The sequence below is a fragment of the Faecalibacterium sp. Marseille-Q3530 genome, assembly GCF_017377625.1.
In the GTDB taxonomy this organism is placed as follows: Bacteria; Bacillota; Clostridia; order Oscillospirales; family Ruminococcaceae; genus Faecalibacterium; species Faecalibacterium prausnitzii_E.
Map to the genome: position 1 here is coordinate 1 of NZ_JAFREH010000001.1, position 230,686 is coordinate 230,686.

At 58.7% G+C, this 230,686-nt stretch carries 199 protein-coding genes, 3 tRNA genes, 1 pseudogene and 1 riboswitch (1 of these 204 cut by a window edge); of the genes and pseudogenes, 72 read left to right on the forward strand and 131 right to left on the reverse strand.

Annotated features, from left to right (window positions below; genetic code table 11):
• From J3350_RS13890 to J3350_RS00015, 3 genes are all read left to right on the forward strand, one after another.
• The coding region (locus tag J3350_RS13890; protein WP_242700059.1) for a hypothetical protein at positions 1 to 402 on the forward strand (402 nt) is incomplete at its 5' end.
• A gap of 173 nt (positions 403 to 575) precedes the next feature.
• Entirely contained in the window at positions 576 to 1,031 is a 456-nt protein-coding gene (locus J3350_RS00010; protein WP_097782787.1) for a MarR family winged helix-turn-helix transcriptional regulator, read from the forward strand.
• A complete protein-coding gene (locus tag J3350_RS00015; protein WP_097782786.1) occupies positions 1,018 to 2,364 on the forward strand; it encodes an MATE family efflux transporter in 1,347 nt (448 codons plus the stop codon). The genes J3350_RS00010 and J3350_RS00015 overlap by 14 nt, the downstream gene beginning before the upstream one ends.
• Before the next feature lie 178 nt (positions 2,365 to 2,542).
• Here the strand turns inward: J3350_RS00015 and J3350_RS00020 are convergent, their stop codons facing one another.
• A complete protein-coding gene (locus tag J3350_RS00020) occupies positions 2,543 to 2,794 on the reverse strand; it encodes a DUF6061 family protein (protein ID WP_097782243.1) in 252 nt (83 codons plus the stop codon).
• Between the two features lie 177 nt (positions 2,795 to 2,971).
• Positions 2,972 to 3,055 (reverse strand) — tRNA-Leu (locus tag J3350_RS00025).
• A gap of 174 nt (positions 3,056 to 3,229) precedes the next feature.
• On the opposite strand from J3350_RS00025, the gene J3350_RS00030 reads away from it, so the two are divergent.
• Positions 3,230 to 4,069, forward strand: coding sequence for a polysaccharide deacetylase family protein (locus J3350_RS00030; protein ID WP_370569239.1), 840 nt, complete (start codon positions 3,230 to 3,232; stop codon positions 4,067 to 4,069).
• On the opposite strand, the gene J3350_RS00035 is transcribed toward J3350_RS00030, so the two are convergent.
• The 7 genes from J3350_RS00035 to J3350_RS00065 form a co-directional block, all read right to left on the reverse strand.
• On the reverse strand, positions 4,029 to 4,799 hold the full coding sequence (locus tag J3350_RS00035) for a MerR family transcriptional regulator (RefSeq protein ID WP_207685282.1): 771 nt from the start codon (positions 4,797 to 4,799) through the stop codon (positions 4,029 to 4,031). The two genes, J3350_RS00030 and J3350_RS00035, sit on opposite strands and share 41 nt — an antisense overlap.
• A gap of 125 nt (positions 4,800 to 4,924) precedes the next feature.
• Positions 4,925 to 6,325 (reverse strand): aminopeptidase, encoded by a 1,401-nt coding sequence (locus J3350_RS00040; protein ID WP_097792153.1) that lies wholly within the window; start codon positions 6,323 to 6,325, stop codon positions 4,925 to 4,927.
• A gap of 69 nt (positions 6,326 to 6,394) precedes the next feature.
• On the reverse strand, positions 6,395 to 6,946 hold the full coding sequence (locus tag J3350_RS00045) for a lytic transglycosylase domain-containing protein (protein WP_242700060.1): 552 nt from the start codon (positions 6,944 to 6,946) through the stop codon (positions 6,395 to 6,397).
• 14 nt (positions 6,947 to 6,960) lie between these two features.
• Positions 6,961 to 7,590: a dephospho-CoA kinase gene (coaE, locus tag J3350_RS00050; protein ID WP_207685283.1), complete on the reverse strand. Its 630-nt coding sequence runs from the start codon at positions 7,588 to 7,590 to the stop codon at positions 6,961 to 6,963.
• The gene (locus tag J3350_RS00055; RefSeq protein ID WP_242700061.1) at positions 7,587 to 8,612 is read right to left on the reverse strand and encodes an L-threonylcarbamoyladenylate synthase; all 1,026 of its coding nucleotides are present in this window, start codon (positions 8,610 to 8,612) and stop codon (positions 7,587 to 7,589) included. The genes coaE and J3350_RS00055 overlap by 4 nt, the downstream gene beginning before the upstream one ends.
• 58 nt (positions 8,613 to 8,670) lie before the next feature.
• A complete protein-coding gene (gene prfA, locus J3350_RS00060) occupies positions 8,671 to 9,765 on the reverse strand; it encodes a peptide chain release factor 1 (RefSeq protein WP_207685285.1) in 1,095 nt (364 codons plus the stop codon).
• 45 nt (positions 9,766 to 9,810) lie between these two features.
• Positions 9,811 to 10,002: a DUF951 domain-containing protein gene (locus J3350_RS00065; RefSeq protein ID WP_097792148.1), complete on the reverse strand. Its 192-nt coding sequence runs from the start codon at positions 10,000 to 10,002 to the stop codon at positions 9,811 to 9,813.
• A 199-nt stretch (positions 10,003 to 10,201) separates the two neighbouring features.
• Between J3350_RS00065 and J3350_RS00070 the strand changes: the two genes are divergently transcribed.
• Both J3350_RS00070 and J3350_RS00075 read left to right on the forward strand, forming a co-directional pair.
• On the forward strand, positions 10,202 to 11,137 hold the full coding sequence (locus tag J3350_RS00070) for a S1 RNA-binding domain-containing protein (RefSeq protein ID WP_207685286.1): 936 nt from the start codon (positions 10,202 to 10,204) through the stop codon (positions 11,135 to 11,137).
• Between the two features lie 67 nt (positions 11,138 to 11,204).
• Positions 11,205 to 11,756 carry a DUF4364 family protein gene (locus tag J3350_RS00075; protein ID WP_207685287.1) on the forward strand — a complete coding sequence of 184 codons (552 nt, stop codon included), beginning with the start codon at positions 11,205 to 11,207 and terminating at the stop codon, positions 11,754 to 11,756.
• Between the two features lie 73 nt (positions 11,757 to 11,829).
• On the opposite strand, the gene yqeB is transcribed toward J3350_RS00075, so the two are convergent.
• From yqeB to J3350_RS00125, 10 genes are read right to left on the reverse strand one after another with little or no spacing between them, the layout of a single operon-like run.
• Positions 11,830 to 12,645: a selenium-dependent molybdenum cofactor biosynthesis protein YqeB gene (yqeB, locus tag J3350_RS00080; protein WP_207685288.1), complete on the reverse strand. Its 816-nt coding sequence runs from the start codon at positions 12,643 to 12,645 to the stop codon at positions 11,830 to 11,832.
• A gap of 3 nt (positions 12,646 to 12,648) precedes the next feature.
• Complete coding sequence (locus tag J3350_RS00085) at positions 12,649 to 13,680, reverse strand: XdhC/CoxI family protein (RefSeq protein ID WP_207685289.1); 1,032 nt, start codon at positions 13,678 to 13,680, stop codon at positions 12,649 to 12,651.
• Positions 13,681 to 13,702: 22 nt separating this feature from the next.
• Positions 13,703 to 13,933 (reverse strand): DUF3343 domain-containing protein, encoded by a 231-nt coding sequence (locus J3350_RS00090; protein ID WP_207685290.1) that lies wholly within the window; start codon positions 13,931 to 13,933, stop codon positions 13,703 to 13,705.
• 1 nt (position 13,934) lies between these two features.
• The gene (locus J3350_RS00095) at positions 13,935 to 15,071 is read right to left on the reverse strand and encodes an aminotransferase class V-fold PLP-dependent enzyme (RefSeq protein WP_207685291.1); all 1,137 of its coding nucleotides are present in this window, start codon (positions 15,069 to 15,071) and stop codon (positions 13,935 to 13,937) included.
• Positions 15,068 to 15,670, reverse strand: a complete 603-nt coding sequence (yedF, locus tag J3350_RS00100; RefSeq protein WP_207685628.1) for a sulfurtransferase-like selenium metabolism protein YedF — start codon at positions 15,668 to 15,670, stop codon at positions 15,068 to 15,070. Before yedF ends, J3350_RS00095 begins: the two co-directional genes overlap by 4 nt.
• A 15-nt stretch (positions 15,671 to 15,685) precedes the next feature.
• On the reverse strand, positions 15,686 to 16,717 hold the full coding sequence (gene selD, locus J3350_RS00105; RefSeq protein WP_207685292.1) for a selenide, water dikinase SelD: 1,032 nt from the start codon (positions 16,715 to 16,717) through the stop codon (positions 15,686 to 15,688).
• Positions 16,714 to 17,421 (reverse strand): selenium cofactor biosynthesis protein YqeC, encoded by a 708-nt coding sequence (gene yqeC, locus J3350_RS00110; RefSeq protein WP_207685293.1) that lies wholly within the window; start codon positions 17,419 to 17,421, stop codon positions 16,714 to 16,716. The genes selD and yqeC overlap by 4 nt, the downstream gene beginning before the upstream one ends.
• The gene (locus tag J3350_RS00115) at positions 17,422 to 19,710 is read right to left on the reverse strand and encodes a xanthine dehydrogenase family protein molybdopterin-binding subunit (RefSeq protein WP_207685294.1); all 2,289 of its coding nucleotides are present in this window, start codon (positions 19,708 to 19,710) and stop codon (positions 17,422 to 17,424) included. It abuts the gene before it with no gap.
• The gene (locus tag J3350_RS00120) at positions 19,707 to 20,177 is read right to left on the reverse strand and encodes a (2Fe-2S)-binding protein (RefSeq protein ID WP_097792138.1); all 471 of its coding nucleotides are present in this window, start codon (positions 20,175 to 20,177) and stop codon (positions 19,707 to 19,709) included. Before J3350_RS00120 ends, J3350_RS00115 begins: the two co-directional genes overlap by 4 nt.
• A 16-nt stretch (positions 20,178 to 20,193) precedes the next feature.
• Positions 20,194 to 20,973 carry a xanthine dehydrogenase family protein subunit M gene (locus tag J3350_RS00125; RefSeq protein ID WP_097792137.1) on the reverse strand — a complete coding sequence of 260 codons (780 nt, stop codon included), beginning with the start codon at positions 20,971 to 20,973 and terminating at the stop codon, positions 20,194 to 20,196.
• Between the two features lie 144 nt (positions 20,974 to 21,117).
• On the opposite strand from J3350_RS00125, the gene J3350_RS00130 reads away from it, so the two are divergent.
• Entirely contained in the window at positions 21,118 to 21,759 is a 642-nt protein-coding gene (locus tag J3350_RS00130) for an NTP transferase domain-containing protein (RefSeq protein ID WP_242700062.1), read from the forward strand.
• 9 nt (positions 21,760 to 21,768) lie between these two features.
• Here the strand turns inward: J3350_RS00130 and J3350_RS00135 are convergent, their stop codons facing one another.
• The 9 genes from J3350_RS00135 to coaD all read right to left on the reverse strand — a co-directional run bounded on the left by J3350_RS00135 (position 21,769) and on the right by coaD (position 31,898).
• Positions 21,769 to 23,169 carry a uracil-xanthine permease family protein gene (locus J3350_RS00135; protein WP_097792136.1) on the reverse strand — a complete coding sequence of 467 codons (1,401 nt, stop codon included), beginning with the start codon at positions 23,167 to 23,169 and terminating at the stop codon, positions 21,769 to 21,771.
• 169 nt (positions 23,170 to 23,338) lie between these two features.
• Positions 23,339 to 24,859, reverse strand: coding sequence for an SPOCS domain-containing protein (locus J3350_RS00140; RefSeq protein WP_207685295.1), 1,521 nt, complete (start codon positions 24,857 to 24,859; stop codon positions 23,339 to 23,341).
• Between the two features lie 144 nt (positions 24,860 to 25,003).
• On the reverse strand, positions 25,004 to 26,098 hold the full coding sequence (gene acrA, locus J3350_RS00145; RefSeq protein ID WP_097792134.1) for an acryloyl-CoA reductase electron transfer subunit beta: 1,095 nt from the start codon (positions 26,096 to 26,098) through the stop codon (positions 25,004 to 25,006).
• A gap of 21 nt (positions 26,099 to 26,119) precedes the next feature.
• Positions 26,120 to 26,914, reverse strand: a complete 795-nt coding sequence (acrB, locus tag J3350_RS00150; RefSeq protein WP_097792133.1) for an acryloyl-CoA reductase electron transfer subunit gamma — start codon at positions 26,912 to 26,914, stop codon at positions 26,120 to 26,122.
• Positions 26,915 to 26,931: 17 nt separating this feature from the next.
• Positions 26,932 to 28,101: an acyl-CoA dehydrogenase gene (locus J3350_RS00155; RefSeq protein ID WP_097792132.1), complete on the reverse strand. Its 1,170-nt coding sequence runs from the start codon at positions 28,099 to 28,101 to the stop codon at positions 26,932 to 26,934.
• A gap of 121 nt (positions 28,102 to 28,222) precedes the next feature.
• Positions 28,223 to 29,095: a 3-hydroxyacyl-CoA dehydrogenase family protein gene (locus tag J3350_RS00160; protein WP_118553082.1), complete on the reverse strand. Its 873-nt coding sequence runs from the start codon at positions 29,093 to 29,095 to the stop codon at positions 28,223 to 28,225.
• 100 nt (positions 29,096 to 29,195) lie between these two features.
• Positions 29,196 to 29,981 (reverse strand): enoyl-CoA hydratase-related protein, encoded by a 786-nt coding sequence (locus J3350_RS00165; protein ID WP_118553083.1) that lies wholly within the window; start codon positions 29,979 to 29,981, stop codon positions 29,196 to 29,198.
• A 104-nt stretch (positions 29,982 to 30,085) separates the two neighbouring features.
• Positions 30,086 to 31,303 (reverse strand): acetyl-CoA C-acetyltransferase, encoded by a 1,218-nt coding sequence (locus J3350_RS00170; protein WP_207685296.1) that lies wholly within the window; start codon positions 31,301 to 31,303, stop codon positions 30,086 to 30,088.
• Between the two features lie 91 nt (positions 31,304 to 31,394).
• Positions 31,395 to 31,898, reverse strand: a complete 504-nt coding sequence (coaD, locus tag J3350_RS00175) for a pantetheine-phosphate adenylyltransferase (RefSeq protein ID WP_097792128.1) — start codon at positions 31,896 to 31,898, stop codon at positions 31,395 to 31,397.
• Positions 31,899 to 32,294: 396 nt separating this feature from the next.
• Here coaD and J3350_RS00180 point away from each other — a divergent pair, with 396 nt between their 5' ends.
• Together J3350_RS00180 and J3350_RS00185 are read left to right on the forward strand one after the other, a co-directional pair.
• Positions 32,295 to 33,641 carry a butyryl-CoA:acetate CoA-transferase gene (locus J3350_RS00180; protein WP_097792127.1) on the forward strand — a complete coding sequence of 449 codons (1,347 nt, stop codon included), beginning with the start codon at positions 32,295 to 32,297 and terminating at the stop codon, positions 33,639 to 33,641.
• Between the two features lie 53 nt (positions 33,642 to 33,694).
• Positions 33,695 to 34,906: an AI-2E family transporter gene (locus J3350_RS00185; RefSeq protein WP_207685297.1), complete on the forward strand. Its 1,212-nt coding sequence runs from the start codon at positions 33,695 to 33,697 to the stop codon at positions 34,904 to 34,906.
• Between the two features lie 167 nt (positions 34,907 to 35,073).
• Here J3350_RS00185 and J3350_RS00190 read toward each other — a convergent pair whose 3' ends face one another.
• The 3 genes from J3350_RS00190 to J3350_RS00200 form a co-directional block, all read right to left on the reverse strand.
• Positions 35,074 to 36,498 carry a radical SAM protein gene (locus J3350_RS00190; RefSeq protein ID WP_207685298.1) on the reverse strand — a complete coding sequence of 475 codons (1,425 nt, stop codon included), beginning with the start codon at positions 36,496 to 36,498 and terminating at the stop codon, positions 35,074 to 35,076.
• A 68-nt stretch (positions 36,499 to 36,566) separates the two neighbouring features.
• Positions 36,567 to 38,342: an oleate hydratase gene (locus J3350_RS00195; RefSeq protein ID WP_207685299.1), complete on the reverse strand. Its 1,776-nt coding sequence runs from the start codon at positions 38,340 to 38,342 to the stop codon at positions 36,567 to 36,569.
• 144 nt (positions 38,343 to 38,486) lie between these two features.
• Positions 38,487 to 39,068 carry a TetR/AcrR family transcriptional regulator gene (locus J3350_RS00200; RefSeq protein ID WP_207685300.1) on the reverse strand — a complete coding sequence of 194 codons (582 nt, stop codon included), beginning with the start codon at positions 39,066 to 39,068 and terminating at the stop codon, positions 38,487 to 38,489.
• Between the two features lie 355 nt (positions 39,069 to 39,423).
• On the opposite strand from J3350_RS00200, the gene proC reads away from it, so the two are divergent.
• The 4 genes from proC (at position 39,424) to J3350_RS00220 (ending at position 43,078) form a co-directional block, all read left to right on the forward strand.
• Positions 39,424 to 40,230 carry a pyrroline-5-carboxylate reductase gene (gene proC, locus J3350_RS00205; protein WP_207685301.1) on the forward strand — a complete coding sequence of 269 codons (807 nt, stop codon included), beginning with the start codon at positions 39,424 to 39,426 and terminating at the stop codon, positions 40,228 to 40,230.
• Positions 40,231 to 40,234: 4 nt separating this feature from the next.
• Positions 40,235 to 41,011, forward strand: a complete 777-nt coding sequence (gene proB / locus J3350_RS00210) for a glutamate 5-kinase (RefSeq protein WP_207685302.1) — start codon at positions 40,235 to 40,237, stop codon at positions 41,009 to 41,011.
• 3 nt (positions 41,012 to 41,014) lie between these two features.
• Positions 41,015 to 42,277: a glutamate-5-semialdehyde dehydrogenase gene (locus tag J3350_RS00215; protein ID WP_207685303.1), complete on the forward strand. Its 1,263-nt coding sequence runs from the start codon at positions 41,015 to 41,017 to the stop codon at positions 42,275 to 42,277.
• A gap of 360 nt (positions 42,278 to 42,637) precedes the next feature.
• Entirely contained in the window at positions 42,638 to 43,078 is a 441-nt protein-coding gene (locus J3350_RS00220; protein WP_097792120.1) for a methylglyoxal synthase, read from the forward strand.
• 113 nt (positions 43,079 to 43,191) lie between these two features.
• Here the strand turns inward: J3350_RS00220 and J3350_RS00225 are convergent, their stop codons facing one another.
• Positions 43,192 to 45,222, reverse strand: a complete 2,031-nt coding sequence (locus J3350_RS00225; RefSeq protein WP_097792119.1) for an FAD-binding protein — start codon at positions 45,220 to 45,222, stop codon at positions 43,192 to 43,194.
• Positions 45,223 to 45,517: 295 nt separating this feature from the next.
• Positions 45,518 to 46,219 carry a response regulator transcription factor gene (locus J3350_RS00230; protein WP_207685304.1) on the reverse strand — a complete coding sequence of 234 codons (702 nt, stop codon included), beginning with the start codon at positions 46,217 to 46,219 and terminating at the stop codon, positions 45,518 to 45,520.
• A gap of 117 nt (positions 46,220 to 46,336) precedes the next feature.
• On the opposite strand from J3350_RS00230, the gene J3350_RS00235 reads away from it, so the two are divergent.
• On the forward strand, positions 46,337 to 47,878 hold the full coding sequence (locus J3350_RS00235) for a HAMP domain-containing sensor histidine kinase (RefSeq protein WP_207685305.1): 1,542 nt from the start codon (positions 46,337 to 46,339) through the stop codon (positions 47,876 to 47,878).
• Positions 47,879 to 47,933: 55 nt separating this feature from the next.
• On the opposite strand, the gene J3350_RS00240 is transcribed toward J3350_RS00235, so the two are convergent.
• From J3350_RS00240 to murD, 4 genes are all read right to left on the reverse strand, one after another.
• On the reverse strand, positions 47,934 to 49,250 hold the full coding sequence (locus J3350_RS00240; protein ID WP_207685306.1) for an aminopeptidase C: 1,317 nt from the start codon (positions 49,248 to 49,250) through the stop codon (positions 47,934 to 47,936).
• A gap of 72 nt (positions 49,251 to 49,322) precedes the next feature.
• On the reverse strand, positions 49,323 to 50,588 hold the full coding sequence (locus J3350_RS00245) for a methionine gamma-lyase family protein (RefSeq protein WP_097792115.1): 1,266 nt from the start codon (positions 50,586 to 50,588) through the stop codon (positions 49,323 to 49,325).
• Positions 50,589 to 50,648: 60 nt separating this feature from the next.
• Complete coding sequence (locus J3350_RS00250; RefSeq protein WP_207685307.1) at positions 50,649 to 51,413, reverse strand: GNAT family N-acetyltransferase; 765 nt, start codon at positions 51,411 to 51,413, stop codon at positions 50,649 to 50,651.
• Positions 51,410 to 52,807, reverse strand: a complete 1,398-nt coding sequence (murD, locus tag J3350_RS00255) for a UDP-N-acetylmuramoyl-L-alanine--D-glutamate ligase (RefSeq protein WP_207685308.1) — start codon at positions 52,805 to 52,807, stop codon at positions 51,410 to 51,412. Before murD ends, J3350_RS00250 begins: the two co-directional genes overlap by 4 nt.
• A gap of 210 nt (positions 52,808 to 53,017) precedes the next feature.
• Between murD and J3350_RS00260 the strand changes: the two genes are divergently transcribed.
• The gene (locus J3350_RS00260) at positions 53,018 to 54,577 is read left to right on the forward strand and encodes a peptide ABC transporter substrate-binding protein (RefSeq protein ID WP_207685309.1); all 1,560 of its coding nucleotides are present in this window, start codon (positions 53,018 to 53,020) and stop codon (positions 54,575 to 54,577) included.
• 188 nt (positions 54,578 to 54,765) lie between these two features.
• Here the strand turns inward: J3350_RS00260 and J3350_RS00265 are convergent, their stop codons facing one another.
• The 21 genes from J3350_RS00265 to J3350_RS00365 all read right to left on the reverse strand — a co-directional run bounded on the left by J3350_RS00265 (position 54,766) and on the right by J3350_RS00365 (position 74,674).
• Positions 54,766 to 55,413 (reverse strand): thiamine diphosphokinase, encoded by a 648-nt coding sequence (locus J3350_RS00265; protein ID WP_207685310.1) that lies wholly within the window; start codon positions 55,411 to 55,413, stop codon positions 54,766 to 54,768.
• A 70-nt stretch (positions 55,414 to 55,483) separates the two neighbouring features.
• Positions 55,484 to 56,362 carry a ribosome small subunit-dependent GTPase A gene (rsgA, locus tag J3350_RS00270; RefSeq protein ID WP_207685311.1) on the reverse strand — a complete coding sequence of 293 codons (879 nt, stop codon included), beginning with the start codon at positions 56,360 to 56,362 and terminating at the stop codon, positions 55,484 to 55,486.
• Between the two features lie 10 nt (positions 56,363 to 56,372).
• Positions 56,373 to 58,259 (reverse strand): Stk1 family PASTA domain-containing Ser/Thr kinase, encoded by a 1,887-nt coding sequence (gene pknB / locus J3350_RS00275; protein ID WP_207685312.1) that lies wholly within the window; start codon positions 58,257 to 58,259, stop codon positions 56,373 to 56,375.
• Positions 58,252 to 59,001, reverse strand: a complete 750-nt coding sequence (locus tag J3350_RS00280) for a Stp1/IreP family PP2C-type Ser/Thr phosphatase (RefSeq protein ID WP_207685313.1) — start codon at positions 58,999 to 59,001, stop codon at positions 58,252 to 58,254. Before J3350_RS00280 ends, pknB begins: the two co-directional genes overlap by 8 nt.
• A gap of 15 nt (positions 59,002 to 59,016) precedes the next feature.
• Positions 59,017 to 60,057, reverse strand: coding sequence for a 23S rRNA (adenine(2503)-C(2))-methyltransferase RlmN (gene rlmN, locus J3350_RS00285; RefSeq protein WP_118553102.1), 1,041 nt, complete (start codon positions 60,055 to 60,057; stop codon positions 59,017 to 59,019).
• Positions 60,058 to 60,092: 35 nt separating this feature from the next.
• Positions 60,093 to 61,415, reverse strand: a complete 1,323-nt coding sequence (gene rsmB, locus J3350_RS00290; protein WP_207685314.1) for a 16S rRNA (cytosine(967)-C(5))-methyltransferase RsmB — start codon at positions 61,413 to 61,415, stop codon at positions 60,093 to 60,095.
• Positions 61,412 to 62,332: a methionyl-tRNA formyltransferase gene (gene fmt / locus J3350_RS00295; protein ID WP_207685315.1), complete on the reverse strand. Its 921-nt coding sequence runs from the start codon at positions 62,330 to 62,332 to the stop codon at positions 61,412 to 61,414. Before fmt ends, rsmB begins: the two co-directional genes overlap by 4 nt.
• The gene (gene def, locus J3350_RS00300; protein ID WP_097792104.1) at positions 62,332 to 62,868 is read right to left on the reverse strand and encodes a peptide deformylase; all 537 of its coding nucleotides are present in this window, start codon (positions 62,866 to 62,868) and stop codon (positions 62,332 to 62,334) included. Before def ends, fmt begins: the two co-directional genes overlap by 1 nt.
• A 29-nt stretch (positions 62,869 to 62,897) precedes the next feature.
• Positions 62,898 to 65,159 (reverse strand): primosomal protein N', encoded by a 2,262-nt coding sequence (gene priA, locus J3350_RS00305; protein ID WP_207685316.1) that lies wholly within the window; start codon positions 65,157 to 65,159, stop codon positions 62,898 to 62,900.
• A 22-nt stretch (positions 65,160 to 65,181) separates the two neighbouring features.
• Complete coding sequence (gene gmk / locus J3350_RS00310) at positions 65,182 to 65,754, reverse strand: guanylate kinase (RefSeq protein WP_097792102.1); 573 nt, start codon at positions 65,752 to 65,754, stop codon at positions 65,182 to 65,184.
• 2 nt (positions 65,755 to 65,756) lie between these two features.
• Positions 65,757 to 66,026: a DUF370 domain-containing protein gene (locus J3350_RS00315; RefSeq protein WP_055187832.1), complete on the reverse strand. Its 270-nt coding sequence runs from the start codon at positions 66,024 to 66,026 to the stop codon at positions 65,757 to 65,759.
• A gap of 30 nt (positions 66,027 to 66,056) precedes the next feature.
• Positions 66,057 to 66,935, reverse strand: a complete 879-nt coding sequence (locus tag J3350_RS00320) for a YicC/YloC family endoribonuclease (RefSeq protein WP_097792101.1) — start codon at positions 66,933 to 66,935, stop codon at positions 66,057 to 66,059.
• Between the two features lie 241 nt (positions 66,936 to 67,176).
• Positions 67,177 to 68,580 carry an oxaloacetate decarboxylase subunit alpha gene (locus J3350_RS00325; protein ID WP_207685317.1) on the reverse strand — a complete coding sequence of 468 codons (1,404 nt, stop codon included), beginning with the start codon at positions 68,578 to 68,580 and terminating at the stop codon, positions 67,177 to 67,179.
• A 23-nt stretch (positions 68,581 to 68,603) separates the two neighbouring features.
• Positions 68,604 to 68,981: a biotin/lipoyl-containing protein gene (locus tag J3350_RS00330; protein ID WP_207685318.1), complete on the reverse strand. Its 378-nt coding sequence runs from the start codon at positions 68,979 to 68,981 to the stop codon at positions 68,604 to 68,606.
• A 56-nt stretch (positions 68,982 to 69,037) separates the two neighbouring features.
• Complete coding sequence (locus tag J3350_RS00335; protein ID WP_097792098.1) at positions 69,038 to 70,357, reverse strand: carboxyl transferase domain-containing protein; 1,320 nt, start codon at positions 70,355 to 70,357, stop codon at positions 69,038 to 69,040.
• 172 nt (positions 70,358 to 70,529) lie between these two features.
• Positions 70,530 to 71,381 (reverse strand): pseudouridine synthase, encoded by an 852-nt coding sequence (locus J3350_RS00340; protein WP_097792097.1) that lies wholly within the window; start codon positions 71,379 to 71,381, stop codon positions 70,530 to 70,532.
• 177 nt (positions 71,382 to 71,558) lie between these two features.
• The gene (ytfJ, locus tag J3350_RS00345) at positions 71,559 to 71,978 is read right to left on the reverse strand and encodes a GerW family sporulation protein (RefSeq protein ID WP_207685319.1); all 420 of its coding nucleotides are present in this window, start codon (positions 71,976 to 71,978) and stop codon (positions 71,559 to 71,561) included.
• Positions 71,979 to 72,090: 112 nt separating this feature from the next.
• Positions 72,091 to 72,744 (reverse strand): DUF2953 domain-containing protein, encoded by a 654-nt coding sequence (locus J3350_RS00350; protein WP_207685320.1) that lies wholly within the window; start codon positions 72,742 to 72,744, stop codon positions 72,091 to 72,093.
• Positions 72,741 to 73,274: an SMC-Scp complex subunit ScpB gene (scpB, locus tag J3350_RS00355; RefSeq protein ID WP_097792094.1), complete on the reverse strand. Its 534-nt coding sequence runs from the start codon at positions 73,272 to 73,274 to the stop codon at positions 72,741 to 72,743. The genes J3350_RS00350 and scpB overlap by 4 nt, the downstream gene beginning before the upstream one ends.
• A complete protein-coding gene (locus J3350_RS00360) occupies positions 73,271 to 73,999 on the reverse strand; it encodes a ScpA family protein (RefSeq protein ID WP_207685321.1) in 729 nt (242 codons plus the stop codon). Before J3350_RS00360 ends, scpB begins: the two co-directional genes overlap by 4 nt.
• Positions 74,000 to 74,674, reverse strand: a complete 675-nt coding sequence (locus tag J3350_RS00365) for a site-2 protease family protein (RefSeq protein ID WP_118553285.1) — start codon at positions 74,672 to 74,674, stop codon at positions 74,000 to 74,002.
• A 192-nt stretch (positions 74,675 to 74,866) separates the two neighbouring features.
• Between J3350_RS00365 and rpmB the strand changes: the two genes are divergently transcribed.
• The 6 genes from rpmB to J3350_RS00395 all read left to right on the forward strand — a co-directional run bounded on the left by rpmB (position 74,867) and on the right by J3350_RS00395 (position 80,209).
• Entirely contained in the window at positions 74,867 to 75,055 is a 189-nt protein-coding gene (gene rpmB, locus J3350_RS00370) for a 50S ribosomal protein L28 (RefSeq protein ID WP_005932647.1), read from the forward strand.
• Between the two features lie 68 nt (positions 75,056 to 75,123).
• Positions 75,124 to 75,300: a DUF4250 domain-containing protein gene (locus J3350_RS00375; protein WP_097792091.1), complete on the forward strand. Its 177-nt coding sequence runs from the start codon at positions 75,124 to 75,126 to the stop codon at positions 75,298 to 75,300.
• 18 nt (positions 75,301 to 75,318) lie between these two features.
• Positions 75,319 to 76,089 (forward strand): esterase family protein, encoded by a 771-nt coding sequence (locus tag J3350_RS00380; RefSeq protein WP_207685322.1) that lies wholly within the window; start codon positions 75,319 to 75,321, stop codon positions 76,087 to 76,089.
• The gene (locus tag J3350_RS00385; protein WP_118553287.1) at positions 76,082 to 76,918 is read left to right on the forward strand and encodes a sugar phosphate isomerase/epimerase; all 837 of its coding nucleotides are present in this window, start codon (positions 76,082 to 76,084) and stop codon (positions 76,916 to 76,918) included. The genes J3350_RS00380 and J3350_RS00385 overlap by 8 nt, the downstream gene beginning before the upstream one ends.
• Before the next feature lie 273 nt (positions 76,919 to 77,191).
• Complete coding sequence (locus J3350_RS00390) at positions 77,192 to 77,593, forward strand: metal-sensing transcriptional repressor (RefSeq protein ID WP_370569240.1); 402 nt, start codon at positions 77,192 to 77,194, stop codon at positions 77,591 to 77,593.
• A 42-nt stretch (positions 77,594 to 77,635) separates the two neighbouring features.
• Positions 77,636 to 80,209 carry a heavy metal translocating P-type ATPase gene (locus J3350_RS00395; protein ID WP_207685323.1) on the forward strand — a complete coding sequence of 858 codons (2,574 nt, stop codon included), beginning with the start codon at positions 77,636 to 77,638 and terminating at the stop codon, positions 80,207 to 80,209.
• Between the two features lie 70 nt (positions 80,210 to 80,279).
• On the opposite strand, the gene J3350_RS00400 is transcribed toward J3350_RS00395, so the two are convergent.
• From J3350_RS00400 to J3350_RS00430, 7 genes are all read right to left on the reverse strand, one after another.
• Positions 80,280 to 81,884 carry a hypothetical protein gene (locus J3350_RS00400; RefSeq protein WP_207685324.1) on the reverse strand — a complete coding sequence of 535 codons (1,605 nt, stop codon included), beginning with the start codon at positions 81,882 to 81,884 and terminating at the stop codon, positions 80,280 to 80,282.
• On the reverse strand, positions 81,874 to 82,593 hold the full coding sequence (locus J3350_RS00405) for an ABC transporter ATP-binding protein (RefSeq protein WP_207685325.1): 720 nt from the start codon (positions 82,591 to 82,593) through the stop codon (positions 81,874 to 81,876). The genes J3350_RS00400 and J3350_RS00405 overlap by 11 nt, the downstream gene beginning before the upstream one ends.
• A 156-nt stretch (positions 82,594 to 82,749) precedes the next feature.
• Positions 82,750 to 84,168: an amino acid decarboxylase gene (locus J3350_RS00410; protein ID WP_207685326.1), complete on the reverse strand. Its 1,419-nt coding sequence runs from the start codon at positions 84,166 to 84,168 to the stop codon at positions 82,750 to 82,752.
• On the reverse strand, positions 84,165 to 85,616 hold the full coding sequence (scfB, locus tag J3350_RS00415) for a thioether cross-link-forming SCIFF peptide maturase (protein ID WP_097792083.1): 1,452 nt from the start codon (positions 85,614 to 85,616) through the stop codon (positions 84,165 to 84,167). Before scfB ends, J3350_RS00410 begins: the two co-directional genes overlap by 4 nt.
• Positions 85,617 to 85,684: 68 nt before the next feature.
• The gene (gene scfA / locus J3350_RS00420) at positions 85,685 to 85,831 is read right to left on the reverse strand and encodes a six-cysteine ranthipeptide SCIFF (RefSeq protein WP_015563834.1); all 147 of its coding nucleotides are present in this window, start codon (positions 85,829 to 85,831) and stop codon (positions 85,685 to 85,687) included.
• 132 nt (positions 85,832 to 85,963) lie between these two features.
• A complete protein-coding gene (gene spoIVA / locus J3350_RS00425) occupies positions 85,964 to 87,460 on the reverse strand; it encodes a stage IV sporulation protein A (RefSeq protein WP_097792082.1) in 1,497 nt (498 codons plus the stop codon).
• Between the two features lie 112 nt (positions 87,461 to 87,572).
• Positions 87,573 to 88,418 carry a MurR/RpiR family transcriptional regulator gene (locus J3350_RS00430; RefSeq protein WP_118553294.1) on the reverse strand — a complete coding sequence of 282 codons (846 nt, stop codon included), beginning with the start codon at positions 88,416 to 88,418 and terminating at the stop codon, positions 87,573 to 87,575.
• Positions 88,419 to 88,917: 499 nt separating this feature from the next.
• Between J3350_RS00430 and J3350_RS00435 the strand changes: the two genes are divergently transcribed.
• The 8 genes from J3350_RS00435 to J3350_RS00470 all read left to right on the forward strand — a co-directional run bounded on the left by J3350_RS00435 (position 88,918) and on the right by J3350_RS00470 (position 96,316).
• Complete coding sequence (locus J3350_RS00435) at positions 88,918 to 90,276, forward strand: ABC transporter substrate-binding protein (protein ID WP_097792080.1); 1,359 nt, start codon at positions 88,918 to 88,920, stop codon at positions 90,274 to 90,276.
• A 126-nt stretch (positions 90,277 to 90,402) separates the two neighbouring features.
• A complete protein-coding gene (locus J3350_RS00440) occupies positions 90,403 to 91,329 on the forward strand; it encodes a carbohydrate ABC transporter permease (RefSeq protein WP_179859492.1) in 927 nt (308 codons plus the stop codon).
• A 15-nt stretch (positions 91,330 to 91,344) separates the two neighbouring features.
• The gene (locus J3350_RS00445; protein ID WP_207685327.1) at positions 91,345 to 92,313 is read left to right on the forward strand and encodes a carbohydrate ABC transporter permease; all 969 of its coding nucleotides are present in this window, start codon (positions 91,345 to 91,347) and stop codon (positions 92,311 to 92,313) included.
• Between the two features lie 220 nt (positions 92,314 to 92,533).
• The gene (locus J3350_RS00450) at positions 92,534 to 93,463 is read left to right on the forward strand and encodes a dihydrodipicolinate synthase family protein (protein ID WP_207685328.1); all 930 of its coding nucleotides are present in this window, start codon (positions 92,534 to 92,536) and stop codon (positions 93,461 to 93,463) included.
• Between the two features lie 82 nt (positions 93,464 to 93,545).
• On the forward strand, positions 93,546 to 94,007 hold the full coding sequence (locus J3350_RS00455) for a YhcH/YjgK/YiaL family protein (protein WP_207685329.1): 462 nt from the start codon (positions 93,546 to 93,548) through the stop codon (positions 94,005 to 94,007).
• The gene (locus tag J3350_RS00460; protein ID WP_207685330.1) at positions 94,000 to 94,704 is read left to right on the forward strand and encodes an N-acetylmannosamine-6-phosphate 2-epimerase; all 705 of its coding nucleotides are present in this window, start codon (positions 94,000 to 94,002) and stop codon (positions 94,702 to 94,704) included. Before J3350_RS00455 ends, J3350_RS00460 begins: the two co-directional genes overlap by 8 nt.
• 15 nt (positions 94,705 to 94,719) lie before the next feature.
• Complete coding sequence (locus J3350_RS00465; RefSeq protein WP_207685331.1) at positions 94,720 to 95,655, forward strand: ROK family protein; 936 nt, start codon at positions 94,720 to 94,722, stop codon at positions 95,653 to 95,655.
• 22 nt (positions 95,656 to 95,677) lie between these two features.
• Positions 95,678 to 96,316 carry a GDSL-type esterase/lipase family protein gene (locus J3350_RS00470; protein ID WP_097792074.1) on the forward strand — a complete coding sequence of 213 codons (639 nt, stop codon included), beginning with the start codon at positions 95,678 to 95,680 and terminating at the stop codon, positions 96,314 to 96,316.
• A 150-nt stretch (positions 96,317 to 96,466) separates the two neighbouring features.
• Here the strand turns inward: J3350_RS00470 and eis are convergent, their stop codons facing one another.
• The 3 genes from eis to J3350_RS00485 form a co-directional block, all read right to left on the reverse strand.
• Positions 96,467 to 97,675 (reverse strand): enhanced intracellular survival protein Eis, encoded by a 1,209-nt coding sequence (gene eis / locus J3350_RS00475; protein WP_207685332.1) that lies wholly within the window; start codon positions 97,673 to 97,675, stop codon positions 96,467 to 96,469.
• Positions 97,676 to 97,690: 15 nt separating this feature from the next.
• Positions 97,691 to 99,025 carry an aspartate--tRNA(Asn) ligase gene (gene aspS, locus J3350_RS00480; protein ID WP_207685333.1) on the reverse strand — a complete coding sequence of 445 codons (1,335 nt, stop codon included), beginning with the start codon at positions 99,023 to 99,025 and terminating at the stop codon, positions 97,691 to 97,693.
• Positions 99,026 to 99,157: 132 nt separating this feature from the next.
• Positions 99,158 to 99,772: a sugar transferase gene (locus J3350_RS00485; protein WP_207685334.1), complete on the reverse strand. Its 615-nt coding sequence runs from the start codon at positions 99,770 to 99,772 to the stop codon at positions 99,158 to 99,160.
• A gap of 260 nt (positions 99,773 to 100,032) precedes the next feature.
• Here J3350_RS00485 and J3350_RS00490 point away from each other — a divergent pair, with 260 nt between their 5' ends.
• Entirely contained in the window at positions 100,033 to 102,039 is a 2,007-nt protein-coding gene (locus tag J3350_RS00490) for a TIM-barrel domain-containing protein (RefSeq protein ID WP_207685335.1), read from the forward strand.
• 173 nt (positions 102,040 to 102,212) lie between these two features.
• The gene (locus J3350_RS00495) at positions 102,213 to 103,583 is read left to right on the forward strand and encodes an MATE family efflux transporter (RefSeq protein WP_207685336.1); all 1,371 of its coding nucleotides are present in this window, start codon (positions 102,213 to 102,215) and stop codon (positions 103,581 to 103,583) included.
• 65 nt (positions 103,584 to 103,648) lie between these two features.
• Here J3350_RS00495 and J3350_RS00500 read toward each other — a convergent pair whose 3' ends face one another.
• Positions 103,649 to 104,191 carry a GNAT family N-acetyltransferase gene (locus J3350_RS00500; RefSeq protein WP_207685337.1) on the reverse strand — a complete coding sequence of 181 codons (543 nt, stop codon included), beginning with the start codon at positions 104,189 to 104,191 and terminating at the stop codon, positions 103,649 to 103,651.
• Positions 104,192 to 104,378: 187 nt separating this feature from the next.
• Between J3350_RS00500 and J3350_RS00505 the strand changes: the two genes are divergently transcribed.
• The 3 genes from J3350_RS00505 to J3350_RS00515 are packed head-to-tail and all read left to right on the forward strand — an operon-like array spanning position 104,379 to position 106,524.
• Positions 104,379 to 105,131 (forward strand): GntR family transcriptional regulator, encoded by a 753-nt coding sequence (locus tag J3350_RS00505; protein ID WP_118553305.1) that lies wholly within the window; start codon positions 104,379 to 104,381, stop codon positions 105,129 to 105,131.
• A gap of 15 nt (positions 105,132 to 105,146) precedes the next feature.
• Positions 105,147 to 106,085, forward strand: a complete 939-nt coding sequence (pyrB, locus tag J3350_RS00510; protein ID WP_207685338.1) for an aspartate carbamoyltransferase — start codon at positions 105,147 to 105,149, stop codon at positions 106,083 to 106,085.
• Between the two features lies 1 nt (position 106,086).
• Positions 106,087 to 106,524: an aspartate carbamoyltransferase regulatory subunit gene (locus J3350_RS00515; RefSeq protein WP_097792065.1), complete on the forward strand. Its 438-nt coding sequence runs from the start codon at positions 106,087 to 106,089 to the stop codon at positions 106,522 to 106,524.
• Positions 106,525 to 106,721: 197 nt separating this feature from the next.
• Here J3350_RS00515 and J3350_RS00520 read toward each other — a convergent pair whose 3' ends face one another.
• From J3350_RS00520 to pyrH, 8 genes are all read right to left on the reverse strand, one after another.
• Entirely contained in the window at positions 106,722 to 110,975 is a 4,254-nt protein-coding gene (locus tag J3350_RS00520) for a PolC-type DNA polymerase III (protein WP_207685631.1), read from the reverse strand.
• A gap of 125 nt (positions 110,976 to 111,100) precedes the next feature.
• Positions 111,101 to 112,153, reverse strand: coding sequence for a flavodoxin-dependent (E)-4-hydroxy-3-methylbut-2-enyl-diphosphate synthase (gene ispG / locus J3350_RS00525; protein WP_097792064.1), 1,053 nt, complete (start codon positions 112,151 to 112,153; stop codon positions 111,101 to 111,103).
• 10 nt (positions 112,154 to 112,163) lie between these two features.
• Positions 112,164 to 113,324 carry an RIP metalloprotease gene (locus J3350_RS00530; protein ID WP_207685339.1) on the reverse strand — a complete coding sequence of 387 codons (1,161 nt, stop codon included), beginning with the start codon at positions 113,322 to 113,324 and terminating at the stop codon, positions 112,164 to 112,166.
• Positions 113,325 to 113,360: 36 nt separating this feature from the next.
• The gene (dxr, locus tag J3350_RS00535; protein WP_097792062.1) at positions 113,361 to 114,512 is read right to left on the reverse strand and encodes a 1-deoxy-D-xylulose-5-phosphate reductoisomerase; all 1,152 of its coding nucleotides are present in this window, start codon (positions 114,510 to 114,512) and stop codon (positions 113,361 to 113,363) included.
• Between the two features lie 25 nt (positions 114,513 to 114,537).
• Complete coding sequence (locus J3350_RS00540; protein ID WP_118553309.1) at positions 114,538 to 115,398, reverse strand: phosphatidate cytidylyltransferase; 861 nt, start codon at positions 115,396 to 115,398, stop codon at positions 114,538 to 114,540.
• Positions 115,399 to 115,436: 38 nt separating this feature from the next.
• On the reverse strand, positions 115,437 to 116,150 hold the full coding sequence (uppS, locus tag J3350_RS00545; RefSeq protein WP_118553310.1) for a polyprenyl diphosphate synthase: 714 nt from the start codon (positions 116,148 to 116,150) through the stop codon (positions 115,437 to 115,439).
• A gap of 110 nt (positions 116,151 to 116,260) precedes the next feature.
• Positions 116,261 to 116,815 carry a ribosome recycling factor gene (gene frr, locus J3350_RS00550; RefSeq protein ID WP_118553311.1) on the reverse strand — a complete coding sequence of 185 codons (555 nt, stop codon included), beginning with the start codon at positions 116,813 to 116,815 and terminating at the stop codon, positions 116,261 to 116,263.
• A gap of 84 nt (positions 116,816 to 116,899) precedes the next feature.
• On the reverse strand, positions 116,900 to 117,610 hold the full coding sequence (pyrH, locus tag J3350_RS00555) for a UMP kinase (RefSeq protein WP_097792058.1): 711 nt from the start codon (positions 117,608 to 117,610) through the stop codon (positions 116,900 to 116,902).
• A gap of 181 nt (positions 117,611 to 117,791) precedes the next feature.
• Here pyrH and J3350_RS00560 point away from each other — a divergent pair.
• A tRNA-Gly gene (locus tag J3350_RS00560) sits at positions 117,792 to 117,866 on the forward strand.
• Between the two features lie 112 nt (positions 117,867 to 117,978).
• Here the strand turns inward: J3350_RS00560 and J3350_RS00565 are convergent.
• The 5 genes from J3350_RS00565 to J3350_RS00585 all read right to left on the reverse strand — a co-directional run bounded on the left by J3350_RS00565 (position 117,979) and on the right by J3350_RS00585 (position 123,961).
• Positions 117,979 to 118,404, reverse strand: coding sequence for a hypothetical protein (locus J3350_RS00565; protein ID WP_207685340.1), 426 nt, complete (start codon positions 118,402 to 118,404; stop codon positions 117,979 to 117,981).
• 178 nt (positions 118,405 to 118,582) lie between these two features.
• Positions 118,583 to 118,978, reverse strand: coding sequence for a hypothetical protein (locus J3350_RS00570; protein WP_207685341.1), 396 nt, complete (start codon positions 118,976 to 118,978; stop codon positions 118,583 to 118,585).
• Positions 118,979 to 118,996: 18 nt separating this feature from the next.
• On the reverse strand, positions 118,997 to 120,292 hold the full coding sequence (locus tag J3350_RS00575) for a diaminopimelate decarboxylase (RefSeq protein WP_207685342.1): 1,296 nt from the start codon (positions 120,290 to 120,292) through the stop codon (positions 118,997 to 118,999).
• Positions 120,293 to 120,341: 49 nt separating this feature from the next.
• On the reverse strand, positions 120,342 to 122,240 hold the full coding sequence (locus J3350_RS00580) for a nucleoside-diphosphate sugar epimerase/dehydratase (RefSeq protein ID WP_097792054.1): 1,899 nt from the start codon (positions 122,238 to 122,240) through the stop codon (positions 120,342 to 120,344).
• Between the two features lie 146 nt (positions 122,241 to 122,386).
• Entirely contained in the window at positions 122,387 to 123,961 is a 1,575-nt protein-coding gene (locus J3350_RS00585) for an oligosaccharide flippase family protein (RefSeq protein ID WP_207685343.1), read from the reverse strand.
• A 177-nt stretch (positions 123,962 to 124,138) separates the two neighbouring features.
• On the opposite strand from J3350_RS00585, the gene J3350_RS00590 reads away from it, so the two are divergent.
• The 5 genes from J3350_RS00590 (at position 124,139) to J3350_RS00610 (ending at position 134,675) form a co-directional block, all read left to right on the forward strand.
• Complete coding sequence (locus tag J3350_RS00590) at positions 124,139 to 124,972, forward strand: Mrp/NBP35 family ATP-binding protein (RefSeq protein WP_179859487.1); 834 nt, start codon at positions 124,139 to 124,141, stop codon at positions 124,970 to 124,972.
• A gap of 275 nt (positions 124,973 to 125,247) precedes the next feature.
• A complete protein-coding gene (gdhA, locus tag J3350_RS00595) occupies positions 125,248 to 126,600 on the forward strand; it encodes an NADP-specific glutamate dehydrogenase (protein ID WP_207685344.1) in 1,353 nt (450 codons plus the stop codon).
• 233 nt (positions 126,601 to 126,833) lie between these two features.
• Positions 126,834 to 128,405 carry a hydroxylamine reductase gene (hcp, locus tag J3350_RS00600; protein ID WP_207685345.1) on the forward strand — a complete coding sequence of 524 codons (1,572 nt, stop codon included), beginning with the start codon at positions 126,834 to 126,836 and terminating at the stop codon, positions 128,403 to 128,405.
• Between the two features lie 240 nt (positions 128,406 to 128,645).
• Positions 128,646 to 133,181: a glutamate synthase large subunit gene (gene gltB, locus J3350_RS00605; protein ID WP_207685346.1), complete on the forward strand. Its 4,536-nt coding sequence runs from the start codon at positions 128,646 to 128,648 to the stop codon at positions 133,179 to 133,181.
• Between the two features lie 15 nt (positions 133,182 to 133,196).
• The gene (locus tag J3350_RS00610; protein WP_207685347.1) at positions 133,197 to 134,675 is read left to right on the forward strand and encodes a glutamate synthase subunit beta; all 1,479 of its coding nucleotides are present in this window, start codon (positions 133,197 to 133,199) and stop codon (positions 134,673 to 134,675) included.
• Positions 134,676 to 134,774: 99 nt separating this feature from the next.
• Here J3350_RS00610 and J3350_RS00615 read toward each other — a convergent pair whose 3' ends face one another.
• From J3350_RS00615 to J3350_RS00625, 3 genes are all read right to left on the reverse strand, one after another.
• Entirely contained in the window at positions 134,775 to 136,472 is a 1,698-nt protein-coding gene (locus J3350_RS00615) for a PASTA domain-containing protein (RefSeq protein WP_207685348.1), read from the reverse strand.
• A 232-nt stretch (positions 136,473 to 136,704) separates the two neighbouring features.
• Positions 136,705 to 137,442, reverse strand: a complete 738-nt coding sequence (locus J3350_RS00620; RefSeq protein WP_097792047.1) for a YebC/PmpR family DNA-binding transcriptional regulator — start codon at positions 137,440 to 137,442, stop codon at positions 136,705 to 136,707.
• Between the two features lie 179 nt (positions 137,443 to 137,621).
• Positions 137,622 to 139,169: an RsmB/NOP family class I SAM-dependent RNA methyltransferase gene (locus J3350_RS00625; protein ID WP_207685349.1), complete on the reverse strand. Its 1,548-nt coding sequence runs from the start codon at positions 139,167 to 139,169 to the stop codon at positions 137,622 to 137,624.
• An 86-nt stretch (positions 139,170 to 139,255) separates the two neighbouring features.
• Here J3350_RS00625 and J3350_RS00630 point away from each other — a divergent pair, with 86 nt between their 5' ends.
• Positions 139,256 to 139,429 carry a hypothetical protein gene (locus J3350_RS00630; RefSeq protein ID WP_187116972.1) on the forward strand — a complete coding sequence of 58 codons (174 nt, stop codon included), beginning with the start codon at positions 139,256 to 139,258 and terminating at the stop codon, positions 139,427 to 139,429.
• 108 nt (positions 139,430 to 139,537) lie between these two features.
• On the opposite strand, the gene J3350_RS00635 is transcribed toward J3350_RS00630, so the two are convergent.
• The 11 genes from J3350_RS00635 to J3350_RS00685 form a co-directional block, all read right to left on the reverse strand.
• Positions 139,538 to 139,939, reverse strand: a complete 402-nt coding sequence (locus J3350_RS00635) for a Mini-ribonuclease 3 (protein ID WP_207685350.1) — start codon at positions 139,937 to 139,939, stop codon at positions 139,538 to 139,540.
• A 117-nt stretch (positions 139,940 to 140,056) separates the two neighbouring features.
• The gene (gene obgE / locus J3350_RS00640) at positions 140,057 to 141,340 is read right to left on the reverse strand and encodes a GTPase ObgE (RefSeq protein ID WP_097792044.1); all 1,284 of its coding nucleotides are present in this window, start codon (positions 141,338 to 141,340) and stop codon (positions 140,057 to 140,059) included.
• 161 nt (positions 141,341 to 141,501) lie between these two features.
• Positions 141,502 to 141,753, reverse strand: coding sequence for a 50S ribosomal protein L27 (rpmA, locus tag J3350_RS00645; protein ID WP_055187699.1), 252 nt, complete (start codon positions 141,751 to 141,753; stop codon positions 141,502 to 141,504).
• A 14-nt stretch (positions 141,754 to 141,767) separates the two neighbouring features.
• Entirely contained in the window at positions 141,768 to 142,079 is a 312-nt protein-coding gene (gene rplU, locus J3350_RS00650) for a 50S ribosomal protein L21 (RefSeq protein WP_179859485.1), read from the reverse strand.
• Between the two features lie 146 nt (positions 142,080 to 142,225).
• The gene (lgt, locus tag J3350_RS00655) at positions 142,226 to 143,257 is read right to left on the reverse strand and encodes a prolipoprotein diacylglyceryl transferase (RefSeq protein WP_207685632.1); all 1,032 of its coding nucleotides are present in this window, start codon (positions 143,255 to 143,257) and stop codon (positions 142,226 to 142,228) included.
• A gap of 10 nt (positions 143,258 to 143,267) precedes the next feature.
• Positions 143,268 to 144,587 carry an EF-P 5-aminopentanol modification-associated protein YfmH gene (gene yfmH, locus J3350_RS00660; protein WP_207685351.1) on the reverse strand — a complete coding sequence of 440 codons (1,320 nt, stop codon included), beginning with the start codon at positions 144,585 to 144,587 and terminating at the stop codon, positions 143,268 to 143,270.
• Positions 144,580 to 145,863, reverse strand: coding sequence for a pitrilysin family protein (locus J3350_RS00665; protein ID WP_207685352.1), 1,284 nt, complete (start codon positions 145,861 to 145,863; stop codon positions 144,580 to 144,582). The genes yfmH and J3350_RS00665 overlap by 8 nt, the downstream gene beginning before the upstream one ends.
• 17 nt (positions 145,864 to 145,880) lie before the next feature.
• Entirely contained in the window at positions 145,881 to 146,693 is an 813-nt protein-coding gene (locus tag J3350_RS00670) for a D-alanyl-D-alanine carboxypeptidase family protein (RefSeq protein ID WP_207685353.1), read from the reverse strand.
• A gap of 79 nt (positions 146,694 to 146,772) precedes the next feature.
• The gene (locus tag J3350_RS00675) at positions 146,773 to 147,753 is read right to left on the reverse strand and encodes an ATP-binding protein (RefSeq protein WP_207685354.1); all 981 of its coding nucleotides are present in this window, start codon (positions 147,751 to 147,753) and stop codon (positions 146,773 to 146,775) included.
• Between the two features lie 9 nt (positions 147,754 to 147,762).
• Positions 147,763 to 148,689, reverse strand: a complete 927-nt coding sequence (locus J3350_RS00680) for a DnaD domain-containing protein (RefSeq protein ID WP_097792038.1) — start codon at positions 148,687 to 148,689, stop codon at positions 147,763 to 147,765.
• On the reverse strand, positions 148,686 to 149,054 hold the full coding sequence (locus tag J3350_RS00685) for a hypothetical protein (RefSeq protein ID WP_207685355.1): 369 nt from the start codon (positions 149,052 to 149,054) through the stop codon (positions 148,686 to 148,688). The genes J3350_RS00680 and J3350_RS00685 overlap by 4 nt, the downstream gene beginning before the upstream one ends.
• A 155-nt stretch (positions 149,055 to 149,209) precedes the next feature.
• Here J3350_RS00685 and J3350_RS00690 point away from each other — a divergent pair.
• Positions 149,210 to 149,285 (forward strand) — tRNA-Gly (locus J3350_RS00690).
• 126 nt (positions 149,286 to 149,411) lie between these two features.
• Here the strand turns inward: J3350_RS00690 and J3350_RS00695 are convergent.
• Complete coding sequence (locus tag J3350_RS00695) at positions 149,412 to 150,344, reverse strand: carbohydrate kinase family protein (RefSeq protein WP_207685356.1); 933 nt, start codon at positions 150,342 to 150,344, stop codon at positions 149,412 to 149,414.
• 143 nt (positions 150,345 to 150,487) lie between these two features.
• Positions 150,488 to 151,684 carry a cation:proton antiporter gene (locus J3350_RS00700; RefSeq protein WP_207685357.1) on the reverse strand — a complete coding sequence of 399 codons (1,197 nt, stop codon included), beginning with the start codon at positions 151,682 to 151,684 and terminating at the stop codon, positions 150,488 to 150,490.
• A 324-nt stretch (positions 151,685 to 152,008) separates the two neighbouring features.
• Between J3350_RS00700 and rpsF the strand changes: the two genes are divergently transcribed.
• From rpsF to J3350_RS00750, 10 genes are all read left to right on the forward strand, one after another.
• On the forward strand, positions 152,009 to 152,293 hold the full coding sequence (gene rpsF, locus J3350_RS00705; RefSeq protein WP_097792034.1) for a 30S ribosomal protein S6: 285 nt from the start codon (positions 152,009 to 152,011) through the stop codon (positions 152,291 to 152,293).
• A gap of 30 nt (positions 152,294 to 152,323) precedes the next feature.
• Positions 152,324 to 152,803 (forward strand): single-stranded DNA-binding protein, encoded by a 480-nt coding sequence (locus J3350_RS00710; protein WP_055189169.1) that lies wholly within the window; start codon positions 152,324 to 152,326, stop codon positions 152,801 to 152,803.
• Between the two features lie 45 nt (positions 152,804 to 152,848).
• The gene (gene rpsR, locus J3350_RS00715) at positions 152,849 to 153,106 is read left to right on the forward strand and encodes a 30S ribosomal protein S18 (RefSeq protein ID WP_022256536.1); all 258 of its coding nucleotides are present in this window, start codon (positions 152,849 to 152,851) and stop codon (positions 153,104 to 153,106) included.
• Between the two features lie 427 nt (positions 153,107 to 153,533).
• Positions 153,534 to 154,553 carry a LacI family DNA-binding transcriptional regulator gene (locus J3350_RS00720; RefSeq protein ID WP_207685358.1) on the forward strand — a complete coding sequence of 340 codons (1,020 nt, stop codon included), beginning with the start codon at positions 153,534 to 153,536 and terminating at the stop codon, positions 154,551 to 154,553.
• 56 nt (positions 154,554 to 154,609) lie between these two features.
• Positions 154,610 to 155,956: an ABC transporter substrate-binding protein gene (locus tag J3350_RS00725; RefSeq protein WP_207685359.1), complete on the forward strand. Its 1,347-nt coding sequence runs from the start codon at positions 154,610 to 154,612 to the stop codon at positions 155,954 to 155,956.
• An 89-nt stretch (positions 155,957 to 156,045) separates the two neighbouring features.
• Entirely contained in the window at positions 156,046 to 156,897 is an 852-nt protein-coding gene (locus tag J3350_RS00730) for a carbohydrate ABC transporter permease (RefSeq protein ID WP_207685360.1), read from the forward strand.
• On the forward strand, positions 156,897 to 157,739 hold the full coding sequence (locus J3350_RS00735) for a carbohydrate ABC transporter permease (RefSeq protein WP_097792030.1): 843 nt from the start codon (positions 156,897 to 156,899) through the stop codon (positions 157,737 to 157,739). The genes J3350_RS00730 and J3350_RS00735 overlap by 1 nt, the downstream gene beginning before the upstream one ends.
• Before the next feature lie 15 nt (positions 157,740 to 157,754).
• Complete coding sequence (malQ, locus tag J3350_RS00740; RefSeq protein WP_207685361.1) at positions 157,755 to 159,227, forward strand: 4-alpha-glucanotransferase; 1,473 nt, start codon at positions 157,755 to 157,757, stop codon at positions 159,225 to 159,227.
• Between the two features lie 320 nt (positions 159,228 to 159,547).
• Positions 159,548 to 159,997 carry a hypothetical protein gene (locus J3350_RS00745; RefSeq protein ID WP_207685362.1) on the forward strand — a complete coding sequence of 150 codons (450 nt, stop codon included), beginning with the start codon at positions 159,548 to 159,550 and terminating at the stop codon, positions 159,995 to 159,997.
• Positions 159,998 to 160,042: 45 nt separating this feature from the next.
• Positions 160,043 to 160,372, forward strand: coding sequence for a hypothetical protein (locus J3350_RS00750; RefSeq protein WP_207685363.1), 330 nt, complete (start codon positions 160,043 to 160,045; stop codon positions 160,370 to 160,372).
• 118 nt (positions 160,373 to 160,490) lie between these two features.
• On the opposite strand, the gene J3350_RS00755 is transcribed toward J3350_RS00750, so the two are convergent.
• Positions 160,491 to 161,783 carry a galactokinase family protein gene (locus J3350_RS00755; protein WP_207685364.1) on the reverse strand — a complete coding sequence of 431 codons (1,293 nt, stop codon included), beginning with the start codon at positions 161,781 to 161,783 and terminating at the stop codon, positions 160,491 to 160,493.
• Between the two features lie 204 nt (positions 161,784 to 161,987).
• Between J3350_RS00755 and J3350_RS00760 the strand changes: the two genes are divergently transcribed.
• The 14 genes and pseudogenes from J3350_RS00760 to J3350_RS00820 form a co-directional block, all read left to right on the forward strand.
• Complete coding sequence (locus J3350_RS00760; protein WP_118553337.1) at positions 161,988 to 162,839, forward strand: AraC family transcriptional regulator; 852 nt, start codon at positions 161,988 to 161,990, stop codon at positions 162,837 to 162,839.
• A 24-nt stretch (positions 162,840 to 162,863) separates the two neighbouring features.
• On the forward strand, positions 162,864 to 164,513 hold the full coding sequence (gene rlmD / locus J3350_RS00765; protein WP_207685365.1) for a 23S rRNA (uracil(1939)-C(5))-methyltransferase RlmD: 1,650 nt from the start codon (positions 162,864 to 162,866) through the stop codon (positions 164,511 to 164,513).
• A gap of 189 nt (positions 164,514 to 164,702) precedes the next feature.
• Positions 164,703 to 166,460: a class I SAM-dependent DNA methyltransferase gene (locus J3350_RS00770; RefSeq protein ID WP_112090143.1), complete on the forward strand. Its 1,758-nt coding sequence runs from the start codon at positions 164,703 to 164,705 to the stop codon at positions 166,458 to 166,460.
• A gap of 2 nt (positions 166,461 to 166,462) precedes the next feature.
• The gene (locus tag J3350_RS00775; protein WP_207685366.1) at positions 166,463 to 167,758 is read left to right on the forward strand and encodes a restriction endonuclease subunit S; all 1,296 of its coding nucleotides are present in this window, start codon (positions 166,463 to 166,465) and stop codon (positions 167,756 to 167,758) included.
• 3 nt (positions 167,759 to 167,761) lie between these two features.
• Positions 167,762 to 168,751 (forward strand): DUF5677 domain-containing protein, encoded by a 990-nt coding sequence (locus J3350_RS00780; protein WP_207685367.1) that lies wholly within the window; start codon positions 167,762 to 167,764, stop codon positions 168,749 to 168,751.
• A 28-nt stretch (positions 168,752 to 168,779) separates the two neighbouring features.
• Entirely contained in the window at positions 168,780 to 169,625 is an 846-nt protein-coding gene (locus J3350_RS00785) for a toll/interleukin-1 receptor domain-containing protein (RefSeq protein WP_242700067.1), read from the forward strand.
• 13 nt (positions 169,626 to 169,638) lie between these two features.
• Positions 169,639 to 172,023, forward strand: coding sequence for a type I restriction endonuclease subunit R (locus J3350_RS00790; protein WP_370569241.1), 2,385 nt, complete (start codon positions 169,639 to 169,641; stop codon positions 172,021 to 172,023).
• 60 nt (positions 172,024 to 172,083) lie between these two features.
• Positions 172,084 to 172,611, forward strand: coding sequence for a hypothetical protein (locus tag J3350_RS14110; RefSeq protein WP_370569242.1), 528 nt, complete (start codon positions 172,084 to 172,086; stop codon positions 172,609 to 172,611).
• A 1,284-nt stretch (positions 172,612 to 173,895) separates the two neighbouring features.
• Complete coding sequence (locus J3350_RS00795) at positions 173,896 to 174,909, forward strand: hypothetical protein (protein WP_207685368.1); 1,014 nt, start codon at positions 173,896 to 173,898, stop codon at positions 174,907 to 174,909.
• 1 nt (position 174,910) lies between these two features.
• Positions 174,911 to 175,669: a replication initiator protein A gene (locus J3350_RS00800; protein ID WP_207685369.1), complete on the forward strand. Its 759-nt coding sequence runs from the start codon at positions 174,911 to 174,913 to the stop codon at positions 175,667 to 175,669.
• Positions 175,666 to 176,502: an ATP-binding protein gene (locus tag J3350_RS00805; RefSeq protein ID WP_207685634.1), complete on the forward strand. Its 837-nt coding sequence runs from the start codon at positions 175,666 to 175,668 to the stop codon at positions 176,500 to 176,502. The genes J3350_RS00800 and J3350_RS00805 overlap by 4 nt, the downstream gene beginning before the upstream one ends.
• A gap of 352 nt (positions 176,503 to 176,854) precedes the next feature.
• Positions 176,855 to 177,856: a virulence RhuM family protein gene (locus J3350_RS00810; RefSeq protein WP_207685370.1), complete on the forward strand. Its 1,002-nt coding sequence runs from the start codon at positions 176,855 to 176,857 to the stop codon at positions 177,854 to 177,856.
• A 20-nt stretch (positions 177,857 to 177,876) separates the two neighbouring features.
• Complete coding sequence (locus J3350_RS00815) at positions 177,877 to 179,556, forward strand: recombinase family protein (RefSeq protein WP_207685371.1); 1,680 nt, start codon at positions 177,877 to 177,879, stop codon at positions 179,554 to 179,556.
• 348 nt (positions 179,557 to 179,904) lie between these two features.
• Positions 179,905 to 180,204, forward strand: a pseudogene (locus tag J3350_RS00820) (helix-turn-helix domain-containing protein); the annotation flags it as partial.
• Positions 180,205 to 180,324: 120 nt separating this feature from the next.
• On the opposite strand, the gene J3350_RS14115 reads toward J3350_RS00820, so the two are convergent.
• The 7 genes from J3350_RS14115 to J3350_RS00855 form a co-directional block, all read right to left on the reverse strand.
• Positions 180,325 to 180,642 (reverse strand): helix-turn-helix domain-containing protein, encoded by a 318-nt coding sequence (locus tag J3350_RS14115; RefSeq protein ID WP_370569243.1) that lies wholly within the window; start codon positions 180,640 to 180,642, stop codon positions 180,325 to 180,327.
• A gap of 112 nt (positions 180,643 to 180,754) precedes the next feature.
• Complete coding sequence (locus J3350_RS00830) at positions 180,755 to 181,711, reverse strand: DUF4145 domain-containing protein (protein WP_207685372.1); 957 nt, start codon at positions 181,709 to 181,711, stop codon at positions 180,755 to 180,757.
• 459 nt (positions 181,712 to 182,170) lie between these two features.
• The gene (locus J3350_RS00835; RefSeq protein WP_207685373.1) at positions 182,171 to 183,454 is read right to left on the reverse strand and encodes a sensor histidine kinase; all 1,284 of its coding nucleotides are present in this window, start codon (positions 183,452 to 183,454) and stop codon (positions 182,171 to 182,173) included.
• On the reverse strand, positions 183,447 to 184,172 hold the full coding sequence (locus J3350_RS00840; protein WP_207685374.1) for a LytTR family DNA-binding domain-containing protein: 726 nt from the start codon (positions 184,170 to 184,172) through the stop codon (positions 183,447 to 183,449). Before J3350_RS00840 ends, J3350_RS00835 begins: the two co-directional genes overlap by 8 nt.
• Positions 184,173 to 184,241: 69 nt before the next feature.
• Complete coding sequence (locus J3350_RS00845) at positions 184,242 to 185,612, reverse strand: sodium-dependent transporter (protein WP_207685375.1); 1,371 nt, start codon at positions 185,610 to 185,612, stop codon at positions 184,242 to 184,244.
• A gap of 177 nt (positions 185,613 to 185,789) precedes the next feature.
• Complete coding sequence (locus J3350_RS00850) at positions 185,790 to 186,278, reverse strand: GNAT family N-acetyltransferase (protein WP_207685376.1); 489 nt, start codon at positions 186,276 to 186,278, stop codon at positions 185,790 to 185,792.
• Positions 186,279 to 186,699: 421 nt separating this feature from the next.
• A complete protein-coding gene (locus tag J3350_RS00855) occupies positions 186,700 to 189,243 on the reverse strand; it encodes a DUF262 domain-containing protein (protein ID WP_207685377.1) in 2,544 nt (847 codons plus the stop codon).
• Here J3350_RS00855 and J3350_RS00860 point away from each other — a divergent pair.
• Entirely contained in the window at positions 189,242 to 189,532 is a 291-nt protein-coding gene (locus tag J3350_RS00860) for a hypothetical protein (RefSeq protein WP_207685378.1), read from the forward strand. The genes J3350_RS00855 and J3350_RS00860 overlap by 2 nt on opposite strands.
• Positions 189,533 to 189,948: 416 nt before the next feature.
• Here J3350_RS00860 and J3350_RS00865 read toward each other — a convergent pair whose 3' ends face one another.
• Genes J3350_RS00865 through J3350_RS00880 form a run of 4 tightly spaced genes read right to left on the reverse strand, consistent with a single transcriptional unit; the run spans position 189,949 to position 196,391 of the window.
• Complete coding sequence (locus tag J3350_RS00865; RefSeq protein WP_207685379.1) at positions 189,949 to 191,454, reverse strand: protein kinase; 1,506 nt, start codon at positions 191,452 to 191,454, stop codon at positions 189,949 to 189,951.
• 43 nt (positions 191,455 to 191,497) lie between these two features.
• A complete protein-coding gene (locus J3350_RS00870) occupies positions 191,498 to 193,132 on the reverse strand; it encodes an N-6 DNA methylase (RefSeq protein WP_207685380.1) in 1,635 nt (544 codons plus the stop codon).
• A 2-nt stretch (positions 193,133 to 193,134) separates the two neighbouring features.
• Complete coding sequence (locus tag J3350_RS00875; RefSeq protein WP_207685381.1) at positions 193,135 to 196,173, reverse strand: N-6 DNA methylase; 3,039 nt, start codon at positions 196,171 to 196,173, stop codon at positions 193,135 to 193,137.
• A gap of 5 nt (positions 196,174 to 196,178) precedes the next feature.
• Positions 196,179 to 196,391, reverse strand: coding sequence for a helix-turn-helix transcriptional regulator (locus J3350_RS00880; RefSeq protein WP_097774845.1), 213 nt, complete (start codon positions 196,389 to 196,391; stop codon positions 196,179 to 196,181).
• 362 nt (positions 196,392 to 196,753) lie between these two features.
• Between J3350_RS00880 and J3350_RS00885 the strand changes: the two genes are divergently transcribed.
• Positions 196,754 to 197,296, forward strand: coding sequence for a hypothetical protein (locus tag J3350_RS00885; protein WP_207685382.1), 543 nt, complete (start codon positions 196,754 to 196,756; stop codon positions 197,294 to 197,296).
• Positions 197,297 to 197,352: 56 nt separating this feature from the next.
• Here the strand turns inward: J3350_RS00885 and J3350_RS00890 are convergent, their stop codons facing one another.
• From J3350_RS00890 to J3350_RS00915, 6 genes are all read right to left on the reverse strand, one after another.
• Complete coding sequence (locus J3350_RS00890; RefSeq protein WP_242700069.1) at positions 197,353 to 198,621, reverse strand: plasmid recombination protein; 1,269 nt, start codon at positions 198,619 to 198,621, stop codon at positions 197,353 to 197,355.
• A 253-nt stretch (positions 198,622 to 198,874) separates the two neighbouring features.
• Positions 198,875 to 199,108, reverse strand: a complete 234-nt coding sequence (locus tag J3350_RS00895; RefSeq protein WP_097778380.1) for a complexin-2 — start codon at positions 199,106 to 199,108, stop codon at positions 198,875 to 198,877.
• A gap of 85 nt (positions 199,109 to 199,193) precedes the next feature.
• The gene (locus J3350_RS00900) at positions 199,194 to 200,318 is read right to left on the reverse strand and encodes a helicase RepA family protein (RefSeq protein ID WP_207685383.1); all 1,125 of its coding nucleotides are present in this window, start codon (positions 200,316 to 200,318) and stop codon (positions 199,194 to 199,196) included.
• The gene (locus J3350_RS00905) at positions 200,315 to 200,644 is read right to left on the reverse strand and encodes a hypothetical protein (protein ID WP_015538530.1); all 330 of its coding nucleotides are present in this window, start codon (positions 200,642 to 200,644) and stop codon (positions 200,315 to 200,317) included. Before J3350_RS00905 ends, J3350_RS00900 begins: the two co-directional genes overlap by 4 nt.
• The gene (locus tag J3350_RS00910) at positions 200,641 to 201,717 is read right to left on the reverse strand and encodes a site-specific integrase (RefSeq protein WP_207685384.1); all 1,077 of its coding nucleotides are present in this window, start codon (positions 201,715 to 201,717) and stop codon (positions 200,641 to 200,643) included. Before J3350_RS00910 ends, J3350_RS00905 begins: the two co-directional genes overlap by 4 nt.
• Positions 201,718 to 201,721: 4 nt before the next feature.
• Entirely contained in the window at positions 201,722 to 201,907 is a 186-nt protein-coding gene (locus J3350_RS00915; protein ID WP_015538532.1) for a hypothetical protein, read from the reverse strand.
• Between the two features lie 333 nt (positions 201,908 to 202,240).
• Here J3350_RS00915 and J3350_RS00920 point away from each other — a divergent pair, with 333 nt between their 5' ends.
• The gene (locus J3350_RS00920) at positions 202,241 to 202,744 is read left to right on the forward strand and encodes a helix-turn-helix domain-containing protein (RefSeq protein ID WP_097774840.1); all 504 of its coding nucleotides are present in this window, start codon (positions 202,241 to 202,243) and stop codon (positions 202,742 to 202,744) included.
• A gap of 157 nt (positions 202,745 to 202,901) precedes the next feature.
• On the opposite strand, the gene guaA is transcribed toward J3350_RS00920, so the two are convergent.
• The 14 genes from guaA to J3350_RS00990 all read right to left on the reverse strand — a co-directional run bounded on the left by guaA (position 202,902) and on the right by J3350_RS00990 (position 224,724).
• The gene (gene guaA / locus J3350_RS00925) at positions 202,902 to 204,449 is read right to left on the reverse strand and encodes a glutamine-hydrolyzing GMP synthase (RefSeq protein ID WP_097792474.1); all 1,548 of its coding nucleotides are present in this window, start codon (positions 204,447 to 204,449) and stop codon (positions 202,902 to 202,904) included.
• A gap of 97 nt (positions 204,450 to 204,546) precedes the next feature.
• Positions 204,547 to 205,176, reverse strand: coding sequence for a GyrI-like domain-containing protein (locus J3350_RS00930; RefSeq protein WP_207685385.1), 630 nt, complete (start codon positions 205,174 to 205,176; stop codon positions 204,547 to 204,549).
• Between the two features lie 207 nt (positions 205,177 to 205,383).
• The gene (gene tuf / locus J3350_RS00935) at positions 205,384 to 206,589 is read right to left on the reverse strand and encodes an elongation factor Tu (protein WP_097792476.1); all 1,206 of its coding nucleotides are present in this window, start codon (positions 206,587 to 206,589) and stop codon (positions 205,384 to 205,386) included.
• A gap of 172 nt (positions 206,590 to 206,761) precedes the next feature.
• Positions 206,762 to 208,888, reverse strand: a complete 2,127-nt coding sequence (fusA, locus tag J3350_RS00940) for an elongation factor G (RefSeq protein ID WP_118551986.1) — start codon at positions 208,886 to 208,888, stop codon at positions 206,762 to 206,764.
• Between the two features lie 24 nt (positions 208,889 to 208,912).
• Positions 208,913 to 209,383: a 30S ribosomal protein S7 gene (gene rpsG / locus J3350_RS00945; protein WP_005930552.1), complete on the reverse strand. Its 471-nt coding sequence runs from the start codon at positions 209,381 to 209,383 to the stop codon at positions 208,913 to 208,915.
• 159 nt (positions 209,384 to 209,542) lie between these two features.
• Positions 209,543 to 209,971, reverse strand: coding sequence for a 30S ribosomal protein S12 (rpsL, locus tag J3350_RS00950; RefSeq protein ID WP_005940205.1), 429 nt, complete (start codon positions 209,969 to 209,971; stop codon positions 209,543 to 209,545).
• Between the two features lie 310 nt (positions 209,972 to 210,281).
• On the reverse strand, positions 210,282 to 213,857 hold the full coding sequence (rpoC, locus tag J3350_RS00955; protein WP_097792478.1) for a DNA-directed RNA polymerase subunit beta': 3,576 nt from the start codon (positions 213,855 to 213,857) through the stop codon (positions 210,282 to 210,284).
• Between the two features lie 124 nt (positions 213,858 to 213,981).
• The gene (locus J3350_RS00960) at positions 213,982 to 217,809 is read right to left on the reverse strand and encodes a DNA-directed RNA polymerase subunit beta (protein WP_118551982.1); all 3,828 of its coding nucleotides are present in this window, start codon (positions 217,807 to 217,809) and stop codon (positions 213,982 to 213,984) included.
• A 435-nt stretch (positions 217,810 to 218,244) separates the two neighbouring features.
• Complete coding sequence (locus tag J3350_RS00965; RefSeq protein ID WP_242700070.1) at positions 218,245 to 219,015, reverse strand: class I SAM-dependent methyltransferase; 771 nt, start codon at positions 219,013 to 219,015, stop codon at positions 218,245 to 218,247.
• Entirely contained in the window at positions 218,928 to 219,818 is an 891-nt protein-coding gene (locus J3350_RS00970) for an Rpn family recombination-promoting nuclease/putative transposase (RefSeq protein WP_207685387.1), read from the reverse strand. The genes J3350_RS00965 and J3350_RS00970 overlap by 88 nt, the downstream gene beginning before the upstream one ends.
• Before the next feature lie 120 nt (positions 219,819 to 219,938).
• Positions 219,939 to 221,015, reverse strand: coding sequence for an RNA polymerase sigma factor RpoD (rpoD, locus tag J3350_RS00975; protein ID WP_223381734.1), 1,077 nt, complete (start codon positions 221,013 to 221,015; stop codon positions 219,939 to 219,941).
• 43 nt (positions 221,016 to 221,058) lie between these two features.
• Positions 221,059 to 222,837, reverse strand: a complete 1,779-nt coding sequence (dnaG, locus tag J3350_RS00980) for a DNA primase (RefSeq protein ID WP_207685388.1) — start codon at positions 222,835 to 222,837, stop codon at positions 221,059 to 221,061.
• A gap of 22 nt (positions 222,838 to 222,859) precedes the next feature.
• Positions 222,860 to 223,858 carry a deoxyguanosinetriphosphate triphosphohydrolase gene (locus J3350_RS00985; protein ID WP_207685389.1) on the reverse strand — a complete coding sequence of 333 codons (999 nt, stop codon included), beginning with the start codon at positions 223,856 to 223,858 and terminating at the stop codon, positions 222,860 to 222,862.
• A 245-nt stretch (positions 223,859 to 224,103) separates the two neighbouring features.
• Positions 224,104 to 224,724, reverse strand: coding sequence for a YigZ family protein (locus J3350_RS00990; protein WP_207685390.1), 621 nt, complete (start codon positions 224,722 to 224,724; stop codon positions 224,104 to 224,106).
• 230 nt (positions 224,725 to 224,954) lie between these two features.
• A riboswitch (cyclic di-GMP riboswitch) is annotated at positions 224,955 to 225,030 on the reverse strand.
• A gap of 460 nt (positions 225,031 to 225,490) precedes the next feature.
• On the opposite strand from J3350_RS00990, the gene J3350_RS00995 reads away from it, so the two are divergent.
• The gene (locus tag J3350_RS00995) at positions 225,491 to 228,154 is read left to right on the forward strand and encodes a hypothetical protein (RefSeq protein WP_207685391.1); all 2,664 of its coding nucleotides are present in this window, start codon (positions 225,491 to 225,493) and stop codon (positions 228,152 to 228,154) included.
• A 103-nt stretch (positions 228,155 to 228,257) separates the two neighbouring features.
• Here the strand turns inward: J3350_RS00995 and J3350_RS01000 are convergent, their stop codons facing one another.
• The gene (locus J3350_RS01000) at positions 228,258 to 229,187 is read right to left on the reverse strand and encodes a helix-turn-helix domain-containing protein (protein WP_207685392.1); all 930 of its coding nucleotides are present in this window, start codon (positions 229,185 to 229,187) and stop codon (positions 228,258 to 228,260) included.
• A 162-nt stretch (positions 229,188 to 229,349) separates the two neighbouring features.
• On the opposite strand from J3350_RS01000, the gene J3350_RS01005 reads away from it, so the two are divergent.
• Entirely contained in the window at positions 229,350 to 230,513 is a 1,164-nt protein-coding gene (locus J3350_RS01005; protein ID WP_207685393.1) for a sugar MFS transporter, read from the forward strand.
• 26 nt (positions 230,514 to 230,539) lie between these two features.
• On the forward strand, positions 230,540 to 230,686 hold the 5' portion of the coding sequence (locus tag J3350_RS01010) for a hypothetical protein (protein WP_207685394.1). It continues 105 nt past the right edge of the window; the window shows 147 of its 252 coding nt (coding positions 1-147); the start codon lies at positions 230,540 to 230,542; the stop codon falls past the right edge of the window.

A 230,686-nucleotide genomic window follows, 5' to 3' on the forward strand; every position in this document is an offset into this window, starting at 1 on the left:
GATCAAAGGAGCGTGCGTTTGAACAAAAAGAAAAAGTCCACAAACATTTCCCCTTACCCCGATGATGTCATCGACCGTCTGGCACGGGCGTTCTACCCGGCCATCCTTGCCTGCTGGAACAGCGAGGTAGGACAGCGGGAGTTTGCTGCATGGCAGGCGGAGCAGGCTCATCATGCCCCCAGCAAAGAAAAGCAGAGCGTTCCCGACGGGGAACGCCCTGTTGTACATATCGCTGTTATCTGTGGCTTTAATCGCAAGTTTTACAAGCAGAGCAATTCTCAACGACCTGTTTGCGATATGCAATTCACGGTTGTTGCCAACGAATCAAATCGTGAATTACGCTGGCAGGGTGCGTCCTATTCAGGGACGCACCCTGTTTTTGTTTTGTATTTGATCTTCTAATCCATGGTTCAGACTGTATTCGCTCAAACACCCTCTAGAATGGTATGCCGGAAGCAGATGCCTCAAAGCTGCCGACATCTCCGATTTTTCAAAAAGACTTGACATTCCCGGGTAGTTCTATATAATTATCAATGTTAATTACCTTCGATAATCGTTTGGAGAGGAATTTCATTATGACCATCGAACTGATCAAGCAGCTGCTGGATGCCTGCTATCTGGCAAAGCGGGCACGGGAGATGCTGCCTGCCCTGCCGGAGGGTGTGACATCCTCCTATATCCAGTGTCTGGATGTTATTCAGAAATTGCAGACCCGTGGCATCTGGCCGAAGATCTCTGATCTCAGCGATACACTGAACCTGCCCCGCCCCGGTGTGACCCGTACCGTAAAAGAGATGGAGCACAAAGGGTATCTGAGAAAACAGGTATCCGCTGAAGATGGCCGCGTGACCTATCTGTTTCTCACCGAGAGCGGGCAAGCGCTTTCCCAGAAGTACAATACGGACTACTTCTCGCAACTGCTCCCGTATCTGGACAGCATTTCCGAGGAGGATGCAGCGTGCACCATCCAAACGCTGGAAAAATTCTATGCTATTATGCGCGAAAGGAAAGATTCTCTTGAAAAACGATAAGACCGATTTTACCCAAGGCCGCATTTTGCCAAAGCTCGCTTTTTTCATGCTGCCCATTCTGGGTGCGCTGGTGCTGCAGGCCGCTTACGGCGCAGTAGACCTTCTGGTAGTGGGGCGCTTTGGCTCCACTTCAGGCTTGTCTGCGGTTTCTACTGGTAGCCAGGTACTCAATCTCGTCACCTTTGTTGTCACCCAGCTTGCCATGGGCGTCACAGTGCTCATTGCCCGCTATCTGGGCGAAAAACGACCGCAGTACATCGGGCAAGTCATTGGCGGGGCAGCTATTGTGTTCACCCTTCTGGCAGCTGCACTGTTCGTGGTGCTGGTGTTTTTTGCACGGTTTATTGCCAGTCTGATGCAGGCTCCTGCCGAAGCCCTAGACCTGACCGCCAGCTATGTGCGCATTTGCGGCAGCGGCATCTTCTTTATTGTAGCCTATAATATGCTCTCGGCTCTTTTCCGCGGTCTGGGCGACAGCCGCTCTCCGCTGATCTTTGTGCTGGTGGCGTGCATTGTGAATATTATTGGCGATCTGGTGCTGGTGGCTGGTTTTCATCTGGATGCTGCCGGTGCCGCCATTGCTACGGTAGCAGCACAAGCTGTCAGCGTAATCTGTGCAATCGCAATGCTGCTGAAGAAGGAGCTGCCCTTCAAAATCCATCGCTCTGATTTCAAGCTGAACCCCCAGTGCAAAAAATTTCTGGGCATCGGTCTGCCGCTGGCTTTGCAGGAGTTTTTGACCCAGCTTTCCTTTCTGGCGCTCTGCGCCTTCGTCAACCGGTTGGGGCTGGAGGCATCTTCCGGCTACGGTGTGGCGTGCAAGATCGTTAATTTTGCCATGCTGATCCCCAGTTCTCTGATGCAGTCCATGGCGTCCTTTGTGTCGCAGAACGTGGGTGCCGGCAACAAAAAACGCGCCGAGCAGTCCATGTTCACCGGCATTGGCATCGGTCTGGTGTTCGGCTGCGTCGTATTTGCATTGGTGTGGTGCAAGGGTGACGTTCTCTCCAGCCTTTTTACGGCAGATGCCTCTGTCATTGCCAACGGCTACGCCTACCTCAAGGGCTTTGCGCCCGAGACCATCGCCACCGCCATCCTGTTCAGCATGGTGGGTTACTTCAACGGTAACGACAAAACGCTCTGGGTCATGGTACAGGGGCTGGTGCAGACTTTGCTGGTGCGCCTTCCCATGGCATATATTATGAGCATCCAGCCTAATGCCAGCCTGACTATGATCGGTCTGTCCGCACCCACCTCCACCGTAGTGGGCATTCTGCTCAATATAGGCTTTTTCCTCTGGCTTAAACGATACGAAAATCAAACGTCTGCATAAGTTTTGAAGGCTGGAGGCCTGCCGATGGTTGTTACCACCTATAAACATGATACGGTCGTGCTTGAAATTTCAAATTCAATCATGAGTCGATAATAACAAACAAGCCCACAGGATAGACCGCATAAAAATACGGCAGACCTGTGGGCTTGTTCCTTATATCGAGTTAATCTCTAAACGATCAATCCTCTAATCCATGGCTTTCAGCTACATTCCTCAAATATTTCTCCGGGTCTCCGTTCAGAATCAAATCGGCATAGCCAAGCGGGTCATTGTAGATAAGATAATCCAGTTCTGACCTCTGCGCCATGGTCACATCCAACGCATCCTCGACCCCGGTACAGTCAATGGAGATCATTCTCCCATCCCGGAGCAGTAGTTCCACGCAGCCGGTATCCATGTTGAACTTGCAGGCTCTTTCATCGTACTTCATGTTTGTGTCCTTTCTGCCTTACGGCACCTTTACAGTTGTGACCTTTGTGACACGGTCTTTTTTCTGATAAGGTTTCGGACACACAGCCGTCAGGGAAGAGCCATTGTTCTCTTTTCCGAAGAATACAAAAAATCCGAACCCTTCTCCTATCGAGAAAAGGTTCGGATTTTCATTGTTTGGTGCGAAGGAGGGGACTCGAACCCCCAAGGATAAACCACACGCACCTCAAACGTGCGCGTCTGCCAGTTCCGCCACCTTCGCATACTGTTTTGGTGCAATCTCCGATTCCTGAGGTTTGAAACCGTGGTGCGGACTGCTCAAGTATAGTACCATAATCTCCTGGAAAAGTCAAGCGTTTTTCATAGAATTTTTCGGCTCTCATATCTTGTACGGAGACGCTTTTTCATAAATTCACAGCATGAGGAGGTTTTTGGTGTGAAGGTGCAGAAAAAGTTTTTATTACAGGGCGCGATCCTTCTATTTCTGGGGCTGGGCTTAGGTTTTTGGCTTGGGAGTTTCTATGCTTCTGCGCCGGTCATCGGGTGCCGGGAAAATGACCTGACGCCCATCCCGGACGAAGGTTTCGTCTCCCCTGCCGCAAGCGAAGTGCCGGCCGGATCGGTGCCGGAAACGCCGCCCGCACCACCGGACAAATGGGTCTGTCTGACCTTCGACGACGGCCCCAGCAAGACGACGCCGGACGTTCTGGCCGCGCTGAACGCTGCCGGAGTCCGGGCCACCTTTTTTGTGGTGGCGACCGGGTACAACGAGAAGTATCTGCCGCTTCTCGCTGAGGCAGAAGCCGCCGGGCACCAGATCGCATTCCACTCTGCCTCGCACGAGTACAGCGACATCTACCGGAGCCCGGATGCCTACTGGCAGGACCTTGCCCTGCTGAAGGAGCGCATCGCGCCCTATGTCCACACGGAGGGCATCCACTATCTGCGCTTTCCGGGCGGGAGCACCAACACCGTCAGCCGACGCTACGGCGGCAAAGGCATCATGAGCGAGTTGAAAGCGCAGGCCGCTGAAAAAGGCTTCACCTCTGTGGACTGGAACGTCTGCGCCGAGGATGCTGTGGGCGGCAAACCCAGCGCATCCACCATCTACCGCAATGTGGTGCGGGAGACCGGCGAACAGACCCAGTGCATCGTTCTGATGCACGATTCCGCCACCACCCACACCACCGCCGAAGCCCTGCCGGACATCATCCAGTGGTATCGGGATCAGGGGTTCACATTCTGCCGCGTAGAGCAAGTGCTGCCAACACCATAGCGGCCACCACCGCAGGGAGCAGCCGCCAAAGCCATCGAAGCAGGCGCTCCCGTCTGGGCGGCAGCCCCGTTTGAAGCGATTCCGGGAAGACCGCTTCGCAGCAGATAGAATCGCAATAGCGGCCCTGCCCCCGCCACGCTTTGTATCGGATGCCGTTCCACTCAAACTCTGGATACATCCCGCCTTTTGTGATGCACAGAGGGCTTCCCTGCGCTTCGGCATAGCGCTGCAGCGCTTCCGCAAAGTCCTCCGGGGTGTTGATGGACTGCTCCGATACGATGTAAAAACGCTTTTTCTGTTCGTTTTCTGCCACCGTACGGTAGTCCTTGAGCCAGCCGGTGAAGAATCCGTCCGGCTCTTGCGGGTCCTGCATCCGTTTCAGGCAGTCGTCCACATCCAGCTGCTCCATCCGGGGTGCCTGCCGGGTCAGTTCTGCACAAAAGCGGATCGCACCCGCCAGCCGGGCGGCCTGTTGTTCCAGCACTGCCTGCTGCGCCTGGATTGCTTCGGCCAGCGGCTGTTCCCCACGGAGAACGCTTTGAATGGTGGGCAGCGGCAGATCCAGCATCCGAAGCATCCGGATCAGCTTCAGGGTCCGGACGTCTTCGGCGGTGTAATCCCGGTAGGCATTGCTCCGGTTGCGGGCAGGCGTCAGCAGCCCTTCTTTTTCGTAAAAGCGGATGTTGGGGCTGGAGACCCCGCTCTGTTCCGAAGCCTGTTTGATGTTCATTTGCTTCACCTCCGCCCTTACACTACACCATAAAGTCGGTAGAAGGTCAAGTATTTTCCCAAAAATAGCGCAAAAATGCCCCGGCGGGCACAAGACCTGCCGGGGCACTGGTTTTTCAATGGCGCTTACTGTGCGTTGTTGAAGAGGCTGAAGGCGCGATATGCCATGTACAGGTCACTCTTGTGGATGACCTCGAAGGGAGAGTGCATGGACAGCACCGGCACGCCGATGTCCAGCACGGGGATGCCGCGATTGGCCACATACTTGGCAATGGTGCCGCCGCCGCCCAGATCCAGACGGCCCAGCTCGCCGATCTGCCATGCCACGTTGCCCTTGTCGAGCATCCGGGTGACATCGCTGACCAGCTCTGCGCAGGCATCGCTTGCGGAGCCCTTGCTGCCACCGCCGGTGTACTTGAAGATCGCCACGCCACGGCCTGCATAGGTGCCGTTCATCGGCTCGAAGGCGCTGGCCCAGGACGGGTCGTAGGCAGCGGTGACGTCTGCGGACAGGCAGACGCTGTTGCGGAAGGCCAGGATGTCGTCCTGACCGGCAGTGCGGCACAGCTCCTGCATGAAGTGGAAGGCATACATGCTCTGCATACCGGTCACACCATCAGAACCGATCTCTTCCTTATCGGTGAGGACACAGACGGTGGTGTAGGCCGGGGCCTTGGTCTCGATCTCAGCCATCAGTGCGGGGTAAGCGTCCACACGGTCATCGTGGCCGTAGCCGCCCACCATGGAGCGGTCAAAACCGACGTCACGGCACTTGTAAGCCGGGGTGATCTCGATCTCGGCCCGCATGAACTCCTTCTCGGTGATGCCGTACTTCTCGTGGAGGAGGATCATGGTGTTCAGCTTGACGGCTTCCTTGACGTCCTCATCCTCCACAGCATCGGAACCGATGAGGATGTTCAGCTCCTCAGCCTTGATGCCGTCCTTCAGGGTGCGGGTGTTCTGCTCGGCGCTCAGATGGGGCAGCAGGTCGGTGATGCAGAAGACGGGGTCGCCCTCGTCCTCGCCGACGCGGACGGTAACGGTGGTGCCGTCGTCGCGGGTGAAGACGCCGTGGATGGACAGCGGCATGGTGCCCCACTGATACTTGCGGATGCCGCCGTAGTAATGGGTCTTGAAGTAGCTCAGGTGGTCAGACTCATACAGTGGGGTCGGGCGCAGGTCCAGACGGGGGCTGTCGGTATGCGCGATGACCAGACGGAAGCCGTCCTCAAAGCTGCGGGTGCCGATGGTGGAAGCCACGACGGCCTTCTTGAACTGGACAAAGTAGACCTTATCGCCGGGCTGGTAGGTCTTTTTGGGGTCGAACTCCACGTAGCCGGCATCCTTGAGCATCTGCTCGCTCTCGGCGGCGACTTCGCGCTCGGTCTTGCCGTTGTCGAGGAACTTCTTGTAGCCCTCGGCAAAAGCATGTGCCTTCTGCTTGACGTCTGCATCCTTGTCGGCGACGTAAGCAGGCTTATAGAGCAGCTTTTCGGCCAGCTGCTGGGTCGGAGTTTTTTCTGCCATAGAATTTCTCCTGCCTTTCTGTTTCCATATTCCTAAATATTTCAAACCGGGAGACCCGGTTCAAGCGGATCAAGTGCCATACAGATTCTGATACACTGCATAGCAGGCGGTGATCTTTTCCACATAGTGGTGCATCTGGTTGTAGGGAAAGCCCTGCAGCGTGATGCCGTCGGCGGAGTGTTCTTCCTTTTGCAGCAGCGCATCCACCGTGCCCCAGCCGCTGTGGTAGGCCGCAGCCGCTGTGGCGACATCGCCGCCGTAGCGCTCCATGCAGAGATGGAGGTAGTAGCAGCCGAACCGCAGGCTGACAGCGGGGTCATACAGATCCCCGAAGGTGACGTTTTCCCCTTCCGCGATCTTGCTGCGCAGCCAGAGGAAGGTCTCCTCGGTCATCTGCATCAGGCCGCGGGCCTCGACGCTGGATGTAGCATCCGGGTCAAAGCCGCTCTCCGTCCGGACAAAGGAGTAGACCAACAGCGGATCGAGGTCGTACTCGGCGGCATACTGCTCCACAAGGGCGGAATACTTGCAGGGATAGAGCGTTTTTTCCACCCGCGTCCGCACCGGCGGCAGGCAGAGGATGCCCAGCGTCACCAGAAACACCAGAACGAGGCCGTTCAAAAATCTCTTCGCATTCAAACCGAGGGTCGCGCACCACCTTTCGTGCCGCCTTCCGCCAGCAGCTGCTCGCAAAGCGCGTTCGCAGCTGCTTCCAGTGCGGCAAGGTCTGCGTCGTTGCGCAGGACGTAATCGGCGCGGGCCAGCAGGGCTTCTTCGGGCGTCTGGGCGTTCAGGCGGCGCGCTGCCATTTCGGGCGCGATGCCGTCCCGCTTTGCGATGCGGGCCACACTCGTTTCAAATGGAGCCGTTACCACAGCCAGACGGTCGCACTCGGCTTCGGCCTCCGTCCCGACGATGACCGCACCATCCAGCACAAAGAGCGAAGCCCCCGCCTCTTCGGCGGCGTGTTTTGCCAGCCGGATGAGGCGGACGATCTCCGGGTGGGTGATGGCATCCAGCGCCGCTTTGCCATCCGGCGATGCGAACGCACGGTCTGCCAGCAGGCGGCGGTCCAGCGAGCCGTCCGCCCGGAGGATGTCTGCCCCGAACCGCCGGGCCAGCACCGGCAGCAGCGGCGAAGACGGCAGCAGCATCTCCCGCGAGATCTGGTCTGCGTCGGCCAGCGGGACCCCATGGGCCGAAAACACCGCGGTCACGGTGGATTTTCCGCAGCCGCTGCGGCCCGTGATGCCAAGCGTGATCATAGCGCGATCACCCGGAAAGCCGCCGCCCGGATGAGGCGGTTGTACACCGCCATGGACAGGCCGTCTTTCTGCGGGCAGCGGGCATAGACGACGCCGTCGCCCTGCTCATCCAGTGCGCGGAGGCTGCGGAAGATGTGCTTTGCCTGGTCGGCACCATCGCCCTCGCGGCCATACTCCACACAGGGCACACCGAGTTTTTCGGCCTCGCCCGTGAAGCAGAGGCAGCTGGGATTCTGGTCCATGTGGGCCTCCACGTAAGCCTTGAACTGCTCGAAGGTGCCGTCCAGCAGGGTGACATCCGCCTTGGGGGCGTAGTGCTTATACTTCATGCCGGGGCTGCGGACGACCGCGCCCTCCGGGAGCTTTTCGAGGATGGCCTTGGAGACTTCGACCTCTTCGCCGAGGGCGCGTTCCAGGTCTTCCAATGTAATGTGGCCGGGGCGGAAGAGGGTGGGCTTATCGCCCACGACCGACACGACCGTGGACTCCACGCCCCAGTCGCACTCGCCGCCGTCCAAGATCAGAGGCAGACGGCCGTTCATATCGGTGAAGACGTCCTGTGCGTTGGTGGGGCTGGGTTTGCCGGACAGGTTGGCCGAAGGGGCCGCAAAGGCGCAGCCGCTGGCCTCGATGACCGCACGGGCCACGGGGTGGCTGGGCATCCGGATGCCGACGGTGTCCAGACCGGCGCAGCACTCCGCCGCCACCTCCGGGCCGCGCGGCATGATGATGGTCAGCGGGCCGGGGCAGAACGCCGCTATGAGCAGCTGTGCCCGCTCCGGCACCTCACTGACGAGGCCGGGCAGCATCTCCGGGCCGGTGATGTGGACGATCAGGGGGTTATCCTGCGGGCGGCCCTTGGCCACAAAGATCTTTGCCACAGCCTCCCCATTGCGGGCATCGGCTGCGATGCCGTAGACCGTCTCCGTGGGCAGGGCCACCAGTTCGCCGCGCTGCAGCAGCGCAGCCGCTTTTGCAATGCCCTCGCCCTTGGCGGGTAGTATCTCAGTTTTCATTTCCATACGAATCATCGTTCTTTCTATCTGTAAAGTATATGTTCTTTACACCATTTCAGGCGCATTATTTGTCGCTTTGTGTGTTGAGCTGGCGGAGCTTTTCGGCCTGCTCATGGGTCGCCAGCGCATCAATGATCTCGTCCAGATTGCCGTCTAAAATCTTATCCAGATTGTGCACGGTCAGGCCGATGCGGTGGTCGGTGCAGCGGTCCTGCGGGAAGTTGTAGGTGCGAATCTTCTCGCTGCGGTCTCCGGTGCCCACCTGGCCCTGACGATCGGCATTGATGGCATCCTGCTGTTCCTTCTGCTTCTGGGCCAACAGGCGGCTGCGGAGGATCTCCAGCGCCTTATCCTTGTTCTGGAACTGGCTGCGCTCGTTCTGGCATTCGACCACCATGCCGGTGGGCAGGTGCGTCACCCGGATGGCGCTGGACGTCTTGTTGATGTGCTGACCGCCCGCGCCGGAGGAGCGGAAGGTGTCGATGCGGAGGTCTTTCGGGTCCAGCGCAAAGTCCACCTCTTCCGCCTGCGGCATCACGGCCACCGTGGCCGTGGAGGTATGGATGCGGCCCTGCGTCTCCGTTTCCGGCACCCGCTGCACCCGGTGGACGCCGCTCTCATACTTGAGGCGGTTGTATGCCCCTGCACCGTTCACCGCGAAGATGGCTTCCTTCACGCCGCCAAGCTCCGTCTCGTTGAGGTTGAGCACTTCCAGCTCCCACCCACGGCTCTGCACATACATCGTGTACATCCGCATCAGGCTGTGGGCAAACAGGGCAGCTTCCTCGCCACCTGCCCCGCCGCGGATCTCCACGATGACGCTTTTGCCATCGTTCACATCCTTGGGCAGGAGCAAAATTTTGAGAGAATTTTCCAGTTCTTCCACATCCTGACTTTTTTCGCTGATCTCCTGTTGTACCATTTCCTTAAAGTCCGGGTCGAGGGTCTCCCCTTCGAGCAGGGCTTTTGCCTGAGCAAGATGATCCTGCGCCGTTGTCAGGGCCTGATAGGCCTGCACCACTGGCTCGGCCTCATGGTATTCCTGCATCAGGCGGCGAAACAGTGCCGGGTCCGCCGCTGTTTCGGGCTGGTTCAGGCGGACCGAAAGCTCCTCGAACCGGTGGCAGACCGCATCCATCTGAGAAAACAGTTTTGACATACTTGTGCAGTTCTCCTTATCGTTCTCATGGGATGTGGCGGTTCGTCACTCGGCGGCACCGGGCTTCTGGACCTTTTTGATGTTTTTTTCGATCTTTGCGCGGGGCAGCATGACCTCGCGGCCGCAGCCCGTGCAGCGGATCTTGAAATCCATGCCCACCCGCAGCACCTCGAAGCTGGACGCTCCGCAGGGGTGCTTCTTGCGGGTGAGGATGGTATCTCCAACTGCGATATCCATGAACAGCTCTCCCTCCTGCCTGTGCCCTCCGGCACAGGCCCGTATCGCGGCCCGCACCGATTTCGCATCGGCCGCCGCATACAGATATAGTATAATCCAAACTCGTATAAAATGCAATTGTCAGCGCATATGGTTTTACTGCCGCCGGGCAAAACGGCGGGCGCGCAAGACAAAAACAGCACAGAAAGAGGAATGAAGAATGATGCAGACTTATCGTACCGAAGGAAATTACCGCAGTGCAGACCGGCTTTCGGCTGCGGAGCTGCGGGCGGCCATGGCCAGCCGTGAAATTTTGCAGAGCACTGCACTGGCGTTCGACACGGCCCGCCAGCTGCGGTTCGAACTGGGCGGGGTGCGGGCCGTGATGCCCTTTGAGCAGTGTGCCGACGGAGCCGAGACGGGCAGTGTGCGGGACATTGCCGTGCTCACGCGGGTGGGGCGGCCCACCTGTTTTGTCATCGAAGAGCTGGACACCGATGAGGCCGGCCAGCCCTGCTACCGGCTCTCCCGCGCCGAGGCGCAGCGGATGTGCAAGGCAGACTACCTCGACACCCTCCGCCCCGGCGACATCCTGCCCTGCACCGTGACCCACATCGAACCGTTCGGAGCTTTCTGCGACGTAGGATGCGGCATCAGCGCCCTGCTCCCCATCGACTGCATGTCGGTCAGCCGCATCTCCTCCCCCGCCGACCGGGTCAGCGTGGGGCAACAGATCCTGTGCGTCATCAAGAGTCGGGATGTGCAGGGGCGATTTGTCCTGACCATCCGGGAGCTGCTGGGCACCTGGGCCGAGAACGCCGCCGGTTTTACCGTGGGCGAAACGGTGGTGGGCATCGTGCGCAGCGTGGAAGAATACGGAACCTTCATCGAGATCGCACCGAATCTGGCCGGGCTGGCCGAGAGCTGCCAGGATCTTCACCCCGGCCAGGCTGTGAGTGTTTACATCAAGAACATCCTGCCGGAGAAAATGAAGATCAAACTCGTCATCGTGAACCACAGCCTCGGCCAGAGCCACCGGTTCGAGCTGCATTATTTCATCACCGAAGGCCACCTGGACCACTGGCTCTACTCCACGCCCGACAGCCCTAAGCGGATCGAGACCGATTTTTCGGTTGCGGCTTGCAATCCGGCGTAAAACCCTTTATACTATAAAGAGAAGATGATTTTCCGCAATCTGAAACTTGAGGGGGATGTGCAGAACAATGGCCGCTAACGATGCTTTTACCGCCGGTGTCCGCCCCGGCGGGCTGACCGACAGCACCGAGATCCGGTTGCTGCTGTGTTATCTCGTGAAGAATGCCGGGCCGATCACCCGCACGGAGATTGAAAACGCCCTGATGGAGGAAGCGCTGGTCAATTATTTTGAGATCGGCTCCTGCCTGGATGACATCACCCAGCAAAAGCTGGTCACGCTGACCGATGGGCGCTACACCATCACCGAAAAAGGGCGCAAGGTCGCGCAGGAGCTGGCCTATGACCTGCCCCGCAGTGTGCGGGAGCGCGCCGTAGCCGCCGTGCTGCGCAGCCAGACCTGGGCCCGCAAGGAGGCACAGTATGCGGCCCGCATCACCGAAAAGCCGGATGGGCACTGCACCATCCGCTGCACCATCAAAGCGCTGGATCAGGAGCTGTTCTGCCTGAACATCGGCACCCCCGACCGGCTCAGCGCTGACCTCGTAAAAAAGCAGTTCATCCTCAAGGGCAACGAGATCTACCAGATGCTCATCACCAAGCTCACCGAAGAGACGAACTGACCCCTGCAAGCAAAAATCGCCGCTGTTCCGGGAAGACCGGAAGGCGGCGGTTTTTCTTTTGCTCGTTTTTTCGTTATTTCCAAAGCTCAGCAGCCACCAACTCCAGTACACTGCCCGCGATGCAGCGGGCCTTGTCGGAGATGAGGAAGCAGTTTTCCAGCTCCTCGCGGCGAGGGTCTACATCGGCCACCTTGAAGCCCTTCGGCACCGGGTAGCCATCCCGCAGAAGGCCCCGCAGGATGCCGGAGATCTGCGTCGTGACGGGGACGGTCTCCCCTTCCGGCGTTTCGAGCAGGGCGATGGTCTCGCCAGCCTCCACAAAATCTGCAATGGCGCGGCGATTCCGGAACACACCAGCAGCGGGCGAATGGATGACCCGCTCGGCCCCATAACCGCCAATGACGCCCGGCACACCGGAGTTCGGCGCAGCAGAGCCTACCCGGATGATGCGGCCCAGTTTGTGGCCGCGCTTGGTCTCCACCACCACGTCCACATCCTGCCCGGCCACAAAGCCGGGGCCGAGGGCAATGGTCAGCGGAGCCATATCCCGCGTGGTTCCGAGATTTTTCTTGGCAATGATGGCATCCACCAGCACGGCAGGCTTTGCCGCAGCCAGGCAGCTGCCCTTCGGGTCCACCAAAACCGGGACGGCGTTCTGTGCCCAGACGGCATCTGCCTCAGCCAGCGAAGCCACCCGCACGGCCCGCAGACCCTCCACAGTGGTCTCGCCCTCATAGACCGCCTCGCACAGGGACACCTGACGGCGGATGGCGGCGGGGTGCTCCGCTTCCAGCACCAGCACCCGCAGCCCGGCAGACCAGAGCCGGTGGATGGTGCCGGTGGCAAGGTCTCCACCGCCCCGCACCACGATCCGTTTTTCCTGTTTCATCGTTCATTCCTCCGGTTTGATCCGCTGTAAAAAGACCTGCATGGAGCCGCCGCAGGCCGCAATGGCCGCATCATCGCCTGTGCCATCGGTAGTGAGATTGGCCAATTGGGCGGGCGCTGCCGCCCCGGTCAGCATCTTCACGGCCAGCTGCTGGATGCGGTATTCCATGATGCCGCCGCCCACGCTGCCCACGGCCCTGCCCTCCGGCAGGACCAGCATTTTGGAGCCGACTTCCCGCGGCGTGGAGCCGTGGCGGGACACGATGGTCGCCAGCACTGCAGGCGTTTGCAGCGCCCGGAATGCCTCCAGAATGGCGGGCGGGAAGCCCTCGGTCAGCGAGCGGGTGCTCTTGACCTGCACGATCTGTGCGAGGATGGAAAGCGCGATCTCCTCCGCCGTTTTGGCCCCGATGGCCAGACCGATGGGCGCATGGAGCTGTTCCACCCGCGCCGGGTCCAGCCCGGCTTCGGTCAGCTGACGGCGCACCAGCGCCGCGCGGCCCCGGCTGCCCATCATGCCGACATAGGCGGCGGGCTTTTGCAGAATGGCCGTCAGACACTGGACATCACAGCTGTGGGCGCGGGTAACGACCACAAAATAGCACTCTGCCCCACCGGAAACTGCTGCAAGACCCTCTTCAAAGGGCAGGCAGAGCACCGGGTCGGCCCCGGCCTGCCGCAGCTGCCCGGCAAATTCCGGGCGGTCCTCTAAGGCGCAGACAGGCAGACCCAGCAGCTTTGCCAGCCGCACCACCGATGCCCCCACATGACCGCCGCCGCAGACCACCAGACGCGGGGCCGCACCGAACCGCTCGGAAAAAACACGAAGCGCCCCAAATGTCTGCACTCCGCTGGCAGTCACCTGCTGCAGCGCAGGCAGCTGTGCTTCCAGACACGCCGCCGGATGTTCCGGCCAGACGGGCACACCGCCGCACAACAGCAGCTGCGCCCCTTGCGCCGCGCCCTCCAGCACCGTAGCCAATAGGTAATCGCCCGCCTCACGGTTCAAAGCATCACAAAAAGTTCGGGGTTCCATGCAAGGGTCTCCTTTTTTCAAATCATTGTTCCACCTGCGCAACGGCATCGTAGGCGGCAGGGTCAAAGCGCTCCCGCCAGCACTGCCAGTCCTCCGGCAGCATCCGCCACGCCAGACCGCACCCGGCGGAAAGCTCCCGCGGCAGCGGAATGAGCCGGCCGGGGATGTGCTCGGCAAGGCAGCGCTTTTCCCACGCCATGGCATCCACCGTGGCGCGGAACGAAAGCACGATATACGGTCGTTTTGCTCGCATTTTATTCCTCCAATGCCATCGCACGGATCGCCTTTACGGCGCACCGCACCTCGGCTTCGGTGTTCTGGTGCGAAAAGCTGAACCGCACCACGCCCTGCTCCACGGTGCCCAGCGCCCGGTGCATCTGCGGGGCACAGTGAGCACCGGCCCGCACACAGATACCGTATTCCTCCCAGAGCACATCCGCCACACGGGCGGAGTCCTCTCCGGCAAGGTTCAGCGAGACGATCGGCGCACGGGGGGCTGCAAGCGTTCCGTACAGAACGACACCGGGGACCTCCCGGACGCCCTCCCAGAACGACCGGGTCAGCGCCATTTCTCTGGCGTGCAGCGCCTCGACCCCCTGTTCCAGCAGCCAGCGCACCCCGGCCCCCAGCCCGGCAAGGCCGGGGACATTCAGCGTACCGGCTTCCAGCGCCGTGGGCATCTCTGCAGGGTGGGCTTCGTCAAAGCTGTGCACCCCGCTGCCGCCCACAATGAGCGGCGCGACCCGCAGCCCCGGCCGGACATACAGCCCGCCGGTGCCCTGCGGGCCCATCAGCCCCTTGTGCCCGGTGAAGCAGAGCACGTCGATGCCGAGGGCCTGCACGTCGATGGGCAGGCTCCCCGCCGTCTGGGCAGCGTCCACGATCAACAGAAGGCCGTGCTTTTTTGCCACCTGCGCCACAAAGGGCAGGTCGGTGGCATGGCCGGTCACATTCGACGCCCCGGTGACAACGATCGCTCTGGTGTTGGGCCGGACCAGCTGCTCGAACTGCTCATACCGCAGAACGGCGCGGTCATCCACCCCCACAAAGCTGAGCTGTACCCCCTGTTCCCGCAGGCGGTAGAGGGGCCGCAGCACCGAGTTGTGCTCACAGACCGTTGCAATGACATGGTCGCCGGGCGAAAGCAGCCCGCCGATGGCGGTGTTGAGCGCCTGGGTGGCGTTGGCCGCAAAGGCGATGCAGGCCGGGTCCTCCGCATGGAAGAGCTCTGCCAGCGCCGTGCGCGTGTCGTAAACGATGCGGGCCGCGTGAAGGGTCGGTTCATGCGCCCCGCGTCCGGGGTTGCCCGCCGTTTGCAAAGCCGCGAGCATCGCCTGCCCCACCACCGGCGGCTTTTGCAGTGTGGTGGCGGCATGATCGAGGTAGATCACGGCTTGACCACGTTCCCGGCATTCAGCATTTTTTCCGCAATGACGTACATATTCGTCACGGTGCCGATGCGCAGTTTCTCGGTCAGACCGTAGAAATTCAGGCAGGTGCCGCAGGTCAGGATCTCCACACCCTCAGCTTCCAGCACCTTGAGGTCTTCCAGCATCGGGGAGCCTTCGCAGGTCAGGTGCGCGCCGCCGTTGTAAAACAAAATGGTCCTGGGCAGCTTCTCCTGCTGGGTCAGCGAGAAGACGAATGCCTTGAGCAGGGTCTTGCCCAGCTCCTCGGCCCCCTCGCCCATCGTATCCGCTGCGATGGCCACCACGGTATCGGTGCGGGCATCGGGTGTGCAGACGGCAGGCTCTTCGGCCGCAGCGGAGGCATCGCCCACCGTGAACCGGACACGGTACTCCCGCTCTGCCAGCTTCTCCGCGCTGGAGCCATAGCCCTTCTGCTGCGCCATCTTGGTCAGGTTCTGGACGGCGATCTCATTGTCCACCAAAACCTCCACCTCGCCTGCACCGTTCAGCGCAGCGATGGCCTTTTTTGCCTTGACAACGGGAAGCGGGCAGGCATCCCCGCGTGCATCTACGTTCAACATCATCGTTCTATCCTCTCAATACTTCACTGTGATCTCCGTGGGCTGTGCATCCCGGATCTCGCCCACGATGGCGGCAGGCAGGCCCGCCGCACGCAGCTCCTGCGCCAGCGCCTCCGCCTTCTGCGGGGCCGCCGCCAGCAGCAGCCCGCCGGACGTCTGCGGGTCGAACAGGATCTCTTCCATCGGGAAAGGCACGTTCTCAAACCGGACGAACGGGCCGGTATGGTTGCGGTTGCGCTGCCCGGCAGCGGTGTACAGGCAGGCGTCCGCCGCCTCCCATGCGCCGGGCAACACCGGCACAGCTCTGGCATCCACGACGCAGGAGAGCCGCCCGCCCATCATCTCGTGCAGGTGGCCGAGGAAGCTGAAGCCCGTCACATCCGTTGCGGCGTGGACCTCATACTTCCGCGCGATCTCTGCCGCCGTTTTGTTCAGCGTCGTCATGGAGCGGATGGCGGCTTCCATCTGTTCCGGCGCGGCTTCGCCCACACGGTTGGCCGTGCAGATGAGCCCGACGCCCAGCGCCTTGGTCAGGATGAGCCGATCGCCGGGGCGACCGGTGTCGTTGGCGGTCAGGCGGTGCGGGTCCACAAGGCCCGTCACCGAGAGGCCGTATTTGACGCCGGCGTCCGCGATGGAGTGCCCGCCCGCGAGAATGCCCCCCGCTTCGGCCACCTTTTCGGCACCGCCGCGCAGGATCTCGCCCAGGACGTTCAGGTCCATGCTCTCCGGGAAGCAGACCAGATTCAGGGCCGTCTTCACCTCGCCGCCCATCGCATAGACATCGCTGAGGGCGTTGGCTGCGGCGATCTGCCCAAAGGTATAGGGATCATCGACCATGGGCGGGAAAAAATCCACCGTCTGCACCAACGCAAGGTCATCGGTGATGCGGTAGACCGCCGCGTCGTCCTTGCTGTCATAGCCGACCAGCAGGTTTGGGTCCTGCTCGCCGCGCGGCAGCTTTTCCAGAATGCGGCTCAGTACCCCCGCGCCGAGTTTGGCGGTGCAGCCGCCGCCTGTACAAAACACGATCTTTTCTTCGCTCATTCGGCTCGTTCTCCTTTTGCAAAATGCGTCAGAACGCTTTGCACATGATATCGTTCCCACAGGATGGTCCGGGTCGTCTCGCCCAGCGCCCGCCGGGCGGGGTCGTCCGCCTGGTTGAGCACTGCATAAAACGCCCGTTCTCCCACCAGCTTCCGCCCACCGGCTTCGCTGGCCAGCAGTGCGGCCAGAAGCTCCGGCGTCAGGGGGGCGTCCGGTGCGGTATGCAGCAGTGCGCAGGCTTCGTCCAGCCGGAAGCAGACCTCCCGCAAAGGGCGGCCCAGAGCTGAAAGCCCGGCCACGGCCAGCACGGTGTCGCATTCCGGCAGCAGCACTGGTTCCCGCGACGCCGGGGCCTTGCAGGGCATCCGTTTCGCGCCGTCGGCTTCCAGAAAAACGGTGTCGGCCTGCCGCATCCAGCGGTGCAGCACGTCCGGCGGCGGGGCGGTCAGCTTGCCGCAGCCGTCCGGTGTGCCCAGGACAGCATATTCCCCCGCAGCCCAGAGGGCGCTGCATTCGGCTTCTGTATGGGCCATGTTGTGGTCCGGCTGCCGGATGTGGGTCGTGGTCGCGGCCAGCACCCGCCAGCCCTTGCGGGCGCAGTGGGCCGACAGCTGATAGAGCAGCGTCGTTTTTCCGCCGCCGCCCACCAGCGAGACGACATGGCCCTTTTCAGCCAGAAATGGGAACGGTGCTTCGGGCAGCATTCAGCGGGTTTCCTCCACGGCCATAGCGATCTGTTCCGGGGTAATGGGCAGCTCATAGAAGCGGGTGCCGATGGCGTTGTACACTGCATCCGCAATGGCGGGCAGCGGCGTGTTGATGACCACCTCACCGATGGACTTGGCACCAAACGGGCCGTTGGGCTCGTAGCTGCTCTCAAACTCCACCCGGATGCGGCCAATGTCCACACGGGCGGGGATCTTATACTGCATGAACGAGTTTTCCATCGGCCAGCCTCTGCTGTCGTAGGTGATGTTCTCGGTCAGCGCCATGCCGATGCCCTGCAGCAGGCCGCCTTCGGCCTGCACACGGGTCAGATTGGGGTTGATGGGGGTGCCGCAGTCCACGCAGGCGGCATAATCCACGACCTTGACTTCGCCGGTCTCTTTGTCCAGCTCGATCTCGGCAGCACCCACCATGTACGGCGGAGGCGACAAGGGCGACGTGTGGGTCTCGGTGACTTCCAGCGGCACCATGTGGCCGAACTGGGAGGCGAATGCCACCTCGCTCAGGGAGACCTTTTTCGTCGGGTCGGCGTCCACAGAGAGGGTCTTGCCGTTAAAGACCACTTCGCTCTCCTCGCAGTGGAGCAGCTCCGCGCCCAGCTTGCAGATCTGCGCCCGCAGCTTCAGCGCACACTTTTCGACGGCCTTGCCGGTGACGTAGGTAGTGCTGGACGCATAGGAGCCGGAGTCGTAGGGCGAGACGTCGGTGTCGGCACCGAAGACCATGATGTCGTCCAGCTCGCAGTCCAGCACTTCGGCGGCGATCTGCGCCAGAGTGGTGTCGCAGCCGGTGCCCATATCCGCCGCACCGATGATCAGCGAATAGAAGCCGTCATCGTTGACCTTGAGGGTCGCGCTGCCGACGTCCATGCCCGAAATGCCGGACCCCTGCATCGCCATGCCCATGCCGACGGCGCGGACCTTGCCGTTGCCGAGGTCGCGGGCGGGATACTTGTTGTCCCAGTCGATCATGTCGTGGACCTTTTTGAGGCAGCGGTCCAGCGCACAGCTGGTGTTCACTGCGCCGTAGTAGGCGGGCATGACATCGCCTTCCCGGACGATGTTCATCTCGCGGATCTTGAACGGGTCCATGTGGAGTTTTGCCGCCAGCTCGTTGACGGCAGACTCCACGGCAAACAGGCCCTGCGTTGCGCCGTAGCCGCGGTAGGCACCGGCGGACATGTGGTTGGTGTACACCACATCGCTGACGAAACGGAAGGCCTCGGCCTTGCCGTACAGCGGGATGGATTTATGGCCCGACAGGCCCACCGTCGTGGGGCCGTGCTCGCCGTAAGCGCCTGTGTTCGAGAGGGTGTACAGGTCGATGCCGCGCACGAGGCCCTCTTTGGTGGCACCGAGGCGAACGTGCATCTCCATCTCATGGCGGGGCGAGGAAGCGGTCTGGCTCTCCTCCCGGGTGAAGATGAGCTTGCTGGGCTTTTTTGTCTTCCAGGTAACGAAGGCCGGGGAGATGGCCGAAACCGCCGTCTGTTTGGCACCAAAACCGCCGCCGATGCGGGGCTTGATGACGCGGGTCATGGATTTGGGGATGTGGAGCGCGTTGGCCACGTTGCGGCGGGTGTGGAAGACGATCTGGGTCGAGCTGAGGATGTTCAGACGGCCGTAGAGGTCCATATAGCAGCAGGTGCGGAAAGTCTCCATCATCGCCTGCTGGCAGGCCTTGGTGTGATACACATGGTCGATGACCACGTCGCAGTCGGCCAGCACGGCGTCGATGTCGCCGCTGCCACACTCATCGTGGGCGCAGAGATTGCGCTTGTTGTCCGCACCCACGGGGCACAGGCTTTCCCAGTTGTCCTCCGGATGGACGAGGATGGGGTTGTCCTTGGCGGTGTGGAAATCCAGCACCGGCTCCAGCACCTCATACTCCACCTTGATGAGCTTCATCGCCTTCTCGACGCATTTGTCATCTGCACCGGCCACGATGGCCACGACATCGCCCACAAAGCGGACGTGCCGGTCGATGACCAGACGGTCGTAGGGGCTGGCCTCCGGGTAGGTCTGGCCGGCCTGGGTGTAGCGGCGGGCGTTCTGGTCCACATCCTCCCAGGTAAAGATGGCCTCGATGCCGGGCACCTTTTTGGCCACCGTGGTGTTGATGGTCTTGACGATGGCGTTGGGGTGGGGCGAGCGCAGCAGCTTGACGATGAGGCAGTCGGCAGGAGCGAGATCGTCCATGTACACCGGCTTACCGGTCACGAGCTGCATCGCGTCCTTTTTCCGGAACGGTTTGTTGACGTTTTTCATTCGGCAGCCTCCTTCGATCGTTTCCATGCGAGAAATGCCTGAATGCCCCGCAGCTGGCCCTCGTAACCGGAACAGCGGCAGAGGTTGCCCGCAAGGTATTCTTTGATCTCGTCCTCGGTGGGGTACTCCTTCTCGCGGAAGAGGGCCAAGGCGTTCATGATGAAGCCGGGGTTACAGAAGCCGCACTGCTCCGCTCCCTGATCCGCGATGAACGCGCCGAACTCTGCGGCTTCGTCCTGCAGACCCTCCAGCGTGGTGACACGGTGGCCGTCGGCACGGGCTGCCAGCACCGAGCAGGACAGCACCGGCTTGTCGTCCAGAAAGACGGTGCACAGGCCGCAGTTGGCAGTCTCGCAGCCGCGCTTGACGCTGTAGCAGCCGTGGCTGCGGACAAAGTCGATGAGCAGAGTATCCGGGGCGGCCTCGGCGGAAACTCTGGTTCCGTTCAGAATGATGGTGATTTGCATCGTGGTCTCCTTTCCGTTACCCTTCCAGCTGGCGGACCGCACGCTTGACCAGAACTCCGGCCAGATGGTTGCGGTATTCGGCGCTGCCGCGCAGATTGCTCTCGGTCTTGATCGCTGCCCGCACTTCTGCGGCAAAGCGGTCTGCCAGCAGCTCCGGCGTCTCGGCTGCGTTGGGCGTCAGGTCAAACCGCACTGCCTTGCCCGGCCGGGCACCGATGGCGAAGCGATAGCCCTCGGCCGTTTTGGCGGCGGCGCAGGTCAGCACCGGGAAATCGGTCTGGCTGTTCCGCACCGACTGGTAGCAGAACGCAGCCGGTTCCTTCGGCACGATCACCCGCACGAGGAGATCCCGGTCGTAGGGGCGGGTGGCGTACTCGGCCAGCGGCACGATGCCGCCCTTGTACAGCTCTACCGAGGCGTTCAGTGCCAGGAACAGGGTCAGCACATCCGAGAACCCGAAGCGGCTGTAAATGCTGCCGCCCACGGTGGCAAGGTTGCGCAGCTGCACACCCACGATATGCCGCACGGACTCCCGCACTGCTCCGTTCGTGTATGCGGCCAGCCCGGCGTCCAGCTCCAGCTGCCGCAGGGTGACCATGGCCCCGATGGAGAACTGCTCCTCCGTCTCCTCGATGGTATCCAGCCCCAGACCGGACAGATCAATGGCAGTGCCGACGTTGATCTTTTCCATCTTGAGCCAGATCATGCCGCCGATGACCCGATTGTTCTTTTTCTGGTTGAGCTGCCAAGCTTCTTCAAGACTTTCCGCTCGTTTGTATTCCCGGATCGTCATCATACGCAGTACCTCTCTTTTTTGCTGTTTGCTTTTATTTTAACACATTTTTCGCTATAATACCACTAGAATTATCGGTTCCATCCGCCCTGCGCTGCCGCCGTGCTCCCAGGGGAGAAGCGGAACCGTCAACGCGGAGGGATCCACATGTCTGAAACTTCTCATCCGATCGGGTGTGTCATCATGGCGTCCGGGCTGGCCCGGCGGTTTGGCTCCAACAAGCTGCTGGCCGATTTCGGCGGGCGGCCGCTGCTCTGCCGGGCACCGGACGCCACCGATACCCCGCAGCTGGCCTGCCGCATCGTCGTGACGCGGTCGGCAGAGGTGGAAACGCTCTGCCAAACGCTGGGGGTGGCCTGCCTGCGCCACGCACTGCCGGGCCGGAACGACACCGTCCGGCTGGGGCTGGAAGCACTGCTCACTCTTCAGCCCGGCCTTGCGGGCTGCATCTTCCTGCCCGGCGACCAGCCCCTGCTGCGGCGGGAGACGGTCGAGGCGCTGGTGTGCGCCTTTGTGGCCGACACCCGGACACAAAAAGAAACAGAGCGGGCAATCTTCCGGCTGGCGTTCCAGGCCGAAAACGACCCGGAACTGCTTGTCGGAAGCCCCGTTCTGTTTGGATGCGGTTATTTTTCCGCCCTGCGCACCCTGCCCGAAGGCAAAGGCGGCAGTGTGCTGCTCCGGCGTTACCCGGAGCGGGTCTGCAATGTATTCACCGCAGACCGTGCAGAGCTTCTGGACGCAGACACACCGGAGGCCCTGCGGGAACTAAAACAGTTTTTGATCTGAAGAGGAAGCTCAGGCGTTCTCTTCGTCCTTGGGCAGCAGAACGTTGAGCACGATGGCCACGAAGGCTGCAGGGACGATGCCGGACTCGCCGCAGATCAGCTGGAACAGCTGCGGCGTGTGGGCCAGGATGCTGGCGTTGGCGCCCATGCCGTAACCCACGCCCAGCGCCACCGAAACGATGGTCAGGGTGCGCGGAGTCATCTTTTCCTTGGTGATGAGCTGGATGCCCGATACCACGATGGAAGAGAACATCATGACGGCCGCACCGCCCAGAACGGCCTGGGGCATGATGGAGACCAGTGCGCCCAGCTTGGGGATGAGGCCGCAGAGAATCAGGAAGATGGCACCGGTCGCCAGTGCACCGCGGTTGACGACCTTGGTCATGGCCACCAGACCAACGTTCTGGCTGAAGGAAGTGTTGGGCAGGACGCCGAAGCAGGCGGCAAAGGAGGAACCCAGACCGTCGCAGATGACGCCGCCGGACAGCTCCTTATCGGTCGCCTCGCGGCCCATGCCGCCCTCCATCACGCCGGAGATGTCGCCGACGGTCTCAACGGCCGTGACGATGAACATGATGAGCACCGGCAGGATGGCGCGCATATCGAAGATGATCTTGACCGGGACGAGCTTGGGGATGGCGAACCAGCTGGCCTGTGCGACCTTATTCCAGTTCAGGACCCATGCCTTGGTGAACTCCACACCGTCGGCGGTGACACCGGTAGTGGGCAGGATAAAGCCCATGATGAAGGCGGCAATGTAACCGGCCACGATGCCGATGAGGATGGAGGAAGAGCTCAAAAAGCCCTTGGTCCAGTGCTTGAAGAACAGGATGACCACCAGCACGAAGACGGCCAGCAGCAGGTTCTCCATGGAGCCGAAGTCCTTGGCTGCGTTGCCGCCGCCGAAGGAGTTGACGCCGACCGAGATCAGCGACAGACCGATGGACAGCACGACCGTGCCCGTGACCACCGAGGGGAAAAACTTGCGCAGAGGCTTGAGGAAGAAGCCCAGCACGGTTTCGAACAGGCCGCCCAGGATGGACGCACCCATGATGGCACCATAGGCCAGCACACCGCCGCCCATGGAAGCCGCAACGCTGTTGAACACGCCCAGGAAGCCGGAGCTGGTGCCCATGATGATGGGGACCTGACCGCCGACCGGGCCGATGGAAAACAGCTGCACCAGCGTGACGATGCCGGCCACGAACATGGCGTTCTGCAGCAGGCTGATCTGCAGGTCAGCGAACTCGCCGCCCGCCAGACCGCAGGCGCTCGTGATGATGAGCAGCGGGGTCAGGTTGCCGACGAACATGGCGAACACATGCTGCAGGCCCAGCGGGATCGCCTGGCGAAGGGGCATCTTGGCTTTGAAGTCGTAAGCCGCCTTCTCCAACTCAATATTCTTGATCATAAACTTCTCCTTTGAACAAACCGGTTTTCAAACGACAGGAATTATTATAACAAAGCCTGTGTCGAATTGGGAGAGGGCTTGTTGTCTTTTTGTTCACTTTTTGTTCATAAGTCATACTTTACCAGCAAAAATGTCCGCACGTGAGATACAAGTGCGGACATTTTTATGGTCATGCACCGGGAATCAGAAGCCGCTGTGCTTTTTCGATGGCCGTTGTGCCCTCGGCGAGGTCGTTTGCGGCAAGCATCTGCCCCGGCGAAACATGGTAGCGTTTTGCAATGGCAAACAGCGCTTCCCCGGCCTGTGCGTAATAGATGCGGAGGGAGATCTCCGGGTCGGCAGGGGCCAGCTTCTCCCCCAGTGCAATGCTGCCCACGCAGGAAGCCTGCCTGCGGCTGAGGATGGCCCCCTCCACCCGCACCGTCACCGAGACATCCAGCGCACCGCCCGTGCAGCTGCATTGCAGGTCCTCGACGCTGAGCCAGCACTCCGGATAGAGCGCTGCGGTCTCGGCGGCTTCGGCCGGGATGGGCAGGGCCAGCTCCAGCGGCTTTTCGTAGCTTTCCAGCTCGGCAAGGCTGTTCTCGCCAAACGCCGTCACAAGGACCCGCGCCACCACCACCCAGCCGGTTTCCTGCCAGACCAGCTGCGCCGGGCCGATGGCCGCAAAGCAGGCCAGGATCTTTGCCCCGGCATCCGGCAGCGGGCCGGACCCGGTCAGGGTGGCCGTCTCGTTCAGGGCACAGAGCAGCGCTTCGGTACGGAGGCTCTGCATCACAGGCTCCGTCTCAAACTGCGTCGAGAAGGCATCGGCCACACATTGCAGCTGGTAGGGCCGCCATGCCCGCAGACGCAGCATCACGGTGGCGCTGAGGGAGCCGGGGGCTTCCCCCTCCCCCTGTGTGGCCGTGAACCCGACCGGCTCGGCCACGCAGAGGCAGCGGCAGTCTTCGCTGAGGCCCTCCACATCCAACACCTGATTGAAGGGAAGGTCCAGGCTCTGGCTCTGCAGGGCGCTTTCCCCTTCTGCCCGCCAGGCGCAGAGAACGTGCAGCGTCCCCTTGGCCACAGCCTTGGCATTCAGGACCTTGAGGTCGTGGAGGGAGGCTGTCCCGGCAATGTCCAGAATGGCGGCAGGCGGCGACGGAAAGGCCAGCTCGCCTTCCACCGTGATGAGCTTGTCGAGCACGGCCGCGCGGCGGACGCCCTCCAGTGTGGTCAGCTGCTGCTCGATGCCGCCGTCGGCCAGCGCCGTGAGCACCTCGGTCTTCTGCTGGGTGTAGACCGACGCCACCAGACCAAAGGCTCCCCGCACCTCGATGCGGCGGGGCGTGACCGAGCGGCAGTTCAGGTATTCGGTCTGGCCCTCCACCTGAGCCGTCCATGCTGTAAAGGCAAACTCCGGCAGTTCCAACACCTTGTTGAAGGGCAGCTTCTGCTCCGTCTGGCAGAGGCCCGCGTCATCCTCACCCTGATAATACACGATGCAGCGCAGATAGCCTTCCAGCGTCAGTTTGCCGGGCTGCAGCTGCTTTTGCAGTACCACCGGTTTCGCAAAGCATTTGACCAGCTTGAACACCGGCGGAAGATAATCGGAGATCAGGATCTCCGTTTCCAGCGGGAGCTCCGCCTTGACGGTGCAGTTCGCACCCGCAGCGGGCAGCGCATCCCGAAAGATCTTCAGTTCCATCCTGTGCGCTCCTTTCCTGTCCGTTTGGCATGGCACATACCAGACTGTATGCACTGCGGCGGGCAGATATGCGCAAAAAACACCGCCGCACAGCGTTTCCACTGTGCGGCGGTGTTCCACAAATCAGGATCTCAGAAGATCAAATTATTCAGCGGCCTTGGCTGCCTCGACCTGCTTGATGAGCTCCGGCACAACCTTGAACAGATCGCCGACGATGCCGTAATCTGCCACACCGAAGATGGGTGCAGACTCGTTCTTGTTGACGGCGATGATGCACTCGGAATCCTGCATACCAGCGGTGTGCTGGATGGCACCGGAAATACCCAGAGCAACGTAGATCTTGGGGTGGACGGTCTTGCCGGTCTGGCCGACCTGATGGTCAGCGGTCATCCAGCCTGCATCGGTGACGGCACGGGATGCGCCGACCACGCCGCCGCCCAGAGCGGCTGCCAGCTGCTCGGCCAGCTCGATGCCCTTGTTGACATCCTTGCTGATGCCGCGGCCGACCGAGACGATGACGTCGGCACCGATCAGATCGACCAGCTTCTCAGCAGCCTTCTCGACGCTCAGGACCTCGGTCTTGATGTCGGAAGCAGCCAGCTCAAAGGCGGGCTTCACGATCTGGCAGGCATCGGCCTTGGCCTGATCGAAGGGAGCCTTCTTCATGACGCCGGGACGAACGGTGGACATCTGCGGACGGAAACGGGGGCAGATGATGGTAGCCATCAGATGGCCGCCGAATGCGGGACGGGTCATCTTCAGGTTGCGGTCTTCCATATCGAACTTCTGCTTGGACAGGTCGATGGTGGAGCTCTCCTTCAGGAAATCGATGTACTTTGCAGTGTCAATGTCCAGATGGGTCGCATCTGCGGTCAGGCCGGTGTGCAGGCGGGCTGCGCAGCGGGGGCCCAGGTCGCGGCCAATGTTGGTCGCGCCGATCAGCAGGACCTCAGGCTTGTACGCATTGACCATATCGCAGACGACCTTGGCGTATGCGTCGGTGGTGTAGTCCTTCAGCAGCGGGCTGTCGCAGACCATGACCTGATCGGCACCATAGCCGCCCAGCTCTTTGGCGATGCCTTCCACGTTGTCGCCCAGCAGCAGGCCGGTGACCTCGCAGCCCAGCTCGTCAGCCAGCTTGCGAGCCTCGCTGACCAGCTCGAAATCGGTGGACATCAGTTTGCCCTGGCGCTGCTCACAGAAGACCCAAACGCCCTTGTAATCGTTAAAATCAGCCATTGTAATCCTATGCTCCTTTCATCAGATCAGGTGCTTCTTGGCCAGGATACCAGCCAGCTGTGCGGCGGTGTCGTCGCCCGTCAGCATGGTGCCTGCGCCCTTCTGCGGAGGAGTGAAGGACTTAAAGACGTTCGTCGGAGAACCCTTCAGGCCGATGGTATCGACCTCGATCAGCGGATCATCCTTCAGAGCGTTGTAATCAAACACTTCCATGGGCTTGTCGTAGCAGGTGAAGATGCCGTTGACGCTCATGTAACGGGGCTCGTTCAGCTCCTTGATGCAGGTCAGCAGGCAGGGAGTCTGGACCTTGACCATCATGTAGCCGTCTTCCAGCATACGCTTCACGGTCAGGGTGTTGCCATCCTTCTGGATGTCGGCAACGTAGGTGACCTGGGGCAGATGCAGCTTTTCAGCAATCTGGGGGCCGACCTGTGCGGTATCGCCATCAATTGCCTGACGGCCGCAGAAGACGACATCCTCCGGGCCAACGCCGATCTTGTTGACGGCAGCGGCCAGGATCTGGCTGGTCGCGAAGGTATCGGAACCGCCGAACTCACGGCCGGAGACCAGAACGGCCTTGTCGGCACCGCGGGCCAGCAGCTCACGCAGCATTCCTTCGGCCGGCGGCGGGCCCATGGTGACGACAACGACTTCGCAGCCGGTGGCGTCCTTGAGCTTCAGAGCAGCCTCCAGAGCGTTCAGGTCATCGGGGTTGGTAATGGTTGCCATAGAGGCACGGTCCAGGGTGCCATCCGGCTTGACGGACACCTTACCGGAGGTATCAGGAACCTGCTTTACACAAACGATTGCTTTCATTGTAAATCTTACCTCCCTTACTTCAGCAGCGCGCCGGAAATGACCATCATCTGCACTTCGCTGGTGCCCTCGTAGATCTCGGTGATCTTGGCATCACGCATCATGCGCTCAATGGGATAGTCACGGGTGTAGCCGTAACCACCGAACAGCTGCAGGCAGCGGCGGGTCACGTCGCTTGCGGTGCGGGCGGCGATCAGCTTGGCCTGAGCAGCTTCCACGCTGTAACGGACCTTTGCGCCGTCCATAGCCTGCTGCTTCTTCAGAGCAGCGGCATAGACCAGATACTTGGCAGCCTCGACGCGGGCCTTCATCTCAGCCAGCTCGAACTGGGTGTTCTGGAATGCAGCGATGGGGCGGCCGAACTGCTTGCGCTCCTTGACGTAAGCAACGGTCTCATCCAGAGCGCCCTCGGCGATGCCCAGAGCCTGGGAAGCGATGCCGATACGGCCGCCGTCCAGAGTGGCCATTGCCAGCTGGAAGCCCTTGCCACGCACACCCAGCATACGGTCCTTCGGGATGCGGCAGTCCTCGAAGATCAGCTCGCAGGTAGAGGAACCGCGGATGCCCATCTTGTCCTCAGCCTTGCCGACCGAGAAGCCCGGATCGGTGCGCTCGACGATGAAGGCGGAGCACAGCTTGGTGGGGCGGCCCTTCTTGTCCAGCACATGGTCGGTGACTGCGATGACGATGAAGACATCGGCGAACCCTGCATTGGTGATGAAGATCTTGGAGCCGTTCAGCACCCAGCAGTCATCCTCTTCCTTTGCAATGGTCTGCTGGCCCTGTGCATCGGTGCCGGCACCCGGCTCGGTCAGGCCGAATGCACCCAGCCACTCGCCGCTGCACAGCTTGGGCAGATACTTTGCCTTCTGCTCCGGGGTACCGTTCTCATAAATGGGAGCAGCACACAGGCTGGTGTGAGCAGAGACGATGACACCGGTGGTGCCGCAGACCTTGCTCAGCTCTTCCACAGCCATGACGTAGGACAGCACGTCGCCGCCTGCACCGCCGACAGAGGTGGGGAAGTAAATACCCATCATGCCCAGCTTGCCCATCTTTTCGACGGTCTCTTTGGGGAAGTACTCTTCTGCATCAACTTTCTTAGCCAGAGGCTTGACTTCGTTTTCAGCAAACTCGCGGTACATTTTCTGCACCATCTGCTGCTGCTTGGACAGAGTAAAATCCATCGCTATATCCTCCTAACGGGTCTAGTTTTTCATAGGCCGGGCGCTTGTTGCGGCGAACCCGGTTTGCAAACAAATTCCTCCCGACCGCTTTCCCCGCAGCCGGGAGAAATGTTTTCAGAAATTACAGCTGGTCGACCGGAGTCTTGGTGCGGTCTGCGTTGTAAACGTAGAAGCCCTTGCCGGTCTTGCAGCCCAGGTTGCCGCCGCGAACCATCTTACGGATCAGCGGGCAGGCACGATACTTGCTGTCGCCGGTCTCGTGGTACAGGACGTCCATGATGGCCAGGCAGATATCCAGGCCGATGAAGTCGCCCAGCTCCAGGGGTCCCATGGGGTGGTTTGCACCCAGCTTCATAGCAGTGTCGATGCCAGCGATGTCGGAAACGCCCTCCATCTTGATGAAGGCTGCTTCGTTGATCATGGGGATCAGGATGCGGTTGACGACGAAGCCGGCTGCCTCGTTGACCTGAACGGGGTTCTTGCCGATGGCGACCGAGATTTCCTTGATCTTCTCAACGGTCTCAGCAGGAGTGTTGCAGCCTGCGATGACCTCGATCAGCTTCATGCGGTCGGCGGGGTTGAAGAAGTGCATGCCGACCAGCGGGCGGCTCAGGCCCTTGCCGATCTCAGTGATGGACAGAGAAGAAGTGTTGGAAGCAAAGATGCACTCCGGCTTGCAGATCTTATCCAGCTCGCCAAAGGTGGTCTGCTTGACCTTCATGTCCTCGAATGCAGCCTCGACGACCAGGTCGCAGTCTGCACACAGGTCTTCCTTCAGGCCCGGCGTGATAGCGGCGACGATTGCATCCGCCTTCTCCTGGGGGATCTTGCCCTTTGCGACCAGCTTGTCATAGCCAGCCTTGATCTTTGCCAGGCCCTTCTCAGCCCACTCCTGCTTAATGTCGCACAGAGCAACGCTGTTGCCCTCGACCTGAGCGAATGCCTTTGCAATGCCCTGGCCCATCGTGCCAGCGCCAATAACACCGATCTTCATAGGATATCTCTCCTTTATTCATATCCCCCTGCTCCCCGGTTCCCTCTCCGGCAGGAACCGGGATGCAGAAGGGTTCAGATTACAAATTCAAATGTACTTCTCAGTTGTTGGTGAAAACAGCCTTGGGCTTCGGTTTCTCACGGGACAGGAAGCAGGCCATGCCTTCCTTCTGGTCGTGGGTCTCGAAGCAGTCGCCGAACAGCTTTTCCTCGACCTCGACTGCCTTCTCAATGGGAAGGCTGATGCCATCGTTGATGGCCTTCTTGCAGTTGCGCACTGCAATGGGGGCGTTCTTTGCGATCTTGTTGGCCAGCTTCAGGACGTTCTCCATCAGCTCAGCCTGGGGATACACGGCGTTGACCAGACCGATGCGGTAAGCCTCATCGGCCTTGATGTTCAGGGCCGAATAGACCAGCTGCTTTGCCATGCCCATGCCGACGAGACGTGCCAGACGCTGAGTGCCGCCGAAGCCCGGCGTGATGCCCAGACCGACTTCCGGCTGGCCGAAGACGGCGTTGTCCGAGCAGATGCGGATGTCGCAGCTCATGGCCAGCTCATTGCCGCCGCCCAGTGCGAAGCCGTTGACGGCTGCGATCACAGGGATGGGGAAATGCTCGATCATCAGGAAGACATCATTGCCCAGCTTGCCGAAAGCCTCGCCCTCTGCCTTGGTCATGGTGCTCATGGAACCGATGTCTGCACCGGCCACGAAGCTCTTGTCGCCTTCGCCGGTCAGAACGATGCAGCGGATGGCGTCCTGATCGACAGCCTCAAAAGCTGCCTTCAGGTCTGCCAGAACTTCAGGGTTCAGTGCGTTCAGTGCCTTGGGGCGGTCGATGGTGATGATCTCGACAGCACCCTGCACTTCGGTTTTAACAAATGCCATTGTGAAGACCTCCATTCAAAGTCTTATTCTTCGTTTCAGAACAGCCCCGCGCAGGAGAAGTCCGCCTGCGCGGGCGATCCTGATATCTGGAGTGCCTCCAGCGTTTAGTCCATTTCGACGATGGTAGCGCAGCCCATGCCGCCGCCGATGCACAGGGTAGCCAGACCCTTGTGGGCACCACGGTGCTTCATTGCATACAGCAGGGTGACCAGGATACGAGCACCGGAAGCGCCGACCGGGTGGCCCAGAGCGATTGCGCCGCCGTTGACGTTGACCTTGTTCATATCAAAGTGCAGAGCCTGGCTGACGGCCACAGACTGTGCTGCGAAGGCCTCGTTTGCCTCGATCAGGTCCATATCGGCAACGGACAGGCCGGTCTTTGCCATGACCTTCTTGGTTGCAGCGATGGGGCCCAGACCCATGACTTCGGGCTCAACACCAGCCAGAGCACCAGCGACCCAGGTTGCCAGCGGGGTGACGCCCAGCTCCTTGGCCTTCTCCTCGCTCATCACGACCAGAGCAGCAGCGCCGTCGTTGATGGCGGAAGAGTTGCCGGCGGTCACGATGCCGTCCTTGGTGAAGGCGGGCTTCAGGGTGCCCAGCTTCTCGACCGGGGTCAGACGGGGGCCTTCATCGGTATCGAACACGGTGTCGCCCTTCTTGCCCTTGATGACAACGGGAACGATCTCGTCCTTGAAGGCACCGTCCTTGATGGCCTTGTCTGCCTTGACCTGGCTGTTGTAAGAGAACTCATCCAGCTGCTCGCGGGTGATGGGGTTGTAGCCGTACTTCTTCTGATAGGTCTCGTTGGTGCAGACGTTCTCAGCGGTCATGCCCATGTGCTTGTTGAAGCCGGTGGCATCCCACAGAGCATCGTTGACCATGGTATCGACCAGCTCGCTCTTGCCCATGGGAGCGCCCATGCGGTAGCCGTAGCGGCCCTTCATCATAGCGAAGGGAGCCATGTCCATGTTCTCCATGCCGCCTGCAACGACGATGTCGGCATCGCCAGCCTCGATCATCTGCGCAGCCATGTTGACGCAGTTCAGACCGGAGCCGCAGACCACGTTGACGGTGACAGCGGGGGTCTCGATGGGCAGGCCTGCCTTCAGGGAAGCCTGACGCGCGACATTCTGGCCCAGACCAGCCTGAATGACGCAGCCCATGTAAACATGATCGACCTGCTCCGGTGCGACGTGTGCGCGCTCCAGTGCCTCCTTGATGACGATGGAGCCCAGCTCAGCAGCGGGGACGTTGGCAAGAGTGCCGCCGAACTTGCCGATGGCGGTACGGCATGCAGATGCGATAACAACTTTCTTCATGTTAATAGCCTCCTGATTTGTGTGTATATTGGTGGGTTTTAGGAACCAATTTTATAGAAACGCCTGCGGCGTTTGCACATGAGAAACAGGTTCAGGGCTGCTCCCCCTTCGCCCGGAGCGCGGCCATCTTCTGTTCGACGGCGGCTTCCACATTGGGCGTGACGAACTTGGAGATATTGCTGCCGTAGCGGGCAGCCTCTTTCACGATCGTCGAGGAAAGGTAGCTCCATTTGATGCTGGTCGCCAGGAACATCGTCTCGATGCCGGGCATCAGTGCATGGTTCGTCTGCGCCAGCTGGATCTCGTTTTCGAAATCCGTGACCGCCCGCAGACCCCGCACCATGACCGAAGCGTGGCGCTTTTTGGCGAACTCCACGGTCAGGCCGTCAAAGCTCTCCACCGTGACGTTCGGGATGCCCTTGCAGCACTCCTGCAGCAGGGCCACCCGCTCTTCTACGGTGAACAGAGGGTGCTTGGCGCTGTTGATGAGCACGGCGACGATCAGGTGATCGTTGATCTTTGCGGCACGCTTGATGATGTCCAGGTGCCCTTTGGTGACCGGATCGAACGATCCGGGATAAACTGCTGTTGCCATCGTGTCCTCCTTGGTGCGCGCTGGTATGAAAAGCGCGCTCGGTCCTGCCATGATAGCACTTTCCAGTTCGGGTTGCAAGACGTTGTTTGCGGCGCCGCGTCTCATCGCTATTTTTTTAACGATTCATGACGCACTGCTCCGCACCGCCCTGCTACGCTATAAGTAAACCACATCGTCAAAATTTTATCAAGTCCTTTTTCGAAAAATTTTGTTTTTATCGAACCAAAGAATTCGGTTGAATCGCTAAGAATTTTAGTTATATTGCCATCCAGTCACTTTTTTGCCCCGATTTGCTCCGAAAGTATTGATTCCTTCTTTTGTTAATGTTATAACTAAGTTATCGGGTTGTAAGAATTTACAATTCCTTTATGTTATTATAGGAGAGGATGGTTTATAATGGATTATACGGAACTGTATGCGCAGAAAAAGATGACTGCCGATCAGGCCGCTGCTTTGGTCAAGAGCGGCGATTGGGTGGACTACGGCTGGGCTGTGAACACCCCGGTGGCAGTCGATGCTGCCATTGCAAAGCGTCTGCCGGAGCTGGAGAACGTCAATTTCCGCGGCGGCATCCTGATGTGGGTGCCGGAGATCTTCCAGATTGACGACCCGGCTGCCCACATGACCTGGAACAGCTGGCACATGGGCGGCATTGAGCGCAAGGCCATTGCGCAGGGCTTCTCCTTCTACTCCCCCATCCGTTATTCGGAGCTGCCCCGTTACTACCGCGACAGCAAGGACCCCGTGGATGTGGCAGTGTTCCAGGTCACGCCCATGGACGAGCATGGCTACTTCAACTTCGGCCCCTGTGCTTCTCATCTGGGCGCCGTCTGCGAAAAGGCCAAAAAGATCATCGTCGAGGTCAACACCAATATGCCCCGCTGCCTGGGCGGCACCGAGAACTGGGTGCATATCTCCCAGGTGGCCGGTGTCGTGGAAGGCACCAACCCGCCGATGGGCCAGATGGCTGCACCCGGTGCGGCCACTGAGGTGGACCTCGCCGTGGCGAACCTCATCGTCCCGCAGATCCCGAACGGTGCCTGCCTGCAGCTGGGCATCGGCGGAATGCCCAACGCCATCGGCAACCTGATCGCGCAGAGCGACCTGCAGGATCTGGGCGTCCATACTGAAATGTACGTCGATGCCTTTGTGGACATCGCCAAAGCCGGCAAGATCACCGGCCGCCACAAGAATCTGGACAAGGGCCGTCAGGTCTACGCCTTCGGTGCCGGCACCCAGAAGATGTACGATTACCTCGACAACAACCCGGAGTGCATGGCAGCCCCTGTGGAGTACACCAACGACATCCGCAGCATCTCGGCCATCGACAACTTCATCTCCATCAACAATGCTGTCGATATCGACCTGTTCGGTCAGGTCAACGCCGAGAGTGCCGGTATCAAGCACATCTCCGGTGCAGGCGGTCAGCTGGACTTCGTTTTGGGCGCATACCTTTCCAACGGCGGCAAGAGCTTCATCTGCCTGTCCTCTACCTTTATGAATAAGAAGACCGGCAAGGTCGAGAGCCGCATCCGCCCCACGCTGGAGACCGGCAGCATCGTCACCGATACCCGTGCCAATATCCACTATCTGTGCACCGAGTACGGCTGTGTGAACCTGAAGGGCCTGACCAGCTGGGAAAAGGCCGAAGCATTGATCAGCGTTGCACACCCCGATTTCCGGGATGAACTGATCGCCGAAGCTGAAAAACTGCACATCTGGCGCAGGAGCAACAAGCGCTAAACAATGCTGCGGGCATTCCTGCTGCCCGCGGCAGGAATGGAGTCTACGGAAACATGATGGACAAAAAGCCACACATCAAACCCTACCTGTATGGGATGCTCGCGGGATTCGGTGCCATATCACTGAGCATCCTCTTCTTCTTCCTGATCTACCGCTTTCAGGGCTTCGGGGATGCGATCTCGAAGCTGACAGGCATCCTGATGCCGTTCATCTACGGCGCGGTCATCGCCTATCTGCTCAAGCCGGTGTGCAACTGCGTGGAGGATTTTCTCCGCCGCCTTTTGCCCGAAAAGATGGGAACTGCGGCCAACATGCTGGCGGTCACCATCTCGCTGCTGTTCGGCATCCTGGTGGTGTATGCGCTGATCATGATGATCGTGCCGCAGCTCATCACCAGCGTGACGACGCTGTACTACACGGCGCGGAACAACCTGAACGACTTCGTGGACTGGGCTTCCCATCAGGAGATCATCGCCAGCAACCAGAAGCTGCTGGATTTCATCGAGACGTCCTATGACAACCTGCAGGACACGCTGGACAACATCGTCCGGACGAAGCTGGTCCCCTCCATGCAGAGCCTCCTGAGCGGTGCAGCGCTGGGCGTGATGAGCGTCGTGACCTTCCTGAAGAACATCATCATCGGCGTCATCGTTTCGGTGTATCTGCTGGCCAGCCGGAAGAAGTTCGGCCAGCAGTGCAAGATGATCCTGTACAGCCTCATCAAGCCCCGCTGGGCGGATGTCATTCTGGAAGAGATCCTCTATGCCGATAAAATGTTCGGCGGCTTCATCAACGGCAAGATCCTGGATTCTGCCATCATCGGTGTGCTGTGCTACATCGCCTGTCTCATCTTCAAGTTCCCCAGTGCGCTGCTGGTCTCGGTCATCATCGGTGTGACCAATGTTATCCCCTTCTTCGGGCCTTTCATCGGTGCCATCCCGGCCACCTTGCTCATCCTCATCCAGAACCCCATCAAGGCGCTCTGGTTCATTCTGTTCGTTCTGGTTTTGCAGCAGGTGGACGGCAACATCATTGGGCCGAAGATCCTGGGCAACACCACCGGCCTTTCCAGCTTCTGGGTGCTGTTCGCCATCCTGCTGTTCGGCGGCCTGTGGGGTTTTGTGGGCATGATCATCGGTGTGCCGCTCTTCGCTGTCATCTACGACGTGCTCAAGAAGTTCGTCTTCCACGGCCTGCGCCGCAACGAGGAGATGAAACTGGTCACGACCTACCACGACAACTTCGGCGACCCCGACGACGAATAAATCCAGCCCTCTATATCAAATGCCCCGGCCCTGTCTCCTGCGGGAGATGGGGCCATTTTATCGCGCAAAAAACCTCCCGCTTCCCGGCGCTGTTGCAGCGCTCCGGAAAGCGGGAGGTTTTGGTTCAGGACGGCTACACCCGATGCAGACCCAGCGCTTCTGTGTGCTTACTGCTGGCCGGGCTTCCAGTCCTTATAATTCTCGTAGCGGCTCTCGCGGATCTTGGTGTGGGACCAGATCTCGTCGGCCATGGGCTGCCAGTTGTCGGCGTAGGCCTTGCACTTATCGCACAGGTGATCCACCGTCTCCGGGCTCTGGAGGTCGGTGCTGTGGGCGCCGGTCTCGTGGACCATCTTCCGCAGCAGTTCGGGGTTCTCCAGCATGGGGCAGGGACGCAGGTGGTTCTTGTTGAAGGGCTGGCCGTTGTGGTATGCCATGAACAGCGGACTCTGAAGGATCTCCAGAATGCTGCTGTCGTGGATGTTGGCATTGGAATAGTGGATGAAAACGCAGGGTTCCGCATCACCGGCCGAGTTGATGTGGAAGTAGTTGCGGCCGCCCGCAATGCAGCCGCCGACGAACTCGCCGTCGTTCTGGAAGTCCATCGGGTAGAACGGGATATCACACGCCTCGCTGCGCAGATAGCGGATGCGGTCGATCATGTACTTGCGCTGCTCCGGGGTGGGCATCAGTTCGGGGGCTGCCTCGTTGCCGACGGGCATGTAGTGGAAATAGAAACCGAAGTGCGCACCCTTGTCGCACAGGAAGCGCATGAAGTCATCGCTGGTGACGGCCTCGATGTTGGCGCTGGTGTAGCAGATGGAGGTACCGAACAGGATACCGTATTGCTTGAGCAGGTCCATGGCGTGCATGACGGCGGCGTAATGGCCGCTGCCGCGGCGGGCATCGTTGGTCTCCGGGGTACCCTCGATGGACAGCATGAAGGCGATGTTGCCCAGACGGACGACCTCCTTGCAGAAGGCGTCGTCGATCAGGGTGGAGTTGGTGTAGATGGCGAACTGCACATCGTTGTGCTTTTCGGCCAGCTTCAGGATGTCGGCCTTGCGGACCAGCGGCTCGCCGCCGGTGAGCATGTAGAGGTACACGCCCAGCTCCTTGCCCTGAGAGACGATCTTGTCCATATCGTCAAAGCTCAGGTTGTTCTTGTTGCCGTACTCGCCGGCCCAGCAGCCCACGCAGTGCATGTTGCAGGCGGAGGTGGGGTCGAACAAAATCAGCCAAGGGATGTTGCACTGGTACTTGACGCGGTTCTCACGGATGGTCTTGGTGCCACGGAAGAAGGCCTCATAGCCCAGGTTCAGAGCCGTGGTGCGGGCCACATTGGGGTCCAGCTGGTCCAGCATGCAGTTGATGAGTCTGGACCACTTGCTGTCCGGGTTTGAGAGGGTCTGGCGGGCATGATTGTATGTTTCCTCGCTGAAGGAATCGCCATAGAAGGTCTTGGCGACATCCACCAGCTGGGTCATGGCCTTTTCGCGGTCCTTGTTGACGTGGGACAGCACGATATCCGCCGTCTTGCCCAGTGCGGCGCGCTGCATCTTATGAGTCAGAGAATCAAATGTGGTATTCATTCCAATTTCCTCCAATGCGTTGTCTGATGTGGGGAGCATCCTCCCCCGCCGGGATCAGGACCCGGCGTTCAGATGATCTTATATTCTTGCAGCAGACGGCCGAGGTCGGTCTCCTGCACCCTGTCGATGACTTTGCCGAGCGCGAACCGCTCGATCCATCGCATCTTGAGGTCGCTCAGCGGACGTCCATCCCGCAGCTGCACGGCTGCGTTCAGCAGGTCGCGGACGTCGTAGGTGCTGTCCCAGACCTCCGGTACGCCCCGGTCGATGTCCAGCAGGGTATACACCGCCTCCATGCCGGTGCGCATGGAGTATTCGGTGGTGAAGATGGTGTCACGCGGGGTCTCTGCGAACTGCCCCAGAAACGCGAAGTTCACCGCGCCCTCCGGCACCACAGCGGGCCGGTCGCCTGCTGCGCGGGGCATGAAGAAGGCCGTGATGTACGGCATCATGACGGGCACCGTGTTGGCGCTGTGCTCGGCCAGATCTTCGATCTCCGGTTCCGGCACACCGAGGTGATACAGCCACTCCATGCAGATCTCCTTGCCGGTGCAGTCCCGCATGGGCTTCTTCACGTAGTTGCCGGGCGTGTCGCTGAACAGGCCGTAGAGCCAGCCCACGAGCTGGCCTTTGGGCTGATTTCGGAACTGCGGCTGGCGGTTGAAGGTCCAGCTCAGCAGCCAGTTGGAGTCCCGGACGGTCACGATGCCGCCGGTGACGGCCCCGCCGCTGAAGGGGTCCCGCTTGCAGATGTTCTGGATGTAGGGCACGATCCGCTCGTCCAGCGTGGTCACGGTGGCGCTCATCCAGTTGGTCTGCTCCGGGTCGGAGCAGAATTTCTCCGGGTGGCCGAAGGCGGGGTCCTGCGCGGCGATCTTCTTCCACAGATCCCAGCCATTGCCGGGGTGGAGCACCGTGTCCAGCGCAGCGGGCTGGTCCTGCGCACCGATGGAGCTGTTCTCGACGCAGCCGCCGTTGGTGATGAAGACCAGATCGTTTTCGGTCAGGTCCACCCGCTCCTCGTGGTCATCCACCAGAAGGCAGATGGTGCGGGCCTGCTTTTTGCCGTCCGCACAGTCGAACTCAATATTCGTCACCTTCGTGTTGTAGTGGAACCGGACCCCATAGCCCTCCAGATAGCGGATCATGGGCAGGATCATCGACTCATACTGATTGTACTTCGTGAACCGGAGCGCCCGGAGATCCGGCAGTCCGCCCACATGGTGGACGTAGCGCTTGAGGTAGAGCTTCATCTCCAATGCGCTGTGCCAGTTCTCAAAGGCGAACATCGTCCGCCAGTAGAGCCAGAAATTCGAGCCGAGGACTTCTGCGTCGAACACGTCGGTAATCCGCTTGTCGTACAGCTGCTCGTCCGGGGTGAAGAAGAGCTTCAGGATCTCCATGCAGCCCTTGTCCGACAGGCCGAACCGGCCGTCGGTGTGGGCATCCCGGCCCTGTTGTTCGGTCGCACGGCAGAGTGAGACGTTCGGGTCTTTTTTGTTCAGCCAGTAGTACTCATCCAGCACACTGACGCCCTCGGTCTCGATCGACGGAATGGAGCGGAACAGGTCCCACATGACCTCGAAATGATCGTCCATCTCGCGCCCGCCCCGCATCACGTAGCCGATGCCGGGGTATTGATAACCATCGCATGCGCCGCCGGGGATGGCCCCTTTTTCAAAGAGGTGGACATGTTCGCCCTTCATCTGACCATCCCGCACCAGATAGCAGGCCGCCGTGAGGGCAGCCAGCCCGGTGCCGACGAGGTAGGCCGACTTGCGGTCTACGTCCTTTGGTTTCCGCGGCCGCGCAAATGCTTCATAGTTACCACTGGAATAATACATGTTATTCCCTCCGTTTGTTGTGGTTTCTTTCATCTTATAGTTTGCGCTGATGGTACTGTACCATGTTGTCAAAAAAGGTTCCATAAACAGAAAAAGCACCGTGATGGAAAACCCATCACAATGCTTCTTCTGTCTAAATTTTCATCAATCATCCAGTTCCGAGGGGCTGCGGTCTGTGCGGAACCGGTTCAGCGCACGCTGGAAATCGCCACGGATCAGGAGATTCAGCCGTTCCGTCATCCGGACGGGGTCCTCCTTCATATCCTTGCGGATCCATTCCAGTGCCATGCCCACCAGCGCATACTTGTAGAAATCCACGATGAACTGTACATCGTCATCCTGCACGGTGATCTCCTGCATCCCGCGTTCCATGAACTCCCGCAGCATGGGGTCCAGCAGCTTATATAAGTACTGTTCCACCTGCTCCCGGCTGATCGAGCGGTAGACGTTCATCACCAGCACCTTGTTCTCCTGCACCTGGTGTAGGAGGTCCAGAAACGCCTCCGTCCAGGTATCGAACGTGGGCTTGTTTTCCAGCGCCTTTGCGGCGTCTTCGACCATGATCCAGTCCACCAGATCGTAGATATCCTTGAAGTGGTAGTAGAACGTCATGCGGTTGACCCCGCAGTCCTCCGTGATATCGTTGATCGTGATCTTGTTCAGGGGTTTCTGGAGCAGCAGCTTTTTCAGCGATGCTTCCAGAGCCCTCTTTGTCGTCTGTGACACAACCTCCATCCTTTCCCAGCCGCGCCGCGCGCACTGCTGTTTGTGGTGGCCGGCCTCCCAGCCGGAGAAGTGAGAACACTTCCTTTTATAATATACCTCTTTCCGAGGACAATTTGCAAGCAAAAATTCCAAATTCAGGGTAAATTTTCTGTTACTACGGCTCCGTATTGCGAAATTTTGTACCGTTTGTACTCCCATTCCAGCCCATTTTTTGAAACATTCTTTTTTCAGCAGGCCCTTCCCCTCTTGATTTTCAGCCCCCGTCTGCTTACAATGGAGGCGGAGATGAAACAGCATCTCCCCTGCCCCAATGCGGGGGCAGGCCGGGTGGAATTCAAGAAAGAAGGTTTTTGTTATGCTCAAGACCATTGGATTTTTAGGCTGCGGCAACATGGGCGGGGCCATTGCCCGCGCGGTGTGCAAAGCAGCAGACCCGCAGAACGTGTATCTGGCCAACCGCACCGCTGCCAAGGCGGAGAAGCTGGCCGCCGAACTGGGCTGCAATACCACGATCAACGACGAGGTGGCAGGCCGGTGCGACCTCATCTTCCTCGCTGTCAAGCCGCAGATGATGGAGGCCCTGCTGACCCCGCTGAAGTTCACGCTGGCCGAGCGGCCGGGCCGGTTCGTCCTGTGCAGCATGGCGGCGGGCCTGCCCATTTCCCGCATTCAGGAGCTGGCCGGTGAGGACTACCCCGTCATCCGCATCATGCCCAACACCCCGGCTTCCGTGGGCGAAGGGATGATCCAGTATTGTTCCAGCCATGTCACCGCCGAAGAAGAGGCCGAATTCTGCAAGCTGATGGCCCCCGCCGGGCGGCTCGACCCGGTGCCGGAAGCCCTGATCGACGCGGCCAGCTGCGTTTCCGGCTGCGGCCCGGCCTGGGTGTACCAGTTCATCGAGGCGCTGGCCGACGGCGGCGTGGCCTGCGGCCTGCCCCGCGCCAAGGCGCAGGAATATGCCGCCCAGATGGTGCTGGGCAGCGCCAAGCTCGTTCTGGAGAGCGGCAAGCACCCCGGCGAGCTGAAGGATGCCGTGTGCAGCCCCGGCGGCAGCACCATTCAGGGCGTCCGTGTATTGGAAGAGCAGGGGTTCCGCGGTGCCGTGATGGACGCCGTCCTCACCGCTTACGATCGGACAAAAGAGATGGGAAAGGGGTAAGGATATGCGAATCGTCGTCAAAGTCGGCACTTCCACGCTGGCGCACCCCACCGGGCGGCTGAACATCCGCCACACCGAAGATCTGGTCAAGGTACTCAGCGACCTGAAGAATGCCGGGCACGAGGTCATCCTCGTCTCCTCCGGTGCCATCGGCATGGGCGTGGGCAAGCTCTCGCTCCCCCAGCGCCCCAAAGATATGGCCACCAAGCAGGCCTGCGCCGCCGTGGGCCAGTGTGAGCTGATGTACACCTACGACCGGCTGTTCACAGCTTACAACCACAACGTGGCCCAGGTGCTGCTGACCGGTGTGGACGTTGAGGATGCCGGCCGGCGGCAAAACGTGGAAAACACCCTGAACCGCCTGCTGGAACTGGGTGCACTGCCCATCATCAACGAAAACGACACTGTGGCCACCGATGAGATCACCTCCATCGGCGACAACGACACGCTGGCCGCCATCGTCTGCCGCTGCATCCACGCCGACCTGCTGGTGCTGCTGAGCGACATCGACGGCCTGTACACCGCCAACCCCCACACCCACCCGGAGGCAAGGCTGCTCCCGCTGGTGGAACGCATCACGCCGGAGATCCTGGCGCTGGCCGACGGGGTCGGTTCATCGCTGGGGACCGGCGGCATGTCCACCAAGCTCCGCGCCGCCCAGCTGGTGACGGAACTTGGCGCAGACATGGTCATCGCCAACGGCTCCCACCCGGAGCTGCTGTACGACATTGCCGAGGGCAGACCGGTGGGCACCCGCTTTGCAGGCCGGAAGGAGGGCTGAACCATGACGACACAGGAAATTCTGGAAGCCGCACGCGCCGCGAAGTCTGCACTGGCACTGGCGGATGAACAGACCCGTAAACAGGCGCTCTGGGGCATGGCAGACTGGCTGTGTCACCCCGACCAGATGCAGACCATTCTGGCCGCCAACGCCGAGGACATGGCTGCCGCCAGAGGGCACATCTCCGACGTGATGCTCGACCGTCTGGCTCTGACGCCGGAGCGCATCGGTGCCATGGCGCGGGGCATTCTGGAAGTGGCCAATCTGCCCGACCCGGTGGGTGCTGTGCTCAAGCGCATCGAGCGGCCCAACGGTCTGGTCATCGAAAAGACCGCCGTGCCCATGGGCGTCATCGCCATCATCTACGAGAGCCGCCCCAATGTGACCAGCGACGCCGCCGCCCTCGCCATCAAGAGCGGCAACGTCTGCGTCCTGCGCTGCGGCCGGGAGGCCTGGCGTTCGGCCCACGCCATCGTGGAAGCTCTGCGCCGCGGCCTGAAGGAAAACGGTCTGCCGGAGGCCGCCGTCTCCCTCATCGAAGACACCACCCATGCCTCCGCCAACGCGCTGATGACGGCCGTTGGCTTTGTGGACCTGCTCATTCCGCGCGGCGGGGCCGGGCTCATCCGGGCCTGTGTGGAGAACGCCAAAGTTCCCTGCATCCAGACCGGCACCGGCATCTGCCACGTCTTCGTCGATGACTCCGCCGACCAGACCCAGGCGCTGGACATCATCGAAAACGCCAAGGCCAGCCGCCCCAGTGTCTGCAACGCTGAGGAAGTCTGCCTTGTGCATTCCGCCATTGCGGCGGAGTTTCTGCCCAAGCTGGCCCGGCGTCTTGGCCCGGCCCGCGTGGCACGGGGCCTGCACCCGGTCGAACTGCGGCTGGATGAGCGGGCGGCAGCTGTCATTGACGGCACCCCCGCCGGGCCGAAGGATTTCGATACCGAATTTCTCGACTACATTCTGGCCATCAAGGTCGTGGACAGCGTGGAAGAAGCCATCGGCCACATTGCCGAGCACTCCACCGGCCACAGCGAGGCCATCCTGACCCGGAACGAGGCCCATGCCTCCCTCTTCACAGCGGCCGTGGACAGTGCGGCGGTCTATGTCAACTGCTCCACCCGCTTCACTGACGGCGGCGAGTTCGGCCTGGGCTGTGAGATGGGCATCTCCACCCAGAAGCTCCATGCCCGCGGCCCGATGGGGCTGCAGGAGCTGTGCAGCTATAAGTACATCATCCATGGAGATGGGCAGGTGCGGTGAAAACCTCTCAGTCATTGCTTCGCAATGCCATTTGTACATTTGTTTTCTTCCATGGACTGTTTTTTCGTCGAAAACAGTTTCGTTCGATGGTTCGAATGTGTCTTTCGTCTTTGTCGATGGTTGCATCCAAGTTTTCGCCGTTCTCCACAAAACAAAAGTCATACTTCCGGGCAGAAAATCGTAGAAAAAGACGATTTTTCTCTTGACAAGGCCCATTTTGGCGCGGTACAACTATAGTGGAAAGTTTGGAATAAATGTTGTGGGTTGAATGTTTCAAATTTGAAATTGTACGCTCAGTGAATCCAATCCAAAAAAGTGTTCGTCCGCAACCAGACATTGAGACAAAGGAGAGTGTGAATTATGACCATCGCAATCCTTGCACATGATTCCCGCAAAGAACTCGCGCTTCAGTTCTGCACCGCGTACAGCGGCATTCTTTCCCGCAACACGGTCATCGCCACCGGCACCACCGGTCGTATGCTGAACCAGGCCACCGGCCTGCCAGTCCATTGCTACCTCTCCGGGCGGCTGGGTGGCATCCAGCAGATCACAGCGCGCGTTGCCTGCGACGAAGTCGATCTGGTGCTGTTCTTCCGCGACCCGCTCAAGACGGACAGCGGTAACTTCATCGAGCAGAACCTGCTCCGCCTGTGTGACATGCACAGTGTACCCATCGCCACCAACATTGCAACCGCCGAAGTATTGCTGCGCGGTCTGGATCAGGGCGACCTGGACTACCGCGAGGGGATGCACCCCGCTCTTGTGGAGCCGGTCGTTCCGGTTTCCCGCGCCGTGTGCTGAGGCAGACCGGCTTTTTGATTTGTGTATAGAGGGAAAAAACAGCGCCGCAGAGGGTTTCGAACCTTCTGCGGCGCTGCTTTCTTTTTTGAATTTGATTTCCGGGGAAATCCGCCTTACTCCAGACCAGCCATCTGCTTGACGGCCTTCATGGCAAAGGTCAGGGTGCGGCCCATGGCCACGCCTGCCATCAGGCAGGGGTAGTTGTTGGCAAAGAAGCTGCCGGACATATCGCCGGTGATGTACAGGCCAGGCATGGGCTTATTGTCGTTGTCCAGAGCCTGACCCTTCTCGTTGATGGCAATGCCCTGCTCGGTGGTCAGCAGAGAGGCACCCAGCCAGCAGCCATAGAACGGAGCCTTGCGGATCGCGCTCAGGCGGTATGCGGGCTTGCCGAAATCGGTATCCTCCTGGGCATCGTACAGCGCATTGTAGCGCTCGACGGTGGCGAGGAAGGTCTCCTTGGCGTCGCCGGTGAAGCCAAGCTTGTCGGCCAGCTCCTCGATGGTGTCGGCCTTGAAGAAGCAGCCTTCCGTTTCTGCATTCTCCATCTGCTTCTTGATATAGTCCTCGCCTGCGTTGCGGGTCTGTGCGGAGCAGCCGATGGTGTGGAAGCGCTTGACGTCTTCCAGAATGTTGGCGTCGCAGATCTGGGCATACACACGGCCCGGCTGGTGGGCAGCGGCATAGACGATGTCGTTGTAGGGGCAGCTTTCGTTGGCGAAGCGCTCACCGTTGCGGTTGACCTTCAGGAACGGCTGCGTACCGGGGTTGTACTGCTTGATCTTGCCGGGGAACGCCTTGCCGCCAAACGCATTCTCACTGTCAACATAGCCTCCATCCACGCCGGGAGCCACGATGCCGCGGTCGAACAGCATGGGGGCAGCTTCCTTGTCCAGATTTGCACCGGCCCAGACGGCGGCACGGATGCCGTAGCCCTTATCGGACGGAGAGTAGGAACAGGCGGTGGTGACGGAGGTGCCCAGCGGGTCCAGCTGCTCCATCATGTAGGGGTTGCCAGGGAAGCCGCCGCAGGCCAGCAGAACGCCCTGATTGGCGTTGTAGCGGATGAAATGGTCGTCCTCGGTGCTCTGGGCGATGATGCCGGTGATGCGGCCGGAGGAATCCTTTTCAATTTTGGCGAGGCTGGTCTTGAAGTCGATGCCGTAGCCCAGCTCCTCGATGTACTGCTGCAGGGCCTCGTTGCGCTGCAGGCCGGAAGCGGACTCGCTGGCACGGTAGTTGTGCTCCTGCACCGGGTAGAGGTAATCGGTGTTGTGCTCGGCGTTCTCGGCAGGCCATTCCGCCTCATCGCCGGAGGTGAACTCGCATTCCCAGCCGAACTTGTCTTCCAGAATGCTGCGCATAAAATCGTGCATCGCAGCAGACTCATTGATCCAGGTCCTGACGACCCGCTGGTCGCACTTGCCGGAAGCATAGCGGGAGATCTCGCTCAGCAGCTTGGCCTTGTCGGTCGCAGGGGCACCGGCAGCCTTGGCGGCAGCGGAATCAATGGCACCGTACCAGTGGCGGGTATCCTGCACGGCCGCATTCTGCTCGATGATGCGGAAGTTCAGGCCGTTGGCGGCTGCATAAGCAGCAGCAAACATGCCGCCGTTGCCGGCACCGACGATGAGGATGTCGGTGTCCACGGTCTCGGTGATGGCAGCCTCGTCGATGTCCGGCTCCTTGCCCAGCCAGTCGGTCTCGTCGCCGGTAGGCAGCTGAACGCTGGACACGGTGGCTTCGCCCTTGGCCTGTGCAAAGCAGCTCTTGGCTGCCTTCATAACGGCATCGGAGGTCACGGTAGAGCCGGACACGCCGTCGATCTCGGCAGAACCGGCAGCAAGCAGCTGCTCCTTGAGCTGGTCGGCTGCGGCGGCACCATAGGAAGCGGTCTCGCCGGAGGTATCGACGACCACGTTGGTGACAGCGCTGTCGGAGAAGGTCATAGTGACCTTGACGGTCGAGGAGATGCCCTCTGCCGTGCCCTCATAAGTGCCGGGGATGTAGGTGCCGGATGCGGCAGAAGCGGCGGTGGAGGAGGAGCTTGCAGAGTTGCAGGCAGCCAGAGCACCGGCCGTGACGCCGGACATGGCAGCAGCGGCAGCGATCTTCAAAAAGCCTTTGCGCGAGATCTTGTTCATTGCGGGGTTCCTTTCTTCTTTTCTTCGTGTGTTCTTCATTTGCCTTCCAATGCTTCTTCGGTCTGTGCAGCGTGTGCCTGCGCAGACTTCGTTCGATAATAATTTAACACAAAGTTTTGCCCCTGTCTTTTAAGATTTGTTAAGCATCTCCGCTGTTTCTCTGCTTTGGAACGTCGATTTTGCACTTCGTTTGTCAAATAACGGTCAAATTCAGGCAAAAAAATGCGCCCACCGCTTAAGTTTCCTTAAACAATGGGCGCATTCCGCTTAACGATCCTTCAGGTTTGGGCGCGAGTCAAAGCTCCGGCTGGCCATCCGGCCGGAACACATACCCCTTCCCCCAGACATTTTTCAGGTAGATGGGCTTTGCCGGGTCCGGCTCGATCTTGCTGCGCAGATTGTGGATGTGCACCTGCACCGTGCGCACATCGCCAAGGCTTTCCTTGCCCCAGATCTTCTGGTACAGCTCGTTGGCCGTGAAAAACGTGTTGGGGTAGCGGACGAAAAGGGAGAGGATGCGGAACTCCATGTCGGCCAGATGGATGCTCCGGCCGTTCTTCTCGACGCAGTGGCTGTTGGAGTCCAGCGTAAAGGCCACGCAGTGGTAGCCGTTGACGCTGGGCTCGGCGGCGTCCATCTGCACCCGGCGGATGTTCGCCATGATGCGGGCCAACAGCACCTTGTGGTTGTAAGGCTTAGCCAGAAAGTCGTCGCCGCCCAGCTCCAGCGCCCGGACCACCGTGTCAGTATCGTCCAGACAGGACGTAAAGATGATGGGGCAGTGATGCCAGCTCCGCAGCCGCTGGCACAGGTCCATGCCGTTGGTGTCCGGCAGAAGGATGTCCATCAGGATGACATCGAAGTTCTCGCGGGCATGGCTCAGCGCCTCGCCGCCGGTCTCCGCACAGACCACTTCATAATTCTGCTGGCTGTTCAAAAAGTAACGGGTCGTGTCCCGGATCACGGGATCGTCCTCCACCAGAAGCACACGGATCATTCCTGTTTGCTCTCCCCTTTTTCGCAAAACTTTGCTATACTAGAGTTAGTATACCTTATTTTACGGGCTTTCTCAACTGTTTTTCCGGAAGTTCCGTTCGTTCGGGGGAGGTCAACTATGAAAACCAAACATCTTCTCACTGCACTGAGCGCGGTGGTGCTGGCGCTGGGCATCGCGCTGGCCGGCATCTGGTACAACGCCCAGCTTCCGCCCCTGGAACCGGGCACCGCCGCCAGCGGACAGGATGCCGAAGTCCTGTTTCAGGAATGGGCCGGGGCCTTCCCGGACGAAGGTTCCGATGTGCGCACCATCCGCACGACCTTGCAGTGGATGGCCATCACGGTCTTCTGCACGCTGGCGGCGACCGTGCTGGCACTGCACCACTACAAGCCGCAGCGGGAGCTGGGGTATTTCCTGCTTTATCTCGTCATCCTCATCGCCTGGGCAGCTACGGTCATCCGCTTGCCGGAGCGGGGCAGCGGTATGGTGCGGTTTCTGCGGCAGGGGTATTTTTCCCTCACGGTGCTGGCCCCCATCTGGCTGAGCGCGGCGCTGACCGGCATAGCCCCCAGGACCAGACAGCAGAAGTCCCTCTCGCTGGCACTGACGGCCGGGTATGTTCTGCTCTCCCTCAGCACCTGCCCGCCGGTGCGGGCCATCGGGCTGCTGGGCGGCATGGCCTACTGCATCGGGCTGCTTATCGCGGCCTACTGCCGGGGAGACCGCGCGGTGCTGCTCCTCCTCTTCCCCTGTGCGGCAACGGTCGGCCTGCGGGTTCTGGTCATTCTGCCGGGGCTGGAGCTTCCCTTTTTCTCGGAGAGCATCCGCTTCTATGTGATGCGGTGTGCCCGCATCTACGATATCCCCTTCACCTTGGGCTGCATGACCTTCGTCTGCCGCCGGTTCGCCCTGCAATTTGACCGCACCGAGCAGCTGGCGCGGGAGCTGGACCAGCGCGTGGCCGACCGCACCCGCGCCCTGACCGAGGAGACCGAGGCCCGCAAGAGCATGATGCTGAACATCTTCCACGACCTGCGCAGCCCGCTGTTCGCGGTGTCCAGCGGGCTGGACACGCTGGAAGCGGCCCCGGAGGCCCTGCCTGCCCTCCTGCCTGCTTTGCAGCAGCGGATGCGCTTTCTGCGGCGGCTGACCGAAGATCTCTTCCTTGCGGCCAAGCTGGAACAGAAACAGGTCCTGCTGAACGAAGACTGCGTTTCCCTGAGCGAGGCCGCGCAGGCAGTCTGCGAGAACTGCCGGAGCGAAGCGGAGAACAAGGGCGTTGCCCTTTGCGCACAATTCGATGCCGCACTGCCTGTCTGGGGCGATGCGGTGCGGCTGCAGCAGATCTTGCAGAATCTGGTGACCAATGCCATCCACTACACCCCTGCGGGCGGCACCATCACCGTCCACAGCTGGGAGACGGAGGGCTCTGCTCTCGTCTGTGTGCAGGACACCGGCTGCGGCATTGCCCCGGAAGATCAGGCTGCCGTATTTGACCGCTACTTCCACACCACGGCCAACACCAAGCACGACTCCACCGGCCTCGGCCTGACCATTGCGCAGGAGCTGGCCCGCTTACATCATGGCGAGATCCTGCTGGAAAGCGAAGTGGGCAAGGGCAGCTGCTTCACGCTGAAGCTGCCCCTGCTCGCGGACTGAACAAAAAATGCTCTGCCGGAAAAGGCAGAGCATTTTTTTGCAGTTGAACGTCGGTTTATGCCAGCGGGTCCCACAGCTTCATGGGCAGAGGTTCCTGCGCCAGCAGGGCGCGCTGGGCATCGCTCAGCAGGCTCTTGCGGACGGTGACCTGATAGACGTTGGCCTGGAACCACTTCTCGCTGCCGATGTAGTAGCCCTTCTGGCCGGACTCCTCGCCCCAGCTGTTCTCGATCTTCCAGCGGTTGGCGGTGCCGTTCTCGTCCAGATTGACGCCGCAGAACATCATGCAGTGGTTCATGGTGCTGTCGCGGGTGAGCAGACGCTCCGACTTGGTCATGCCAAAGGTCAGCCCGCCCAGCACCTCGCCGTACTGGAAGCAGTCGGGGTCCCAGTAGCCGTTGGCGCGGTCGCCGTCCGGGTGGCAGTCGCAGCTGAACATGACGCCCTCCCCGGCCTGCAGCTGGCGGATGGTCAGGTCTTCCAGCTCCTCCTGCGAGAGGTTAAGCCAGAACATGCCGTCCTCGACCACATCCCCCATAAACGGCTGGCAGTAGGTGCGGTTGACTGCATGGATGGGCGAAGCGATGATGACGGCATAGTCGTCGAAGTCGCTGCCGACGTACTTGTCGAGGAACTGCTTCGGGGTCAGGCCGCGGTCGCAGTGGTAGACCTTGTCGGTATCGGTGTACTCGAAATCAAAGGTCTTGGGCGGCTGGCCGTAGAGGATGCGCAGAGCGTTGTAGATCTCTGCCAGCATCTCCTCGCGGCGGGCCGAGGGGTCCTTGCCTTCGCGGACAAGGGCGCGAAGCTCCAGCGCATCCTCGCGCAGCTTGCGGTTCAGGATGGGCAGGTACTTGGCCGTGCCGGTAGAGTGCACCGTCTCCGGCATCACCCAGGAGGGCACGACGCCGTACTTTTTGATGAGGCTGACCGCCATATCCCACTGGCCGCCATCGGGCAGCGGGTTTCCCAGCAGGGTGAAGGTCTCGCGGTCGTCCAGCTCCTGCGCGGCAAAGTGAAGGATGTTCTCAAAGAAGAGGTTTGCCTTTTCCAGCTTGTCGTAGAAGGCCAGATAGGTGGGCGAGATGGAGAAATCCTCCAGTTTGCACTGCCGGATGACCCGCTCGCGCAGGACGTTCAGGGTGGAGAACATCCAGCAGCGGCCGCTCTGCTTCTGGTTGGTGATGTTGCTGGTCTGGACCAGAACGGAGAAATCCATCTGCAATTTGGCTGCGGCAGCGGGCACAAAGGCGGCATCCGGCAGAGCCGTGCGGGAGATGGCATTGGACATCACCTGCAGCTCCGGGCGGGCCGCATAGACCTGCTCAAAACGTGCCAGCATTTCAGCGTCAATGGGAGTTACCTTGTTCATTGGTTTCACACTTTCTTCTTTTACCGCCCGGCCCGCTGCGCCCATGGAACGAAGCAGGCCGGGATCGTTACGTCAACGTTCTCCAAAGTAAGCGTTCTGCACGGCCAGCAGCACACCGGCGCGGCTGGCTGCAAAGTTCAGGCCGCCCTGCAGATAGCAGGTGTAGGGTTCCCGCAGCGGGCCGTCGCAGGAAAGCTCGATGGTGCTGCCCTGCGTAAAGCTGCCACTGGCCATGATGACCTCATCGGTATAGCCCGGTTCCGGCGAGGGTTCCGGGGCCGCATAGCTGTCCACCGGGCTGGCCGCCTGCACACCGCGGCAGAAGCCGATGAGGGCATCCGCCGTACCGGCGTCGAAGCAGGTCACGATGTCGTTGTGGTCCTCGCAGTAGCGCGGGATGGGCGTCTTGCCCACCAGTTCCAGCAGGCATTGCGCATAAATGGCCGTCTTGATGGCCTCACACACGACGCCGGGCGCATAGTAGAAGCCCAGATACAGATCGCGGGGGGTATCCAGTGTGCAGCCCAGCTCCTTGCCGAGGCCGGGTGCGTTCAGGCGGTAGGCGCAGAGTTCCACGAGGTCTTTGCGGCCTGCGATGTAGCCGCCGGTGGGGGCGATGCCGCCGCCGGGGTTCTTGATGAGGCTGCCCACCACGAGGTCGGCACCGGCCTGGCAGGGTTCTTCCGTCTGGGTGAACTCGCCGTAGCAGTTATCCACGAAGACGATGATCTCCGGGTTGGCAGCGCGGGCGGTGTCGGCGATCTTCCGGATGGTGGCCAGATCGAACGCATTCCGCTGCAGATAGCCCCGGCTGCGCTGGATGTGGCAGACCTTGGCCCCCGGTGCCTTTTGGGCGATGAGGTCATAATCCGGAGTGAAGTCCGGCTTCAGCGGGGCTTCGTCGTACTTCACGCCGTAGTCCATCAGGGTGCCGGTGCCCTTGCCCTTGCCGTCCAGACCGATGACGCCTTCCAGCGTATCGTAGGGGCGGCCGGTGGCAGCCAGCAGGGTGTCCCCTGCCCGCAGCAGGCCGAACAGGGCCACGGCCAGCGTATGGGTGCCGCTCTGGAACTGGCTGCGGACGAGGGCGTCTTCGGCCCCCATCACTTCTGCAAAGATCTGCTCCAGCTTGGCGCGGCCGGTATCCCACAGGCCGTAACCGGTGGTGCCCAGCATATCGGTGGAGGACATCTGGGTGTCCGCAAAGGCTTTCAGCATCTTGAGCTGGTTGAAGTCGCGGATCTCCTCCATGTGCCGGAAATAGGGCTGGCAGAGTTCCATGGCCTGTTCATCCAGAGCCAGGGCTTCGGGTTTGAAATCAAAAAAATGGCTTAACATTGACATATTAGATCCTTTGGATTTCTTATTATTTTTTACGTAGAGATATCCCCGCCGATTTTACTTTGCGGGCGCTTCATAGCGCGCATACTCGCCCAGTTTTTCAAAGCCGAGGCGGGTATAGAAGTGCACTCGTTCGGGGGCGCAGAGGAAAACAGGCTGGAAGCCTTCTGCCGAGAGTTCGTTCGCCAGCCGGACGATGAGCCGCCCGCCGATGCCCCGGCCCCGCAGCGGCTCGGCCGTTTCCCCGCAGGCCATGTAGGCCTGGCCGTTGGCAAGGGCATAGGCCCCGACGGTGCAGGCAAGCGTCTCCCCCTGCCACAGCGCCCAGACGCGGGCCCTGCCACGGCTGCGCTTGGTGCACAGCTCGGAGTAAAAGTCATCCCGCCGGGCAGGCCGGGCCGGAAAAAGCGCCTCTGCCACCGGGCGGGCCGGAGGGTCCCGGTCAAAGGTCAGCGAGGCCCAGAGCGCTTCGTCTGCCTCTGGCTCCGGAAGCTGCCGCCCCGGCGTCAGGCCGAAGATGGTGTGGGGTCTTGCACGGGTCCACCCGGCGGGCGGGGCCGCCTCGGCTTCGTCCAGCACAACGGCGCCGCACCCGCAGAAGGTCAGGAACCCGGCCAGCTCTTCGGGGTTGGCGTGGCCTGCCATCCAGGCCGTGCTGCCGCCGATGTCCAGCGCCAGCGTAGGTCCGGCAAAAAAGCGGCCCGGCTGGCTCTTGCCCAGCAGCTCCAGCGCCAGCGGCATCGTGGCACCCAGGCAGAGCTTGCCCCGGCAGGCGTTGTAAAAGCGCAGTTTTGCGCGGGATGTCGTGGCCTGTCGGATCATTTCAGTTCGTTGACGATCTTCTTGAACTCGCGGCCGCGCACCTCGAAGTTGGGATACAGGTCGAAGGATGCGCTGGCCGGAGACAGGATGATGATATCACCGGGCTGTGCGGCGGCGCGGGCCAGCTCGACAGCATGCTGCATGGTGTCGGCATGCTGGATGGTCAGGCCGGACGCTGCAAAATCCGGATGCTCACAGACGGCCTTCTCGATGCGGGGGCCGGTGGCACCCATCAGCACAAGGTCCTTGACGTGCGCAATGACCTCCGGGGCCAGCGGCTCATAGGGGATGTGCTTGTCGTAGCCGCCTGCAATGAGGATGACCTTCTGGTCAAAGCTGCGCAGGCCCGCGATGGTGCGGGTGGGGCTGGTGCCGATGGAGTCGTTGTAGTAGGTCACGCCGTCCAGCACACGGACCGGCTCGATGCGGTGCTCCACGCCGGTGAAGGTGCTGCCCACCTTCTGGATGGCCTCGATGGGCACTTCACCCCAGACGGCGGCGGCAGCGGCCAGCAGGTTCTCGATGTTGTGCAGACCGCGCAGTTTGATGTCCTTCTGGGCCAGGAACGGGGTCACGACGCCGTCCTCGGCCATGCAGAGCATCCCGTCCCCGCGCAGGAACGCGCCGTTGTCGGTGTCGTGCAGGCGGGTGAACCAGACCTGTTTGCCCTTGCAGTCGGGCACCATGCTGCGGGTGATGTCGTTCTCATAGCCCAGCACTTCGCGGCAGGGCGGCACCTGATGGAGCAGGATGTTCCGCTTGGCGTCGATGTACTCCTGCATATCCTTGTGGTGGTCCAGATGGTTCGGGGTCACGTTGGTGACGACCGCGATCTTCGGGCTCTTGCGCATACTGATGAGCTGGAAGCTGGACAGCTCCACGACCGCCACATCCTCCGGGGCAACATCCGGCAGCATGGGCAGCAGGGCTGCGCCGATGTTGCCGCCCAGATGCACCTTGCGGCCCGCAGCCTCGTAGAACTTGGAGATGAGGGTGGTGGTGGTGGTCTTGCCGTCCGAGCCGGTCACGCCCACGATCTCACAGGGGCAGTAATCAAAGAAAAGCTCGACCTCGCTCGTGACCAGCGTGCCTGCGGCGATGGCGTCCTGCAGCGGCTTCTGGTAATATTCAAAGCCGGGGGTGCGCAGGATGATGTCCTGGCCCCGGAAGCCGTCCATGTAGTGCTCGCCCAGGCTCAGGTCGATGCCCAGGCGGCGGATGGTCTCGGCGTAGCTGCCAAAGTCGTCCACGCTGTTCTTTTTATCGCAAAGGGTGACATGCGCACCCAGGCCCACGAACTCTTCGATCAGGGTCTTGTGGCTGACGCCCGCACCGATGAATGCGACCTTTTTGCCCTTGACCAGCTCTGCGAGCTGCTGCTGTTCTTTCTGCATAAAAACAGAACCTCCTCTATAAAGTGTTTCTGTAACAAGCTCTTGCTGCTCTTCATTCTACACCTTTTCCGCACAATACGCAACGCCCAACCCGCACAGGCCGCAAAAATGCACTGAAAGGTCATCGAAATTCACAAAAAGATAATTGTCTTTTTCGACGCTTTCCGTTATACTGGACGTATCCATCATCATCTGCAAGGAGCGCTTTTTTTGAAACACCGTTTCCGCCTGGCCGCCGCGGTTCTGACGGCCCTTCTATTCCTGACCCTGACCGGCTGCGGTTCAGGCTCCAACAGCTTTACCTGGTTCGTGGACACCATCCCCGCGAACCTTGACCCGCAGGTGGCTTCGGCTGCGTCGGACGTCATCGCCTGCGAGAACCTTTACAGCGGCCTTGTCCGCAAAGACCCGGACGGCCAGCTGGAACCTGCCCTGTGCGAACGGTGGGAGGTCTCCGCCGACCGGAAGACCTATACCTTTTATCTGAAGGACGGCCTGACCTACACGGCTGCCAAGGGTACGGCTGCTGACTGCGCCATCACGGCGGAGGATTTCGTCTTCGCCTTCCGGCGGATGTTCCGCGCTGCCACGAACTCCCCCTACGCCGTGGAGTTTTCGGCCCTTGAGAACAGCGCCGAAGTATTGGCCGGGCAATTGCCGGAAAGCGCCCTCGGTGTTTCGGCCAGCGGGCCGCTGACGCTGGTGTTCCGCCTGAGCAGCCCGGACGAGAATTTTCTCTCCAAGCTGACGCTGCCCGGCGCGATGCCCTGCGACGAAGCGTTTTTCGACTCCACCCGCGGCACCTACGGCCTCACCGCCAAGACCACCCTTTCCAGCGGGCCGTTCTACCTCTACAACTGGACGTCCAGCGGCCTGTTCCTGCGGCGGGAGCCTTCCGGCACCCGCATCGACAGCCTGCGCCTGGTCCCGAACACCAACAACGCCGACCAGTCGGCCATTGAGCTCATCAACAGCGAAAAGTGCTCGGCAGCGGTGGACGCCACCGGCAGCACCCCCTCGCTGTCCTCCATCTCCTACTCCGACACCACCTGGAGCCTGCTGTTCAACTGCAATACGATCTTTTCCTCCACCGAGCTGCGGCAGGCACTGGCCGGGGTGGCGCGGGACGCCGCCGAGGTCCCCCCCCCCGAGCTGTTTGCCGCAGCGGACAGCCTCACCCCCGCCGGTCTGAATGTAGACGGCATGAACTACCGCGACACCGTGGGAGACGTCTCCCCCACCGCCGTGGATGTCAAGGCGCTCTACCTTGCCGCGCGGCAGGGCATGGCAAACTCCGACTTCAATAAGATCACTCTGATGCTCCCCGCCGGGTGCGGCCTGAACGAGGCCGCCGAGACCATCAACGGGGCCTGGCAGAAGGAGCTTTCCCTCTTCTTCTCCATCGAGGAGGTGGACGAGGAGACCTTCCGCAAGCGTCTGGCCGAGGGAGATTATACCATCGCGCTGGCCCCCGTCAGCGCTGAGAGCGGCAGCGTGTACAACACGCTGGCCCAGTTCACCCCCGCAGGCGGCGGGCTGACCGGCTATTCCAACGCCCTGTACGCCACCCAGCTGGAAGCCAGCACCCACGCCAACGGTTCCACCCGCTGCCGCCTGCTGGGCGAATGCGAACGCCAGCTGCTCAGCGACTGCGTCGTGGTCCCCCTCTTCTCCCAGCAGAAGCGTCTGTTGATCGCTTCGGGCATCAAAAACCTCATCTTTGACCCCTTCGGCCCGGTGCTCGACCTGACGTATGCCACAAAGGAATAAAAATGCAAGGCCCCCTGTGCGAACGGCACAGAGGGTCTTGTTGTTTCTTCAGGTTTTGATGCCGAACAACCGGCGCAGGATCCCGCGCAGACACTTCGGGCTTTTGATGACGACGACCTGCATCCAACTCCCGCCTTTCGTTGTGTGATACCACAGTATAAGCGGCAGCGGCGCAAAACGTGCATCGCTCAGCGCAGGATGGGCGTATCCGGCAGGGTCTCGACCACGACCAGCGCCCCCTTGCGGGTGGAGATGGTGATGCGGTCCGAGCCTTCGGCGTACTCGTTGCTGACGCCCAGCGGATACCCTGCCGTGAGGACGGCATCCGTCAGCTCATAGTAGGAGCCGCGCTCACAGACGCCCTCGGCCCGGCCCTCCAGTGGGAAGACGGATACATAGAAGAACTGCGCCTTCGGGTAGGTGCGCTCCTCGCCGGCGCGGACGAAGGTGATGCGGCTGCGCTCATCTTGCAGCGTGGCGCGCACACCCCGCTGCTCCAGCCCCAGACCGGTGCAGAGGTTCGCAAGGGTGTGTTCCAGCCGTCTGCCGCCCAGCGCGCCCAGCAGCAGCACCTCGGAGCAGCCTTTTTCGGAGGCAAGCTTCGCCGCATATTCGGTGTCGGTGTCGTCCTTGACGTGGGGCAGGACGATGACGTCATCCTGCTGCTCCGGGCAGGGCGCGGTGTCGAAGTCGCCGACGATGATGTCCGGTTTGCAGCCCAGCGGCGCACAGTTGCGGTAGCCCGCGTCGCAGGCGATGATGAGGTCATCGGGCCGCAGCAGGCGCTTCAGCTCCGGCGAGACCGGGCAGGCAGATACGATCACACAGCGTGACATAAGTTTCCTCTCTTCACTCGAAGAAAGCTCCCCCGGCCGGAGGAGCTTTCTCTGGTTTGCAATGCAGCGGTCAGAACTTCGGCCGCTGCCAGTCCTTGACGTCCTTGACTTCGTCGTACATGGCGCAGTAGCTGTCGTACCGAGTCTGGGAGAGCCGGCCCTCGGCCAGTGCCGCGCGGACGGCGCAGCCCTTTTCTGTGCGGTGGGAGCAGCCAGTGAACTGGCATTCACCAAGATACGGCCCGAACTCCGGGAACGCATGTTCCAGGTTCTCCTTCGGGATAAACCCGGCGCGGTTGGCTTCCAGGCTGGCGAAGCCGGGCGTGTCGGCGATGCGGCCGCCGAACGCCTCAAAGATGGTCACCTCGCGGGTGGTATGGCGGCCGCGGCCCAGCTTCTGGCTGATGGCGCTGGTCTCCCGCTCGGCCTCCGGCAGCAGGGCGTTCAGCAGCGTGGACTTGCCCACGCCGGAGTTGCCGCAGAAGGCGCAGAGCCGCCCGGCGATCCACTGCTTCACCTCATCCAGACCCTCGCCGGTGTCGTAGTGGATGGCGATGAAGGGCAGGGTCGAACGCTCGTATGCCTTGCGGAGGAACTCCGCCTCGCCGAGATCTGCCTTGGTGCAGACGATGACCGGCTGGACGCCCTTGTCCACCGCGATGGCCGACAGCTTATCCAGCACGAGGGTGCTGGGGGTGGGCTGGGTGGTGCTGGCCACGAGGAACAGCACATCCAGATTGGCCACCGGCGGGCGGACGAAGACGTTTTTGCGGGGCGCGATCTCCGCGATGACGGAAGCGCCGTTCTCGGTCTCCACCGTCACCTCGTCGCCCGCCACAGGGGTGATCTTCTGTTTGCGGAAGATGCCGCGCGGCTTGCACTCGATGATGCCCGCTTCGGTCCGGACGTAGTAGAAGCCGCCGATGCCTTTTACAATATAACCGTTCATGGCTCCTCCGTTACGACAGCAGCGAACTCCACCAGTCGCTCAGGCTGGTGCCAGAGCTGGAACCGGAAGAGTCGCTGGAGGAGGAAGAGCTGCCGCCGCCCACAAGGCCGCTCCACCAGTCGCCGCTGGAGCTGCTGGCGCTGGAACTGCCGCTCTCCGAGGTGCTGCCGGGCTCCTCGGCCGGGGTCTCCGGCACAGGTTCGGGACCTGCGCTGACGGTCACGCTGACGCGGCTGTTCACCTTGACGGTGGAACCGGCGGCAGGGTTCTGCCCGATGATGGTACCGGCAGGCTTGTCGCTGTACTGCTCAGTGGTGCTGCCCAGGCCCAGCTTGTTCTGCACCAGCAGGGTGCGGGCATCGTTCACGTTGGACAGGCCCACCAGCGACGGCACCTTGGCGGTGGTGCTGACCTGCGGGCGGCTGACGTAGACCACAACGGTGGAACCCACCGCCACCTGGCTGCCGGCGGCAGGGTCGGTGCGGATGATGGAGCCTGCCGCCACGGTGTCGTCCACGGCCTGGGTGATCAGCACCGAGACGCCGAGGCTCTTGAGCTGCTGTTCTCCATCGGCCTGCAGATAGTTGGTCACATCCGGCACGGTGACGTACTGGATGCCGAGGCTGATGGTCAGGGTCACGCTCTGGCCCTCGCGGACGGTGCGGCCCGCCACCGGCGACTGCCGGTAGACATAACCGGCCGCGTAGTCGTTGCTGTACGACTGCTCCCAGTTCACGGTGATCTGGCCGGAGGAGACCTGCGGCTGGGCGTTCACCTCATCCTGGGTCATGCCGCTGTAATCGGCCAGCACGATGTCGGCCTTTTCGCTCATCAGGGTGCTGGAATCGTTGAGGATGGTCCAGCACAGCGCCATGCAGGCCAGCGCGAACGCAACGGTGATGCCGAACAGCACCGGCAGGAAGATGGGCTTTTTCTTTTTGCTTTTGCGGGTCTTTTTCGGTTCTGGGGCTTCTTTTTTGGTTTTCACGGGGTGCTCCACCACCTTTTCAGGAATTTCATCGGGGAGATAGGTGTAATTGAACACGATGGACGGGTCTTCCACGTAGGCGTTCAGTGCCCCCAGCATCTCGGCGGCGCTGGCATAGCGGTTTTCGGGCCGCTTTGCCATGGCGCGTTCGGTGATCTCCACCAGGCCGTGGGGCACGGTGGGGGCCAGCTCCTGCAGACTCTTGGGCTTGTCGGTGATCTGCTTGATGGCCACCTCCACCACATCGTCGGCGTCAAACGGCAGATGCCCCGAAAGCATCTCGTACATCATGACGCCCACCGAATAGATGTCGCTGGTGAAATCGGTCTCGTCGCCCTTGGCCTGTTCCGGGCTGATATAATGGACGCTGCCCATCGCCTTGCCGCCGGAAAGCTGGTTCTCGGCGCGGGAAATGCGGGCAATGCCGAAGTCCATCATCCGCAGCTGACCGTTGTCCAGCAGCATGATATTCTGGGGCTTGATGTCCCGGTGCACCACGCCGTTGCGGTGGGCATGGTCCAGCGCTTTGAGGATCTGGGAGATGAAATGCACCGTCTCCCGGCTGGTCAGCCTGCCGCCGCGCTCGTTGAGGTACTCCCGCAGCGTCATGCCGTCCACGTATTCCATCACGATATATTGCAGCTTCTCGCTGACCGAGACATCGTACACCTTGACGATGTTGGGGTGATTGAGCAGCGAGATGGCCTTGGATTCGTTCTTGAAACGGCGGACGAGGTCGGGGTCGTGCATGAGCTCCTGCCGCAGCACCTTGACGGCTACGACCGTGCCCTCCGGCACCGGCCCGCCCGGCCCCACGACCGCCTTGTAGACGTTGGCCATGCCGCCGGTGCCGATCAGCTCCCGGACGGTGTACAGGCCATCGAGGGTCTTGCCGATCAGATTATCCATGCTCCACCTCCGTCGGCTCCACGGCCAGCAGCAGCGCCGTGATGTTATCCGAGCCGCCGTGGGCGTTGGCTGCCTCGATGAGGCGGTCGGGCAGGTCGTAGAACGTCCCCTGCGCCAGCAGCTCTTCCATCTCCTCCACCGGCACCATGTTGGTCAGGCCGTCGGTGCAGAGCAGCAGCCGGTCTTCCCGCTTGAGCTTCGCGGCGGTGAACTCCGGCTCCAGCCGGTAATCCACGCCCAGAGCTTTGGTGATGATGTTCTTCTGGGGGTGATGCTCGGCTTCCTCCTCGGTGATGGTGCCGCAGTCCACGAGCTCCTGCACGTAGGAGTGGTCGTGGGTGAGCTGGGTCAGCTTCCCGTCCCGGATGAGGTAGGCGCGGGAGTCGCCTGCATGGCAGAGGTAGACATTGCCGCTACGCACCAGTGCGCAGACCGCCGTGGTGCCCATGCCGGCCAGCGCTTCTTCATGCGCAGCCTTCTGGAACACGAAGCGGTTGGCGTAGAGGAGCGCTTTTTTCAGAAACGGCTCCTCCTGCCCTGCCCCGCACTGGGCGTATTGCTCCTGAAAGAAATTCTCGATGACATTGCACGCCCCCTGCGAGGCTTCACGGCCGCCCTTTGCGCCGCCCATACCGTCGCAGACCAGCGCCCACACCGCGCCGCCGGGCAGCTCCCCGGCCCGATAATCGTCCTGGTTCTCCTGACGGACGCGGCCGACATCTGTTTTTCCTGCAAGTTTCATAGGATTCTCCTTTTGTCAGGCTTTGCCGTTCATCTCGTCGCGGCGCAGCTGGCCGCAGGCGGCGCTGATCTCGCTGCCCAGACGGCGGCGGACCGTGGCGTTGACGCCGAGGCTCTCCAGCTTCTGCTGGAACCGGCGGACGTTGGCGGCATCGGTGGCGGAGTAGGGGCTGCCGTCCACCGGGTTGATGGGGATGAGGTTGACATGTGCGCCCATGCCCCGGATGAGGTTTGCCAGCTGCTTTGCGCAGGCATCGGAATCGTTGACGCCGCGCACCATCGAATACTCGAAGCTGACCCGTCGGCCCGTGGTGTCCTGATAGCGGCGGACCGCCTGCATCAGCTGCTCCACGGGGTAGGCATCGTTCACGGGCATCATGCCGCTGCGGATCTCGTTGTTGGGCGCATGGAGCGAGACGGAAAGGGTGAGCTGCAGCTTTTTCTCGGCCAGCTGGTCGATCTTCGGCACCAGACCGCAGGTGGAAAGGCTGATGTTCCGCATCCCGATGTTGACGCCTTCGGGCGAGGTGATATTCTCAAGGAATCGCATCACTTCGTCGAAATTGTCCAGCGGTTCGCCGATGCCCATGAGCACGATGTGGGAGATGCGCTCCCCGATGTCCTTTTGCGCAGTGTAGATCTCGGAGCAGATCTCCCCGGCTTCCAGGTTGCGGACGCGGCCCGCCTGGGTGGACGCGCAGAAGCGGCAGCCCATCCGGCAGCCCACCTGCGTGGAGACGCAGACCGTGTTGCCGTAGTGGTAGCGCATGACGACCGTTTCGATGCAGTTGCCGTCGGCCATCCGCAGCAGGTACTTGACCGTGCCGTCCTTGGCCTCCTGGCGGCGCTCAATCTGCGGGGCCGCGATGTAGAAATGTTCCTCCAGCGTCGCCAGCAGGGTCTTGGGCTGGTCGGTCATGGCGGAAAACTCCGTGACCAGCTTCTGGTGGACCCAGTGGAAGATCTGCTTGGCCCGGAAACCGGGCTGACCCAGCGCCTTGAGCTCTGCGGCCAGCTGTTCCAGCGTCAGGGAGGAAATGCAGCGTTTTTGTTCCATGGTGTTCTCCTATTGATACGATTCAGGCGGCCGACTCATTGCGCTTTTTGCATCGCGCAGAGGAAAAAGCCGTCCATCCCGGTGCGGGTAGGCACCGAAAGGGCTCCGTGCTCCCCCACTGTCATCCCGGCCGGGAACGGCACTTCTGGCGTCACGACGGAAAATTCCGGGTGGCGGGCAAGGAATGCCGCCACCTGCTCTTCGTTTTCGGCCGGGTCGATGGTGCAGGTGGAGTAGACCAGCCGCCCGCCCGCCTTGAGCAGAGAGGCCGCTGTGTCCAGAATGGCCGACTGGGTGGCCAATAATTCATCGTGGCGGGCCTTGTCCAGCGTTTTGTAGCGGATATCCGGCTTTTTGGCCAGGATGCCCAGGCCGCTGCAGGGGGCGTCCACAAGGATGCGGTCGGCCTGGGGCAGGCTGGGGTTCTGCCGGGTGGCATCGTTGCAGAGGGTTTCGACATTGGCAAAGCCCATCCGCTCCACTGCCGTGCGGATGAGGCGGACGCGGTTCTCGGCTGCATCGCAGCTGACGAGACGGCCGGTCCCCTGCATTTCCTCGGCCAGCAGAAGCGTCTTGCCGCCGGGGGCCGCGCAGAGGTCCAGCACCGTTTCGCCGGGCTTTGCCTCCACACAGAGCGCCGCCAACTGGCTGGCCTGACCTTCGACGTGGTAGTATCCCTGCCGGAACCACGCGTTCTCGGCAGGGCTTCCCTCAAATGCGGCCAGCACACTGCCCGGCACAAGGCCCGGCTCGGCCGCTGCGCCCAGCGCCGCCAGCTTTTCGCAGAGAGTGGCGGCATCGGCCTTGAGCGGGTTGACCCGCAGGCTGGTCCTGCCGCCGTCAGCCGCATAGGTCAGGATGCCCAGCGCCTCGTCCGGGTAATGGATGCGGAGGAAGTCCGCCACATCCTTCCCGGCAGAACCAAGCACCATCAGCCGCTCGGTCTCATTCCGGAACCGGGCGGTGCTCAGGTCGTAGGTGCAGGCGCGGCGCAGCACGGCATTGACAAGCCCCGCTGCACTGGATTTTCGGAACGCACGGGTCAGCTTGACCGCCTCATTGACGGCCGCCGATGCGGGCACCTGCATATACCGGGCCTGGGCCAGAGCGGAGCGTAAAATCTCCCGGACGGGAGCGTCCAGCCTGGCAAGGCCCTTGGGCAGGAACTGGCCGAGCATATAGTCCAGTGTGCCCCGGTGTTCCAGCACCGTGTAAAAAATGGCGCTGGCAAACGCTTTGTCGCGGCCTTCGAGCTGCTGACGCTTCAGTTCGGCATCCAGGACGAGGTTGGAAAAGCCGTCCTGCTCCTGCTTCACCAGCGCCGAGACCGCCGCCGCGCGGGGATTTGGCCCGCTCACAGGCAATCCCCCGCTTTGAGCCGCAGACCCGCCGCAAACGAGGTGCCGTCCATGGGCTTCTTGCCCTCCGGCACCACATGCAGCAGCTGGATGGCACCCTCGGCGCAGGCCACGGTCAGGGGCCGGGTCGCCAGCACCGTGCCAGGCGCTTCGCCGTGGGAAGGCACCGCGCGGCACTCGGTCACCTTGACCTTTTTGCCGCCGGAGGTAGTGAACCAGGCCATGGGCCAGGGGTTCATGCCGCGCACCCAGTCGTGGATGTGGGCGGCGGAGTCGGTGAGCCGGAACTCGGCCAGCTCCTTGTCGAGCATGGGCGCGAGGGTCGCATGGGCGTGGTCCTGCGGCTGGGGCCGGAGGGTGCCTGCCGCGATCTGCGGGATGGTCTCGCAGAGGACGCGGGCACCGACTGCCGTCACCCGGTCGAACAGTTCGCCGCTGGTCTCTTCGGGGCCGATGGCCATCTTCTCACAAACCAGAACATTGCCGGTGTCCAGCCCTTCGTCCATCTGCATGATGGAAACTCCCGTCTCGGTGTCGCCGTTCAGGACGGCCCACTGCACCGGGGCACTGCCGCGGTACTTCGGCAGCAGCGAAACATGCAGGTTGATGCAGCCATACCTGGGGGCCTGGAGCACGCTGGCGGGCAGGATGCACCCATAGGCCACCACCACGATCAGTTCTGGGGCCAGCGCCTGGATGTTGGCATCCTCGCCGCCGTCCCGCAGGGTGCGGGGCTGGAAGACCGGTGTGCCGTGCTCCAGCGCCACTTCCTTGACCGGGGGTGCGGTGAGCACCTGCTTGCGGCCCACCGGCTTGTCGCGGCGGGTGTATACGCCGCAGATGTCATGCCCGGCGGCATACAGAGCCTTCAGGCACTCGGCGGCAATGTCCGGTGTGCCCATGAACAGAATGCGCATTACTTGTTTCCTTTCGCTTCGCGGGCAGCCTTTTTGCCCTCTTCGGTGTCCTCATAGAAATACTCGCTGGACTGCATGATGGTGATGCCGTCCAGATGGTCGTTCTCATGCTGGATGCAGCGGGCCAGCAGACCCTCGGCCTCCAGCTCGAACCAGTTGCCGTTGCGGTCCTGTGCGCGGACTTTGACAGCGGCCGGGCGGGTCACTGCGCCGTTGTGGCCGGGGAAGGACAGGCAGCCCTCGTAGGCGGTCTCCTCATCCTCGGACACCGCGAGGATCTCCGGGTTCACGAAGTCGATGAACTTGTACTCGTAATCTGCGGGGATCTCCTCCGGGGCGTCGGTGGTATCCCACACGACGAACAGGCGGCGCAGCATCCCCACCTGCGGGCCGGCCAGACCCACGCCGTCGGCGTCGATCATGGTCTCGCGCATGTCGTCCAGCAGAGTCGCCAGACGGTCGTCAAAATTGGTCACCGGGCGGCAGACCTTGTTCAGGATGGGGTCGCCCTCTTTCACGATGTTGCGGATAGCCATAGTTGGTACCTCCAAATCAGTTGTTCGTATCAGATATCTCCGTCCGAGTGCAGGTCTACGACGACGGTGGCTTTGGCGGGCAGCTTTTCCTGCTCGTAAAGGCCCAGCGTTTCCCGCATCAGGTCGCGGAAGCGGCGGTCGTTGCGGCACTTGACGGTGAGTTTGTAGCGGTAGTTTCCGTTGATCTTTTCAATATTGCCGGGGGTGGGGCCGAGCACCCGGAGGGGCAGCTCCGGCTGTTTTGCCGCCTGCCGGCCCAGCAGGGCCGCGAACCGGGCGGCGGCGCGGGCCACTTCGCTCTCTTTCAGGCCTGAAAAGCCCACAACGCACAGCCCGCAGAACGGCGGGTACAGCCCCAGCTTCCGGTAGGCGATCTCCTGCTCGAAGAAGGCGTCGTAGTCCTGCGCGGCGGCGAGGTTGAGCACCGGGTTGTCGGGGTCGGTGGTCTGGATGATGGCAAAACCGGGGTCTTTGGCCCGGCCGCTCCGGCCCACCACCTGTGTGATGAGGCTGAACACGGTCTCATACGCTCGGAAGCCCTGGGCGAACAGGAGCGAGTCGATGCCGAGGACGCCCACCAGGGTCACATTCTCGAAATCCAGCCCCTTGGCCACCATCTGGGTGCCCACCATGATGTCGTACTCGCGGCGGGCGAACCGGGCCAGCAGCTTTTCGTGGGCGTCCTTGGCGGCGGTGGAGTCCTGGTCCATCCGCAGGATGCGCGCCTCCGGGAAGAGCTTTGCCAGCTCCTCCTCAGCCTTCTGGGTGCCGAAGCCGCGGTACTGCAATGTTCCGCCGCAGGCGGGGCATTTTTGCGGGGGTGGGTCCAGCTGGCTGCCACAGTAGTGGCAGAGCAGCTTGTGCGCCGATTTGTGGTAGACCATCGGGACGCTGCACTTTGCGCATTTGAGCACCTCGCGGCAGTCCTCACACTGGGCGATGGTCTGGTATCCCCGGCGGTTGAGCAGCAGGATGGTCTGCTTTTCCGCTTCCAGATTGCGGCGGATGGCATCTTCGAGCGCCAGGCTGATCTCGCGCGGGTTGCCGGAGGCCAGCTCGGCCCGCATATCGACGATCTCGACATGGGGCAGCGGGTTGCCGCCGTACCGCTGGGTCAGCCGCACCAGCTGGGTGCGCCCATGCTGGGCTGCAAAGTAGCTCTCGGTGCTGGGGGTCGCGCTGGCCAGCAGGAGCAGCGCCCCATTCTCGGCCGCGCGCTGCCGGGCCACCTCGTGGGCGGCGTAGCGGGGCGCGGATTCGGAACGGTAGGTGTGCTCCTGCTCCTCGTCGATGATAACGAGGCCGATGTTTTCCAGCGGCGAGAAGATGGCGCTGCGGGTACCCACCACAATGTCGGCCCCGCCGTCCTGGATCATCTGCCATTGGAGCAGCCGTTCCGTGTGGTTGAGGGCCGAGTGCTGCACGGCCACCCGCCTGCCGAACTGGCTCTTCAGCCGCAGGATCATCTGGGGGGTCAGGCTGATCTCCGGCACGAGCACCAGCGCCCGCCGCCCCAGCTGCAAACACCGCTCGATGAGCTTGAGGAAGACCAGCGTTTTGCCGCTGCCGGTCACGCCGTAGAGCAGCGCCGAATGGGGTTCGGCATCTTCGAGGTGCGGCAGCAGGGCATCGTATGCGGCCTGCTGTTCGCTCGTCAGAAGAATGGGTTCGTTTTTCAGCGGGATGCTCGCATACAGGTCGATGGATTTGTTCACCTTGCTGCATTCCAGCACACCCTTGGTGCAGAGATTGTCCAGCACGGCCCGGCTGATGCCCTTTTCTTCGAGTTCGGTCTGGGTGCGCTCTCCCCCGCCCAGCAGGGCCACCGCCGCCAGCTGCTTGGCCGTCGGCTTCGGCTTGGGCGGCAGGGTACCCACCAGCTTGTAAGCATTCTCGGTGTGGCGGACCAGCTGCTTTTGCAGCACCGGCGTCACACCGTCCGCCGCCACGGCGGGCTTGTACTGCGCCCCATACGGGATGACGGCCTTGACGGCCTCATAGTAGGTGCAGAAGGTGCGTTCTTTCAAAAAATGCACCAGCCGCAGCAGTTCCGGCGTCAGGCAGGCGGAAGCGGGGGCCACATCGAAGAGGAATTTCAGCTTCGAGTTCTCCGGTTCGGCGTCGCAGGCCAGCACCACGCCCATCCGGGCACGGCTCCCCCGCCCGAACGGCACCAGCACCATGCTGCCCAGCCGGACGGCGTCCTGCTGGTCGGGCATGACTGCGTAGGTATACAGTTTATCGAAGTGGAACGTCGCGTTGCTCACGGCGACTCCGACCGTTTTTGGCATTCAGCTTCCTCCGGGTTTGGTTTCAGTGTGCGAGGCCCGCCCGCTGGCAGATGACCTGATAGAGCGCATCGGCGCAGGCGGCGACCTCATTGTTGACCAGCTTCAGGGTGAAGTCGTCCTGCTGGGCCAGCTCGTTCCGGGCCGTAGCCAGACGCTCACGGATGCTTTCCTCGGTCTCGGTGCCGCGGCCGCGCAGACGGCGCTCCAGCTCCTCCACCGACGGCGGCAGCAGGAAGATGGTGGTGGCACCGGGGAACATCCGGCGGATGTTGGCCGCGCCGTGGACATCAATGACCAGCACGACCAGCTTGCCGGCTTCCAGCCGCTTGTGGATCTCCTCTTTCAGGGTGCCGTAGTAATTGCCGTTGTAGAAATTGTATTCCACGACCTCGTCGTTTGCGATGAGCTGCTGGAACTGCTCCTGGCTGCGGTAGTAGTAATCCACGCCCTCCTGCTCGCCGGGGCGGGGCGAACGGGTGGTGGCGGAGACGGTCTTCTCGATCTCCGGGTGCGCAGCGCGCAGTGCATTGACCACGCTGTCCTTGCCGGTACCCGCTGCACCGGATACCACAAACAGATACTTTTCGTTTTCCATCTTTATTTCTGTTCCTCCTCTGAGCCTTTGCCCTCAGCCTGCCCGGCAGCGCGGCTGGCCACCGTTTCCGGCTGAAGGGCTGACAGAACGACATGATCGGAGTCCATGATGAGCACCGCGCGGGTGCTGCGCCCATAGGACGCATCGATCAGCATCCCGCGTTCCCGCGCTTCCTTGACCAGACGCTTGACCGGCGCAGAGTCCGGGCTGACGACGGCCACCACGCGCCCGGCGCTGACCAGATTGCCAAAACCGATGTTGATGAGCTTCATCTTCTCCTCCGATCTGAATGTATCAATGCGTTACTCCAGATTCTGGATCTGTTCGCGGATCTTTTCGATCTCCGCCTTCATATCCACCACCACGCGGGTGATGTCCAGATCCTGGCACTTGGAGCCGATGGTGTTGGTCTCGCGGTTGAGCTCCTGGGTCAGGAAATCCAGCTTGCGGCCCACCGGCTCATCCAGCTCCAGAATGGAGCGGTACTGGGCAATGTGGCTGCGCAGGCGGACGGTCTCCTCGTCCACTGCGGTCTTGTCACCGAAGATGGCGGCCTCGGTCAGGACGCGGGCATCGTCGATGTTCCGGTCTTCCAGGATGACCTTGAGCTTCTCATACAGGCGGTTGGTGTAGGCTTCCACCCGGCCCGCGCTCAGCGTCTCCACCCTGCCGACACACTCTTCCAGAAAGCACAGGCGGCTCTCGACGTCGGCCTTCATCTTGGCACCCTCGGCGGCGCGCATCTGCACAAACGTTTCCAGCGCCTGCGCCGTGACGGCAGAGACATCCTCCCACAGCTGCTCCTCGTCCACATCCGCGTGGCGGGTGGCGAGGACGTCCGGGAAGCGGGCAATGAGGCTGGCGGAGGTGTCGTTCTTGATGCAGAGCTCCTCGGACAGGTCCCGCAGGGCCTGCTGGTAGCTTCTGGCCAGCTCCCGGTTCACGGTGACGACGGTGTCGGCGGCGTCCACGTTCTGCACCGTCAGGCTTAGTTCCACCTTGCCGCGGGTGATCTGCTCGTTCAGCTGCTTTTTCAGGCGGCTGTCCATATAGCTGCAGGTCCGGGGCATCCGGGACGAATACTCAAAGTACCGGGAGTTGACACTGCGCAGCTCCACCGTGATCTCACGGCCATTGCGCACCGCTGTGCCCCGGCCAAAACCGGTCATACTTAAAATCATGGTCAAATTTCCTCTTCTGACATAGGTTTTTTGCGGACAAATTCCAGTATATGTATCCGCTTTTGGGCACACCCGCCCATGTTACGATACATATGCTATCATTTTACTCTGCTGGCCCCGTTTTTGCAAGCAATGCGGCGAAAAAATCAGCTTTTGCCACGAAAAAGTCACACAAACGGCACCGCTGCTCCGCAGACACAAAAAGCCCCCCGCAAAACTGCGAGGGGCCAGAGGGATTCAATTAGACAGGATGCGACTGGTTGGTGTAGTCTGCGTGGTCAGCGTCCACGCCCTGCTTCTTGGCATTGCGCTTCTCGAAGAACTTGGGTGCGACCTGCGGGAACATGGCGTAGGTCAGAACGTCCTCTTCCTGCGTTGCCCACTTGGCGGCTTCGGTCTTCAGCTTGTCCATCTCAGGAGCAAGGGTGTCGGCGAAGCGGCAGGTGATGGGCTTTTCGTCGCCCAGGATCTTCTTGGTGAACTCGGCGCTGATGGGCGCGGGAGTCTTGCCGTAGTCGCCGTGGACCAGGCCCTTGAACTCCTTGGTGACCATCTTGTAGCGCTCGCCCAGGATGACGTTGAAGACGGCCTGGGTGCCAACGATCTGGCTGGTGGGGGTGACCAGCGGAGGATAACCAGCGTCCTCACGAACGCGGGGGATCTCAGCCAGCACTTCGTCCAGCTTGTCTTCCTTGCCGGCATCCTTCAGCTGCTTGAGCATGTTGGAGAACATGCCGCCCGGCACCTGATACAGCAGGGTGTTGGCATCGACGCCCAGAGACTTCGGGCTGATCTGGCCGTTGGCGATGTACTTCTCGCGCAGCTTTGCGAAGTATGCGCGGACGACGTTCAGCTGCTTCAGGTCCAGACCGGTATCGTAATCGGTGCCCTGCAGAGCTGCGACCAGGCTCTCGGTTGCCATGTGGCTGGTGCCGCCGCTCAGGGGGCTCATGGCGGTATCGACGATGTCGGCACCGGCCTCGATGCCCTTCAGCAGGGACATAGAAGCCAGACCGGCGGTGTAGTGGCTGTGGATATCGACCGGGATGGACAGGGTGCTCTTCAGCTCCTTGACCAGGTCGTAGCAGGTGTACGGAGTCAGCAGGCCAGCCATATCCTTGATGCAGATGGAGTCTGCACCCATCTCTTCCAGGGTCTTGGCATACTTGACGTAGTACTCGTTGTTGTGCACGGGGCTCAGGGTGTAGCTGATGCAGCCCTGCACATGTGCCTTTTCCTTGTTGGCTGCCTTGATGGCGGTCTGCAGGTTGCGGGCATCGTTCAGTGCGTCGAAGATGCGGATGACGTCGATGCCGTTGGCAACAGACTTCTGCACAAAGTACTCGACAGCGTCATCTGCATAGGGGCGGTAGCCCAGCATGTTCTGGCCGCGGAACAGCATCTGCAGCTTCTGGTGGGGCAGCTCCTTGCGCAGGATGCGCAGACGCTCCCAGGGATCCTCGTCGAGGAAGCGGATGCAGCTATCGAAGGTAGCGCCGCCCCAGCACTCGACAGAGAAATACGGGATCTTATCCATTTCGGGCAGGATGGGACGCATGTCGTCCATCGTCATACGGGTAGCCAGCAGAGACTGGTGCGCATCGCGCAGGACGACTTCTGTGATCTTGATCGGCTTTTTAGCCATGGTTGTCACCTCTCCCTTCGTTCTCAGTTCATGGAGACGAGAACGTCACCGGAGTTGACGGTGTCGCCCTTGTTGACATTGACGGAAGCAACGGTGCCGTCCTGCGGAGCGACGATCTCGTTCTCCATCTTCATGGCCTCCAGGATGACCAGCACGTCGCCAGCCTTGACGGATGCACCGGCTGCGACCTTGACATCCAGGATGTTGCCGGGCATGGGAGCCTTGACGGTGACGGCACCGGCAGCAGCGGCGGGAGCAGCAGCCTTGGGAGCGGCAGCAGGAGCAGCCGGAGCCTTGGGAGCAGCGGGAGCGGCAGCAGCAACGGGAGCTGCGCCAGCGGCGGTCTCCTCAACGGAGACGCTGTAAGCAACACCATTGACGGTAATATTGTAATACTTCATGGAAGGACCCTCCTGAATCAATCATTTATCCTATGTACGTTTTACGATCGGAACGCTTACAGAGCCATGTTGCCGTGCTTCTTGGGCAGGCGGGCAGCACGCTTGGTGCTCAGCAGCTCAAATGCAGCCACAACGCTTGCGCGTGCGTTGGCAGCGTCGCAGGTCATATCGGCAGCGCCGCAGGCCACAGCATTGGCGGCACTGCACACCTCAGCGGTGTAGGCAGCAGCCTTGGCGTTGGTCGCAGCGATGATGTTGTCGGAAGCGTCGATCTCGCTCTTGTACAGAACGGAAACGGCAGCGTTGGGCTCCAGAGCGCTGACCACGCAGCCGTTGACGGCGATCTTCAGGTCGGCATTGGCCAGAGCGGTGTAGACCGGACCCACAGCCTTGCCAGCCAGCAGAGCGACCTTCGCGGTGGTGGCGTCTGCATAGGTGGCAGCCAGACGGGCAGCCTCACGGATGCCGCCGGCGATGTCGTCGGTCGCGCTGGGGACGAAGCCCTTGGTGTCCACGATGGTCAGCACGGGGACGCTGAAGGCGTCGCACAGGCGGACGAAGCGGGAAGCCTTGGACACGCAGTTGTGGCACAGCTGCTCACCGGTCGCCACCACGCCGACCGCGTTGCCGCCGATGGTAGCGAATGCGGTGTAGACGCTCTTGCCGAAGCCTGCAAACAGCTCCACGGCGCTGTCCTTATCAATGAGGGCAGCAGCAGCCTTCTCCGGAGCGGCACCAGCGGCCAGGACCGCGGTGGGCTGCTCGAACTCGAAGATGGCGGGGCCGGTCAGGTTGTTGGCGGGCAGCAGACCCACGATGTGGGCAGCCTTCTCCGCAGCCTCGGCAGCGCTCTCGGCCACGATGGCAGCAACACCAGCCTTGGCAGCAGCCTCAGCGGAGCCTGCATCTGCGACCTTGTCGCCCTTGGCGGCAGAGGTGAAGGGAGCGGTGAAGAACAGCTCGGCGTCCTTTGCCATGACGCAGACATCTGCGCTGGCAGCGTTCAGAGCGCTGGTACCGCCGCACACGCCGGTGACGACTGCCACCTGGGGCACGACGCCGGACACCTTGGCGATGGCAGCGTTCAGCTTGGCGGTCGCGGTCAGAACGTCCAGACCCTCTGCCAGCTTTGCGCCGACCGAGTTGTAGAACGTGACCACGGGGCAGCCCGTCTGAGCAGCCATTTCGAGGACCTTGATGTTCTTCTCAACGTCCTTCACGGTGACTGCCTCGCCGTTCTGGTAGACGGCGTAGGCCTGCTGGCCAGCCGCATAGCCGCAGGCAGCGCTCACCGCGCCGTCCGCAAACAGTGCGGTATATTCCCCGTCATCGAAAAACTTGGCGAGGATTTCTCCTTTGTTGATCTTTGAAGCCATGGTAAGACCTCCTGCTTTGTCTATTTTGAGCTTTCAAAATTAGGTTTATTATACTATATTTTGTCAGGATTCTCAAGTGCCGAACACCCCATTTTTGAGGGAAAATCTCACAATCTTTTCCATCTCAGGCCCGGCCGCCTTGGTCTGCCCGACAAAGATGCTGTGGGGAGCATCACTTTCTCCGTTTTGCGGGTGCATTGCGCTCGCCGCGCTTTGCGCCCTGCCCCACCGGGCCGCGGGGGCGGCGCTCGGCCGCTTTGGATTGCAGCGCTGCGCTGCGGGTCTGGGCGCGGCCCTTGGCGGCTGCGGCGCGCAGGCCGTTGATCTCTGCCTTGGTCAGCTCGCGGTAGGTGCCCGGCTTGAGCATCCCCAGCTTGACGACACCCTCGGCGTTCCGCTTCAGGCGGACGACTTCCAGCCCGACGGCCTCGCACATCCGGCGGATCTCGCGGTTCTTGCCCTCTTTCAGGGTCATCTCCATCACGGTGCGGCCCGGCTCGTCGGTCACGACATTGATGGCACAGGGCATGGTCTTGGTGCCATCGTCCAGCACGACGCCGGAACTCATCTTCAGGATCTGGCTCTCGTCGGCACGGGGCTGCACGGTAACGCGGTACAGCTTGGAAATGCCGCCGGACGGATGGGTGACGGCCTGCGCAAAGGCGCCGTCGTTGGTCATCAGCAGCAGGCCCTCGCTGTCCTTATCCAGGCGGCCCACCGGGTAGAGGCGGGCGGGGATGTCGCTGACCAGCTCCATGACAGTCTTGCGGCCCAGCTCATCGCTGGCGGTGGTCACATAGCCGCGGGGCTTGTACAGCGCCAGATAGTAGAGCTGCTGGTTCTTCTGGATGTAGATACGCTCATCATCCACATGCAGCACATCGCGGTTGGGGTCCATCTTGTCGCCCACCTTGACCGGGTGGCCGTTGACCTTGACGCGGCCCTCGGCAATGATCTGCTCGGCCGCGCGGCGGGAGCACAGGCCCTGCTCGCTCATGATCTTCTGAATACGTTCTTCTGCCATTGTTCGTTTACTCCTTGTGCGCCTCCCGGCGCTCAAAATGCACCGCGCTGAAGAGCCCTGCCCTTGCGGGAAAGGTGGTACGCAGTGCCGGATGAGGGTGCGCATTTTCGCGCGTTTGCCTCATCCATCTTGCTTCATTCGGCTGCTCCCCTCAAGGGGAAGCTCATGCGCCTTTTCTTACGCGTTGGGCGCTTCGGGGCCAGTCTCCGCGGGGGCCGCCTTGCCGCCCTTCCGGTCGATGAGGGCGCTGACCTTCTCCACCAGTTCGGGGATCATGGTCAGGGCGCGGTCCACGGTGTTGGCCCCGTCGGACAGCTGGATGGTGCGGACACAGCCGTCCTTGATGACAAGGAAGGCCACCGGCTGGATGTTGACGCCCGCGCCGGAACCGCCGCCGAACAGGTCCTTGTTGGCAGCATTCTTGCCGTCAAAGTCCGTGCCTGCGGATGCAAAGCCAAAGCTGACTTTGGACACCGGAAGGATGGTGGTGCCGTCCTCGGTGGTGATGGGCTTGCCCACGATGGTGTTGGAATCCACCATCTGACGGACCTTGTCCATCGTGACGTTCATTAAACCCTGGATCGGATGCTCAGCCATAAAATCGGCCTCCTTATTTCAATGAGTGGGAAAAAGCGGGAACGCTTTCTCCGGAACTGCCCCCGCCGCAGCGGACAGGCAGAACACACCATACAGTTATATTATAACCAAATTATAGGAAGACGTCCAGCACTTTTTCGCGCCAGAACTCGTAAAGCACACGCACCGCCGTAAAGACGATGGCATACGCCTGTGCCGACACCCGGAAGGACACCCGGTCCTGCACCGTCGGCTGGGCCGAGCCGAAATCCGGAAGCAGTCGCAGCTGCTCAAAATCGAGATAGACGAACCGGTCGAGGAAGCCCAGTGCCGGATAGAGCCAGGCGTTCAGCCTGCCATAGCTGCGGGCAGCTTCGGCGGGGTCCTCGCCCCGGACGCCCAGCACGACGTCGATCTTCGTGATGCGCAGCGACCCGATGATGGCTCTGGTCAGCCGGCCCGCCCCCCGCAGGATGGTGCAGAGGATGTTCAGGGTCAGCCGGGCCTTTTTGCGGGGCGGGGTCTCCGGCCTGGGCTTCTGGTCCGCTTTCTTTTCGGCCGGTTTTTTCTTCTTTTTCGGCTTTTCCGGTGCAGGATACTGGAACACCGGCAGGGTCAGCCCCAGCGCACCGGCCCGGATGGTCAGCACATCGTTCTCCCACTGCACATCCGCGCAGAAGGGGCAGAACAGCAGCACCACCGCCAGGGTCAGGACCACCAGCAGCAGGACGCCGATCCCTTTCAAGAGAACGAGCAGCACCGCTCCCAAAACGCTCAGAACACTCATACCTCTCCCCCACTTTCTTCGCTGCTGTGGATGGGCGGCAGGTCGTCCAGGCTGGACAGGCCAAAGCACCGCAGAAACACATCCGTCGTCCGGAACGCCACTGGCCGTCCGGGCAGGTCCAGACGCCCGGCCTCTTCGATGAGGCCTTTTTCCAGCAGGCCGGATACGCTGGACGAGGAGTCCACGCCGCGCACCTGCTCAATGAATGCGCGGGAGACCGGCTGGTTGTAGGCGATGACGGTCAGTGTCTCCATCGCCGCCGGGCCCAGCGGCACCGAGCGCCGGGTATCCAGCACCCGGCGGACCGGTTCGGCAAAGTCGGCCTTGGTGGCCAGCTGCCAGTGGGTGTTCAGGTGGAGCAGGCACAGGCCGCTGTCCTCGCGGGCATAGCGGGTGCGCAGCTCTTCCAGCACCGGCTCCACGCTGGAGACCGGCATCTGAAGCGCCTGGGCCAGTTTGTCGGCTCCGATGGGTTCCGCATAGGCAAAGAGCATCGCCTCCACGGCGGCTCGCAGTTTTTTCTGGTTCATTCGTTCTCCTTTGTGCGTTCCAGCCGCCCGCGGCGCATGGTCATCGCACCGTCCGGGCCGAGGGTGACACGCCCGCCGCGCACCAGCTCCAGCAGGGCCAGAAAGGTGGCCACATGGGTGCTCCGGCTCTGGCGGCGGGAAAACAGCTGCCCCAGCTTCCGGGCACTGCCCCCGATGAGCTGGCGCAGGATATAGACCACCCGGCTGTTCACCGACACCACCGGCGCGGACACCAGCGGCTCGAACTGCTGCTGGGTGAGCTGCCGGACGACGGCCGCTTTCCGGCCCGCCAGTGCCTGCCAGCAGTCCGCCAGCACCTGCGGCGAGTGGAAGAGGTCGTAGGTGTTGTCCTGCTCCACTTCCAGCGGTCTCCGGACGAAGACCGGGGCCTGCTCCCCTTTTGCGCGCAATGCCCCGGCCATCCAGCGGCACTGGTCGTACTCGATGAGCTGGCCGGTCAGTTCCTGTTTCATCCGCTCGCCCTCTTCGCTGCGGGGCAGCAGCAGATAGCTCTTCATCTCCACCAGATGCGCCGCCATCTCGATGAAGGCGCTGGCCGTCTCCGGGTCGGCTCCGGTGTCCGCCGCCACGGTGCGGGTGTACTGGTCGATGAGTTCCAGAATGGGGATGTTGTGCAGGTCCATCTTATGCTTCTGCACCAGCGTCAGCAGCAGTTCCAGCGGGCCTTCGAAGTCCGCCAGATGGAACGTCAGCTCTTCTGCCAATCAGATCACCGTCCCGATGGATGCGTAATACATGGAATAGGCGATCTGGTCGATGTAGCCGGTGCCCAGATCCAGCAGGTCCCACACGGCATCGTTCAGCAGGGTGAGCGGGCCGTCCAGAAAGCCGCTCCAGACCACCGCCAGCATGACGATGAGGATCACCCGCTCATATTTCATGATGCCGAAGTAGATGCGCTGGGGCAGCACCGCCAGCAGCACCCGGCTGCCGTCCAGCGGCGGCACCGGGATGAGGTTGAACACTGCCAGACTGACGTCCATCATGACCAGATATTGCAGGAAGCGGGCTGCAAACACGGTTCCGACCGTGACCGGGGCCCAGTAATACAGCAGCTTCCAGACCACCATCGCGAGGTAGGCCAGGAGCAGGTTCGCCACCGGGCCTGCCAGCGCCGTGAGCGCCATGCCCGCCTTGGGGTTCTTGAAATTGCGCGGGTCGGTGGAGACCGGCTTTGCCCAGCCCACGCCCGCCAACACCATGCACAGGGTGCCCATCAGGTCAAAGTGGCGGAACGGGTTCAGCGACAGCCGACCCTCCCGCTTGGCCGTGGGGTCGCCCAGCAGCCAGGCGGCGAGGGCGTGGCCCGCTTCGTGGAACGGGATGGCGACCAGCGTCACCAGCGCCCGGATCAGATAGTACAGTCCGCGTGAGGTCATCGTATTCTCCTAACAGTGGATTATTTTGTCTTATTGTACTATGTTTTTCGATTTCAGACAAGGGCTTGGCCCACAGATAAAAAAGGTTACAGAAATTTCAAAAAAATGCTTGCAATTTCTGCCCGACTCTGGTACAATAGTCAAGCTGATTATTTTGAATTCCTTACTTCACTGCTAGGAGGTGCAAGTATCATGGCTAAGTGTGAATGCTGCGGCAAGGGCGTTACCTTTGGTATCAAGGTTTCCCACTCCCATCGCCGTTCCAACCGTACCTGGAAGCCGAATGTCCGTCGTGTCAAGGCGGTCGTGGAGGGTTCTCCCAAGTATATCTACGCATGCTCCCGTTGCCTGCGCGCTGGCAAAGTTACCCGCGCTGTCTAAGTAGCTGCATCTGCCGGTCACTTTGTCGAGTGACCGGCTTTTTTGTTTTCCAGGAGGAGGTTTTTCAGATGGCTCTGCCCCATGACCCCATCATGCTTTTGAGCATGGTGAACCTGAAGCTGCGCGACTTCTACCCCAGCCTCGACGCACTGTGCGACGACCTGGACGAGGACAAGGCCGCGCTGTGCGCAACGCTCGCTGCCGCCGGGTATGGATACGACCCGGTGCGGAATCAATTCGTATAAATTCAGGAGGATGCTTTCATGATGCAAGGTACCTATTATAAAGAGTGGAGCCGGATGCTCGGCCGCGAAATGGAGTTCAAGGTCTATGGCACGGCCGGTGTGCCGGTGCTGGCCCTGCCCGCCCGCGGGGGCCGTTTCTACGATTGGGAAAACAACGGGATGCCCGAAGCAGTGGCTTCCCTGCTGAGCAACGGCAAGCTCCAGCTCTTTACCGCCGACGGCATCGACGCCGAGAGCCTGCTGGCCGGGGATGCTGCGCCCCGCCGCCGGGCCGAGATGCAGGAAAAGTATTTCAACTACCTGTCCACCGAGCTGGCCGCCCGCATCCGGGAACTGAACCAGACCGAGAAAGGCCAGCTCATCTGGTGCGTCGGCGTGGACACCGGTGCCTGTCAGGCCGTCAACTGCCGCCTGCGCCGCCCGGAGGTGTTCGGCGGTGCCATCGGTTTGTCCGGCCTGTACGACATGAGCCGCTTTCTGGGCAGCGCCGAGGACGACCTCGTGCTCCGCAATGCCCCCCTCGCCTACCTGACCGAGACCGGCCTCGTGGACAAAAAGGCCTTTGCCAAGGCGGAGGAGAACGACCTCATCCTCTGCGCCGGGCAGGGCAGCTACGAGGAAGAGGCACAGGCCGACACCCGCGCCCTCTCCGAGGCCCTGACCGCCGCCGGTCTGCCCGCCCACTGCGAGTTCTGGGGCAGTGATGTCTCCCACGACTGGTACTGGTGGGGCAAGGAGCTGCACCTGTTCGCAGAACGCATCTTTGGAGAAGGAGGAAGCCATGCCTGAATTTGTGATCGGTGCCCGCGGGCATGATTTTGGCCGTCACACCCCGGATGAGCTGTTCGCTTCCATCGGCAAGGCGGGCTTTGCCTGCACCCAGCTGGCCTACACCAAGGCCATTGAGGGCGTGAAGAGCTATGCCGATGTCACCCCGGAACTAGTCGAGGCCACCCGCGCCGCAGCCACCGCTGCCGGTGTTTCCATCGCGGTGAACGGCACCTACGTCGAGCTGAGCTATGCCGACGAGGACAAGCGCCGCGCCGAGGTCGCCAAGGTGCTGAGCCAGATCCCGGTCGCCAAAGTGCTGCACGCTGGCTGCATGGGCAGCGAGACCACCAACATGGCCAAGCAGCCCGGTGTCACCCGCAAGGAAGCGCAGGAAGCCCTTCTCCGCAGCCTGGGCGAGATCCTGCCCGTCTGTGAGGAGCAGGGGGTGCTGTTCGCTGTGGAGTGCGTCTACTACCACGCTATGAACACCCCGGAGGCCGTCAAGATGGTGCTGGACACCATCGCCAGCCCCAATCTGCGCGTCCTCTGCGATTTTGCCAACTACGTCGGCCCGGAGGACGCTTCGCTGGACGCGCAGCGCCGCATCTGGGACAAGGTGGGCAGCTGGTACGGCGACAAGATCGCCGCCGTCCACTTCAAAGGCCAGAACTTCCGGCCGGACGGCACCCTGTACTCCACCAGCCTGGAGGATTCCTGCGTGGACTATGCAGGCGGCTTCGCCATGCTGAAGCAGATGCCGCAGGCCGCCTTCCCGGTCCTGCGTGAGGAAGCCGTCCCCGCCCGCGCCGCCAGCGACATCGCCTTTATGCGGAAATTCTGCGAATAAGCTTTTGTGTTTCAGGAGCTGAAGAAACTCCTTCCGTCATCGCTCACGCGATGCCACCTCCCTCTAGGAGGGAGGCTTTAGGCCCCCTCTCCGAGGGGGCTGTCACCGAAGGTGACTGGGGGAGTCTCTTCAGCTCCTTCTTTTTTGTCTTCTGTGTTCACGAAAAATTCACAATTGAATTTTCATTTCCTACTTGTTCTGTAGGACAAGCTGTGCTACAATGCCCTTGTACAAAAGATACCCCCAAGGGGTAATTTGAAAGGAGTTGTTCCCATGAGCAGCAAGATGGAACCCTGCCCCCGCTGTGCCCTGCACGAAGCGCCCCCTGCCCCCTGCTGCGAAGATGCAGCCGCCGAAACAGCGCAGGCCGAAGCAGAGACCCTGCACGCCTGCTGCTGCCGCCGCAAAAAGCGGAGCGAGGAGGAGTACAAGAGCCTCATCCACCGGCTGAACCGCATCGAGGGCCAGATCCGGGGCATCCGCGGCATGGTCGAAAAAGATGTCTATTGTGCCGACATCCTCGTGCAGGTGGCGGCGGCAAACTCTGCGCTGAACGCCTTTTCCAGAGAGCTGCTCAGCCAGCATGTGCGCACCTGCGTCGCGGACGACCTGCGCGCAGGCAGCGACGAAAAGTTGGATGAGCTGCTGAAATTGCTGCCCAAACTCATGAAATGACCCTTTTTCGGACAAGCCGACCCATCGCAAGGAGTGAAGACTATGGAACAATACAACGTTACCGGCATGAGCTGCGCGGCCTGCTCTGCACGGGTGGAAAAGGCCGTAAACGCCGTGCCTGGTGTCACGAGCTGCTCGGTGAGCCTGCTCACCAACTCCATGGGCGTGGAGGGCACCGCGAGTGCCGCCGCCATCGTCAAGGCGGTGCAGGATGCAGGCTATGGTGCCAGCCCCAAGGCGGGCGGGCCCACCGCCGCCCCGGACCCCAGCGCCGACCTCGACGCTCTGGCCGACCACGAGACCCCCAAACTGAAAAAGCGGCTCATCGCCTCCCTTCTCTTCCTGGCGGTGCTGATGTACTTTTCCATGGGGCACATGATGTGGGGCTGGCCGCTCCCCCACTGGTTCGACGGCAACCATGTCGCGATGGGCCTCGTTCAGCTGCTGCTGGCGGGCATCGTGATGGTCATCAACCAGAAGTTCTTCATCAACGGCTTCAAGGGCCTCCTCCACCGCGCCCCCAACATGGATACGCTGGTGGCGCTTGGTTCCTCGGCCAGTTTCCTCTGGAGTACCTACGCCCTCTTCGCCATGACCCGCGCGCAGGTGGATGGCAACGACGCTCTCGTCATGCACTATATGATGGAGTTCTACTTTGAGTCGGCCGCCATGATCCTGACCCTCATCACGGTGGGCAAGATGCTGGAAGCCCGCTCCAAAGGCAAGACCACCGACGCACTCAAGAGCCTGATGAAGCTGGCCCCCAAAACGGCCACCCTCCTGCGGGGCGGCACCGAAGTCAGCGTCCCCATCGCCGAAGTGCGCAAGGGTGATGTTTTTGTCGTCCGCCCCGGTGAGAACATCCCGGTGGACGGCATCGTGCTGGAAGGCAGCAGCGCCGTGAACGAGAGCGCACTGACCGGTGAGAGTATCCCGGTGGACAAAGCCGAGGGCGACAAGGTCTCAGCCGCCACCACCAACCAGTCGGGCTTCCTGCGGTGCGAGGCCACTCGCGTGGGCGAAGATACCACCCTCGCGCAGATCATCCGGATGGTCAGCGACGCCGCCGCCACCAAGGCCCCCATCGCCAAGATCGCCGACACCGTGTCGGGCTTCTTCGTCCCGGCGGTCATCTCCATCGCTGTGGTCACCACCATCGTCTGGCTGCTGCTGGGCCGGGAGTTCGGCTATGCGCTGGCCCGCGGCATCTCGGTGCTGGTCATCAGCTGCCCCTGTGCGCTGGGTCTGGCCACACCGGTGGCCATCATGGTCGGCAACGGTCTGGGGGCCAAGAACGGCATCCTGTTCAAGACGGCCGCTTCGCTGGAAGCCGCAGGCCGTACCCAGATCGTGGCGCTGGATAAGACCGGCACCATCACCAGCGGCGAACCCAAGGTCACCGACATCCTGCCCGCCGAGGGCGTGAGCGAGACGGAGCTGCTGACCCTTGCCGCCGCGCTGGAGCGCAGGAGCGAGCATCCGCTGGCCAAGGCCATCCTCGCTTACACCGAAGCCAACGCCATCGAGGCCCCGGAAGTCTCCGACTTTGCAGCCCTGCCCGGCAACGGTCTGACTGCAACGCTGGACGGCAAAGAAATTTACGCAGGCCATGCGTCCTTCCTTGCGACAAAGGCCGCTGTGCCGGAAAGCCTGAAGGCAAAAGCCGCCGCACTGGCTGGCGAGGGCAAAACGCCGCTCTACTTCGGCGGCGCTGGCCGTCTGCTGGGCGTGGTGGCCGTGGCCGATACCATCAAGGAGGACAGCCCCCGCGCCATCCGTGAATTGCAGAACATGGGCATCCGGGTCGTGATGCTCACCGGCGACAACCAGCGCACCGCCGACGCCATCGGCCGTCAGGCAGGCGTGGATGAGGTCATCGCTGGCGTCCTGCCCGACGGCAAGGAAGCCGTCATCCGCAAGCTGCAAGCCTCCGGCAAGGTCGCCATGGTCGGCGACGGCATCAACGATGCCCCGGCCCTGACCCGCGCCGACACCGGCATCGCCATCGGTGCCGGAACGGACGTTGCCATTGATGCGGCGGACGTGGTGCTGATGAACTCCCGGCTCTCCGATGTACCCGCCGCCATCCGCCTGAGCCGCGCCACCCTGCGCAACATCCACGAGAATCTGTTCTGGGCCTTCATCTACAACATCATCGGCATCCCGCTGGCCGCCGGTGTGTTCATCCCCTTCGGCCTGACGCTGAACCCCATGTTCGGCGCCGCCGCGATGAGCTTGTCCAGCTTCTGTGTCGTCAGCAACGCGCTGCGCCTGAATCTGTTCGACCTGCACAGCACCAAACACGACCACAAGATCAAGGCTTCCGCCCTGCCCGCTGCCGCGCAGCCGCAGGCTGAAGATACGACCGAACCCGTTTCGGAATCCACTGTCAAGGAGGAACGTTCCATGAAAAAGACCCTGCACGTTGAAGGCATGATGTGCTGCCACTGCGAGGCCCGCGTGAAGAAGGCACTGGAAGCTCTGCCCGAAGTCCACGAGGCCGTGGTCAGCCACGAGACCGGCACCGCCGTCGTCACCCTGAGCGCCGATGTCGCCAACGAGACCCTGAAGAAGGCCGTTGAAGACCAGGACTACAAAGTGACCGGCATCGAATAAGCCGCATCCGCCAAAAAGACCCTCTCCGTCCTTGCTCTGCTGCAATGCCCGGAGAGGGTCTTTTCATCTTTTATAATCTCTGCAATCGTTCTGCGCCCTTCGTCTTCAGCCAGCGGAGCGCAGCCCCATCGGCCAGGGCAAGGATGCCCAATGCTGCCATCCATGCGGCCTCGGCCGACACGAACTGCGCCAGCACCAGCACCCCCACACCCAGCACAAAGCCAGCGGCCCAGTTGACAAGCAGTGCCAGCAGAACGCTGGGGTTCTGCTTGATGACGGCCATCTCGCTCGTCCAGTGAAAGCGCGGCATCGTCACGCCGAGCATCAGCCCGGCGGCAGCTGTGAAAACAACATCCAATGCCACCAGCAGACCCGCCAGCAGGGCCGAAGTCCACGGCACGCGCAGAAGCACCAGCCCGCAAGCCAGACAGAGCAGCGCGGGCGGCAGGGTGACCAGCAGATGCAGGTCCAGTTTCGCCCGCAGCACCTGCCATGGTGTCACCGGCAGACTTTGCAGCTGCCACAGCTGTTCCCCTTCCAGTGAGACGGACGGCACGGTGAGGAGGTTCATCCCGGCCACCAGAACCACCGTGAAGGTCAGCAGCACCGCGCCCAGCTCCCGCGCGGGCAGCCGCGCCGCCAACGCCCGCAGTGCGTCCGCCTTGTATCCCATTGCGCCGCTGAGAAGCAGCAGCGCCAGCGACCCCATGGCGCAGTTGAGCAGATAGGACGCGCTGCTGCCCAGATGGAGCAGTTCCCGGCGCAGCAGCGTCCGCCGCAGCGAGGAACGGCGGGCCAGCCGCGCCCGCGTCCGTTTCACGGCCCCGCGCCGGGTCGTCATCAGGGTCAGATACGGCCCGGAAAGCGCCCTGCCCAGCGCCGCGCAGAGCAGCACGATGCCAACGGCCAGCACCAGCAGCAAAAGCGGTTCCCCGCAGGCGGCACCTCCCAAAAAGCGCCCCGCACCCGTTAAGGCCGTGTTATTTTCTCCCAGCGCCGCCTGCCCCAGCACCTGTTCAAGCTGAGCCATTCCCCGTTGGTAAACGAGAGCATACACCACCGCAAGCCCCAGGGTTGCTACGACCGTGACCAGCGTTTTGTGTGCGGCCCGCGCAGTGCAGAGAGCGACCACCCACCCCAGCAGCGCCGCCAGAAGGGTCGCTGCCCCGGCCAGCACCAGCGCCATGGGGACTGCACTCAGCAGCCCGCCCAGCGGAGAAGCTGCATACAGCCCATACACTACTTCTGCCGGGACCCAGAGCAGCAGCAGATAGAACAGGCACATCGCGTACAGCCCGCTCATCCGGACGGCAAAGATCATCCACGGCGGGATGGGCATCGCCAGCAGCAGGTCGTTGTCTCTGGCCTGAAACAGGCTCCCATAGCTGGAAAACGCCCCTGCAAACACGCCGACAGCCAGCGCCAACAGCTCCATCGTCAGGAAGTACAGTGCCTCCTGCCCGGCGGGCAGCAGCAGCTCCCCCAGCGGCCACGCCAGCGAGAAGAAACTGCCCATCACCAGCAGCACGATGCCCCCATACAGCGCTCCGAACGCCAGCCGGCCCGCTCTGGTGCGGTGTCTGCCGGTGCTGGCGCTCCGGACAAGGAAGGCCCCCTGCTCCCGCAGCTGTTTCCGGAACAGAGCGCGGAACAGACGTCTGGTCTCAGTGTCCATCCTGCACCCCTTCCAGCTCCAGAAAGACCGATTCCAGCGAAGCATCGCCCCGCACCTCGGCCATGGAGCCAGCCCGCACGAGCCGCCCCTGCCGGAGGATGGCCACCTGGTCGCAGAGCTTTTCGGCCACTTCCAGCACATGGGTGGAAAAGAAGATGGCCCCGCCTGCATCGCAGAAGGCCCGCATGGTCTGCTTGAGCTGGTGGGAGGCCAGCGGGTCCAGCCCCACGAACGGCTCATCCATCAGGATGAGTTTGGGCGCGTGAAGCAGTGCCGCCAGAATGGCCAGCTTCTGCTTCATGCCGTGGGAGTAGGAACTGATGGGCTGGCCCAGCGCTTCGGTCAGCGCAAAACGCTCGCCGTACACCTGCACCCGCTCGGCGCGGGCGGCCTCGCGGACGCCGAACACGTCCGCAATGAAATCCAGATACTGGATGCCGGTCATGTAGCCATAAAGGGCCGGGTCATCCGGCAGATAGGCCAGCTGACGCTTGGCCGCAAGCGGGTCGTCCCGCATGGAACAGCCGTTCACCCGCACCTCGCCGCGATCCGGCTGCAAGATGCCGCAGCAGCATTTCAGGGTGGTGGTCTTGCCCGCCCCGTTCGGCCCGATAAAGCCGAAGATCTCTCCCGGCCGGATGGTCAGTGTGAGGTCATCCACCGCCGTTTTCTCGCCGTACTGTTTGGTCAGATGCCGGATCTCCAGCATTCGGATCTCTCCTTTCGGTCTCGATGCGCTCCTGTTTGATAGCCAAATCGTATCATCCGCGGAAGTGCCTGTCAAGCATTTCGGCGCAAGTCGGGATGCAAAAGCGGCACCAGCCCGCAAAGCAGTTTTGCTTTACAGACCGGTGCCGCTTTCTGTTCATTTCAGGACTGCGACATTTTTGATGCCGTATCGTGCAAAAAGTTTCAGTGCTGCCGGGCCGATGCGTTCCCCGCTCACCACGATGGGGATCGCCGGCGGGCAGGAGACGGTGGGCATCGCGCAGACGCGGCCCAGCGCCGTTTCAGCGGGGATCAGCTCCTGCGGGGCGAACACTGCCTGCCGCACGGTGCAGACCGGCACAGCTTCCGCCGCCAGTTCCGTGAAGACATCTGCTTCCGGTTCCGGCAGAGCCGGGGCCGACGGCAGAGCCGCGCAGAGCCGTGCCACTGCCGCTTCCAGCCGCTCATAATCCTGCGCCGGGTTTTCGGGGGTGAACATCAGCACCACATACCGGGGGTCGGCATATTCGCACTCGATGCGGTCCTGCCGCAGAGCCTCGGCCAGCGCGGTGCCGGTCATGCCCAGTGCCGCCGCATCCAGCGTGAATTTGAGCGGATCACGGGCGGGGGCGTCCACCGCCAGCGGGAGCGGACAGCCTGCCGCAGCGGCCTGCTCGTTCAGCACCCGGCGCATCCTGGTCAGCTGCCCGCAGCAGGAGTAGAGCCGCAGCGGATACCCCTCCGAAAGATATCGGTTGCACCGGTCGAGGGATTGCAGGATCAGATAAGACGGGCTTGTGGAGCCGAACAGCGCCAGCGCATTGCGGACTGCCGTTTCCTCCTGCACGGGCGCTTTCGGCCCCAGATGCAGGTAGGCGCCGCCGGTGAGGACAGGCAGGGTCTTGTGCCCGGAATCGCAGCACATCGCCGCCCCCAATGCAATGGGGTGGCGGCTGCCGCCCACCAGAAAGTTCAGATAGGCACCGTGGGCATTGTCCACCAGCAGCGGCACACCGTGCGCATCGCAGACCTTTGCAAGGGCCGCGATGTCCTGCATCCCGCCGAGGTAGTCCGGGCTGGTGAGGTAGACGCCGAAGGGGGTTCTCCCCTGCCCGGCCAACCGGTCCAGCGCGGCGGCAAGCTGAGCTTCGGTCACGGGGCAGCTGCACAGCGCCCCGGCCGCGTCCGGCGCGGGCCAGAGCCACTGGATGTCAAGATCCAGCAGCGCGGCGGCATAGAGCAGCGCTTTGTGGGCGTTGCGGGCCGCCAGCAGCACCGGGCGCTGCCCGGCGGGGGCCGCCTGCATCGCCAGGCAGAGCATGGCCCGGATGCACTGGGACGAGCCCTCGGTGCTGTAATAAGTGTGGGCCGTGCCGAAGAGCCGGGTCGCGTTGGCCTCGCTCTGGGCGATGATGCCATCGGCCTCATACAACTCATCCGCGCCCCGGATCTCGGTGATGTCCAGCCCTTCAAACCCCAGCAGGGCCTGCCCTTTATGGCCGGGCATGTGAAGGCGGGAAGTCCCGGACTTTGCGTAGTTCTGCACAAAGTCCACGATGGGCGTGGTCATGCTCATTCGCAGGCTTCGCCGTCCGCGCAGGCATTGCAGGTGCTGCCCAGTTCGATGGGCACCTCGATGCCCTGTGCGGCCAGCTCCTGGTTCTTGGCCACCTGGATCATGATGGCGCACTCCATCCGCTTGCGGAACAGCTCACAGCCGTACTCGTACACGCCGGTGATGCTGCCGGTGGCGTGGTATGCGTTGGCCGCACAGCCGCCGGAGCAGTAGAGCTTGGCCCAGCAATCCTTGCACTCCGGGCGGGCATAGGCGTTGCAGTGCTTGAACTCATCCCGCACGGCGGTGTTGGTGACGCCCTTCCAGATGTCGCCCATCCGGTACTTGGGGTCGCCGACGAACTGGTGGCAGGGGTACAAATCGCCCCAAGGGGTCACGGCCATGTACTCGGTGCCGGAGCCGCAGCCCGAAATGCGCTTGTAGATGCAGGGGCCGCCGGTCAGGTCGATCATGTAATGGTAGAAGGTAAAGCCACGGCCCTCGCGGTCGCGCTTGAGCATCTCCTTGGCCAGGATCTCATACTGCTCCTTCAGGATGGGCAGGTCGGCCTCGGTCAGGGCGCTGGGGTCGTCCGGCTTGCAGACCACCGGCTCCATGCTCAGCTCAGTGAAACCGAGGTCCGCCATGTGGAAGATGTCGTTGGTGAAGTCGGTGTTGAAGTGGGTGTAGGTGCCGCGCATGTAGTAGCCCTTGTCGCCGCGCTTCCGGACGAACTCCTGGAACTTGGGCACGATGGCGTCATAGCTGCCGTGGCCCGCGTAGTCCTTGCGGAAGCGGTCGTGGACCTCCTTGCGGCCATCGAGGCTCAGGACGACGTTGTGGCACTCCTTGTTGCAGAAGTCGATCACATCCTCGTCGATCAGCATCCCGTTGGTGGTCATGGTGAAGCGGAAGTTCTTGTTGTGGATCTTCTCCTGCTCGCGGCAGTAGGCCACCAGCTTCTTCACCATCTCAAAGTTCATCAGCGGCTCACCGCCGAAGAAATCAACTTCGAGGTTGCGGCGGGTGCCGGAGTTCTCGATGAGGAAATCCATGGCGCGCTTGCCCACCTCAAAGCTCATCAGCGCACGGTCGCCCTGATAGCGGCCCTGCGAGGCGAAGCAGTAGGAGCAGTTCAGGTTGCAGGTGTGGGCCACATGCAGGCAGAGCGCCTTGACCACGGTGTTGCGGTTCTTGAAGTCGAAGGCCATGTCGGCGTAGGTATCGGGGCTCCACAGCTTGCCCGCCTGTTCCAGCGCGGCCACATCCTCCAGGCACTGGCGCAGGTCGGCCTCGGTCACGTCGGGGCGGTCGCCGTACTTTTCGAGCATGGCCGCTACGATCGCATCGGCGGAGCGCTCCTTGTACAGGGCGATGACGTCATACGCCACATCGTCCACCACATGCACCGAGCCGCTGCAGGTGTCCAGCACGATGTTATAGCCGTTCAATTGATACTGATGTACCATTTTAGTCTCCATTCCATTGTTACATAAAAAAATGCCGCCCGGCAAAGGCGGCATCCGATTTGCAGAAATTACTTGTTGCTGTTCTCGCACTTCTGGTTTGCCACGCCGCAGGAAGTCTTGCAAGCGGACTGGCAGGAAGTCTGGCACTCGCCGCAGCCACCGGTCACAACGCTCTTGGTCAGGTCACGAGTAGCGATCGTCTTGATACGTTCCATAATATATAACCTCTCTAGCTCAAAAGATTTGATGCGCAGAACCACCCACGCACGATATTACCTTTGTGTATAATACCACGGGCCGGGCTGGATGTCAAGATTTTTGTCACAGTTTGGCGGGAAGTGAAATGTTCACAGCAAAATACAGATGAGGCCGCTGCACCCATCGTTGATGACCTTTTCCAGCGTATCCTGCAGGCGGCCGCGGGCTTCCTGCGGCATGTGCAGCAGCTTGTTCTGCAAGCCCTCGTTGACCAGTTCATGCAGGCTCTTGCCGAAGATGTTGGACTCCCACAGCCGTTCCGGGTCGGACTCAAAGTCGCCCAGAAGGCTCTGCACCAGATCCTCGCTCTGCTTTTCGGTGCCCACGATGGGGTTGATCTCGGTGTGGATCACGGCCTTGAGCATGTGGATGGAGGGGGCACTGGCTTCCAGACGGACACCGTACCGCCCGCCCTGCCGGATAATCTCCGGTTCTTCGAGCGAAAGCTCGTCGATGGTTGGCATCACGATGCCGTATCCGGTGGCCTCCACCTGTTCCAGCGCACTGCGGATCTTTTCATATTCGCGTCTGGCTCTGGAAAGCTCAATGATGCAGGGCATCAGGCCCGCTTCATCGCCGATGGCAAGGCCGGTCTGCTCGCTGAGCACCCGGTAGAACACATCCGGCTTGAGCAGAACCGTCACCCGCACGATGCCCTCCGAGAGATCCATGCCGCTGAGGGTGGAGCGCTCCACCGAATCGCTGGCAAGGGCTCCGGCGCTGTTCTGGGCCGGGACATCCTTCATGCGGGAGATCTTCTCCGAAAAATCCAGTGCGGCCGTGTAGATCTCCGTTTGGAGCCAGTGGCCCCGGTCCAGCATGGTGACCCAACGCGGGATGGCAAAATCCAGCTCCCGCACCGGGAACTCGTAGAGCACCCGCCGCAGGATCTCGTGCAGGGCGGCGCGGTCCAGGTCGATGCAGCTCACGGGCAGCACACTGCGCCCATACGCCTGCTCCATCTGCGCTGCAAGGGCCTGCGTTTCCGGGGCGTCCGGGTGGGTGCTGTTGAGCAGGATGACAAAGGGCTTGCCCAGCGCTTCCAGCTCCTCCACGACCCGCTGTTCGGCGGGAAGATAGTTTTCCCGCGGGATCTCGCTGATGGTGCCGTCGGTGGTGACGACGATGCCGATGGTGGAGTGATCCCGGATGACCTTGCGGGTGCCGGTCTCGGCGGCAAGGTCAAAGGGGATCTCTTCCTCAAACCAGGGGCTTTTGACCATGCGGGGCTTTTCGTTCTCCTCGTGGCCCATGGCCCCCTCCACCATATAGCCCACGCAGTCGATGAGGCGGATGCGGCACTCACCGCCGCCTTCCAGCTGGAGCGGGACGGCGTGCTCCGGGATGAACTTCGGCTCGGTCGTCATGATGGTGCGCCCCGCCGCCGACTGGGGCAGTTCGTCCCGTGCACGGAGGCGGGCGTCGTCCTCCTCGATGGCAGGCAGCACCAGCTGCTCCATAAATTGCTTGATGAGGGTGCTTTTGCCGGTGCGCACCGGGCCCACCACTCCGATCAGGATCTCGCCGCCGGTGCGTGCACCGATCTCGCGGCAGACCGTGGCTTCCAAACGTTCCTGCTTTTCCAAAATGGTCTCCTCCTGTCCGCATCTGGCGTTCTCAGAGACACTATATTCTCAAAACGCAAAAATAGAACCCTCTCCCAGCGCACAAGGCTGACGGAGAGGGTTTCCTTTTTTATTAGAGCAGCTTGATGGCCACGGCCTCGCTCGTGCGATCCTGGGCATCGTTGGCCTGCTGGGGGTCATCCAGCATGTAGCGGAGCAGCAGCACCTCGGCCACGTAGAGCACCGACACCTTGATGGGGATGCTGCCGGAATCCAGCGGGCTTTCCTGTGCGCCGCAGAGCAGCACCACGTCCGCCAGCGCAGCGCCCGGCGAGTCCTCGTAGTGGGTCAGCAGGACGATCTTTGCGCCGGATGCCTTTGCGGTGCGCAGGGTCTCCATCATGTCGCGGGTCGCGCCCGAATAGGAGACGAAGAGCACGACGTCCTCCGGCGTCATCAGGCTGGCGGAGAGAAGCTGCAAGTGGCTGTCTCCTGCCGTGCGGAACTTGTTGGACAGGCTGGAAAAGCGGGCACAGATATCATTGGCCAGCAGCATACTGCCGCCCTGCCCCAGGCAGAACACCTGCCTTGCTGCCCGCAGCAGATCCACGGCCTTGTCCACCGCATCCGGCGAAAGGGCGCTCTGGGTGCCATTGATGGCCGTGAGGAACAACGCGCTCGCATGCTCACAGAGCTTGTCGGTGGTCGTGCCCGGCTCCGGCTCCTGCTGATTGATGAGCGAAGCGGTCGCATTGGCCTGGGCCAGCGCAATGCGCATCTCATGATATCCTTCGAACCCCAGCGCCCGGCAGAACCGGAAAACGGTCGCCTCAGCCACCTTGCACTCCCGCGCCAGCGACGAGATCGAAAGATACTGCGCCTCGTCGGCATGGTGGATGAGGTAATCCGCCACCATCCGCCCGGATTTGGTTAGCTCGTCCTGCCGCTGGTGCAGCAGCTCCCAGAAATTAGTAGACATGTCAGCTTTCTCTCCTACTTTTTTCCCCGGCATCCGCGTCTGCTCCGCCGCACATACCGCTGTGACGCCTTTGCCGGGACTCTTTCTTAATGAAAGTATAAAAGAATCTTTCCTCCTTGGCAAGAGTGGCTTTCACCACAAATCACCGTCGTTTTCTGTGCAGAGCGTCCAATTTCAGCCTGAAAGTACGACTTATTTTCGAAAATTCTTTTCAAAATCAGACAAAAATGCCCCTTTTGTCTTCGAAAACTTTTTTCAGGCTATGTAAAATCCGTGTTTTTACAATGGTTACAAAATGGCTACAATCACCAAAAATCCCGCTGTTTTTTGAAAAAGAGTCGTTCTCTTCGCTTGATTTGGTAGTTGTTCACAAGAAAGTTTTTTCAAAATTGTGTATTACATAGATAGACAAAATGAAAATATTTTTCTATAATAAAGGCAACAACAGCGGCTCGACACGATAAGCCGCAAACATATGATATGCAAGGAGAATTTCGTTATGAAAAACTGTATCTCTCGTCGCTCCTTCCTGAAGGCTGCCGGCATCCTGAGCGCGGCAGGCGCACTGGCCGCATGCGGCGGTTCCTCTTCTTCCAGCACCGCAGCGTCTTCGACCGCCTCTTCCGCAGCTGCTTCCAGCACCGCTTCTGCCGGTGCAAGCATCAAGCTGTGGACATACCCCATCGGCGGCTGGGGCAAGGATGAGACTGTGCAGGAGCTGATCTCCAGCTTCAACGCAAAGTATCCGGACATCAAGGTCACCGTCGAGTATCTGGACTACACCAACGGCGACGACCAGGTCAACACCGCCATCGAGGGCGGCAGCGCACCCGACCTGATCATGGAAGGCCCGGAGCGTCTGGTCGCAAACTGGGGCAAGAAGGGCGTCATGGCTCCCCTGAACGACCTGTGGACCGACGATGCCAAGAAGGACATCTACGCATCGGTCGAATCTGCCTGCAAGAACGAGGCCGGTGACTACTACGAGTATCCCCTGTGCATGACCGCACACTGCATGGCCGTCAACATGACCAAGGTCAAGGAAGTGGGCGCAGACCAGTACATTGATACCGACAAGCACACCTGGAGCACCGACGGCTTCCTGAAGACCGTTGACGCACTGTACAATGGCGGTTACGAGAACGTCGCAGCCATTTATTGCAGCGGCCAGGGCGGCGACCAGGGCACCCGCGCCATCATCAACAACATGTACGGCGGCACCTTCACCGATGCAGCCCACACCAAGTACACTGCTGACTCCCCCGAAAACATCAAGGCCATCCAGGCTCTGTACGATGCAAAGGGCGTCAACTTTGATGCTTCCATCAACGGCGGTGAGGAGATCACCCTGTTCCGCAACGGCACGTTGCAGATGGCATTCTGCTGGAACATCGCACAGCAGCTGAACTCCGACAACAACGACGCCGGTCTGACCAACAGCGGCGACGAGATCTTCCCCATGGCCTTCCCCACCGAGAGCGGCGACCCGAAGCTGTGCGGCGGTATCTGGGGCTTCGGCATCTTTGACAACGGCGACGAGGCCAAGATCGAAGCAGCCAAGACCTTCATCGACTTCATCGCAGCAGACCCCGACCAGGTCGGTGCAAGCGTTCTGGCTTCCACCTACTTCCCCGTTCGTGAGAGCGTTGGCGACATCTACGCCGGCAACGACATCATGAGCGAGTACACCAAGTTCATGTCCTACCTGGGCGACTACTACCAGATCACTCCGGGCTGGGCAACGGCTCGTACCGAGTGGTGGAACATGCTGCAGCGCGTCGGCACCGGCGAGCCTGTCGAGCAGGCTGTTGCGACCTTCGTTCAGAATGCAAACGCTGCCGCTACTGCTGAGGCATAAGCTGCACACCCCATCCTGACCGTCATCTCTTGATAAAACCCTTGCCCCTTCCTCGAAAATCCCGGCGAGGGAGGGGCAATTCTTTTGCAAAAAATCCGTCGGGAGCCGATCAAAACGAAAGGTTTGGTGATTTTCTTGGCTGCAAAGACTGCATCGATCAAAGAGCCGAAGCGCAGCCGCGCACTGGTCCGGCAGGAGACCATCGCATCCTACCTCTTCCTTCTGCCCAGCCTGATCTTCTTCTTGGGATTCGTCATCTACCCCATGGTCCTGTGCGTGGTCACGAGCTTCTTCGATTCCACCATGAACCGCGCCGACATCTTCGTCGGCCTGGCGAACTACAAAGAGCTGTTCGCAGACCCCATCTTCATCGGCGCATTGAAGAACACCATCATCATCGTCGTGGTCTCCGTGCCTGTTACCTGTGCATTCTCGCTGTGGGTCAGCTCGGCCATCGTCGATCTGCCGGAGTGGACCACCAGCCTCTTCCGCTGCGTGTTCTATCTCCCCGTCGTCACCGGTTCGGTCGCCGTTACCGTCGTGTGGAAGTGGATGTACAACAACTACTACGGCATCTTCAACTATCTGGGCAAAACGCTTGGCCTCATCGACAAGAACATCAACTGGCTGGGCGATGAGCGGTTCGCTCTGGGCTGCATCATCCTCATCCTGCTGACTACCTCCGTGGGCCAGCCCATCGTTCTGTACGTCTCCGCACTGGGCAATGTGGACCAGTCCATCGTCGAGGCAGCCGAAGTGGACGGTGCCAACGATTTCCAGGCGTTCTGGAAGATCAAGTGGCCCGCCATCATGCCCACCACCCTGTACATCCTGGTCATCACCACCATCAACTCCTTCCAGTGCTTTGCACTGATCCAGCTGCTGACGTCCGGTGGCCCCAACCACAGCACCGACACCATCATGTACTACATCTACTACACCGCATTCAAGCTGTACCGCTACGGCTACGGCAATGCAATGGGCGTTGTGCTGGCGGTCATCATCGCCATCCTGTCGGCAGTCCAGTTCAAACTGGGCAATCAGGACAATTAAGGGAGGTGCCAAACAATGAGTGCAACTGAAAAGAAACAAAAGCCGTTGAAGCGGCACCCCAGCAAGCTCAAGAAAGCCAGCGCCTACACCATCTTGACGCTGATCCTCATCAGCATCGTTGCGGTGACGTTCGCTTTCCCGCTGTATTGGATCATCACCGGTTCGTTCAAGACCGGCGCTACCATCAACTCCACCACCCCGGAGTGGTGGCCCCATGAGTGGGTGCTGACCAACTACCAGAAGCTGTTCGCGGGCAAGAGCGCTCCGCTGTGGCAGCTGGCCATCCCCTTCAGCGCACGGTTCAGCAGCGACGGCGAGCCCACCTATTTCTCCGTCGGCCCCACGGCTCCGGCTGCGCTGCGCTGGATGATCAACACCGTGTTCATGGCTGTCACTTCCATGATCCTGACCTGCATCACCGCCGCCATGGCGGGCTATGCGCTGGCCAAGAAGCGCTTCGTCGGCCGCAAGGTGCTGTTCACCCTCATCGTCTGCGCCATGGCGCTGCCCAAGCAGGTCATCCTGATCCCCTTGCTGCGTGAGATGAGCTCCCTGAACCTGTACAACACCATCTGGGCCGTCATCTTCCCCATCGTCGGCTGGCCATTCGGTGTCTTTTTGATGAAACAGTTCAGTGAGGGCATCCCCACCGAAATGCTGGAAGCCGCCCGCATCGACGGTGCGAGCGAAGCAAAGACCTTTATCAGCATCGTTCTTCCGATGGTCAAACCGGGCGTTGGTGCGCTGGCCATCTTCACCTTCATCAACAGCTGGAACGACTACTTCATGCAGTTGATCATGCTGTCCAGCACCAGCAACCTGACCATTTCGCTGGGCATTGCAAAATTGCAGGCAGAGAACAGCACCGACTTCGGCCTGATCATGGCCGGTGCCGCACTGGCTGCTGTGCCCATCATCATCATCTTCCTCATCTTCCAGAAGTACTTCACCAAGGGCATCGCAATGGGTGCGGTCAAGGGCTAAAATCCCGACCGCCGCCTGCGGCGGAAACAGGGAGGGATTTTTGGCGCAGCGGTCTGCAAGACGCGAGGCCCGCTCAAGGGCTGAAGCGGATGCAGGGCACCGCAAGAGGGCGCTGCTCCCGTTGCCCGAACAGAGAGCGTACGAGCTTGCTGTTTTGGTTTCCCTCCCCCCCAACAAACAACGTCTGAACCATGATTCGATAGAGAAGGAGACAAGTATCATGAAAGACATTTCCAAGTATCAGGGTGTCATCCCTGCGTTCTATGCCTGCTATGACAAGGACGGCCACATTTCCGTGGAGGGCGTCAAGGCCCTCACCCGCCACCTGATCACCAAGGGCGTCAAGGGCGTGTATGTCGGCGGTTCGTCCGGTGAGTGCATCTACCAGCACCCCGATGAACGCAAGCAGGTCCTGGAGGCCGTGATGAGCGAAGCCCAGGGCAAGATCACCGTCATTGCCCATGTCGGCTGCAACAACACCGCCGACAGCGTCGAGCTGGCAAAACACGCCGAGAGCGTGGGCGTGGACGCCATTGCTTCCATCCCCCCGATCTACTTCCACCTGCCGGAGTATGCCATCGCCAAGTATTGGAACGCCATGTCCGCCGCTGCCCCCCACACCGATTTCGTCATCTACAACATCCCCCAGCTGGCAGGCACGGCACTGACCATGAGCCTGCTGAAGGAAATGCTGAAGAACCCCAACGTGGTGGCCGTCAAGAACAGCTCCATGCCCACACAGGACATCCAGATGTTCAAGGATGCCGGCATCGCTGCCCGCGGCGAGGGCAATTTCGTGGTCTTCAACGGCCCCGATGAGCAGTTCGTTTCCGGCCGCGTCATCGGTGCCGACGGCGGCATCGGCGGCACCTATGCCGTCATGCCCGAACTGTATCTGGCCATGAACGAGCACATCAACAAGGGCGAGATCCGGGAAGCTCAGGCCCTCCAGTACGAGGCCGACCGCATCATCTATAAGATGTGTGAGGCACACGGCAACCTGTACGCCGTGCAGAAAGAGATCCTGCGCCGGATGTACGGTCTAGAGCTGGGCGGTGTCCGTGAGCCGATGCCCAGCCTCATCCCCGAAGACGAGCCCATCGTGGCCGAGGCACAGGCCATGATCGAAGCTGCCATTGCGAAACTGTAAATCTGTAAACTGAAAAAGCGCCCCCTCTTCCGTCTCGTTTCTGAGGGGAGAGGGTCGGCGCTCTTTTTGATGGAGGGACCTTATGATCTGCGATACTCTGGAGCACCTGACCCTGTATCAGGGCTTCCACAAGAACCTCGACACGGCCATCACCTTCCTGATGGCCTGCGACCTGAATAGCCTGCCGCTGGGCCGCACCGAAGTGGACGGCGACACGGTGTTCATCAACGTGATGGATGCCGAACTCCACCCCAACGAAGGCTCGCATCCGGAATACCACCGCATCTACGCCGATCTGCAGATCGACCTGACCGGCAGCGAGGGCTGGGGCTACGAGACCGCACCCGGCACCGAAGTGAAACCCTATGCCCCGGACATCGGCTTTCAGGACAGCCCGGACGCCGTGTTCGGCACTCTGGGCGGCGGGCGGTTCGTGCTCTTCTTCCCCGGCGAGCTGCACAAGCCCGGCGTTGCACAGCCCGATTGCAGGAATGTGCGCAAAGCAGTCGTAAAGATCAGAATGGAGGATAAATACCATGGATAAGGAAAAACTGTTTGCTCAGATCAAGGGCGGCCTGATCGTCTCCTGCCAGGCGCTGGAGCATGAGCCGCTGTACACCAAGGAGGGCGGCGTGATGCCCCTGATGGCCAAAGCCGCCGCCATGAGCGGAGCCGTCGGCATCCGCGCCAACACCGTGCGCGACATCACCCAGATCAAGGCCGTCGTGGACCTGCCCGTCATCGGCATCATCAAAAAGGACTACCCCGGCACCCCGATGTACATCACCGTGACCATGAAGGAAGTGGACGAGCTGGTGGCCTGCGGTGTGGACATCCTCGCCGTGCAGGGCACCGGTGCGCTCCGCCCGGACGGCTCCACCTCTGCGGAATTCATCCGCGCCATCAAGGCGAAGTATCCCGACCAGCTGCTGATGGCCGACTGCGACAATTTTGAAAATGCCATGGCCTGCGCCGAAGCCGGTGCTGACTTTGTGGGCACCACGATGCGCGGCTACACCCCGGAGACTCAGGGCATCAACGACATCGACTTCGCGTTCGTCCACAAGCTGGCCGCCGAGTGCCCGGCCAAGATCACCGCCGGGGGGCACATCCACTACCCCGAACAGGCCGTCAAGGCACTGGAAGCCGGTGCATTCCCCCTCGTGGTCGGCGGGCCCACCACCCGCCCCGCCGAGATCACGGCCCGCTTCACCGGTGCCATCAACGCCATGAACCACTGACGCGGAGACGTTTTTATGAAGACAAAACAGTATCTTGCCATTGATATCGGCGGTACCTCCGTCAAGCTGGGCATCGTGGATGAGACCGGTGCCGTGCTGGCCAAAGCCGAGGAGAGCGTCAGCTTTGACGGCTACGAGACGCCCATCCTGACCACGGTGTGCAAGGCAGCCAAAGCCTTTGTGGAAGCGCAGAACCTCTCCCCTGCCGCCCTTGTCGGCGTGGGCGTTTCGGCCACCGGCCAGATCGACAGCCGCGCCGGAACGGTCGTCGGCACCTGCGGCAATCTGCCCCACTACATCGGCTCCCCCATCAAAGCGGAACTCGAATCGCTGTTCGGCCTGCCCGTGACCGTAGCGAACGATGCCAACTGCATGTGCCTGGGCGAAGTCTGGGTCGGCGGCGCAAAGGGTTACACCGACGTCATCGGCGTGACGCTGGGCACCGGCGTCGGCGGCGGCATCTTGACCGGGGGCCGCCTGCTGGAAGGTGCCCGTGGTCTGGGCGGCGAGCTGGGCCACTACCGGCTCCACGCGCTCGACGGTGTGCCGTGTACCTGCGGGGCTGCGGGCTGCTGGGAGCGCTACGCCGCCACCACCGCACTCGTCCGTGCTGCGCAGGAGAAAGACCCCGCCTGGACGAATGGCCGCGCGATCTTCGCCGCCGCGCAGGCAGGCAATGAAACCGTCCTTGCCCTGCTGGACCACTGGACAGATGAGATCGCGCAGGGCCTTGCCGGCATGGTGCACATCTTCAACCCCCAGCTGATCCTGATCGGCGGCGGCGTGAGCGCCCAGCAGAAGCTGCTCATCGACCCCATTGCGGCCAAGGTGAGAGCCTCCGTGATGCCTGCCTTTGCCGAAGGGTTGGAGATCCGCGCCGCCCAGCTGCACAACGACGCCGGAATGGTCGGCGCCATCTACTATTTCCGCCAGAACCATCCGGAACGATAACTCAAAAAGGAGTGTATTTGCGATGAAAACTCACATTCTCTGCCTGGGCGACTCCAACACCCACGGCTATTGCGCCGACCCGAAGGACAACGCCGACGGCGGCATCCGCTTCAACGAGGACGAGCGCTGGACCTGCCGTTTGCAGACCGCGCTGGGCAGCCAGTACCTCGTCACCGAAGAGGGCCTGTCCGGCCGGACGACCGTTTTCGTGGACCCCATCCACGAATCCATGGACGCTCTGAGCGTCGCGTATGCCCTGCTGAAAAGCCATGAGGTCATCGACCTGCTCATCATCATGCTGGGCACGAACGACGTCAAGGAGCGCTTTGGTGCCAACGCCGCCTGCATCGGCGCCGGGATGGAGCGGCTGATCCAGAAGTGCAAGAGCGTGGACTGCTGGGGCGGCAAGGAGCCCAACATCCTCATCGTGGCACCGCCCCGCATCAAGGAGGGCTTCCATGACGAAGTCATGGGCGACGGCTGCGTGGAGAAGTCCCGCGGGGTGGCCGCGCAGTTCCAGATGATCGCCGCGCGCAACCATGTGCATTTCCTCGATGCAGAGGGGTGCGAGTTCAACCAGATCGACTTCATGCACCTGACCCGCCACGGCCACGCGCAACTGGCTGAAAAGCTGGCCGAAGTGGTGCCGACGCTCCTTTGAGCGAATAAAAAACCTCTCCGCCACGCTGACGCATGCCTGCTCCCCCGAAAGGGGGAGTTTTTTTGATGCCGTAATATACAGCACCAGCCCCCGCCCTTTGGGCGGGGGCGGCATTGCGAAGCAATGACGGAGAGGGTTTTTATGGTTCGATCAGATGTAATCCGAGATGTACGGGATCTTGTGGAAGAGCACATCGTCCAGACGCTCAACGGCCTCTTCCCTGCCCTCGATGCGCTCCAGCTCATACAGACGTTCTGCCGTCTTATAGCCCAGCAGCAGGGTGGAAAGGGTGCCGATGCCCATTTTAAGATGATGCTCCGGCGGTTCCCGCGTCTGGGTGCATTCGCCATTTTTGAACTTCACCGTGAAGGTGCGGTCGTTCCACGGGAGGAGCTTGTCCTCGATCTCCAGCGCGATGGTCAAGGTGCCGCCGTCCGGGTCGCAGGGATAATCGGCGAGGAAGTCTTCCACGTCGATGATGCGGCCCATGGCATAGGGGCGGATGCTCTCTTTGATGTCGCCATCGTCCATCTCAAAGGCGATGGGTTCGCTGAAATAGGTGCTGCCGTGCACCTCGTCGATCATGGAATCGTGAGCGTGGATGTACTCCCACAGGCCTTTCTGCGCCTCGCGGTTCAGATAGACCATTTCCTTGATGTGCATGATGTCGTTCTTGATGAGGTAGACCATGTAGCCGCAGGGCTTGTCCTTGACGTTGTAATAGACGGCCACATTGGTGTCGTCCTCATCCCAGCGCCAGTATTCCTCCCACGCGAGGCTGTTGCGGAACAGGCACCCATGGGTGATGGACGCAAAGTGGGAGTGCAGCTCATGGAACTCGGTGTTGTCCCAGGAGACGCGGCGGACGTAGCCGGGCGCTTTGACCTTGGTGGGGATCTGCCGGTCCTTGATGTTGAACGAGATCTTGTTGGAGACGATCTCCCACCCCAGATGATGGTACAGCGGGATGGAATACGGGTAGAGCAGCGCGAAGGATTTGCCCTCCTCGTGCATCTGGGTCAGGCCCTGGATCATCAGCTTTTTCATGATGCCCTGCCCGGTGTACTCCGGGTAGGTGCAGACGCTGGTGACAAAGCCGACATGGTACACCGTATCGTAGATGTTCATCTTCAGCGGGTAGACCGCAAACTGCGAGATGAGGTCTTCGCCATCGAAGCAGCCCAGCACATCGGCGCGCTCCAGCACCGGGAACTTGGACTGCTTGATCTCATCGTCCTTCCAGCCGGTGGCGGTCAGTTCCTCTTCCGTGACCTGAAAAGTATACCGCAGCAGCGCGTTGTACTGGTCCAGATCCTTTGGTTCGAGGTAGCGGGTGGTATAATGTTCTGCGGCGTTCATGATAACGCCCCATCATCACGGAGTCAGACGGTTGGGGCCGCGGAACAGGAACTCGGCTTCCTTGATGGGCAGACCGCAGAGCAGCATGGTCAGGCGGTCGATGCCCAGACCGAAACCGCCGTGCGGCGGGCAGCCATACTGGAAGAACTCCAGATAGAACTTAACGTCCTCGGCCAGACCCTTTTCCTCGGCCTGCTTCTTCAGCACCTCATAGCGGTGCTCGCGCTGTGCGCCGGTGGTGATCTCGACACCGCGCCAGATCAGGTCGTAGCCCTGAGGCACACCGTTCTCGTCGCGCATGTGGTAGAACGCGCGCTTCTCGGCGGAGTAATCGGTGATGAACAGGAACTCGTGGCCATAGTGCTTCTTGACCCACTCGTAGCTCAGGCGCTCGGCCTCGGTGGTCAGGTCGCCCTTCTCGGAGTCATCGACGGTGTAGCCGAACTCCTCTTCCAGACCCTTGTACAGGTCGGCCAGCTTGACCACGGGGAACGGCGTCTCCGGGACGATGACCTCCTGACCGAAGGCTTCCTTGATCTGCTCGCCGTACGCTTCCTTGACGGCGGCAAGGCCAGCCTTCAGCAGTTCTTCCTCCATCTTCATGACATCGCGGAAGGAGGTGATGTAGCTGAACTCCAGATCGAAGCCGGAGAACTCGGTGGCGTGCTTGTTGGTGTAGCTCTTCTCGGCACGGAAGACGGGACCGGTCTCAAAGATGCGCTCGAAACCGGCCGCCATGGCCATCTGCTTGTAGAACTGGGGGCTCTGCGCCAGGTAGGCGTTGCGGTCAAAGTAATCGACCTTGAACACCTCGGAGCCGCTCTCGCTGGCCGCAGCGATCAGCTTGGGGGTGTGGATCTCGATGAAGTTCTGGTCCAGCAGGAACTTGCGCATGGCGTTGACCATGCAGCTCTGGGCCTTGAACATCAGCTGGTTCTCATCGGTGCGCAAATCGACCCAGCGGTAATCAATGCGCTGGTCGATGCTGGAGCGCTCGACGGCCTTCTTCTTTTTGGTCGCAGCGATCTCCTTGCGGACGATGGGCAGTGCATCCGAAATGCTCTCGATCTCGATGGCGGTGGGGATCATCTCGATGCCGCCCATCTTGACGTAATCGTTCTCCACCACCTTGCCGGTGACGGTGATGACGGAATCCGGGGTCAGCTGGTCGATGGTGTCCACCAGTTCGGGGTGGTCGGCCTTCTCGACAGTGATCTGGAGCTTGCCGGTAATATCTTTCAGCACGATAAAGGCCATGGCTTTGCTGTTGCGCAGGTTCTCGATAAAGCCCTGGACTTTGACCGTATTGCCAATTTCCTTTTGTACCTCGTTGATGTAGGTGCGGTTCATGGAAATCCTCCTTCGTATTCTTGTGTACTTTTTTATTATAGCCTTTTTGTGGGAGAAATCAACCCAAAACCCCCATCTTCGTCCGCAACTTCTCCCCGCTGCAGCCCATTCGTTCACGCTTTGCGCTGTCCCTTACCCTTTTTTCTTTTCGTGCAGGGTGCCGGTGCCGCCCTCGACGACGCCTTCGTGGTCCAGCACGGCGACGATGGTACCAAAGAAGCATTTCACGTCCATGCCGAAACTCAGATGCTCCACATAGTAGCCGTCGAGCTTGGCCTTCTCGTCGATCTCCAGCTCATCGCGGCCGTGGATCTGCGCCCAGCCGGTCAGGCCGGGGCGGACATCGTTGGCTCCGTATTTGTCGCGCTCGGCCAGCAGGTCATACTGGTTCCACAGCGCCGGGCGCGGGCCGATGACCGCCATGTCGCCCACGAAGATATTCCACAGCTGGGGCAGCTCATCGAGGCTCGTTTTGCGTAGAAAATGCCCCACCCGCGTGATATACTGGTCCGGGTCCTTGAGCATGTGGGTGGGCATATCATGCGGGGTATCCATGCGCATGGTGCGGAATTTGAGGATGTTGAAATGCTGTTTGTGGATGCCCACCCGCTTCTGTTTGAACAGGATGGGGCCCGGCGAATCCACCTTGATGGCGATGCAGAGGATGAGCAGCAGCGGCGATAACACGATCATGCCGCAAAGCGACAGGATGACCGCCAGCAGCCGCTTGATGCCGTTACGATACATAGAACTTTCTCTCCCTTATTCACTTATTCATTGGTGTGGATGGAACGGTTCTAGTATACCAAGCTCTCCGACATTTTTCAATTCATCGCGCAAGGTTTTCCGGAACACCCGCATCCGGAGTATGGGCAGCCCACCGCCGGGCAAACGCCGGTTTTGTTGCATTTTTCAGCCGGTTTTCCCCCTTGTTTCGGGCGGCGTTCTGCCGTATCATACCACTGGAATGACGTTGTGCGTTTTTTATCATAAAGGAGGGTCCCATCATGATCCAGAGATTTTCTTTCGGGCATCCCATCCCCACCGGGAGCGTCGAGCAGATGCTCCCCCTCTGCGGAGGCAGCGTCCCCTTTCTGACCCCGGCCGCCGAAGGCTGGACGTATCGGATGCGGGAAGACTGCGTCGTCTATGGTCTGGGCGAGATGCCCCGCGGGCTGAACAAGCGCGGCTGGCATTACATCGCCAACAACACCGATGAATCGCACCACACCGAGGACAAGCTCTCGTACTATGGTGCGCACAATTTTCTGCTCATCCGGAACGGGGAGGACTGCTTCGGTCTCTTTGTGGATTTCCCCGGAAAAGTCCATTACGACATCGGCTACACCCGGCACGACACGCTGTGTTTCCACACCGAGGAGCCGGACTACGAGCTGTACGTCCTCTCCGGCGGGGACGAGAACGCGCTCTGCAAAGAGTTCCGTGCCCTCATCGGGCGCAGCTACATCCCGCCGAAGTGGGCGTTCGGTCTGGCGCAGAGCCGCTGGGGCTACAAGACCGAAGAAGATGTGCGGGAGGTCGCCCGCCAATACAAGGCAAACGGCCTGCCGCTGGATATGATCTGCATGGACATCGACTACATGCAGGACTACGCCGATTTCACCGTCAACCGGGAGCGTTTCCCCGACCTGAAAAAGCTCTCCGATGAGCTGAAGGCGGAGGGCATCCGGCTGGTGCCCATCATCGACGCGGGGGTCCGCATCGACGATGCCGACGCGACCTGCAAAGAGGGGCTGGAAAAAGGCTACTTCTGCAAAAAGGCCGACGGCACCCCCTTCGTGGCGGCGGTCTGGCCCGGCAAAGCCTACTTTGCCGATTTTCTGCGGCCAGAGGTGCGGGAATGGTTCGGCGGGCGGTACAAGGTTCTGACCGACCTCGGCATCGAGGGCTTCTGGAACGACATGAACGAACCGTCCCTCTTCTACACGCCGGACCGGCTCCAGGCCTTTCTGGACTCCATGGCCGCTCTGCGCGAAAAGGACAACATTGAGCAGGAGGAATTTTTCAGCCAGGTCGTGGGCGGCGCGATGGGCCTGATGAACAGCCCCGAAGACTATGCCAGCTTCTACCACGAAGTGAACGGCCAGAAGATTCGTCACGACAGGGTGCACAACCTCTACGGCGGCAGCATGACCCGCGCAGCGGGCGAAGCCTTCGCAAAGCAGCACCCGGAAAAGCGGATGCTGCTGTACAGTCGCTCCAGTGTGATCGGTTCGCACCGGTACGGCGGCATCTGGCTGGGCGACAACAACGCCTCCTGGGGGCAGCTGCTGGCCAACATCCAGATGATGCCCAGTGTGCAGATGTGCGGCTTTTTGTATGCCGGTGCCGACCTGTGCGGCTTCAGCTCTGACACCACGCCGGACCTTGCCCTGCGCTGGCTGGAATTCGGCCTCCTGACGCCGCTGATGCGCAACCACTCCGCCATCGGGACCCGGATGCAGGAATACTACCGCTTCCCGGAGATGCTGCCCGCCATCCGCCGGATGCTGCACCTGCGCTACGCCCTGCTGCCCTACCTGTACAGCGAATTCATGAAGGCCGCGCTTGAAAATGGCTCCTACTTCCGCCCGCTGGCCTTTGATTACCCCGCCGACCCCGACGCCCGCGAGGTGCAGGACCAGCTCCTGCTCGGCGAAGGGCTGATGGCCGCGCCCATCTACACCCAGAACGCCCATGGCCGGATGGTCTATCTGCCGGAGCCCATGAAGATGCTCCGCCTGCGCAGCGTGGACGACTACGACGAGGAAGTCCTCCCCGCCGGGCACCACTACCTGCGCTGTGCGCTGGATGAGGTGCTGCTCTTCCTCCGGCCCGGCTGCATCGTGCCGGTGGCAGCACCGGCCGACAACACCGCCCAGCTGGACGACACGCAGCTGACCCTGTGGAGTTATCTCCCGGACGGAGGCTCTGCCGCCTACCGGATGTACACCGACGACGGCTTCACCACCGACTATGACGCGCCGGAGCACTGGCGGCTCATCCGGAGCTGAGCCGTCCGCACCGGAAATGCAGCCTTTCGGCTCGATTTTATCCAAATTTTCCTTGTAATTTACGTTTTCAGGGACTATAATAAGGAATTGTGCCGCCCTCTCCGGAAGGCGGTGCTTTCTGATGACAAACAACAAATTTTTAATCCCAGCCTGATGCAAGGAGGAAGCGATTCATGGCACAACTGACTCGGACGGGCGATTTGACCAGCGGCCCGCTGCTGAAAAAGATCATCCTGTTTTCCCTGCCGCTGGCAGCATCCAGCATTTTGCAGCTCCTGTTTAATGCTGCAGACGTGGTGGTCGTCGGACGGTTCGCGGGCAGCACCGCGCTGGCCGCTGTCGGCTCGAACGGTGCGCTCATCAACCTGCTGGTCAACCTGTTCGTAGGGCTTTCGCTGGGCGCGAATGTCGTCGCAGCCCGCTGCTTTGGTGCCAAAGACGAGCGCGGGGTGCAGAACACCGTTCAGACTTCTGTCACGCTGAGCCTCGTCAGCGGTGTGCTGCTGGCCTTTGTCGGCTTTTTCGCAGCACGCGGCCTGCTGGAACTGATGTCCTGCCCGGAAGACGTCATTGACCTTTCGACGCTGTATCTGAAGATCTACTTCATCGGGATGCCGATGACCATGCTGTACAACTTCAACGCCTCGCTGCTGCGCGCCGTGGGCGACACCCGCCGCCCGCTGTACTGTCTGGCTGTGTCCGGCGTCATCAATGTGGTGCTGAACCTCGTCTTCGTCATCCTGTTCCAGATGAGCGTGGCGGGCGTGGCGCTGGCCACCATCATCAGCCAGACGGTCTCCGCCCTCATGGTCACCGTCCTGCTCATGAAAGAAGAAGGCCCCCTTCACCTCGACCTGCGGCATCTGGGCTTTCACAAGGGGGCGCTGGTGCAGATCCTGAAGATCGGCCTGCCCGCCGGTCTGCAAAGCACTGTGTTCAGCCTTTCCAATGTCGTCATCCAGTCGGCGGTCAATTCCTTCGGCTCCACGATCGTGGCAGGCAACTCGGCTGCTGCCAACATTGAAGGCTTCATCTACACCGGCATGAACGCCTTTGCTCAGGCTGCTGTCACCTTCACCAGCCAGAACGTGGGCGCCCGCCGGTATGACAACCTCGACCGCGTCATGCGGAACTGCCTGCTCTGCGCCGTAGTGGTCGGCATCGTGCTGGGCGGCGGTGCCTACCTTGCCGGTGAGGGGCTGCTCCACTTCTATTCCACCGATGAAACGGTCGTCGCCGCCGGTCTGGCCCGGATGAAGGTCATCTGCACCAGCTACTTCCTCTGCGGCATCATGGACACGCTGGCCAGCTGCCTGCGCGGGCGGGGCTACTCCGTCCTGCCCATGATCGTCAGTCTGGTGGGCAGCTGCCTGCTCCGTCTGGTGTGGATCGCCACCATCTTCCAGCTGTTCCGCTCCACGACCACGCTGTACATCAGCTACCCCATCAGCTGGCTCCTGACCGCTTCCGTCCACCTCGCCTGCCTGCTGGTGGTGCGGCACAAAATGAACAACGCAGGGCGGCCGGCAAAGATTGCGGCTTAAACTCAAAAAAGAACAGGGCTGCGGCAGCTTTCATTCTGGAAAGCGTTCGCCGCAGCTCTGCTTTTTCATATTCTTTTTTCGAGCAGATACCGGTCATAGCCGCCGTACATCTCCCGGCGGGCCGCAATGGTGAAGCCGCAGGCGAGCGCGTTGTTTAAGCTGTACTGATTTTCCGGGCTGACGGTGGCCCCGATGCCCACGATGCCGGGCCGCAGAAGCGGCAGGGCGGCTTCCAGCAGCTTCCGCTGCAAGCCGTTGCCCCGCCAGTCCGGGTGGACAACGGCGCTGTCGGCATTGGCCCAGTGGTCCCACTCGGCCTGCGGGATGCCCAAAAAGGCCGCATAGTTGTGTTCGCTCTGCCCGCAGTAGCGCAGGATGAAATAGGCCCCCAGCCGCTCTCCATCGAACACGCCCAGACACAAATCGTGTGCAAGATAGGCTGTGATGTTTTCCTGTGTGTCGGGCACGAACTGCTCCGGGTGCGGCATGGCGGCCCGCACTTCATTTTGCAGCGCGAAGAAGGCGGCGGCGTCCGCCGGGCCGCACCGGCGCACCGCAACGGGAAGTGCAGCGGGCTGACCGCACACTTTGTTCAGCAGAAGTTCCATTTCCAAGACCCTCCAAAATAAAATCATACTTTCTTCCGGATTCCAGTAGAATTGCCGTTTGAAATCATCTCATCTTATGTTATAATGAATACAAGAAAATTTGTCCAGTAAAACTTTGGGGTTGCCGGGCAGTTTTTCGGAAAGTCCAGGCGGGAGCTTCCCGCCCGTGAACCGGAGGATACAACCTATGAAAGATTCCAGCTCTTCGTCTATCCGCCTGGGCGGGGCCGTCATCAGCGACCGCATTGTGTCGGCCCTGCTGGAGGAACTGCGCACCGGGCGCTACGCCGACGCAGACCGTCTGCCCGCAGAGGTCGATCTGGCTGCACAGCTCAGCGTCAGCCGCACGGTCATCCGCGATGCTCTGAGCGAGATGGAGCGCGCCGGTTACATCGAGCGGGTGCGCGGCATCGGCACCGTGGTCAACCGCACGGTGCTCAACCTGCGCAGCCGGTTGGACCAGAAGCTGGAATACTACCCGCTGATCCGCAGTTTTGGCAGCTACCCCCACGCCGATGGCATCCAGATCTATCCCATCCGCGCCGGGGCCGAGCTGGCCCGCGACCTAGCCATTGAACCGGGGGATGAGGTGATCTGCATCAAAAAGCGCATCCTCGCCGACACCACCCCGGTCATCTACTCCATCGATTATCTGCCCCGCGCCCTGTTTGGCAACCGGGACTACACCCGCATCGACCTGAGCGGCGGCGTGTTCGATATCCTGGAGCAGGAGTGCAGCCAGCAGATCTCGTCCAACGTAGCGCACCTGAAGGCCAGCTGCGGCGACGAGTCCATCCGCGCTGCCATGCGGCTGGCACCGGGCGAGGCCATGCTGCTGCTCGACGAGATCTGTTTCAACCGGCTGTGTCATCCGGTCATGCGCTCGCTGAGTTATTACACCAACTTCTTCGATTTTTCCATTCTGCGAAAATTACTTTGACGGAGGTAAAAATCCATGCGCCATCTGATCGACCCCTTGGATCTCAGCCCGGAAGAGATCACTTCCCTGCTGGACCTGGCTGACCGCATCCGCAGCGACCCGGCTGCTTACCAGGACGTCGCGGCCCACAAAAAGCTCGCCACCCTGTTCTACGAGCCGTCCACCCGCCCCCGCCTCTCCTTTGAGGCGGCCATGCTGAACCTGGGCGGCCATGTGCTGGGTTTTCCGAGTGAGAACGTCTCTAGCGCCTCCAAGGGCGAAAGCGTTGCCGACACCATCCGCGTGGTCTCCTGCTACGCCGACATCGTGGCCATGCGCCACCCGAAAGAAGGTGCACCCCTGCGCGCCAGCCGCTATTCCCGCATCCCGGTCATCAACGCGGGCGACGGCGGCCACCAGCACCCCACCCAGACCATGACCGACCTGATGACCATCCGCACCCGGATGGGCCGTCTGGACGATCTGACCATCGGCCTGTGCGGCGATCTGAAGTTCGGCCGCACCGTCCACTCCCTCATCAAGACCATGGCCCGCTGCAAAAACATCCGCTTCGTGCTCATCAGCCCGGAAGAGCTGCGTGTGCCCGATTACATCATCAAGGATGTGCTGGAAGCCAACGGCATCGCCTACCGCGAGACCCGTAGCCTGGAGGACTCCATGCCGGAGCTTGACATCCTCTATATGACCCGTGTGCAGAAGGAGCGCTTCTTCAACGAGGAAGACTACGTCCGCCTGAAAAACAGCTACATCCTGACCAGCGACAAGATGGCGCTGGCCAAGGAACACATGGCCGTGCTGCATCCCCTGCCCCGCGTGAATGAGATCGCACTGGACGTGGACGACGACCCCCGCGCCGCTTACTTTGAGCAGGTGCAGAACGGCGTCTACGTCCGCATGGCGCTCATCATGACGCTGCTGGGTCTGGCCGACCCCAAAACCAAGGAGGAACATTGAAATGCTGAACATTGATGAGATTCAGAATGGCATCGTGATCGACCACATCAAAGCAGGCACCGCTATGGGCCTGATGGATCTGCTGGGCATCAAGGGCAACCGCACCGCCAATGTAGCGCTGATCCAGAACGCCCGCTCCCACAAGGCCGAATGCGGCCGCAAAGACATCATCAAGGTGGAGGGCGACGCTTCTTGGCTGAACCTGGACGTCCTGGCTTACCTGGACCCCAACATCAGCGTGACCATCATCCAGGATGGCAAGGCGGTCAAGAAGGAGAAGCCCCAGCCCCCCAAGCGTCTGGTCAACATCGTGCGGTGCAAAAACCCGCGCTGCATCTCCTCCATTGAGGAAGAGTGCGACCAGATCTTTGAGCTGAGCTCCAACGGCAAGTATCGCTGCATCTACTGCGAGCAGGAGCTGCAGGTCAAACCGGAATAATTATACCCCCGCGTGGAAACGCGGGGGTATGCAGAACGGCCCCATAGGGGCCACAATATCAGCCGCGCCGAAAGGCGCACAATGAGAGCGACGTCAACCGCATACTGACGTCGCTCTTAATATTTTTCTGTCTACTTGACATGGTGCACTTCAAGTGCTTCTCTTCAACGAAGTAGACTACAGATGTTTTTTATAGTTTAGAAAAAGCTCACCTGGCTGCTCTCCGGCAGGTCGCCGAGGGCACCCACCTGGCGCAGGCGGTCCAGAATGGCGTTGCTGACGCCGGACGCCTGTTGCAATTCCTCGATGGACAGATACTCCTGCCCCTGGATGGTTGCTTTTTCCAGTGCATCGGCGGCGGCACCTCCCAGACCCTTCAGCGACGAAAACGGCAGACGAACTTTGCCATCCTCCACGATGTAGCTGGAACCGCGGCTCTTACCCAGTTCGATGGGCAGGAACTCATAGCCGCGCACCAGCATCTCGTTGACGAGCTGCAGCGAAACGAGGACGTCTTCGTCCTTGGCGTTTTTCTCTTCCTTCAGGCGGCGCTTGACCTCGTTCATGTGGGCGCGGGCCACTGCGGCACCGCCCACAGCAGCTTCGTAGTCGATGTCGTCACCACGCACCGTGAAGTAGACCGCATAAAACGCCTGGGGACGATAGATCTTGAACCACATCAGCCGGATGGCCGACATCAGGTAGGCCACCGCATGGGCTTTCGGGAACATATACTTGATCTTTCGGCAGGACTCGATGTACCAGTCCGGGACCTCGTGCTCCCGCATGGCCTCTTCCCAGCCGGGCTTGAAGCCGCCCTTGGCCACCTTGCCCTTACGGACGGCCTCCATGATATCGAAGGCCATCTTCGGTTCCAGCCCCTTGCGGAGCAGGTAGAGCATGATGCTGTCACGGCAGCCGATGACCTCGGCGATGGTGCAGGTGCCGCTGCGGATCAGTTCATCGGCGTTATTGGTCCAGACATCCGTGCCATGGGACAGGCCGGAGATCTGGATCAGCTCGGAGAAGTTTTTGGGCCGGGCCTCCACCAGCATTCCGCGCACGAAGTTCGTGCCCATTTCCGGGATGCCGAAGGTGCCGGTCTGGCTGTCGATCTGCTCCGGCGTCACGCCCAGTGCTTCCGGGCTGGTCAGCAGGCTGTACACCTTGGGGTCGTTCATGGGGATGGAGTCGATTGGGATGCCGGTGTACTCCTCAAAATACTTGTAAAAAGTGGGCATATCGTGGCCCAGTTCGTCCAGCTTGAGCAGAGTATCATGGAGGTATTTGAACTCGAAGTGGGTGGTCAGCAGGCCGCCCGCCACGTCATCGGCCGGGTGCTGGATGGGGCAGAAATCGTAGATCTCGTAGGTGTCGGGCACGACGACCATGCCGCCGGGGTGCTGGCCGGTGGTGCGCTTGACGCCGGTACAGCCCAGCGTCAGGCGGTTCTCCTCGGCGTGGTTGACCGTTCTCCCCCGCTCTTCCAGATATTTTTTGACGTAGCCATACGCCGTTTTGTCCTGGATACCGGACACGGTGCCGGCCTTGAAGACGTTGGCTTTGCCGAACAGCTCCTCGGTGTAGCGGTGGACGTTGGACTGGTACTCACCGGAGAAGTTCAGGTCGATATCCGGTTCCTTATCGCCGTAAAAGCCCAGGAAGGTCTCGAATGGGATGTCGTGGCCGTCCACGAGCATCCGGGTGCCGCAGTGGGGGCAGTTTTTATCCGGCAGGTCGAAGCCGTCGTCCACGCTGCCGTCGGTGATGAACTCGCTGTGTTTGCACTTGGGGCAGCGGTAGTGGGGCGGCAGGCTGTTGACCTCCGAGATGCCGGAGAAGTGGGCCACAGCCGACGAGCCGACCGAACCACGGCTGCCCACCTGATAGCCGCCCGCGTTGGAGTAGGCCACCAGCTTGACCGCGATGACGTACAGAACCGCGTAGCCATGGCCGCAGATGGAGTCCAACTCCTTTTGCAGCCGCTTCTCGACGATCTCCGGCAGCGGGTCGCCGTAATCCCGCTTGGCGTGTTCCCACGTTGCATCGCGCAGTTGCTGCTCTGCACCTTCGATGCTGGGCGGGTAGGTGCCGCGTGGGATGGCACGGACATTGCCGTCGATGGAAGCCGCGATCTTGCGCGGATTGGTCACGACGATCTCATACGCCTTTTCTTTGGGCAGATAGCTGAACTGTTTCAGCATGTCCTCGGTGGTGCGGTAGAACAGCGGCGGCTGGTTGTCGGCATCCTTGAAACCGTTGCCCGCTTGAAGGACAGAGCGGTAGATGGCGTCTTCCGGCTCGGTGAAATGGACGTCGCCGGTGGCGATGACCGGCTTGTGCAGGTCTTCGCCCAGCTGGATGACAGTGCGGTTGAACTCCTTGATAACCTCTTCGCTGTCCACCTTGCCCTCGCGGACCATATAGGCGTTGTTGCCCAGCGGCTGGATCTCCAGCACATCGTAATAGGCCGCGATCTTCTTCAATTCCTCGTAGGAGCGTCCTTCCACGATGGCGCGGTAAAGCTCGCCTGCTTCACAGGCGGAGGTCAGGATGAGGCCATCGCGGTACTTGTTCAACAGGCTGCGGGGCACACGGGGCTTTTTGAAGAAGTAGTTGACATGGGCCTCGCTGACGATCTTGTACAGATTTTTCAGGCCCATCTGGTTCTTGACCAGAATGATGAGGTGGTAGTATTTCTTCTTCAGCACCTCACGGTTGCCGCCCAGGCCGGTGTTGATGTCGCTGACGGCCGTGACCTGCTTTTCTTCCAGATCCTTCAGCATCACGCAGAAAATGCGGCCCAGCGCCCCGGCATCCTCGCAGGCGCGGTGGGCCTCGTAGGCGGGCAGTTCCAGATGCTTGTTGATGGTGCCCTGCTTGTAGTTGTGCAGGCCGGGGTACATGGCCTGCGCCATGGTCAGGGTGTCGATATAGGTCGGTTCAAACGAGATGCCGCTCCGTTTGGCCGCGATGCGGAGGAAGCGGATGTCGAACGAGTGGGCGTTGTGGGCCACCAGAATGCGCCCGCCTGCAAAATCCAAGAACGCCTGCAATGCCTCGGCCTCACTGGGGGCATCGGCGACCATCTCGTTGGTGATGCCGGTCAGCTCGGTGATCTTGGGTGTGATGGGCTTGCCGGGTTTGACGAAGGTGTCAAATTCCTCCACGACTTCGCCGTTTTTCACGATGACGCCGCCGATCTCGGTCAGGTACTCCACGTTGGGGTCCAGCCCGGTGGTCTCGGTGTCGAACACGCAGAACTCCCCCGTCAGGGGCGCATCCTGCACACCGTAGACGCAGGGGATCATGTCGTCCACGAAATAGGCCTCGCAGCCGTAGATGAGCTTGAAGTTCGGGTCGCTTTTGTGGATGTCGTCCGCTGCCAGCATGGCTTCCGGGTAGCCCTGACAGACGCCGTGGTCAGTGATGGCGATCGCCGGGTGTCCCATCCGATGGGCCAGCCGGACGATGCCGCCGGGGTCGCAGAACGCATCCATGCTGGACAGCTTGGTATGCAGATGCAGCTCCACCCGCTTGACCGGGGCGTGGTCCTCCCGCTTTTTCCGCTCAACGAACAGCACATCGTAGGGATACACGATGTAGTCATGTTCATATTTGTCATACGAGCAGTCGCCGCGGACGATGATGGTGGTGCCCTTGGCGATGGACTCCCACTTCGAGCAGTCCTCCCCTTCCTGCGCGCGGATCTTCAGGTTGATGGAACCGGTGTAGTCAGTGATGGAAACGGTGTAGATCTTGCGGTAATTGCCCTTGACCTCCGTGAAGAAGACGTCGCCCCAGATGATGCACTTGCCGCCCTCGCCGCCCAGCTCCTTGAGGGGCGTGAGGTTCTTGGGGGCAAACATCTTTCCGTGGAAGATGGTGACTGGTTTGTCGGTGAGGTCGAGGCCGTCCACCTTGATGGACGGAGCGGTATTCTTTTTCTCGAACTTGACCACCGGCGGCGCGATCTTGCGCTCCAGTTTTTCCTCCATCTGGCGCAGTTCGGCTTCACCCACCGCACTGGTCAGGGTGACTTTGGGCTTGACGCCGGTATGCGCCGCCACCTGCTCGGCCAGCAGGCGCTCAAACTCCATCTCCTGCAAGAATTTGGTGCCGTGGCAGACACCGATGGCGATGTTCTGCCCGGTGATACGGATGGTGCACCGGTCCAGAAAGCCGTTGATGGGCACACCATCCCGCTTCATCTCTTCCATCAGCTCCCGCAGGGCCGTTTCGTTCAGTGAGGGATAACCGAAGAGGTTGTGGATGCGCAGTTCGAAGCCCTCATAATCGGGCTGCAGCGAGGCCGTCAGCCGCGCACACAGTCCCTTGTCCAGCGGAGCGGAGCTGCGCAGGGTGAAGATGACCTGCCGCTCCTGCCGCAGCATCTGGGCATGCTCTACGACAACGCGCCCGAAGCAGGACGCGAAATCCGGGTCCGCCATGAACTGCGGCCACAGCTGGGATACGAGTGGTGTCACAATGGTACTCCTTTGGTCGATGCGTTGACAGCACAAACTGCTGCGCTCTTTCTCAAAAGAGCGCAGCAGCGTATGGTTCAGATTCTCCGTCAGATCTTATAGATCTCATCCATGAACTGGTCGAGGATATTATCCCCGGTCAGCTTCTTGATGGGCTGGCCGTGGATGAACAGGACCGCCTCGCCCTTGCCGCCGGCAATGCCGATATCGGCTTCGCGGGCCTCGCCGGGGCCGTTGACCACGCAGCCCATGACGGCCACTTTGATGGATTTCTTGTAGCCTTGCAGCCGCTTTTCGACCTCGTTGGCGATCTCGGTGCAGGGGTACTGGGTGCGGCCGCAGGTCGGGCAGGTGATGACTTCCGGGCCGGCCACCGGGAAGCCGACCGCGCGCAGGATGTTGTAGCCCGCTTCCACTTCCTTTTCCGGCTCCGCAGCCAACGAGACGCGGATGGTGTCGCCGATGCCTTCCAGCAGCATCCCGCCGATGCCCATGCCGGACTTCAGCAGGCCCATCTGGTAGGTGCCCGCCTCGGTGACGCCCACATGAAGCGGGTAATCGGTGACGGCACTCAGCTGGCGGTAGGCCTCCATCATGCGGGGGACGTTGGAGTTCTTGATGGAGATGACGATGTTGTTGAAATCAAACTTTTCCAGCAGGCGGACGTGATACAGCGCACTTTCCACCATGGCTTCGGGCACGGGTGCGCCATACCGGGCCAGGATGTGCTTTTCCAGACTGCCGCCGTTGACGCCGATGCGGATGGGGATATTCTTCTGCTGGCAGGCCTGCACCACGGCCTTGACGCGGTCGTCGTCGCCGATGTTGCCGGGGTTGATGCGGATCTTATCCACGCCCACGTCTGCGCAGGCCAGTGCGGCCTTGTAATCAAAGTGGATATCCGCCACGATGGGGATATTCACCGCATTCTTGACGGCCTCGATGCACTTGGCGTCTGCTGCGCTGGGGCAGGTCACGCGCAGGATCTGACAGCCCGCCGCCTCGCAGCGCTTCGCCTGCGCCACGTTGCCCTCGATGTCCTCCACCGGGACGTTCAGCATGGTCTGCACCGCGATGGGGTTGTTGCCGCCGATGGTCACATTGCCGATCTTTACTTCTCGTTTCAGCTGCCGCATTGTCATTTTCCTTTCTTTAGACCGCCCCGGTGATGAGCCGGAGGATATCATTGTATGTTGCGAAGAGCATCAGGCCAAAGAACAGCGCGAACGCCGCCAGCGTCAGCCCGCTCTGGATCTTTTCCGGCACTGCATGGCCTGTAACGCCCTCGATGAGCAGGAACACCACCTTGCCGCCGTCCAATGCCGGGAAGGGCAGCAGATTGAAGATGCCCAGGTTCACGGTGATGAGCGCCAGCATCTGCAGCAGGTCCTGCCAGCCATAGCTGGCCGCCTGCCCGATGGCCGTCACGATGCCCACCGGGCCGGAGAGGTCGTTGATGCTCTCCCGGCCCCGCAGCAGGTCCATCAGGGAGGTGAAGATGATGCGCCCATAATAGAGCACACTGTTCCATGCTTCTTTTACCACGTTGGCCGGTGTTTTCCGGATGCCGTAGACCGTAAAGCCAAGGCTCATGTGGGTCTCGCCGCTGTCGTCCTGCCAGGTGTCGAACCGGACGCAGGGCAGCTCTACCTTTTCGCCGCCGCGCAGGACGGTGAAGCGGGCGGAGTAGTCCTCGGTGCGCATCAGCTCATAGAGCATGTCGTTCGCCACAAAGCACCGGCGGCCATTGACGGCCAGCACCTTATCCCCTGCTTCCAGACCCGTCTGGCCGCAGAGGGCACCATCGTCGATGGCGTAGATGACCCGGCTGGTGATGGGTTCGCTCTGTGCCGCAATGAGGATGACCATGACCACGAATCCCAGCAGGAAGTTCATGAACGCACCCGCCGCCATGATGAGGGCCCGCTGCCAGACCGCCGCCTCGTTCAGCGGCTTGCCGACAGGCTGCGCCGGTGCTTTCTCGTTCCCGGCTCCTCCATCCGGGGAACCGTCCGCGTCAGCGCACGAAGGGGGCGTCTGGGGTTCCGCATCGGGACGCTCCCCTTTCTCCGCCTGCTGGCTCTCCGGGCTCTCCTCCCCCTCCAGCGCCACGAATCCGCCCACCGGCAGCGCCCGCAGGCTGTACTGGGTGCCATTCTGCGTCTTTTTGAGCAGAACAGGCCCCATGCCGATGGAAAATTCGTTGACCTGCACCCTGCAGAGCTTGGCGACTGCAAAATGACCGAACTCGTGGATGGCGATCACTGCGCTGAACACGAGCACCGCAGCCAAAAGAGTAATGATAAAAGACATAGCTTCTCCAAAAATGAATTCATAAGCCGTGCGCGCTTACAGGTGGCTGCGCACGAAGGCGCGGGCCATTCTGTCGCACTCATACACGTCGGCCAGCGTGTAGTCGCCGCCGAAGCGGTCGCTGTCCACCACAGCCTCCACCAGACGGCCGATGTCCAAAAAGCCGATCTTGTCTTCAAGGAAGAGCTTGACGGCTTCTTCGTTGGCACCGTTGGCGGCGCAGGGGCCGAGGCCGCCCTTCTTGATGGCCTTTTTGCAGGCGGCAAGGCAGCGGAAAGTCTCCTCGTCGGCCACATCGAAGGTCAGCAGCTTGAGGGTGGTGAAATCCAGCTCCGGCACCACGCCCGGCACACGGGCCGGGTAGGTCAGTGCGTACTGGATGGGGATGCGCATATCGGGCACACCCAGCTGCGCGATGATGGAGTTGTCGCTGTACTGGACGGCGGAGTGGACGACGCTCTGGCGCTGGACCACGATCTGGATCTTCTCCGGGGGCAGACCGAACAGCCAGACGGCCTCGATCAGCTCCAGACCCTTGTTCATCAGGGTGGCGGAGTCGATGGTGATCTTGGCCCCCATGTTCCAGTTGGGGTGCTTCAGGGCATCGGCCTTGGTCTTGCCGCGCAGCTCCTCGGTCTTCATCCCGAAAAAGGGGCCGCCGGAAGCCGTCAGCAGGATCTTGGTCAGGCTCTTGGCGCTCTCCTTATCCTGCAAGCACTGGAAGATGGCGGAGTGCTCACTGTCCACAGGCAGCAGCTTGACGCCGTGTTTTGCCACCGCCTGCGTGACCAGATGGCCGCCGGTGACAAGGCTCTCCTTGTTGGCCAGTGCCAGGTCATGGCCGCTCTCGATGGCGGTCAGGCTGGCACCCAGACCGGCAATGCCGACCACGCTGTTCAGCACCACATCGGGGCCGTCCATCGCGGCCAGCTCCTTGAGGCCCTCCGGGCCGGTCAGCAGCCGGGGCGCCTGGGCGCGGCCTGCCAGTGCAGCGTCCAGCCGGGCCGCTGCGCCGGGGTCCGTCATGCAGACGTACCGGGGGTGGAACTCTTCGATCTGTTCCAGGATCTTCTCCACGTGGCTGTGGGCTGACAGGCCGAACACCTCATAGCCCTGTGCGCGGATAACATCCAGACTCTGGGTGCCGATGGAGCCGGTAGAGCCCAGCAGAGTGATTTTTTTAGACATCGTGTTTCCTCCTAAATTGAGCAAATCAGCGATAGAACACAGCGATGATGACCATCGTGACGAAGGGTGCGATGAACATGACGCTGTCAAAGCGGTCCAGGATGCCGCCGTGGCCGGGGAAGATGGTGCCGTAGTCCTTGATGCCGCACTGGCGCTTGACCACGCTGGCGAACAGGTCGCCGTAGATGCCCAGCACCGCCGCCACACAGGCCAGCAGCGCAATGACGACATACATCGAGACGCCGATGTTCGAGCGGGTGAAAGCCTCCAGCCGGTCGGCTGCGATGGAGTAGATCACCGTGACGACCACGCCGCAGACCATCGTGCCCAGCACACCGCCGATGGCACCTTCGACCGTCTTCTTGGGGCTGACCACGGGGCAGAGCTTATGCTTGCCGAAGGCGCGGCCTGCAAAGTAGGCGCAGGTGTCGCCGCCCCAAGCAAAGCAGAGGATCAGCAGGATGAAAAAGATCGCATCATAGCCGTATTCCGCCACAGGCAGCAGTTCCTTCAGCCGGATAAACGAATAGAAGCAGAACATCACAATGCCCGAAAACATCACAAGGCCGCTGGTCTTCGCAAAGCTGATGGTGCCGTTGCGCACCACGAGATAGATGGCGTAGAACAGCACGAGCAGGAACGAAGCCGGCATGACCAGCGCCCGCCAGACGGAATAGCTGGACAGCATGATCAGCAGCGTATACGGCACGGTGACGGCGTACAGCAGCCAGTCCTTCTTCTCGAAGCCGAGGGCCATATAGATCTCGTGGATGGCGATGAGGGTGATGGCAGCGATCACAAGGTTGAAGATCATCGTGTCAAAGGTAAAGAGCACACCGATCAGAACGAGGATGCCCACCACTGCGGTTATGATTCGTGTTTTCATAGAGTGTTTCTCCTTGGTTGTGTTTGCCGGGGGACGGTTCAGATGCCGCCGAACCGGCGGGAGCGCTTGTTGAACTCCGTGATGGCGGCGTCGAGGTCATCGCGGGTGAAGTCCGGCCACAGAACGTCCATCTCCACCAGCTCCGAATAGGCCGCCTGCCACAGCATGAAGTTGGACAGGCGCTTTTCTCCGCTCGGACGCAGGATGAAATCCGGGTCCTTCTGGCCGGTGGTGTACATGGCATCGGACATCATCTCTTCGGTGATCTCTTCGGGCTTGAGCTCCCCTGCTGCCACTCTGGCCGCCAGCTGCTGGGCGGCGCGGACGATCTCCGGGCGACCGCCGTAATTGACGGCAATGTTCAGGGTCATGCCGGTCTTGGAGGCAGAGTCGCCTTCCAGCTCATTCATCAGCTTCTGGAGCTTGGGGTCCAGCGCAGCGCGGTCGCCGAGGAACTTGATGCGGATGTTGCGGTCCTTGTAGTTGAAGCCCTTGAGCAGGTACTCGCCGAACAGCTTCATGATGGCGCTGACCTCTTCGAGGGGACGCTTCCAGTTCTCGGTCGAGAAGGCGTAAAAATACACCGATGAGACGCCCAGTTCCTCGCAGTAGTTGGCGATATCCTGGAAGACAGCTGCGCCCTTTTTGTGGCCTGCGGTGCGGGGCAGGCCGCGCTGCTTGGCCCAGCGGCCATTGCCGTCCATGATGATGCCGATGGAAAGGCCCTCGGCGAATTCTTTGGGATGCTCCATTGTACTTCTCCTCTCTGCGGCAAAGATCTTTTGCCTCTGCCGGTCGGCAAAAAGTGCCGCGCACTACGACCAGCACACGGCACTTGGAAAGGTCTCGTTCGCCGCGGCGATCAGACGGACATGATCTCCTTCTGCTTTTCCTCAACGGCTGCGTCGATGATCTTGATATACTTGTCGGTCAGCTTCTGGACATCCTCTTCCATGGTCTTCTGGGTATCCTCGGTCAACTCGCCAGCCTTCTTCATGGCCTTGGCCTTATCCATGGCCTCGCGGCGGATGTTGCGGGTCGCGACCTTGGCGTCCTCGCCCAGCTTGGAGACTTCCTTGGCCAGCTGCTTGCGGCGCTCCTCGGTGGGGGCCGGGAAGTTCAGGCGGATGGTCTGGCCGTCATCAATGGGGGTGATGCCCACATCGCTGGCCAGAATGGCCTTGCTGATGGCGCGCAGCAGGGTGCGGTCCCACGGGGTGATGGTCAGGGTGCGGGCCTCGCTGACGGCCACGGATGCCACCTGCTGGATGGGGGTGGGAGCGCCGTAGTAATCCACGCTCACCTTGTCCAGAACGGCGGGGTTTGCACGGCCTGCGCGAACCGAAGCCAGCTCACGGTTCAGGTGCTCGACGGTGCTCTTCATCTTTTCTTCGAATGCCTTAGTGTTGCTGCTCATTGTCGTTGTCTCCTGTTTGTACTTATTCTGCACAGGCAGCGGGGCCGCCTGTCTCATTCTATTGCTGCGGGGTGCGGGCTATGCTCAACCCTCGTAGACCAGGGTGCCGACGTTCTCGCCCTGCACGGCCTTTGCAATGTTGTCCGGGTCTGCCAGATCGAACACCAGGATGGGGAGCTTGTTGTCCCGGCAGAGGGTGGCGGCGGTGCCATCCATGACGGCCAGCTGATCTTCCAGCACCTTGGTAAAGGTCAGGGTGTCGTACTTCTTTGCGTCGGGGTACTTGTGGGGGTCCTTATCGTAGACGCCGTCCACCATGGTCGCCTTGAACATCACATCGGCGGACACCTCCACGGCGCGCAGTGCGGTGGCCGTATCGGTGGAGAAGAACGGGTTGCCCGTGCCGCCGCCAAAGACGGCGATCTTGCCCTCTTCCATAGCGCGCAGCGCGTCCTTGCGGGTAAAGGCCGGTGCCACCTGCGGCATGGTGATGGAGGTGAACACCTCGGTCGGGACGCCCAGCTGCTCCAGCTTGTCGGAGACGGCCAGCGCGTTCATCACCGTGGCCAGCATCCCGATCTTATCGGCCAGGGTGCGCTCCATCTTGCCGCTGGAACGGCCGCGCCAGAAGTTGCCGCCGCCCACGACGATGCCGATCTGTACGCCCAGATCGTGTGCCTTTTTCACGCCGCCGCAGATGGCGTCCATGGTCGGCTCATCAAAGCCGGTGCCCTTTTCGCCGCCCAGTGCTTCGCCGCTGATCTTCAGAAGGATACGCTGATATTTCAATGCCATAATCAATACACCACCTATGATATTTGAGCCGCCGGGAAGGACGGCCTTGTTTCTTCTGTCTATTTTACAATAAAATGCCTGCAAAGTAAACAGAAAAAGCAATTTGTCCCGCCAAACAACACAAAACTAAAATTTATGCTGGACATTTCGGCCAAACCATGCTATACTATCTCTTGCATTCGCGGGCATCGTACATCGGCTAGTATATCAGCCTTCCAAGCTGAGGAGGTGGGTTCGATTCCCATTGCCCGCTCCATGCAGATAAAAAGAGCTCAGGTCATTTGGACTTGGGCTCTTTTTATTTGTTTTGTTCATGCAAAAAAGGGGCCGCGCATTTGTTTCTGCGCGGCTCCCTGACTTTTATGCACTCAGACAAAGGAGAAATACAGAGCGCCTGCTGCTGCGCCCACGTTGGCGACGCCGAGCAGTGCACCGCCCAGCGAGCTGAAGTAGATCTTGGCCGAGTCGATCATGAGGTTGCCGTTGATGGTGCCCTCTTCTTCGGGGTACTGCTCCGGATGCTGCTTCTGCACCTGCGCTGCAACAGCGCCGATGTTCGCAATGTTCACATAGGCCAGCAGACCTGCACCGGTGCCAAGAACCGACGCCAGCACACTGCTGATCTGGCCTTTCTTGATGGCATTCACAACGTTCACGATGGCAAGTACGCCCATGGTCACGTTCATTGCCGTCGAGATCCAGTTGCCGACCGTTTCTGCGTCGAGTGCGCCGCCGGTCGTATATTCCAATTCCTCTTCGCTGAGGAGTGCGTAGCTGTTGGGATAAGTCATCATTTTTCTTTACCTCCAAATGATTGTTCGAGAGGGGTCCATTTGTACCCATTATAGAGACTGCGGAAAAATCTGTCAAGAGACGAAACTTTTGTCCGAACACACGAAACCGCCGCACTGCGAAGTTTTTGCGCTTCGCGTACAGCGGTTTCACGAGGATTTCACGTTTTATCCCCGGTGTTCACTTTTCTTCCGTCTTCGACTTCTGCTGCTCCTGCTCGGCGCGGAGTTTCCGGATGCGCTTTTTCTCGCTTTCGACGCGGGGCCAGGGCCAGGAGAAGCCCTCGTTCTCGCGGCACCATTTGACCAGCGGATAGAACGAGAACGCCAGACCGAACAGATACAGCAGCACGTACAGCACTGCATCCAGCGTGAACAGGGCATCCAGCGCGGCGATGACCGACATGATGCAGCCCGCCTTCAGGAAGAACAGGCCGTTCTGCCGACAGTATTCGTCGAAATGTTCCGCCTTGACGGCCCGGCGGCCCTGTTCGCCCCAGACGCGAGGGTTCTTCATGACCGTGTAGCCGTAAAAGACCATCATCAGACCGCAGGTCAGTTGAAATCCGAAAAACATAGCGTACCTCGTTCCAGTTTAGTCGTCGTAGCCCTCGAACAGCGGCTTCATGAAGGGCAGGAAGTCCAGCGTTGCGAAGTAGTCGCGCGGGGTCTCGGCACGGCGGATGAGACGATGGGAGCCGTCCTCACAGAGCAGCACTTCGGCGCACCACAGCTTGCCGTTGTAGTTGTAACCCATGGCCGAACCGTGGGCACCGGTGTCGTGGATATAGACCAGGTCGCCGATGTCGATCTTGGGCAGCATCCGGTCGATGGCGAACTTGTCGTTGTTCTCGCACAGGCCGCCGACCACGTCGTACTTGTGGTCACAGGGCGCATGTTCCTTGCCCAGCACGGTGATGTGGTGGTAAGCGCCGTACATGGCCGGGCGTATCAGGTTGGCCGCGCAGGCATCCAGACCGATGTACTCCTTGTAGATGTGCTTTTCGTGGATGGCCGTGGCCACCAGCGCGCCGTAGGGGCCGGTGGTAAAGCGGCCCATCTCGGTGAAGATGGCGACATCGCCCATACCGGCAGGCACCAGGATCTCCTCAAACTTCTTGCGGACGCCCTCGCCGATGGCCATGATGTCGTTCTCGGTCTGGTCGGGGCGGTACGGAATGCCCACGCCGCCGGACAGGTTGATGTAGGCGATGTGCGCACTGGTAGCCTTCTGGACGCGGACCGCCAGCTGGAACAGGATGCCGGCCAGCTCCGGATAGTAGGCGTCGGAGATGGTGTTGGAGGCCAGGAAGGCGTGGATGCCGAAGTTCTTTGCGCCCTTCTGCATCAGCTTCTTGTAGCTCTCGATCATCTGCTCCTCGGTCATGCCGTACTTGGCATCACCGGGCTTGTCCATGACCTGGAAGCCTTCTTCGCTCTCGCCCAGCTGGAACGTTCCGCCCGGATTGTAGCGGCAGAAGATGTTCTCCGGCACACCGGCCACACGGTCGAGGAAGTCCACCATGGTGGCGTCATCGAGGTTGATGTAGGCACCCAGCTCGTAGGCTTTCTTCATGTCCTCGACCGGGGTCTGGTTGGAGGAGAACATGATGTCGCTGCCGGTAAAGCCGCAGACTTCGCTGAGCATCAGCTCGGTCAGGGAGGAGCAGTCCACACCGCAGCCCTCTTCCTTCAGGATCTGCAGGATGACCGGGTTGGGCAGCGCCTTGACGGCGAAATACTCGCGGAAGCCCTTGTTCCAGCTGAACGCCTTGTTGATGCGGCGGGCATTCTCGCGGATGCCCTTTTCATCGTAGACATGGAACGGGGTGGGCACGTCCTGGAGGATCTCCTGGGCCTGCGCTTCGGTCAGAAACGGTTTCTTTTCCATAATATACTTCCCTCACATTTTATAGTGTCACCGACACGTCGGTGCGGTATCAGGTCTTGAGGTTGCCGCGGGTGGGCGTGAACGTCGGGATCATCTCGGCCAGCTGCTTCACGACGCCCTCGTCGTTGTGGGCCGCTGCCGCGCTCAGATCCTGCAGCTGCGTGTAGAACCGGGCCAGGTCGATGTCCTTCGGCGGCGCAACGAAGATCTTGTTGTGCTCGGTGCGGCGCATCTTGTCCTGCTCCTCGTCCATCATCAGCTCCTCATAGAGCTTCTCGCCGGGGCGCAGGCCCACGACCTTGATCTCCATGTTCACGCCCGGCTCGTAGCCGTAGAAGCGGATGAGCTGTTTGGCCAGGTCGATGATCTTGACCGGCTCGCCCATATCCAGAACATAGATGCTGCCACTCTCGGCCAGGGCACCGGCCTGCAGCACCAGCTGGGCTGCCTCCGGGATGGTCATAAAATAGCGCTCGATGTTGGGGTCCGTCAGGGTGACGGGGCCGCCCTTTTTGATCTGCGCCTCAAACAGCGGGATGACACTGCCGTGGCTACCCAGCACATTGCCGAAGCGGACCGCCACGCACTTCATGTCGGTGTTGCCCGCAAAGGTCTGGATGAGCATCTCGCAGATGCGCTTGGTGCAGCCCATGACGCTGGTGGGGTTGACGGCCTTGTCCGTGGAGAGCTGGACGAACCGCTCCACGCCATGCTCGCTGGCACTGGTGAGCAGATTCTTCGTGCCCAGCACGTTGTTCTTGACGGCCTCCGCCGGGCTGACCTCCATCAGCGGCACATGCTTGTGCGCCGCCGCGTGGAAGACCACCGTAGGATGATACGTCTCGAATACCTCGTCCAGACGTTTTTTGTCGCGGATGGAGCCGATGAGCACCGTGACCGGGATGTCCCGGCCATACTTCTGCTGCAGCTCCATCAGCAGCTCGTAGGCGCAGTTCTCGTAGATATCAAAGATGAGCAGTTTGCCGGGCTGAAAGCGCATCACCTGACGGCAGAGTTCGCTGCCGATGGAGCCGCCGCCGCCCGTGACGAGGACGGTCTTGCCGGTCAGGTAGCCGGAGATCTGCTCCATGTCCAGCGTGACTTCCTCGCGGGAGAGGAAATCGGCTGTGTTCAGCTCGCGGAACGCATTCTGCTGCGGCGCACCGGTGCCCACCAGCTGCGGGTCGCTCAGGATCTGGACCGCACAGTGGGTGGAGACGCAGAGGTCGATGACATGGTTCAGCCGGCTGCCCTGCAGCGTCGGGATGGCAATGATGATGCTGTGGATATTGTATCTCTCGCAGACCTGCGGGATCTGCTCCAGTGTGCCCCGCACCGGGACACCATGGATGGTCTGGCCGAACTTGGCCGGGTCATCGTCCACAGCGGCGACCGGGTGGCCGTAGCTCTCGTTGGATTTGCAGACATTGATCGCCCACGCACCGGCCTCGCCTGCGCCCACGATCAGCACCGGGCGGTTCGGGTCCTTGGACGGAACACCGCGCACCCGCTCGCCGATGGGGTGGTTCAGGAACAGCCGCCAGGCAAGGCGGCTCCCGCCCACCAGCAGGAAGATGAGCACCGCCGCCATCGCGTTGGCCGAATCGAACAACACGCCGTGGATGAGGCCATGGTTCACAAAGTAGACCACTGCCGTGGGCACTGCGATCATGCCCGCCAGACGGATGAGGTCGCGCTCGCCCGCGTACTTCCACAAGATGGAGTACAGCCCGCCCACCAGAAAGCTGATCAGATAGAGTGCAGTGATCCAGGGCAGGTTCTCATACAGCAGAGCCCGGTTGTGGGGCCACCAGGCTGCTTCCACCGCACCGTCTGCGCGGAGCAGCAACGCAAAATAAAAGCTGAACAGGATCAGCGCCGCGTCCAGCACCACCAGAAACGTCCGGCGCAGCCCGACCTGCGGCGTGATTTTTTTGATATTCTTCACAAAAAATCCTCTTTATCTTCGGCGCTCGTTCTGCGCCGGTTCATTTTCCAGGCCAGCGGGAAAAGAGCCTACTGCACCATGGTATCTATTGTATTATACTCGTTTCGTGCCCCGGTGTCCAGAAGATTTCATCGTCCGGGTCGATTTCACGCTTTTTTCGCCTTCTGCCGGGCCCGGTCCGGGTGGAGCGCGGCCCGCACCTCGGCCCCCAGACCCAGCGGCCAGGCGGCAGCCAGCCCCGCCAGCCCCATGCCGCAGCAGCCGATGCACAGCGCCGCCAGCTGCTCCGGCATCTCCCCGGCCTGCCAGCCGGACAGCATTTCCCGGAGAAACACCCCCGCCCCGGCCGACACGCCAGCAGCCAGCAGCGGTGCCCCCAGCCAGCGCATCAGCGCCGGACGCATCCCGCTGACCCGCAGCAGACGGGCCGTGTTGGCCAGGCAGGTATACACGCTGGACAGCAGGATGACGAACAGGAAGCCTTTCATCCCGAACCGGGGCAGCAGCACCATCACCCCCGCGATGCGCAGCACGGCATCCCACAGGCTGTACCGGAACACGGCCTTCTGCTCCCCTACCCCCTTCATGGCACCGTCCACCATGCTTTCCAGATACATCAGCGGCATCGCCGGGCCGAGCACGGTCAGATAGAAGCCCGCCTCGGCCCCGTCCGGCCCGTAGAACAGCCGGGCAGCCGCTGCTCCCCACACCCAGAACACCGCCCCCGCCAGCGCGGAGAAGTAGCCCGTGAGCCGGAGCATCCGGTCCAGCAGCGCCGAAAGCCGCCCCGTCTCACCCCGGATATGCGCCTGCGTGATCTCCGGCATCAGCAGGACCGACAGGCTCCCCAGCAGCCCGAACGGAAAGGTCAGCAGGGGCAGGGCCATCCCCTTCAGATTTCCATACTGGGCCACGGCGGCACTGCGGCCCCCGGCATCCAGCAGATAGACCGTCAGGCAGGCGGGCACCAGCATGTTCTCCGCCGTGTGGAGCGCGCTGGCAAGGCAGCGCCCGCCCTCCACGGGCCAGAGGATCTCCCACAGCCGCTTTGCCGGGTCCATGGGGCGTCGGGCCGGGCCCGCACCGAATGCGGACACCGCCTCCCGCCGGTAAAACAGAAGCATCAGGCAGGCCGAGACCGTCTCGCTGAGGGCCGTTGCCGCCAGAACGGCCGTGCACTTGCCGCCCACGTCCAGCGCACGGCCCCGCTCCAGCGCGAACCAGATGGCCGAGATGCGGACCGTCTGCTCCACGAGCTGGCTCACCACGTTGGGGCCGACCTGCCGCCGGGCAATGAAAAAGCCGCGCAGCACCGCCGAGACCGCCATCCAGGGCAGGCCGAATGCCGCCGCCCGCAGCGCACCGGCCGCGCGGACATCGCCCAGCCACCACGCAGCGGCCAGCTCCGCCAGACCGAACTGCCCCGCCCACGCAGCGCTGCCCAGCAGCAGCGCCGCCCCCAGCAGACGGAGCAGCATCCCGCGGGCCTCGGCCCGGCTGCGGCTCAGCTCCTCGGCCATCAGGCGGGTGGCCGCCACCGAGACGCCGGACGTCGCCAGCGTGACGAAGAGCGAATACACCGCCAGCACCAGCTGGTACAGGCCCATCCCCTCGCCGCCCAGCGCATTGGCCAGCCAGATGCGCAGCCCCATCCCGGCCAGCCGGAGCACCACATCCGCCCCCGTGAGCAGGGCCGCGTTCTTCAGGTAGCTCGGACGCATCGCCGCACCTCCCCTTCTTCCTTTTATTATATGGGCACCGCTTTGCAAAATATGAGCCGCCGTGTGGGTTGTTTCTCTTCTGGTTTTATGGTATGATAGGAGCCGGTCAAGAGATTTTTTCAAAACATCAACGAAGGAGGAAAGGCCGCATCCCACCCGGACCGGCCTTATGAGAGTATGAGCGAAGAATGCACCCATGACTGCTCTACCTGCAGCGCAGCATGTTCTTCCCGCGAGGCTGCCCCGCAGCACGATGCCCCCAACCCCAACAGCAGCGTCAAGAAGGTCATCGGCGTCGTATCCGGCAAGGGCGGCGTCGGCAAGAGCATGACCAGCGCCCTGCTGGCCTGCGCCATGGCCCGCCGCGGCTACCACTGCGGCATCCTGGACGCCGACATCACCGGCCCGTCCATCCCCAAGCTGTTCGGCATCCATGGCCGTGCCATGGCCGACGAGAAGGGCTGCTGGCCCATCCAGAGCCGGATGGGCATCGATGTGATGAGCATCAACCTGCTGGTGGAGAACGAAGAGGACCCCGTCGTCTGGCGCGGCCCCGTCATCGCCGGTGCGGTGAAGCAGTTCTGGACCGATGTGGTCTGGAAGGACGTCGATTTCCTGTTCGTGGACATGCCTCCGGGAACCGGTGATGTGCCCCTGACCGTCTTCCAGAGCCTGCCGGTGGACGGCATCGTCGTCGTGGCAAGCCCGCAGGAGCTGGTCAGCATGATCGTGGCCAAGGCCGTCAACATGGCCGAGATGATGAAGGTGCCCATGCTCGGCATCGTCGAGAACATGAGCTACATCGTCTGCCCCGACTGCGGCAAGCACATCAGTGTGTTCGGCAACAGCCATGTGGACGAGGTCGCTGCAAAGCACCACCTGCCCGTTCTGGCCAAGTGCCCCATCGACCCGCAGCTGGCCGCCCTCTCCGATGCCGGCATGATCGAGACCTACGGCGGCGAGTACCTGGAAGGTGCCGCCGATGCCTGCGAGAAGCTGCTGAAGAAGTAAACACGTTGGTTTCTCTGCCTTTTGCGCCGGGCCTTTTCCCCCGCAAAAGGCATTCTTTTTGGGTGTCGGTCTGCCGCAAAACAGAAGCTGCTGCGCCGTTTTTGCAGCGGCCGGATGTTTTTGTGAAGCGGGTTCATCTTTTCTTCTGTTTTTTTGAAAGATTTTCTGCTCCGCTTCTCTTGTAAATCGCCACAGAAAGCTTTATAATGATAAAGTGTTCTGCAAGTTGTTTGGCAGAACCGGTGAAAGTATACTGGGAAAAGGAGTATTCGATTATGTTGACGAATGAATACCTGAAGCGTGTTTACGATGGTCTGGCTCAGCGCAATGCCAATGAGCCCGAATTTCTGCAGGCTGTCCGCGAGGTGCTGGAGAGCATCCAGCCCGTCGTGGAGAAGCACCCCGAATATGAGAAGGCCGCTCTGATCGAGCGTCTGGTCGAGCCGGAGCGTGTCATCAGCTTCCGTGTGCCCTGGGTCGATGACGAAGGCAAGGTCCAGGTCAACCGCGGCTACCGTGTGCAGTTCAACAGCGCCATCGGCCCCTACAAGGGCGGTCTGCGCTTCCATCCCTCTGTCAACCAGGGCATCCTGAAGTTCCTGGGCTTTGAGCAGACCTTCAAGAACAGCCTGACCACCCTGCCCATGGGCGGCGGCAAGGGCGGCTCGGACTTCAACCCCAAAGGCAAGAGCGACATGGAAGTCATGCGCTTCTGCCAGAGCTTCATGACCGAGCTGTACCGCCACATCGGCCAGTTCGTAGACTGCCCCGCCGGTGACATCGGCGTCGGCGGCCGCGAGGTCGGCTACCTGTTCGGCCAGTACAAGCGCCTGACCAACAGCTTCCAGGGCGGCATGATCACCGGCAAGGGCCTGACCTTCGGTGGTTCTCTGGCCCGCACTGAGGCGACCGGCTACGGCCTGTGCTACTTCACCGCCGAGGCCCTGAAGTGCATGCGCAACGACAGCTTTGCCGGCAAGACCGTGGTCATCTCCGGTTCCGGCAATGTCGCCATCTATGCCTGCCAGAAGGCCACCCAGCTGGGCGGCAAGGTCGTCACCATGTCCGACTCCAACGGCTATGTCTACGACCCCAACGGCATCGACCTGGCTTACGTCAAGGACCTGAAGGAAGTCCGCCGCGGCCGCATCAAGGAGTATGCTGAGACCCACGAGGGTGCAACCTACGTGGCCGATTGCAGCAAGGTCTGGACCGTCCCCTGCGACATCGCCCTGCCCTGCGCGACCCAGAACGAGATCAACAAGGAGTCCGCTGAGGCTCTGGTCAAGAACGGCTGCACCGTCGTCTGCGAAGGTGCCAACATGCCCAGCACCCCGGAGGCCATCGAGGTCTATCTGGCAAACGGCGTTCTGTACGGACCCGCAAAGGCTGCCAACGCCGGCGGCGTGGCCACCTCCGGCCTGGAGATGAGCCAGAACTCCGAGCGCCTGAGCTGGACCTTCGAAGAGGTCGATGCAAAGCTGAAGGGCATCATGGAGGGCATCTTCCACGCTTCCTATGACGCTTCCGTTGCCGCTGGTTCCGAGGGCAACCTGATGGTCGGTGCAAACTGCGCCGGTTTCCTGAAGGTCGCTACCGCCATGATGGCACAGGGCATCACCTACTAATTGTTCCAAAGCATTTTCAAGAGCTGCGTTCGTAAGAGCGCGGCTCTTTTTGTATAGATTCGCTGGCCGCATCTCCGAGAGCTTTTCCAGGCGAGTCAACGGGCATTCCATGCCCGCCCCGCAAGCGGGGCCTCACCTCGGATACTCGCCGAGAAAACTCCCCTCGTGCGGCCTGTATAAAGCCCCGCCAACCCGTCCATACTGACCACATCAAGCGAAGAGAGGGTTCTGAAATGGACGAACAGATGTTTTGTTTTCAATGCGAGCAGGCGGCGCACTGCACTGCCTGTACCGGTAAGGCCGGTGTCTGCGGCAAAAGCGCGGACACGGCAGCGGCGCAGGACCGCCTGACCGGCGCACTCATCTCCTACGCCAGCCAGCTCATCGGCGAGGGGCGGGCCCCCGCCCCGGAACAGGCACTTCTGCTGATGGAAGGGCTGTTCACCACCATCACCAACGTGAACTTCGACCCGCAGACCGTGGACCAGCTGACCGAGAGCATCCATGCGGCCTGCCCCGGCATCGGGTTCGACTACGACATGGCAAACCTCTGGCACGAGCCGGACGAGGACATCCGCAGTCTGAAATCGTTCGTCCTGTTCAGCCTGCGCGGCATGGCAGCGTACAATTACCATGCGCGGGTGCTGGGCCACATCGACCCGGAGCTGGACCGCTTCTTCTGCGAAGCATTGCAGGCCGTTGGCAGCGAATGTTCCATCGACACCCTCTGGGCACTGGTGCAGAAGACCGGCAAGGCCAGCTACCGCTGCATGGAGCTGCTGGACGCCGCTAACACCGGGGCCTTCGGCCAGCCGGAGCCGGTGGAGGTGCCGCTCGTCATCGAGAAAGGGCCGTTCATCGTCATTTCCGGCCACGACCTCTACGACATGAAGTGCCTGCTGGAGCAGACGGCGGGCAAAGGCATCCACGTCTACACCCACTCGGAAATGCTCCCCGCCCACGGCTACCCGGAGCTGAAGCAGAAGTACCCGCATCTGAAGGGCAACTTCGGCACAGCCTGGCAGAACCAGCAGCGGGAGTTTGAGGACATCCCGGCCCCGATCCTCTTCACCACCAACTGCATCATGCCCCTGCGGGAGAGCTACGCCGACCGGGTGTTCACCACCTCGGTGGTGTCCTATCCCGGCGTCCCGCACATCGGGCCAGAGCGGGATTTCTCCCCCGTCATTGCCAAAGCACTGGAACTGGGGGGCTACCCGGAAGACACCGCCATGCCCGGCATCAACGGCGGGCGCAGCGTCGTAACCGGCTTTGCGCGGAGCGCTGTGCTCTCCCACGCCAATGAGATCGTTGCGGCCGTGAAAAGCGGGCAGATCCGCCATTTCTTCCTGGTGGGCGGCTGTGACGGCACCCGGCCTTCCCGCCGCTACTACACCGAGTTCGCCAAGCTCACCCCGCCCGACACCGTGATCCTGACGCTGGCCTGCGGCAAATTCCGCCTGAACGACCTGGATCTCGGCACCGTGGCGGGCCTGCCCCGCATCCTCGATGTGGGCCAGTGCAACGACGCATACAGCGCCATTCAGATCGCGCTGGCGCTGGCCGATGCGTTCCAGTGCGGCGTCAACGACCTGCCGCTCTCGCTGGTGCTCTGCTGGTTCGAGCAGAAGGCCGTCTGCATCCTCATCGCACTGCTGGCGCTGGGCATCCAGAACATCCGGCTCGGCCCTACCCTGCCCGCCTTCCTCTCGCCGGGCGTGGTGCGCGTTTTGCAGGAAAAGTACAATCTGATGGCCGTCACGACACCGGAGCAGGACCTGAAAGCGATTTTGGGCGAAGGATGAATCCGTTTCATCTCATCATCAAACCGCACAAGATGCGCTGCGATTGTGCTTTCACGTTTGGTGCAACTGTCGCTTGAAAAATTTTCAGCGTTCAGTATAATTATAGGTACCGGAACAAAGGCGTTCCAAATGGGCAGAGTCTGCCCGTTTGGGGCGTCTTTTTTGTTTTTCCGTGTCAGACGCTGCGGAATGTGCCGCAGTGGTGAGGATTTTGATTTTACGACAAGGATGGGAAAGGCAATGGAACATTATACGGAAAACTCCACGCCCCTCGGCCTGTATGACCCCCAGTTTGAGCACGACGCCTGCGGCATCGGCGCTGTGGTGGACATCAAGGGCCGCAAGAGCCACCAGACCGTCAGCGATGCGCTGTCCATCGTCGAGCGGCTGGAGCACCGCGCCGGCAAGGACGCTGAGGGCAAGACCGGCGACGGCGTGGGCATCATGCTGCAGATCAGCCACAAGTTCTTCTCCAAAGTCGCCGAAGAGATGAACGTCAGCCTCGGCAACGAGCGCGAATATGGCGTTGGCATGTTCTTCTTCCCGCAGAACGAGCACCTGCGCGCTCAGGCCATGAAGCTGTTCGAGCTCGTCACCCGCAAGGAGGGGCTGGAGTTCCTCGCCTGGCGCGAGGTTCCCGTGAACCCCGACGCCGTGGGCCAGAAAGCCCGCGACTGTATGCCCGCCATCTGGCAGTGCTTCATCAAGAAGCCCGCCAAGGTGAGCAAGGGCATCGACTTTGACCGCAAGCTCTACATCGTCCGCCGCGTGTTCGAGCAGGCCAGCAACGGCACCTATGTGCCCAGCCTGTCCAGCCGCACCATCGTGTACAAAGGCATGTTCCTGGTCCACGATCTGCGCCTGTTCTACCTCGATTTGCAGGACGAAGACTATGAATCCGCCATCGGCATGGTGCACAGCCGTTTCTCCACCAACACGAACCCCAGCTGGATGCGCGCCCACCCGAACCGCTTTATCCTGCACAACGGCGAGATCAACACCATCAAGGGCAACACCGACGCGATGCTGGCCCGTGAGGAGTCTATCGCCAGCCCCATCATGCAGGAGGATATGAACAAGATCCTGCCGATCATCAACACCTCCGGCTCCGACTCCGCCATGCTGGACAACGCGCTGGAGTTCATGGTGATGAACGGCATGGACCTGCCCCTGGCCGTGATGATCACCATCCCGGAGCCGTGGGAAAACAACAAGCACATCAGCCAGAAAAAGCGCGATTTCTACCAGTATTACGCCACCATGCTGGAGCCGTGGGACGGCCCCGCTGCCATCCTCTTCTCGGATGGCGATGTCGTGGGCGCCGTGCTGGACCGCAACGGCCTGCGCCCCAGCCGCTACTACATCACCAAGGACGGCCGGATGATCCTTTCTTCTGAGGTGGGCGTCCTCCCCTGCGACCCCGCCGACATCGAGAAGAAAGACCGCCTGCGCCCCGGCAAGATGCTGCTGGTGGATACCGTCAAGGGCGAGGTCGTCGATGACGAGAAGCTGAAGGAATACTACGCCAGCCGCGAGCCCTACGGCGAGTGGATCGACCGCAATCTGGTCCAGCTCAAGAGCCTGAAGATCCCCAACATCAAGGTGCCCAGCTACACCGACGAGGAGCTGACCCGCCTGCAAAAGGTGTTCGGTTACAAGTACGAAGAGGTCAAGGACCTCATCCTCCCCATGGCCCGGCTGGGCGCAGAGCCTTCCGGCGCAATGGGCACCGACACCCCGCTGGCCGTGCTGAGCGGCCAGCACCCGCCGCTGTTCAACTACTTCAAGCAGCGGTTCGCGCAGGTGACCAACCCGCCCATCGACGCCATCCGGGAGAAAGTCGTCACCTCCACCAGCGTCTACGTGGGTGCCCATGGCAACCTGCTGGAAGACAAGCCCGAAAACTGCAAGGTGCTCAAGGTCCACAACCCCATTCTGACCTCTACCGACCTGCTCAAGATCAAATACATGAACGTGCCGGGCTTCAAGGTCGCGACCGTTTCCATCAACTACTACAAGAATACCAGCCTGGAAAAGGCCATCGACCGCGTCTTCCTGGAAGTAGACCGCGCATATAAGGACGGTGCCAACATCATCATCCTGTCCGACCGGGACATCGACGAATACCATGTCTCCATCCCCAGCCTGCTGGCCGTGTCGGCCGTCTCGCAGTATCTCATCCGCACCAAGAAGAGCACCGCGCTGGCCCTCATTCTGGAAAGCGCTGAGCCGCACGAGGTGCACCACTTTGCCACCCTGCTGGGCTACGGTGCCTGCGCCGTCAACCCGTATCTGGCCCACGAGACCATCGGCCAGCTCATCGACCAGGGCCTGCTCGACAAGGACTACTACGCTGCCGTGGATGACTACAACAAGGCCATCCTGAACGGCATCGTGAAGATTGCCTCCAAGATGGGCATCTCCACCATCCAGAGCTACCAGAGCAGCCAGATCTTTGAGGCAGTCGGCATCTCGAAGGATGTCATCGACAAATACTTCACCGGTACGGTCAGCCGTGTGGGCGGCATCGGTCTGGAAGACATCCAGGCCGACGTCGAGGCCCAGCACAACGCGGCCTTCGACCCGCTGGGGCTGGACATCAACATGGAGCTTTCCGACGGCGGTGCCCACAAGTTCCGCAGCGGCAAGGAAGAGCATCTGTTCAACCCGCAGACCATCCACCTGTTCCAGAAAGCCTGCTGGACCAACGACTATAAGGCCTTCAAGGACTTCACCCGCACGGTGGATAACATGGGCGAGGAGGGTATGCATCTGCGCAGCCTGCTCGATTTCAACTACGACCCCAACGGCGGCGTGCCCATCGAGGAGGTCGAGCCGGTGTCGTCCATCGTCAAGCGGTTCAAGGCCGCGGCCATGAGCTACGGCGCTCTGAGCAGCGAGGCCCACGAGACCATTGCCATCGCGCTGAACCGCCTGGGCGGCCGCAGCAACACCGGCGAGGGCGGTGAACCCGAAGGCCGCTACCACAGCGAGAGCAATTCCAAGATCAAGCAGGTGGCCTCTGCCCGCTTCGGCGTCACGAGCAAATACCTCGTCTCTGCCGAGGAGATCCAGATCAAGCTGGCGCAGGGTGCAAAGCCTGGCGAAGGCGGCAATCTGCCCGGTGCCAAGGTGTATCCCTGGATCGCCAAGACCCGCCACAGCACCACCGGTGTGGGCCTCATCTCTCCCCCGCCCCACCACGACATCTACTCCATCGAGGATCTGGCTGAGCTGATCTATGACCTGAAGAACGCCAACCGTCACGCCAACATCAACGTGAAGCTGGTCAGCGAGGCCGGTGTCGGCACCATTGCCGCCGGTGTTGCCAAAGGCGGCGCACAGGTCATCCTGGTCTCCGGCTACGACGGCGGCACCGGTGCCGCCCCCCGCACCTCCATCAAGAACGCCGGTCTGCCCTGGGAGCTGGGCATCGCCGAGACCCACCAGACCCTGATTCTGAACGGTCTGCGCAGCCGTGTCCGCATCGAGAGCGACTCCAAGCTGCTCTCCGGCCGCGATGTCGCCATCAGCTGTATGCTGGGCGCAGAGGAGTTCGGCTTCGGCACCACCCTGCTGATGTGCGAGGGCTGCGTCATGATGCGCGTCTGCAATCTGGACACCTGCCCCATGGGCATCTGCACCCAGAACCCCGAACTGCGCAAGCACTTCCGGGGCAAGCCCGAATACATCATCAACTATCTGACCTTCGTGGCCCAAGAGCTGCGGGAGTACATGGCCAAGCTCGGCGTCCGCACCATCGACGAACTGGTGGGCCGCACCGACCTGCTCCACGTCAAGCCCAGCGTCCCCGGCAGCCGCACGGCCAAGATGAACCTGGACTGCATCCTGCACAACCCGGCCATTGCCAACAGCAACGTGCACTTCGTCCCGGCGGACACCTACGACTTCCATCTCGAAAACACCCTCGACATGAAGGTGCTGATGAAGAAGTTCAAGCTCAGCAGCAAAACGCCCCAGAGCGTCACGCTGGATGTTTCCAACACCGACCGTGCGTTCGGTGCCATCTTCGGCAGCGAGATCACCCGCAAGTATGGCGATTCCCTGTCCGATGACGTCTACACCGCCAACTGCACCGGTGCGGGCGGCCAGAGCTTCGGCGCGTTCATCCCCAGGGGCCTGACCCTGAAGCTGACCGGCGACTGCAACGACTATATGGGCAAGGGCCTGTCCGGCGGCAAGATCATCGTGCGCCCGCCGGAGGGCATCACCTACAAGCCGGAGGAGAACATCATCACCGGCAACGTCGCCCTGTATGGTGCCACCAGCGGCAAGGCCTTCGTCTCCGGCGTGGCCGGTGAGCGCTTCTGCGTCCGCAACTCCGGCGCAACGGCCGTTGTGGAGGGCGTCGGCGACCACGGCTGCGAGTACATGACCGGCGGCACCGTCGTCGTGCTGGGCCAGACCGGCAAGAACTTTGCAGCCGGCATGACTGGCGGCATCGCCTACGTGCTGGATGAGAACTGGGACTTCTACCAGCGGGTGAACAAAGAGACGGTCAGCCTCGAACCCGTGGAACATAAGTACGATGTTGCCACCCTGAAGGAGCTGATCCGCGAGCATGTGGAAGCCACCAGCTCCCCGCGCGGCAAAGAGATCCTGGACAACTTCAGCGAGTATCTGCCCAAGTTCAAGAAAGTCCTCCCCTACGATTACGACCGGATGCTGCGGGTCATCGCTTCCATGGAGGAGCGCGGCCTCGACGGCGAACAGGCACAGATCGAAGCATTCTACGCTGTGCAGAAGAAGAAGTAAGGAGGGGGAACTGTTATGGGCAAGACCACTGGATTTATGGATTATAAGCGCAAGACCAGCTCGGACGTTCCGCCGCTGGAGCGCATCGAAAACTTCAACGAATTTCACATCTGGCTCTCACGCGAGGAGCAGCAGACCCAGGCGGCACGCTGCATGGACTGCGGTGTCCCCTTCTGTCAGGCCGGTATGATGATCGGCGGCATGGCTTCCGGCTGCCCGCTGAACAACCTCATCCCGGAGTGGAACGACCTGGTGTATCAGGGCAAATGGGAGCTGGCGCTCCACCGCCTGCGCGCCACCAACCGCTTCCCGGAGTTCACGAGCCGGGTCTGCCCCGCTTTGTGCGAGGCCGCCTGCACCTGCGGCGATGTGACCGGCAGCAGCGTCACCGTCCGCGAGAACGAACACGCCATCGTGGAGACCGGCTACGCCAAGGGCTGGCTCCATGCCGCCCCGCCCCCGGCCCGTACCGGCAAGAGCGTGGCCGTCATCGGCAGCGGCCCGTCCGGCCTGTCGGTGGCCGAGTATCTGAACATCCGGGGCCACGCCGTCACGGTGTTTGAGCGCGCCGACCGGGTGGGCGGCCTGCTGATGTACGGCATCCCCAACATGAAGCTGGACAAATCCGTCATCGAGCGCCGCATCAAGATCATGCAGGCCGAGGGCGTCGAGTTCCGCACCAACATGGACATCGGCGGGGCGGTGGCCGCAGAAGACATCCTGAACCGCTACGACGCTGTCATCCTCTGCTGCGGTGCCAAAAAGGCCCGTGACCTGAATGTCCCCGGCCGGAACGCCAACGGCGTCCACTTCGCGGTCGATTACCTCACCAGCGTGACCAAGAGCCTGCTGGACAGCCAGTTTGCCGACGGCCGGGCCATCAATGCGGCAGGCAAGAATGTGCTGGTTATCGGCGGCGGCGACACCGGCAACGACTGCCAGGGCACGGCCCTGCGGCAGGGCTGCACCGACCTGGTGGCTCTGGAGATGATGCCGCAGCCCCCGAAAGAGCGGGCCGCCTCCAACCCCTGGCCGGAGTGGCCGAAGGTGCTCAAGGTAGACTATGGCCAGACCGAGTGCCTCGCCAAGTTCGGCAAGGACCCCCGCGTCTACCAGACCACCGTGAAAGAGTTTTTGACCGACGACGCCGGCAACCTGACCGGCGCGGTCATCTCCTATCTGAAGCCGGAGCGTGACCCGGAGACTGGCCGCACCAGCATGGTGCCCACCGGCGAGGAGTTCACCTACGACTGCCAGCTGGCGTTCATCGCCGCCGGTTTCGTGGGCTGCGAGAACTACGTAGCCGATGCCTTCGGCGTCAGCCTGACGGGCCGCGGCTGTGTGGACACCGACCACTTCCGCACCAATGTGGAAAAGGTCTTCGCCTGCGGCGATATGCGCCGGGGCCAGAGCCTTGTGGTCTGGGGTCTGCGCGAGGGCCGCGACTGCGCCGCCGAGGTAGACCGCTACCTCATGGGTTACACCAACCTGTGACCCCCTGAACCAAGCCATCCTCTTTTCCTATCCTAAACAAGCAGAAGCGGGAGCCTCCCACGAGGCTCCCGCTTCTGCTGTTTTGTTTCAGTCCGTATCCTATTGGGTGTCGTCTGCCGGTGTTTCCCCCGAAGAGGCGCTGCTCTCGCTGTTGGAATCCGACGCAGCGGGCGGTTCGGCGGTGATCTCCACACTGGGGTCCGCCGCGATATACACGGTGATGACGCTGCCTACCTCGACCGAGGTGCCTGCGTCCACACTGCACGAGACGACGCAGCCCGCCGCATAGGAGCCATCGTTGACCACCATGAAGCAGCTGGGCGTCAGGCCCCGGCTCTCCAGCTCGCTGACGGCCCCTTCCTGCGTGAACCCGATCACATCGGGCATCTGCACCAGCTGCGGCCCCTTGCTGACCACCAGGCTCACGGTGCCGCCCTTTTCGATGACGTCACCCGCCTCCGGCTCCTGCCGGATGATCTTCCCCTTCTCCACCGTGTCACTGTATTCCATCGTCACGTAGAAGAGATAGTCGCCCACATAGTTGTGATTGTTCCGCACCTGTGCATCGTAATCCATCCCGACAAAGTTCGGCGCCAGCGTGACGGGTTCTTCCAGCTCCGTGCTTTCCGGTGCCGACACCGACGAGGACGCCGCAGGCGGTGTGGCCGTGTGCAGCCCCTGCGAGACCATCCCCCACAGCATCAGCAGGATGAGGATGGCCAGAAGGACGAGGATGGCCGCCAGCAGGTTCCGCAGGCTGAGCATGTGCTGCTTTTGCTCCTCGTCCGGCTGGGTCAGCTGCCGGGGTGCAGGGCGCGGCAGGCTGCGGGTCAGCTCCTCGGTATACTCCCGCGAGGTCAGCGCCTTGAACAGCTGGGGCACGGTCTGGATGCGCTCCACCGGCTTCAGCTTCAGGCCCAGCCAGAGCACCTCGGAGAGGTACTCCGGCACCGACGGCTCCAGCGTGCGGGCGCGCGGGTTCGAATCCGACACCAGCCGCTGCGCTGCCGGGACCGGGCTTTGCCCGCAGACCATCCGGTAGACCACCGCAGCCAGACTGTATTCGTCGGTGTAACGGCCCTCAAACTCGGTGGTCGAATACTGTTCCGGGGCCGAGTAGCCCTCGTACAGCTGCTCATGCAGGCCGCTGCCCGCTGTGCGCAGGCCGACCGTAGCGTAGCCCGTCAGCCGGGCGCGACCATTTTCCAGCACCCGGATGTTCTCCGGGCAGATGCCCCGATGCACCAGACCCACCTGGTGCATCGCCGCCACGCCGTCAAACACCGGCTGCAGCATCGCGCAGACCTGCTCCGGCGACACCCGGCCGGGATGCGTCTCCAGCCAGCGGCCCAGCGGCACCCCGCCGGGATTTTCCATCACGGCATAGACCGTGTTGTTCTCCTCGAACACATCCAGCACGGCTTCCAGGCCGTTGGCGGGCGTGATGCGCTGGATGGAGCGGTACAGGTCCGCAAAATCCATCCGGGTGGTCTTGAACAGCACCTCGCTGCCCAGTTTGGGCCGCAGGGTTGCATCCGTGCCGCGCTCTGCCGCCAGCGTCAGGGGCAGATACTCCTTGATGGTCACCCGGAAGCGCCCATGGTTCTCTGCGCCCCGGTACAGGATGCCTTCGCCGTCCACCTGTTCGATCTCGCCGACGGTATACCGCCCGCCCAATACCGTGCCCACCGGCAGCGTACCCACCGGGTTGCGGCCCTCAAAGCGCCCGCCGCACTGCGGGCAGGCCGCCGCGCGCTCGCTCAACTCGGACAAGCAGTAAGGGCAGATGATGGTCATGGAAAGGCCTCCTTCGGATGTGCTTTTCTGTTATTATAACACATCTTGGCCCGCAGCAAAAGGGCCGTGCGGGCCGAGGACCGTTTTTTCTCTTTTTCCGCTGCCCGTCTGTCACAGCAAGCCAGCGGTTTTGCGCGCTCCCGCCATACAGCAAAAGCCGCCTTTTGTGCCAAACAGCACAAAAAGCGGCTTTGTAACGTCTTATTTCAGGAGCAAAGAGCCTTGCGGGAGCTTATTCCGGCAGGTCCTCTTCGTTCTCCAGGCTGTGCCAGACGTTCTGGACATCATCGTTGTCCTCCAGAGCATCGAGCAGCTTGCCCATGAGCTTGAGCTGATCGGGGTCGGTCAGGCGGGTGGTGGTCATGGGGACCATGGCCAGGTCATCGCTCAGGATCTCGTAGCCCTTCTCCTCCATGGCCTTGACCACAGCCGAGTAGTTCTCCGGGTCGGTGGTGATCTCAGCAGCATCCTCGCCTGCATCGAAGTCCTCTGCACCGGCGTCCAGAGCGTCCATCATGGCCTCGTCGGCATCTTTGTCTTCCAGAGAGATGTCGATAACGCCCTTCTGGCTGAACAGGAAGCCCACGCAGCCCATTGCGCCCAGGTTGCCGCCGTTCTTGTCGAAGTAGTGGCGCAGATCGGCAGCGGTACGATTGCGGTTGTCGGTCAGGGTCTCGACCATGACAGCAACGCCGCCGGGGCCGTAGCCCTCGTATGTGATGGCTTCGTACTCCGTCTTGTCGCCGCCCTCGGCCTTCTTGATGATGCGCTGAATGTTATCGTTGGGCACGCTCATGCGCTTTGCCTTGGAGATCAGATCCGCCAGCTTGCTGTTGGAAGCCGGGTTGGGGCCGCCGGTACGGACGGCGACGCTGATCTCGCGGCCGATCTTGGTAAAGACCTTTGCCTTGGCGCCGTCGGTCTTCTCCTTCTTGCGCTTGATGTTGTTCCATTTGCTATGTCCAGACATGGGAACCTCCTAAAGTTCTATCGAAATCTCCGCCTGCGGGCAGACGGGCTGTGGTCGCCCGCTTGTGGCAGCACACAAAATCTAACTCTATTATTGTAGCACAATCCCCTACCGCGTTCAAGCCTTATCCGGGGGATTTGCGCCAAAATTCGGCAAAAAAGCAGGGTCCGACGCCTGTTTTACAGCAGCCTCAGCGCCTTGGGATAATGGTTTTTGACCCGCCCGGCCGACACTTTGCCGCCGCCGAGGGGGAACCCGTCCACCGTGACACAGCACCAGCCGTCGGCGGCGGTGGCAGCGGCGATCTCCCGGCCCGACAGATACTCGACCACGCGCGGGTCGGCAAGCACCAGCTCCTCGCGGTTGGTGCACTGAGCACCGAACGCCGTGAAGAGGTGGTGTTCGGGCACAAAGCGGCCCTTCTGCACATTGCCCACAAAGACGCCTGCGCGCAGGACATGCAGACCCGTCTGCGGGAAGGCCGCAGGCAGCAGCACACCGCCGCCATGGACCACGGCGGGACGGTCTGCGAGGGCCGGAAAATACTGCTGGGCGAACGCGTTCCAGGCCGCGAGGCTCTGGGCGGGCGTCACGCTCTCCCCTGCCCCGGCGCTTTCGCGGCGGCGGCTGCCCTGCACCGCATCCCGGAGGGCGCGGGCGTTTTCCCGGCGGGATGCACGGGCATCGCCGCGCTCCGAGCGGGCAGGCTTGCCCTTACCGGGCTTTTGCTTCCGGTTTTGCTCGGCGGCAGCCGCCAGCCAGAGCTGCTCTTCGGGGGGATAACAGCCCGGTGCGGGCAAAGCACGGGGAGTGCCCGCCTTGACCAGCCGGGCAATGAAATGGCCCTCGCCGCCCTGACAGGGCCAGATGCGGCGCACTTTGCTCACATCCAGCGGCAGACCGCCGGTGCGGTTGGCCTCGCCCGCGCTGCCAAAGGTGTAGTCCACGTTGCCAAACACATCCGCCAGCGCAAATTCCGGGTGCCGGGCCAGGAACGCGGCCACCTGCCCTTCATCCTCTTCGGGGGCAAAGGTGCAGGTGGAGTAGATCATCTCCCCGCCCGGCGCGAGGACGGCGGCGGCGTTGTCCAGGATCTGCGCACCCAGCGCGGCGCACTGCTGCACCAGCGCTTCGCAGTGCTGGGTGACGGCCACCGCCTCCTTGCGGAACATCCCCTCACCGGAACAGGGCGCATCCACGAGGACGCGGTCGAAGAACTCCGGCAGGGCGGCAGCGATGCGGGTGGTGTCCTCGTTGAGGACGACGGCATTCGCCACGCCCATCCGTTCGAGGTTGCTTTTCAGCACCTCTGCGCGGGCGGGCACATACTCATTGCTGACGAGCAGGCCCCAGCCGCCCAGTGCGGCAGCAAGCTGGCTGCTCTTGCCGCCGGGCGCAGCGCACAGGTCCAGGACCCGCATCCCCGGCCGGACGCCCAACAGCGGTGCGGCAGAGGACGCGGACGGCTCCTGCGAGTAAAACACGCCCGCATGGTGGTATGGGTGGCGTCCGGGTTTGAAGGCAGCCTCTTCGACCACGAAGCCCGCCTTGCAGAACGGCGATGGCCGGAGCGGGAAGTCGGCCTTCCCGGCAAACGTCTCCGGCGTCGTGCGCAGAGCCGAGACCGTCACCCCGCGGGCTGCGTTCTCGGTGGGTGCTGCGTACAGCGCCTCGTACCGCCCGCCCAGAAGCGCCCGCTCCCGGCGCTCAAAATATTCCGTAGACATGAACGTTCCTCCCATGTATAAAGCCGCATCGGGCGGCAAGACTAAGGGTGTGAGGGGCAGACCCCCTCGCGAAAGGAGACATGACGATGAACGACCGCACCGAAAACCGTTCCAGCAACCGCACCAACAACTGCAAGAGCCAGAACCGCACTTCCAACCGCACAGAGAACCGCACGGACGACCGCACCGAGAACCGTGCCACCAACGAGCACAAGCACCCCAACCAGTACACCAAGGGTGCCGACGACGAGGGCAAGTAACCAGAACCTCTCCGTCACGCTTCGCGTGCCAGTGCCCATTTCACAGAGAAAAGCCCGCTGCCTTCCCTGCACTGTTTTCCAGTGCGGAAAGCAGCGGGCTTTCGCGTTTTACTTCTGGTTCGGGTCAAAATCGGCCCACAGCTTCTCGAACAGCTCCTCGACGCGCGGCATCTGGCCGGTGAGGTAGAGCCACCCCAGCAGGCACTCAAAGCCGGTGGAGGCCCGGTATTCCTCCGGCGAAGCGTGTTTTGCCACACTGGCCTTGCTGGCGTTGCGGCCCCGCTTGAACACAGCCAGCTCGTCCTCGGTGAAGAGGGGTTCGAGCAGCTGCTCCTCGCGGAACTGGGCCCGCGCCGAGACATACTTGACCTTTTCGGTGTTCAGTTTGCCTGCCGACAGCCGGTGATGCCGTGCCAGACGGGTGCGCACCAGCAGTTCCAGCACACTGTCGCCCACAAAGGCCAGTGCCAGCGGGCTGAGCTCGCGGGGGTCGATGGTTTCTTCCTGCATAAAATACCTCCCAGATAAGGTTTTCCTTCCTACAACCTCTCTGTCGCTCACGCGACATCTCCCCTAGCAGGGAAGCTGGCAATGCGAAGCATTGACGGAGAGGTTAAAAGTCTCCTTTTAGAAGATATAATCGAACTGATACTCGCCGATGAGGATGGTGTCGTTTTCCTGAACGCCCTTCTCGACGAGGGCATCCAGGATGCCGCTCTCACCCAGCTGGCGCTGGAAGTATTGCAGGCTCTCGTAGTCGTCCACATTGCTGCCCGCCAGGATATACTCCAACCAGGGGGCGTCGATGCTCCAGACGTGGGCCTCCATCCGCTGGATGGTAAAGGCGCGGTCGTTTGCCTTGGGCTCCGGCTTCTTGTACTCTGCGGTGAAGACCGGGATGGCCGGGATATCCTTCAGGCGGTTGTAGACCAGGCCCGGCAGCTCCCGCACGCCCTGCATGGTGGCGGCAGAGATGGGCACGAAGGTCAGGCCCTTACCCTCCACGTAGTTCTTGAAGGTCTCGATCTGCTCCTCGGTGGCCAGGTCGCACTTGTTGCCCACCACGATCTGCGGGCGCTCGGCCAGCGCGGGGCTGAACTTTGCCAGCTCCTCGTTGATCTTCTCGAAGTCCTCGATGGGGTCGCGGCACTCGCTGCCGGAAACATCCACCACATGCAGCAGCAGACGGCAGCGCTCCACATGGCGCAGGAAGTCATGGCCCAGGCCGATGCCCTCGCTGGCACCTTCGATCAGGCCGGGGATGTCGGCGCAGACGAAGCTGGCCCCCTCGCCCACCGATACCACGCCCAGCGTGGGCACCAGAGTGGTGAAGTGGTAGTTGGCGATCTTCGGCTTGGCCGCGCTGATGGTGGAGATGAGGGTGGACTTGCCCACATTGGGGAAGCCGATCAGGCCCACATCGGCGATGAGCTTCAGCTCCAGCGTGACCTGGATGTCCTCACCGGGCACACCGGGCTTGGCAAACTTGGGGATCTGGCGGGTCGGCGTGGCAAAATGTGCATTGCCGTAGCCGCCGCGGCCACCCTTTGCCACGGTGACGGGGGTGTGGTCGGACAGGTCGGCAATGACAAGACCGCTCTCGGCGTCCTTGATGACCGTGCCCAGCGGCACCTTGATGACGAGGTTCTCGGCGTTTTTGCCGTGGCACAGGCTCGCGCCGCCCTTGCCGCCCTCCGGGGCCACATACTTGCGCTTGTAGCGGAAATCCATCAGGGTGGTCAGGTGGTCGTCCACCACAAAGATGATGTCGCCGCCGCGGCCGCCGTCGCCGCCGTCCGGGCCGCCTGCTGCCACGAATTTTTCGCGGTGAAAGCTCACCGCGCCGTCGCCGCCCTTGCCCGCGTGGAGCCAGATGGTGGCGATGTCGATAAAGTTGGTTTGTGCTGCCATACAGGCCCTCCTTATCAGCCTCTCCGTTTTGCCTTGCCCTCATGCGGGCAGGCAGCAATGCAGGGCATTGCCGGAGAGGTCATTGCTTTTACTCAAATCACTCAAAAAAGAGCCGGGCCACAAGGGTCCGGCTCTTCAGGTTGCAGTTTTTCAGGCAGAAGTTACTGCTTCACGCTGCACTTCTTGCCGCTCTTGCCCACGCGCTCAAAGCGGACGGTGCCGTCAACCAGAGCAAACAGGGTATCATCGCTGCCCTTGCCAACGTTCTCACCCGGCTGAATGTGGGTGCCACGCTGACGAACAAGGATGTTGCCGGCCAGAACGAACTGACCATCTGCACGCTTTGCGCCCAGACGCTGAGCCGCAGAATCACGGCCGTTCTTGGTGCTGCCTACGCCCTTTTTATGTGCCATTGTAATTTTCCTCCTTAGCCGTTGATCGCAGTGATCTCAACCTTGGTATAGGGCTGACGATGGCCCATGCGGCGAGCACTGTGCTTCTTTGCGCGATAGGTGATGATGTTCAGCTTCTTGCCCTTGCCATTCTTGATGACCTTGGCAGAGACGGAAGCGCCCTCAACAACGGGAGCGCCAACCTTGACCGAACCCTCCTCGCCGACAGCGAGAACCTGATCAAACTTCACTTCGGAGTCAGCTTCAACGTCCAGCTTTTCGATGTAGACGATGTCGCCCTGCTCCACGCGGTACTGCTTACCGCCGGTAACAATGATTGCGTACATTTGTTTCATTCCTTTTCGTTGTACTCGCTGGTCGTAAAGGCAGACCCCTACGGGGCCATTTGCGGCGCCCACACCAAGCGGCTAGAATAGTATAGCAGAAAAACGAGCCGATTGCAAGAGGTTTTGCGCATTCCCGCAAAGTTTTTTCAGGATGCGGAGGTCAGCTGCTCCTTCACCGTTTTGTTGTAGGCCTCGGTGCGCTCCACAAAGAGGGCGCGCGGGCTGGACGCGGCCAACTCTTCCGGCTCCAGCCGGAAGGCAGGGTCTGCCTTTTTCGCCTTTGCAGCGAGGGCGCGGTTCTCGGTGGTAAGGGCCAGCGGCACCATAAGCGGCTTGCCCTTGTACTTTTTCGTCAGAAGGACCTCAGCGATGATGCCGCCCACAACGGCCACAGCCGCCACCACCTGCGACACCCGCAGGCCGATGGAGGGCACCAGCAGCAGGCTGTCGGTGCGGAGGGCTTCGATCCAAAACCGGCCCGCGCCGTACCAGATGAGGTAGCGCAGGGCGATGTCGCCCGCAAATTTCCGCTTTTTGATGTGCCGCACCAGCAGGAACAGCCCCACGAAGCACCAGATGCTCTCATACAGAAAGGTGGGATGCACCGGCAGATTCGGGTCAATGATCACTCCTTTGGGCGCTGTGACCACGCTGCTGAGCAGATAGTCGTGGGTAGCCTCGCTGTACATGCCCCAGGGCAGGGTGGTGTTGCAGCCAAAGGCTTCCTGATTGAAGAAGTTGCCCCAGCGGCCGCAGCCTTGCCCGATGAGAAAGCCCATCGCGGCCAGATCGAACATGGGCAGCACCGGCACTTTGCGCCACTTGCAGGCCAGACCGCCGAACAGGAAGCCGCCGATGATGCCGCCGTAGATGGCAAGCCCGCCGTCCCGGATGGCCAGCACCTCCCACAGGGAATCGTAATTGTAGGGTGCCATCGCCACATAGTAGAGCCGGGCGCAGAGGATGCCCATCACGACACCGATGAGGATGACGTCCACCATGGCGTCGGCGTCCACGCCGAACTCCACCCCGTGGCGGAACGCGAACACCAGCGCCAGGCACATGCCCACCGCGATGCAGACACCGTACCAGTAAATGTTGATGCCGCCAATGGAAAAGGCAACACGGTTCAGCGGAAAGCTGAGCCCCAGTGCCGGAAATTCTACCAGATTCGTCAAATGCGTCATGTCAGTCCTCCAGTTCTGCTTCGTCGTCCGTGTCGGGCAGGTCCGCCGTGCCGTCCGGGTCGATGTACATCGCTGCCATCCGGCCCGGCTGCAGGATGGTCTGCAAGGCAGCATCGGCGTCTTCGGCGGTCAGCGCCGCCAGCGTTGCGATCTGCTGGGCGACCGTCTGGCCGGAGAGGGCGAAGTCTGCCATCTGGCTGGCCGAGTCCTCCACATTTTCCAGATTTTCGATCAGCTGGCCGTACTTTTCGTTCTTACAGAGGGTGAAGACCTCTCGGTCGATGCCTGCACGGCGGATCTGTTCGATCTCATCCAGAAGCAGCTGCTTCACGGTGTCGGGCTCATCGCTCTCGCCGGTGAAGAGGATGCAGCAGCAGCCGTCCACCCGCAGCACTTCCCCGCCGAAGCCGGGATTGGTCAGGCCGGAATCGTACAGCCGGCGGTAGAGCGGCGACATGCCGCCGCAGATGCAGCAGAGGACAAGGTCGTACAGCATCTCGCTGCGCAGGTCGTCCGGTGCAAGGGGCGCTTCCTTGAAGCCGAGGCCGAAGCAGGGCTTTGAGACCGGCATCCGGATGCGCTTTTCCGCAGTCGCCAGCGTCATGGGCTCGTCGGCCCAAAGGCGCTGCACCCGCTCTTCGGGGCGGGGGTCCAGCAGGCCGTGGCGCGCACAGGCGGCCAGGACCTGCTCCATGGTGGTATTGCCTGCTGCTGCCAGCACCATATTGCCGGGAGCATAGAATGCCTCGCAGCAGTCGTAGAGCATTCCGGGGGTGATCTCCGCAATGCTCTCGCAGCTGCCCGCGATGTCACTGCGGATGGGGTGGCTGTGGTAAAGGCACTCGCACAGGCCGGTGATGAGCCGCCAGTCGGCGCTGTCATCGTACATCTTGATCTCCTGCCCGATGATGCCCTGCTCCTTGGCGATGGTCTGTTCGGTGAAATAGGGGTGCCCCACCATGCCCAACAGCACATCCAGACTTTCGTCCAGCTGCTGGGTGGCCGTGAAGAGGTAGCAGGTGCGGTCGAAGCTGGTGAACGCATTGGCGTTGGCACCGGTCTTCGCAAACTTGGCGAAAGCGTCGCCGTCCTGATCCTCGAACATCTTGTGCTCCAGAAAATGCGCCACACCGGCGGGCAGATGCACCTCCCGCCCGTTCAGGCGGAAGTCCCGGTCAATGGAGCCGAAGCGGGTGGCGTAGATGACATGGGTGCCGGAATAGCCCGGCATGGGCCGCACGAGGACCGTCAGCCCGGAAGGAAGCACCTTCCACTGGTCTGCCGCCGCTTCCGCGAGGGCTTTGCTCTGCAATTCAGACATGGGCCGGCCCCTCCTCTCTGGTCAGCAGGTAACTCACGGACAGCGTCAGCTGGCGCAGGATGGCGCGGACGTCTTCTCTGGTGACGGCGCGCAGGGCCGCACGGGCCTCGTCCGGGGTCTGCACGGCACCGCCCCGCAGCACCTCCATATAGTACCAGGTCTCGATGCCGCCCAGACTGTCCTCGATGCCCGCCATCCCACTCAGCAGGGAGAGACGGCAGTCTTCCAGTTCCTCTTCGGTGATGGGCCCGGTGCGCAGATCGTCCAGCTCCTTCAGGATGGCCTGCTCGGCGCGGGCGGCGTCGGCGTGTTCCACGCCGCTGTTCACTGCCATGCTGCCCGTGAAGCTCTGGAAGCTGGACGAGCAGTAGTAGCACAGGTGGTCGCGCTCCCGCACGTTGAGGAACAGGCGGCTGGTGACGCTGCCGCCATAAAGCGCCATGGCCAGCCGGACAGCTGCCATCTGGTCCGGCTGCATCGGCTCACCCAGCGTGAAGAGCATACAGAGTTTGGCCTGCACGGTGTCGAAGCATTCCGTCTTCCGCACGGCCTCCTGCCGGGGCATCGCCAGATTTTCGCACAGCGGCACCGGGCGGCGGGCCACCGCGGCCAGCTCTCCCAGCAGCGCCTGCGTGACGGCCTGGGTCTCTGCCGCGCCGCAGCCCAGAATGAGCAGTTCGATCTGTGCGGTCTCCAGCATTTCGCGGTAGGCGGCGGTCAGGGTCTCCGGCGTCAGGCCGTCCACCTCTTCCAGATAGCCCTCCTGCCGGATGCCGGCAGGGCTGGCCCCGAAGAACTCCCGGTTGGCCTGCCGCTGGCAGTAGATGCGCTTTTCGTTCACTTCATCTTCCAGCGATTTGCGGAGCATCTGCTTCTCGATGGCCACGGCCTCCGGGTCAAACACGCCGCCCGAAAAGGCGGGGTGAAAGGCCGTGCCCAGCGCCAGTGCGGCGTATTCGCGGGTGAGGTCCTCCCCTTCCAGCGCAAAGCGGTTCTTGATGCCGGTGGCGCTGACGCAGAGGTTGTGGTTCGCGCCCAGCGGGCGGGCGTCCACGGTCAGGTCTGCGCCGTACAGGCGGGCCAGCTTTTTGGTCATCTGGGTCATATCGGGGCAGTCCGCATAGCCGCGCTCCATCACCAGCGGGAGCAGCGCGTGGGCGGTGGCCGTCTCACGCTTTGCCGGGAAAGCGAAATGGAGGCTGATGCGGCAGCGGTTGAATTTTGGCGCCGGGTCCCACGAAAGATGGACGCCGGGCGCGATCTCGGTTCGTTTCAATGGTTTCTCCTTTGGATTTATGATTTTGCGCGTTCCAGCGCGAGGAACTCTTCCAGCGCAAGGCCGGACTCCCGGATGGCGCAGGCATTCTCCACGCCCACATACCGCCAGTGCCAGGGGGCGTAGACCATGCCGGTGGCGCTCTGGCGGTCCTCCGGCCAGCGGAGGATGAAGCCGTACTCGGCGGCATAGGCCGTCAGCCACTCATAGGCGCGGGTCTCGGCAAAGGCTGCCGTCTTCTCGGTGCAGTCCGGCGAGAGGATGTCGGCGCAGTAGCCGGTCCCCTGCTCGCTGGTGCTGGCCGCAGGCTGCAAAGAGGCCGTATGGTCGGCGGCTTCCTCAGCCGAAAGGCGGCTGTTCTCGGCGCTGTAAGCGGTCAGGCGGGCCTCGTAGGCGGCGGTGCGGGCATCCGCATCCTGCCAGCCGGTCACAAGGTTCAGCTCGACTCCGTCCGCCTGCGCGGCCTCGGCCATGCTGCGGTAAGCGGAAGCGGCCTCGGCCTCCAGCTGCTCGCCGGTGGCGTCGTCGGCCACTGCAAGCTCCGGCGCAGGCTCTTCTTCCAGCGCGAGGTTGGCGTTCACCACCACGAGCCGGTCGTCGGCGGCGTCGAACACATAGGAGCTGCTGTCGTAGTTCCGTGCCGTGAAGGGCACCGGCCCCGCGACCAGGGCGTGGGCCTTGGGCAGCAGCCAGAGGATGCCGGTGGCCATCATCGCCACGGCCCCGCCGCATGCGGCCAGAAAAAGCACCCAGTTCCGCGCCAGCCGCAGACATTTGCGGATCTTCCACTCCCGATAGGTCATCCGCCTGGCGGGCGATCGTTTCTGCATATCAGTTTACCCCATCTCTTTGGATCATTTTCTATCGCTGCGGTGCAGCCTGTTCAGGATACACCTTATTTATGAACATTTATACTTCCTGCGCCTTCTGGCTGCGGATATCCTGCCCGGCGAACAGGCAGGGCACGAAGGCCGACAGGCGGCTGGAGATCTTTTCGGTATAGAGCTTTTCCAGCAGCGCGCCGTCCGTGATGTTGGTGGTGACGATGGTGGGCAGGTGTGCCCCCAGCCGGTTGTTGAGCAGACTGTACAGGGTGCTCAGGAAGAAGTTGGAATTGAACTCGGTGCCCAGGTCGTCCAGAATGAGCAGGTCGGCCCCGGCTGCGGTCTGCAGCAGGGTCTCTTCCTCGCCGCCGGGGTCTGCGCCAAAGTGCAGTGCTTCCAGCTTGGAGAAAAAGTCCGGGCTGGACACATAAATGACATCGAAATCTTTTTCCAGCACGATGCCCGCAATGGCAAGGGCCGCATGGGTCTTGCCCAGGCCCGCATTGCCGAACAGCATCAGGCTCTCGCTGCTGCGGTCAAACTCTTCGGCATACGCGCGCAGCTCCGCCAGCAGACTGCCCATGTAACTGCGGACTGGCTCGCCCAGCTTGTCGTCCATGGTGTTCGGGTAGTAGCGCAGCTCCATGGTATCGAAGCTGGAAATGGACAGGCTGGACAGGCTCTCGATCTCCTCGCGGCGGAGTTTCTGCATGAGCTTGTGGACGCAGATGCAGGTGTGCCCCTCGAACGTGCCGGTGTCCTGGCATTTTTTGCAGGTGAAATGCGGTTCCAGCGCATCGGCGGGACGTCCGCTGGACGCCAGCAGGGCCGTCAGTTCCTGTTTTGCCTTGGCCAGTGCGGCGGCAGCGGCGGTGCGGTCCTTGCCGGAGGCACCGGCCAGCGCACAGCGCACACCCCGCACCCGCACCTCTTCTTCGGCGTGGCGGAGGGCCGGGACAGCCGCTTCGGCTGCGGCGCGGGCATCCTCGGCGTTGGCGCGCGCGGTCTGACGCCGCAGCGCGACGGCCCGCATCGCTTCCTGATACAGTTCACGTTTGGTACGCATAATTTCTCCTTACTGCGATGCTTCGTCCGGCTGTTTCCGCAGGGAGCGGCGGCGGACAGCGTTTTTGAGGAAGTCGTTCCCGCTGGGCGTCTCACGGTCCACCCGGAGGTTCCGGCTGGCGCCCGCTCCGGCCACCGGCCCGCGCACATCGTGGACGGTGCGCAAGCCCTTGGCGTTCCAGGTCTTGAGGATGCTGTTCCAGTACCACAGGTCCCGCTTGGCACCGGCCTGCACGGCGGCTTCCTCCACCATAGCATCGTCGTAACCGTAGACCTCGTACCAGCGGGCGATGGCTTTTCGCCCGCCGAGGGTCAGTTCGCTTTCGGCAATGCCCAGCAGACCGCTGACGTACTGCTCCCGCTGGGCGCGGAGGGCCAGCAGCTGCAAGTGCGCATCTGCCTGCTCGCCGGACTCCACGCCCTCGGCGCGCCAGACCTTCAGCTCGTGGCTCACAGCCCCCATCGTCCGCTTGCCCCGGCTGGCCACATAGGCCACGCAGAGCATGACAGTCTCCGGCGCAAAGCCCTCGACGATGTACAGATTGACGAGCTTTTCCATCTCGCTGTGGGTCAGCGGACGGGCAAACCCGGCCTGTGCGCAGTCAATGAGGCTGGAGATCATCGGGTCGGTGCGGGAGGCCGCTGCGATCTCGGCCCAGGTCATGGGGGCCGGGGCGCTGGGTTCCTCGCCCGGTGCGGCGTTCTCCTCGTAGCGTTCCAGCAGGCCCGCACCGGCCCAGAAGGCCAGCGCGCTCTCGGCGCTCATCTTACTGCGGAGCTTGAGGTCTGCGCAGATCTTCTCCGGGTCGGTCACGCCGGTGGCCAGCACATACAGCGCCACCCGTACGTTATACTCCTCCGCGATGCCCAGCTTGGAAAACACCAGCTGCGGCACGGCGATGGCATCGCCCTTCTGCTCTTTCAAACGGTAGATCATTCGGCTTTTTCCTCCTCCGGCGCAGGCGGTGCCCACGGCTCGCAATCCAGGATGGAGGGGGTGTTCTTCCAGCGCTCCGGCTCGGCCTCAAAGGCCTCCTTCATGCACTGCGCGGCAGCGGCGCGGCCCGCGTCGCTCAGCGGGAAGACTTCGCGGCGGCGCAGCGCGGGGTCGGTCTGGTCCAGCGCCCAGGGGTCCGGCCAGATGTCCACCGTGAGGATGGCCTCCTCTTTTTCGGCCCCCTCCCCGCCTTCCGGGTCAGGCACCGTGCGCTTGCCGGGCGTGAGCAGATACCGCATCCCGGCTTCGCTGCCGCTGTATGAATTTTTGCACTTGAAGTAGTGCAGCAATGGGACAAAGATCATGATACAGGTTCTCTCCAAAAACAGATTGTCCTTTTTAGTATAGCATTTTTTGCAGACAAAGAAAAGCCGCAGAGGTTCAAAAAAGAACCCCGAAAAAATGAATCAAAAAACAGTTGACAAACCCGCTCACCTTTGCTAAACTAATAGGGTAGCTTGCAGGGTTAGCTCATCCGGTAGAGCGACTGCTTCCCAAGCAGTAGGCGGCGGGTTCGAGTCCCGTATCCTGCTCCAAAATAAAGCGGCAGAGTGTCTGAATTTCAGATGCTCTGCCGTTTTTCATTTTTGTTCCCGGTTCAAGCTGTTTCCCGGTGGAAGGTTCCCCGTCAGAGGACACAACGGTGAAGAAATCCCCATGCTTCAATCCACGACCGGCACGTCCAGCCCGAATTCCAGCGGGCGGAAGCGGGGGCAGACATTTTCGGTGATGCAGATGACCGATGCGGCCAGACGGCTGCCGATCTCGCAGGATTCCGCCAGCGTTTTGCCGTAGGTCAGGCCGATGACGGTGCCCGCGAAGAACGCATCGCCCGCGCCGGTGGTGTCGATGACATTCACCTTCTTGGCCGGAACAATGCCGCAATCCCCGTCCGCCTGGGCATAGACTGCGCCCTTGTCGCCCATGGTGACCACCATGCAGGGGATGTTTGCGCTCCGGACATTGGCCGCCAGCACCCGGCACATCTCCTCCGGTTCCAGATGGCCGTAATCGTCCGAGAAGAGCAGCCCGGCCTCCTGCTGATTGCAGACAAAACAGTCGATCTGCTGCAAAAAGTCCCGGCGCTCCATCGCAATGCTCATGTTGGAGACCACCGCGTACACCTTTTTGCCGTACTTTTTGGCGTAGCGCAGCGTCTGCTTGACGGTCTCCTTTTCGAGGTCCAGCTCCAGCGCGATGCTGTCGCAGTCCCGAAAGATCTCGTCTCCCTGCTCTTCCAGCAGCCCGATCAGCGGGGTGGTGTCCGGCCGCTTGGAGATGGCTGCACAGACGTCGCCGTCGTTGTTGAAGATGGCCAGCCAGGTGCCCATGCCATCCGGCACACGCTGGATGAACCGGGTGTTGACCTTGTGGTTGTTCAGCTTCTCGATGACGTCCAGACCCATGCCGGTATCATCCACCAGGCCCACAAAGGTGGGCCGCAGCTCCACGTTGGCGATATCTTCCGCCACATTGCGGCTCACACCGCCGTGTACCTGCTCCACGCGCCCGGCGTTTCGTCCGCCAGGGATATAAGTCGAGAGCGGATACCCCTTGATGTCCACAAAAACTGCGCCGATGACTACGATTCCCATACGAAAAAGTCCTTTCCGGATTTTACATTTTTCTCATTATACACTATCTTCCGGCCGGAATCCATCGTTCTTCGGAAATTGTGCCATTTTCCGCGTCCAACAAAAAAACAGGAGGCCCATCCCCCAGGATGGACCTCCCATTTTTATGCTTCGCTCTGGCTCGGATGCGGTGTCGGCGGGGCTTTGGTGAAGAGCACCTTCAGCACCAGCGGTGTTGCCACCGAGGATACCACGATGAGCAGAATGACCGCCGTGAAGTACACAGGGTCCACCACGCCGATGTCCAGACCCTTCTGGGCCACGATCAGGGCCACCTCGCCGCGGGTCATCATGCCGACGCCCACCTTGAGGGAGTCAGCCCAGCTGAATCGGCAGATCTTTGCCGCCAGACCGCAGCCGATGACCTTGGTGATGAGGGCCATGATGACGAAGCAGACACTGAAGAGCAGGATCTGCGGCGTCAGGCCGCTGATATCCGTCTTCAGGCCGATGCTCGCAAAAAAGACCGGTGCGAACAGCACATAGTTGCTGATATCCACCCGGCGCTCCACATAGGATGCGTCATCCATGGAGCAGAACACGATGCCGGCAATGTAGGCGCCTGTGATGTCCGCAATGCCGAAGTATTCCTCGGCGACGTAGGCCATGGCAAAGCAGAACGCCATGCTCACGATGGTGATGCGCTGGGTGTGGGGGTTGCGCTTGTCCAGCCACTTCATCGCAAAGTGTGCGATGAGGCCCACACCGATGGCCGTGGCAAAGAAGAGCACCGTGTTGAAGAGCACCTTACCCAGGCCAGTGCCGGTGCCGGAACCGGCACCCAGCACACAGGTCAGCACCACGATGCCGATGACATCATCAATGACTGCCGCGCTCACGATGGTCGTGCCGAGGAAGCTCTTCAGATGGCCCATCTCCTGCAGGGCCGCCACCGTGATGGAAACGCTGGTGGCCGTCATGATGGTGCCAATGAAAAGCGCCTTGTAAAACTCCGTGCTGCCCACGGCAGCAAACCCATAGAAGATACTATAAAGGAGCGTGCCGCCCGCCAGCGGCACAGCCACACCCACGCAGGCGATGAGGGTGGCAATGGGGCCGGCTTTGATCAGCTCCTTCAGGTTGGTGCCAAGGCCGGTGGAGAACATCAGCAGCACCACGCCGATCTCCGCAAAGACCGAAATGGTATCGCTAATGTGGACCAGATTCAGCACACAGGGGCCGATCAGCAGGCCCGCGATGATCTCGCCCACCACCTGCGGGGCCTTGCACTTGCGGGCCACCAGCCCGAAGAACTTGGCCGTGAGGATGATGATGGCGAGGTTTCGAAAGACCGAATACATTCAAATAACCTTCCTTTACTCAATTTTGCGTTTTTCACGCCCGGCAGGCCCGACCGCGCATCCTGGCCTATCCTATTTTACATTATAACTTGTCGGCTTATGAAAATCAAAACCATCCCAGCGAAAATCCAACTAAAGTTTAGCCGCAAACCCGTTTTATTTTCGTGCAGATTTTTTTGCCGGAATGCTTGACAAAGTGCAAAACACTTGCTATAATAAATTGCTGTCTGAACAGACACACCGCACAGTCCTGTGAAACCGCAGGATCGTGTACCTTGGCCTCATAACCTTGAGGCCCTCAAGTCCAAAAGGAGGTGCTACAAAATGGCAAAGTACGAAACCATGCTGATTACCAGCGCCGCTCTCGACGAGGAGGCTACCGCCGCTCTGGTGGGTAAGTTCAAGTCCCTGATCGAGGCTAACGGTACGATCGATTCCATCGACGAGTGGGGCAAGCGCCGTCTGGCCTACCCCATCAACGACGAGGAGGAAGGCGTCTACACCGTGATCAACTTCACCAGCGAGCCCAGCTTCCCCGCTGAGCTGGACCGTGTGTACAAGATCACCGAAGGCGTTATGCGCAGCCTGATCGTTGCCCACGAGGAGTAATCTCTCCGTGATCAAAAAGGAGTCTGTTCTATGTTGAATGTTGTTGCTATCATGGGCCGCCTTGTGGCGGACCCGGAGCTCCGCACCACCCAGAGCGGCACCAATGTGTGCAGTTTCCGGATCGCGTGCGACCGCAATTTTGCCCGCCAGGGCGAGCAGCGCCAGGCTGATTTCATCGACATCGTCGCATGGCGTCAGCAGGCCGAGTTTGTTTCGAAGTATTTCCAGAAGGGCAGTCTGATCGCCATTGAAGGTTCGCTTCAGACCCGCCAGTATCAGGACAAGCAGGGAAACAACCGCACCGCTGTGGAAGTTGTGGCCAACAACATCAACTTTGCAGGCCCCAAGAGCAGCAACCAGGGCGGCGGAGCAAATTATCAGAATTCTGCTCCGTCCTACCAGAACGCAGCCCCTGCCCGCCCGGCCGCTGTGGAGGCAGCTCCCAGCTATTCTGCCGGCAGTGCAGATGACTTCGCCGTCATCGACGACAGCGACGACCTGCCGTTCTGATCCGAAACGGTCTATCCGTTAAAATCTTATAGGAGGTAATAAGCAATGGCTTTTGAAAGAACCGAAGGCTCTCGCCCCGCGCGCCCCATCCGCCGCGGCCGCAAGAAGGTTTGCAGCTTCTGTGTCGATCGCATCGACACCATCGATTACAAGGACGTGCCCCGTCTGCGTAAGTACGTCTCTGAGCGTGCAAAGATCATCCCCCGCCGTGTGACCGGCACTTGCGCTTATCATCAGCGCGCACTGACCGTCGCCATCAAGCGTGCTCGTCACGTTGCTCTGATGCCCTACGTCAGCGACTAATCTTCAGAACTTTATCAACCCAGTTCAAAATAATCAGCAATCAGCAAAGCGTCTTCCCCGATGACAAGGGGAAGGCGCTTTTTGCTGCCCGTTTTTCGGTTCCCGGAACTCACCCGCTCTCTGGCGTTTGTGGTTCCGGGACTTTTTTGTTTTTGCCGACAAAGCTGCACGTTCTCCCGCCAAAAAGTTACAAAGCGGTACGGTCATCCCGGCTTGTTGCGATTTGTTTCCGGGAATTTCTGAAACAAGTCAGGGTTTTGACGTGGTTGCAAATCAAACTGCACAACGCCGAACCGATTCTTTGTACACATTTTACGAAATTGCTCCAACATGATTGATTTTTTGAACAAAATGTGCCATACTATAGCCACTGGAAACGTTCCCGACAACGTTCCCGATGGTTCTACAGAAAGTGAGGAGATGCGCCATGACGATCAAGGACATCGCCCGCATCAGCGGCTGTTCCGTCAGCACCATCTCCCGTGTCATCAACGACCGGCCCGATGTACGGCCGGAAACGAAAGAACACGTTCTGAAGGTCATGCGGGAAGCGGGGTTCACCCCCAACACCAACGCGCGGCAGCTGAAGATCCAGCAGTCCCGCAGTCTGGTGTTCATCGTCAAGGGCACACGCAACCTCTTCTTCTCCGACTTTCTCGTGCAATTGCAGCGGGCCGCGACTCTGTATGGATACAACGGCATCGTCTCCTATCTGGACGAGAACGCCAACGAGATCGACGCCGCCGAAAAGATCCTGCGGGAGATCAAGCCCAAGGGCATCATCTTCCTGGGCGGCAGCGTGAGCAACTTCCAGAATGGATTTTCCAACATCACCGTTCCTTCGGTGCTGGCCACCCTCGTTTCCCACGACCTGAGCTTCCCCAATCTGTCGATGGTCGGCGTGGACGACCGGGCGGCTGCCCGCACTGCGGTCGCCCACCTCATTGCACAGGGGCACAGCAAGATCGCTGTGCTGGGCGGCCCGGCCACAAGTTTCCCCAGCCGGATGCGCCGTTTGGGCGCACAGGACGCCATGGAGGATGCGGGCCTCGTCTTCGACAACAAGCTCTACGGCCTGTCGAACTACGATTTCGAGTCCGCATACCACGCCATGAACAGCCTGCTGGCCCGCCGGGCCGAGTTCACTGCCTTGTTTGCGATGAGCGACGTCATCGCCTTTGGTGCTATCCGGGCGCTGGTCAGCGCCGGGCTCCGAGTGCCGGAGGACGTCTCCGTCATCGGCTTTGACGGCATCACGATGTCCCGCTACTGTGTGCCTGTGATGACCACCATCGTCCAGCCCAGCGAGCAGATCGCGTTGCAGAGCATCGAGCTTCTGATCCGGCAGATCGAGCACGGTGCCTCGGCCCGGACCGTGACCCTGCAGCCGGAGCTGCAGCAGGGCGAAAGCGTCTGCCCCTGCCGCCGCCGGTTTGAATCCGTTTAACTCCGCCCATCGGGGCGGTGCGATAGATAAGCAATCAATAAGAAGGAGAACACACTATGAAAAAGATGATCACTCGTCGTAATTTTCTGAAGGCCGCTGGCGTTTCTGCCGCTGCCCTGGGTCTGGCTGCCTGCGGCGGCTCTTCCAGCTCCACCGCTTCCTCCGCTGCCAGTTCTACCGCTGCTTCCGCCAGCGCATCCGCTTCCGGTGCAAGCGGCAAAGTCTACTACCTGAACTTCAAGCCGGAACAGGATCAGGCCTGGCAGGATCTGGCTGCTGCCTACACCAAGGAGACCGGCGTACCTGTCACCGTCGTGACCGCAGCTTCCGGCCAGTATGAGACCACCCTGATGAGCGAGATGGAGAAGAGCGAGGCTCCCACCCTGTTCCAGGTCAACGGCCCCGTCGGTCTGGCCAACTGGAAGGATTACTGCTACGACCTGTCCGGCAGCAAGCTGTACGGCGAACTGACCAGCGACTCCTTCGCACTGAAGGACGGCGACGCCGTCACCAGCATCGCCTACGTCATCGAGACCTACGGCATCATCTACAACAAGGAGCTGCTGACCGCCGCTGGCTACACCCAGGACGACATCAAGGGCTTTGACGACCTGAAGAAGGTCGCAGACGACATCCAGGCTCGCAAGGCTGAGCTGGGCGTCGATGGTGCTTTCACCTCCGCCGGCATGGACGGTTCTTCCGACTGGCGTTTCAAGACCCATCTGGCCAACCTGCCCATCTACTACGAGTACAAGGCAGATGGCATCGGCTCCACCGACGCCATCAAGGGCACCTATCTGGACAACTACAAGCAGATCTGGGACCTGTACATCACCGACTCCACCTGCGACCCGAAGCTGCTGGCTTCCAAGACCGGCAACGACGCTGTGGCTGAGTTCGTGGGCAAGAAGGCTGTCTTCTATCAGAACGGCACCTGGGCTTACAGCGATGTCTCCTCTCTGGGCGACGACAACCTCGGCATGCTGCCCATCTACATCGGCGTGGACGGCGAAGAGAACCAGGGCCTGTGCACCGGTTCCGAGAACTACTGGTGCGTGAACAACACTGCATCCGATGAGGACATCCAGGCCACTCTGGACTTCCTGTACTGGTGCGTCACCTCCGAGACCGGCACTTCTGCTATGGCAGACGACATGGGCTTCGTCATCCCCTTCAAGGCTGCTAAGGATTCCACCAACCCGCTGATCGCCATTGCAAACGACTACGTCGCCGCTGGCAAGACCAGTGTGGACTGGTGCTTCTCCACCATGCCTTCCGAGGAGTGGAAGAACGGCGTCGGCAGCGCACTGACTGCTTATGCAGCAGGCACCGGCGACTGGAACGCTGTGGTCACTGCCTTCGTCGATGGCTGGGCCAAGGAGTACAAGCTGGCAAACGGCTGATGCCACAGAGCGTTTTTAACGGCTGACAAATACGGGAGGCGGGCGAGCGGTTCGCCCGCCTCCTTCTTTTTTGGATTTGGAGGTATATCATGCAAAAGGCCATCAGCAAATATTGGCCGGTGTTCGTGCTGCCTACCCTCATCGCGTTCATCATCGGCTTCATCTGGCCCTTCATCTGGGGCATCTACCTGTCCTTCCAGCGGTTCACCACCGTGTCGAAGACCACCTTTGTGGGCATCCAGAACTACCTTTCTGTCTTCCAGGATTCCACCTTTCTCCACGCCTTCGGCTTCACGGCAGCGTTCACGGTGCTGTCCACTGTGCTCATCAACGTCTGCGCGTTCGCCATCGCCCTCGTGCTGACCCGCGGCATCAAGGGCACGAACCTGTTCCGCACGGTCTACTTCATGCCCAACCTGATCGGCGGCATCCTGCTGGGCTACATCTGGCAGATCCTGCTCAATGGTGTGCTGGCCAATCTCCAGAGGCCGCTGCTGGCTCTGGACGCCAAGGCAGGCTTCGTGGGCCTGATCATCCTGATGTGCTGGCAGCAGATCGGCTATATGATGATCATCTATGTGGCCGGCCTGCAGAGTGTGCCCGGTGACCTGATCGAAGCCGCCAAGATCGACGGCGCTTCTGACCACGAGATCCTGTTCAAGATCAAGCTGCCCATGGTCATGCCCAGCATCACCATCTGCACCTTCCTCACCCTGACCAACAGCTTCAAGCTGTTCGACCAGAACGTCGCCCTGACGGCCGGCGAGCCTGCCAACGCCAGTGAGATGCTGGCCCTGAACATCTACAACACCTTCTATGGCCGCTCCGGCGCGCAGTGGAAGGGCATCGGCCAGGCAAAGGCTGTGATCTTCTTCCTCATCGTGGTCGTCATTTCCATGATCCAGCTCCACTTCACTCGTTCCAAGGAGGTACAGCAGTAATGATCAAACGTAAACATATGTGGGACAATGCGCTCACCGTTATAATGACCCTGCTCTGCCTGCTGTGGGTCTACCCCATCGCCCTGATCTTCATCAACAGTCTGAAGAAGGAAGGCACCTTCACCACCTCCACCGTCTTCGCACTGCCCACCAAGGAGACCTTTGTCGGCCTGGAAAACTATACCTACGGCATCTTCAAGATGAACTTTCTCTCCAGCCTGGGCTACAGCCTGCTGATCACCCTGACCAGTGTGGTGCTCATCCTGCTCTGCTGCTCGATGACGGGCTGGTACCTGACCCGCGTGAACAACAAGCTGAGCAAGTTCATGAACCTGCTCATCGTCTTCTCGATGGTCGTCCCCTTCCAGATGGTCATGTTTACTCTGTCTAAGACGGCCGATACCCTCAAGCTGAACACCCCCTGGAACATCTGCATCATCTACCTCGGCTTCGGTGCCGGTCTGGCCGTGTTCATGTTCACCGGCTTCATGAAGAGCGTCCCCATCGAGATTGAAGAGGCTGCCATGATCGACGGCTGCAACCCCATCCAGATCTTCTTCAAGATCGTCTTCCCCATCCTGAAGCCGACCATGATCTCCACCGCCATTCTGGAAACGATGTGGGTCTGGAACGACTACCTGCTGCCCACTCTGGTGCTGGACATCAAGAAGTACCGCACCATCCCCATGGCCATCCAGTATTTCCGCGGCGGTTACGGCCGCGTGGAGCTGGCCCCCATGATGGCCTGCATCATCATCGCCATCATCCCCATCATCCTGCTCTACATCACCTGCCAGAAATACATCATTGAGGGCGTCGTTGCCGGCGCTGTCAAGGGTTAAGAGGAGGGGTTTCACATGCGCGCAAGCGGTATCCTGATGCCTGTGTTCAGCCTGCCCGGTCCCTTCGGCATCGGCACTCTGGGGGCGGAGGCCTTCGCTTTCGTGGATTTTCTGGCCCGCGCCAGACAGACCTATTGGCAGATCCTGCCCATCGGCCCCACCGGCTACGGCGACAGCCCTTACCAGAGCTTTTCCGCCTTTGCCGGGAACCCCTACTTCATCGACTACCGGGTGCTGGCCGAGGACGGCTGGCTCACCCCCGATGAGGTCCCCGCTCCGGTGCCGGTCGGCACCGTGGATTACGGTGCGCTGTACAACGAGCGGCCCGTGATCCTGAAACGGGCCGCAGACCGGCTTCTGGCCGAGCCCAGCAAAGCCTACACCGATTTTTGCGCCGCGCAGGACTTCTGGCTGGACGATTACGCCCTGTTCATGGCCCTGAAAGCCGAGCAGGGGCAGGCCGGTCTGGCCGACTGGCCCGACGCGCTGCGCACCCGTGAGCCTTCGGCTCTGGCCGCCGCCCGTGTGCGGCTGGCCGATGCGGTGGATTATCACAAGGCCGTGCAGTTCTTCTTCTTCACGCAGTGGAGCGCCCTCAAGACCTACGCCAACCAAAATGGCATCCAGCTGGTGGGCGATATCCCCATCTACGTCAGCCCGGATTCCAGCGACCTCTGGACCCGGCCGGAGCTTTTCCAGACCGATGGGCAGGTCCACCTGACCCAAGTGGCCGGCTGCCCGCCGGATGCCTTTGCGGCCGACGGCCAGCTCTGGGGTAACCCGCTCTACGACTGGCCCCGCCACGAGGCAGAGCACTTTGCCTGGTGGAAACGCCGGATGAAGCACGCCACCTCCATTTATGATGTCGTCCGCATCGACCACTTCCGCGGCTTCGAGAGCTACTACTCCATCCCCGCCGGGAACACCACGGCAGCGGGCGGCAAGTGGGTCAAAGGCCCGGACCGCGCCTTCATCGACGCCATGCACGAGGCGCTGGGGCAGGGCGGCATCATTGCCGAGGACCTGGGCTATCTGACCCCGGAGGTCAAGACCATGCTGGCCGCCAGCGGCTACCCCGGCATGAAGATCATGCAGTTCGCGTTCGACAGCCGGGAGCCGGGCAACTACCTGCCCTACACCTACACCCGGAACAGCGTCGTCTACACCGGCACCCACGACAATGTGACCACCGAAGGCTGGCGGGCGACTGCCAGCCCGGAGGATGTCCACTACGCCTGCCGGTATCTGCGCTGCGCCCCCAAAGACCTGACCGAAGCCATGATCGCGGCCTGCCTTTCCTGCGTGTCGGACATGGCCATCATCCCGATGGCGGACTGGCTCCACCTCGGTGCCGAAGCCCGCATCAACACCCCCAGCACGCAGGGTTCCAACTGGCAGTGGCGTCTGACCACGCCCCTGACGAGCCTGCTGGCGGACCACATCGCCGATCTGACGGTCCTGTATGACCGGGCCCCGGCGGCAGAGTAAGCTTTTTTCTCCTTCTGATAGCTCCCCCACCCCGACCGGCGAGCCGTGCGGTGCCCTGCATTGTGGCACTGCACCCGGCCCGCCGTTCCTTTTTGGCACAAATTTCACACAACATTTTTTCACCAGGGCCCTGGGATGTGCGCTTTTATTTTTCTGCTTTCCTGCGTTTGTTTTTTGAGTTTTTCCTTGAAACCGTTCACAAAACCCCCACAGCTTTCAAACCCTCGCTCTCTTGTTGTTTTTGGTGGAATATGCTATAATCCACTTAGTTTATGATCCGCTTTCCGGCGGTTCTGATGTACGAAAGGAGTTTTCCCGCCATGGAATATACCAGTTCGACTTCGCTGCATTTTCCGGCAGCCTATGCTCCCATCTCCGAGGATGAAATGATCTACATCGAGGGCGGTGCCGATGTCATCTCGCCGCAGCAGTTTACATACAACCTCGTCACCAACCTCATCCGCCTAATGGGTCAGGCTGCCTTCAGCGGTGCCGTCACCGGCCTCATCAACATGCGCAACGACGGTCTGACCGTCGGCGGTTCCATCAAGCACTACTGGAGCCACCGGACCCCCGTTGGCAAGGCTGCCACGGTGCTCTTCACCGGTTTTGCAGGCTATGCGGCCTACATTTATGCCGTCCAGCTCATCAACAATGCGCTGAACATCTACACCGACGTGAAGGACAACTACTACAACGATGGTCCTTCCGCCGGCACCACCACGACCGACCCCACCGCAGCCTCCACGGCCGCGCTGACGGCGGCCTGAGCTTTTGCCTGACCACCCGACTCTGACACAGAAAGGAGCTTTTCTATGAAAGAATTGCAGATGCCCGCTTCCTATGGACGCATCCCGGAAGCAGAGCAGTTTCAGATTGTTGGCGGCGGTGAGCTGGCCGATGCGTGGAATGACTTCACGGACCGGCTCCGTCTGGACGATCTCTTCTTCAGCGGCGGTGTGCTCTCGCTGTCCTTCTCGTTCGTGCCGATGCTGCTGTTCCATGTGTTCCGCTCGGCCTACGACTTCGCAGAGAACACCTACAACAACCTCGTCAACTGGTTCGGCTTCCACGACGACACCCTGTCAGCGCTGCAAAGCTACACCGACGATATGCGTCAGAAGCGCCAGGAGCGCGGGGTCTGAGCTCTCTCAGCCGCCTTCGGCGTCCGTTCGCCCGTGCTGAACGTGTCCGTTTTCTATTCCAAAAAGCAAAGTGCTCCGCTGTTTTTGGCAGCAGAGCACTTTCTTTTTTGCTCTATTATTATATTACGTGAATCGCTCCCTGCTCCCGCAGGCGGAGGATGTAGCAGCTGCCCTTGCCGAAGACGCCTTCCATGGCGTCGTGGTAGGTCTGCACCAGCCGCTGCGGCACAAAGGCCTGGATGGTGCCTGCAAAGCCGCCGCCTTGCATCCGCCAGGCTCCGCCGCTGTGTTCCAGCAGTGTCTGGCTCAGCGCCAGCGCCACCGAAAGCCCCTGATGCCGCACATCCGTGGAACAGTAGACGTTCTGGCACAGGGTGTAGGAGGCATGGCCGCTGGCCGCAATGGCCTTCAGAAAGACCGGGAAGTCCCCGGCCCGCAGCGCATCCCGCTGGACCAGTGCGCGGGCGTTCTCCTCAAAGTAGTGGGCGGCCCGCAGCACGGCACGGTCGCCGCAGGCAGTGCGCAGGCGGGGCAGCGCCGCCCAGAAGTCGGCCTCCCGCACCTGCCCCAGAACCTTAGCCCCCAGCTGCGACGCCACCGCTTCCATCTCGTTCCGGATGGCGGCGAACTCGCCGGTCAGCTCGCTGTGGCTGCCGCGCGTGTCGGTAACGCAGAGGCTCATCCCCTCCGGCAGCAGCCCGGCGGCGTGGATCTTCTCGATGTCCGGCTGGGCCGGGTCGGCAAAGTCCGCAAAGATGACGCCGCCCACCGCGCTGGTCAACTGGTCTAGCAGGCCGCTCGGCTTGCCGAAGTAGGTGTTCTCCGCATACTGGCAGATCCTCGCCAGTTCCGGCGTCGGCAGGCCACAGCCGTACTCGCCGTTCAGGATGACGGCCATCCCCATCTCGAACGCCGCCGAGCTGGACAGACCCGACCCCCGCAGCACGTCGCTGGCGGTGTAGGCGTCAAAGCCATTCACAGCCCTGCCCCTGGCCCGGAAGCCCTCCGCGATGCCCCGGATGAGGCTGGCCGAATGGGTGCTCTCGCCATCCTGCGGCTCTGCCTCGCTCAGGTCGATGACGTCCAGCTTGTTGAACCCGCGGGATTTCACCCGGATGAAGCCGTCGTCACTAGGGGACGCCACGGCGATCAGGTCCAGCATCACAGCTGCCGCCAGACCATAGCCGTGCTGATGGTCGGTGTGGTTGCCGCCCAGCTCGGCCCGCCCCGGTGCCGAGTAGATGTGCACCTGCCGGCCCGGCCCGAAGTATCGTTCGAACTGTTCCAGCGCATCCGCGTAGCGCTGCCGCTGCCGCGCCAACACCGCCGGGTCTGCTCCATACAGTGCGGCAAGTGCGGCGTCGCGCCCGCCTGCCAGGATCTCCCGTCTGAGCTGCATACTGGTCGCCATGGCTGTTCCTCCCCAAAGAAAACCCGCAGTCTGTTTGTAAAAGATAACTCTATTGTAATCGAAGCGTCCCCATTTTGCAATTTGATTTTGCAAAAAAACAAATTTTGGCGCGAAAGTCAAAGATTCGGATGTACTTTTGTTGAATTTGCAGGTTCAATTATGATATACTGGAACTACGAATGCAGCGGATGGGAGGAGAACCACATGGCAGACGTTTACAAACAGTCCTTCAAGCAGAATTACACCAACAACATCGAATTGTCCATCTTTAACTGCGGCCTGGAGCGGTGTGCTCCGGGCCAGACCTGGGGCCCCGGCATCCGGGACCATTACCTCATCCATCTGGTCGTTTCCGGCAAGGGAACCTTTGAGGTGGGCGGCCATACGTTTGAGGTGGTCCCCGGCGACCTCTTTTTTGCCCGGCCCAGCCAGCTCATCCGCTACACAGCCGATGAGCAGCAGCCGTGGGAGTACAGCTGGGTGGGCTTCAATGGGGCCTGTGCCCACAAACTGGCCGCACAGCTGCCCTTTACAGACGAGCGACCCGTCCACCACACCAGCGACCCCGAAGGGATGCGGACGGCCCTGACCAACATCTACTCCTCCCGCGGGCTTCAGCCCCAGGATGAGGCCGCCATGGTAGGCTACCTCTATCTCTTCATCTCCTCCCTGATGAAGGAGACCAGCGAGTCGAAGCCCCACAGCACCTCGTCTTCGAGCCAGTATGTGCTGAACGCCATCAAATACATCCAGTTCAACTACTCGCACGATATCTCCATCGACGATGTGGCCAAGAGCGTGGGAGTCTCCCGCAGCCACCTCTACCGGGTGTTCATGCTGAATGTGGGCAAAAGCCCCATCGACTATCTGACCGAATACCGCATCAACGAAGCCTGCAAGCTGCTGCGCGCGGGCAACCTGTCCATTGCCGAGGTCGCCATCTCAGTCGGCTTCTTTGACCAGTTCTATTTCTCGCGGGTGTTCAAGCGCGCCAAAGGCGTGCCGCCCAGCAAGTATCTGGCGTCCCAGACCGACGCCCCCGAAGCCTCGGAATAACCCCACCACAAAAGGAGAATCCCCATGCCCTTACAGAAAAATCAGGTGCTGACCCTGACCATCGAGCGGCTTTCCAACGACGGAAGCGGCGTGGCACACTCGCCGGACGGCGAGGCCGTGTTCGTGCCCGGCACTGCCCCCGGCGATGAAGCCGACATCCGCATCGTCAAGGACTGCGGCCGCTATGCCTTCGGCATTCTGGACACCCTGCGCACCCCCTCGCCGGACCGCATCCCTGTGGACTGCGCCGTGGCAGGCCCCTGCGGCGGCTGCAGCCTGCGGCACTTGGATTACGCCGCCGAGCTTCGGGCCAAACAGGAAAACGTCGTCGATGCATTCCGCCGCATCGGCGGGCTGGATGTGCCGGTGCTGGACGCTCTCCCCTCCCCCGAAGTGGACCGCTACCGCAACAAGGTCCAGTTCCCGGTCGGGCGTGACAAGAACGGCGCACCCTGCATCGGCTTCTACGCCGGTCGCACCCACCGCATCGTCCCCTGCCCCGACTGCAAGCTGCAGCCCGGCATCCTGAACGACATCGGCAACGCACTGTGCAGCTTTTTCGGTGCACACGGCATCCAGCCCTACGATGAGGCTTCCGGCAAGGGCCTGGTGCGGCACATCTTCCTGCGCCGGGGTGCGCACAGCGGCCAGATCATGGTCTGCATCGTTTGCACCCGCGCAAAGCTCCCCCACAGCGCCGAACTCGTCGAGCAGCTGACCGCGCAGTTCCCGGACATTGCCACCGTCCTTGTGAACGTCAACCCCAGGAACACCAACGTCATTCTGGGCACAGAGACCCACACCCTCTGCGGCCCCGGCTTCATCGAAGACACCCTCTGCGACGTCCCGGTGCGTCTGGGCCCCCTATCGTTCTATCAGGTCAACACCCTCGCCGCCGAGCGGCTTTACGGCATCGCCGCCGAATACGCTCAGCTCCAGCCGGACGACCTTCTGCTGGACCTCTACTGCGGCATGGGTACCATCGGCCTTTCGATGGTGGACCGCTGCCGCTCGCTCATCGGCGTGGAAATCGTCCCCGAAGCCATCGACAGCGCCAAGGCCAACGCGGCCCGCATGGGCGAAGCCGTCGCCGCCAGAAGCCGCTTCTTCTGTGCCGACGCGGGCAAAGCCGCATCTCAGCTCGCCGCCGAGGGCCTCCACCCCGACGTCATCTTTCTCGACCCGCCCCGCAAAGGCTGTGACGAGGCCACCCTTTCCGCCGTCGTCGCCATGTCCCCCCGCCGGGTCGTCTACGTCAGCTGCACCCCCTCCACCGCCGCAAGAGACGCCAAGTGGCTGGAAACGCACGGCTATCACGCCGAGAAGGTCCAGCCGGTGGATCTGTTTCCGAGGACGAAACATGTGGAATGTGTCATTGCACTTTCCAAGGGTGAGATCGACTCCAAAAAAGTCCGTGTAGAGTTCTCTTTGGAGGGCATGGACACTTCAGGATTGCAAAAGGGTGCGACCTATCCTGAAATCAAAGCTCGCGTGTTGGAACAGACCGGGCTGAAAGTATCTTCCCTGTATATCTCGCAGGTCAAGCAGAAATGCGGTCTGGAGGTACGAGAGAACCACCATAAGGCGAAGTCCGAAAATACGAAGCAGTCCCAGTGTCCGAAGGAGAAAGAGGATGCGATTGTGGAGGCTTTGAAGCATTTTCAGATGATATGATTTACAGTTTGCCCGTCTGGTTTTCAGGCGGGCATTTCTTTTTGGCAAAATATAGTCATTCTACAAAATCCGTGGTACAATAGATGCAAGAATCATTTTTCAGGAAAAGCAGTCTTCCGTCCACTTTATGGGACACCCATTGTTGTAAAATCAGGATGTCCACCTATCACAAAAAATAAGGAGCAACGTATGCCAAACGATAAGATCACCGCCGTAGGTGCCAACATTGCCGAAAAAGCCGCCATGATCTGGAACGTAGCCGATATGCTGCGGGGGCCGTTCAAGCCCCACGAGTACGGTCTGGTCATTCTGCCCATGACCGTGGTGAAGCGGTTCCACGACTGTCTGCTGCCCACCCATCAGGCAGTGCTGGACACCTACGAAAAGGTGAAAAAGCTGCAGGTCATCGACGGCTTTTTGCAGAAAGCCTCCGGTTACCAGTTTTACAACACCAGCCGCTTCACCTTCGAGACCCTGCTGGCAGACCCGGACAACATTGAGTCCAACTTCCGAGATTACCTGTCCGGCTTTTCTGCCAACGCACAGGACGTGCTGGCAAAGTTCGACTTTGACAACATCATCAAGCGGATGGTAGAGAGCAACACCCTCTACCTCGTCATCAAGGAGTTCGGCTCTGAGAAGGGCTATCTTGGCCCGGACAAGATCAGCGCCGTGGACTGCGGTTACATCTTTGAGGACCTGGTGCGGCGGTTCTCCGAGAGCTTTGGGGAGGAAGCCGGAGCCCACTTCACCAGCCGGGATATCATCTATCTGATGACCGACCTGCTGCTGTCCGAAGCCGACCTCGACACCAGCAGCATGACCGTTTACGATATGGCCATGGGAACCAGCCAGATGCTGAGCTGCATGGAGGAGCGCATCCACGAGCTGAACAGTGACATTGAGGTGACCTGCTTCGGGCAGGAGTTCAATCCCTCCACCTTTGCCATCGCCAAGGCGGACATGATGATCCGGGGCGGCGACCCCAACAATATGCGGTTCGGTGATACTTTGTCGGAGGATCAGTTCCCCGGATTCACCTTCCAGTACATCATCTCCAACCCGCCCTTCGGCATCGACTGGAAGCGGGAGCAGAAGGCGGTGGAAGCCGAGGCCGCCCGCGGCGAGATGGGGCGTTTTGCGCCCGGTCTGCCCAAGATCAGCGATGGGCAGCAGCTTTTCGTGCTGAACGGCCTTGCCAAGCTGGCAAACAAGGGCAAGATGGCGATCATCCAGAACGGCTCTCCCCTGTTCAGCGGCGATGCCGGCAGCGGGCCCAGCAACATCCGGCAGTATATTCTGGAAAACGACTGGCTGGACTGCATCATCCAGCTTTCCACCGATATGTTCATGAACACCGGCATCTCCACCTACATCTGGGTGCTCAGCAAGGATAAGCCCGCCCACCGTGCGGGCAAGGTGCAGCTTATTGACGCCAGCCACTGCTTCGAGCCCCGCCGCAAGAGCATCGGCACCAAGCGCAACGACATCACCGATGCCTGCCGGGAGCTGATCGTCACCGCCTACGGCGAGTTTGCCAACGGCAAGGTGTACGGCGACAAAAACGGCATCTACTGCGAGAGCAAGGTGTTCGAGAGCGTGGAGTTCGGCTACAACAAGATCGTGGTGGAGCGCCCCCAGCGGGACGAGGCAGGCAACGTTATCCTGAAGCGTGGCAAGCCTGTGCCGGACACCAGCCTGCGGGACACTGAAAACGTGCCGCTGGTGCAGGATATTGACGCCTACTTTGCCCGCGAAGTTCTGCCCTATGCCCCCGACGCCTGGATCGACCACAGCAAGACCAAGGTGGGCTACGAGATCCCCATGACCCGCTATTTCTACGAGTATCAGGCACCGGAAGCCGTGGAGGATATCGTGGCGCGCATCACTGCACTGGAACAGGATATCTCCGCCGGGCTGGCAGAGCTGTTCCATAAGGAGGGCTGACCATGGCGCGGAAAATGAAAGACAGCGGCATTGAATGGATTGGGGAAATTCCAGAGGGGTGGACAAAAAACAAAGTCATCCGCTTATTTGATACAATTGGCAGCGGCACAACTCCCAAAAACATAACCAGTGATTTTCCTGTTGTTAATTGGATTCAGTCTGGTGATATTACCGGTTCTTTTATGCCGGCTTGTAAAAATGTTATCTCTGCAAATCTCCTTTCTCAATATAGTGCTTTAAGAGTTTACCCTGCACCTTTTATCATCATTGCTATGTATGGTGCTTCTGTTGGTAATGCTTCCATTTCTCTAATTGACGGTTGCGTTAATCAGGCTTGTTGCGTACTTTCCTCTCCTTCTTGCAATCTCCATTATGCTTTCTATGTTATCAAATCCGCTCAAAGTTATTTAGTCCGCAAAGCAGTCGGTGGTGGACAGCCTAATATCAGCCAAGAGACCATTAAGCAACTTTGGCTCCCGCTTCCACCGTTATCCACACAAGATATTATAGTCCGTAATCTTGATGCAACATGTTCCAAGATTGACGACCTTTTAACCTCCGTTCACTCCAGTATTGAGGATTACAAAAAGCTCAAGCAGGCAGTTATTACGCAGGCTGTGACCAAAGGCGTACGTGGTGAGCGGGAGATGAAGGATAGCGGGGTTGACTATATTGGCCAAATTCCATCTGAGTGGTTTTTGGGTAAACTCCGCAATGTTGGAGATACTCAGAACGGTATAAGTAAGAGCAGTGAATTTTTTGGAAAAGGCTTTCCATTTGTAAGTTACAGTGATGTCTATAAAAATTATTCTTTATCCTCTACTGTATCCGGACTAGTTGATTCTACGCCAGAGGAACAAAAACGTTACTCTGTAAAGAAAGGCGATATTTTCTTCACACGCACTTCAGAAACAATCGAAGAAGTCGGATTTTCTTGTGTTTGTGAAAAAGACATTCCTAACGCCACCTTTGCAGGTTTTCTTATTCGAGTGCGTCCATTTTCAGACAAATTGTATACGCCGTATGCAAAGTATTATTTTAGAAGCTCTCACTTACGGTTTTATCTTGTTAAGGAAATGAATCTTGTAACACGAGCTAGTCTTGGGCAGAGCCTTCTTAAATCCATGCCTGTTTTGTTGCCACCACTTGAAGAGCAAAAAGAAGTTGCCGACTATCTTGATGCCAAGTGCGCCGAGATTGACGGGCTGATTGCGAAAAAAGAACAGTTGGTAAAGGAACTGGAAAGCTATAAGAAAAGTTTGATTTATGAGGTTGTAACTGGAAAGAGGGAGGTGTAAAATGTGAGTAAAGAACGTTCTATAAATTACCACGAATTCCACGACTCTGTTATCGAAAGTTATATTTCATCACTAAAAAAGCAAGGTTTCTCTGACGATACCATTCCAGATAAGATTCAATGCGAAGAATTTCACCGCTGGTATTTTGATACTATTCAGAATTTATCAGCTCAAAAGACAAACTACTACACATCTTCCTCCTCGGAAATCGCCCGGTCTGAAGAGCAAAAAATCAATGAATTTTTAGAACACAATTACATAGTTTGGAAAAACGCGTTCGAGCATTCGCTGACCATGTATTCTATCGCTGTAAATGCCGCTAAACAACACTCCAAATATGTCGCATCCTTGCTTCCAGAATTTCGTGATCAATCTAAATTCACATTTTTAGCTCTTCAACGGATTCAAGGTCGATCTTGTCAGGAATTTCTCGAAATTCTGTGTTTATTGCAGAATGGTTTTGCCGATGGTGCTTTTGCACGATGGCGCTCTATGTACGAATTATGTTGCATTGGACATTTCATAGCACAACAAGGTGAGCAAATTGCCAAGCAATATATTGAACAATCTCGCACAACAGACCAACATTATACCTGGACATCTGGTGCTAAAAATCAAAATGGAAAAATAGTCAAAATCAATTCTTTTCAATCGCTTTTTAAGTGTTGCAAGATTGATGAATTATGGCAATCGCAATATAAACTAGCTTGCCTCGTCAATCATGCTTCTCCGCAAGGAACCATGAGACGTCTAGCTACGGGGGACGAAAATGAGTATATTTCTGTCGGACAATCTGACTATGGACTAGAACTTGCCGGAGAGCAGGCAGCCGTTACACTCGCATGGTCTTCTCAAAACTTTCTGCAAGTATTTCCATGTACAGACAGTTTAGTTGCCACTAATGTTTTAAGGAACTGGACCGATATTATTTTCAAAAGTTATGAAGCTGCTCGTAGTGCAGGACTCTCTAATAAGAGTTCTCCAGCGAACTGATTTATATTTTAATGTCAGGAGGATATTTATGGCCAAAACTGCTTATGAAAAAGCTCTTGAAAAACAGCAACGTGAAAATCAAAAAATAGCTGCGCAAGAAGCACGGCGTCAGTACGCCTCTACTATTGTCAGCGGTCAACCCGTCGTTAGTGGAATGCGCATTATGGACGCCGCATCGGAAGAAGTTTTCACCGCACTCCTAAAATTATACGACGGAAATGAAAATCGCTATATTCAAGGTGACAATAGCGATTTTCCTGTCCCCTATCGAAACTCTATTCTTTCGGAATTTGAAAAACTTCGTATGTATGGAATGGTTTCTTCTGTGAATCTCTGGTTAAGCGGTTGGGAAGCCACATTAACCCCTCAAGGGTTGTCTTACTTTGATGACAAAGAAAAAGCAGTTGCGGCATCCACATCAGCAGAAGCCATTCCTACCAAACCCGCTCGAAAAGAATTTGACGTTTTTATTTCTCACGCTAATGCAGATAAATCCGATTATGTAGATGAGTTGTATCTAACCTTGCGGAAATTGGGAATCAATATTTTTTACGACTCCGAGGTCCTTTCTTGGGGTGACAACTGGAAGCAAGTTATTCTTAATGGAACAGAGAAATCAGAGTTTGCTATTATTGTAATCTCCGAAAACTTCTTTGGGCGTGAATGGACAGAGCGTGAACTTGATGAATTTTTGAAGCGCCAAAATGCTAATGGTCAAAAAATCGTTCTCCCATTGCTGTATAATATCACCTTTGACCAGTTAAAAGAAAAATATCCCACTTTAGGTGAAATTCAAGCAATTCGTACAGATGGACGCACGAAAGAAGATATCGCCATTCTATTTGCAAAAGAACTCATCAAACGTTACAAGTAAAGGAGGTCTAACTATGCCCCTCAACACCACCGAAAAGCAGTTTGAATCGGACATTGCTGCGGCGATGCTCTCCCCTGCCGGGGGCTACACCCGAAACGGGGATTGCTACGACCCCAAGCTAGGGCTGTTTGTGGATACCCTGATCCGCTTTGTGCAAAAGACCCAGCCCAACGAGTGGGCATTTTTTGAAAAGCAGAACCCGGTAAACCCGGTGCGGAAGTTCTGCACGGCCTTTAACAATGCCTGCGATGCGGATGGGCTGCTCTCGGTGCTGCGGTATGGGTTCAAGCACCGGGGACGGCGGTTCCGGGTGTGCTATTTTCAGCCGGAGTCCGCACTGAACCAGAAGGATGCCCAGCGCTACGCCCAAAACGAGATCACCTGCAACCGGCAGTGGTTCTACTCCGACACCACCCACAACTCGGTGGACATGGTGCTGGCGGTAAACGGCATCCCGGTGTTCGCCTTTGAGCTGAAGAACCAGTTCACCGGGCAGACTGTGGAGAACGCCAAACAGCAGTGGATGCACGACCGGGACCCCCGGGAGGTGTGTTTCCAGTTCAACAAGCGCATTCTGGGCTACTTTTGCGTAGACCTGACCGAGGTGTGGATGGCCACCCGGCTGGCGGGTAAGGACACCCGCTTTCTGCCCTTCAATCAGGGCTCCAACGGTGCCGGGCGGGACGGCGGTGCAGGCAACCCGCCCAACCCCAACGGCTACCTTACCGCCTACCTCTGGGAAGAAGTGTTCCAGAAGGACAGCATGATGGACATTCTGCAAAAGTTCATGAGCCTGCAGGACGGCAAGACCCTGATCTTTCCCCGGTACCATCAGCTGGACGTGGTGCGCAAGCTGGTGGCAGATGTGCGGCAGAAGGGTGCCGGGCAGCACTATCTCATCCAGCACAGCGCCGGGTCGGGCAAGTCCAACTCCATTGCTTGGACGGCGTACCGGCTGGCTTCCCTGTTCAACACCGAGAACAAGCCGGTGTTTGCCAGCGTCATCGTGGTGACTGACCGCACCGTGCTGGACGCACAGCTGCAGGAGACCATCTCCGGTTTTGACCATACGCTGGGTGCGGTGGAGGCCATCGGCGAGGACAAAAACTCCGGCGACCTGCGGGATGCCATCAACAACGGCGCACGCATCATCATCACCACGCTGCAAAAGTTCCCGGTCATCTATACTGAGGTAAACAAGACCGCCGGGAAGAACTATGCCGTTATCATCGACGAAGCGCACTCCTCCCAGACCGGCACCTCTGCTTTGAAGCTGAAAGCCGCCCTTGCCGACACCGAGGACGCGCTGCGGGAATATGCCGAGCTGGAAGGCAAAGCGGAGGACGAGATCGACCCGGAGGATGCGCTGGTGAAGGAGTTGACCTCCCACGGACGGCACAAGAACCTGTCCTTCTTCGCCTTTACCGCCACCCCAAAAGCCGCCACGCTAGAGCTGTTCGGCACCGAGTACCCGGACGGCAGCCACCACCCTTTCCACATTTACAGTATGCGGCAGGCTATTGAGGAAGGGTTCATTCTGGATGTGCTGCAAAACTACATGACCTATTCCACCTGCTTCAAGATTGCCAAGACCATCCCAGACAACCCCGACCTGCCCGCCAGCCGGGCGGCAAAGCTTATCCGTAAGTATGAGGAGCTGCACCCCTACAACATCAGCCAGAAGGCAAAGATCATTGTAGAGACCTTCCGGGAGACCACCAGCCACAAGATCGGCGGGCGGGGCAAGATGATGGTGGTCACCTCCTCCCGATTGGCAGCGGTGCGGTACTTCCACGAGGTCAAGCGCTACATTGCCGAGCAGGGCTATGACGATGTGCAGATCTTAGCGGCATTTTCCGGTGCCGTACCGGACGGCGGCGTGGAGTACACAGAGCAGTCCCTGAACGTCCGCGCCGACGGTAGCCACATTGCAGAGAGCCAGACCAAAAAGGAGTTCCACAACAACTTCAATGTGCTGATCGTGGCAGAAAAATACCAGACCGGTTTTGACGAACCGCTGCTCCACACCATGATCGTGGACAAAAAGTTGAAGGGCGTCAAGGCGGTGCAGACCCTCTCCCGTCTGAACCGCACCTGCCCCGGCAAAACCGACACCTTTGTGCTGGATTTCGTGAACAAGGCAGAGGACATCCGGGAGGCCTTCCAGCCGTTTTATCAGGAAACCTTTCTGGAGCAGGAGGTCAACACCGACCTCATTTACAAGACCCAGAAGGAGCTGCGGAGCTTTGCCGTTTATTCCGATGCAGACGTGGAAGCCTTTGCCAAGGAGTATTTCCGCAGCACCAAGCAGGATAAAAACGCCGTGGGCCGCATGAGCAGCGTCTTGAAGCCGGTGGCAAACCGCTACAACCAGAAAACGCAGGCCGAGCGGTACTAGTTCCGCCGTCTGCTGCGCAGCCTTGTCAAGTGGTACGGCTACGTTTCGCAGGTGGCGCGGATGTTCGATGAAGAGCTGCACAAGGAGAACGTATTCTGCGCTTACCTGCTCAAGCTACTGCCGCCGGACGAGGTCTCTCCGCTGGATCTGGAGGGCAAATTGCAGCTGGAGTATTACAAGCTGCAAAAGACCTTTGCCGGTGCCATCGAGTTGGAACACGCCAAAGGCGTCTACGAGCCGGTCACCCAGAAGGGTGCTCTGGGGCACGACCCCAAGGAGCCGCTGGACGAGATCATTTTGAAGATCAATGAGAAGTTCAAGGGCGAGTTCACCAATGCCGACCGGGTGCTGCTTACTGCCCTGTATGACCGTCTGCTGGCCGACCCGAAGCTGGCAAAGCTGGCGCGCAGCTCCGACCCGCAGATCTTTACCGAGAGCATCTTCCCCAAAGCCTTTGACACTGCCGCACAGGACAGCTATCTCGAAGCGCAGGACACCTTCTCTTCCCTGTTTGAGGACACCAGCAAGTATAAGGCTATTATGTCGGCATTGGCAGAGTGGCTGTATGGGGAATTCCGCAAGAAGTAAAACAGTTTTCCCTTTTTATTTGCTTAAAACAGCCTGCATCCCCCGGATGCAGTTCAAGGGTTTGGGTGTTCCCAACAAGTATTTTGCAAAGCAAAATAAGCAGATGTATATACATCTGCATTGCTTGCGGGTGCTATGAAACCTCTCAACGTGCTTTCCAAAATTTGAAAATCATTTTGCAATCGAGACCGTCCGTTTTCAAGTTCAACTTGAAGCGGACGGTTATTTTTTGCTCAGGAGGTTTTTGCGTTTGCATCCGCAGCAAGCAGGGCGAGTTGGTACCAACTCACGATTTTTGAATCTGATTTTACAAACCCGACTTCAAAAACGATTGTTGGGCTTCGCCAAAACCCGATATTCAGCACATAAACTGTGCCGACTGCGTATCTTAACAGACGCTGAATAAGCAAATTTCTTGTAGAAAAAATCGTTTTCGAAAAATTGTCGTTGATTCATTCAATATTGCACAAAACCAGAACTATTACTTCCGGTTTTGAAGGCAAAAAGCGGAAGTATCACTTCCTAAAAAATCGAGCAATTTTATGGTATGCTCTATCCAGAGCCGTACACAAGAACCGGACCTCCCAAGTCCGGTTTTCTCCCTCAAAACCGGACCTGATACGTCCTAAAAATACTTATTTGATTGTGATAGGCTTTCTACAAGCCTTCATCGAACCTTGAGAACCGAATGACCATCTGCATAGGATACCCGGCCATGACCCCGCAAGGGAGAGCCGGAAAACGCCGCTGGAAGGGGGTAGGAAGTCCGTGCAGAGAGAACGGCACCCAAAATTTGAAATCACGTTGATACGAAAAACCAGAACCAGTAGTTCCGATTTTGCCTTGAAATTCATTTCATATCCCTTAAAAACCGGAACTACCAGTTCCTAAAAACAAAATTTACGATGTGATACACTAAGCCCACAGAAGCACATTCTTCATTGCTTTCACACCAGTTCAGGCATTGAATGTCCGATTTTTAGCAGAAATTCAAATCAACTTTCGTAAAAACCAGACATAATGTGTCCTAAAAAATCTCCCATGAATGTGTTAGCCTAGTTTCAAATCTATCATTGAACCTTGAGAACCAAATGACCGTCCGCATGGAATACCTGGCGATGATCTCACAAGAGCGAGCCGGAAGACGCCGCCGGAAGGGGGCAGGAAATCCATGCGGGGATAACGGCTGAACTACCAATAAATTTTTGAAAGGAGATTTTGCCTATGAAGAAAAACAAGTTTGAATTTATCATTGATTCCGAATTTTAATCTCAGATTCCTGCATTGACCGATGAAGAATTTCAGCAACTGGAAGAAAACATCCTTTCAGAGGGCGAAGTCCTGTCTCCCCTGATCGTCTGGGGCAACATTCTTGTTGATGGTCATAATCGCTATAAGATTCTCCAGCAGCACCCGGAAATTCCTTATACCACCCGTTCGATTTCCTGCACCTGCGAAACCCGTGAAGATGTTCTGGCATGGATTTGCAAACATCAGCTGGGTCGTCGGAATCTGACACCCGAGCAGAAAAAGTTTCTGATTGGAAAGCAGTATCACTCTGAAAAATCCACTCGTGGGGGAAACCATGGCAATCAGTACACGCAGGTGGCAAACTGTCAAATTGACAATTTGCCATCGGTAGAAAACACGACCGAACGAATCGCCAAAGAAAATAATGTAAGTCCCTCTTTTGTAATTCGTGCCGAGCAGTTCATGAAAACCGTTGAGCTGATGGAAAAATACTGCCCCGGCATTCAGGAAGAAATCTTATCCGGCAAACTTAAGCTATCCCAGCGAGAGGCTACCATTATCCGTGGAACTCCCACAGAAGCATTGCCCACTGTGGTATCAACGTGGCGAGAGGAAAAGTTAAACGGTAAACCAGACGATAGTGCAGACACCTATGAAAATTTAGAATTGCTTTCCAAGGTCACCGAACGCAATTTCTCTAGTGCTGCCACATCGAAGATCCAAACGGCTGATCCACTCTCGGAGAATCGACCTTTTATTTCATCGGGAAAGCGCAGCACCGAACTCCAGACCATTCGTGAGCTAGGAGAAAAGATGGCAACGGTTGATCATGTCGCCGATGCCGAAGGAATGTTCAGTGAAATCAACAGTGCCTCTGATAGCTTTATTTTCCGTCTTGAACAATGCTTTGCTCTGTATCCCGACCTTCTGACAAATGTAGAGATTGAAGCAAAAGTTATTGCTGCTTTGCAAAAGGCAGAAAGCTATATTGTGCATCTGAAAGAACAGCATCGGCAGCATCTTCTGGAGACTACCAACAGCCAGTAAAATGCTTTCCAAAAATTTGTTTGATGAAAAAACACTGGAGGTGAATTCTATTTCCGACTACCTGACTGTCACTACGCCCTTGCCACAATATCTACCCTATCCACGCTTTCTGCTGGATACAGACCTGAGCCACACAGCAAAACTGCTCTACACCCTGCTGCTGGATCGGGCAACGCTTTCTCAAAAGAACAATTGGGCGGATGAGCGCGGCTTCGTCTATGTAATTTTCCCTCTTTTATCATTGAGCGCTGCTCTGCAATGCAGCACCATGAGCATCAAACGGGCGTTGCGTTCACTGGAAGATGCCGATTTGATTGAGCGCAGACGGAGTCGCATTGCTGTGCCCAACAGCATCTTTGTAAAAGTTCCGATAGCGCAAAAACGTTCCTCTGCATGGAACGATTTTGTTCTGTCCGATGGAACAGAAATGATGCCTTCCATGGAACAAAAGTGTTCCACTAACCAACGTAATAAGAACGACCTGACTGATAACCACCTGATAAGAACAGCAGAGGCTCATTTGACCTTTGGAGAATATCGTAGTGTCTTTCTGACAGAAAAAGAGTACAAGCAGCTCAAGACTGACTTTTCCGGGCTGGACAGCCTGGTCGAACAGCTTTCAGCTTATATCCAGTCCACCGGCAAAAAATATGCCAACCATGCCGCTACCCTGCGCATCTGGGCAAAGCGGCAGGAAGTAAAACAAAAATCGACACCGGGCATCCCGGACTACACATTCAAGGAAGGAGAAAGCCTATAAAGACGATTGAGAAAATTTTGGAACAGCTCCCATCCAGTATTCCCGAAATCTCCGAAGATTATTATGGCAAGGACGGCCTGCTTTATTGTGGAAAATGTCATACGCCAAGGGAAGCGTTCTTTGCAAAAGGCGTTGCCCTGATGGGCAAGAAAAAGCACCCAATCGAATGCAGCTGCCAGCGCATCGAGAGGACAAAGCAGGAAGCCCTTATCAACCAGCAAAAGCACAACGATCTTGTGCGGCGGCTGAAAGCAGAAGGATTTTCTGACCCGGCAATGCTGGACTGGACATTTGAAAACGACAATGGGCGCAGCCCGCAGATGCACCATGCACATCGCTATGTGGAGCAGTGGCAGACCATGCGTTCAGAGAACCTAGGACTGCTTCTCTGGGGCGGTGTAGGCACGGGAAAGAGTTTCCTTGCCGGGTGCATTGCAAACGCTCTAATGGAGCAGGAAGTGCCTGTGCGTATGACGAGCTTTGCCCGGATCTTGAACGAGTTGAACGGCAGTTTTTCCGGGCGCAATAATATTGTGGACAAGCTTTGCCGCTATCCCCTGCTCATCATTGACGATTTCGGCATGGAGAGAGGTACCGAGTACGCGCTGGAGCAGATCTACAACATCGTGGACAGTCGATACCGCAGCCGGAAACCGCTGATCGTTACCACCAACCTGACGTTGGACGAGATATGGCACCCACAGGATACCGCTCATGCCCGCGTTTATGACCGCCTGCTGGAAATGTGCGTTCCAATCTCCTGCATCGGCGTGAGTTTCCGCAAAGAAACAGCGCAGGAAAAGCTGGAGCGACTGAAACTTTTGATCGGATGAATCAAGGGATGTTTCTAAAATTCGCAGGACAGTCAAAGTTCTGCTACAAGGAAATGGAGCTGCCTATTGAATAATTGCCACCGTACAGAAACCGGCCCTTCCTCTTCGGACTGCTCTACGCCCACACTCGATGAATGGAGCGCATTCGCAATCTTTCTAGCTGATGTGATTGAGAAGTACGCATCTGTCTTGGAGATAGACAAAGCAGAATCCTTATCAAACAACGAAAATCAACAAGATGCTGTTGATACCACCATTGCAGCATGATATAATATTCTTGTAATACTTGTCCCAACACAGTGGTAGGGTCTTCCTCTCCACTGTACTACATACACGGAACGAGGTACTTAAAATGAATCGTCCAGATGACTCTCCTAAAAATTCCATCCTCATTTACACCACAGAAGATGGCCTGACCAAAATTGATACTACCTTTGACGGTGACACCGTCTGGCTTTCCATTGACCAGATGGCTGAGTTGTTCCAACGTGACAAATCCACAATTTCCCGTCACATCAAAAACATTTTTGCAGAGGGTGAGCTTGAACGAGATTCAGTTGTTGCAAAATTTGCAACAACTGCCGCAGACGGAAAGACCTATCAGGTCGAATTCTACAATCTTGACGTCATTATTTCTGTTGGTTATCGTGTCAAATCCAAACGAGGCACACAGTTCCGTATCTGGGCAACTGGCATCCTGAAGGAATATATGCGCAAGGGATTTGCGCTGGATGACGAACGCCTGAAAAATCTGGGCGGCGGTGGATATTTCAAAGAGCTGTTAGAACGCATCCGTGACATCCGTGCTTCCGAAAAAGTGTTTTATCGTCAGGTTCTGGAAATCTATGCAACCAGCATTGACTACGACCCAAAAGCAGAAATCTCCGTCCAGTTCTTCAAAAAAGTCCAGAATAAAATTCATTATGCCATCCACGGTCAGACTGCCGCCGAGGTCATTTACAACCGTGCAGATGCCGAAAAGGAATTTATGGGTCTGACCACTTTTGCAGGAAACCAGCCCACTTTACGAGAAGCTACTATTGCCAAAAACTATCTGAACGAAAAAGAGCTTCGTGCTATGGGGCAGTTGGTTTCCGGTTATCTGGATTTCGCAGAACGTCAGGCAGAACGTGAACAGCCCATGACAATGCAGGATTGGGCAAACCACCTTGACCGCATCCTGACTATGAGCGGTGAACAGTTGCTTATTGGCAATGGCAGCGTTACTCACAAGCAGGCAGTGGACAAGGCTGCTACCGAATATCGGAAATACAAGGCTAAAACCCTCAGCGATGTGGAGCAGGATTACCTGGATTCCATTAAGTTTTTGGAGCAGAAAACAGGCAAGAAATAGCCGTTTTATGAGGTTTTCTTATGTTACAGGAAAAGACAAAGGTTTACATTTACACCCGTGTTTCCACGGCCATGCAGATCGATGGCTATTCACTGGATGCGCAGAAAGCCCGCATGAAAGCCTATGCAGGCTTCAATGACTACCAGATCGTCGGCGAATACGAGGATGCAGGTAAATCGGGCAAATCCATTGAAGGCCGTGCTTCTTTCTGCCGGATGATGGAGGACATCAAATCCGGCAAGGATGGTGTTGCCTATGTGCTGGTGTTCAAGCTCTCCCGTTTTGGCCGCAACGCTGCCGATGTACTGTCTACCCTGCAGGTAATGCAGGATTTTGGTGTGAACCTGATTTGCGTGGAGGATGGCCTTGATTCTTCTAAAGACGCTGGCAAGCTGATGATTTCCGTTTTGTCTGCTGTCGCTGAGATCGAGCGTGAGAACATCCGTGTCCAAACTATGGAAGGTCGTATCCAGAAAGCAAGGGAAGGTCGTTGGAACGGCGGTTTTGCGCCTTATGGCTATCGTTTGGTTGACGGTGTGCTGCAAATCAATGAGGATGAAGCCCCTGCCATTCGCACGATTTTTGAGCAATATGTAAACACCGACACAGGTGCAAATGGTCTTTCCAAATATCTGGAGACCCACGGCTTTCAGAAACTTGCCCGTCAAAATGGCACCTCTCCCCTTTTCAGCGCAACGTTGATTCGTGCCATCCTGAAGAACCCCGTCTACTGCGGAAAAATCGCCTTTGGTCGCCGCAAACTCGAAAAGATTCACGGCACTCGGAACGAATATCATCAGGTTCCACAGGAGAATTATTTACTGGTGGACGGCCTGCACGAGGGCATCGTATCGGAAGAATTGTGGAACGCCGCACAGGTCAAGCTGTTGGCGCAATCCAAACGATACGAACCAGTCAACCGCAGCAAGACGGAACAGGCGCATTTATTATCCGCCCTTGTCAAGTGCCCCATTTGCGGTGCTGGAATGTACAGCAACAAATGCACCAAACGAAAGAAAGATGGCACACCCTATAAATCTTTCTCTTATTACAGTTGCAAGCATCGCAAGATGCAACATGGGCAAAAATGTGATTTCAACAAGCAAATTCAGGAAGAAGTTCTGGACAACGCCGTGGTGGAGGTTATCATCAAACTGGTCAGCAATCCAAAGTTTGCCGCCATGATGCAGGAGAAAATCAACAGCAAAGTAGACACCACTGCCATTGAACAGGAAATTGCCGCCGCCGAAAAAATGCTGCGGCAGTATTACTCCGTCAAGTCCAAAATTATGGAGGAGATCGACACACTTGACCCGGATGACCGCCATTACATCATCCGCAAATCTGACCTTGACGAGCGGCTTTACAGGATGTACGATAAAATCGAGGAAGCCGAAAACAACCTGATGGATGCCCGGGCAAAGAAGCAGGCTATCGAAGCGGATAAAATCACGGGCGATAACATTTACAAAGTTCTCATCTGCTTTGAAAAGCTCTACAATGTGATGAATCCCCTTGAACGCAAAAAGCTGATGGAACATCTGATTTCTGAAATTCAGATCTACCCGGAGCGTCAGTCCAACGGTCAGTGGCTCAAATCCATCAAATTCAGACTGCCCATCGTTGAAAAAGATATCGATCTGTGTTTGGACAACGAAAGTCATACCGAAGCGATAGTTTCTCTACAAAGAGAAATCTAGTGGAAATCATCTGTTTTACGTTGTTTTCTCGTCATGTTGTGTTCGATGGCGAGGGCGATAAATTCCGTAATAAGCGTATTGAGGACTATATCACCGTTTCAGTAGTCATTGATATGGAGTGTGGGAACACAAAAAAATGAATGTTCAGAATGGAAAGGATATCGTGAGAACGGTGTCCTTTCCTCATAGGCTTTGCCGCAGATTTTGAAAAAAGTCTGCGGCTTTTTTCATGCCCAAATTCAGAAAGGAGGCGACGCCATGTACTTTACTTCCGGCCAAGACCGGGCCTTTGAACGGCTGATGCAGGAATAGCCCAGTTTCGATCACTACGACGGCGGCGGGGCGAACGTGCCGGAGGATTGCGGCAGTTGCCGCTTCCATCGCCCGGATTGGAAATATCAATACTGCGTGTATGCAGAGTGTCCCTATCAGCCGGGCAAGCTGACCGCCCTTGCTGCGGTCAAATTCACAGTGAAAGGAGCTGACGATGATATGGCAGTATTCCGCGTGGAGAAGAACAAAGGCTATACGGTGATGTCCAACCACCACCTGCGGAACAAAGCCCTGTCCCTGAAAGCCAAGGGCCTGCTGTCACAAATGCTGTCCTTGCCGGAGGATTGGGACTACATCCTATCCCCCTTAGCAATATCAATAATAACTGGTAAAATTATATCATATTTTAAGTGAAGTCGAAACCAGTGTGTTTAATAAAACGAAAAGCGCCGGGCGCGGGGGCTACATGGCCTCTGCGTCCGGCGCTCTTTTTTCTTATGCCTGCCCCATCGGGAAGTGTGGCAGTTCTTCCAGCAGCTTCAAAATAAGGTGCTGCCTCATATCTTCGTCAACAGTCAGCTCGTCGATCATAGGGGTGTAGTGTTCGATCACCTTTTCTTTGGCCCACTTCTCACCGGCGACGGCGGCCCTGATGGTATCAGTGTCCAGTAACATTTCCTGTTCAGCCATCGTGTCAACTCCTGTCGTTTTTTGTCTTATTCCAGCATACCACAGAACCGGCAGGAAAACCAGCGCCGGAAACATTTTCCCACGCATTTCAAAGCCCGTTCCGACAGGGATTTGATAAATCATTCTGCCACCCCACCGACCAACGCCGAAATGCCTTGATTTCTGTGGGCTTTTTGCCCCCTAAATGCGTAGATGGTTAACCTTGTTATGGGCAAACAAATAATTTCTCACGTTCTCACGAAGGAAAAATATCTTCCAAATTATATATCATTCGAGAAATATCATCTATTTTCAATAACAACCATTCTTCTGTTTGACCAATACTCGAAACTGCTGAAGTTAGGGTGGCTGTAATCAGGTTGCCTTCTTTTAACTTTAGATTTTTTATCATTTCACATTGTGGCAATGTTAAATCAACCACAACTGGATAAGGATTATTTAGATCAATCAATGTCATCTCGTGGAAGTGCTCTGAAATGTCTATTTCGTCAATATAGTAAACTGATACAAAAATCATTTTTTCCACATTGGGGCTAATTTGCAGATTGATGTCTTTTGTTTGATGCAAAATATTTCTATGTTTGTAAAGATATTCTCTTAAATTCGATTTTTTTGCCTTAACAAAATCCGCAATAAGATCTTCCTCGCTTCTATCATCCACTTTAATTGCTAACGGATGTAAGCAAGCTTTGTACTGGACAATCATATCAAAGGCGTGTTGCTCTAACTCGTTTTCGTCTAACTGCTTAAAGGAAATATTGTAGTGCATGCAATCGTTTCGCAATTTTCGAACAGTATGTAGTGCATCTTTTATGTCGCTTGTAATTACTCCGTCTTGATACAACTTGTCTATTCGCTTTTCTTGAGTTTTTACATCTGCAAGTTTATGTTTTGCTACTAAATATCTACAGTATTCTTCGCAAGCAATTCCAACAACTGCAATTGTTCCCGTATAAAAACCAAAACTATATAGTTGCTCTGCTTCTTTCAGCAGATCCAAAAATTTTTCTTCCTGAGGGAGAAATCCAATGTCGCTTAACTTATACCAGCGTTCTACAATCTCCTCTGCGTTTTGAGCGATTTTCTCTTGAACAATACTAATCAAGGCCTTCTTATCTCTGTCTATGTACGCCTGCCGATCAATATCTGGAATGTCAGGATATTTATTTTTGATAAAATCAATATACATCATAACACCTCTCAATTTGCCAAAAACAATAGGATTATTTTTATTATATGTTGTTTGAATGTTGCACTAATTTCTTGACTTGCGATAAAAGACCGGAGCCTCTTTGACAAGGGCTCCGGCCTGATCTCAAACAAAAAAGTCCCATCCGAAGCTCTCATCGCTGCTGCCTCTCTGCTCCGGCACCCCGTTCCCACACAACGATGCCGGAAGAAGCAGCATTTGGAAGAGTCTCTATGAACAGCAACCCCCCGATCCCCGTCAAGAGCTTCGTCAGGACTTTTACCAGACAAGGCCGCCTGCACCGCCACACGCTCTGCGGTGCCGCATGAACCCGTTCCGCGCTTCCGGATCGCTCCCCGGCCGCAATGCGCCGTTCTTGGCCCTCTGCCTTATTCCTGCCTAAATTATAGCAAATATTCACCCAATTTTCACGCAAAATGTCATATTCTGCGGGGGAGGATGTCATATTCTGTGCACCGGCACCGAACAGGTGAACCGGAACCATTTATCCCGGCAGCTGATGGCGTACTCTCCCTGATACTTGCGGAGCACATCCGTCACATTCCACAGGCCGATACCGTGGCCCGGCTCCTTTTTGGTGCTGCGCGGGAGCTGACCGTCCGGCAGGTCCAGATCCTCCCGGACCCGGTTGCGAACGGACAGCAGCAGTTCCTCCTCCGTTTTCCGCATCCGGAAATAGACTTCCGGCGGGTCGGCTTGGGCGGCAGCGTCGATGGCGTTGTTGAGCAGGTTGGAGACGACCATCACAAGGTCGGTCTTTTCGAGCGGAATCGCCCGCAGGTCGGGCAGGTCAAAGTAGAGCATGACCCCCTTGCAGGTGGCCTCCTCGTATTTTTTGCTCAGCAGCGCATCCAGCAGCGGGTTGTGCGTGTTCATAATGGTGGTATGGGCCGCGATGATCTTTGTGACCGTGGCAAGGTACGCCTTGGCTTCCTCGTATTCGCCCTGTTGCAGCAAGAGCGTCAGCGCCTCGATGTGGTTGGTGAACTCGTGGGTCAGGCGGCGCTGGGTGGTGTAGGAGTCCATCAGCGCTTCAGCCCGCTCTCGCTCCAGCGCCGTCTGCACATGAAGCTCCTGCTGCCGGGCCATCTGCTGATTGAACATCTGAACGATGTACATGTGGAGGAGCACCGCCACCGTCAGGCCCAGCGTCAGCAGCAGCATGAGGGAGTCGGCGGGTTCGTCCTTCACCGAGATCATCAGGACCACGTTCAGCACCACAACGATGCCGGGAAAAAAGGACATGACCAGCGCCTGCGGGGATTCGAGCGCCCGCTCATCCTTCCACTGGTGCGAGAAATAGGCCACCACCACGCCCACGATGAGGTTCGTGAGCGTCATGGTCACCAGACATCCGGGCCGCTGCCAGACCACCTGAAGCGACGTTCCGGTCACCCAGGAGACCACATAGCGGACCGTGTTTTCGGAGAGCAGGCACATGGTGCCGTTGATGAGGGCGGCGGTCAGCTTCTGGGGCAGCGTCCCGCCGAACAGCAGGGTGGACAGCAGCACATAGCCCACATTGTACCAGACGGTCTCCAGCGTGAAAAAGCCGATCTGGAAGATCAGACTGAACGCCAGCATCCCGGCTACCAGAACAACGCTCCAGAACCCGACATGCTTCACCCGCCCTTTGCCGAGGTAAGCGCGATCCACCAGCAGGAAGGCGGCCCACTGCGACACGCAGACCATGTGCCCGATGAAGAACCAGGATATCTCATTCATCGCCAAACTGCCCCTTCCATTCCAGATAGGTCTCCCGGATGGCCGCATAGCCGTTCCGGCTGACGCTCAGTTCCACCCCGTTGCGCATCGTGACCTTGTACCCGCTGATCTGGCGGATGTAGCGCATGTTGACCACATCGCTCCGCCCCACTCGCAGAAAGCCGTTCTCGAACAGCGCCTGCGGCAGATCGGTCAGCTTGCCGTAATAGGAGCAGAGCGGCTGATGCGGCACATCCCCATAGACATTGACCTTGCGCAGGTCACTTTCCAGGCAGTAGATGCTGTCGTAGGGCAACTCGATGCTGGTGCGGTTCTGCCGGATGGTCAGCACCTTGCGGCTGCGGGCGATCTTTTCGTGGAAGAGCGCCTCCAGGCAGCTGGGCAGCATCCGTTCCAGGTCCCGTTTGAGGATGTACCGGAACGCCTGGACTGTGTAGCCCTCCGGGGCAAATTCCAGATAGGCCGAAATGTAGATCAGGCGGATCTCCGGGCTGCGCTCCCGCAGCTGACGCCCCAGCGAGATGCCGTTCATGGTATCCAGATCCACATCCAGCAGCGCCACCTGATACAGTTCCAGATCCGGCACGGCCAATGCTTCTTCGCCGCTGGTGCAGACCACGATCTCCGCCGGGATCTCCCGCTGGCCGAGACAGGCCCGGACCAGCTGCTCCACCCGTGCGGCAAACCGCGCGTCGTCATCACAGATCAACATGTGCATGGTCGGTGTCCCCTTCTTTTGAAAAAAGCGGGCTCCCCGATGCGAAGAGTCCGCCCTTTCGAATGTACATTACGCAAAGAATTTGTCGTAGAGGCCGAAGGCAAAGATGAACAGAACGATCAGCGGCAGACCATAGGTCAGATAGCCGCGCATCCAGTCCTGCATCTTGGGGCCTTCGCCGGTGTTGACTTCCTGTTTGTAGTTCTTCCAGCCCCAGCCGCAACGGGAAACGCAGAACAGCAGATAGACCAGCGAGCCCAGCGGCAGGAACAGATTGCTGACGAGGAAGTCCTCAAAATCCAGCACCGCACCGCCGAAGACTGCAAAGCCGTCCCAGCTCCACACATTGTACCCCAGCACACAGGGCATGGACAGCGCCGCGATGAGGAACAGGTTCACAAGGCTGGACTTTTTGCGGGAGCAGCCGGTCAGCTCCATGCCGCAGCAGATGATGTTCTCGAAGACGGCCAGCACGGTGGAAAGCGCCGCAAAGGCCATGAACAGGAAAAACAGGCTGCCCCACAGCCGGCCCATCGCCATGTTGGCGAAGATGTTGGGCAGGGTGATGAAGATCAGGCTGGGACCGGCGGTCTGGTCCACACCGTAGGTGAAGCAGGCCGGGAAGATGATGAGGCCAGCCGTGATGGCCACGAAGGTATCCAGCGCCACGATGCGGATGGACTCGCCCAGCAAAGCGTGTTCCTTGCCGATGTAGCTGCCGAAGATGGACATGGCACCGATGCCAAGGCTCAGGGTGAAGAAAGCCTGATTCATGGCACCCACCAGCGTATTGACCACACCGACTTCTTTCATGCGGGCAAAGTCCGGCACGAGATAGAAGCGCAGGCCCTCCTTAGCGCCGGGCATGAATAGACTGTTGACGGCCAGAATGACCATGATGACGAGCAGAGCGATCATCATGACCTTGGTCACCCGCTCCAGACCATTCTGCAGGCCCTTGGCACAGACCAGGATGCCGAACGCCACCACGAAGATCATCCAGAACGCCATGATGCCGGGGCTTGCCAGCATCTCGCTGAAGGCATTTGATACCTGGTCTGCATTCAGACCGGCCAGCTTTCCGGTGGCAGTCATGTAAAAATAGTGCAGCATCCAGCCTGCAACGGTGGTGTAGAACATCATCAGCAGATAACAGCCGATGAGGGTGAAATAGCCGTGGATGTGCCACTTCTGGCCCGGCTTTTCCAGCGCCTGATAGGCGCGCACCGGGCTTTTGCGGCTGGCGCGGCCCACTGCAAACTCCATGGTCATAATGGGCAGGCCCAGAATGATGAGGAACAGCAGATAGAACAGCACGAAGGCACCGCCGCCGCCCTGCCCCGCCATATAGGGGAATTTCCAGACGTTTCCGATGCCGATGGCACAGCCCGCCGAGAGCAGGATGAAGCCCAGCCGCGATTTTAGGGTCTCACGTTCCATGATAAAATGTTCTCCTCTGTAATCCATTTGCCCCGGTCTGCCTTTTGCAGCTTGCAACCGGGCACAACAGAATTATTATATCACAGTTTTCCTCCATTGGGGAGGAGTCGCATGACGTTTCAGAAGAGAAAAAGATTCATTTTTGACCGTTCTAAAAGGAGCGGAATTTGATAGCATTCAGAACGTCAGCCGCATCTGATACCATGTCACGCCGCCGTGCGCAGACCCGGAAACGCCCTCGTTGACAAAGCCGAATCGGGCGTAATAATGCACCAGTTTGTCCTTGCAGGTGAGCACAAGGCCCTTTCTTCCCTGCTGTTTTGCCGCTGCAATGGCCGTTTCCAGCAATTGCCCGGCCAGGCCGCGCCGCCGGTATTCCGGCAGCGTGTTGACCCCAAAGATCATCTGCCATGCACCGTTTTCGTTGTGGAGCGAGGCATCTGCGTACATTGCATCGGTCAGGTCTGCCGCGTCCGTGACCATGCCGTCCACAAAGGCTGCGAGTGTTTCGTCCTCCCACAGGAGCCAGAAATGGTCCCCATAATACCGCAGCCGCTCGGCAAATTCTGCACGGGACGCTGCCTCTGCCGCCGGGAAGCACTCTGCCTCCACCGCTGCAATGGCGTCGAGATCCTGCTCGACTGCGGTTCGAATCGTTTGTGCCATGGTTTTTTTCTCCCTTTCTCATGCTGTGCCGTCCGAGCCGTTTCCGGTCGGGCTGGCGGTGGTGGTCGATCATCCGCAGCCCGCGCTGAATGGCGGGACGTCGCAGCGGAACACATTATGACTGCTAAAATCATAGCATACGCCGCGCAACTTATCAAGGCCCGCTAGATGCACAAGCCCCCGCCAACACCTGCTGACGGGGGCTTGTGATTGATTTTTGTGAAACGTTATTCGAGCTCGGTAGGTTTGTTTCAAAACTAAACAAATTTGTTTGGTGCATCTGTTCTTGGATGTTCACTTTTCCATGAGATTGCCGTGGTAGATGTGGCTTGCTGATTTTTTGGTATCAGGATAGTATCACACAACCAGCGGGATCTCTGTGAGTATTATAACGTATTTACGTTCAGGATGCAACCGTCTTTTAGGAATTCCACTTTGACTGAATCGGTGCTTCAAAGTTATGGATTTCTTCAAGGCACTTGTCCAATTGACTCATAATGACTTCTTCCGTGTCGTTCTCACTGTTAGCAAAAACCGTTGATTTGAAGAACAGCCGATAGCCTTGTGTCAGCTTTCCGCCATCCGTCAGTTCTGCCATTCTCAAAAATGCAGTCCGCATCTCATCTGTAATACCCTTGCAGTAGAAATAGAGCTGCACATACAGTTCGTTCTTAAAGTTCGTGATCTCATAGAAATAGTAATTGCTCGTTCTCCAGGGGCTAAGCACATCCTTGTTTGTAGGTATCGCCTGATTCAGAAACGGTGTTGTAAAGCGGACATACCGACCTTCACAGGTATCTGCATCAAATTCAATCCTTCCAGCTTCTGCCTGCTTCTCGCACCACTTTTGCGCCATCGCCAGACGGTTAATACCTGTTCCAATATTGCTGGGCCGAGCACTGTAAACAAAATCCTCTTCCAAATCAAGGTCATATTTCTTCAGAAGTGCCTTGATAAAGCAGATGCAGTCATACGCAGAATATCCAGTACTGATGTAAATATCGCTGTCATTTTTCAGCTTTACCGCATTTCGGATAGCGTCCTTATCGTAAGCAAATACGGGATTTTGCCACGCTGGGAATACTTCCAGACTTCGCGCCATACGATCAATAATGCTGCTGTTCAAGTTGTACAGCTTACCAGCCACTGAGCGAACCATAAGAGCAAAGCTATCCACATTGACCCTTTCACCTAGCAGCTCGTAATAGTTCACCCACTTATAGGTTGCATTATGTGGGTCAGCCACTGTATACAGTTGATAACGTGGGTCAGAAAAGTCGATTTTCGTTGTGGGAAGTTCAATAGGAAATAGTTTTAATACCTTCTTGGACAACCGCTCCGAACGAGCCTCTATTGTCTGTGCATTCCACTCTGTCTTGTCCTTCACATCACTATAAAGAACAGTCACATGAGTGTTTTTATCTGACAGCATATCGAGTTTTTCTGCAAAAGGCAAATCACCCAGTTCACTATTATAGCCCGTCAGCGTCAAATTGCCCAATGTGTGCAGATACCGCTCTCGCACCAGTTCCCAATCACTGCCGAGCATTTTCTGCCATGCAGTCGATAGATTCTTGTTCTGCGGCATGATATGCTCGATGGTCAGAGCATCTGTCTTAATTTGCTCTTTTCCCTGATTTTCGATTGCCACAAGCAGATACTTACACAGCGCGTTCTTCCGATAAAGATTACGTTCTTTCAATGCTACTACGAACTCCGCATCGCTGGGCATCACATCCTTAGATGTCAGCTGCAGCAGGAAGGACACAATAGCATCATAGTAATTGTTCTTATTTTCCGGTCGATTGAACACACGTCCATAAAGAGTCTTATATAAGCCACGCAGCGAGTTCGAACCCACTTCACAAATCAAGCGGCGGATACTGTAATTCAGCAGCAGTCGTAGAACCTTGCAGAGCGTTTCATCATCGATCACACCAGCCTCAAAGTCGTCAAACACGCTGAACAAAAAAATGTACACTGTCGTCTGGTTCAGTTTCCTTATGCTGTCGAGAAACTGATTAGCTTCATTGCTCAAGTGTAACTTGTCACCGCAATAGAAAGCATGGTACTGCTGCGCATAGTGTAAAATTTCACCCAGCATGGTTTCGTTGGTGTAACGTCCCCGCACATAGAGTGCCTTAAAGTCATCATAGGCGGTACTCTCTTTGGTGAATCCATCCATTTTGAAGTTCAGATAATCAAGAAAAAATCCCTCCAACTGGTCTCTGGACAGTATCTGCTCAGCCTTCAACCAGTAGCTTTCATACAGCCTATCCTGATCAACCTCTGTCATCAACACAAAGTTGCGAATTTTATCCGATAAGCTCAGCGGTATACCAGTCGAGTTAATTCTCTCAAAGATTTCCTGCGCATTATCGTTATCATCAAGTTGAATCACAGCTACTGTCAGCAACCCTATCCCACGGTAAATATCAGAAACCGTTATGCCTTCAGCCTGTTTTCCTCTTATCAAATCGCAGAAGTGTTCATAATTTCGATAAATTTCGCAGGTTGTGTCAATTTTGTCGTGTTTGTCATAAATCAAATCCAACAGCTGGTCATTGTTATCTTTTGCTGGTTTCAATTTCATCTTGCTCGTTTCATCTAGCTGAAACTGATTGTACTGGTCAGTGTTAAAGATTGCCCCCTGTGGCAGCATCTTCTCGCTATCGTTTTGAGCCATGTCGGACAGGGCTTTGAGCAAAATATAGATTGTTGTCAACCGCTGTTGTCCATCAATTACGATGTTATTCCCAATGCCTTTCGTTGGTGCAATCGGCTTAAAAACGATTGAACCACAAAAATGCAGCTGATTTCTCTGCCCAGCTGTCACAACATCCTCGAACAGCTTATCGCACTGCTCCCAAGACCATTCATAGTTTCTTTGATATACAGGTATCTTATACTGTCTTCCGTTCTGTCCTAAAAAGTTTGCGATGATGCTTCCTTGGTAGATAAACATGATTTATCCTCCAGATATTTTCCTGCTTCTATTTTCTTTGGTTATCAGTATACCAAATCCTTCTATCTCTTTCAATCTTTTGGTTTTAAATGCTATCGAACTTGGGTACTCTATTGTTCTGGTAGCCAAGCGAATCGGCGATACTGTTCCCGTCGTCATGCGGACCTATGCCCATTTGTACCCTAACAAGCAGCAGGAGCTTGTGTCGAAGCTGGAGGCCATCGGCTCCCCCACTTCTAACAACGATGACTCTGATTTGATGTCACTCGGCCAGGCCGAAAACAGGTGATGTCACGGCCCGTTTTGTGATGTCACGATGTCAAAAAAGCCCCGGAAAGTTTCGATTTCTCGTTGCTTTCCGGGGCTTTCAAATTATTCTTCGATAATAAACCGTGCTACCATTTTCCTGCACATCCAGCAAGTGCTTTTTGCCGCAGGTGATGTCAAAGTGATGTCATTCTTCCAAAATTCATCGCTTTTCGGTCGTAGACACGTTTTATTTTCTCGTATTCCATTATTCGAGCTCGGTAAGTCTTAATTATTACTAAGCAAATTTGTTTAGTAAGACTATCCTTGAATGTTTACTTTTTCATGAGATTGCTGTGCTAGATGTGCCTTGATGATTTTTTAGTATCAGGATAGTATCACACAACCAGCGGGATCTCTGTGAATATTATACTTGGTTTTGAAAGAATGTTCAAGTGTCTATTGACTAATCATTTCTTCTAGGATCGGTTCTATCCCTGACGAGATCAATCCATCCACCATTCGCTGCGCACAATAGCGATTGACATCCCATGCAATGAACCTCAAAATATTAGCTGCGATTTCTTTCACAAGGTATGAAAAAGTAGCTCCTATAACGGTCGCTGAGAACTGTGCAAAAGGATCGTATGCCTGAAATACCCTTCCGCAAATATCTCTATAGGATTTGTCTATGCTTTGAATAATATGCTGTGCATTATCTTCACTCACGTGCATATACGCCAAAAGAGCTCTATCAAATCCATTTGTTTCTTCATAGATGTTTTTGGAAATTTCCATATCTGATAACATACTCAAGTAATTTTCTACTTCTTCGTCATAGACTCCGGCTCGCATCTTCTCCTCTGCGTGCTTTTTCGTATTGACATCCTTCTGATATTGTAATGCCTTTTCAAAAAAGGCTGATAATTGTGTAGCATCAGCATATCGGTACACTGCATCGCTACTAGTAGCTTTCTCCGTAACATTACGAAAAGCATGATGTGAATCACTAGGATTTCCCGTCATGATAAAGTTAATTATACGTCCAAGGGAATACACATCGCTTCTTTTATCTGCATCCCTTAACATCATAAATTGCTCTGGGGCACAATACAAATACTGTCCGACCTCCTTCGTATGTAGCGTTTGATGTGATGTGAAAACATTCAAATCTTTTCCAAGTCCAAAGTCCGCTATTTTTAAGTGCCCTGATATAATAAAGATATTATTCGGACTTAAATCCCTGTGGATAATGTCCTTTTTGTGTACATCTGACATTATATAAAGAATTTGTCTGATGCATATAACTTTTGATTCTTCTGTCAGCGCATTTACTTTAACGTAAGTCTCAAGTGTCATCTCCGCAGGCTCCATAGTATAGGAGCAGTCATTCTCATCAAAGTTATATACTTCAATCACACCGAATCCTGCGAGCTTTTTTGTAATAGCAAATTCTCTTTTGAATCTGCTTCTTATTCCTTTATCGGTAATAAAATCATCTTTCAACCGCTTTTTTATCAAGCCTGTTGATTTTTGCCTATAAACATTTGCAAATCCACCGCTTCCTATTAAAACCAAATCCGTATTCTCTGAAACAAGGTTATAGTGGCCATTAGATTTTGTAATCGCGTATTGATCTTTCTTTATAATATTGTTCAGCTCATTTAGGATATCTTGAGATCTACTAGCCGCATCTACTGCTGTAAGATTTTGTTCACTCATTAAATATTCTTTGCTAAGTATAATATCGAGAAATTTCTGAATCACACCCCCATTCAGAAAACCTACCAGCTTATTATACACATAAATCCATCTGGATGGGAAACCACTTTCATATTTATCATTCGCTGAAAAATATGTGTTGAAAAAACTCACCAATTTGGGGCCAGACTTATACGCAAATTTCTCTCCTGTATCACCGCAGAAAAGATGTGAAATCTTTTGGAGCGAATCTTCGCTAATCATTTCACTCTCCCCTTTCTAATCCATACCACATTTATTATAACTTTTATGATTTCCTCTTCCTATTTTTTCGGGCCATTCTCCTATCACGCATCTTATTCCATATACTATGCAATAGGGCAATCTCATACTGAGTCAGTCCAAGCCCCTCACGAAGCAAAACACCATCAGTATATTCTAGTATCTTGTCGATTTCGCCTTTTCGTTGCCAGCCGTCAATTTTAGACAAATCCAGCTGCTCAGCCCCCCTCATCGGAATTCTAAATTTCCGCATTTCACCGGGTTCAAACGTAAGAACACCACCGCCATAACTTCTTCCAAGTGTTTCGCTTAAAGCAAACGTATAGGTGTTCAAAAATGCTGCTGCGACACACTCTCCCTGAACTCCCTGCAAGAATCTTACCTTGTGCAAAGTATCTGTCACAAGTGCATTCTTCTTATTCAAAATCATTCTTGGATATAAATGAGCCTGCCGAATCAGAAAAGCGTCTGCATCCCATGTAGATGACACATAATACCATTTAGGCCTAATGCGGCATTTATAGTTCTTGTTGTAGCCGTTTTCTTCGCCGTATTCGATGTACTTCTTCTGTTCTTCCGTTAATTCATCAACTTCTTCATTTCCCGGAGCAAAGAAAAACACTTTCTTTCCGGCATCGATGAGGCAATCGAAATCTTTCTCTGTAAGTTGAACACCTTTAAGCTGTTCGGAGCGACTGATAATCGGCAAAACTGTAGATTCCAAATTATGCTCTGCAACCACTGATCGATTCAAAATAAAAAAATCATTTTCACCACTTACAAGTCCTACATTTACTTCATACAAATCCGTGGCATTAGAGATTCTTGAATCATGATCCAGTTTTTTTAGCAGTTGTAATTCTTCATTTGTTAAATAATATTTGACCCATTTATCTTTGCCGGTATCCAACTGCTTTTGCTCAGCAGTATCCAAGCACTTCTGTCCTTGAGAAATCAAATCCTCTATATTATTCAATTCTACGATGCGTATTCTGTGCTTTTCACATCCTCGTTCGCCTAGTAAAAGAACCACTTCCTGCTGAATATCATCAAATACCAACTGTTTGAAAGTTATAATAGTCAATCTATCAAAAAAGCCGCTAAGAAATTGCCGTGCTTCCGCAGCATAATCCACTTGAAACAGTTCCGCAGGAATCACCATGCCAAGTCGACCATTCGGTTTTAGAGCATTACACGAAAGAAGTAGAAACGGAAGCCAAATGTTTGTCAACCGATTAGGTTTAAAGCCATATTTGTTCATTAGTGTAAATGCTATTTCACGATATTCCTCATTAAAATTCTGATACCGAATGAATGGCGGATTGCCAACTATCGCATCAAATTTTTTCTTATCGTCCACAACTTCCCTGAAGTACGAAAAGAAATCTTTGCATACTACCGTTGTACCATACTGTGCAGCCTTTTCAGCCTCAACACTATCAAGTTCAACGCCAATAACATTTTTCTTGACCTCTTGCCTTGTCGCTCCCAGTATTTTTAAGCGGTGTGTAATTGCATTCAAAAAACTTCCATCTCCACAGCTAGGTTCCAAAACGGTGTCTGCCGGTGCTTGAACTGCCCAATCTGTAATAAATTCAGAAATTTTGTCAGGTGTATAATACCCTCCTCTCAGCTTATTGTAGCCTTCAATTGGTTTCATGTTTATTCCTCATCATTCTGGTGTTGAACCTGATAGAGTGCATCAATTGCACTGTTCAAATCATTGTTTACTGCTGTAATGGAGCGTTCGATCACTGCCCTCTGCGCTGCATTTGGCGCCACCTCTAACTGTTGTTTCAGTGTCATAATAGTTTGAACGTGCTCCACAATTTCTCGATGCTTTTCAGCCTCGGTAGGATTATTAAAGTCAATCTTGTAAATTGGCAATGTTTCAATGAACTGTTTGCCATGAGAATAATAATCTCCCCTAAATTTACTTGCCTTGCTCTTTACAAGGCGTTCAATAAACCAATGATTTAGAATCGCTTGAATATAAAAGATAGATTCCTGTGCTGCCGGTTTCATTTCTAGTCCATAAAACGGGCCATTTCCTCCACCAGTAAACGCTATTAAATCGTTGTCATAAACATAGTGTGGACCTAAGGCCATTGTTGGCCATACAAGATGTTCACCTGAGAAAAAGCGCCGAATGCTTTGACTTCTGCCAAACTGGTACCAATTATTTTCGTTTTGTCTCTGTAGTTTTCGATGTTCCAAATCGTTTCGAAATTCCTGAAGATATGCCAGTGCATAGGGGTAAAGCCGTCTCATTTCTTCTAAAGTATAAAGTTTAGGCTTTCCTCCAACCATTTTATACGGGAATAAAATGTAACAATTCGCCTTAATCTTCTCATAGCTAGTCAGCTTAGTTTTTTCAGCGTCATAAATTCCCTTGCGAAGAATCGACTTTTCAATTTTAAAAGCTCTCTGATTTTTATCATGTGCATAAACAAAATCATTATCCTCCGAATCGGCATAGATAATATAGATCTCATCCGCACTTGTTTGCAACCCAACAAATATATCTGCCACACTTTTAAGTTTTACACAATTGGGTTCTATTTGATTAAGATGATCTATTACATTTTGAGGTAAAAAGGCCCATGGCTGACTCGAAAGATACCCAGAGCGATATTCTAAATAATCTGCGCTTCGCTCAAATAAAAACCTATTCACATCTTTCACAAAAGCTATTTTAAAGTTTTCTTGCTGCCTTTTCGCCAGCACCAAAATGCATGTATATGTCGTCCTACTCTTAAAGAGTTGGAATGTTCCAAAATGCACAATTTTCTCAACGTGAGCATTTTCCGAAAGTAGTTCTCTCAGTTTTTGACCCGCTTGAATATTCATAAATTTGTGTGGAACAATATATCCTATCATTCCATCTGCATTTAAAAGAGAAAGACTTCTTTCAATAAACAAATAATACTTGTCCAACGTCTCAGACTTAGCAGTTCTATATTGCGAAATATGGCTCTTATAAAATTCATATTCTTCCCCGGCATACTGCACCATATTCTGCACTCGAATATATGGTGGATTTCCAATGATTGCATCAAATCCTCTATCGCCAAATTCCGAATGCCAGTCGAACATCTTAATTTTGTTCATTAGAGAAATGTCAGTATAAACAGCACGGTTTAACTGTGCATATGTCCCGTCCACAAGACTATTACCATTTTTAATGTTTTCGTCCAAATTGGGAAGTATTTTATTATGTGTATGCTGATGATATGCTTCTAGTTCTTCTAAAGTCGAACCCTCAAGCACTTTTAAAAGCAAACTAAATTTTGAGACTTCAACCGCAAGAGGATCTATATCAACACCAAAAATATTATTTTTCAGAATTTTCCTTTTTATCTCATAAGACAGATGATAATTGGTACTGCCCGGAAGCTGATAAACATCGCCGTGATGCACCGCATCTTCAAGATTATTTGACTGATAGAACTCAATATAGTAATTACAAATATATTCAAACGCTGACAAAAGAAAATTGCCCGCTCCACAGCATATATCAGCAATACGGTATTCAGAAACCTTATCCAGTGTTTTGTTTGTATACAATGGTTGTAATGTTTCTTCAACGATAATATCTGTAATGTTTTTCGGAGTGTTAACCGCGCCTTGAGAATCCACAACTTCTGGCTTTTCCTTCGTGACAACATGGCCATCTGGCTGAACTTCCAACTTTTCATCTAAGAAGAGCTCGTATATCTGTCCAATAATGTATGGCTCAATAACACCAAACTCATACGAGTTGTTTGGATAATATAGACTCTGAAAAATTTCGATGAGCACTCCATCAGAAACAATAAGCCTATCTTCATCCAATAATTCAAACAGCCCAGAATCATACTTCCGATCTGCCGTTTCAAACATAGTTTTTAATTCTTGATACGTTGTAATATTTCGTAAGGACTCGTAGTTTTCTAGACATCTATCCTCACAAATTCGAAGAAAAATAGTTCGATTAAGAATCCTCTGAACAAAAATATTCAGTGTTTCGTTATCGACATCCGGATTATTTTGGAGTATATCTTCACCAAGTGCATTTCGCCAGCTTTTGATCTGGCTTAAAAAATACTGATCAAACGGCTCTCTCCGAACTGCCCTACGAATATTTTCAAATCGATTTTCAAATTCTCCCGTTAATGCAGCTTCTTTCGAAAGCAAATTGTAAATTTCTTCAAATCTTTCTATATACTCATCAAAGTGGTAATGTGCGATCATCGCCACCCCGATGCCATCTCCTTCTCGTGGACGAATAGAACAGTCATAAATATATAAATCTGTAAAATTTGTTAATACCGATATTTTTAAGTTGCCACTCCATCCATATCGGCGCAACTGAAAAGCTGGTGCAGAATCCACTGTAATATTCACAGCAGGTTTCTTTGTTTCAAGAAAAAACAAAACCTCTGTGCCTACCTTAAACGAATAATCTGGCTTTTTACTGCGATGGACTCCATCTTCTTCTACCACAACTGTTGCTTCATGCGTCACCTCACGTAGATGTTGTGGCAGCCCCCTCTCATTATCCACATCCCAGCCAAGAATATGAAAGAACCGATTCACAAAGTCTACTCGCACTTGTGTTTCATTATAGGTAGCACATTGAAACTGCTGGTAATCATTACTATATCTGTGCACGAGTTCACTAACTTGAGCGGTAAGTTCAGCCATCATTTTCGGTGTCATCTTGTTCATTTCTCCTTTTTCAATTCAAAGTCAACAATATCGCTTATGTTACACTGTAGGGTTGAACAAATCTTATACAAGCTTTCCATCGAGATAAATTCGTTTTTTCCCATTTTTGCAAGCACATTAAAACTAATACCAGCAGCATCCTTTAGCTCTGTCCTATTCATTTTCTTATCAATTAACAGCTTCCAAAGCTTATCATAAGAAACAGACATTGCAAATTCTCCATTCTCAATTAACTCTTGCTTAATTATAACATCAACCGACTTCGTTCACAACCGAAATCTCATCAAATCATGAGAAACACTCATCAAAGAGCTTGTTTCCGTTAAACCGAACTATCCGTAAATCCCGGATAGTTACCTGATTGCCTGAGTTATCAAGTAACACTTAACAACTGCTCTGAACTCTTCGGAATTTCCGAAAAGTTGTACTTTTCTCGTTTTCCAGAAATCTCAATGAAGTTTTCTGTTGCATTTTTCGTCGAAATAGTGTACACTCTTCCCATCTCGTCCACTGTCTGTATCTCGGACGGAGTTTCGTATCGTCAAACACCTGTGAACTGAGAGGAAAGCCAATGAAAGCGAAAAAGACCAAACTGCCCGAAAATCTGTATCATTACACCAGCCTCATCAAGTATCGGATGATTCTTGCAACTGGGAAACTGCTTCTGACACCTTCCAATCTGAAATATGACAACGCCACGCTCCATGACGAACCACTCTTTTTTAATGGGCAGAAAATTGGTTATAAATCCGTTGACAAATATGAAAGCTATCACCCTGTCGTCTGGCTGACTGCCAATGACCATGCTGGTGCCAAAAATACCGGCCTGTCCAACGACAAAATCATGTGCCGCATTACCATCAGGACCAATGGTAAAATCTGGCGGTATCTGCCTTGGCGCACTTTCTACGACAAGTACAACGCTGACCGCAGCGTTTCCTCAACCCTCAAACAAACCGCTAATGACTACCTGAACTGGTATGTCTGTGAATCTGAGATTCCAGTTGCGGACTTTGCAAAGGTCGAGTTTCTAGCTGAAGATGGCACCTACAAAGACGAGAAAGACATTCCCGGCTTTGCTCTGACGGATATTGCCCCGGAGCTTTTTGAGTAAAATATCACTTATATGTACAGACCCCCGCCAACTCCGCTGGCGGGGGTCTGCTATGCTTACAGTTCTACGCTGTTCTGCCTGTTCTTCTTCTGGCTTCTATCCGCGGTCTGCTCCTGCTCCCTCATAATTCCAATGACCTGCTGCATCTTCTCGGCACCGAAATAGTTCCATACTCGCCTGAAATCACGTTTCATCGCATAGAGCTGCGAATTCTCAGCTTTTACCTGTTCCAGCTGCTGGCTCAAATGGCGGGTAGCCTTCTTCTCGTCCTGATAGAAATACTGGAACTTATCCCGTTCGTTCTTAACCTCCCAGTACTTCCGATGGAGGGCAAAGAGTACCTTCACCAACTTCTGGATCAGCGGCATGGCCTTCTTCTCCCGATAGTTCTTGGCGGTCTCAAACGTGGCTGCTTCCGGCACCCATTCCTCCGGCCGCTGGGAGTACTGCGCTGACAGGTTTTCCAGCCCCTCCATGATGGGAGCCAGCTTGTTCAGCTTCTGGCTCTGCTTCTGGTAGGTCAGCTCTGCTTTCTGTACCCGCTGTTCAGCGGCTTCTACGGCTGTCTGCGCTGTTTCCAGCTGTTCCTGCATCTCGGTCAGGTCGGTCTGGCACTCCTGCTTGGCAGCTTCCAGAGCCGCTACCTCTTTACTACGCTCCTGCTTTTTGAAGTCCAGCACAGACAGGTGCTCTTCGTGGGTGCCTTTCTGTTCCCACTCGATGCCGTGCCGCTCCATCACGGCAGCAAGCTGCTCTTTCTCGGCGTTGATCCACTGGTTCAGTTCGGATTCTCGCTTGGAGCCGCCTGCAAAACCCAAGGCCTTCAGAGCCTGCTTCAGGGAGACCTTGGTGTCCAGTCCTTTGCCCTTCCAGCCGGACACATACGGCACGAAGTCGATGTGCAGATGGGGCGTAGCTTCATCCATGTGGAGGAATGCTCCGAACACCCGCAGTGTTGGGTTCCGCTCTTGGAAGCCCTGCATATACTCGTCCAGCAGTTCCTTTGCCAGTGCGCCGTTCTCGGTCAGGACGCCCATATCATCTTTGTTGCCGATCTGGACGATCAACTCATGGAAGAGCTTTTCCTGCTTGCCTGTCCGCAGGTGCTCATAGTAGTCGTTGATACAGCGGTCCTTGCGCTTCTGCTTGGCGTTGTAGCGGTTCGCTGCCTCATCAAAAAGTTCGTGGTACACCTTCTGAATCGGTTCATCCCGATACACAACATTCAGGCTGCTGCGCTCCGGGTCTACGTTTTCAGCGGTGAAACTTCTCCGGTTATGGTTGAGGGAGCCGGGACCCCGCATTGCGGAAATAGTTCTTTTCAATCGCACGTCCTTTCTCTGTGGAAGTAACTGGTGCCGGACACGGCATAGGCTTTGTTACTTTCGTCGAAAGTAACGCAAAAGCACTTTTGACAGACGTTCCGTCCATCAAAAGATGCCTTTGCGCCCTGCCGGGGGCCTCCGTCTGCGGACGGGGTTTCGCTGCATCTCGCCGCTGCCCGGTCCAACTCCACCTTCCTGCGTGATTGCATTCACAGGAGCGTGACACGCTCCTGTCCTCTGCCAATAGAGGAACTCACCAGCGGAAGCTTTCTGGCACGCCTCGCCGGTCCAGATACTCCTGCCGAGCCTGCTCCCGCTGTTCCTCGGTGGGTGCTGTCTTGTACTGGGCATACAGCTCATGCCGCAGCATCGCATCCAGTTTTTGCTCCAAGCCCTGTTCAATGACCTCTTCGTACTCATTTTCGCCACTCAAATGATAATGCAGCAAGGCGACGAAAAGTTCCTGCGAAATCTGCACATTTTTCATCGTTATCACCATCCCGTGTCGGTTGTGTCGATTGTGACGGTATTTTACATAGTAGCAAAAATATCGTCACAACCGTCACGAATCGTCACGCCCCAGAATTTTCCAGCGTTAATTTGACTACCCTGCCCTCATGGGTGCGCCTGCTTTCGTACCGAATTCCATAATCGTTGTAGAGCCTGTCGGCACTCACGTTCAGCTTCCGGGTCAGGATGTTTGCCTGTATGCTCACACCCGACAGCCGTTCCAGCAGTTCCGTGGGCGTACCACTCCACTCCGGCTGTTCCGGGGTGAGCACCTTTGCCACCGCTTCCAGAAGCGGGTCGGGCGGCAGTTTCCAGAGTTCCGTTTCGGCTCCTTGGAACTCCCACACGCAGCGCTCCCGGTTGAATTCCAACGTCAACTCCTGATCCGGCTGGTCACGCCCCACGATGTCCAGTAGTGCGGTGTTGTCCGTACGCCGCTTCTTCTGCATGATGAACGCGCCATCCGCTGCACCCAACAGACCGTTGGTGCCGGAGATCATATCAAAGCTGTCCTCGGCTTCCATCTTCCGGGTGTGATGAACCACCAGCAGGCAGATGCCGTACCTGTCGCTGAAAGTTTTCAGTTTGGTCACGATCTCGTAGTCGCTGGCGTAGCTGTATCGGTCACCGCCGATCTCTCGCACCTTCTGCAGGGTGTCGATGATGATGAGCCGTACATCCGGGTGCTCCCGGATGAAGCCTTCCAACTGCTGGTCAAGTCCCTCGCTCACGGACTTGGCTTGTGTTGCGAAGTAGAGATTGCTGGTCTCCTCTACCCCGAACATCCGGGAGAGCCGCCGCTGCAACCGGGCGTAATCGTCCTCCAACGCCAGATAGAGGACGGTGCCTTGATGCACCTCGTACTCCCACAGCGGAAGCCCCATCGCCACATGGTAGGCAAGCTGCCCCATGAAGAAGGACTTACCCACCTTGGGCGCACCTACAAAGAGGTAGGTGCCGCTGTACAGCAGGTCGTTCACGATGGGTCTCCGGGGTGGATATACCGTGTCATACAGTTCGGTCATTGATACCGTATTCAGCCCGAAATTGTTTGACTTTTTCGCGGCTTGCAGATTGATTTGCTTGTCCGAATTTGTTATAATATTGGTGGTAATTTTATCAGACGACTGTACCGCATCTGCGCCAACAGATGCACCCGGTACGGTCGTTTTTCTATTGTCTGTCATTCGCATTCCTCCTTAAGTCCGTTCAACGTCAGAGCCACCATTTGCAGGGTCTCCAGCAAGTCCGGCGGAACTTCTTCATCCACGGCCAGCCGCTGCAATTCCTGATAGATCAGCTTCATCTGGTCTCGCAAGGCTTTGTAGACCCTTGGGTTGCCTACCACGGTGATCTCCCGGTCGGTCAAGCGGCGGATGATATACTCCTGTTTGGTCAGCCCGGAGAGCTTTACTTTGGCTTCCAGAACCTCGTCCTCTTCCGGGGACATTCGGAAGGCTACCACCTTGTTCCGCCAGCGGCCTTGCTGGTCGAGTACTCGTTCCATCTTCATCCCTCCTTTCGCTCCATGTCCAGCTTCTGCGCCATCTCCTGCTGCTTTGAGGGAAAGAGGTGGGCGTACTTATAGGTGATGTCCACGCTCTCATGCCCCACCCGGTCTGCGATTGCCAGAGCCGAGAAGCCCATCTCGATCAACAGTGATACATGGGAGTGCCGCAGGTCGTGGATTCGTATCCGCTTTACCCCGGCTTCCTTGGCTCCCCTGTCCATCTCGTGGTGCAGGTAGCTCTTGGTCACCTCAAAGATCCGCTGGTCTGGCTGGACTTTGTAGAGGGATTTCAGGTAATCCCTGATCTCGTCCGTCAGAAACTGTGGCATCTGGATGACCCGGACGCTCTTGGGCGTTTTCGGGTCAGTGATCACATCCCGGCCTTTCAGCCTTTGATAAGATTTGGTGATGGAGAGCAGCCCCTTGTCCAAGTCGAAGTCTGCCGGGGTCAGAGCCAGCAGCTCGCCCTCCCGGATGCCACACCAGTAGAGGACTTCAAAGGCGTAGTAGGATTGCGGCTTGTCCATCATGACCTCTGCGAACTTGAGGTACTCCTCCTTCGTCCAAAAGAGCATTTCCTTGTGCTTTTCTGACCCCATGCACCCGGCTGTGGCTGCTGCATTTGATTTCAGCCCATAGAACCGGACGGCGTGGTTCAGAATGGCACTGAGTTGTCCATGCAGCGTCTTGAGGTAGGTCGGCGAGTAGGCCTTGCCGTTTTTGTCCCGGTAGTTCAGCATCTCGTTCTGCCATGCAATCACATCCCGTGGCTTTATCTCGCTGAGCCGCTTTTCTTTGAAATACGGTAAGATTTTCGTTCGGATGATATGCTCCTTGGTAAACCATGTGTTTTCCCGGAGTCGCTTCTTTTTGTCCGTGATATAAATTTCCACAAAGGCTTCAAATGTCATGGTCAGGTCTGCCGCCTGTTGAAGAAGGAACTCCCGCTCCCACGCCAGAGCATCCTTCTTGGTGGCAAATCCCCGTTTCAGCTTCTTCTGCTTCACACCTTGCCAGTTCTCGAAGTAGAAGGAAGCGTACCATGTGCCCTGCCTGTTGTCCTTGTAGGCTGGCATCCTATCACTCCTCCCCTGCCCCGTAGATCTTCTCCTGATAGTACCTCCTGCTTACCCGGCCTCCCACGGTCGTGTAGCCCTTGGCTCTCAGTTCCTCGTTCCACTGGGCGATCATTTTGTACGCCAGCCCCTGCGAGATGTCCAGCTCCTTTGCCAGCTCGTCTGCCTTGATAAAAATGCTGTTTGCCATTTTTTGTCCTTTCCTTGTCGGTTTCATTTCGGTGCCGCTTCATCCTCGCTGACTTCCGGCAGGCATATCCCCTTTGCGGTGCTGTGCCGTCCCCTTGTGGAGCGCTCGCTTCCTTTCGGAAGGTCTTGGCGGTTTGGATCAGTTTGGCGGTCATTCAATTTTACTAAGCATTTTTGCTTATCTTTTTGTGCTTTCATTATACTAAACACATTCCGTTAAGTCAAGAGGTTTTCAGGTAAAATCTTAAACTTTTTTGTTTATTTTCTATTGCACCTCCTATTTTTCTGTGCTATACTAGGTTCAACAAATATGTTTAAGTCAGGAGGCAATCGCATGGCAGTCGGTGACCGCATCAAACGTGCCCGCAACCTCCGAGGTATGACCCAGAAAGAACTGGGCATTGCCATCGGGTTTGAGGAGAAGAGCGCAGACATCCGTATCGCACAATACGAAAGCAACACCCGCACTCCCAAGGAAGAGCTGCTCCGCAAGATTGCGGAGGTACTGGACGTGAACTACCGTTCCCTCTATGAGCCGACCTTGTACGCCGCAGAGGATGTGATGTACACCCTGTTCGAACTGGATGAGCACTACCCCGGCACCCGGCTCTATGAGGTCACAGACACCACCGACCCGGATCTCCCGGAAAAGCACATGGCAGTCAGCTTCCGCTATCGCCTGCTGGATGATTTCCTGAAGGAGTGGCAGCTCCGTAAGAAGCAGCTCCGGGAGGGCGAGATCACCAAGGAAGAGTATCTGGAATGGAAGCTCAACTGGCCACAGACCGCCGACGGCTGCGGCCGGTACGAGCCGAAGAAAAAGTGGCGTAAAGAATAAAAGACACAAAAATGCCCTCTGAAAAACTTACCGTTTCTCAGAGGGCATTTTCATGTCTCTCTTTATGAATAATCGTCTGATAGTATCAAAGCAGTATCAGAGCACCTTTTGGTTCTCAAAATATCGCATTGTATCAATACTTTTCAGGTTTTGCAGATTACTCGAGCTCGATCGTGGCGGGCGGCTTACCGGTGCAATCGTAGAACACGCGGTTGACATGCTTGACCTCATTCACGATGCGGCTGGTGACAGTGCCCAGGACATCCCAGGGCATGTTATAGCTTTCAGCGGTCATGAAATCCGTGGTGGTGACAGCGCGCAGAGCCACAGCGTAGTCATACGTGCGCTCGTCACCCATAACACCGACGCTGCGCATGTTGGTCAGAGCTGCGTAATACTGGTTGATCTCCTTGTCCAGACCAGCCTTCGCGATCTCCTCACGCCAGATGGCGTCTGCGTCCTGCACGATGGCGACCTTTTCGGGGGTCACTTCGCCGATGATGCGGATGCCCAGACCGGGGCCGGGGAACGGCTGACGGCTGACCAGATACTCCGGCAGGCCCAGCTCACGGCCGACCTGACGGACCTCATCCTTGAACAGGTTGCGCAGAGGCTCGACCAGTTCCTTGAAGTCCACCGTGTCGGGCAGGCCGCCGACATTGTGGTGGCTCTTGATGACGGTGGACTCGCCGCCCAAACCGCTCTCGACAACGTCGGGATAGATGGTGCCCTGTGCCAGGAAATCCACCTTGCCGATCTTCTTGGCCTCTTCCTCGAAGACACGGATGAACTCCTCGCCGATGATCTTGCGCTTGCGCTCCGGCTCGGTAACGCCTGCCAGCTTGCCAAAGTAACGCTCACGGGCATCCACACAGACGAAGTTGATGTCAAAGTTGGGGTTGCCGGGGCCGAAGACGGCGCAGACCTCTTCCTTTTCGTTCTTGCGGAGCAGGCCGTGATCCACGAAAACGCAGGTCAGCTGCTTGCCGACCGCCTTGGCCAGCATAGCTGCCAGGACCGAGGAATCCACGCCGCCGGACAGAGCGCACAGCACCTTGCCGTCTCCGATCTCTTCCCGCAGGGCCTTGACGTTGTTCTCCACGAAAGAGTCCATCTTCCAGTCGCCCGTGCAGCCGCAGACATTGTACACAAAGTTGTGCAGCATCTTCTTGCCCTCGGCGGTGTGCAGGACTTCCGGATGGAACTGGACGGCATACAGGCCCTTCTCTGCATTTTCCGCAGCGGCCACCGGGCAGTTCACCGTGTGCGCCGTGATCCGGAAGTCGGGTGCTGCCTGCTCAATGTAGTCGTTGTGACTCATCCAGCAGATGGTGGAGGGCTGAACATCCGCAAACATCTTGCTGGAATTGTCCACGAAGACCTCCGTTTTGCCGTATTCACGCTCCGGTGCACGGCAGACATGACCGCCCAGCAGGTGCATCATCAGCTGGCTGCCGTAGCAGATGCCCAGGATGGGCACACCCCAGTTGAAGATCTCCGGGTCGATCGTCGGGGAATCCTCCAGATAGACGCTGTTGGGGCCGCCGGTGAAGATGATGCCCTTCGGGTTCTTGGCCTTGATCAGTGCCAGATCCGTCTTGTAGGAATAGATTTCACAGTAGACATTGTTCTCGCGGACGCGGCGGGCGATCAGCTGGTTGTACTGGCCGCCGAAATCCAGAACGATCACGGTTTCGTGCTGCATGATATTCTCCTCCCTGTTGCAGGTGTGCTTTTATAGATAAGAACAGTATAGCACATTTCACAACCAAAATCGACATCTTTTGTGGATTTGACCGGATTTATTTTTTTCGAATTGGGTGCCGCAGGACTGTCTTGCACTTTTCCGGAGCCGTGCGGCGAGGGTCGGAAAGATAGATCTCATGGTGGCGTCGGGCTGCAAAGTCAACCTCATATCCCTGCACCTCCGCAAAGGCGTCCATCTGGCGCAGTGTTTCCGGCTCACTGTCGTATGGACCAAGGTGCAGACACTGAACACAAAGCCCCTCGTCATAATGGAAGAATTCCGCCTTCGAGAAATCCTTCCGTTTTTTGGCGGTCGCTTCCTGCACAGCCCAGTCAAACTCAGCTTTCGTCACGAACTCCGGCAGGCGGATCATCGACGTCCACTCGAATGTCTCCTTATGGGCATAATCGACCCCATCAACGCCCGCCTGATGCCACAGGCCTTCCAGCGGCGGAACGACATATTCGAAGTAACCGTCGATCTTGTGACTTCCCTTATAGCTCATCTTGATGGTGAATGCAATGCCGTACAGCAGCTCCATCGCTGCCTGGTATTCGCCATCCGGCTCATTGGGGTCCCCTTTCCCCTGCACCGCCACAAAATTCATGGGCGGGATGGTCACAAGCGTTGGTTGCTTCGGTGGCAGGTAAAATTCCTTGTATTCTTTCTTATAATCAAAGGCCATCGTTTACACCCTCCGGAGATTTATTCTGTTTCAAGTGTATCACAACAACCAAAATTTGTAAAGCCGATCTTTATCAAAACGAAAAAGCCCTTCTGTGACAGGCGCAGAAGGGCTGGTATAAACAAAAAGAGCGTTCCCACTCTCCGGAATGGGGACGCTCTTTGTAAGTTTAACCTTATGCCTTAGAACAGGCGCGAAGGGTCAAAATCACTCAATGATCTTGCCGACAACGCCAGAACCAACGGTACGGCCACCCTCACGGATAGCGAAACGCAGGCCCTCTTCCATAGCAACGGGGGTCAGCAGCTCAACGTGCATCATGACGTTATCGCCAGGCATGCACATCTCGGTGCCTTCCGGCAGGGTGATGATGCCGGTCACGTCGGTGGTACGGAAGTAGAACTGAGGACGATAGTTGGAGAAGAACGGGGTGTGACGGCCGCCTTCGTCCTTGGTCAGAACGTAGACCTGAGCCTCGAAGACCTTGTGGGGATGGACAGTGCCGGGCTTAGCCAGAACCTGGCCACGCTCGATCTGGGTACGGTCAACACCACGCAGCAGAGCGCCGATGTTATCGCCAGCCTCAGCGAAGTCCAGAGACTTACGGAACATCTCCAGACCGGTGATGGTGGTGTTCAGGCGATCGGGCTTGATGCCGACGATCTCCATAGCGTCGCCAACCTTGGCAACACCACGCTCAACACGACCGGTAGCAACGGTACCACGGCCGGAAATGGTCATGACATCCTCGATGGGCATCAGGAAAGGCTTGTCCTCCTCACGATCGGGGTTGGGGATGTAGGAGTCAACAGCGTCCATCAGCTCCTTGATGCAAGCATACTCGGGTGCATCAGGATCCTTGGAGGTGGACTCCAGAGCCTTCAGAGCGGAGCCACGGATGATGGGGGTGTCGTCGCCGGGGAAGTCGTACTCGTTCAGCAGCTCGCGGATCTCCATCTCGACCAGATCCAGCAGCTCCTCGTCGTCGACCATATCGCACTTGTTCATGAAGACAACGATATAGGGCACGCCGACCTGACGAGCCAGCAGGATGTGCTCACGGGTCTGGGGCATGGGACCATCGGTAGCAGCAACGACCAGAATAGCGCCGTCCATCTGAGCAGCACCAGTGATCATGTTCTTAACGTAGTCAGCATGGCCCGGGCAGTCAACGTGAGCATAGTGACGAGCGTCGGTCTGATACTCAACGTGAGCGGAGTTGATCGTGATACCACGAGCACGCTCTTCGGGAGCCTTATCGATGTTGGCATAGTCCATGAAGTCTGCGTCGCCCTTCAGTGCCAGATACTTGGTGATAGCGGCGGTCAGAGTGGTCTTGCCGTGGTCAACGTGACCGATGGTGCCGATGTTAACATGCGGCTTAGAACGGTCAAATTTTGCCTTTTCAGCCATTGGAATATCCTCCCTTTATAATCGGATTGAATTTGGTTACAACAGTCCTGCAAACACAGAATTGCATTGCAAAACTATTCTACTAGATTCAGCCTGTAAAATCAAGTGTTTTTACAGGAAATTTTGCCGGAGCTACACCACCCCGGCAAAATTCTCTTTTAATTTAAGGCAATCAAGCCTTGGTACGGCCAGCAATGATCTGGTCGGCAATGTTCTTGGGCACCGGCTCGTAGTGAGACGGCTCCATGACATACTGACCACGGCCCTGCGTCTTGGAACGCAGGTCGGTTGCGTAGCCGAACATCTGAGCCAGAGGAACGAAAGCGTTAACACGCTGCGTGCCTGCCATTGCCTCCATGCCCTGAATCTGGCCGCGGCGAGCATTCAGGTCGCCGATGACATCGCCCAGATACTCATCGGGAACGATGACAGCAACCTTCATGATGGGCTCGGTGATGATGGGGTCAGCCTTGCGCATAGCGTCCTTGAAGGCCATAGAACCTGCGATGGAGAAGGCCATTTCAGAGGAGTCGACCTCATGATAAGAACCATCCCACAGGGTGACCTTGACGTCAACGACAGGATAACCAGCCAGAACACCAGCCTTCATAGCACCCTGGATACCGTTGTCGATAGCCGGGATGTATTCCTTCGGGATCGCGCCGCCAACGATGGCGTTGACGAACTCGTAACCCTTGCCGGGCTCGTTGGGCTCGATCTTGATCTTGACGTGACCATACTGGCCCTTACCACCGGACTGACGAGCGTACTTGGTCTCCTGGTTGGCCTCCTTGCGGATGGTCTCACGGTAAGCGACCTGAGGTGCGCCGACGTTTGCCTCGACCTTGAACTCACGCAGCAGACGGTCGACGATGATCTCCAGATGGAGCTCGCCCATGCCTGCGATGATGGTCTGGCCAGTCTCTTCGTCCGTGTAGGTCTTGAAGGTGGGGTCCTCTTCGGCCAGCTTTGCCAGCGCGATGCCCATCTTCTCGTTGCCAGCCTTGGTCTTCGGCTCAATGGCAACGCGGATAACGGGCTCAGGGAACTTCATGGACTCCAGAATGATGGGATGATTCTCATCACACAGAGTATCACCAGTGGTGGTGTTCTTCAGACCGACAACGGCAGCGATATCACCTGCATAGCAGCAGTCGATATCTTTGCGGTGGTTGGAGTGCATCTGCAGGATGCGGCCCATGCGCTCCTTGCTGTCCTTCACGGAGTTGTAGACAGTGGTACCTGCCTCAACCTTACCGGAGTAAACACGGAAGTATGCCAGCTTACCGACGAACGGGTCGGTAGCGATCTTGAAGGCCAGAGCAGCAAACGGAGCGTCATCAGAAGAAGGACGAGTCTCCTGCTCTTCGGTCTCAGGATTCACACCCTTGATGTCCTCGACATCGGTAGGAGCGGGCATGTAGTCCACGATCGCGTCCAGCAGCTTCTGAACGCCGCGGTTCTTGTAGGAAGAACCACAGACCACGGGCACCAGAGTGTTGGCGATGGTCTCCTTGCGGATCGCAGCCTTCAGCTCTTCACGCGTGATCTCCTCACCCTCCAGATACTTTTCCATCAGGACTTCGTCGTTCTCGGCAACAGCCTCGACCAGGATGTTGCGATACTCCTCAGCCTGTTCGACCATATCTTCGGGGATGGGCTCGGTACGCATATCATTGCCCATGTCGTCGTAGTAGACCTCAGCGTTCATATCGACCAGGTCAACGATACCACGGAAGGTATCCTCCTGACCGATGGGCAGCTGGATGGCCACGCCATTGGCGTGCAGACGATCATGCAGCATCTTGATGCAGCGGAAGAAGTCAGCACCCATGGTATCCATCTTGTTGACGTACACCATACGGGGGACTTTGTACTCATCAGCCTGACGCCAGACGGTCTCAGACTGAGGCTCGACACCGCCCTTAGCAGCCAGAACGGTCACAGAACCGTCCAGAACGCGCAGGGAACGCTGGACCTCAACGGTGAAGTCCACGTGGCCCGGAGTGTCGATAATGTTGATGCGGTGACGGTTCTTCTTGAACGCGACCGGATCCTTCTGGGTCTCGGAGTGAGACCAGTAGCAGGTGGTAGCAGCAGAAGTAATGGTGATACCACGCTCCTGCTCCTGAACCATCCAGTCCATGGTGGCGCCGCCATCGTGGACCTCACCGATCTTGTGGTTGATACCGGTGTAGTACAGGATACGCTCGGTAGTGGTCGTCTTGCCGGCATCGATATGGGCCATAATGCCGATATTTCTCGTCATCTGAAGAGAAACTTCTCTGGGAGTAGCCATGAAATTAACCTCCTACAGAACAGATCAATAACGGAAATGAGCGAAAGCCTTGTTGGCCTCGGCCATCTTGTGGGTGTCCTCGCGCTTCTTCACGGCGTTACCAGTGTTGTTGGCAGCATCCATGATCTCAGCAGCCAGACGCTGGGCCATGGTCTTCTCACCACGGCTGCGGCTGTAAGCGGTCAACCAACGCAGGCCCAGGGTCTCGCGGCGGGCGGGGCTGACTTCCAGAGGAACCTGGTAGTTGGCACCACCGACGCGGCGGGTCTTGCACTCGAGGCTGGGCATGATGTTCTCCATCGCCTTCTCGAAAGTTTCCAGAGGATCGTTGCCGGTTTTCTCCTGGATCATGGAGAAAGCCTCGTAAACGATCTTCTGAGCGACGCCCTTCTTGCCATCCAGCATCACGCTGTTGACCAGACGGGTGACCATCTTGGAATTGTAAATAGGATCAGCTAAGACATCGCGCTTAGCAATGTTACCTCTTCTAGGCATCTTTCTTCCCTCCTTCACAGAATGATATCATCGGTACTCGAAAGTAATAAAACTCCCGTTGTGTCACAAAGAGCTGACCTTACATAAACCGTTACCCTCCGCAGTTGCGGACTTGTTATTTATATAATGGAAAGCCGTTTATGGCGGTTCGTTCCTTAATTACTTCTTCGCAGCACCGGCCTTAGGACGCTTCGCGCCGTACTTGGAGCGGGCCTGGTTACGGCCTGCCACACCCTGAGTATCCAGGGTACCACGGATGATGTGGTAACGCACACCGGGCAGGTCCTTAACACGGCCGCCACGGATCAGCACGACGGAGTGCTCCTGCAGGTTATGGCCGATACCGGGAATGTAAGAGGTGACCTCAATACCATTCGTGAGGCGGACACGAGCAACCTTACGCAGAGCAGAGTTAGGCTTCTTCGGGGTCATGGTACGAACAGCGGTGCAGACACCACGCTTCTGGGGGCTGTTCAGATCAGAATACTGTTTCTTCTGAGAATTGTAGCTCTTCAGCAGTGCGGGAGCGGTGCTCTTGGTAGCCAGAACCTGACGGCCTTTGCGTACAAGCTGGTTAAAAGTAGGCATTTTGTTTCTCCTTTCTTAATGATGAACATCGGACAGTTTCCGACTTTTTTGCCGCACTTTCCCTTCAGGGACGCGCAACAGTTATATAATACTCGTTTTGATTTGGAATGTCAACAGTTTTTCCAGAAAAATTTGCAATTATTCTCTTCTCTTTCCGTTTTGCCACAATGCCCGGCTTTTTCTGCGTTCCTGTCCCCTGCCCAGCCTGCCGATGGCCGGAGCGGAACCGGCAAACGGCGCAAAAAGCCGCCCTGCGGGGCGATTTCCCACAGGGCGGCAATTGCAGTGCTTGAATTTCAGTTCCGGGCGCTTACTGCTCGTTTGCAGCAGCCATCTCAGCAGCGACAGCCTCGTCGCGCTCTGCCTCACGGCGCTTCAGATCCTCGCGGACCTCCGGGAGACCGGTACCGGCCGGGATCAGCTTACCGATGATGACGTTCTCCTTCAGGCCGGCCAGCGGGTCGACCTTGCCCTTGATGGCAGCTTCGGTCAGGACACGGGTGGTCTCCTGGAAGGAAGCGGCGGACAGGAAGGACTCATTGGCCAGAGCAGCCTTGGTGATGCCGAGCAGCACCTGCTGATACTCGACCAGCTTGATACCCTCTTCGCCTGCATCGATGCGCTTCTGGAGCTCGGCGTTGATGTTCTCCACTTCGAGGCGGTTGGCCAGTGCGCCGCCGATCAGGTCGGAGGAACCGGAGTCGGTCACGCGGACCTTGCGGCACATCTGACGGACGATGACTTCGATATGCTTATCGTTGATCTCAACGCCCTGCAGACGGTAGACCTTCTGGACCTCGCTGATGAGGTAGTTCTGGACGTCCTCCAGACCCTTGATGGCCAGAATATCCTGCGGATACAGAACACCTTCGCGGGTGATGATGTCGCCCTTCTCCACACGGTCGCCGGGCATGACACGTGCATGCTGGGTGAACGGGATGGAGTAGCTCTTGACGACCTCTGCGCCCGTCTCATCGTGGCCGGTGACCTTGATGACGACGTTCTTCTTGGTGTCGTCCTGCGAGACGACGCCGGAGATCTCGCTCATGATGGCCATGCTCTTGGGGCGGCGGCTCTCGAACAGCTCCTCAACACGGGGAAGACCCTGGGTAATATCTTCTGCCGATGCGATACCGCCGGTATGGAAGGTACGCATGGTCAGCTGGGTGCCGGGCTCGCCGATGGACTCTGCTGCAATGACGCCGATGGACTCGCCCAGCTGGACGGGCTCACCGTTGGCCATATCGCTGCCGTAGCAGTGTGCGCAGACGCCCACCTTGGCGCGGCAGGTCAGCAGGCTGCGGATCTTCAGCTTGGTGATGCCGGCTGCCTCGATGTCGTTGGCATCGTACAGGTCGATCATCTTGCCTTCGGGCACGATGACGTCGCCGGTGACGGGGTTGACCACGTCGCCCACAGCGTAACGGCCGATGATACGCTCACGGAAGCTCTCGATCTTCTCCTTGCCCTCGTGGATTTCAGAGACCCACAGGCCATCGCTGGTGCCGCAATCGATCTCGCGGACGATGACCTCCTGAGAGACATCGACCATTCGACGGGTCAGGTAGCCGGAGTCCGCCGTACGCAGAGCGGTATCGGCCAGACCCTTACGGGCACCACGGGCAGAAACGAAATATTCCAGAATGTTCAGACCTTCACGGTAGTTGGCACGAATGGGCATCTCGATGGTCTTACCGGCGGTGTTTGCCAGCAGGCCGCGCATGCCGGCCAGCTGCTTGATCTGGTTCATAGAACCACGCGCACCGGAATCTGCCATCATGAAGATCTCGTTGTCCTTGGGCAGGTTTGCTGCCAGCGCCTTGGAGACCTTATCGGTCGTTGCCTGCCAGATGTTGATGGTCTGGGTGTAGCGCTCGTTCTCAGAGATCAGGCCGCGGTTGAACAGCTTGTTGACCTGAGAGACCTGCTTGTCTGCATCGGCGATCAGCTCGTCCTTCTGGGGCGGGATGACGGCGTCGCAGACTGCGACGGAGATGGCAGACAGCGTGGAGTACTTGTAGCCCTGTGCCTTGATGGCATCCAGCATCTTGGCGCAGGTGCGGGTGCCGTTGCGGGTCATGCAGCGGGAGATGATGTCGGGCAGGGTCTTCTTGGTCACGCGGAAGCTGACCTCATACTCCAGCCAGTGCTCCGGATCGGTACGGTCGATATAACCGAGGTTCTGGGGCACCGGGGTGTTGAAGATGATGCGGCCGACGGTCGCATCGACCAGACCGGTGTGCTCGACACCGTCGATGGTCATGGTACGACGGACCTTGATGGGAGCGTGCAGGGTGACGACATGCTCAGCGTATGCCATCAGTGCCTCGTTCTCATCGCGGAAGATCTTGCCTGCACCCTCTTCGTTCTCGCGAACGGTGGTCAGGTAGTAGCTGCCCAGGATCATATCCTGCGTCGGGACGGTAACAGGAGCGCCGTCCGAAGGCTTCAGCAGGTTGCCGGAAGCCAGCATCAGCATCTTGGCCTCGCGGCAGGCATCCTCGCCCAGGGGCAGATGGACTGCCATCTGGTCGCCGTCGAAGTCGGCGTTGAATGCGGTACATGCCAGCGGGTGCAGCTTGATGGCACGGCCCTCGACCAGCACCGGGTTGAAGGCCTGGATGCCCAGACGGTGCAGGGTCGGTGCACGGTTCAGCAGGACCGGGTGGCCCTTGATGACGGTCTCCAGGCTGTCCCAGACTTCGGGCTTGGCGCGCTCGACCATCTTGCGGGCGGACTTGATGTTGTTGGCAACACCCTTCTCCACCAGATCCTTCATCACGAAGGGCTTGAACAGCTCCAGAGCCATCTCCTTGGGCAGACCGCACTGGTCCATCTTCAGCTCAGGGCCGACGACGATGACCGAACGGCCGGAGTAGTCGACACGCTTGCCCAGCAGGTTCTGGCGGAAGCGGCCCTGCTTGCCCTTCAGCAGATCGGAAAGGCTCTTCAGGGCGCGGTTGTTGGGGCCGGTGACCGGACGGCCGCGGCGGCCGTTGTCGATCAGGCTGTCCACTGCTTCCTGCAGCATCCGCTTCTCGTTGCGCACGATGATGTCCGGCGCACCCAGCTCCAGCAGGCGGCGCAGACGGTTGTTGCGGTTGATGACGCGGCGGTACAGATCGTTCAGGTCAGACGTCGCAAAGCGGCCGCCGTCCAGCTGGACCATGGGGCGCAGGTCCGGGGGCAGAACGGGCAGAACGTCCATGACCATCCACTCCGGGCGGTTGCCGGAGATGCGGAAGGCCTCGACGACCTCCAGACGCTTCAGGATGCGGACCTTCTTCTGGCCGGAGGACTTCTCGACCTCGGCGGTCAGCTCAGCGCTCAGCTGATCCAGATCGATCTCCTTCAGGAGCTCCTGGATGGCCTCAGCACCCATGGATGCCTCAAACTCGTCACCGTAGCGCTCGCGCATCTCGCGGTACTCTTTCTCGGTCAGCAGCTGCTTCTTTTCCAGCGGGGTCAGACCGGGATCGGTGACGATATAGCTTGCAAAGTAGAGGACCTTCTCCAGCAGGCGGGGGCTGATGTCCAGCATCAGGCCGATGCGGCTGGGGATGCCCTTGAAGTACCAGATGTGGCTGACAGGGGCTGCCAGCTCGATGTGGCCCATGCGCTCACGGCGGACCTTTGCCTTGGTGACCTCGACGCCGCAGCGGTCGCAGATCTTGCCCTTGTAGCGGATGCGCTTGTACTTGCCGCAGTGGCACTCCCAGTCCTTGGTGGGTCCAAAGATGCGCTCACAGTACAGGCCGTCGCGCTCCGGCTTCAGGGTGCGGTAGTTGATGGTCTCAGGCTTTTTGACCTCACCGTAGCTCCAGTTGCGGATCTGCTCCGGAGAGGCAAGGCCGATCTTAATGGAATCGAAAACGTTGTTTTCCATGAAACGAACCCTTTCTTAATCTCTCGTTGTTTCGATGATGGCAGGCGACCCAAATCCGCTGCTCTCCCCCGCCCTTGCGGCGGCAGCACGCGCACCGCTGCGGGGGCGGCAGCTTGTCCGGGATTTAGTCGTCCAAATTCACTTCGTCGGAGGAGGACTCTGCGGGAGCAGAATTGTCATCGTCCAGCACGGAAGGATCATCGAAACCTGCGTCGGCGTCCTTGATGGTGTAATCGTTCAGCAGCTCGTTCTCGTTCGTCACGGTCTCGGAACCTGCAACGTCACGCATATCGAAGCCGGTCTCTTCGTCGTCGAAGTTCTGGCGCATGTCGATCTCGTTGCCGTCCTTGTCCTGGACCACGACGTCCATACCCAGGGACTGCAGCTCCTTCAGCATAACGCGGAAGGACTCCGGGATACCCGGCTGCGGGATGGGCTCGCCCTTGACGATGGCCTCGTAGGTCTTGACACGGCCCTCGACGTCGTCCGACTTCACGGTCAGGATCTCCTGCAGGGTGTAGGCGGCACCGTATGCTTCCAGTGCCCAGACCTCCATCTCGCCGAAACGCTGGCCGCCGAACTGGGCCTTGCCGCCCAGAGGCTGCTGGGTGACCAGAGAGTACGGGCCGGTGGAACGGGCATGGATCTTATCATCGACCAGGTGATGCAGCTTCAGGTAGTACATATAACCGACGGTGACGCGGTTGTCAAACTTCTCACCGGTGCGGCCGTCGTAAACGGTGGTCTTGCCGTCGCGGTCAAGCTCGATCTTGGAGAAGTCGATGATGTGACCCTTCTCGCCCATGATCTTGGGGAGCTTGGTGGGATAAGCCGGGGCGTTCTCGCCGTGCCACAGCTCACGCGCGGTATCGAAGGTATCGCCGATGTCGTTCTCACGAGCGGAGTCGAAGACGGGGGTCATGACCTTGATGCCGCATGCCTTGGCAGCGTAGCCCAGGTTGACTTCCAGCACCTGACCGATGTTCATACGGGAAGGAACGCCCAGGGGGTTCAGCACGATGTCCAGCGGGGTGCCGTCGGGCAGGTAGGGCATATCCTCCTGCGGCAGGATGCGGGAAACGACACCCTTGTTGCCGTGACGGCCTGCCATCTTATCGCCGACGCTGATCTTGCGCTTCTGTGCGATGTAGCAGCGGACGACCTCGCGGACGCCGGGCTGCAGCTCATCGCTGTTCTCCGGGGTGAAGACCTTGACGTCCACGATGATGCCGTACTCGCCGTGGGGCACACGGAGAGAGGTATCACGGACTTCGCGGGCCTTTTCGCCGAAGATGGCGCGGAGCAGGCGCTCCTCAGCGGTCAGCTCGGTCTCGCCCTTCGGGGTGACCTTGCCGACCAGGATATCGCCGCTCTTGACCTCGGCACCCACGCGGATGATGCCGCGCTCGTCCAGATCTTTCAGGGCATCCTCCGAAACGTTGGGGATGTCGCGGGTGATCTCTTCGGGTCCCAGCTTGGTATCGCGGGACTCGGTCTCATATTCCTCGATGTGGATGGAAGTGTAAACGTCCTCACGGACGATCTTTTCGTTCAGCAGGACGGCGTCCTCGTAGTTGTAGCCCTCCCAGGTCATGAAGCCGATCAGAGCGTTCTTGCCCAGAGAGATCTCGCCGTTGCGCATTGCGGGGCCGTCGGCCAGGACCTGGCCTGCCTTGACGGACTCGCCCACCTCGACGATGGGACGCTGGTTGATGCAGGTGCCTGCGTTGGAGCGGGCGAACTTGATCAGCGAGTAGTTGTCCAGGGTGCCCTGCTCATTGCGGACGACCACATGGTCTGCGTCCATCTTCTCGACGACGCCGTCGTTCTTTGCCAGAACGGCGGTGCCGGAGTCGGTGGCGGCCTTGTACTCCATGCCGGTGGCCACGATGGGCTGCTGGGTGACCATCAGAGGCACAGCCTGGCGCTGCATGTTGGAACCCATCAGCGCACGGTTGCAGTCATCGTTCTCCAGGAAGGGGATGCAGGCGGTCGCGACAGAGACCATCATACGGGGCGAGACGTCCATGTAATCGACCTTCTCAGCATCGATTTCCAGAATGTCGTCGCGGCGGCGGGCAGAAACGCGGGGACGGATGAAGTGCTTGCCCTCGTCCAGCGGCTCGTTGGCCTGGGCGACGACGTATTCGTCCTCGACGTCAGCGGTCATATACTCGACCTCATCGGTAACGACCTGATCGATCAGACGGCCGTTTTCGTCGTAGGTCTTCTTGACCTTGCGGTACGGAGCCTCAACGAAGCCGTACTCGTTGATCTTGGCATAGGATGCCAGATAGGAGATCAGACCGATGTTCGGGCCTTCGGGCGTCTCGATGGGGCACATACGGCCGTAGTGGCTGTAGTGAACGTCACGGACTTCGAAGCCTGCGCGGTCACGGCTCAGACCGCCGGGGCCCAGAGCAGACAGACGGCGCTTGTGAGTCAGTTCCGCCAGAGGGTTGTTCTGGTCCATGAACTGAGACAGCGGAGAAGAACCGAAGAACTCCTTGATGGCGGCGACGACCGGGCGGATGTTGATGAGGGCCTGCGGCGTGATGACGCTCTGGTCCTGGCTCTGCAGGGTCATGCGCTCACGGATGACGCGCTCCATGCGGGAGAAGCCGATGCGGAACTGGTTCTGCAGCAGCTCACCGACGCTGCGGATGCGGCGGTTGCCCAGGTGGTCGATATCATCGGTGGTGCCCACGCCGTGGCCCAGACCGTTCAGGTAGTTGATGGAGGACAGGATGTCCTTCACAGTGACGGTGCGGCCGATCAGCTGGTCGTGGTTGCGGCGGAGCATTTCCTTCTGCTCCTCCACATCGGAGGTGGTGTCGAGGATCTTCTTGATCTCATCGAAGGAGCAGCGCTCGTTGATGCCGCACTCCTTGACGTCAAAGGAGAAGAAGCCCTGTGCATCCACACAGCCGTTGGTGATGACCTTGACCTTCTTGCCCTCGATGAGCAGGACGACGGTATCGACACCGGCGTTGTCGGCCTTTTCGGCCAGCTCGCGGCTGATCTTGCCGTTGGCTTCCACGATGACCTCACCGGTCAGCGGGGCAACGATGTTCTCTGCGGCCACAAAGCCGGTGATGCGGCGGGCCAGAGAGAGCTTCTTGTTCATCTTGTAGCGGCCGAAGCGGGACAGATCGTAACGGCGCGGGTCAAAGAACAACATGTTGATCTGGCTGGTAGCGGACTCCACCGTGGGAGGCTCGCCGGGGCGCAGCTTGCGGTAGACCTCCAGCAGGCCCTCTTCCTGGTTCTTGGTGGTATCCTTCTCCAGCGTAGCGAGGATGCGCTCATCATCGCCGAAGAAGTTCAGGATATCCTCATTGGTGGACAGACCCAGTGCACGGCACAGCACGGTGACGGGCAGCTTGCGGTTCTTATCGATACGAACGTAGAAGACGTTCGCTGCATCGGTCTCGTACTCCAGCCATGCACCACGGTTGGGGTTCATAGTAGCGCTGTACAGATCGTTGCCGACCTTATCTTTGGCATCTCCGTAGAATACGCCGGGAGAACGGACCAGCTGGCTGACGATCGCACGTTCTGCGCCGTTGATGACGAAGGTGCCGGCATCGGTCATCAGGGGGAAGTCTCCCATGAAGATCTCCTGATCCTTGACCTCGCCGGTCTCCTTGTTCAGCAGACGGGCCGTCACGCGCAGGGGGGCAGCGTAGGTCACGTCGCGCTCCTTGCACTCCTTGATGCTGTACTTCGGCTCCTTATCCAGCCGGAAGTCCACGAAGCTCAGTGCCAGATTGCCGGTGTAGTCCTCAATGGTGCCGATGTCGTGGAAGACCTCTTTCAGGCCCTCGTCCAGGAACCACTGGTAAGAGTTCTTCTGGACCTCGATCAGGTTCGGCATACTGATGACTTCGTCGATGTGGGAGAAGCTCATGCGCTCGGTTTTGCCGAGCTTGACGGGCTTGACTTTCATCATAAAATCAACCACTCCTTACTTTTATACTCTACGGATGTTGCGTTCTACGGGTCAAATTTGAGCAGACGCACATAAATCGACCCGTATCCTCAGAGGAAGTTCGGCGTTTTTCACAAACTTTTCGTGCCCGCCCCTTGGGCTGACCGAACCGAAGCTCCCTTTTTGGCGCACTAGGCCATTATGTGATACTAATGTAGTATACACCGGGAAAGCCCTGTTGTCAAGCCATTTTTTCCATTTCGGGCCGATTTTTTTGTCAAGCCCCCGCTTTTGTGGCACACCCGGTTCCGTGTCCACTTTGTGCGTTTTTGGTATTGCTTTTTGAGTTTTGCACGTTCTCACCAAAAACACCCTTGTGCATTTTGTACAGGTTTGCTCTTGTGTTTTGGGCAAAGGAAAAGCACCCCGGTCAACCGGAGTGCTTCGCGCTTATTTTCATAGTTCCAATCGGACCAGCAAACCCTCCTGAAGAGATTCAACATAAAATGCTTTTGCTGTCTCTCCAAATTCAGCCGTTTCTTCGGCGCTGTATGGATGGAACACCATCCCCTTCCATTTTCCCTCCGTGAACTGATAGTCGCCTTCTTCGGTCACCGTATGCGGTTCCTTTTGATACTCTTCATCCAGCCCATCAAGGGTCAACAGGATGATCCCGCCGGGTTTCGTGATACGGCACAATTCCCGGACCGCCTGTTTTGCTTCTTCCTTTGGGATGTGGTCCAGCACATCTCTGCAAACAACAGCATCAAACTCGTTGTCAGGATATCCCGTTTTCAGCACGCTGGCCGCTCTCAGCTCTGCGGTCAGCCCGCTTTTTTCTAAAAGGTCCTCCGCAATTTCGACCGCTCTGCCGGAAACATCAAAGCCCTTTACCGTGAACCCCTGCTGAGCCAATCTCCGCACATACGCGCCGCATCCACAGCCAGCATCACAAACGGTCTGCGCCTTTCTGCTCTTCAGCGTTTCTAGGATAGGGTCCGCCTGTTCTTTCCGCTCCGCATACTCCATTAAACGCTTTTCGTCGATTCTCTGCCAAAAACTTTCCCAAAAGTCTGTGTGCATATTTGTTTCCCCTTCTACCAAAAGAGGCATCGGTTTTTCTCCGATGCCTTTTTTGTTTATAACGTGATCTTCAGTTCTTCCATCAATTTCTGGCGATAGGCCCGGTCCTCTGTCGCGCGGCGGATGTCCTCCATCCGTCCGCATTCCAGAAGTTTCTTGACAAGGAGTGCAAACAGCTCTTCTCCCTGCTGGGTCCCGCGTTGCATTCCAATTTCGATTCCTTTATCGACTCCTCGATTCTCAACACGCTCCAGAACTTCACACATATTCTGCGGACCTCCTTCCTGTTGGTCATTGCATACATCTTCAAAACGATGGTCGCCCGTCATCGCACTCAGCAGCTGCAATGTCTCCTGCACATGCTTCATGGTCTGCGCACTGGGCGTATAATCATCTTTTTCGCGTTTCTGCACAAAGTAATCTACCACAATGCGGAAATCACTTTGAAACAATTCGACCTGTTCTTGGGTGAGATAAGCGATTTCAAACAGATTGATTTTATAGTCGTTGACAAACGGCCGGAATTTTTCCGGGATATTCACACGTTCCAGAAGCGATATCGGCTGATTCCAATGCTTTTTATATCCAAAGTACAATACCAGCGTCACAACGGGATAGCGTGCACCTGTTTCTTTTTCCAAAAGCTGTGCTCTGTACTCCGCGCCATCATAGCCGATCACACGAAGCGGCATATCCGGGTCAACGCCTGTCTGATTTTCTACGCCGATGCAGGCCAATCGTATCTGCTCTTTTTTCCAGCGTTTGGCTACATCCCGCTCGATTTCATGAACTTTTCCATCTGCCTTATAGTATGACCGCGGTGCCTGTTCTTCCAGTTCCTCCGGTTTCAGCACTTCTTCACCGTGAAACAGCAGCACATTCACAATATCCGAAAAAACGTCATTGTATGCTTCCAGAATTTTTTCTGTTGTATCTTTCTCTGCCATTTTTTCACCTGGCCTTTTTATGCGATGGATTCCGTTCCTGCATTTTTATTTTATCATGAAATCGCAATTTCTTCAATAGTACAGCTGCACCCAGTTTCCCGGAATATAGCTGTTTCCTTCTTATTCCAGATAATCCCGCAGCCGTTTGGCCCGGCTGGGATGGCGGAGCTTGCGGAGAGCTTTTGCCTCGATCTGGCGGATGCGCTCCCGCGTGACATTGAACTCCTTCCCCAGCTCTTCCAGAGTGCGGGGCCGGCCGTCGTCGAGGCCGAAGCGGAGCGTGATCACCCGCTCTTCGCGGGGCGTCAGACTCTTGAGCACACTCATCAGCTCCCGGCGGAGCAGCTGGCGGCCCGCTTCATCCACCGGAATCCCGGCTTCCTCATCCTGAATGAAATCTTCGAGGTGGGCGTCTTCTTCCTCGCCCACCGGCGTTTCCAGACTGACCGGCTCCTGCGCCAGCTGCAGCAGTTCCCGCACCCGGTCCGGCTCCATCTCCAGCCGGACGGCGATCTCCTCCGCCGTGGGCTCGCGGCCATTCTTCCGCAGCAGCTCCCCTGCCGTCTTCCGGACCCGGTTGATGTGCTCCACCAGATGCACCGGGATGCGGATGGTCCGCCCCTGGTCGGCAATGGCACGGGTGATGGACTGCCGGATCCACCATGTCGCGTAGGTGGAGAACTTGAAGCCCCTGTCCGGCTCAAACTTCTCCGCCGCCTTCATCAGGCCGAGGTTGCCCTCCTGGATGAGGTCGAGGAAGGGCAGCCCCCTGCCCGCGTAGCGCTTGGCCACCGAGACCACCAGCCGCAGGTTCGCCTCGCTGAGGCGTCGGCGGGCGTCCGCATCCCCTGCTCTGGCGGCGCGGGCAAGCGTCTGTTCCTCTTCTGCCGAGAGGAGCGGCACCTGCCCGATCTCCTTCAGATAGGCTTTCACCGGGTCGTCCAGCGCCACGCCCTCGGCAGAAAGCTCATGTTCCAGTCGGCCGATCTGGGCTTCGTCCAGCAGCGGGAGGTCGGCGTCCTCTTCCTCCACCCGGATGCCGCGGGCCTCCAGCGCCTCATACAGCGCGTCCAGCCCGGCGACATCGTACTCCTGCTCTTCCATGGCGCGGCTGACCTGCTCCGGCGTCAGAAGGTGGTGCCGGGCACGGCTCGCCAAAATCTTTGCAAGTTCTTCCGTCTGCGACAATTTCCGCATGATTCCTTCTCCTTCCAGCTCCAGCCGGGAGGAAAGGGAGCGCTCAGTCTTCTGCAGGGAGAGTTCCCTGTTTCTTTTCTCGCATCGACTGGAGATACTGCTCTAAGTCTTCATTGGACATCTGGGCCGCCTTCTTCGCGATCGGGGTGCCGCGGGCGATGCGTTCCAGATAAAAGTTGATATCCTCGGTGGTACAGTTGACATCGCTGTATTGTGCCGCAAGGCGGCTCAGTTCATTCAGGGCCTCTTCGCTCTGCACAAAGCCGCGCAGGGTGGAAAGGCTGACCTCGATGCCCTGCGCCTGGCAGTCCAGCATGGCCTGATACAGCTCCTTCTGCTGGGGCAGGAGGAACTTTTCCGCCGGCAGTGCGGCCCGCACCCTGGGGATGTAGCTGGGCTCCCGCAGCAGTGCCGCCAGCAGCCGCTGCTCTGCCGAGGCCACGCCCAGCGCCTGCGAGCCGCCTGCGCTGTAAGGAACATTGATCTGATCCATCTCACCGGAGTGCAGGCGGGAGCGGTTCTCCTCCCGCCGTCGCTTGCTGCCCGCTTTTTTGACGGCGGTGCCCAGCTGGGTCAGGATGGCGGTCTTGGAGATGTTCGTCTCCTCGGCCAGCCGCCCGGCGTAGACCTCCTGTTCGGTGGGGTTGGAGCGCTCGGCCAACAGATCCACGGCATCGCGGATGTATTCGAGCCGCTGGGCGTCCTGGGTCAGGTCGTATTGATCCCGCAGGCGCTTGAGCCGGAAATCCAGCGCGTTGCCTACGCCGTCCAGCAGGGTGCGGAAGCGGTCTGCACCATAGCGCTTGATGTACTCGTCCGGGTCCTTTGCGCCGGGGATCTGAAGCACCCCCACCCGCACCGTGCTGTTCCGGAACAGTTCCAGCGAGCGGAGGGTGGCTTTCTGGCCCGCCTCATCGGAGTCGTAACTCAGGATGACCTCATCGGCGTACTCGCTGATGAGCCGCACCTGCTCCGGCGTCAGGGCCGTGCCGCAGGCGCAGACGGCGGTGTCGATGCCCGCCTGCTGCATACTGATGACGTCCATATAGCCCTCGCAGAGGACGAACCGGCGGGACGCACTCTTTTTGGCGATCTGCAGCGCGAACACCGTCTCGGATTTGTGGTAGACCAGCGTTTCGGGGCTGTTGACGTATTTGGGCTTGGAGTCATCCAGCACACGCCCGCCAAACGCGATGATGTTGCCGCGCAGGTCGAAGATGGGGGTCATGACCCGCTTCCAGAACAAACAGTAGATGCGCCCGGAAGCGCTGCGCTTGAACAGGCCGCTGGCGTCCAGCTCCTGCTGGTTGTAGCCCTTATCCCGCAGGAACTGATAGAGGGCCTGCCCATCGTTGGGGGCATAGCCGAGGCCGAACCGCACGATGGTCTTGTCGTCCAGCCCGCGGCGGCGCCAGTAGGCGCGGGCCTGCCGGGCCTCCTCGACGGTCGAATTCAGGCAGGCGTGGAAGAAGCGGGCCGCTTCGCGGTTCATCGAGAGGATGCGGCTGCGCATCCGCCCGGTCTTGTCGTCCTCCTGCGGCTCCGGCATCCCGGCGCGGGCTGCCAGCATCTTGACGGCCTCGCCGTAGTCGATGCTGTTGATCTTTTTGGCGAAGCTGATGGCATCGCCGCCCGCCCCGCAGCCAAAGCAATAAAAGCTCTGGGTGTCCGGGTAGACGTAGAACGAGGGGGTCTTCTCGCTGTGGAACGGACACAGGCCGCCATAGAGGCGGCCCTTCCGTTTCAGCTGCACATAGCTGCCCACCAGATCGACGATGTCGGTGCGGCGGTTCAGCTCTTCAATGTACTCGTGTGGGATCATGGCTCTTTTTTCCTGCTTCCTTTTATAACACGTGCCACTTGCGGGGCACGAACACATCCTCAAAGGTCCGGATGGCGAACTCGTCGCTCATGCCGCTGATGTAATCGGTCACGGCGCGGTCACGGCCCTCCTGATAGGCCAGCTGCAAATAGAAGTTGGACATCTGGTCGATGTGGTTCAGGTAGTATTCGTACAGTTCCGTGAGGACCTTTTCCACTTTCTGCTCTTCGCGCTTGGCGGTGCGGTCGTTGTAGACATTGGCATACATGAAATCCTTCAGCGCAAGGAAGGCTTCCTCTTCCTCCGCGCCCATGGCCACATCGCCGTCGCTGTGGGCGAGGATGCTCTGGATCATGGTCGTGATGCGCTGGGATTTCGTTTCGCCCAGCACGGCGGTGCATTCTCTGGGCAGGATCGCCGGGTCCAGCACCCCGGCACGGACGGCATCTTCGATGTCGTGGTTGACGAACGCGATCTGGTCCGCCATCCGGACGATGCGGCCCTCCGGGGTCGCCGCCCAGGTGCCTTTGGTGTGGGTGATGATGCCGTTCCGCACTTCCCAGGTCAGGTTGAGGCCCCGGCCGTTCTGTTCCAGCTTGTCCACCACCCGCAGGCTCTGGCGGTAATGCTTGAAGCCATCCGGACAGAGCTTGTCCAGTGCGCTCTCCCCTGCGTGGCCAAAGGGCGTGTGGCCCAGGTCATGCGCCAGGCTGATGGCCTCGGTCAGGTCTTCGTTCAGGCGCAGGGCGCGGGCGATGGTGCGGGCGATCTGCGCCACCTCCAGCGTGTGGGTCAGCCGGGTGCGGTAGAGGTCGCCCTCCGGCGAGAGGAAGACCTGCGTTTTCTGCTTGAGGCGGCGGAACGCCTTGCAGTGGATCACGCGGTCCCGGTCGCGCTGGAACACCGGGCGGATGGGGTCCTGCGGCTCCGGCCGGGCCCGGCCCCGGCTTGCATCGCTGAAGGTCGCCCAGGGGGCAAAGGTCAGCCGCTCGATCTCTTCGGTACGCTGGCGTACATCCATCCGGTATCCCTCACTTTCATGCTGGTTCCTGCCCCCTTCCCAGCGCAGCTGCGCCCGCAGCTATTGTAGCAGAATTGCTCTGTCGAAGGGGGAATCTTCCTGTCCTGTCCAAAATTATCCTATAAAAATAAAAATCTCTCGGTGCTGCTGCGCCCAGAGCGCAGCGGCCATGCAGCCCTGCATCCGACTGCCCATGGCTCCCACTTCGGGGGAGCTGGTGAGCGAATGCGAGACGGAGCGGGGCATCAGAACGGCGCATAGAACGGCTGCGAGACGCTCACCTCGGCCCCGCCCCGCGTCAGCTCCCGCAGCTGTTCCAGCAGCGGCGGCTCGGTGCCCTCCGGCATCTGCCAGTGCAGGGTCACACGGTCGGTGAACTGCGGGTCGGCGAGTTTGGCCCCGGCGGCGTGGATAAGCAGCGCGGCCCGCTCGTAGAGTGCGTAGTCCACCGTCACTTCCAGCTCCACCACGCTGCGCACCGTGACGACCTCGGCGTTTTCCAGTGCGCGGGCGGTCGCGGTGGTGTAGGCGCGGACGAGGCCGCCCGTGCCCAGCAGCACCCCGCTAAAGTACCGGGTCACGACCACGATGAGATCGGTCAGGCCGCTGTGCTGCAGCACTTCCAGCGCCGGGGTTCCGGCGGTCTTGGCAGGCTCGCCGTCGTCGGAGTAGCGCTCCCGGTTGCCCTCCCGCAGGCGGTAGGCGTAAACGTTGTGCCGCGCGGTGCGGTTGGCCGCGCGCACCTGCTCCAGAAAGGCCACGGCCTTTTCCTCGCTGTCTGCAAATGCGAGCTGCGCAATGAAGTGGCTCTTCTTCTCCTCATATTCGCCGATGGCTGTACCCCGGATGGTGCGGTAATCCTCCACGCTGACTCCTCCTGTTTGTTGTGTTCCTTGCAAAACAGTATACCATAAATCCGGGCAAAGAAAAAGCCCGGCACAAGCATTGCTCGTGTCGGGCCTTCCCCGGATTTATTTGAAGCACGGAGATGTCATAATGAAAAAGGTGTCGATTTGCCAAGGTAAACTCGGCAAATCGACACCTGCTGTTCAGATGAAGGTCACTCAAAAAGCGGGTACACATCGTGCCCGATTTGAGAAGCAACTGGCTGCCATTTTACAGGCCCTATAGCTTTGCGTCACAGCCTTTCGACTGCTTTGCCGAGAATATTCAATTCCGTAGATCTTGCATTGCAGTCCAGCCGCCGTTCGTGCGGCTCCCTGACTACTTCTTTATTCTATCATGTTCGTCTTCATTCGTCAAGATTCTGCGGCCGGGTTTTTCCGTTTTTGCAGTTCTTTTTCCTGCCTCCCGGCTGCTGCTGTTTTGTTCCGGCCCGTTTTCTGCCGCCTCGCCCTTTCTGCCCAAAAAGCATCCGGCTCGACGTTGTTTGCGTGAAGGATCGCGAAAAGAGGAAATTTCTGGAAATCTCCAGTGTTTCACGCAGGAAACACCCCCATTCACGCAGAAACGTCTTGCGTTTTACCCCCCCGTGCTATATTGAGCTTAGCAGGCAACCTCTGTTTTCTGGTTCCCCAACCCATGTTGTGGTACGAGTTGGAAGGGACGGCGGCGCACCGCCCTGTCCGGTTCCAATATACGATTCTATGTGTATAACAGGAGGTATTCTCAATGGTCTCTTATCGCAGACTCGCCATGCGCGTCCTGGGGCATGTTCCGGTGCTTTTCGGCAAGAAAAAGGCATCTCCCCCTCCCCGCGTTGCGGCACAACGGATCGCGGCCCTCGCTCTCGCCTGTGCCATGATGACCGGCATGACCCTTCCTGCTTTTGCCGCTACGTATGATATTGTCAGCGGCTCCATTGATATCCACGCTACGAAAGACGGCAATCTCATCAGCCAGTGGAACTGGAATGATGAGAACCAAAAGGAATACGTCAGAGACAGCGACGGAGACATCAAAGATCGTCTGGACAACGAAATCACCATCACCGGCACAAGCACGGGGAACACGGTCACCATCGAAGCAGATAAAGACCAGACGGCCAATGTCACTTTGAAAGATGTGAACATCAATGTTGATGAAGGATACGAACACGACTACGACCCCGATCAATACAAAACCGCCGTGGAAGTGACCGGCAGCGGCAATACCAACATCGAATTGAATGGCAACAACACCTTAACGAGTGGTTATGGTCATGCCGGTCTGGAACACAACAAGACCGAAACCAGTGGAAAACTAACGATCACCGATGAAAACAAAGATGGCGGCATATTAACTGCCAATGGCGGTGAATATGCTGCTGGTATTGGCGCTGGTGCTCAGAGCGATGGTCAGGTAACCATCAACGGCGGCACCATCCACGCGACAGGCGGCAAACAAGGTGCGGGCATTGGCGGTGCAGGTGGCAGGAAAGATGGCGTCACTTACACCGGCGACGGTGACGTGACCATCAACGGCGGCACCATCAACGCGACGGGCGGCAAGATGGCTGCTGGTATCGGCGGCGGTGCTTATGGCAATGGCGAGGTCGAGATCACGGGCGGCAAGATCACCGCACAGGGCACAGATTATTATGGCTCCGGCATTGGCGGCGGCATGGGTTCATTGGAAAAGATCCCCGTTCACAGCAGCAGTACAGGTAAAACAGAACCTGCCGACCCCGCTGGCAAAATCATTGGCGGAAACGGCACCGTGACCATCAGCGGTGGAACCATCAACGCGACGGGCGGCGAGATGGCTGCTGGTATCGGCAGCGGCTATCAGGGCGATGGCAATGTAACCATCACAGGCGATGCAACGATCAAAAACGCACAGGGCGGCGCAGGCGGCGCAGGCATCGGCGGCGGCGCGAATGTCATAGGCTTCGGCGGTAATGGCACTGTAACCATCCAGAGCAACGCAACGATCGAGAGTGCACAGGGCGGCGACGAAGGTGCCGGTATCGGCGGCGGCGCGGGCGGCCTTGGCGATGTGGACATTGAAGGAAAGGTCACCATCCAGAGCGCAACGGGCGGCATTGGTGCAGCCGGCATCGGCGGCGGCGCAGAATCCGAACCGGACGTTGACGGAAATAAAATTTCCATCCAGGGCACCGAGGCCGGTTCCCCCAAGATCACCGCACAGGGCGGCGCATCCGTCGTAGTTCAGTATCCGAATGGTGAAGAGGAAGTGCTTTCCGGCGGCGCGGCCATCGGCAGCGGCAGCGTTTTGCGTGGACAAGAAAAAGCCCCTGCCGCTATCACCATCAAAGGCAAAGTGACCATTGATGCCACCGCAGGCGGAAAATTTGACGATAAGGATGCAATTGCCATTGGCGATACACCGCTCCAAGAACAGAAGTTTGCCGGTTTGCCTGTAGGTGCTGTCATCACACGAAAAGATTCGGCCGGTGTGGATCTTACCCTAAAGGATGACAAGCCTACGGAACCGGAAAAGCCGGAGAAACCTGACCCGGAGAAGCCGGAGAAACCTGACCCGGAGAAACCGGAGAAACCTGACCCGGAGAAGCCGGAGAAACCTGACCCGGAGAAGCCGGAGAAACCTGACCCGGAGAAGCCGGAGAAACCTGACCCGGAGAAGCCGGAGAAACCTGACCCGGAGAAGCCGGAGAAACCTGACCCGGAGAAGCCTAACCCCAACCCTAACCCGGAGAATCCTAACCCTAACCCGGATCAGCCCTCTAATCCGGATCAGCCCTCTAACCCGGATCAGCCCTCTAACCCGGATCAGCCCTCTAATCCGGATCAGCCCTCTAATCCGGATCAGCCCTCTAATCCGGATCAGCCTTCTAACCCGGATCAGCCCTCTAACCCGGATCAGCCTTCTAACCCGGATCAGCCCTCTAACCCGGATCAGCCCTCTAATCCGGATCAGCCTTCTCAGCCGGAGCAGCCCTCCCAGCCGGAACAGCCCTCTGAGCCGGAACAGCCCTCTGAGCCGTCGGGTGCGGTCTCGACTTCCGCTCCGGCCGAAGAGCTGACCGCCTCGGATGCAGAGTATCTCGTTCCCGTAGAGGGGCTTTCCGTCACCAATGCACTGGGAAAGCAGATCACGCACACCAGCACACAGAATGTCCAGGGCAAGGTCCTTACCATTCGCGTCAACAGCATTGTGGCCACCGCACATCTCACCATGGATATGCTCCGGACGCTCAAAGCGCAGGGGGTAGAAACCATCCGTTTCTGCACCCTGCTGTACCGTCCGACCTCGGTCTCCATCGACGCACTTCTGAATCTTGGAGTCGATGAAGCCGACATCCTCTGGACGCACAACGGGATCCAGGCCCGCCTGACGGTCGGCGGCACCGATTCCAGCAGCCTTTTGCAATAAGACCCTCTGAACCATAACAGCCGGGAGGCTTCCGTTTCGGAACGCCTCCCGGCTGTTTGATTATGCGCGCTTTGTCTTCCGATTTTTTCTCCTTTTCCAGATCTCAACAGAATTTTGTGCGGTATTCGCGGGGGGTGCAGTGCTTGATCTCCCGGAACGTTTTAATAAAGTAGCTGCCGTCTGAGAAGCCGCATTCCAGACCGATCTCGCCGGTCTTCAGCCGGGTAGAGCGCAGCAGCTCGGCGGCCTTTTCCACCCGGAACTGCTTGACGTACTGGATGGGCGTGATGCCCAGCAGCTGCCGGAAGCTGCGCAGGCAGGCGCTCTCGCTCAGGGCCACGCAGGCCGCGATCTTCTCCACCGTCAGTTCCTCAGCGTAGTGCTCCTCCACGTAGCGGAGCATCCGCTTCATCCGCTCCGAGGCGATCTGCTCCTGCTCCGAGACCTTGGTCTTGCCGCCCACGCACTGGGTGCTCAGCAGCCGCAACGCCGCCGAGAGATGATACCGCACCCGGTTCTCGTAGTCGAACGGCTCGTCCGCCACCTCTTTCCAGGCGTCCCGCAGGAAGACGAGTACCTGTTTCTGCCAGGGCACCGCCTCGTCCAGCAGAAAAAACGCCGGGGCACCGGGCTGCAGCAGGGGCCGGATGAGCTTTTGCCAGAAGATGGTGTCCATGCCGCCCACCAGACGGGGCTGGAAGACGCCGGAGTGGAGCAGGGCGGTGCCCTCCGCCTGCTCCACCGAGTGCAGCGCCCCCGAATTGAGGAAGACGCCCTGCCCGGTCTGCAGCGTCAGGCGGGTCTTGTTCACATCCACATGGAGGGGGCCCTGTATGGTAAGGATGTATTCAAATTCCTCATGCCAGTGCCATGCCACCGAGTAGCTGGCCAGGTCTTCGGCGTAGCAGGCGATGGGAAACAGCGCACTGCCGTGCTGCACCAGCTCGCGCCCTTCGGCGTCGGCCACGATGTCCGTCTCGCAGTGGATGCCGCCCTCATGGATAATTGTTGCACAGCTCGTTCGATATGCCATATTGACCAGTTCCTTTCCGCAAATCTTTGAACATTTTTTATCAATGCCGGTTTTGTTGCACAAAACTTCAGATTTTCTCCTACCACAGCCGCTTATTTCGTGGTATTATTTCATCAGAGGCCGCAAGTCCAGTATAACACCGAAACGGGAGGAACACAACCCATGGCACAGCTTCTTCTGCCGGTCATCTACCTGGCATTCATCAGCCTCGGCCTGCCGGATTCGCTTCTCGGCTCCGCCTGGCCGAATCTCTACCCCGCTTTCGGGGTGCCGGTGTCCTACGCAGGCATCGTCTCGATGATCATCTCCTGTGGGACCATCGTTTCCAGCCTGTGCAGCGACCGGCTGACCCGTGCGCTGGGCACCGGCAAGGTCACGGCCCTCAGTGTGGCGATGACGGCGGCGGCGCTGTTCGGCTTCTCGGCGGCGAGCGCGTTCTGGATGCTCTGCCTCTGGGCCATCCCCTACGGGCTGGGTGCCGGAAGCGTGGACGCTGCCCTGAACAACTACGTCGCCCTCCACTACGAGAGCCGCCACATGAGTTGGCTGCACTGCATGTGGGGCGTGGGCACCATCATCAGCCCGGTTCTGATGAGCCTGGCCCTGACCGGCGGGCAGGGCTGGAACGGCGGCTACCGCATCGTAGCCCTCATCCAGGTCGGCATCACAGCCGTTCTGGTGCTGAGCCTGCCGCTCTGGAAAGGCCGCCCGGCCGCCGAGACTGCGGACGGCACCCCGGCCAGGCCGCTGACGCTGCCCCAGATCCTGGCCATCCCCGGTGCGCGGGAAGTGATGCTCTGCTTCTTCTGCTACTGTGGCCTCGAAACGACGGCGGGCCTCTGGGCCAGCAGCTACCTCACGCTGAGCAAGGGCGTCCCGGCCGACACGGCCGCTGCCTTTGCGGGCCTGTTCTATTTAGGCATCACGGTGGGGCGCGGCTTCTGCGGTTTCGTCACCCTCCGCTTCAACGACACCCAGATGATCCGTCTGGGGCAGACCGTTCTGGCCGTGGGTGTGGCCGCCCTGCTTCTGCCGGGGCCGCAGGCGCTCTCGCTGGCCGGCCTCGTCCTCGTGGGGCTGGGCTGTGCGCCCATCTACCCCAGCATCATCCACTCCACGCCGGACCACTTCGGCGCGGACCGGTCGCAGGCTGTGATCGGCATCCAGATGGCAAGCGCCTATGTCGGCAATCTGGTCATGCCGCCGCTGTTCGGCCTGCTGGCAAACAACGTTGCCCCTGCCCTCTTCCCCGTGTATCTGCTGGCGCTGCTGATCCTGATGATCGTCATGCACGAGCAGCTCACCCGTAAGACGGCGTGCAAATAAACAATTTTCTGACAGGAGGTATTTTTATGCTTCGTATCGAATATTTTGATAAAGACCGTTTCATGCGTCAGGTTTCCGCCAGCCGCGGCAGTGTGCTGCTGCATCTGGACAACGGCAAGACCTGTGACCTGAAAGAGGATGCCACCGCATCCTCCATCCTCCGGATGATGGAC

Bases quoted from the DNA above. Each gene is read 5' to 3' on its own strand.
- J3350_RS00010 (WP_097782787.1), top strand. From the start codon at position 576: ATGACCATCGAACTGATCAAGCAGCTGCTGGATGCCTGCTATCTGGCA.
- J3350_RS00020 (WP_097782243.1), bottom strand. From the start codon at position 2,794: ATGAAGTACGATGAAAGAGCCTGCAAGTTCAACATGGATACCGGCTGC.
- J3350_RS00035 (WP_207685282.1), bottom strand. From the start codon at position 4,799: ATGAACATCAAACAGGCTTCGGAACAGAGCGGGGTCTCCAGCCCCAAC.
- J3350_RS00040 (WP_097792153.1), bottom strand. From the start codon at position 6,325: ATGGCAGAAAAAACTCCGACCCAGCAGCTGGCCGAAAAGCTGCTCTAT.
- coaE (WP_207685283.1), bottom strand. From the start codon at position 7,590: ATGATCACGCTTGGCATCACGGGCCGCAGCGGCTGCGGAAAATCCACC.
- J3350_RS00055 (WP_242700061.1), bottom strand. From the start codon at position 8,612: ATGGAAATGAAAACTGAGATACTACCCGCCAAGGGCGAGGGCATTGCA.
- prfA (WP_207685285.1), bottom strand. From the start codon at position 9,765: ATGTCAAAACTGTTTTCTCAGATGGATGCGGTCTGCCACCGGTTCGAG.
- J3350_RS00065 (WP_097792148.1), bottom strand. From the start codon at position 10,002: ATGGATATCGCAGTTGGAGATACCATCCTCACCCGCAAGAAGCACCCC.
- J3350_RS00070 (WP_207685286.1), top strand. From the start codon at position 10,202: ATGATGCAGACTTATCGTACCGAAGGAAATTACCGCAGTGCAGACCGG.
- J3350_RS00075 (WP_207685287.1), top strand. From the start codon at position 11,205: ATGGCCGCTAACGATGCTTTTACCGCCGGTGTCCGCCCCGGCGGGCTG.
- yqeB (WP_207685288.1), bottom strand. From the start codon at position 12,645: ATGAAACAGGAAAAACGGATCGTGGTGCGGGGCGGTGGAGACCTTGCC.
- J3350_RS00085 (WP_207685289.1), bottom strand. From the start codon at position 13,680: ATGGAACCCCGAACTTTTTGTGATGCTTTGAACCGTGAGGCGGGCGAT.
- J3350_RS00090 (WP_207685290.1), bottom strand. From the start codon at position 13,933: ATGCGAGCAAAACGACCGTATATCGTGCTTTCGTTCCGCGCCACGGTG.
- yedF (WP_207685628.1), bottom strand. From the start codon at position 15,670: ATGTTGAACGTAGATGCACGCGGGGATGCCTGCCCGCTTCCCGTTGTC.
- selD (WP_207685292.1), bottom strand. From the start codon at position 16,717: ATGAGCGAAGAAAAGATCGTGTTTTGTACAGGCGGCGGCTGCACCGCC.
- yqeC (WP_207685293.1), bottom strand. From the start codon at position 17,421: ATGCTGCCCGAAGCACCGTTCCCATTTCTGGCTGAAAAGGGCCATGTC.
- J3350_RS00115 (WP_207685294.1), bottom strand. From the start codon at position 19,710: ATGAAAAACGTCAACAAACCGTTCCGGAAAAAGGACGCGATGCAGCTC.
- J3350_RS00120 (WP_097792138.1), bottom strand. From the start codon at position 20,177: ATGCAAATCACCATCATTCTGAACGGAACCAGAGTTTCCGCCGAGGCC.
- J3350_RS00125 (WP_097792137.1), bottom strand. From the start codon at position 20,973: ATGATGACGATCCGGGAATACAAACGAGCGGAAAGTCTTGAAGAAGCT.
- J3350_RS00130 (WP_242700062.1), top strand. From the start codon at position 21,118: ATGTCTGAAACTTCTCATCCGATCGGGTGTGTCATCATGGCGTCCGGG.
- J3350_RS00135 (WP_097792136.1), bottom strand. From the start codon at position 23,169: ATGATCAAGAATATTGAGTTGGAGAAGGCGGCTTACGACTTCAAAGCC.
- J3350_RS00140 (WP_207685295.1), bottom strand. From the start codon at position 24,859: ATGGAACTGAAGATCTTTCGGGATGCGCTGCCCGCTGCGGGTGCGAAC.
- acrA (WP_097792134.1), bottom strand. From the start codon at position 26,098: ATGGCTGATTTTAACGATTACAAGGGCGTTTGGGTCTTCTGTGAGCAG.
- acrB (WP_097792133.1), bottom strand. From the start codon at position 26,914: ATGAAAGCAATCGTTTGTGTAAAGCAGGTTCCTGATACCTCCGGTAAG.
- J3350_RS00155 (WP_097792132.1), bottom strand. From the start codon at position 28,101: ATGGATTTTACTCTGTCCAAGCAGCAGCAGATGGTGCAGAAAATGTAC.
- J3350_RS00160 (WP_118553082.1), bottom strand. From the start codon at position 29,095: ATGAAGATCGGTGTTATTGGCGCTGGCACGATGGGCCAGGGCATTGCA.
- J3350_RS00165 (WP_118553083.1), bottom strand. From the start codon at position 29,981: ATGGCATTTGTTAAAACCGAAGTGCAGGGTGCTGTCGAGATCATCACC.
- J3350_RS00170 (WP_207685296.1), bottom strand. From the start codon at position 31,303: ATGAAGAAAGTTGTTATCGCATCTGCATGCCGTACCGCCATCGGCAAG.
- coaD (WP_097792128.1), bottom strand. From the start codon at position 31,898: ATGGCAACAGCAGTTTATCCCGGATCGTTCGATCCGGTCACCAAAGGG.
- J3350_RS00180 (WP_097792127.1), top strand. From the start codon at position 32,295: ATGGATTATACGGAACTGTATGCGCAGAAAAAGATGACTGCCGATCAG.
- J3350_RS00185 (WP_207685297.1), top strand. From the start codon at position 33,695: ATGATGGACAAAAAGCCACACATCAAACCCTACCTGTATGGGATGCTC.
- J3350_RS00190 (WP_207685298.1), bottom strand. From the start codon at position 36,498: ATGAATACCACATTTGATTCTCTGACTCATAAGATGCAGCGCGCCGCA.
- J3350_RS00195 (WP_207685299.1), bottom strand. From the start codon at position 38,342: ATGTATTATTCCAGTGGTAACTATGAAGCATTTGCGCGGCCGCGGAAA.
- proC (WP_207685301.1), top strand. From the start codon at position 39,424: ATGCTCAAGACCATTGGATTTTTAGGCTGCGGCAACATGGGCGGGGCC.
- proB (WP_207685302.1), top strand. From the start codon at position 40,235: ATGCGAATCGTCGTCAAAGTCGGCACTTCCACGCTGGCGCACCCCACC.
- J3350_RS00215 (WP_207685303.1), top strand. From the start codon at position 41,015: ATGACGACACAGGAAATTCTGGAAGCCGCACGCGCCGCGAAGTCTGCA.
- J3350_RS00220 (WP_097792120.1), top strand. From the start codon at position 42,638: ATGACCATCGCAATCCTTGCACATGATTCCCGCAAAGAACTCGCGCTT.
- J3350_RS00225 (WP_097792119.1), bottom strand. From the start codon at position 45,222: ATGAACAAGATCTCGCGCAAAGGCTTTTTGAAGATCGCTGCCGCTGCT.
- J3350_RS00230 (WP_207685304.1), bottom strand. From the start codon at position 46,219: ATGATCCGTGTGCTTCTGGTGGAGGACGATCCCGTGATCCGGGACACG.
- J3350_RS00235 (WP_207685305.1), top strand. From the start codon at position 46,337: ATGAAAACCAAACATCTTCTCACTGCACTGAGCGCGGTGGTGCTGGCG.
- J3350_RS00240 (WP_207685306.1), bottom strand. From the start codon at position 49,250: ATGAACAAGGTAACTCCCATTGACGCTGAAATGCTGGCACGTTTTGAG.
- J3350_RS00245 (WP_097792115.1), bottom strand. From the start codon at position 50,588: ATGTTAAGCCATTTTTTTGATTTCAAACCCGAAGCCCTGGCTCTGGAT.
- J3350_RS00250 (WP_207685307.1), bottom strand. From the start codon at position 51,413: ATGATCCGACAGGCCACGACATCCCGCGCAAAACTGCGCTTTTACAAC.
- murD (WP_207685308.1), bottom strand. From the start codon at position 52,807: ATGCAGAAAGAACAGCAGCAGCTCGCAGAGCTGGTCAAGGGCAAAAAG.
- J3350_RS00265 (WP_207685310.1), bottom strand. From the start codon at position 55,413: ATGTCACGCTGTGTGATCGTATCTGCCTGCCCGGTCTCGCCGGAGCTG.
- rsgA (WP_207685311.1), bottom strand. From the start codon at position 56,362: ATGAACGGTTATATTGTAAAAGGCATCGGCGGCTTCTACTACGTCCGG.
- pknB (WP_207685312.1), bottom strand. From the start codon at position 58,259: ATGGATAATCTGATCGGCAAGACCCTCGATGGCCTGTACACCGTCCGG.
- J3350_RS00280 (WP_207685313.1), bottom strand. From the start codon at position 59,001: ATGAAACTTGCAGGAAAAACAGATGTCGGCCGCGTCCGTCAGGAGAAC.
- rlmN (WP_118553102.1), bottom strand. From the start codon at position 60,057: ATGGAACAAAAACGCTGCATTTCCTCCCTGACGCTGGAACAGCTGGCC.
- fmt (WP_207685315.1), bottom strand. From the start codon at position 62,332: ATGCGCATTCTGTTCATGGGCACACCGGACATTGCCGCCGAGTGCCTG.
- def (WP_097792104.1), bottom strand. From the start codon at position 62,868: ATGGCTATCCGCAACATCGTGAAAGAGGGCGACCCCATCCTGAACAAG.
- priA (WP_207685316.1), bottom strand. From the start codon at position 65,159: ATGCCAAAAACGGTCGGAGTCGCCGTGAGCAACGCGACGTTCCACTTC.
- gmk (WP_097792102.1), bottom strand. From the start codon at position 65,754: ATGGAAAACGAAAAGTATCTGTTTGTGGTATCCGGTGCAGCGGGTACC.
- J3350_RS00315 (WP_055187832.1), bottom strand. From the start codon at position 66,026: ATGAAGCTCATCAACATCGGTTTTGGCAATCTGGTCAGCGCCGGGCGC.
- J3350_RS00320 (WP_097792101.1), bottom strand. From the start codon at position 66,935: ATGATTTTAAGTATGACCGGTTTTGGCCGGGGCACAGCGGTGCGCAAT.
- J3350_RS00325 (WP_207685317.1), bottom strand. From the start codon at position 68,580: ATGGCTAAAAAGCCGATCAAGATCACAGAAGTCGTCCTGCGCGATGCG.
- J3350_RS00330 (WP_207685318.1), bottom strand. From the start codon at position 68,981: ATGAAGTATTACAATATTACCGTCAATGGTGTTGCTTACAGCGTCTCC.
- J3350_RS00335 (WP_097792098.1), bottom strand. From the start codon at position 70,357: ATGGCTTCAAAGATCAACAAAGGAGAAATCCTCGCCAAGTTTTTCGAT.
- J3350_RS00340 (WP_097792097.1), bottom strand. From the start codon at position 71,381: ATGGCAGAAGAACGTATTCAGAAGATCATGAGCGAGCAGGGCCTGTGC.
- ytfJ (WP_207685319.1), bottom strand. From the start codon at position 71,978: ATGGCTGAGCATCCGATCCAGGGTTTAATGAACGTCACGATGGACAAG.
- J3350_RS00350 (WP_207685320.1), bottom strand. From the start codon at position 72,744: ATGAGTGTTCTGAGCGTTTTGGGAGCGGTGCTGCTCGTTCTCTTGAAA.
- scpB (WP_097792094.1), bottom strand. From the start codon at position 73,274: ATGAACCAGAAAAAACTGCGAGCCGCCGTGGAGGCGATGCTCTTTGCC.
- J3350_RS00365 (WP_118553285.1), bottom strand. From the start codon at position 74,674: ATGACCTCACGCGGACTGTACTATCTGATCCGGGCGCTGGTGACGCTG.
- rpmB (WP_005932647.1), top strand. From the start codon at position 74,867: ATGGCTAAGTGTGAATGCTGCGGCAAGGGCGTTACCTTTGGTATCAAG.
- J3350_RS00375 (WP_097792091.1), top strand. From the start codon at position 75,124: ATGGCTCTGCCCCATGACCCCATCATGCTTTTGAGCATGGTGAACCTG.
- J3350_RS00380 (WP_207685322.1), top strand. From the start codon at position 75,319: ATGATGCAAGGTACCTATTATAAAGAGTGGAGCCGGATGCTCGGCCGC.
- J3350_RS00385 (WP_118553287.1), top strand. From the start codon at position 76,082: ATGCCTGAATTTGTGATCGGTGCCCGCGGGCATGATTTTGGCCGTCAC.
- J3350_RS00390 (WP_370569240.1), top strand. From the start codon at position 77,192: ATGAGCAGCAAGATGGAACCCTGCCCCCGCTGTGCCCTGCACGAAGCG.
- J3350_RS00395 (WP_207685323.1), top strand. From the start codon at position 77,636: ATGGAACAATACAACGTTACCGGCATGAGCTGCGCGGCCTGCTCTGCA.
- J3350_RS00400 (WP_207685324.1), bottom strand. From the start codon at position 81,884: ATGGACACTGAGACCAGACGTCTGTTCCGCGCTCTGTTCCGGAAACAG.
- J3350_RS00405 (WP_207685325.1), bottom strand. From the start codon at position 82,593: ATGCTGGAGATCCGGCATCTGACCAAACAGTACGGCGAGAAAACGGCG.
- J3350_RS00410 (WP_207685326.1), bottom strand. From the start codon at position 84,168: ATGAGCATGACCACGCCCATCGTGGACTTTGTGCAGAACTACGCAAAG.
- scfB (WP_097792083.1), bottom strand. From the start codon at position 85,616: ATGGTACATCAGTATCAATTGAACGGCTATAACATCGTGCTGGACACC.
- scfA (WP_015563834.1), bottom strand. From the start codon at position 85,831: ATGGAACGTATCAAGACGATCGCTACTCGTGACCTGACCAAGAGCGTT.
- J3350_RS00430 (WP_118553294.1), bottom strand. From the start codon at position 88,418: ATGTCTACTAATTTCTGGGAGCTGCTGCACCAGCGGCAGGACGAGCTA.
- J3350_RS00435 (WP_097792080.1), top strand. From the start codon at position 88,918: ATGAAAAACTGTATCTCTCGTCGCTCCTTCCTGAAGGCTGCCGGCATC.
- J3350_RS00445 (WP_207685327.1), top strand. From the start codon at position 91,345: ATGAGTGCAACTGAAAAGAAACAAAAGCCGTTGAAGCGGCACCCCAGC.
- J3350_RS00450 (WP_207685328.1), top strand. From the start codon at position 92,534: ATGAAAGACATTTCCAAGTATCAGGGTGTCATCCCTGCGTTCTATGCC.
- J3350_RS00455 (WP_207685329.1), top strand. From the start codon at position 93,546: ATGATCTGCGATACTCTGGAGCACCTGACCCTGTATCAGGGCTTCCAC.
- J3350_RS00460 (WP_207685330.1), top strand. From the start codon at position 94,000: ATGGATAAGGAAAAACTGTTTGCTCAGATCAAGGGCGGCCTGATCGTC.
- J3350_RS00465 (WP_207685331.1), top strand. From the start codon at position 94,720: ATGAAGACAAAACAGTATCTTGCCATTGATATCGGCGGTACCTCCGTC.
- J3350_RS00470 (WP_097792074.1), top strand. From the start codon at position 95,678: ATGAAAACTCACATTCTCTGCCTGGGCGACTCCAACACCCACGGCTAT.
- eis (WP_207685332.1), bottom strand. From the start codon at position 97,675: ATGAACGCCGCAGAACATTATACCACCCGCTACCTCGAACCAAAGGAT.
- aspS (WP_207685333.1), bottom strand. From the start codon at position 99,025: ATGAACCGCACCTACATCAACGAGGTACAAAAGGAAATTGGCAATACG.
- J3350_RS00485 (WP_207685334.1), bottom strand. From the start codon at position 99,772: ATGTATCGTAACGGCATCAAGCGGCTGCTGGCGGTCATCCTGTCGCTT.
- J3350_RS00490 (WP_207685335.1), top strand. From the start codon at position 100,033: ATGATCCAGAGATTTTCTTTCGGGCATCCCATCCCCACCGGGAGCGTC.
- J3350_RS00495 (WP_207685336.1), top strand. From the start codon at position 102,213: ATGGCACAACTGACTCGGACGGGCGATTTGACCAGCGGCCCGCTGCTG.
- J3350_RS00500 (WP_207685337.1), bottom strand. From the start codon at position 104,191: ATGGAACTTCTGCTGAACAAAGTGTGCGGTCAGCCCGCTGCACTTCCC.
- J3350_RS00505 (WP_118553305.1), top strand. From the start codon at position 104,379: ATGAAAGATTCCAGCTCTTCGTCTATCCGCCTGGGCGGGGCCGTCATC.
- pyrB (WP_207685338.1), top strand. From the start codon at position 105,147: ATGCGCCATCTGATCGACCCCTTGGATCTCAGCCCGGAAGAGATCACT.
- J3350_RS00515 (WP_097792065.1), top strand. From the start codon at position 106,087: ATGCTGAACATTGATGAGATTCAGAATGGCATCGTGATCGACCACATC.
- J3350_RS00520 (WP_207685631.1), bottom strand. From the start codon at position 110,975: ATGGCGGACCCGGATTTCGCGTCCTGCTTCGGGCGCGTTGTCGTAGAG.
- ispG (WP_097792064.1), bottom strand. From the start codon at position 112,153: ATGACAATGCGGCAGCTGAAACGAGAAGTAAAGATCGGCAATGTGACC.
- J3350_RS00530 (WP_207685339.1), bottom strand. From the start codon at position 113,324: ATGTCTTTTATCATTACTCTTTTGGCTGCGGTGCTCGTGTTCAGCGCA.
- dxr (WP_097792062.1), bottom strand. From the start codon at position 114,512: ATGTCTAAAAAAATCACTCTGCTGGGCTCTACCGGCTCCATCGGCACC.
- J3350_RS00540 (WP_118553309.1), bottom strand. From the start codon at position 115,398: ATGAAAACACGAATCATAACCGCAGTGGTGGGCATCCTCGTTCTGATC.
- uppS (WP_118553310.1), bottom strand. From the start codon at position 116,150: ATGGAGCATCCCAAAGAATTCGCCGAGGGCCTTTCCATCGGCATCATC.
- frr (WP_118553311.1), bottom strand. From the start codon at position 116,815: ATGAGCAGCAACACTAAGGCATTCGAAGAAAAGATGAAGAGCACCGTC.
- pyrH (WP_097792058.1), bottom strand. From the start codon at position 117,610: ATGGCATTGAAATATCAGCGTATCCTTCTGAAGATCAGCGGCGAAGCA.
- J3350_RS00565 (WP_207685340.1), bottom strand. From the start codon at position 118,404: ATGATGACTTATCCCAACAGCTACGCACTCCTCAGCGAAGAGGAATTG.
- J3350_RS00570 (WP_207685341.1), bottom strand. From the start codon at position 118,978: ATGTTTTTCGGATTTCAACTGACCTGCGGTCTGATGATGGTCTTTTAC.
- J3350_RS00575 (WP_207685342.1), bottom strand. From the start codon at position 120,292: ATGGAAAAGAAACCGTTTCTGACCGAAGCGCAGGCCCAGGAGATCCTC.
- J3350_RS00585 (WP_207685343.1), bottom strand. From the start codon at position 123,961: ATGCGTCCGAGCTACCTGAAGAACGCGGCCCTGCTCACGGGGGCGGAT.
- J3350_RS00590 (WP_179859487.1), top strand. From the start codon at position 124,139: ATGAGCGAAGAATGCACCCATGACTGCTCTACCTGCAGCGCAGCATGT.
- gdhA (WP_207685344.1), top strand. From the start codon at position 125,248: ATGTTGACGAATGAATACCTGAAGCGTGTTTACGATGGTCTGGCTCAG.
- hcp (WP_207685345.1), top strand. From the start codon at position 126,834: ATGGACGAACAGATGTTTTGTTTTCAATGCGAGCAGGCGGCGCACTGC.
- gltB (WP_207685346.1), top strand. From the start codon at position 128,646: ATGGAACATTATACGGAAAACTCCACGCCCCTCGGCCTGTATGACCCC.
- J3350_RS00610 (WP_207685347.1), top strand. From the start codon at position 133,197: ATGGGCAAGACCACTGGATTTATGGATTATAAGCGCAAGACCAGCTCG.
- J3350_RS00615 (WP_207685348.1), bottom strand. From the start codon at position 136,472: ATGACCATCATCTGCCCTTACTGCTTGTCCGAGTTGAGCGAGCGCGCG.
- J3350_RS00620 (WP_097792047.1), bottom strand. From the start codon at position 137,442: ATGTCTGGACATAGCAAATGGAACAACATCAAGCGCAAGAAGGAGAAG.
- J3350_RS00625 (WP_207685349.1), bottom strand. From the start codon at position 139,169: ATGTCTACGGAATATTTTGAGCGCCGGGAGCGGGCGCTTCTGGGCGGG.
- J3350_RS00630 (WP_187116972.1), top strand. From the start codon at position 139,256: ATGAACGACCGCACCGAAAACCGTTCCAGCAACCGCACCAACAACTGC.
- J3350_RS00635 (WP_207685350.1), bottom strand. From the start codon at position 139,939: ATGCAGGAAGAAACCATCGACCCCCGCGAGCTCAGCCCGCTGGCACTG.
- obgE (WP_097792044.1), bottom strand. From the start codon at position 141,340: ATGGCAGCACAAACCAACTTTATCGACATCGCCACCATCTGGCTCCAC.
- rpmA (WP_055187699.1), bottom strand. From the start codon at position 141,753: ATGGCACATAAAAAGGGCGTAGGCAGCACCAAGAACGGCCGTGATTCT.
- rplU (WP_179859485.1), bottom strand. From the start codon at position 142,079: ATGTACGCAATCATTGTTACCGGCGGTAAGCAGTACCGCGTGGAGCAG.
- yfmH (WP_207685351.1), bottom strand. From the start codon at position 144,587: ATGTCTGAATTGCAGAGCAAAGCCCTCGCGGAAGCGGCGGCAGACCAG.
- J3350_RS00670 (WP_207685353.1), bottom strand. From the start codon at position 146,693: ATGCAGAAACGATCGCCCGCCAGGCGGATGACCTATCGGGAGTGGAAG.
- J3350_RS00675 (WP_207685354.1), bottom strand. From the start codon at position 147,753: ATGCGTACCAAACGTGAACTGTATCAGGAAGCGATGCGGGCCGTCGCG.
- J3350_RS00680 (WP_097792038.1), bottom strand. From the start codon at position 148,689: ATGATCTACCGTTTGAAAGAGCAGAAGGGCGATGCCATCGCCGTGCCG.
- J3350_RS00685 (WP_207685355.1), bottom strand. From the start codon at position 149,054: ATGATCTTTGTCCCATTGCTGCACTACTTCAAGTGCAAAAATTCATAC.
- J3350_RS00695 (WP_207685356.1), bottom strand. From the start codon at position 150,344: ATGGGAATCGTAGTCATCGGCGCAGTTTTTGTGGACATCAAGGGGTAT.
- J3350_RS00700 (WP_207685357.1), bottom strand. From the start codon at position 151,684: ATGTATTCGGTCTTTCGAAACCTCGCCATCATCATCCTCACGGCCAAG.
- rpsF (WP_097792034.1), top strand. From the start codon at position 152,009: ATGGCAAAGTACGAAACCATGCTGATTACCAGCGCCGCTCTCGACGAG.
- J3350_RS00710 (WP_055189169.1), top strand. From the start codon at position 152,324: ATGTTGAATGTTGTTGCTATCATGGGCCGCCTTGTGGCGGACCCGGAG.
- rpsR (WP_022256536.1), top strand. From the start codon at position 152,849: ATGGCTTTTGAAAGAACCGAAGGCTCTCGCCCCGCGCGCCCCATCCGC.
- J3350_RS00720 (WP_207685358.1), top strand. From the start codon at position 153,534: ATGACGATCAAGGACATCGCCCGCATCAGCGGCTGTTCCGTCAGCACC.
- J3350_RS00725 (WP_207685359.1), top strand. From the start codon at position 154,610: ATGAAAAAGATGATCACTCGTCGTAATTTTCTGAAGGCCGCTGGCGTT.
- J3350_RS00730 (WP_207685360.1), top strand. From the start codon at position 156,046: ATGCAAAAGGCCATCAGCAAATATTGGCCGGTGTTCGTGCTGCCTACC.
- J3350_RS00735 (WP_097792030.1), top strand. From the start codon at position 156,897: ATGATCAAACGTAAACATATGTGGGACAATGCGCTCACCGTTATAATG.
- malQ (WP_207685361.1), top strand. From the start codon at position 157,755: ATGCGCGCAAGCGGTATCCTGATGCCTGTGTTCAGCCTGCCCGGTCCC.
- J3350_RS00745 (WP_207685362.1), top strand. From the start codon at position 159,548: ATGGAATATACCAGTTCGACTTCGCTGCATTTTCCGGCAGCCTATGCT.
- J3350_RS00750 (WP_207685363.1), top strand. From the start codon at position 160,043: ATGAAAGAATTGCAGATGCCCGCTTCCTATGGACGCATCCCGGAAGCA.
- J3350_RS00755 (WP_207685364.1), bottom strand. From the start codon at position 161,783: ATGGCGACCAGTATGCAGCTCAGACGGGAGATCCTGGCAGGCGGGCGC.
- J3350_RS00760 (WP_118553337.1), top strand. From the start codon at position 161,988: ATGGCAGACGTTTACAAACAGTCCTTCAAGCAGAATTACACCAACAAC.
- rlmD (WP_207685365.1), top strand. From the start codon at position 162,864: ATGCCCTTACAGAAAAATCAGGTGCTGACCCTGACCATCGAGCGGCTT.
- J3350_RS00770 (WP_112090143.1), top strand. From the start codon at position 164,703: ATGCCAAACGATAAGATCACCGCCGTAGGTGCCAACATTGCCGAAAAA.
- J3350_RS00775 (WP_207685366.1), top strand. From the start codon at position 166,463: ATGGCGCGGAAAATGAAAGACAGCGGCATTGAATGGATTGGGGAAATT.
- J3350_RS00785 (WP_242700067.1), top strand. From the start codon at position 168,780: ATGGCCAAAACTGCTTATGAAAAAGCTCTTGAAAAACAGCAACGTGAA.
- J3350_RS00790 (WP_370569241.1), top strand. From the start codon at position 169,639: ATGCCCCTCAACACCACCGAAAAGCAGTTTGAATCGGACATTGCTGCG.
- J3350_RS14110 (WP_370569242.1), top strand. From the start codon at position 172,084: ATGTTCGATGAAGAGCTGCACAAGGAGAACGTATTCTGCGCTTACCTG.
- J3350_RS00800 (WP_207685369.1), top strand. From the start codon at position 174,911: ATGCTTTCCAAAAATTTGTTTGATGAAAAAACACTGGAGGTGAATTCT.
- J3350_RS00810 (WP_207685370.1), top strand. From the start codon at position 176,855: ATGAATCGTCCAGATGACTCTCCTAAAAATTCCATCCTCATTTACACC.
- J3350_RS00815 (WP_207685371.1), top strand. From the start codon at position 177,877: ATGTTACAGGAAAAGACAAAGGTTTACATTTACACCCGTGTTTCCACG.
- J3350_RS14115 (WP_370569243.1), bottom strand. From the start codon at position 180,642: ATGATTTATCAAATCCCTGTCGGAACGGGCTTTGAAATGCGTGGGAAA.
- J3350_RS00830 (WP_207685372.1), bottom strand. From the start codon at position 181,711: ATGATGTATATTGATTTTATCAAAAATAAATATCCTGACATTCCAGAT.
- J3350_RS00835 (WP_207685373.1), bottom strand. From the start codon at position 183,454: ATGAATGAGATATCCTGGTTCTTCATCGGGCACATGGTCTGCGTGTCG.
- J3350_RS00840 (WP_207685374.1), bottom strand. From the start codon at position 184,172: ATGCACATGTTGATCTGTGATGACGACGCGCGGTTTGCCGCACGGGTG.
- J3350_RS00845 (WP_207685375.1), bottom strand. From the start codon at position 185,612: ATGGAACGTGAGACCCTAAAATCGCGGCTGGGCTTCATCCTGCTCTCG.
- J3350_RS00850 (WP_207685376.1), bottom strand. From the start codon at position 186,278: ATGGCACAAACGATTCGAACCGCAGTCGAGCAGGATCTCGACGCCATT.
- J3350_RS00860 (WP_207685378.1), top strand. From the start codon at position 189,242: ATGATTTATCCTCCAGATATTTTCCTGCTTCTATTTTCTTTGGTTATC.
- J3350_RS00855 (WP_207685377.1), bottom strand. From the start codon at position 189,243: ATGTTTATCTACCAAGGAAGCATCATCGCAAACTTTTTAGGACAGAAC.
- J3350_RS00865 (WP_207685379.1), bottom strand. From the start codon at position 191,454: ATGATTAGCGAAGATTCGCTCCAAAAGATTTCACATCTTTTCTGCGGT.
- J3350_RS00870 (WP_207685380.1), bottom strand. From the start codon at position 193,132: ATGAAACCAATTGAAGGCTACAATAAGCTGAGAGGAGGGTATTATACA.
- J3350_RS00875 (WP_207685381.1), bottom strand. From the start codon at position 196,173: ATGACACCGAAAATGATGGCTGAACTTACCGCTCAAGTTAGTGAACTC.
- J3350_RS00880 (WP_097774845.1), bottom strand. From the start codon at position 196,391: ATGTCTGTTTCTTATGATAAGCTTTGGAAGCTGTTAATTGATAAGAAA.
- J3350_RS00885 (WP_207685382.1), top strand. From the start codon at position 196,754: ATGAAAGCGAAAAAGACCAAACTGCCCGAAAATCTGTATCATTACACC.
- J3350_RS00895 (WP_097778380.1), bottom strand. From the start codon at position 199,108: ATGAAAAATGTGCAGATTTCGCAGGAACTTTTCGTCGCCTTGCTGCAT.
- J3350_RS00900 (WP_207685383.1), bottom strand. From the start codon at position 200,318: ATGACAGACAATAGAAAAACGACCGTACCGGGTGCATCTGTTGGCGCA.
- J3350_RS00905 (WP_015538530.1), bottom strand. From the start codon at position 200,644: ATGAAGATGGAACGAGTACTCGACCAGCAAGGCCGCTGGCGGAACAAG.
- J3350_RS00910 (WP_207685384.1), bottom strand. From the start codon at position 201,717: ATGCCAGCCTACAAGGACAACAGGCAGGGCACATGGTACGCTTCCTTC.
- J3350_RS00915 (WP_015538532.1), bottom strand. From the start codon at position 201,907: ATGGCAAACAGCATTTTTATCAAGGCAGACGAGCTGGCAAAGGAGCTG.
- J3350_RS00920 (WP_097774840.1), top strand. From the start codon at position 202,241: ATGGCAGTCGGTGACCGCATCAAACGTGCCCGCAACCTCCGAGGTATG.
- guaA (WP_097792474.1), bottom strand. From the start codon at position 204,449: ATGCAGCACGAAACCGTGATCGTTCTGGATTTCGGCGGCCAGTACAAC.
- J3350_RS00930 (WP_207685385.1), bottom strand. From the start codon at position 205,176: ATGGCCTTTGATTATAAGAAAGAATACAAGGAATTTTACCTGCCACCG.
- tuf (WP_097792476.1), bottom strand. From the start codon at position 206,589: ATGGCTGAAAAGGCAAAATTTGACCGTTCTAAGCCGCATGTTAACATC.
- fusA (WP_118551986.1), bottom strand. From the start codon at position 208,888: ATGGCTACTCCCAGAGAAGTTTCTCTTCAGATGACGAGAAATATCGGC.
- rpsG (WP_005930552.1), bottom strand. From the start codon at position 209,383: ATGCCTAGAAGAGGTAACATTGCTAAGCGCGATGTCTTAGCTGATCCT.
- rpsL (WP_005940205.1), bottom strand. From the start codon at position 209,971: ATGCCTACTTTTAACCAGCTTGTACGCAAAGGCCGTCAGGTTCTGGCT.
- rpoC (WP_097792478.1), bottom strand. From the start codon at position 213,857: ATGGAAAACAACGTTTTCGATTCCATTAAGATCGGCCTTGCCTCTCCG.
- J3350_RS00960 (WP_118551982.1), bottom strand. From the start codon at position 217,809: ATGATGAAAGTCAAGCCCGTCAAGCTCGGCAAAACCGAGCGCATGAGC.
- J3350_RS00965 (WP_242700070.1), bottom strand. From the start codon at position 219,015: ATGCGGACGGATGGAGGACATCCGCCGCGCGACAGAGGACCGGGCCTA.
- J3350_RS00970 (WP_207685387.1), bottom strand. From the start codon at position 219,818: ATGGCAGAGAAAGATACAACAGAAAAAATTCTGGAAGCATACAATGAC.
- rpoD (WP_223381734.1), bottom strand. From the start codon at position 221,015: ATGCGGAAATTGTCGCAGACGGAAGAACTTGCAAAGATTTTGGCGAGC.
- dnaG (WP_207685388.1), bottom strand. From the start codon at position 222,837: ATGATCCCACACGAGTACATTGAAGAGCTGAACCGCCGCACCGACATC.
- J3350_RS00985 (WP_207685389.1), bottom strand. From the start codon at position 223,858: ATGGATGTACGCCAGCGTACCGAAGAGATCGAGCGGCTGACCTTTGCC.
- J3350_RS00995 (WP_207685391.1), top strand. From the start codon at position 225,491: ATGGTCTCTTATCGCAGACTCGCCATGCGCGTCCTGGGGCATGTTCCG.
- J3350_RS01000 (WP_207685392.1), bottom strand. From the start codon at position 229,187: ATGGCATATCGAACGAGCTGTGCAACAATTATCCATGAGGGCGGCATC.
- J3350_RS01005 (WP_207685393.1), top strand. From the start codon at position 229,350: ATGGCACAGCTTCTTCTGCCGGTCATCTACCTGGCATTCATCAGCCTC.